This is a genomic window from Dietzia alimentaria 72 (genome assembly GCF_000226215.1).
Classification (GTDB): Bacteria; Actinomycetota; Actinomycetes; order Mycobacteriales; family Mycobacteriaceae; genus Dietzia; species Dietzia alimentaria.
On sequence record NZ_AGFF01000007.1, the window covers coordinates 1 to 227,570 of the forward strand.

Genomic DNA, 227,570 nt, shown 5'->3' on the forward strand with positions numbered 1-227,570 from the left:
CGCGCCGCGCCCCGCCCCGCCCCGCCCTCGCGCCACGCCCCGCCGCGCCGCGCCGCGCCGCGCCGCCCGCCGCCTCGCCCCGCCCCGCCGCGGAGAGGATTTCGACTGCATCGGCCGAGTGCGATTGCACGAAATCCTCTTCGCGACGCCGAAAGCCTCGGGGGATCGCGCCTCTTGCCTCGGGCGCGTGATTGGTGTTACGGGAGGGGCGGGTGCCGTGCCTAGAGTCCGGGGAGGGCGGCGCCGCGCGCGCGTAGGGCGGACCGGACGTGGAACAGGATCTCCGAGGGAGTGCGCGAGAGCGCCGTCGCCGTGACCACTTCGATGTACCAACCGGCGGCCCGAAGTCGATTCCGTCTGAGCTCGTCGTTGGCCTGTTGCGTCTTGGTTCGATGGTCGGCGCCGTCGTATTCGACCGCCACCTTGAATTCGGGCCACGCTATATCGAGCCGGTAGGGGGTATCGCGCGGTGTGTACTGCAGGACGAAACCGGTGAGGTCATTCTCGATTAAGAATAGTCGCGTCCGCGTTTCCCACGGGGATTCGGAATCCGTATCCACCTCGTCGAGACGGTCGAGGACAATCCGTCGTCCGCGAACGCCGTGAAGGGATTCGACCATCGGACGCAGTCGCTCGATAGCCAGAGGGCCCATGGTGGTCGAGGCGTCCAGCGCGCAGATCGCTTCGACTCGCGGTTCATGTCGCGCGATGTCGAATAGGCACCACTCGGGACTGGCGATTCTGATGTCGTGCGGTCGGCCGGAGCGCAACATGTCAATGTGCTCTCTCGGGATCCGATACTGCCTCCCGAGAATTCCGGGTCGCTCGATCCGGCGTTCCGGGGACGAGACTTCGTCCAGTACCTCGAGCGGACCGAAACGGTGCCCGTAGATCAGAGCCGCGTGCCATCCGGTGATGACCGAACCCGGATAGAGCTCCATGAGTGCCTCCGCGCGTGCCCAGATGTCTATCGAGACCGAGTCTCGGAACCAGAGACCGTGGTGCAAGCGACGAAAGCCGCGACCGGTGAGTCTGCTGCCCGTGTGCTGTCTGAGATCGCGCGTCCGAATCGGAATGTCCTTGTGCTTCTGCTTCATGAAAGCGAACTATCGCGCGCTGGGTTACGCGGAACCCGCAGATTGACGGCTCTCGGGGTCGGGCTGTGGAGATTCCAGCGGCTGTGCATAAACGCCGCGGAGAGGATTTAGTGCAATTGCACTCGGGCGATGCAGTCAGAATCCTCTTCGCGGCGGGTGGGGTGGACGAGGAGCGGGCGGGTGGGTGGGGTGGACGAGGAGTGACGGGGCCGCACGCCGCGGGCCGGACGGTCAGCGGGGCAGGGGCGTGATCCGCGAGACGTGGCCGGCCAGCGGGGTCACCGTCAGGCGAACCACGGTGCCCGGGCGGACGTCCTGGAACGCGCGATGCCGACGGACGGTCCACTGACGCACCCCCGCGTCGGTTCTCAGGACGAGTTCGGTGCGGTGGCGCCGGCGGTCTATCCGCCCGGGATCGCGGGCATAGATCAGCGCCAGTACCGCATGGGGCAGAAAGTCGAGGGTCCTGCGGTCGCGGACGTCGACCACCGTGCCCGAGACCTCCGACGAGGTCAGCAGGTCCACGAGGCCCACGATAATCCTCAGGAGGCCGAGTACTGCGCCGCCGGTCGCGGCCACCGCGATGAGCGTGGCGATCAGCCGGATCGACGCGATCTCGGCGGTGTATTGGGAGAGGTCGCTGTCGGTCGCCACCCGGAACGCCAGCCAGAGGAAGAACCCGCTGATCGCGATCTGTATGACGCCACGGATGAGAAGTGAGGCGGGCGAGTGCCCGGACCACGGCCGGAGCGATATTCCGAGGATTCGGCTCCACGAGTTGACTGAATTGGGTAGTCCGGAGGCTGAGGGTGTCGTCGTCATGGTGTTGGCCCTTTCGCGGGACCGGATGGGACCGGGTGGCCTAACCATAGACAGGAAAATGTGAAAAGACTTAACATTCGCATCGTTCCTGCGTATGGTGGTATTTCTCGATCTAGGAGCAGTCATGCGTACCTCTCTGACCCGGGCCGGACTGATGGCCGTCGCCGCGGTCTTGGCATTAGGCACCGCAGCGTGCGGGCCGGATTCCGAACCCCGGGATGTGGGCCCCGCCGACACAACGGCGGGCGCGGAGACCGCGGACGGGCCCCGGACGGGCGATGGGGCGGACGGACAAGCGGACCGCGTGGCGGTGGAAGAGCAGACAGACAAGCCGGGCACGACGATCGACGCCGGCCAGGGCGACTACGAGTTCGGGCTGGGGCGCGACTCGATCAACGAGACCATCGAGGCGACGTACGGCAGCGACAACGCCTCGGTCACCTGGGAGGGCGACACGATGGTCGTGGCCATGGACGGAGACGCGGAATCCCCGTTGGCCGCGTGGTCCGAGTGCCGGGTCATCACGCAGTTGGTGCTCGAGGGCGAGTCGGTTGCCATCGAGTATCCGAACGGTCGGCTCGAGTGCGACGAGGTCATGGCCGACGAGTAGGCGCACCACCGTTGCCGCGGGTGCTCGCGCGGGGTCGGTAGGATGGGGGCTCGTCGGTAGGTCGAGCGCAGGGCGGAGAACCCGTCCGCGACCCGCCACAGCGAATGATTTTCAGGAGTTGACGTTGTCGATGACCACTGTCGCCGTAGTCGGAGCCACGGGCCAGGTGGGGCGCGTGTTGCGTGCCCTGCTGGAGGAGCGGGAGTTCCCGGCCGACAAGGTCAGGTTCTTCGCGTCCGCCCGCTCGGCGGGCACCACGCTGGAGTTCCGGGGCGAGGACATCGTGGTCGAGGACACCGCCGCGACCAGCGACGAGGAGCTCAAGGGCATCGATATCGCGCTCTTCTCGGCGGGCGGCACCATGTCCAAGGAGCAGGCGCCCAGGTTTGCGGCGGCCGGCGCCGTCGTCGTCGACAACTCCTCCGCCTGGCGCAAGGACCCCGACGTTCCGCTGGTGGTCTCCGAGGTCAACCCCGAGGCGACGCAGAACCCGCCCAAGGGGATTATCGCCAACCCCAACTGCACGACCATGGCGGCGATGCCCGCTCTCAAGGCACTCCACGAGGCTGCGGGCCTCAAGCGGCTGATCGTGTCGACCTACCAGGCGGTGTCGGGCTCCGGACTGCAGGGCGTGGACGCGTTGAACGCCCAGATCACGAACAACATCGGTGCCGGTCACGAGCTGGTGCACGACGGCTCGGCGCTCAATGTGGAGGACACGAGCCCGTACGTGGCGCCGATCGCGTTCAACGTGCTGCCGATGGCGGGTGCGATCGTGGAAGACGGTTCCGAGGAGACGGACGAGGAGCAGAAGCTGCGCAACGAGTCGCGCAAGATTCTCGACCTGCCCGAACTGCTCGTGGCCGGCACCTGTGTGCGTGTGCCCGTTTTCACCGGACACACGCTGAGCATCAATGCCGAGTTCGAGCGGGACATCACGCCGGAGCAGGCGCGGGAGGTGCTGGCCTCCGCTCAGGGGGTCAAGTTGGTGGACGTGCCGACCCCGCTGGACGCCGCGGGCATCGACGAATCGTTGGTGGGGCGCATCCGGCAGGACCAGTCCATCGCCGGTAACAAGGGACTCAATCTCATGGTGGCGGGGGACAACCTGCGCAAGGGTGCCGCGCTCAACACCATCCAGATCGCTGAACTTTTGGTGAAGTAGCTCGATAGCCGAGCAGGTAGTCGCCGCGGAAAGGCGCGACGCGGGAGTGACGTAGATCACGCTATGCTGCCGTGGTGAGTGTCGCGAAGCGAGCGAGTCGGTTCACGTCGTTGTCGTTGTGGTTCTTGACGACGACAACGACGACGACAACGCGGCGGTTCACGTGAGCAATACTCTGCCCCTCCCCTGCGCGGCGGGCGCCATCAGTGCCCCGACGGAGCAGACGGACTGCCAGGACAAGCGTGGAACCCTGCTGGCCACGATCCTCGGTTCCAGTCTGGCGTTCATCGTCGGATCGATCATCAACGTCGCTCTTCCCCAGATCCAGCAGGAGTTCGGCGCGGGAGCGACCGGGGTCCAGTGGGTCGTCAACGCGTACCTGCTGCCGCTCGGCGCCCTCGTGCTCATCGGCGGTGCACTGGGAGATCATCACGGCCGGAAGCGGATCTTCCAGGCCGGGCTTCTGATTTTTGCCGCGGCCTGCGTGTTGTGTGCCGTGGCGTGGAGTTCTCCAGTCCTTCTCGCGGGTCGGGCGCTCGAGGGCGTGGGAGCGGCGATGATCGCGCCGACGTCACTGGCAATCCTCGCCGATGGCTTCTCAGGACGCGAGCGGGGTGCCGCGATCGGGACCTGGGCGGCCGCCGGGGCAGCCGCGGGGGCGGTGGCTCCGGTCCTCGGCGGGGTGATCGTCGATTTTGCCGGCTGGCGGTGGGCGTTCGCGCTGATGGTTCCGCTAGCGTTGGTCGCCTGGGGTGTCTCGCACCGGTCCGTGCGCGAGAGCCGGGCCAGCTCGGACGAGACCGCGCCCCTCGACTGGACCGGCGCGGCCCTGTCGGGGGCGGGCCTGTTCGCGTTGATCTGGGGATTGATCGCTCTCCCGGACCGTGGGCTGACGGCCCTGGTGGTGGGGGCGCTGGTTGCGGGAGTGCTGCTTCTCGTGGGGTTCGTGGTGGTGGAGCACCGCCTCGGTGACGCGGCCATGACCCCGCTGGTGCTGTTCACCGACCGGACTTTCGCCGGACTGTCGGTCCTGACCTTTTTCCTCTACGCGGCCCTCGGCGGGCTCATGGTCCTGCTGCCGTACGTACTGATCTCCGAGCTCGACTACACCGCGACCGCCGCAGGAAGCGCGATCCTGCCGTTCCCGCTGATCATGCTCGTGCTGTCGCGTTTCGTCGGCGGGACGGTCTCCCAGTACGCCAGTACGCGGACGTTGCTCACCGTCGGCTCGTGCCTCGTCGCGGTCGGATTCCTCCTGTTGTCGGCAATGCCGTCAGCGGGCGTGAACTACTGGCTCCACATCTTTCCCGGGCTCGTCGTCCTGGCGCTGGGAATGGCCACCTCGGTGGCGCCGTTGACGACCGCGGTGCTCAACAGCGTCGGACCGCGGTACACCGGGGTCGCTTCCGGGGTGAACAACGCGCTGTCGCGGATAGGCGGCCTGGTGGCTACCGCGTTCCTCGGGCTCGTGCTCATCGGCTCGGCTGACGACCTCCTAGCGGGCTTCGGCTACGCGGCGTGGGCCGGCGCCGGGCTGGCGTTGCTGAGTGCGGGCACCGCGTTCATCCTCGTCCGCAGCACTGCCGATTCGGAGGGTTGAGGCCGGAACGCCGACGGCCGTCCCGCACCTCGATTCAGTGGCATAGTGGAACCGGTAAGCCCCATAGTGGCCGGGCTCACGTTCCGGGCGCATGGTGACACCGCACGATTGCCGTGCAGGCGGGTGCCTGCACCGACGAGAGGATTGCAGATGGCTATCAACGACGACGACATCACGACTGCCGGCGCACAGGGCGGCGAGGGTGTCGCTGACGGCGGCTCCAACCCCCACGGTCACGACGGCGGCGCGGACGGCTCGGCCGGTGAGGGCACCGCTGACGGCGGCTCGAACCCGGACGGTCACGACGGTGGCGCGGATGGTTCGGCGGGCGAGGGCACCGCTGACGGCGGCTCGAACCCGGACGGTCACGACGGCGGCGCCGACGGCACGGCCTGATCAACAGTGCTGGAGCGGTGCGTCGCATGCGGGCGGGATGAATTCGCCCGTGACTACTGGGGTCGCCGGCCCCTGCTGACCCGGTCAGAAGAACTGCCGCGCGACTTCTCTGACCTGCTGTCATCGGAGATGGTCGACGAGATCATCGCCGAACGGGGGGTACGCACACCCTTCGTTCGGATGGCGCGGGAGGGCACTCTCGTGGACCGGGCGTGTTTCACCCGCGCCGGCGGATTCGGCGCGCAGATGCCGGACCAGATCGACCCCGACGGCGTGCTCACGCAGTTCGCCGCCGGGGCGACGATCGTTCTGCAGGGGCTGCACCGGTTGTGGCCACCGATCATCAATTTCGTGCGGGGCATGACTTCGGACGTCGGCCACCCGGTGCAGACCAACGCGTACATCACTCCGCCGGCCAACCGCGGCTTCGATCCGCACTACGACGCCCATGACGTCTTTGTGCTCCAGGTGGCCGGTACCAAGCGGTGGCGCGTACACGAGCCCGTCCACCGCCATCCGCTATCCGACCAGCCGTGGACGGATCACCGCGAGGCCATAGCCGCCCGGGCGGCCTCTGAGCCGGTCATCGACGCGGTACTCGAACCGGGGGACTGCCTCTACCTCCCCCGCGGCTGGGTCCACTCGGCAGAGGCGCAGGGCAAGACCTCGATCCACCTCACCGTGGGTGTGGCACCGTTCACCGGCCATGATGTGGCCCGGGCCGCGCTCGAGGCGCTGGCGTCCCAGGAAGAGTTGCGCGCGTCGCTGCCGCTGGGGCTCGCCCCGACCGATGGCGACCGAACCCGGGAGCGCACTCGCGAGGTCGTGGAGACGGTGGTGCGGCTGCTGTCGGACCATCAGGACGAGCTCAGCGTCCGCGCGGGAGCCGAACTCGCGCGCCAGTATCAGGACCTGACGCGCCCCGCGGCGGTGCGCCCGCTCGCCACGCTCGACACCGTCGCCACGCTGGACTCCGACACGCAGGTGCGGTGGCGAGAGGGACTCCACGGCTCGATTCACTCCGACGCGGGGGCCGTGCGATTGACGCTGCCCACCAAGACCCTCAGTTTTCCCGCGGTGTGCGGCCCCGCGCTCCAGTCTCTGCTGGACGGGGCCCCGGTGACCGCGGGTGCGCTACCCGGTCTCGATGCAGCCGACGGACTCGTCGTGGTGAAGAGGCTGCTCCGGGAAGCGGTCCTGGTGGCGCTGTGAACCGGCCTGCCGGATGGGAGCCGTGCAGCGTCTCCGCGCTGCGCCGTGGTGATCCGCTGGAGGGCTCTGGCTCTCGCGGGGTGCGGTGGCTCATGGTCGAACTGGCCGGCCCGTGGGGGCACTCGGCACTGCTCGACTCGCCCGCTCTTCTCTCCCCGGAGCTGGGCCGCGAGATCGCCGGGCGCGCGCAAGAGGCCGACGTTCGGATCGCGGCGATCCGTCGGCCCGGACGACGCCCGCAGCATCGGCGCTGGCGGTGGGCCCTGGCGGATTCCAGGCCCGGGCACGAGTCGCTGCGGTGGGGCGAGGTCGACGGACCCGTCGGCTACGCCGAGATCCCCCTCGACGGCACCGCCGGCACCCCGGCAGAGGAACCACTGGTCGCGGTGTGCACGCACGGCAAGCACGATCAGTGCTGCGCTGTACGCGGGCGAGGCGCGGCGGCACGGATAGCCGAGCGGCACCCGGAAGCGACCTGGGAGTGTTCGCACCTGGGCGGGGACCGATTCGCCGCGACGATGCTCCTCCTGCCGCACGGCCTGTTCTACGGTCGCGTGGACCAGGCGGAGGATCCGGCCGACATCGTCACCCGTTATATCGAGGGCCGGGTGGACGATCGCTATCTGCGCGGCCGCAGCAGCTACCCGGCGGAGGTGCAGAGCGCCCAGCATCATGCCCGCGCGATGATCGCCGACGACCGCATCGACGCCTTCGCGCCACTGGACGTCGTCGACACCGACGGCCACGTCGAGGTGACCCTCGAGGGGCCGAGTGGGCCGGTACGGGTGCTACTCCGCGAGACGTACTCCGACCCCATCTTCACGATGTGCAAGGCCCACGCCCCGGGGCCGGTCAAGCAGTGGGAACTGGTCGAGATCAACGGCGAGCCTCCCGAGGCGGCCGACCCTTCAGCTGATCGGAAAATTGTGTGAAAGCGCATCCGGACACCAGGCCCGCGGACACCGGCGCGGAGGAGATGGACGACGACCCGATGATCGAGGTGCGCGACCTGCGTAAGCAGTACGGCCGGCGGGGGACCATCGCACTCAAGGGCGTGAACTTCACCGTCCGACGTGGCGAGCTCTTCGGACTTCTCGGGCCCAACGGTGCCGGAAAAACCACGACGCTGGGCATTCTCACCACACGGGTCAAGCCGACGTCCGGCACTGCCCGGATCGACGGGATCGATGTGGTGGCCGAGCCCCAGGCGGTGAAACGGCGGATCGCCGTGATGCCGCAGCAGAGCAACCTCGACCGTTCGCTGACGGCGTTGGAGAACCTTACTTTCCACGGTGCGTACTTCGGGATGCGGCTGGGGGAGCGGCGGCGACGCTCCCGCGAGCTGCTGGAGCAGTTCGGGCTCGCGGACCGGGCGGGCGAGCAGGTGGAGAACTTCTCGGGCGGGATGGCGCAACGACTGCTCATCGCCCGGGCGTTGATGCACCATCCCCCGCTGTTGTTCCTCGACGAACCGACAACGGGTCTGGATCCCCAGTCGCGTCTGTTCTTGTGGGACCGCGTCACCGAGCTGCACCGCTCCGGCACCACGATCGTGCTGACCACGCACGACATGGCGGAGGCGGATCGCCTGTGTGAGCGGATCGCGATCGTGGACCACGGTGAGCGGATCGCCCTGGACACCCCAGCGGGTCTGCGTGACCTGCTGCCGGGTGGGCGGGGAATCGAGCTCACGATGGACTCCCGGGATGACCCGGCGCCGCTGCTGTCCGAGCTGGGCAATACCGAGTCGACGGAAATCGACGAGGGACAGTGGCGGGTGCGGTGTTATGGCGATAGCCGACTGGGCGAGGTGATCACTGTCGCCGAACAGCGTGGCGCAGTGGTCCGGGATGTCCACCGGCTCGAGGGCAGCCTCGAGGACGTGTTCGTACACCTGACCGGACGGGAACTGCGATGAGCCAACCCCACATGAACCCCGCCGACGCCCGGACAGCTTTTGATCCCACGTTGGCGCGCGCTACCGGCCCGCGCGCGTTCCTGGGTCTGTTGCAGCGCGACATCTGGAACACGCTCCGACACGAACTCGGCGGCTTCCTCGCCCAGTCGCTGATGCAGCCGCTGGCGTTCCTGTTCGTCTTTGGCCTGGTCCTGCCGAAAATCGGTGCGGCTGACGAGAGCTATGCGACTCAACTCCTCCCGGGCATCATCGCGCTGACGCTCGTGCTCACAGCACTGCAGAACGTCGCGTTGCCACTGGTGATCGAGTTCTCCTATACGAAGGAGATCGAGGACCGGTTGATGGCTCCCGTCTCCCCGCTGATGGTCGGGGTGGAGAAGTTGGTGTTTGCCACGGGCAGATCCCTCATCGCGGCGGTGTTGATCCTGCCGCTGGGTGCACTGATCCTGCCGAACGGGCTTCAGACCGGCGGGGCCCACTGGGGGATGTTCGCCCTCCTGCTGGTCGTCGGAGGCTTCGCGGGAGCGTCCATCGGACTGGTCCTGGGGACGATGGTGCCGCCGAACCGCATCAACATCATCTTTGCGGTCGCGCTGACCCCTCTGATCTTCACCGGCGCTACGTTCTACCCCTGGCAGTTGCTCGACTCGTTGCGCTGGTTCCAGGTGCTGACGTTGTTCAACCCTCTCACCTACGTCTCCGAGGGGATGCGCGCCGCATTGACCGACTCTCCCCATCTGGGCGCGGGATGGATCGCCCTCGGTCTGGCCGTGTCGACCTCGGTATTCCTGTTCCTGGGGCTGCGCGGGTTCATTCACCGCGCGGTGGACTGACGACGGGTGGTAGCTTCGCGAATATGCCGCAACTCATCATCGCCCTGCTCGCGATTTGGCTCATCCTCAGCATCATCGGATTCGTCGTCAAGGGTCTCGTCTGGCTCGCCGTCATCGGGATCATCCTTTTCCTCGGGACCGCCGCGTGGGGGTTCGTCAAGAGGGAGACGTTCGGCCGCCGCTAGAGGTGCTGGTGGCCACCCTGTGGTGGCAAGTCAACTCCGTCCCGGTCCAGGGTGCGCGCCTGAGTAGCCTCGGGTCATGAGCGCACTCACGTCGCACGAGCCCGGGACGACCGACGAGATCATGGTCCGGATGCGGTCCGTCATCCCCTTCGTAGCTCTGGGCGGGACCGCGGTGATCGCGGGCGGCCTGGTGGCCGCCGTGACCCGCCCGCTGGGATTCGACGAGGGCTCCTGGGTGGCGGCCTACCTGGTCCTTGTGATGGGCGTGGCCCAGATCGGACTCGGGGTGGGGCAGGCCGTGCTCGCGAGAAAGGTGCCGACCATCGCGGTGCGATGGCGGCAGGTTCTCGCGTTCACCGCCGGCAGCCTCGCCGTCGTCGTTGGCACCCTGGTCGAATCCCCGCTCGCCGTGGTCGCGGGCGGCGCAGTCCTGGTCGCGGGCCTCATACTGTTCCTACTCGCCGTTCGCGGCTCCGGCGGGCCGGTGATATGGCTGTGGTTCCACCGACTCTTCGTGGCGTTCCTCGCAGGGAGCGTCGTGGTGGGATCGGTGCTGTCATTCCTGCGTCACATGTGACGGGGCGGGCGGGGTGTCGTGACTGCGGAGGCCATTACGCTTCATCCCATCACTCACCGAGAGGGACACCATGACGAGCACTGTCCTGGCCGTGGAGTCGGCTGCGTCCGCTGACGAGCTCGTCTCGTTGTTCTGGATCGTGTTGGCGGCGTGGGCGGCTCCTGTGCTGTCCGGGTACACGCGCTCGGTGATCCCCGGCGTGGTCATGCTGCTGGTCGGGGGGATGGCGATCGGGCCGCACGGGCTCGGGCTCGCTGTCGAGGCCGGCGGCGTGGCGATGCTGTCGGAACTCGGCCTGGGCATGCTGTTCCTGCTGGCCGGCTTCGAGCTCGAGGTCTCGTCGATGACCGGTCGCAGCGGTCGGCGGGCGGGAGGGACCTGGCTGATCAGCGTCACCCTCGCGGCTGGGGTGGGGTGGCTGGTGTCGGGGCGCTGGGAGACGGCGGTGGTGATCGGGCTCCTGTTGACCTCGACGGCGATCGGGACACTGCTGCCGATCCTCAAGGGCAACGGACACGACGACACTCCCGTGGGGCGAGCGGTCCTCACCCACGGGGCTGTCGGAGAACTGGGTCCTGTCCTGGTCATGGCCGTACTGCTCGGAACTCGCAGTATCGGGTCTTCGCTCGTGGCTGTGGGGCTGTTCGTGGTCGCCGCGTTGTTCATCACGGCGGTGCCGGCCCGGGTGCTACGACTCCCCGGCCTGGCGCGGGCACTCGACAGGGGCGCCACCTCGACCGGCCAACTGGGCATGCGCACGGTGATGTTGTTGCTGGCATCCATGATGGTGGTGGCGACGGTCTTCGGACTAGACGTTGTGCTCGGGGCGTTCGCGGCAGGGCTCATCCTCCGGCACCTGGTCGACAACCTCGAGAACCGTCACCGCGAACCCGGAGAGTCCAGCGAGCGGAAACTACCCGGGTTGCTCCTCGATCAGTTGGAGACCGTCGGGTACACGCTGTTCATCCCCGTCTTCTTTGTGGTGTCGGGGATGGCCATCGATCCCCGCGCGGTCGCCAACGCACCCTGGCTCCTGCTTGCCGTCGTGGGGAGCATGGCCGTTCTCCGCGGCGGGGGAGTCTGGCTCGGTGAGACGGTGGCGCGCGTGACCCCCGAACTGACCACGTCGCGCGAACGCGTGCGGGTCGGCCTCTATGCGGCCACCGGCCTGCCGATCATCGTCGCCGTCACCGACGTCGCGGTCTCCAACGGCTTGCTGACCCAGGAGATCTCCTCGGTTCTCGTGGCCGCCGGTGCAGTCACTGTCCTGCTCTTCCCGCTCATCGCGGAGTTCGTCAACTCGAGGGAGCGTGGTCCCGCCCGGTCGACCGGCGCCCGCCCCGTCGAGTCGTAGCGCACGGGCGCGACGGTGCGCCCGGCCGTCGTCGGAACCGCGCGACGCCGTGGGCGCTGGGTTACGGTGACAGTGCAGTCGGGATGCGGCTGTCGCTCTGATCGCCGCTCTCCGTGAAATGGAAGTGGGTATCGGTTATGGATGCACAACCAGTCATCGTCGGTGTGGACGGATCGAGCGACTCGGTGCGAGCGCTGCAGTGGGCGGCCGAGTACGCCCGGGATAACGGCGCGCGGATCCAGGTCCTGGCCGTTTTCGATCGCCCCTCGCTCTGGGGTCCCCTGGGCATGGCCGGCTGGGAGGACACCACCGACCTGGAGGCGGACCGCCGCAAGATGCTGGGCGAGACCGTTCGGGAAGCGCTGGGGGAGTTCGCGGAGCTGGAAGAGCGGGTGCTGGCCGGGCATCCTGCCGAGGCGCTCGTCAGGGCATCGGAGGGTGCCCGGCTGATGGTCGTGGGCAGCCGTGGTCGTGGCGGTTTTGCCGGCTTGTTGCTGGGCTCGGTGAGCCAGCACGTGATCGCGCACAGCCGATGCCCCGTCGTCGTCATCCCGCACGAGAGCGAACCCGAGCACTGACCGCGGCAGCTCAGTAGGAGAAGTCCACCGGGGCGATCTGCTGACCGGAGTACGGCAGCAACACGCTGGGCTGGCCCAGCGGCAGCAGGAATCTACCGGTGACGGCCCCGAAGGACGAGCGTGAGCCGTCGGCGCCCAGATCGAGGTCCGCGAGTCGGGTCCGCGACATGTGATCGGTACCGACGGTGTTACCGGTGGATGTCTCCGCGGAGAGGAAAGTTCCCTCCGGGGTGAACTCGATCCACGGGTCACGCAGCGCGATCTCGGCGAGGTGGAAGCGGGTGAACGACACCACTGTGCCCGAGTACCGCACCACACCGTGACCGGTGGCCGGGTCGATGTCGGCGCCGTCGGACTCGAACGTCAGCTGGCCGTCAGGGCGCACTCCGGCGCCGTCGGTCCCGGTGACGCCGCCCTGCAGGGTATCCGTGACCAGATCGGTGTACCCGGGCGCGACACCCCACACGAGGTCCTCCACGACCGGCTTCGGCGCGTTGGGGCCGGGGGTCGGATCGAAGTTCACGGGGACAAAGAACTCTTCCGCCGCGTTGACCGCGCCGGCAGCGGCGTAGGTGTAGATGCCGTATTGGGCGCCGGGAGCCGTGGTGGAGGGCTTCTTCACCGTGAGGGTCGCGGTGAAGGACCCGTCGTCGGCGAGCGGGACCCACTGTTGACGAATGGTGCGGCGGAGGTCGAAGGGGGAGTCCGGCACGCGGTTCAGCGCGTTCTCGGACATCACCCAGGCGGTGGCCGAGCGCTGCTGGCCCACCCGCGCCTCGGCGGGGGCGTCCACTGACGGCTTCCATTCCGGGGCGAAGGCGCCGAACGTCACGAACGTGCCGTGGGGGACGCCGGGCGGGACGGGGAGCGGGAGTCCGTTGGTGTTGGCCGACGGGTCGAAGCCCGAGCCTTTGACGACGACGACGTCGCCCTCGTGGACGGGCGCCTGCCCCAGCGGGGTGGCCCCGTCGGCGCCGAACACCGTGATCGAATGCTCGGCGGCGGGCGCGGGGGCGGGCGCGTCGAGCGACCCGGGCGCGATTGCCGGGAGGGCGGCGACGGTCGGGGCGGCTGCCGCACCGGTCACCGCCAGGGCGACGATGGCGACGAGTGACGAGGCCACGGCCCGCGCTGTGCTCACAGTGGGTGTTCTCATGATTCTCATTTCTGGTCTCCGGCCGTCGCTGCTGAGACGGTTGGCACGGCTGATACCGCCGAGTCAAAGTGGGAGGCCGCTCGGTGGGGGAGGATGAGTTGGCGCCCGGTCTCCGGGTGGCGGATCACCTCGACCGGGTGGCGGTAGACCTCGGACAGCAGGGCGGCGGTCAGGATGTCGTCCGGTCGACCGCACGCGATGATCCTTCCGCCGCTGAGCACGGCGACCCTGTCCGAGTACGCGGCTGCCAGGCCGAGATCGTGCAACACCACCACGACCCCGGCCCCCGCGGCCGCGCGGGCGGAGGCGATCCGCATCACCGTCTCCTGGTGCTGGAGATCCAGCGCGGCGGTGGGCTCGTCGAGCATGAGCGTCGTCGTCTCCTGGGCGAGGACCCGGGCCAGGGCCACGCGGGCCTGCTCGCCCCCGGAGAGCGTCGCGAAGGAACGCTGCGCGAACTCCTCGACATCGCAGGTCCGCATGGCGCGAGCGATCGCGGCGTCGTCGTCGTGACACCGGTCGGTCCGCGCCCACGGCGCGCGACCCATCCGGACCACTTCGGACACCGTGAAACCGAATCCCAGCCGGTGCTGCTGGGGCAGGACCGCCCGCCGCCGTGACATATCGGTGGTGGACCAGGCGTCTACTGGGCGCCCGTCGAGCTCGATGGATCCGGCGTGTGGGGTGAGGTCCCCCGCGAGCGCGGAGAGCAGCGTCGACTTGCCGGCGCCGTTGGGCCCCACCAGGGCCAGCACCTCCCCGGCGACCACGTCGATCGATACCCCCTCCAACACGGGAGTGTGGTCCCGCATGACGTCCAGGCGTTGTGCGCGCAGGGTGGCCTCGCCCGGCACCGGAGTGGACGGTGGGGGGCCCGCGGCGCCGCGTCCGAGGCGGGGGATTCGCATCATGCCCACCCGCCCTGGGTGCGGCGGGTCCGGAGCAATAACCAGAAGAAGACGGGGCCGCCGACGATCGAGGTGAGCATGCCCAGGGGCAGGTCGGCGTTGGCCAAGAGCGTCCGGGCACCGACGTCGGCGGCCAGCAGGACCACGGCGCCGCCGATGGTGCTGGCCGGTACGAGCAGACTGTGCCCGGGACCGACGATCATGCGCAGCGCGTGCGGGACGATGAGCCCGACGAACGCGATGATCCCGGTGAACGCCACACCGGCCGCGACCAGGACGCCCACGATCGCGATGGCGCGCCAACGCGCGCTCTCGATGTCGACCCCGAGATGGCGGGCCGGACTCTCGCCGAGCGCGAGGAGGTCGAGTTTCGGGGCCAGCAGACGCGCGCCGACCACACCGATCAGCGCGAGCGGGGCCACCACGGCGACCGTCGACCAGGTGGCACCGCCCAGCGATCCGAGCTGCCAGAACACGATCTGCTCGCGGGCCGCGGGGGAGGCGGCAAAGACCAGGTAGGCCAGGAGCCCGCCCGCGAGGGCGTTGACGGCGACCCCGGTGAGGATGACCGTCACCACCTCGGTGCGGCCCTCGGACCTGGCGAGAGCGTAGACGATGATCGTGGTGCCCAGACCGCCGAGGAAGGCCGCGCCCGCCACCATCCAGTTGGTCGAGAAGACCCCGCCCAGCAGGATCATCGACGCGGCCGCGACCGCGGCCCCGCCGGACACCCCGATCACACCGGCCTCGGCGAGCGGGTTGGCAAAGACGCCCTGCAGGACGGCTCCCGCGCATCCGAGACTGGCCCCGACCAGCATGGCCATGACCACGCGGGGGAAGCGCACCTGCCAGAGCGCGGCATCGCCCTGCTCGTGGGCGGGCATCGGCCCGACCCCCACTCCGAGGTGATGGGTGAGGGAGCCGAGCACCTCGGCCGGCGACACGGGGACCTGGCCGAGCCCCGCGGCGATCACGGCGAGGACGGCCAGCAGGACGAGGCCGCCGCCCAGCACCCACCGGCCGGGAAGGCGGAGCTGGCCGCGCGTGGCGGAGGTGGCGCGACCGGAGACGGTGGTGGTCATGCTCCGTCCGAACCGTAGTATGCGGTGGCCAGCGCCTCGATGACCCTGCCCGTGGAGGGGCCGAAGCTGAGCAGCACGCTGTCATCCATGTCCAGTACCCGACGGTTCTTGCCCGCCGGTGTCTGCGCGATCCCGGGCAGGGTGACCAGCCCGTCCACGCCGTCGACCGAGTCGAGCCCGCCCGTCATCATGAGGATCACGTCCGGGGCGGCCGTGATGAGTGCCTCGCTGGTGACCTGTGTGTACTCCTGGGTCAGGCCGGAGGCGGTGCCGGCGTCGACGCCGCCGATCGCGGTGATCAGCTCGTCGGCGCCGGAACCGGGGCCCCCGAGCAGGGACACGGCCGAACCGCGCTGGTAGAGGAACGCGATGCTGGGCGGATCGTTCGACTCGGGCACGTCCGCGATCGCCCGGTCGATCTCCGATCGTGTGCGCTCGGCCAACGCCCGCCCGGACTCGGGGACCCCGAGGGCCGCGGCGATCGCCTCGATCTGGTCGTCGACGGCATCCAGGGTCCGTTCCGGATCGAGGAACACCACCGGGATGCCCGCCTCGCGCAACTGCAGCTGCACCGCCCTGGGTCCGATGCTGGTGTCGGTGAGGACCACCGTGGGGGACAGGGCGAGGATCGCCTCCGCGTTGAGCGAGTGCCCGCCGGGTGTGACGTTGGGGATATCGGCTGCCGCCGGAAAACTCGTCGCGGTGTCCCGGCCCACCAGGTTGTCGCCCAGGCCGAGAGCGAAGATCGTCTCCCCGATGGTGCCGTTCTGGTCCACGGCCACGATGCGGCTGGTATCGGTGATCGTCACGGGGACGCCGTCAGCGGACTCGACGGTCACAGGTAGGGCGGGGGCCTGCGGGGCGTCCACCGGTGTCGGGTCGAGATCGTCCAGAACCGCGGTGGCGGGTCCCGGACCGCTCGTCGGCTCCGGGGTCGTCGACGCACACGCGGTCGCCGCCATCCCGACCGCGAGTAGGAGGGCGACCGCTGCCACCGCGTCGACGACGCCGCGAAAGCGGGTCCCCGGGGTCATCCGTCAGCCCGCATCCGCGCGACCTCGCCGTCGAGCTCGTTAAAGACGTCCCTGTTGAAGCGGAAGGCGTCACTGACCTCGTCGATGAACCGCAGCTTCTCGTCGTCGTCCAGCGCGAGCGCGTCCATCGCGGCGCGGTAGTCGTCCTTGAACGGCTTCGGCTTGGGGATCTGGTCGAAGATGTAGAACCGCACCCCGTCAGTCTCGAAGCCGTACGTGCGTTCCATGATCCGGCGGATGATCTGCCCGCCGGACAGGTCGCCGAGGTAGCGCAGGTAATGGTGGGCCACGAAGCCGGCGGGCCACGTCGCCGACACCTCGCGGAGGCGGGCCGTGTACCGCTCGGTGGCCGGTAGTGCGGTGATCTGCTCGCGCCAGCCCGCGCCGAGGTGGAACTGGAGGTCCTGTTCGAGAGCACTCTCGCGCAGCAGACTGTCGTGCAGGAACGGGGCGACGAGGGGATCGGCTGCCAGACTCCGGCCCCCGGCCTCGAGGGCGCTGTAGATGAACCACTGTTGGCTCAGGAGTGCGACGTAGGCCTCGCGAGGCAGCTTCCCGTCGAGCAGCCGGGACATGAACTGCGATCCCTCGGCATCGCGGTGTGCGGGGTCGGTGGCGGCTTTGACCTGCGCGGCGAAACCGGGCTCGATGGTGGTCTGCATAGGGTGTCTCTCCTCGGATCGGTATCCGTCAACCGTCCCGCGGGCACCCGTGTCCGGGATCCGATCCGCTCTCGTTGACTTCGTGGCTGTAGGTTAGCCTAACCTACAATAATCCAAGAGTCGGGAGTACTGATGAACCGTTCGTACCTGCACCGCCACTCGCGTCGCGCCGCCTCCGTCGCCGCACTCGGGGCCCTTGTCCTGGGGCCCGGATTGGCCGCGGGGGCCGTGGCCTCCGCGGCGCCGGGCGACGACGTCCAGCTCACGCTCTCGGAGAGCACGGAGCTGACCGACGGCCAGGAGATCACCGTCGAGGGCTCGGGCGTGGATCCCGAGCTCGGCTACTATTTGTCGACCTGCGTGGCCGGCACCAGTGGTCCGACCGGGCCGGACTGTGCTGGGGGACCCAGTGACAGGTCGGCCTCGGCATGGGTGTCCAACAGTCCGGGCGCCACCGTGCCGGTCAACCCGGACGGCACGTTCACCGCGACCCTCCACGTCACGCGGGCCGGCGAGACCATGACCGGCGAGCCCGTGGACTGCGACGAGACGCCCTGTGCCGTCACGCTGTTCGGCGACCACCGGAACGGCTTCGTCCACACGGCCGAGGTGCCCGTCACGTTCGCCTCGCCCGCCGCTGCGTCCGCCGGCGCCTCGTCCGGCGCGACGACCGTTTCCGGATCGGGCGAAGCCACGGACGCCGACGCGGAACAGACCGCTGCGGAGTCCGACGAGGACTCGGGCGTGAATCCCGTCTGGTGGATTGCCGGCGGACTCGTGGTGGTGGCGCTCGTCGGCGGCGGAATCGCGGTCAGCCGCAAGTCGTGAGCATCGCGGAATCGAAACGCAACTGAACGCGGACCACGTCAGGGCCGGGGACATGTCCCGGCCCTGACGCGTGCAATAATCCGCTGAGCAAGGCGATCACGAAAGAGGAAGCCGGTGTGAATCCGGCGCGGTCCCGCCACTGTAGTCGGGTAGCGACCCTCATCAGCCACGGCCCAGACGGTGCCGGAAGGCGAGGCGAGCGATGATCCGAGAGCCAGGAGACTCCCGTGATCGCGTCCTCATAGCCGGGGCGGATTTCCCCGAGAGAGGTGGCGTCGCCACCATGTTCGCTGTGTCCCCGTTGTCGGGTACCTCGTTTTCCATTCTCCGTGAGACGGTCGCGCGTCGAGGGGTCCTCGACCCACCTGGGTAGCCACCACCCGAAGTTCTGACCCGCCCGACTTCCGGGCGGGTCCGCTTCTGCGTGCCGCTCGCCGCGCACAGTCCCCGATTCGCGTTTCTTCCCATCACGGAGCCTTGATGAGCCATACCCGACACACCTCTGCCCGTTCACCATTGACCCGCCCAGCCTCAGCCCTTGCCGGGCTCGTAATTCTGGCGCTGGCCACGACCGCATGCTCGTCCACCGACGAGGCCGCCATCGTGGCCGGGCCGGGCGAGGACTGCATCACGGACTATCAGCCCGGTACCGACTACTTCCCGGACAAGTCAACGATCCGGGACGCTGAGAACGTAAGTATCGACTACCACGAGAGTTACCAGGTGGTGACGGTCGAGCAGCCGTTCCCGGGCGCCAGCCGTGAGTCATACGTGCTGGTCAAATGTGGTGCGCCGCCACCGGAGCTCACCGGTGACCTGGCGAGCGCGCCGCAGATCACTGTTCCCGTTCAGAGCCTGTATTCGGCGTCCACCACCCACCTGCCTCTGCTGGCGGATCTAGGACGAATGGATGTCCTGGCAGGGGTCGCGAACGCGGCGAACGTCAGTGGGGCGGAGGCGATCGAACGCATTGACTCCGGCGAGGTCGTCGAATACGCGCCCGGGCAGACCATCAACGTGGAAAAGGTCATCACCGAAGCCCCCGACGTGCTCATGACCCAGGGCACCGACGAGCCGGTCTACGGCAAGATCCGGGACGCGGGTGTGCCGGTGATAGCCAATGCGGAGTGGTTGGAGTCCACGCCTCTCGGACGTGCGGAATGGCTCAAGGTGATGGCCGCGTTGACCGGGTCGGAGAAGAAGGCCGACGAGGTCTACACACGGATTCGCTCCGACTACCTGGAGGTCGTCGACTCCGCAGCCGGAGCGCCGGCGCGCGATGTGTTGCCGGGGCAGATGTACGAGGGCACCTGGTACATGCCCGCGGGCGGCAGTTACGTCGGCAGGCTGATCGCCGACGCCGGCGGCACCTACCCGTGGGCGGACGACGACGCCACAGGCAGCCTTCAACTGAACTTCGAATCCGTGTTCAATCAGGCCGGAACTGCGCCGATCTGGTTGGTGACCAGTGACTGGGACACCGGAGCGGATGCACTGGCCGACGACCCCCGCTACGGGACGCTGTCGGCGATGCACGAGGGCGGGACCTGGTCCGCGAACAAGGCTATGGGGCCGCGGGGCGGAAACGACTTCTATGAACGCGGTGTCACCCGTCCCGACCTGGTGCTGGCCGATCTGGTCGCGATACTGCACCCGGAGCTCGCCCCGGATCACGAGTTTTCCTTCTACCGCGAGGTTCCCCGCCCGTGACGGGGACGCTGACGGTCCGGTCCCGGGAGAAGCCGCCGCGCGATGCGGCGAACGACCGAGCGGTCGCCCTCACACTCCTCGCGGCCACCGCACTGGGTCTCTTCCTGGTGGCGTTGGCGGTGGGCCCCGTGCGGGTTCCGGTCGCGGACACCGTGCGGGTGCTGTTCGGCTGGGCGCCGTCTGATGCGCGACTGGAGGTCATAGTCCATGACCTGCGTCTGCCCAGGGCGCTCACGGCGGTGTTCGCCGGAGCCGCCCTGGGGGTGGCCGGCCTGCAGATGCAGACCCTGTTCCGCAACCTGCTCGCCGACCCCTACATCCTCGGGGTGAGCTCGGGGGCCAGCCTCGGAGTCGCGCTCGTCGTGGTGGTCGGGGGCGGCGCCGGCGCGGGGTTCACTGCGGAGGTCGCGGGCCTGGGGCGTGCCGGAGTGGTTCTGGCCGCGGCGACCGGGTCGGCGATCGTCCTGGCGATGGTGCTGGTGCTCTCCCGTTGGGTGCGCTCCGCATCGGTGCTGCTGCTCATCGGCGTGATGGTGGGGTCGGCCACCACGGCGATCGTCAGCGTGCTGCTGGTGTACACGGACCCCCAGCGGTCCCAACAGTTCCTCCTGTGGGGGCTGGGCAGCTTCGCCGCCACCAGTTGGGCCGATCTGCGACTGTTCGGGCCGCTCGTGATGCTGGCGGTGCTCGTCGCGGCCTCGACGGTCCGTGCGCTCAACGCACTCCTGCTGGGGGAGGGGTACGCCCGCACCATGGGGATCGACGTGCGCAGGACGCGACTACTCACGCTGGCGTCGGCGTCCGTACTCGCCGGAGTCACCACCGCGTACTGCGGACCCATCGCGTTCCTCGGGCTCGCGGTCCCGCACCTGACCAGGATCGCACTGGGTACCTCGGACCATCGGGTGCTCGTGCCCGGGGTGGTGTTCATGGGTATCGCCGTGGCGTTGGGCTGCGGGATCGTCAGTCAGGTCCCCGGCGGCGACGCGGTGCTCCCGCTGAACGCCGTCACCGCCCTGATCGGTGCGCCGATCGTGGTGACCGTGCTCCTGCGCAGTCGGCGGGGTCTCGACGGGGCGGTCCGATGACCGCCGCGGGGGTCGAGGTCCGGGATCTCGGCATCGGCTACCACACCGGCGGACGTATCCGCGGACGCTCTACGGTTGTAGCTTCGGGTTTGCGCGCCGTGGCCCGGACCGGCGAGCTCACTGTGCTCCTGGGGCCGAACGGCAGCGGTAAGTCAACGCTCATCCGCACCCTGTGCGGACTCCAACCGGCCCTCGGCGGGCAGGTGCTGCTCGGCGGAGATGACCTGGTGACGCTCGCCCCCGACGAGCTGTCCCGGCGGGTCGCCGTGGTGCTCACAGATCGGGTGGATCCGGGTCTGTTGTCCGCGCGCGAGTTGGCCGGACTGGGCCGGATTCCACACCTGGGTGTCAGCGGCAGACTGGGCTCGCGCGATCACGCGGCGGTGGAACGCGCGCTCGAGCCGGTCGGCGCGGCACACCTCGCGGACCGCCCGGCGTCGGAGTTGTCCGACGGTGAGCGTCAGCGGGTGCTCACCGCCCGGGCTCTGGCGCAGGAGCCGTTGTTGCTGGTGCTCGATGAGCCCACGGCCTTCCTCGACGTACCGTCGCGCGCCGGGTTGGTCGCCCTGTTGCGTCGACTGGCTCGCGAGCAGGACCTGGCGGTGCTGATGTCGACCCACGATCTTGAACTGGCGCTGCGAGTGGCGGACCGCGTCTGGCTCATGGGCACTGACCGCAGCCTGGTGGACTCGGTTCCGGAACAGTTGGCGGTGTCGGGTCGCATCGGCGCGCTCTTCGACGGAGAGAACCTGCGATTCGACCCGGCCTCCGGCGTGTTTGTGCTCCGTGACGGGGACGAGGGCCGGTCGGTGCGGATCCGGGCCTGTGAACCTCTGTCCGCTGCGCTTGCCCGGATGCTGGCGCGCGAGGGATGGGTGCCACCGGGCGGTGACGACGACGAGGTCGCGGAACTGGTGATCCACGCCGATTCGACGGACCGGATCCACCTGTGGCACGACAGGCGGTCGTGGGCCGTGGACGAACTCGGTGAAGTGCCTGATCTCGTCAGGTCGCTCCCGGACAACGGGACCCCCGCGGCGGCGCGGTCCGAGGTGGCGTCCGCGTTCGCCGGGCTATCGCGGATCAGTCCGTACTTCGCGTTGGGCGCAGGTGCCCGAGCTCCGGGCGAGTGGAGACTGGCTGAGCAGTTGTACGGCGACGACACCGCACTCTCGGCTCTCATCGACGGGGTGCAGCAGCGTATGCGAGTTCGCGACCGTCGTGTGGCGGTGTCGACACTGTTCCTGGGGTGGTGCGCCCGGCTCTGGTCGATCGGTCTCGGTTCGGTGATGCACCACGGACTGGTGCCGGACCTCGACCCGTCGCGCCTGTTGTGGCGCGCCGCAGACGGGCCGGTGGAGCTTCATGTCGACGAGCCGATCGCCTGGCGCGGATCGGCGGAGGAGCTCGCATCCCCACTGCTCGATCAGCACATCGAGCCGTTGATCGCCGCGGTGAGCCGGGTCGACTCCGTGTCTCCGCGTTTGCTGTGGGGAAATGCGGCGTCGGCGCTGCTCGGCGCGGCCCGGGTCCTCGACGGCCCGCGAGCGGGGCAGGCGCGGGACCTGGCCCGACAACTGCTCACCGATCCCCGGATCTCCGGGGCCGTCCGATTCGATGACGACGACGGGTACAGGCGCACCTCCTGTTGCCTGTTCTACCGAACGCGAAGCGGCGGCTTGTGCGGTGACTGCGTTCTGCCCCACAAACCCGCGCGGTCCAACCTCCGAGAGAAGGAAACGACATGACCGACACCACCACGCAGCAGGCGACGCCCATCGATCCACCGGTTGTCGAGACCCCGACGGGCGGTCGTGAGCAGCGCTGGGCTCTGCCGGCTGATGAGGACCGGTTGCTGGAGATCATCCACCTACTGTTCGACGAGTACTGGAATGAGATCTGGTTCGGCATCATCATGGAAGGTGCAGCGTGGGAGGTGGCCGCGCCCAACGCCCCCGAGCGGATCGCCATGTACGGCGGCTACGCGACCGTCGACTTCGGCCGCTGGCACTTCCACCTGTGCATCGGTGAGCACACCGCGAGCGGGCCCGAGTTGGGTCGGATCAGGCGCTGCTCGCGAGCCGAGTTGTATCGCAGTCTCGGCGCCGACGGAGCGCCGGTGTCGTGGGGGTTGCGACTGTTCAACGGCAGAGACGATCAGATGATGACGGCGATGCTGCCCAACCCTTACCTCTCGCGCACCCAGCAGCTCGAGAAGACACCCACCTGGGAGCGCCTCGAACTGTGGGACCGCCTCCGGTCGCAATTCCTCGGGCTCGGTCCGGACGAGGTCGATCGTTCAGGTCGTGGCTTCGGAAAGCCGACATGACCGAGCCGGGCGCGGTGATCGCCGATCTTGACGCCCTCGGGCCTCCGTTCAGCATTCGCCAACGCGACGATCTCGTCTCCGAGCCCGCGACCGCCGGAGACGTCGAATGGTTTGACGCGGCCCGACTCGTCGGCCCGGAGCCGGAGGAGATCCGCAAGATGGTACAGGTCCATGCGCACTCTCGCGGGATGGCCGTCGGGCGTCACGCCGGGTCGTTGGTCTTCCAGCGGTACTGCCACCGGCTCTGCTCTGTCGCGGCCGCGGCGTGGGTACGGCACGGAGCCGCGCTCGACCTCGCGGCCGAGCGGGTGTCCCTCCGATTCCTCGACGGGACCCCGGATCTGCTCATCCTGGACCGGGCACGGGTCGACGCAGCGGTGACGGCTGACGATGTTTTGCACTCTGTCGTTGATGCGCATCTCCTCCCCGTCGCCCGCCGGCTCAGCGCTGAGACCGGGCCCGGGATGGGCAATCTCGTGGGCAACATCGCCGCAGGTTTCGCGGGCGGCTTTCGCGCGCTGGCGCGGCTCGAAGACTCGGGCCACGGGGCAGGCGAGGTGCACGCCCGCGCGGAAGAGTTGCTGTCCGCCCGCCCGGAACTGCGCCGTGGGGGCGATTTCCGGGTCCTCACCGGGCCCTGCGGCCCGCGGCTGCAGTACGACCGGAAGAGCTGCTGCCACTGGTACGCGGCCCCCGACGGCCGATACTGCTCATGGTGCTCGCGACTGACGACCGACGAGCGCACCCGACGTTTCCGCGAGAATATGGCCGCTGAGTAAGCAGGAGGGGATCACGACACGGCTGAAGAGCCCTAGACCGCCCTGCATGAACTTCACAAAATTATGAATCACCAGAAACCCGTGTAGCGTCGGGGTATGGATCGACGATCACCGGTACAGCGCGCCGTCGAGCGGTTCGGGCAGGGCCTCGAACTCGACGGAATCCCACGAATGCCGGCCCGGGTGTTCGCCTTCATGATGATCGGCGGTCAAGAGTCGTACTCCTCGCGTGATCTCGCCCGAGGGCTCGAGGTGAGCGCGGCGGCGATCTCCGGGGCGGTCCGCTACCTCGTCGACGCGCGACTGGTGATTCGGGAGCGGGCGCCGCGGGGCCGGGGTGATCTCTTCCGGCTCATGGACGGCGACGTGTGGGCGGAGATCTTCGCCTCTCGGCTCCCGCTGATCGATCAGGTCAACGCGAGTATCGATGACGCCGTGGCGATCCTCGACGACCTGCCTCAGTCCGACAAGGCGCCGGGTCTGGCGAAGCTGCACGAGACCCGGGAGTTCTTTGAATTCGTCCGCAACGACATGCCGCGCATGCTCGTGCGCTGGGCTGAGCACAAGGCCAACAGCCACTCCGAAGCGCCAGAGGAGACAAATGCCCCGCTGCCGTTCCTGGCCCCGGACGAGGACGGGGCCACTACGCTAGAACGCAGGGAGGCGACACGACGATGACCGAGCGCCCCGTGATCGCCACGGACGGGCTGACCAAGCGCTTCGGTGACGTCGTGGCGGTCAGCAACCTCGATCTGGAGGTGTTCCCGGGGGAGATCTTCGGGTTCCTGGGGCCCAACGGCGCGGGTAAATCGACCGTCATCCGCACGCTTCTCGATCAGATCCGGCCCACGTCCGGGCGGGCGAGCATCTTCGGCCTCGATTCCCGCGTTGGCTCGCTGCGGATCCGAGCGAGGGTCGGCTACGTGCCGGGCGACCTGGCGCTCTATCCCAAGATGACCGGCGCGCAGTTGCTGGCGTATTTCGGGCGTCTGCGGGGAGGGGTCGACCAGACCTTCGTCCACGAGCTCGCCGAACGCCTCCGGGCGGACCTGTCCAAGAAGATCGGCGACTATTCCACCGGAAACCGCCAGAAGATCGGTCTCATCCAGGCGTTCATGCACACGCCGGACCTGCTCATCCTGGACGAGCCCAACGCCGGCCTGGACCCGCTGATCCAGCAGGAGTTCCACACCATGCTCGGCGAGGTCCGCGACCAGGGCCGCACCGTGTTCCTGTCCTCCCACACCCTGTCGGAGGTCGAGCGGGTGGCCGACCGCGTGGGGATCATCCGCGAGGGCGAACTGGCTGCCGTCGAGCGGATCACCGACCTCAAGGCCAAGGCCATCCGTCGCATCGACATGGAGTTCGCCGGGCCCGTTCCTGCGAACCTCTTCGACCGGGTCGCGGCCATCCGCGAGGCGACGGTCGACGGCCCGCACGCCACCGTCGCTTTTGACGGCCCCATCAATGCGGTTCTGCAGGCGGCGATGGCGCATGAGCTCGTGGACCTGCACACCCGCGACGCCGACCTCGAGGAGATCTTCCTCGCCTATTACCGCAGGTCCGGCCAGGAAACGACGACGCCGACAACAGCGACGACAACGACGACGACGACGAGGTCGACGGATGCGCACTGAGGTGCTCCGGCACGAATTGCGCGATCGCCGGACCCCGGTGGTGGTCCTGGCGCTTGTGCTGGTCGTGTTCGCGTTTTTCGTCCTGGGCATCAGCTCCGGGCTGCAGTCCACGATCAGCGACCTCACCGACGCGATGCCCGAGGCGGTGATCGCGTTCATTCCCGTGGGGCCTGGCGGCTATGCGGTTGGTGAGCTGTTCAATCTCCTGGCGCCGTTCGTCCTGATCGCGTACGCCGTGATGACCGGTGCCGCCCTCATCGCTGGTGAGGAGGAGGCCGGCACGATGGCCGTCCTCTCTGCGCAACCCCTCAGTCGCCCCAGCCTGCTAGCCCAAAAGGCGGCCGCGCTGGCGCTGACCCTGGCGGTCATCACCGCGCTATTCGCTATGGGGTCGGCCCTGTCCTCGGCTGTGTTCGACATCGAGGGACTGACCGCCTCAGGTATCGCCGCGGCAAGTGTGCACCTGTACCTGTTGGCGCTGCTCTTCGGTGCCGTGGCCCTGGCAGTGGGCGCTCTCACGGGTAGTGCGTCGCTGGCCTCCGGCGTCGGCGGCGGACTGGCCGTGATCGCCTGGGTGTCCAACTCCATGCTGCCGGTCGCTCACCTCGACGCCTGGACCGTGCTCAGTCCCTGGCACTACTACGTTGCCGGCGAACCATTGGCCCACGGCGTCCACGTGCCCCATCTGCTCGTGCTGGCGGTGCTCACGGCGCTGGTCGTCGTCGTCGCTCTTGTGGCTTTTACCCGCCGCGACCTGAAGGGATGACGCCCGTGACCACCACGACTTCCGACGATCCCGCCGGCCGCGCGCATGTGAGCACGGTGGTCCAGATAGTCGCGATCACCCGAACGGCCGTGCGCGACCGACTTGTCCTGGTGACTACGGTCGCGGTGCTGCTGGTGGCTATGGGCGCCCTGACCGGTGCGCTCTGGCCCTCCCTCCAGGACGCCTTTGCCGACCTGCCTGCCGCACTCAGCGACGGCCTCGGCACGGTCCTGGCCGGCGCGGACCTCACCTCGCCCGTCGGATGGATGAACGCCGAGATGGTCTCCCTCGTGGTGCCGGGGGGCCTGATCGCTGTCGCTGCGATCTCGGCGGCGAAAGGGGTCGCGGGGGAGGAGCAGGCCAAGTCCCTCGGGGTGCTCCTGTCGGCTCCGGTGAGCCGGGTTTCCTTCCTCGTAGCCAAGACCGCCGCCATGGTCGTCAACGTCCTGTTGGCCACCATCGGCGCAGCCGCCGGAATCGTCCTCGGCGATCGCATCGGGGGCCTGGGAATCGACACCGCCGGAGTGCTGGGCACCTGCGCGCACGCCGCCCTGCTGGCCATCGTCTTTGGCGCCGTGGCCGTGCTGGCGTCAGCGATCACCGGGGATCCGCGGCTGAGCTCGTCCGTGGCCGGTGGACTCGCCGCCCTGGCCTTTGGCCTCAACGCGTTTTTGCCGCTGTCCAGCACGCTGGCTGACTTCGCCCGGGTCAGCCCCTGGTACTACTTCGCGCACAGCAATCCGTTGGCCGACGGCCCCGACTACGGGCACCTTGCCGTGCTCTCGGTGAGTGCCGTGGTCATCCTGGGACTTGCGGTGGTGGCCTACCGGCGGCGCGATCTGAATGGTTGAGACCCGCCGGTGAGACCAGCACGCGCTGCCAGTCGTCAGAGCATCGAGGCCAGGTCAGAGCCGGTGGTGGGGTAGGCGGGGATCGCGGTCGCGAGCTGACTGGCGGTGAGGCCGAACTTGATGGCCATTCCGAAAGTGTTGATCACCTCGCCATACCCGGGCCCGAGGAGGTGGGCGCCGACGATGAGGTCGGTGGAACGGTCGACGAGGATCTTGGCGGCGGCAGTGGTCTCGCCGACCCGGTAGTTGGAGTACCAGCCGCTGGTGTCGGAGTAGCGCACGTCCAGGTCGATGCCGTTCTCCCTGGCGTCGGCCTCGAGCATGCCCACCCGGGCGAGCTCGGGGATGGTGAAGACGGCGGTGGGGATCCCGGAGTAGTCCGGCGTGGTGGTGGCATCGCCCAGCATATTGGCCGCGGCGATCTCGGACTCCAGGCTGCTGACCGGGGTCAACGGCATCCCGGCGGTGTCGGCGGCGTCGCCGATGGCCCAAAAGGCAGGATTCGTGGTGCTCTGCAGGTGGTCGGCCACGCTCACCCCGCGATCGCCCCACTCCACTCCGGCAACGTCCAGCCGGAGGTCCTCGAGCTGGGCGATCCGTCCTGCACCGTGGACGACCAGGTCGGTCTCGATGGTCTCCGTGGTCCCGTCGTGGTCGACGGTCACCCGCAGGCCGGAGTCGGATCGCTCGACCGAGACGATTGCGGTGGTGCGGCGCACCTCGACGCCAGCCGATCGACCGCGCTCGACCACCAGCTCGACGAGGTCCGGATCGAAGCCTTTCAGTGGACGCGCTCCGTGGTCGATGATGACGGCCTCGCTGCCGACCCGCGCCGCGATGTGGGCGAACTCGAAGGAGATGAACCCGCCACCCACAAAGAGGATCCGGGCGGGCAGCGCGTCCAAGTCCAGGAATTCGGTGCTGTCGATCAGGTGCTCGTGGCCGGGGAAGTCCAGTGGGCGTGGCTGCGCCCCCGTGGCGATGAGAAACCGGTCCGCGGTGTGGGTGGTGCCGTCGACCTCCAGCTGGTGGGCGTCGACGAACTGTGCGCGTCCGTGCAGGGTGGTGACTCCACTGTCGATCAGTCCGTCCTCCGTACCCCGGGGGATGGGGTCGGTGAACCCGTGCTTGTGCGCCATGAGGTCTGCCCAGTTGATCGCCAGCCCGGAGTCGTCGATCCCCTTGCCGCGCATGAGGTGGGCGCTGTCGATGATCTCGGCGCCGCGACGAAGGATCTTCTTGGGATCGCATCCCCGCAGCGGGCACGTCCCGCCGTAGGGGAGCGAGTCGACGATCGCGACCCGCCACCCCTGGGCTGCGCACTGCGTGGCGGCGGCGGTGCCGGCCACACCGGCTCCGATGACGATCAGATCGTACGTCCGGCTCACGGGAGCGGCCTCTCGTAGGGGATGAATTATTTGCGGATCAGCTGTGGTTCCAGCTCGTGACCGGAGCGACCACCTTGCCATCGGAGTCGTAGGTGTAGAAACCCTCGCCGTCACTCAGTCCGGTCTTGCCGGCGTCGATCCCCTTTTGCAGGATCTCGGCGAACTTCCGCTGCTTCTCATCGCCCATGCGCGAGATGTTGGCGGCCACGTTGAACCCCACGACGTCGAACACCTCGAACGGCCCCTGGGGTGAGTGGGTCGCGGTGCGCCACACGTTGTCGATATCGACGGGGTTGGCCACGCCGTCGACGTAGAGGCCCGCGCCCGCCTGCAGCCACGGGACGAGCAGTCCGTTGAGCAGGTAGCCGGGGGTCTCCTTGAGGATCGGGATGGGTACGAGCCCGATCTCGTCCGCGAACTCCAGGACGATGTCGAAGTACTTCTGCTCGGTCTTCTCCGCGACCATCACCTCGCCGGTGTTGTAGCGCCAGACGAGGTTCGCAAAGTGCAGCGCGAGGAACTTCTCGGGCCGGCCCGTGTCGTCGGCGAAGTCGCTCGGGCGCAGGGTGGAGGTGTTGGTGGCAAAGATGGTCTTCTCCGGCGCGCTCTCACCGATCTGCGCCCACACCTTCTTCTTGAGCTCGAGCTGCTCCGGGATGGCCTCGATCACCAGATCGGCGTCGGCCACGGCATCGGCGATGTCGGTGGTGGTGGAGATGGACGCTATCGCGTCGTCGAACCGCTTCTCGTCGAAGTCCGGCAGGTCACGCTTGTAGTAGCCGCGCATCCACTCCCACCGCTCGGGGAGCTTGACCAGGAGGTCGTCGGAGATGTCGTACCCGGTCACGGTCTTGCCGTGGTACGCGGCCTGCATCATGATCTGCGAACCGAGGACGCCGGTTCCGAACACGGTGACGTTGGTGATGTCAGTCATTGCTGACTCCTGTCTCAGTGAGGGGTTGGCTTGCTGAGTCGGTGTGGCGAGTGCGCGCGTAGATGTCTGGCTGGTGAATCACCACGTGGGGGCGACTCGAGGTGAGGTAATCCCGGAACCACGATACCAGGACGGCCGCGCGCTGCTGCATGCCCGAGAGCAGCATCAGGTGGACGGCGAGCCAGGAAAGGAAGGCCAGGAGCCCGCTCATCTGGATCCGACGTGGCGTGACTTCAGCTACCGCGCGACCCCGGCCGATCATGGCCATGAAGCCGAGGTCGCGGAACCCGAACGGCGTGCGGGGCTGGCCCGCGAGGTCGGCCTGGATATTGTCGGCGGCCCACTGTCCGGACTGCTTGGCGACTGAACCCAACTGGGGGAGGGAACGTCCCTTCGCGTCCACGATGTTGGCGGCATCGCCCAGCACGTAGACGCCGGGGAAGTCCGGGACGGTGAGATCGGTGTTGACGTCCACGCGTCCTCCCCGACCGGTGGGCAGGCCGGCTTTGTGCAGTAAGCCGGTCGCCTTGAGTCCGGCTGTCCATGCCACGATCCCGGCCGGGATGGTCGTATCGTCCGCGAGGGTCACGCCCTCTTCGGTCACCGCGGAGACGGCCGTGCCCAGATGGATGATGACGCCGAGGTCCTGCAGGCTGCGGCGGGTGTACCTCTGCGATGAGTCGGAGAAGGCTCCGAGGACGGTGTCGCTCATGTCGATCAGGTGGACGTTGATCGAGGCCGCGAATTCAGGGGAGTACTGCTCGGCCACCACGAGCCGGATGTTCTCGGCAAGGGCGCCCGCGGTCTCGACACCAGTGGGGCCCGCGCCCACCACGGCGACGCCGAACGGTCGGTGCTCGCCCCCGGCGTCCTGCATGGCCGATGCCCGCTCCAGTGCACCGAGCATCGCCGAGGACAGGCTCGTCGCGTCGTCCAGCGAGTACAGCGGGTAAGCGAGGTCGCGTGCTCCGGGCGTATTGAAGAAGTTGGGTTCGGTGCCGGCGGCGATCGCCAGGATCCGGCCGCGGTAGGACAGGCCGTCTGCGGTCGTGACGGTTTTGGTGGTGGCGTCAATATCCGCCACCCGTGCCGTGCGGATCTTCACGTGGTCGCGCTCGCGGTGCAGAATCGCGCGGAGTGGCCTGGCCACGCTGGAGATCGGGATCTGCGAGGTGGCCGCCTGGTACAGCAGGGGCTGAAACTGGTGATACGGGTTCTGGTCGAGCAGGAGGACGTCGACACCGGCTCGCCCGAGCTTCTGGGCGGCGTACAGGCCGGCGAAACCCGCCCCGACAATCACGACGTCGTGGTCGACGACCAAGGGCGAATCGGGGCGATAGGAATCTGCGGCAGGCTGTTGGGTCATGTCTTGTCCTTACGCGAGTAGAAGTGCGTTGTCCACCAGTCTGACGCGGTTATGGTGCGCCCGTGGGCTTGTTGAGGACGACGACGACGAGGTTATGCGCTCCGCGCCAGTCTTTAGCTTCAGACTCCCAGCACGGACGCCTCAGCGAGAACATCAGCGGGCATCGGTCGGCGGAGGCCCCACCTGATCTGGATCGGACGCTCGCCGGAGTGGGACACGTAGTCCGCATTTCCCAGCAGCATGAAGGGCGCCGTAGTGACGTCGTCCTTAGGTGAGTTGCGGACCGCAAGCAGTACATCGGTTCCGGTTTCGCGTTGACTGAGGTACCGGCGGCCCGTCGGAGAGGTCTGGGTGGCGTTTGACTGGGATTCCCAGTCAAACAGTGTCGACGAGACCGGGACATCCCTGTACATCGTTGATGGGCTGAATACGCTTTCGTCCTTGTGGAGATTGATGAAGAAGATGTCGGTTTGGTGGGCCGCGCACCAGGCAACGCCTTCCCGCAGAGTTTTAGGACGGCCGTCCTCTCCGCGCCAATCCAACGCAGACAGCAGTTCCTCCCGGCTGTAGCTCGCATGTGAGCGCAGCGGCAGAGCGGCGAGATCCCCGTCGAGGGGAAGCGGTACGTGGCGAATGTTCCGAGTGGCGGCGTCCATTAATTGGACTAGCTCCTCGAACACCCGCGGAAAATTGGCGAGGTCGCGGACAGTATTGTCGAAGTCAACAGTGCTTTGAACTGGCGACAAGAAGTCGATCAGCATCGATGCCCAGACGTCACTGCGGGCGAACGACTTGCCAGCCAAAATGCCCTCGCTCACGCGCGTGTACTCACGGATTCGATCAAGGTCGTCGACTGTTCTCAAACGCTGAAGCTTCTTGAGAAGGAGTTTTTCTCTACCCTCTGGTTCAGGCTGCCCTGTCGCGATGGTGACAATTGTTGTCCATGAACGGTCAGCTCGGTATACGTCGTCTAAATCGCGATTGGTCTCCTCAAGAAATTCGGTGAGCACTGGGACAGTCCCGAGTGAGCGGAGATCCTTTGCCAACGCGGTCTTGGTGTTCGCATTTACTGCCTGTTTAATAGATCGCAGCACCTCGTCGCGGGAAACCTCGTCGAGAACGATCCGCGATGCGCCGGGAAGCGATGGGAAGCCCACTTCAAGATCGGTTTCGAGCCGACGCCTCGAGAGCCCCGTCATTGCGCGATAGCGGCCCGCAAGATTGAAATCGGCCCGATGCTGGCCCACGAAATCTAAGACAATCAACACGGCTTTCCCGGGTGACCGACGCAATCCACGTCCGAGTTGTTGAATGAACACTGTCGAGCTCGCGGTGGGACGCAGCATGAGGACAACATCAACTGAAGGAATATCTACACCCTCGTTGAAGACATCGACGGTGAATAGGCAACGAAGTTCGCCGGCTTTGAGACGCTCGACAAGGTTGCGCCGCTCGTTCGAGTCAGTCGTGCCGACGATGGCAGCGGACGGAATACCGCGCGCTGTGAATGCATTGGCCATGTACTTCGCGTGGTCCACCGACACGCAGAAGCCGAGCGCCCGCATCCGGGTCGCATCGAGGACCTTCTCCCGTAGAGCCTTGAGAACAAGCAACGTCCGGGCGTCATTGCCGGTGTACAAGTCAGAAAGAGCTCCAGGGCTGTATTGACCCGCGCTCCACTCAATATCGCGTAGATCCGTGTTGTCTGAAATTCCGTAGTAGTGGAACGGGCACAACAGATCCTGCTCGAGCGCATCCCAGAGGCGAAGTTCGTAGGCAGTCCGACCATTGAAAAATTCACGGACGTCGACACCGTCCGCGCGCTCCGGTGTTGCAGTCAGGCCAAGAACGTCTTCGGCGGCGAACCGCGAGAAGAGTCGTCGATAGCTTGCCGCTTCGGCGTGGTGGAATTCGTCGACGACAAGGATGTCCCAATCATCGGAAAGGTGGTGGTCCCGGTCGAGCGACTGCACGCTGGCAAACACATGCTTCCAATGGCGAGGCTTCTCGCCACCGACGAATAGTTCACCGAAAGAGCCGTCTCCAAGCACGGCGCGATAGGTGCGCAGTGCTTGAACCAGAATTTCTTTTCTATGGGCGACGAATAGCAGAGAAGGTAGATTGCCGTCGGTTTTCTCGGATAGCGCGCGGTAATCGAGGGCTGCAACGACGGTTTTGCCGGTTCCAGTTGCTGCGACTACCAGGTTGCGATGGTGGTCAAAAACTTCTCGTTCGGTCGCAAGTGCGTCGAGCATAAGTTGCTGGTGGCCGTACGGGCGTACCTCTAAGCCGGCGAGGGAAACAAGGGCAGAGGTGGATTTTCGACCCCCCGCCTCTTCGAGCGCTTTGTCTATCTTTTCGGCGTCGGTATCGGGGTCGTACAACTCAAAGTCGGCCAAGTTCCAGTAGGAGTCGAAGACCGTCCGAAATTTCGCTATTTGAGCCGCGTGCGCGACTGAGGACAGTCGCACGTTCCACTCGAGCCCGTCCACAAGTGCGGATCGAGATAAGTTCGAACTGCCGACGTAAGCGGTGTCGAAGCCCGAGTATCGACGAAATAGCCATGCTTTCGCATGCAGGCGAGTCGAGGCTTTCTCAAACCGGACCTTGACCTGAGCTCCGTAATCATTAACTAGAACGTCGAGAGCGCGCCGATCTGTAGCGCCCATATACGTGGTCGTGAGAACACGAGGCGCTATCCCTCGTTCGGCGAGCAGTTTGAACTGAGGGGCCAGGACTGTCACTCCGGTGAACTTGACGAACGCACACAGGAGATCGACCTCGTCGGCCGATTCCATCTCAAGGGCGAGCTCATTGCCGAGGCCAGGCTCGTCGCGCGCGTTGGTAAGAAGTGCACCTTCGGATAGCGGAGTCGATGGGCGACGCGGTTCTGTTTCGTCTATGCGGTAGATGGACTGGAGGATGGACTCACCTGCGAGGTCGTCACCGTCAGAGTCGAGTACAGCAGTAAACCGTTCGACGACCTCAAGCCGCTTAGCTGGGTCGACAGATTCGAGATGCCTGCGTACTGCTTCGCCGATGTGCCGGCCAAGAATCTCGGGGGCGAGCGCCGGATCTAGATTCGTGATGCGTGACGACGCTGCTGTCACATCGAGGCGTTTTTGCAGGCGTGGAGTGACGACTGACTCGTAGAGCCCTTCGGGCAACGGGGCGCTCATAGGCGCTCCGTGACGCGCTTGTGTCTGCTTGTCGAGAGAATGGTCACCGCGGGAAGGTCTGGGGTAGCCCAGTTGAGTGACGGCAGTTCGTCACGGGAGAGCCAGCGCAATTCGTCGTGATCCGTACTGTGGGACGGTACCTCACCGAACGAGACGAAGTAGCAGGACAGATCGATGTCGAGAGGGCCGACCGGGGTCACTGTCCTGTCGACGAGGTCGCCAACCGAGACAGAAAGCCCAAGCTCTTCCCGGATTTCGCGAACCAATGCAGCTTCGGGGGTCTCGTCGTCGTCGACCTTTCCTCCCGGGAACTCCCACATTCCCGCCGCCGACTTGCCAGGTGCGCGTCGGCACGCGAGAACCTTGCCGTCCCGAGAAAACACCGCCGCCACTACTTCGATTCGCGGCAATTTAGCTCCTCTGTTAGCACTCGCCACATTCCGGAGTAGACCTTATCCGCAGCGGTTACGCCCCTTCGCCTGTATCGCCCAGCCTGCAATCGAACGTGCTCACTCTGCGATCAACCGCTCCAGCATCGCGTGGTGCAGCACGTACTCGTTCGGGGTGGCCGGAGCCTCCATTTCGTTGAAGAAGACCCGGCGACGATTGATCCGCGACAAGATGATCGCCTGCCGTAGCCCGGCGTACACGTAGTAGAACGGCAAGTCCCTGACGGTGGTGCCGGTCAGGCTCTCGTAGCGATTGATGACCTCGCTGCGGTCGAAGACGTCGGGGATTCCGGGGAACTCGAAGGCCACCGCGAGTTCCTGGAACAGGTCGTGGAAGTACAGGAACCAGCCCAGGTCCACCTCGGCCGGGGCGATGGCCGCCATCTCCCAGTCCAGTACAGCGGTCGGGGTGGTGCCCTCGTAGAGAATGTTGCCGATCCGGGAGTCGCCCCAGCTCAGTACGTCGGGACTGGTCTCGTCCGGCCAGTGGGCCTCGATCCAGTCGAAGGCCTGGTCAATGACGGGGATGCGCATCCCGTCCTCGCGAGTCGTCCACTCGTAATAGGCCCGCTGCTCGTCGACGTGAGCCCTCAGCGCACTCGTGCCCGAGGTGGGAGCCAGCGAGGGCACCACTTCCTCTGGCCGCGCGATCTGATGGATCGCCGCGAGGACCGCCACGGACTCATCCCGCACCTGGGCCTGCTGCGCGGGATCCATCTCCAGCAACCAGCCATCGAAAACGTACGGGGGATTGTCGACCGGGGCCTGCCCGGTGGCGCGATCCATCACCAGGAACGGCGTCCCCAGCACGGCCGGATCCTGCTCCAGCCACCGGACGCGGGGGACCGGCAGATCTGTGTTCTCGCCAACCACCCGCATCACGTCGAACTGCGTGGTCAGGTCGTAGTTGGGAAACACCGGGAACGCATCGTCCTGCGGGCACATCCGCGCGACCAGTTGCGCGGACTGCGGCTCGCGCGAACCGTTGGGGGTCCACGTGGCGTCGAAGAGCACCGAGATGTTGGACATCCCCGAACTCTCCGGTCTGCTCACCGCCGAGACGCTTACCCCCGCGGCGGCGTCGACCTCGTCGCGGCCCGCGAGCCACGAGGTGAGGCGCTCACGGATCTGCTCGAGGTCGGCCTCGCCGGAGGTCACCCGCTGATTGAGCCGTTCGTCGGAGTGTGCCTGCGCCATGTGGTCAAACCCTTCGTGCGGACCGATGCGGGGGGTGGGACCCGCGATCCCCATAGTGTGACCTATTGCACAATCGGTAGAACTCAAAACGCGCATCCCTGCAGTCGCCCTCGTGATTTGGGATGGCGCACCTTGTCGTCGTCGAACTTTAGGGCCGTTACGGTCCACGCCGGCGCGCGCCAGGGAACAGTAATCCAGGACAACCGGTCCAGTTCCTCGACGAAAGGTGCCCCCATGTCCGCGACCTCCCAGGATCCGCAGGCGCCGCAGCCGCTACGCGTCGACCCGGCGGACGAGGGCGCGCACGCCCCGCAGCCCGGCGAGCCACTGTGGAGCGAGAGCCACTACATGGACGCCATCAGCGACGACGGCACCGTGGGCGTCTACGCCCGGCTCGGCGACACGGCCAACCAGGACGTGTCCCTGATGTCGTTCGCCATCACCCGCCCGGGCAAACCATCGATCATCCTCAACGACCCGGCCGCGCTGCCACCTACCCGCGAGGACTTCAAGTTCACGGTGCAGGCGCCCACGTACACCGCCTGCTTCGAGGTCACCGACCCGGTCAGGGCCTACATCGTGGACTTCGAGGGCACCGCGTACGCCTATGCCGACGAGGGCGCGATCCTGCGCGGCGAACCCGGCACACCCACACAGATCAAGGCCGAGCTCACGTGGTTGACCGACGGCATCGACTACCAGTGGTCCATCACCACCCGGTATGAGATGCCGTGCCGCGTCACCGGGACCCTCTCGATTGACGGCGAGAAGTTCACCTTTGCCGGCGACGGGCAGCGCGACCACTCCTGGTCCACCCGTGACTGGTGGGGGACGCAGTGGATGTGGAATGCCTTCCGGCTCGACGACGGTGAGGGGCTCACCACCGGGACCAAGATCCACAGCGTGGTGATGGACGGGATGGACTACGCGTTTGGCTACGTGCAGAAGGACGAGGACATCATCGAACTGTCCCGGGGAGCGTCGAACGCGGACTATGACGGCGACGGGCGCATGACGGGCGCCACGTTCCGCCTGGAGGACGTGGACCTCGACTTCGCCGTCACTCCGACGGCATATGCCAGCCTCCTGCTGACCTCCGAAGACGGCAGAGTCGCGCACTTCGTCCGCGCCATGGCCGACTTCGCGGCCTCCGACGGGCGTACCGGCCGGGGCTGGATCGAGTGGGAACGCGTGATTAACTGACCGGGCCCCGGTAGCGCCGGCGCCCACCGTTTGGCACAGTCGTGACGCGGACAGAACTAATGAAATGGCGGCGATGAGTCAGGTGAACGGCAGTGAGCAACAGGTTCGCTGGTCGCAGGTGGAAGACACATTTTTTGTAGGCAACCACCAGGGCAACTTTGTGGGCTACATCGAGCAGTCCCCGGACGGCAGCTATAGGACGTTCGACAAGACCTCGACGCTGCGAGGCGAAGCGCCCACTCTGGAAGAGTCGATGGCCTGCCTGGACGAGCTCTACTTTGCCACCTCCCACGAAGGGGACCGTCGATGACCGTGGACTCAGATCATGCTCGATCGGGCGACGCGGGAGGCTTGAAGTACCTGGTTTATACGAGTGAGGCCGCACGGAAGATGCTTCCCGCTGACCTTGAGTCGATCCTGTTCACCTCCAGGAAGCACAACATGGAAACGGGCATCACCGGCGCCCTCCTCTACCGGAACACCACCTTCATCCAGTTCCTCGAGGGTCCCCCTGCAGAGATCGACGCGTTGATGGACAGGATCAGGATCGACGACAGGCACAACGACGTGCGGGTCCTCCTGGTCGAGGCGGCATCCGAGCGCAGCTTTGGTGACTGGAAGATGGGCTTCGGAATACCTAAGGAAACGCAGGCGACCGGGGTCGACGGAGTGCGGGACAGTTTCACCGACCTCACCGGAGGCGCCGGCTACGATGTCGTCCGGCAGGCCGCGGAGGACTTTTCGATCTGGTTCAAGGTGCGGGAGCGCGCACTCCCGTCCTGACCGAGCGGGCCTCTGGTGTCCGGCCCGCGCGGGTGGGCGGGGGGATTGGTGAGACGTCATCGATATGCGGGCTTCGGTACGGTCGTTGACGTGAGCCGCGGAGTCCACCTGCGGGTGAGGCACCCCTTTTGCGGAGTCGTGAAGCGAAGAGAGCGTGTCCGTTGTCAGTCCCATTGAGCATCCTTGACCTGGTCTCCATCTCGGAGGGGTCCACCGCGCGCGAGGCGATTGCCGCGTCGATGGAGTCCGCGACGCTGGCCGACCGGTTGGGGTACACCCGACTGTGGTTCGCAGAGCACCACAACACGCCGAACCTGGCCTCCAAGGCCACTTCGCTGCTGATCTCGCAGGCCGCCTCGGTGACCGAGCGGATCCGCGTGGGCTCCGGCGGCGTCATGCTGCCCAACCACGCCCCGCTCATGGTGGCCGAGCAGTACGGCACGTTGGCCAACATTCACGGCGACCGGATCGACCTGGGCCTGGGCCGCGCGCCCGGCACCGACGGCATGACCGCGCAAGCCCTGAGTCGCTCCTCGGCGGAGCCGCAGGACTTCGCCCGGCACATCTACGATCTGCAGGGTTGGTTCGGTGAGGACGGAACCGCGCACAGCACTTCGATCTTTTCCTCGGTCTCGCAGGGCATGGAAGTGCCGATCTGGGTGCTCGGCTCCACCGTCAACGGCGCCTCGATAGCGGGCCAGCTGGGGCTGCCGTTCTCGCTCGCCTCGCATTTCGCGCCCGACCAGATCGACGACGCCATCCGCGTCTACCGCGAGTCGTTCAGTACCGAAGCGCCCACCGCGCGGCTGGATAAGCCGCAGCTGATGGCCGGGATCAACGTGGTGGTGGCCGATACTGACGCCGAAGCCCGCCGGCAGTTCACCACCCTCCAGCAGATGTTCCTGGACCTGAGGGCCGGGCGCAGGCGCAAGATCCAGCCGCCCGTCGACCCGGCGCAGTTCGCCGGCAGCACGCCCGCGATGCTGGATATCAGTGCCGTGGGCTCGCCGGCGACGGTCAAGGCGCGGCTCGAGGAGTTCGTCGAGCGCACCGGCGCCGACGAGCTCATTACCGTTACCTACGCACACGACCCGGCGGTGCGGAACCGGTCGATCGAGCTGCTGGCCGACCTCTGGTTCTAGACCCCCGCTCACATCTCGATTGCGCTAACTCTGAGCAGGAGCCCGGACTCCAGACCCTCGTCGTAGCTGATCTTCAGAATGTGTCCGGTGGGTCCGGTCCTCAGGTAGACCTGTGTGCTTCGTTCGAGGTTCGGTCTCCGCGTCTCGCTGCGAAATGGGCCATCGTTGATGCTCACGGTCGTTCCTGTGATCTCCTCGCTGACACCGGACCGCTTCAGCAGCGCCTCTCGGGAAGTGATCGAAGCAGTGCGCACCATGACGGCGCCGGACGAATCCGGAAAGCTCGAATGCCACTCGCAGGAGACGACGGCGTCGTCGTCGGACAGCTTTAGCCCGAGCTCAGATGCAGCGCGGAGAGCAATATCGCACGGATCACGATCAAGAAGCCGCGGAGCGGCGACGACAACCGCGACGAGGAGCGCGAGCGCGATCGCCCCGGATCCGAGCCACGCCCACGTGTCACGGAACGCTGGGCTCGCGGTCTCCTCTCGGCTGCGCATCACTCGCCTCTTCTGTCAGCTGTCATGGTCCGTTTGGGCAGTGAGGAGGCGAGACGCTCCGGGGCCGGAGAGGGTGCTGCGGTCCACACTGCGTCCGGAGACTGTGAGCAGCAGGTCCAGGGCATCGGCTGTGACGTCCTCGCCGTTTCCCCAGGTGGACCCGGTTCGCAGGTCGACGAGCCTTAGGCCGTCAGCCCGCTCGCGTCCGCCGCCGAAGGACACCGGGGTGCGCAGTTGATAGGTGAGCGCTTGGGAGATGGCTGCATCGGGGTAGCGCCCGGCGATGCCCAGTGGCCTGCGGATATCTTCGCCGTGCACGATGGCCTCGACCACTCGCGTGGCCAGGGCTGCGGGTGGTGTGCGCGTCAACGTGGTGGCGTCCGCGAACGCCGCGAGTGTGTCCTGGGGGTTCTCCCGCTTGCGCCGGGCAACTCCGTTCTCGTTGGCGAGATCAAAGCCCATACGCGCTGCGACGAGGTCTCGGACAAACGAGACTCGCCCGGTGCGGGCCGTATCCACTAGGTGCGCCAGGATGTCGTGGACATCCCAGCCAGGGCAGAGCGAAGGCTGCTCCCATTGCTCGTCCCTCAATGCGGCAAGGTCGGCGACCAGCAGTCGCCTTTCCGCATGCACGATCTGCCAGGTTGCTCGTCTCCGGGTACGCATGCCCACTCCTCTGTGTGTCGAGACTGTATTTCAGGGCCTGCCCTGCCTCCCGATCTTTGGTTCTAGCCTCTCAGCCCCTTGCGGATACCCCCCTGGGTAAGTACGTTCGGGTCTACGACCGTATATGGAGGTGATGATGACTGAGTTGGCATTGAAGACCACCCTGAACGGGTCCATGACGAACGCATACGATCGCGTTCGCGCAGCACTCAAGGACCAGGGGTTCGGAATCCTGACCGAGATCGATATGGCCGGCACTCTCAAGGAGAAGATCGACGCCGACCTGGAGCCCTACGTGATCCTGGGCGCGTGCAACCCGTCGCTGGCGCACCGGGCGGTGTCGGTCAAGCGGGAGATCGGGCTGCTCTTGCCCTGCAACGTCGTGGTTCGTCAGGATCCTGACGACGCCGACCTTGTGCACGTCGAGGCCATGAACCCGAACCTGATGGTGCAGTTCGCCGATGATCCCGGCCTCGCCGAGGTCGCCACGGAGGCAACCCGGCTGATCCAGAAGGCCATCGACTCGCTCAACTGAGCACTTGCGCCGCGATCAGACGGTGATGTTCTGGAACGATCCCGCGGCGAGCTCGTGCTGCCGGGGAGCGTCGCCGTCGAAGTCTGTCGTCGTCAGGTCAACCACGACGGGCGTGGGGTTGGACTGCACCCGCACGATGTAGCGACGCGTGGACAGGCTGGCGATGCTCGACCACTGGGTCTGGTCGTCCTGCTCGAGTCCGCCCGCGCTGACCCCTGTCATCACGCCGGCGGGCAGGTCGAAGTTGTTGAGCGCGTGGAAGGTGAGCATCTCCAGCGCAGCGGCATCATCGGGCTCGAGCAGAGTCATGACGTAGGCGGTGGCGCGGAGGAATCGCGCCGCGCTGCCGGAATCGCCGGGTAGCCCCACAAAGCCCTGCCCTTGCGACAGGGGAGCAACGTCGACCCCGCGGATGTTCACCGAGTCCGGGTTGGCAGCGGTGATCCGCGGTATCCAATTGCGCACGTTGTTGTAGTGCCAGTCGAGGTACGGCGAATTGGTGGCCACGCCCAGCGGGTTGTCCAGGCGGCGCTGCACCCCGTTTTGAAACTCGATCACTCCCGACGCACCCGTGGCGTCGTGCAGGACCAGGTGCAGTGGAGGGATGTCGTTGATCGCGTCATTCCGCTGCGCCCACACGGTGAGCGCGGAGAACGCGTCAAAGACCTCGGCGACGCTCGCGCAGGTCGTCAGCGCGTACGTGACCGTGTTGAGTATCTCGAGCGTCTGCGACGGGTCGGTGCCCGCCGGATCCGGATAGGACGCGAATCCCGACATGTAGAGAACGCCCGCATAGAGGCCGGCCTCGTTGGTGCCGTCCGACAGCAGGCTCGGCTCGCCGAACGCATCCATACCCACCACGCCGTAGCGCGAGGTCCACGCGATTCCCGGGCCGTCCGGCGCAGTGGAGGTGAGCGCGAGTCCACGCGGCAGCACGGTGAGGCGCGCCCCGAGTGCGTCCGGAAACTCCATCGTTCGCGCGACCGAGACGCTGCCATCCGTTGCTCGAAGCTGAAAGCTCGTACACATAGTTTCCAATCCGCCGCAATTTGGATGGCCCAGCCGGTGCCCGGAGAGTCCACTCGGTCGAGTATGTGGGGCGGGCCGTGCCTGCGGAGGAATTTTTTGTAAAGTTCCGGCCTCGCGGTTTCCGTAATCGCCGTCGGCTCGGATCTACCGCGATCGCACGAGTTCGTCGTGGGCGATGCGCATTAGGTCCCCGGCCGCGCCGGTGACGACGCGCTCGCCTCTCCACACGGCGTGCAGGCTTCTGCGGAGGTCGAGGTCCTCGACGGGGATTCTGGTGAGGTCGCCCTTCGTGAGGTGCTCGGCGACCGCCAGCGTGCTGAGCACTGCCGGTCCCGCGCCGCCCAGCACCGCGGAACGAACCGCTGCCGAGCTCCCGAGCTCGAGCAGTGGCTGCACCCGGCCAACCTCTGTCAGCGCTGTGTCCAGGGTGGTGCGGGTCCCCGAACCGGCCTCGCGCACCACCAACGGCGTGGAGGTGAGGTCTGTCGCGCGGAGAGGGGCCGAGCGCGCGGCCCAGGGATGGTCGGGGGTGACGACGACGACGAGTTCGTCTCGCGCCACCACCGCACTGTGGAGATTTCCCGGCACTTCCGGGGCCTCGATGAACCCGAGGTCGCAGCCCTTGTCGAAGACGCGCTGACACACCGTCGCCGAGTTCTGCACCTCGAGGCGGACCCCGAGACCGGGATGATGGCTACGCAGTCTCCCCAGCCAGCCCGGGAGGAGATGCTCGGCCACGGTCATGCTCGCACACAGCGCGATGGTCGATTCGTTCTCCGCGTGCAGCCCCTGCGCGGCGTGCAGGAGGTGACGGGACTCCGTGAGCACCGAACTCGCCCAGTGCGCGATGACCGTCCCCTCGGCGGTCAGCTGCGATCCCCGTGCGCGACGGTCGATGAGCGTCAGCCCCAGCTGTTTTTCCAGCCGCCGGAGTGACCGGCTCGCGTTGGGTTGAGCGATCCCGAGCTCGCGGCTCGCGGCGCCGAGGCTGCCCCGCTCATCGATCGCCAACAGCAACTCGAGTGCGCTGAGGTCCGGCCATTCCGTGGTCATCTGTTCGCGCCCTCCATACCGTTTCAGGCATATCAGATCAGCATGACTGCCGGTCGCAATTGAACCTACCGGACCGGTCCGTGGTCCCCGAAGCTGGAGACATGCACTCACAGATCGCCCGTTACGCGCCGGGTCTGGCGCTGTGTGCGGTGGCGTCGGCGGCGTCGATCGCGCTCTCCTCCCTCGTGCCCGCGATGAGCCCGTTGCTGATCTCCATCATCCTGGGCGCCCTGCTCGTCAACAGCCTGCAGTTGCCCGAACGCGTGGCGCCGGGGACCGGGTTCGCCGCCAAAACGTTGCTGCGCGCGGGGATCGCATTGCTGGGTTTTCAGTTGCTCCTTGCGGACATCGTCGACCTCGGGTGGGTGGTGATCCTCACCGTCGTGGCGGTGGTCGTCATCGGTATCGCCAGCACGTGGTACCTGGGCGGACTCATGGGGGTCGGCCGGGCGCAGCGACTGCTCATCGCCTGCGGCTTCTCCATCTGTGGTGCCGCCGCCGTGGCAGCCGCCGAGGATGTCGCGGACGCCGACGAGGAGGAGACGGTGACGGCCATTGCCCTGGTCGTGGTTTTTGGCACGTTGATGATCCCGGTGATCCCGCTCCTCGCCTCCGCGATCGGTCTGTCTCCGACCGAGGCCGGCGTGTGGGCCGGTGCGTCGATCCATGAAGTGGCCCAGGTGGTCGCGGCCGGAGGCGCGATCGGTGGGACAGCACTCGGAGTCGCCGTAATCGTCAAACTCGCCCGCGTGCTCCTGCTCGCCCCCGTGATCGTGGGTATCGGCATCGCGCAACGCCGGCAAGGGACCACTGCTCCCGGCGAGAAGCGGCCCCCGCTGGTGCCGCTGTTCATCATCGCGTTCATGGTCTGTGTCGTACTCCGGTCGAGCGGGATCGTCCCGGAGTTCGTGACTGACTCCGCGCAGCACGTAGAGACCGTCTTTCTCACCGCGGCGATGTTCGCGCTCGGGACCGGTGTCAAGTTCTCGAGTCTCCGCGAGGTCGGCCCCAAACCGGTTGCTCTTGCCGGCGTGGCCACGGTCATCGTCGCGGGAGTCGCACTCTCGGGCGCGCTCCTGACCTAGAACCAGCTACCGCCAGCGTCGTCGGACAGGAATGGAGCACGTCCCGTGCCCGGAGCCGTCAGTCGACGGCGGCGGCGCGCTCGAGCTGCAGAGCGCTCGGGAAGAGAATGTTGTTCTCCTTGTGGATGTGCTCGTGGAGATCGAGTTCCATCTCCCGGAGCCCGTCCAACATCGCTCGGTACGAGCCGCATCCGTCGGCGGGCATCGCGTAGCCGCCGGTCACCGAGTTGATCTCTCTGAACAGGTCGCCCACCACGGTGTGTTCGCGGACCAACGACTCGATCTGGGGGCCGAGCGCGCCGGAGCGGCCCACCGAACCGGTCTTCTCCAACCTGCTGATCGCAGGGAACACCTGCCGTTCCTCCGTGGTCATGTGTGGGTCGAGCGCAGTGACCGCCTCGACGAACAGCTCGTTGACCCGAGCCAGTTCGGGGTGGTGGTCACCGTGGACCCGGTGCACCTTCTCCACCAGCGCGCGCAGCCTCGGCATCTGGTCCCACATGTACGCGTGGTGGGTGTCGACGATGTCGTGCGCGAGATCAGCGCGTTCCTGCGAGCTGGCGGTTTCGCGGATGGTGTCCTGTGGCAGGTCCAGTGACCTGCAGACGTCATCAAGGTCGAGGCCGGCTGTGGTCGCCGATTCGGTGAGCGACCGCTGGCCGTCGCAGCAATAGTCGAGGCCGAGACCCTCCAGGATCCGGGCACGTCGACCGTCTTCGATCACGAGGTCGGCCAGCTTGGCGGATGCGTCGATTGTCATGTCTCGAGCCTAGAGAGGTCGTAGGCCGCAGTCCATGGCTGCGGAGGCGCATCGTCGCGAAAGAAATAGTGGTTCGCCGGCGGGGTGTGGCCGTGCTTGGCACAGTCGGGGGCGAACGGAAGAGGTAGCCATGAAGAAGACATCCTTGACGGCGCTGGCACGGCAGCAGTTGGACCTCGCCCGCCAGGCGCGGAGCGGGCGCAGCGCGGACACGGTGTTCGGGGGTCACGAACACGTGATGCGCCAGACGTTGATCGCCCTGGTGGGTGGCACCACGCTGAGTGACCACGAGAATCCGGGTGAAGCCACGGTGTACGTCATCCAGGGCAGGGTGTCACTCACCGTCGAGGGCGATGCGTGGAACGGCTCGCCGGGAGACCTGCTCCGGATCCCCGATAGTCGACACGGCCTCGAGGCCATTGAGGACTCGGTGGTGTTGTTGACGGTGGCCAAACACAGCTAGGCGCCGCCGTCACGGCACAGGTGCCTTACTTCCGCGGTCGCCGGAAGAGAACGTCGTGGTTGAGCTGCGAGATCATGTCGAGCGGGATACCGGCAGGGCACACGGCCGTGCATTCCCCGATCTGCGTGCACCCGCCGAATCCCTCGGCGTCGTGCTGCGCGGTCATCGAGTGTGCGCGCGTGCCACGCTCGGGCTGCCCCTGCGGTAGCGAGCCGAGATGGGTGGCCTTGGCGCCGGTGAAGAGCGCGGCCGAGCCGTTCGGGCACGCGGCGACGCACGCGCCGCAGCTGATGCACGCTGCCGCGTCGAAGGCGCGGTCCGCGCTCTCCTTGTCCACCGTGGTCGCGTTGGCGTCCGGCGCCGACCCGGTGGGCGCGGTGATGTACCCGCCGGCCTGGATGATCCGGTCCAGGGCGCCACGGTCGACGATGAGGTCCTTGAGTACCGGAAAAGACGCCGACCGCCACGGTTCGATGTCGATGACGGCACCGTCGGCAAAGTGACGCATGTACAGCTGGCAGGCCGTGGTGAGGGATTCGGGCCCATGGGCGGTGCCGTTGATAGTGAGACTGCAGGACCCGCAGATGCCCTCGCGACAATCACTGTCGAACGCGACGGGATCCTCGCCCTCGAGCGTCAGGTGTTCGTTGAGGACATCGAGCATCTCCAGGAACGACATGTCGGGGGAGACGTCGTTGACTCCATACGACTGCATCCGTCCTTCTTCGCGCTGGTCGCTCTGCCGCCAGACGCGCAGGGTGAGGTTCATTGATAGCTCCTCTGCTGCATCTCGATGTTCTCGAACTCCAGGGCTTCCTTACGGAGGGCCGGCGCCGCGTCGTCGCCGGTGAACTCCCAGGCGGCGACATACGCGTACTCGTCGTCGTGCCGTAGGGCTTCCCCGTCGGAGGTGGCGCTCTCGGCGCGGAAGTGAGCACCGCAGGACTCACCGCGGTGCAACGCGTCGATGCACATCAGTTCGCCGAGCTCGAGGAAGTCCGCGACCCGGCCGGCGCGTTCCAGCGACTGGTTGAGTCCCTCGCCGACCCCGGGGACCTTCACGTCGCTCCAGAATCGTCGCCTCAGGTCGCGGATCAGCTCGATCGCGTGACGCAGACCCTTCTCGTCACGCTCCATCCCGCAGTACTCCCACAGGATGCCGCCCAGCTCACGGTGGAAGGAGTCGACCGACTGGTCGCCGTCGATCGCCAGCAGTCGCTGGACACGGTCATGCACCGCGGCCGCCGCTGCGGCGACCTCAGGGTGCGATTCGTCGACATCGTCCGGCAGCGGGTGTGACGCCAGGTAGTCGGTGATGGTGTTGGGGAGGACAAAGTAGCCGTCGGCCAGGCCCTGCATCAGGGCGCTGGCGCCGAGCCGGTTGGCACCGTGGTCAGAGAAGTTGGCCTCGCCGATGACGAACAATCCGGGGATCGAACTCTGCAGGTCGTAATCCACCCACAGTCCGCCCATCGTGTAATGGATGGCCGGGTAGATCCGCATGGGGACCTTGTAGGGGTCCTCGTCGGTGATCTTGCGGTACATGTCAAAGAGGTTGCCGTACTTGTCCTCGACGGCCTTGCGTCCCATACGTTCGATCGCATCGGCAAAGTCGAGGTACACGCCCAGCCCGCCCGGACCCACGCCGTGCCCGTCGTCGCACTGGTTCTTGGCCGCCCTGGACGCGACGTCGCGGGGGACGAGGTTGCCGAACGACGGATACTGGCGCTCCAGGTAGTAGTCCCGCTCGTCCTCCGGGATCTCGCGCGGGTCGCGGTCGTCCCCCGCCTCCGCCGGCACCCAGATCCGGCCGTCGTTGCGGAGCGATTCGCTCATCAGCGTGAGTTTTGACTGGTGGTCACCGCTGACCGGGATGCAGGTCGGGTGGATCTGGGTGAAACACGGGTTCGCGAACAACGCGCCCTTGCGGTGTGCCCGCCAGGTGGCCGTCACATTGGAACCCATCGCGTTGGTGGACAGGTAATAGGCGTTTCCGTAGCCGCCCGAGGCGAGCACCACCGCATCGGCCAGGTGCGTCTCGATCTCTCCGGTGACCAGGTCTCTGACGATGACGCCGCGGGCCTTGTCGTCGATGACGACGAGGTCGAGCATTTCATGCCGGGTGTGCATCTCTACGGTTCCCGCGGCGACCTGCCGCTCGAGCGCCTGATACGCCCCGAGCAGCAACTGCTGCCCTGTTTGGCCACGGGCGTAGAAGGTGCGCGAGACCTGCACTCCGCCAAACGATCGGGTGTCCAGCAAGCCGCCGTATTCGCGTGCGAACGGCACGCCCTGGGCCACTGCCTGATCGATGATCGCGGTGCTGACCTGGGCGAGCCGGTACGTGTTGGACTCGCGGCAGCGATAGTCGCCGCCCTTGACGGTGTCGTAGAACAACCGGCGGACGCTGTCGCCGTCGTTCCGGTAGTTTTTGGCGGCGTTGATCCCGCCCTGCGCGGCGATGCTGTGCGCCCGACGGGGACTGTCCTGGTAGCAGAAGCTCTTGACGTTGTATCCGGCCTCGCCGAGGGTTGCCGCCGCCGAGCCGCCCGCCAGACCGGTCCCGATGATGATCACCGACACTTTCCGGCGATTCGCCGGGCTGATGAGTTTCGCCTCGAACCGGCGTCGATCCCAGCGCTCTTCGATCGGGCCGGAGGGCTGTGTGGTGTCGACGAGTGGCTCGCCGACCGTGTACAGGTCGCTCATCAGTTCACCGCACCCATCAGTATCGCCAGTGGTGGGATGAGGAACCCACCGATGATCACGAACGTCACGGCATACGCCAGTTGGTTGAGCCGTTGTCTGCGGACCTGACCCGTGTTAGCGCCCAACGACGCGAACGCACTCCACAGCCCGTGCCGCAGGTGGAACCCCAGGGCGACCAGAGCGACGACGTACGACAACACGACCCACCACATCGAGAAGCCGTTGACCATCCGTTCATACGGGCTGCTGGACTGGCCACCGGGCGCGATGACGTTCGCCGTGAGGTGCAGGAGGTGATAGACGATGAAGACCGCGATGACGACTCCGCCCCACCGCATGGTGAAGGAGGCGTAGGTGCGCTGGACGCCCCGACGGGTCCCGCGGCTCTGATATCGCCACCCTCCGCGCCCGCCCGTTGCCACCCGGGCACGGTGCCACAGGACGAAGGCAGCGCTGATGTGGCTGAGCACGCTGACCAGCAGCACAACGCGTACGAGCCACAAGGCCCCGGTGTGCGGTAGGAGTGGCTCTCCGAGTTCCCGGAGATGACTGGCGTAGCCGTCGAAGGCCGCCTGACCGGAGAAGATCTTGAGGTTGCCGTACATGTGCGCCAGGAGATAAAGCACCATGATCAGGCCGCCCACCGCCATCACGGCGTGCAGGACTATCGACGAGCTCACTATTGTGGCGCGGGGCTTCTGCTTGACCGTCATGAGGATCGGCTTCCATGTGGGCGTTGCGCGATGCTCTGTGCGCCGTCGGCTCAGTCGCGCCAGTAGTTGTTGGCGGCGGCCACCGTGGCGAACTCGATAGCCACCACGTGGGTCGCCATGGTGAGCGAGTCGGCGTCCGTGGCGTAGTCGGGTCTGAGTTTCTGGCGTACGTCAGCGTCGGGCTGAATGGCCCCGACGGTTTTTCGGGCCAACATGATTGCCAGCTCGCGCCCCTCTTCGGGCGTTGCGGTGATCAGGGTATTGCCGGGGACGAGTGCCATCGTGAACTCCAAAAGGTAGGTGTCAGAGGCTCCTGCCGACAACCGTAGACCGGTGTAACCACAAATTGGGGCGATCCGTCAAATCGTGGGACCCTGCGAAGTTCGCCCGGCGGGAAGAGACGGGTCGCCCGGGAACAGGCGCGGACCGAGCCACAGGGCCACGTAGACCAGTCCCACGAGCACCGGGACCTCGATCAGCGGACCCACGACGCCGGCCAGAGCCTGGCCCGAGGCGATGCCGAACGTGCCGATAGATACCGCGATGGCCAGCTCGAAGTTGTTGCCGGAGGCGGTGAAGGCAACGCTGGTGGACTTGGCATAGTTCAGGCCCACCGCGCGCGCGACTAGCAGACTGAAGAAGAACATCAGCACGAAGTACAGCAGGAGCGGCACCGCCATTCGTGCCACGTCCAGCGGGCGCGTGGTGATGGCCTCGCCCTGCATGGCGAACAGCAGGACGATGGTGAACAGCAGGCCGTATAGCGCCCACGGTCCGATGCGCGGCAGGAACGTCTCCTCATACCACTGGCGCCCCTTGGCGCGTTCGCCGAGGACGCGGGTGAGAAAGCCGGCCAGCAGCGGGATCCCCAGGAATACCAGCACGGATACCACGATCGCCCAGACGGAGAATTCGACGGAGGTCGTCTCCAGTCCCAGCCACGACGGCAGCACCTGCAGGTAGAACCAGCCCAGCGCGCCGAACGCAACCACCTGGAAGACCGAGTTGAGCGCCACCAGCACGGCCGCGGCTTCGCGATCGCCGCACGCCAGGTCGTTCCAGATGAACACCATGGCGATGCAGCGCGCGAGTCCCACGATGATCAGGCCCGTGCGGAACTCCGGCAGGTCTGGAAGAAAGAGCCACGCCAGGGTGAACATGAACGCCGGTCCGAGGATCCAGTTGAGGACCAGTGACAGGGTGAGGAGTCGTCTGTCGCCGGTCACGCGGCGGGTCTCGTCGTAGCGGACCTTGGCCAGCACCGGGTACATCATGACCAGCAGACCGACGGCGATGGGGACCGAGATGCCGCCGATCTTCACCGAATCCAGAGCGCGGTCCAGGCCCGGCACAAACCGCCCCAGCAGCAGGCCGACGGCCATGGCGGCGAGGATCCAGACGGCCAGGTAGCGGTCGAGGAACGACATCTCCTTGGCGACCGGGGCGACGCCTCGCGCAGAAGTGGTGACGCTCATCAGATGCGAGGCTCCCGTCAGATCGGTGGTTGTCCGGGAGCGAGATTACGCCCGTCGATGCGGGCCTGCTGAACCGCGAGCAGCACGGCAAGTGAGAGTGTTACACGGTGGTCGGGGAACCTGTCGACGAATTGTCGGCGATCAACATCGAGAGTTGCGCGACGGGGAGGACATCATGAAGGCGGTTCTGCTTCTGATCCTGATCACCGTCTCCGAAGCGACTATCGGTGTGTTTGTGAAGCTCACCGACGGATTGATCCCCGTCCAGACGCTGACCTTCTACGCGATGGCGTTCGCAGCGCTCTTCCTGTTCGTCGCGAGGTCGCTGGTAGACCGCGAATGGCCCAGGTTTCCGCGCGGCAACGTGAAGGACACGGCCATTATCGGCGTGCTCATCGCGGCCCAGGGCGGCGTGTTCAACTACGCCATGACGTTGGTGCCTATCGCCAACGCCGTCATCTTCTGGAGTATCGCCCCGTTCTTCGTGTTCATCTTTTCCGCGGTCTTCCTCGGCGAGAGGGTCCGTAGGCGCTACATCGCGATTTTCGTCGTTGCACTGCTCGGCATCGTGGTGGCTAATCCGCTCAGCGGCGGTCACACCCTGGGCAACTTTGTGGCGCTGGCGACCGGTGCGATCTATGCGGCGATGATCACCTACATGCGCTATGAGGGCAAGACCGAGGCGGACAACGACATCGCCTGGTCACTCTTGTTCGCGGCGCTGGTTCTCTCGCCCTCGGTGCTGCTCGCCGGGCCCGGCGAGGTGTCGGCCACGATCGTCTATCCCGCGCTGGGTATCGACCTGCCGGTGATGCTCTGGGTGGTGAGTCTGGGTGTGCTCTCCACCGGATTCGCCTACTTCGGCATCTCCATAGTGCTAAGGTTTCTCAACGCGAACGTCTACTCGTTGGTCGACATCATCGTCTCCCCTGTGGTGGCCACGACGTTGGGATATCTGATCTTCGGCGAAGTGCCTGCTCAGGGCACGCTCTATGGGGCTGTATTGCTGCTCGGCGCAGGGTTCTGGTTGACGAGGCAGATGTCGCGGGGCGCAGAAGACCGCGCCGCGCACCCCGTCCAGATCGCGGCCCGCCGTGCGGGCCCGGGCTGAGGGGCCCGACGTTCCAGCGGTCGCTCCTCGATTCTGAGGGCCGCCATCGGGCATTTCTCCACGGCTTTGCGGACTCGCTTCTCGTGCTCGGCCGGGACTTCGTCCACCACGATGCGCACGATCTCGTCGTCGTCGTTCAGTTCGAACACCGCGGGCGCCAGTCCCACACACACCGCCTGGCCCTCGCAGCGGTCGGGGTCCACGATCACCTTCATGTCCACCCTCCCGGGTCTGGTTGTGACGGATCTTGGAGGGGGTACAAGGCAACCATTTACTCCAAGGTCTTTTGGACATAATATCAGGATTATCGATCCCGAGGAGATAAAATGACCTACGTAATCGCGCAACCCTGCGTCGATGTGATGGACCGCAGCTGTGTGGAAGAGTGCCCCGTCGACTGCATCTACGAGGGCGGCCGCGCCCTTTACATTCATCCAGATGAGTGCGTGGACTGCGGTGCCTGCGAACCGGTGTGTCCGGTGGAGGCGATCTTCTATGAAGATGATCTCCCGGACGAGTGGAGCGACTACTTGACCGACAACGCCGCGTTCTTCGAAGAGCCCCTGCCGGGCCGCGACAGTGCGCTGGGCTCGCCCGGTGGCGCGGCAAAGGTGGGCCCCGTGCCGGCAGACGCGCCGCTGGTGGCATCGCAACCGCCCTCGGCCGAGTCCTGAGCAGCGCGCCGGGTGCGCGTCCCGGCTAAGCTCCTCGGCGTGGAAGGGCGAACACGGCTGCGGGTCCTCGATGCCGTGCGCGCGTCGGCGGATCCGGCCAGAGTTAACGAGTTGGCTCAACGGCTCGCCGTGCATCCCAACACCGTCCGTTTTCACCTGGACCTGCTCGAAGTCGCCGGGGCGGTCGAGCGTTCCGAGGTGCGAAGTGGCGGTCGCGGACGGCCCACCGCCGTCTATTCGGCCACACCGGTCAGCAGCTGGCCCGGACACCGCGACCCGGTGCTATTGGGTCGGATACTCATCGACGCCGCTGCTACCGGCGCCGGCGTGGACGCGTGGGAGGCGGGCCGCCGCTGGGGCAGGAAGCACTCCGCAGGCACAGGCACAGGCTCAGGCACAGGAACCGACACCGCCACCACGTTCGTGCGCGAAGAGATCGCCCGGCATCTCGATCAGACGGGCTTCGACCCCGCCGAGGCGCCCGGCGCGGACGACGGCCACTGCACGAGATTCACGTTGCGCAACTGTGCATTCGCCGACTTCCTCGGCGTCAACCAGCAGGCCGTGTGTGCACTGCATGCCGGGATGCTCGAGGGGACGCGGGAATCGGTCGATACAGATACGTCGTACCGAGTCGAGCTGCTCCCGCTCGTGGAGCCGTTTGCCTGCGCAGTCAACGTGTGCGAGCGCATTTCTGACTCGCCCCCCGATGAGGAGTGAGTAATCCATGCAGTACATGACGGCATTCGTGCTCAATGACCCGCACAGTGGCACCATCGCGGCCGGCCGGGTGCCCGTGCCGCAGATCGCGCCGGATGAGCTGCTGGTGAAGGTCGCAGCGACCGGGGTGGGGATTCACGATTCGTACTTCCTCCCCGCCGAGATGAGATTCCCGTACCCGATCGGCATCGAGGCTGCGGGGATCGTCGAGCAGATAGGGCGCGATGTTCTCGGGTACGTACCGGGTGACCGGATCGCGTTCGTGAGCATGAGGCAGGCCAAGGGCGGGGTCTGGGCGGAGTACGCGGCCGTCGCCTCGGACTCGCTCATAGTGCCGATTCCCGAAGGCCTGAGTTTCGAGGAGGCGGCGGCGGTGCCGGTGGCCGGCAACACGACCTCGCGCGCCCTGCACTCGCTACCTCCCATTGCTTCCGGGGGGTCGATCTTCATCGCCGGCGGGTCCGGGGCGATCGGGACATTCGCACTGCAATTGGCGTGCGCCCGCGGTTGGCGGGTGGCAGCATCGGCGTCACCGCCGAATCACGATTACCTGCGCTCTCTGGGCGCGGAACTGGCGGTCGACTACCGCGATCCGACCTGGCCCGAGAAGGTGCGCCAGTGGCGACCCGACGGCGTGGAAGGCGCCCTGGCAGTGCAACCGCAGACCACCGAGGACGCGGCGTTGACGGTGAGGTCCGGCGGGACCGTGGTGACGGTCTCGGGGGATCAGGCCGCACCGCCCGGCATCCGGGTCACGGGTCTCGACTACCAGGTTAACGTGCGCGAGGAACTAGTGGCGTTGATGGACGACATCGTGGCCGGCGACCTCCGGCTCGTCATCGAGAAGACCTACCCGTTCGCTGACGCACTGAGTGCGCTCGACAAGACCCAGACCAGGCATGCCCGGGGAAAGCTCGTGGTGACCCTGGGTCAGTGACTGGTCGTCGATGTTCTCCGTGCATGGCAGGACGCCCTGATCGGGCGCCCTGCCATCAGCTTTTCGTGGCGTTTCGGGGGAGCCATTGACAGATTAAGGTCATGACCTTACATTGACTAGTGTGATTCAGAACACTTCGCGCCAGGCGATGATCGACGCGGCTGAGCAGATTGTCGCCGAGCGAGGTCTGCCTGCACTCACGCTCAAGGACGTCCAACTCGCAGCGAACCAGTCCAACAAGTCCGCAGCGAAATATCACTTCGGTTCCCGCGAGGGACTGCTCGACGCGGTCATTGATGCACGCATGTCCCGGGTCAACGCGCGCCGTCAGGTCATGCTCGAGAAGTTGCAGGACTCCAGGCATCCCGCAACCGTTCGACAGCTCGTGGAAACTCTCGTCCAGCCGCTGGCTGCCGAGACCATGTATCGACCGAATAGCCGATACGCCCGGTTCCTGGTCCAGGCGTTGTTCGATCCCGCCCTCGCCGGCCTTTTGCAGAGACATTTTCAGGCGGCTAGCTACACCGCCGTCGTGGAACTCCTCAGCGATCACGGCTCTCTACCGCCCGAGATCGGGCAGTGGAGGATCCAAAACATCGTGATGCTCAACATGATGGCGCTCGCCGCTCACGAAGGGCTCGGACGAACGCCGAGCGAATGCGATGCGATCGTCACCGATTTGATCACCACCTGCGTTGCCTCGTTCGAAGCGCCCGTCGCGGCCCCGTCCCAGCCCCCGTCGAATACCAATTGTCAGGAGTGACCCCATGACCTACGCCTTACCCACCACAGCCATCACCACACCCACCGACCCACTCGCGTGCTTCGGCCCGATCGTCGCCCCACGCCTGGCCGACTCCACCGAGGACCGCCCCTACGAGTTGTTCGATCTCGAGCCCGCTACTCCCACCATCGGCGCGGAGATCTCCGGGATCCGTCTCGGAGGCGGCCTCTCCGACGACGTCCTGTCTGAACTCCGGCGCGCGCTGCTGGAGTGGAAGGTCCTGTTCTTCCGCGACCAGGACATCAGCCGGGACGAGCACCGCGCGTTCGCCCAGCAGTGGGGAGATCTGGAACAGCACCCGTTCTACAAGTACACCCAGCCAGGTCAGACCGACGTTGACGTAGCGACCCTCGCGAAGGACGCCACGAGCGCAGCGGCGGAGAACATCTGGCACAACGACATGACGTGGCACGAAGAGCCGTCGTCTGCCGCCGTCCTGCGCGCGGTCGAGATCCCGCCGGTCGGCGGTGACACCCTGTGGGCTGACATGGGGGCGGCCTACGACCTGCTTCCCGAGGACATCAAGAAGCGCATCGACCATCTCGAGGCCGAGCACGACTGGATCGTGTCGTTCGGCTCCGGGATGCCGCAGGAGGCAATCGACACCCTGCGACCGAACTTCCCGCCCGTGACCCATCCGGTGGTCCGGGTGATCCCGGAAACGGGACGACGGGTCCTGTTTGTCAACGTCGCCTTCACCCAACGGATCCTCGGGGTGAGTGAGGACGAGTCGAACGAACTACTTCGCCTACTGTACCGCCATGTGATGCGTCCGGAGTTGCAGGTCCGGCTGCGGTGGAAGCCCAACACCATCGCATTCTGGGACAACCGCGCATGCCAGCACTACGCCTCGAGCGACTACTTCCCCGCCCGGCGGGTCATGGAGCGGATCTCGATTGTGGGCGAGACCCCGATCGGCATCAGTGACTGAACGCGCCGGTTCCAATTCGACCCGCACTGCCCGGCCTACCTGAGGAACGCCACATGACCCACCCGCCCCTCGAGCAGAACCCCACCGATCTCGCGTCACTGATCACAGGCCGCAGCAGTTGCCGCGCCTTCCTGCCCGAGTCCGTCCCCCGGGAGACCATCACCCGCATTCTCGACCTGGCGCAGCAGGCCCCGTCCTGGTGCAATACCCAACCGTGGCAGGTGGCCATTACCGAGGGCGACGGGACCGAGCGGTTCCGCGCCGGTCTGACCGACCACGTCCGCTCGTCGCCGCAGGAACCCGACTTCGCCTTCCCGGTGGAGTACGTGGGGGAGTACCGCGCTCGCCGCAAGGACTGTGCGATGCAGCTGTATTCGAGTCTGGGTATCGCCGACGGTGACCGCCGCGCGTCGATGGAGCAGACGATGAAGAACTTCGATCTGTTTGGCGCGCCCCATGTCGCCGTCGTCACCACTGACCAGTCCCTCGGCTTATACGGGGCGGTCGACTGCGGTGTCTACGTGAATACCTTCCTCCTCGCTGCGCACAGCCTCGGTGTGGCGACCGTGCCCCAAGCTGCCCTCGCCGGTTGCGCGCCGTTCCTGCGCTCCTTCTTCAACCTCCCGGATGATCGCAAGGTCGTCTGCGCGATCTCCTTCGGCTTCGCGGATACCGACCACCCGGCCAACGGATTCCGCACGCCGCGGGCTGACGTCAAGACCGTCACCACGTGGGCCACGTAGCCGCGCGATCCCCTCAAACTAAGGACTTCGTTTCATGCCCCTCAACCTTGCGGACCTGTTTGATTCGGTCGTCGACGCGCTTCCAGACCGCTGCTGCGTGGTGTGCGGCGATGAGCGCCGCACTTACACGCAACTCGAACAACGCTCCAATCAACTCGCTCACGGTCTCGCTGCTGCGGGAGTCAGGGCGGGCGACCACGTCGGCATCCACATGCGCAACAGCGTCCAGTTCGTGGAAGCGATGCTGGCCTGCCTGAAGATCCGCGCCGTCCCGGTGAACATCAACTACCGATACACCGAATCCGAACTCGTCTACCTGTATACGGACGCTGCGCTGTCCTGTCTGATCGCGGACAGTGAGTTCATGCCGGTCATCCAGACGGCACTTCCGTCCTGCCCCGGCATCACGACCGTGGTGACACTCGGTCAGGTCAGCGGCGAGATCCAGGCGCCGCAGGCCCGGCTCGACCTGGAGGGCATGATCGCCGGCCAGCCGACGACCCGGCACTTCCCGCCCCGCAGCGGCGATGATCGGTTCATCATTTATACGGGTGGCACCACGGGGATGCCCAAGGGAGTCGTGTGGCGTCAGGAGGACTTCTACATGGCAGCCCTGGCGGGTGGGAACCATAGCGGTCCGCCGATCACCGACGCGTCGGAGCTGGCTGCCGCCGCAGCGGCGAATCCGAATCCCATGACCTTTCTCCTGCCTGCGCCCCTCATGCACGGGGCGGCTGTGTACTCGTTGTTCAGCGGCTTCTTCTCCGGGATCACGCAGGTCCTCATGCGGGGGTTCGACCCCGACGACGCCCTGCAGCTCATCCAAGACGAGAAAGTCTCGTGCGCCATCGTCGTGGGCGATGCGATGGCGCGGCCGCTGACCGATGCGATCGAACAGCGCGGGGCGTCGTTCGATCTCAGCTCACTGTTCATGGTCAGCTCCGGGGGAGCGCTGTGGTCGACGAGCTCGAAGGAACAACTCCTGAGTTTATTGCCGCACCTCTACCTGCGTGACGGATTCGGCGCGTCCGAGTCGGGCGTCGACGGCACCCTCGAGACGGACGCCGACGGGGTCACCCGAGTCCGGGGCAATCCGGCGATGACGCTGGTCGACGACGAGTTGCGCCCCATCGAACCCGGGTCCGACGAGCTCGGCTATATCGCACGCCGCGGTCACGTCCCGCTCGGCTACTTCAACGACGAGGCCAAGACCGCGGCGACCTTCCCGGTCGTGGACGGTGTCCGGATGGCGGTCCTCGGCGACTTGGGGCGGATCGAGGCGGACGGCGCCATCGTCCTTCTCGGCCGCGGCTCCGGATGCATCAACACGGGCGGCGAGAAGGTCTTTCCAGAGGAGGTCGAATCCGCACTCAAGGCGCACCCGGCGGTAATGGACGCCGTGGTCACCGGCATTCCGCACGAGCGGTACGGCGAGCAGGTCAGCGCTGTGGTCCAGCTGCGGGACGATTTCGCCCGCATCGACACCGACGAACTGGTCCAGCACTGTCGCACCTCGATCGCCGGCTACAAGGTCCCCCGCTCAATCACCCTCGTCCCCCACGTCGTGCGCTCCCCGGCAGGAAAAGCCGACTACAGATGGGCCCGGTCGATCGCCTCCGCGGAGACCGCCCTATGAGCGTCACGGAGGAACGGCATGGTCACGTCCTGATCATCCGCATCGCGCGCGAGGCGAAACGCAACGCGATCAACCGCGAGACGGCCGACGGAATCGACTCGGCGCTCAACCGGCTGGAAGACGACCCGGATCTGTGGGTCGGCATCCTCACCGGCACCCCGACCGTTTTCAGCGCGGGGACCGACATCGCCGAGCGCGCAGATCTACGCACCGAGCGCGGCGGCGAGTACGGGATCATCCGCCGCGAGCGGGACACGCCCGTCATCGCCGCGGTCGAGGGCGTCGCGCTCGGCGGTGGTCTGGAGATAGCGCTGGCCTGCGACGCGATCGTCGCCTCGCCCACAGCGACGTTCGGGCTCCCCGAGACCCGACGCGGTCTCGTGGCCACCTCCGGCGCACTGTTCCGGGCCGCCCGCTCGCTACCTCCGAACATCGCCCGCGAGTTGCTTATATCCGGACGAGCTCTGAGCGCAGCGCGCGGCTACGAACTCGGCCTCGTCAACGAGGTCACCGACAGCGGTCAGGCATTGGAACGCGCTCTCGCCCTGGCCGAGGACATCTGCCTGTCTTCTCCGTCAGCTGTCCGCACGACCCTACGAGCACTGCGAGCGATAACCACCGCCGCCGACGACCACGGCTGGCAGGTGACCGAACGAGCAGTCGAAACAATCGTGGCTTCCGAAGACCTGCAGGAAGGCATCGCCGCCTTCTTCGAGAAGCGGGTTCCGCACTGGACGGGACGCTGACACGCACCGCCGCGCTGTATCGCACCGCCGCCCATCTCCTCACCTCCCCGAGAACGGAAACGCCGCATGACCCCCGACACCCATCTCATCTCATTCGATCCGGCCACACTGGACGAGATCGGCCGCACCCCCGTCAGTACGCCCGTGGAGATCGATGACCGGATCGACGGTGCCCACGACGCTTTTGCGACCTGGCGCAACGACCGCGCCCACCGCCAGAGTCTGTTGGCGACCTGCTCCGAGCAGCTGCTGGCACAGCTCCCCGAGCTCGCCGAACTCCTCAGCCGGGAACAGGGCAAGACACTCGAGGTGGCCGGTGGTGAGGTGTGGATCGCCGCGCACTGCTTCGCCCACTTTGCCCAGCTCGACTGGAAGTCCACCATCGAGGCGCCCGAATCCTCCGATAGGCAGGCCAGCATCGAGTACCGCCCGCTCGGCGTCGTGGCCGCTATCGTGCCCTGGAACTTCCCTGTCTTCCTCATGGCAGCCAAGATCGCGCCAGCGCTCGCCGCTGGCAACACAGTGGTGGTCAAGCCCGCCGAGACCGTCTCCCTGGCAGTGGACAAGGTCGTGTCCGTCCTACGGGACATCCTGCCCCCACAGGTGCTGAATATCGTGCACGGCGGCCCGGAGGTGGGACGAGCACTCATCGCGCACCGTCACGTCCGCAAGGTCTCGTTCACCGGTTCCACACAGGTGGGCCGCCAGATCATGAGCCAGGCCGCAGACACCCTCACACCGGTGACGCTCGAGCTCGGAGGCAATGACCCCGCGATCATCCTCGACGACGCCGATGTGGACTTCGCCGCCCAGTCGCTGGCGCACAGCGCGTTCTTCAACACGGGTCAGATGTGTATCGCCCCGAAGCGCGCATATGTGCCGGCCGACAAGGTGGACCACTTCTGCCGCGCATTCGCGGCCGTGATGGACGAACTGCCGGTGGGCCGGGGACTCGACCCCGAGGCGAAGGTGGGCCCGCTGCACAACCGTGCCCAGCTCGACTACGTCTGGAGTCTGCTCGACAGGGCTGTTCAGGGCGGAGCAGTGGTGGTCAAGGGCGGCGGACGCGGTACGGACCTGCCCGGCTACTTCCTTGAACCGACGCTCGTGCGCGACGTGGACGACACCGCGGAGATCGTCTCGCAGGAGCAATTCGGTCCGGTGTTCCCCGTTGTGGCCTACGACGATGTCGAGGATGTCCTGGCCACGCTGGACAACCAAGAGTTCGGGCTCGGGGCTTCTGTCTGGGGCAGTGCCGCTGCGGCCGAAGACGTCGCCTCGCGGATCGATGCCGGCCAGATCTGGATCAACCAGCACAACGCACTCGAAGTCGAGCTCCCGTTCGGCGGTACCAAGTCGAGCGGGTTCGGTCGCGAAGGCGGAATGGAAGGGCTTCACGAATTTCTCCAAACCCGAGTGATCAGCCGTAAGAATTTGCATATCTGACCCCTGCGTTCCCCGGACGTGGCGCGGCCACCCGGTTCCTCACCCCTCGTGCAAGGAGCACACATGAAACTCGCAGTCACCACACTCGCAGCGCTGGCGCTGACCCTGACCGCCTGCGGTGGCGGAGGCGACACCGCCACCACCGCCTCGGACCGGGAAGACGCGCAGGCTCCGGCCGAGGCCGGCCGGTGCACCGAGGAAAAGGCGGGCGGCACCATCACGATGGGAGAATTCGTGATGCTCCCGAGCTTCGCTCCCGGACAGGGGAACTACGGTGTGCGGGGCGCGGCCGAGTCCGCCGCCGTATTCGACCGGCTCATGCGATGGGACCCGCAAGCCCAGGAATTCGCGCCCAAACTCGCCGAGTCCCTGGAATCGGCCGAGGACAACACCAAGTGGACCCTGAAGCTTCGTGACGACGTCCGTTTCTCCAACGGCGATCCGCTCACCGCTGACGACGTCGCGTTCACCATCGGGCTGCACAAGAACCCGGCGACGCGCTCGGTGGTCATGACCGACGCGATGCAGGTCAAAGACACCAAGGTAGTCGACCCGCAGACGGTGGAATTCACGCTTGACGAGCCGTGGTCGGGCTTCCCGATCCTGCTCGCCGGGGCCGCCGGCGAGGTCATCCCGCAGAAGGCGTACGAGGCCGCCAGCCCGGAGGAGTGGGCCCGTAACCCGATCGGAGCAGGCGCCTTCGTCATGGACAGCTACACCCCGAACCAGGAAGTCGTCCTCAAGCCCAACCCCGACTATTACGGCGGCCCGGTGTGCCCGTCGCTGCGTTTCATCAACATCCCGGGGTCCCAGGGCACCTTCGATGCCTTCCAGACCGGCGAACTCCAAGCAGCCTTCCTACGCAACGCCAAGTTCGTCTCGATGGCCAAGGATGCCGACGTGGCGGGGTTCGAGGAGGTCAGTAGCTCCGGCTCGGTGGTGAACATGAACTCGGGCAATGGTGGTTATGACGGCATCCTGACCGATGAGCGGGCCCGCCAGGCGGTCGCGTACGCGCTCGACCGAGATCTCTACAACCAGCGGGTGACCGGTGGGAAGGGCCAGGCCACGTCCTCGCTGCTGGCCGAGTCCTCGCGTTTCTACGACGGGCAGGAGGGGCTGGAGTTCGACCTCGATAAGGCCCGCACGATGGTGGACGAACTCAAGGCGGAGACCGGATGGGACGGGTCGTTGACCCTGCTCATCGGGGACAGCCCGGAGGTCGTCGAGTCAGGCGTCGTCATCAAGGCGATGCTCGATTCCGCAGGGTTCGACGTCACGATCCAGAACGCCCCCATCTCTCAGGTCACCGCGCGACAGTTCACGGGAGACTACGAGATCGTGATGGGCGGTCTGGCCACCTCGGACGCGGACCCCGTCGCCGCATTCGCCAGCGGGATGACACCGGGCGGCGCGACGAACCTGACCGGTGTCGACGACCCTGAATTGACGGAGGCGATCACTGAGTTGAAGGCTGCGGATGAACTCGAAGCCCAGAAGGAGGCTTTTGGCAAACTGCAGGAAGTCTACAACCGGGTCATGCCCTTCACCGTGGTCGCGAACGCCGAGATGTTCGTCGCGATAGCCGAGTCGGTCAAGGGAGTGGAGCCGACGATGTCGTCCACGATGCTCTTCGACGGCGCCTACATCGAGAAGTAGGAGGTCCCGTTCCCGGCGTCACCGCGGCGACATGGTGACGCCGGGGGTCCCCAGATCACCAGCACGCAGGTCGGCGAGCACATCGGGACGGAACCACCCCGGCGCCCGTCGGGCGAACTCGATGGGGGAAAGTCCCCCGGCGCCGCAGGGCACCCGCCCCAGCACTGGCACCCCGGTCAGCCGTGGCAGGTCCTCGAGATTGCAGTTCTCGGCAAGACCAGGTTCGTGAGGCCACGCCCCGATCACGATTCCGGCGCAACGCAGTCCCGCCGACTCGATGGCCCGGACCGTGAGTTCAGTATCCGAGAGGGTGCCCAGACCGGCCCGCGCCACCACAACCAGCGGGGCGTCGAGGGCAGCCGCCAGGTCGAGCACGGTGAGACCTGTGCCCAGCCGTACGAGCAGCCCGCCAGCCGCCTCGATGAGGTCGAGTCGCGCGGGACCGCCGGAGTGCGGGCCGGTGGGGGACGGCGCACCCACCGCACCGAGCCAGGACCGGATCGGGTCGAGCAATTCACCAGCAGTGGACTGCGGCACCCCGGCCAGGCGGGCAGCGGTTTCAGGTGCCAGTGGATCGGTCAGCCGCCGCACCTCCAGCACCCGCCCCACGCCGGCTAGACGCGCGGCCTCGTGCACATCGCCGGGCTCACCGGGCCAGAGGCCCGTCTGGACCGGCTTGCAGATGCCGACGTCCAGGCCGGCGGAACGCCCGAGCGCGGCCATCGCCGCGGTCGCGATCGTCTTTCCGACATCTGTGCCCGTGCCCGTGACGATGACGGGAGCGGCGTCGGCCGCGCCGGACCCGGCTTCCGCGCTCATGCGGGCGCCCCGGCTGCTGCCCCGGCGAGTGTGGAGTCGGCAACGTGGTGCCCGCGCCCGTGCTCGCCGAGGACCTGCGTGAGAACCTCGCAGGCGGTTGCCAGTTCAGCGTCGGAGAGATCGGCACGGGCGGTGAGTCGCAGCCGCGCTGTGCCCGCGGGAACCGACGGCGGCCGGAAGCACCCGACGCGAAGTCCCAGTTCAGCGCAGCGCTGAGAGGCGGAGAAGGCGCGTTCGGCGTCGCCGAGGATCACCGACACCACCGCGGACGACGGTCGCTGCGCCCCGGTCACCGAGGCCAACCGCTCGGCCACCTCCAGCACGCGGCGGGCCCGATCGGGTTCGCGTCGGAGTACGGCCAGTGCCGCCCGCGACGCGCCCACGCTCGCCGGCGCGAGGCCGGTGTCAAAGACGAAGGTGCGGGCGGTATCGATGAGGTGGTCGCGCACCCGCTGCGAGGCCAGCACCACCCCGCCCTGCGCCCCGAGTGCCTTGGACAGCGTCGCCGTGACCACCACGTTCTCGTGTCGCGTCAGCCCCAGCTCGTGCACGAGTCCGTGTCCGCCGACGCCGCGTACTCCCAACCCGTGGGCCTCGTCGGCCAGCAGGACCGCGCCGTGCTGCTCGCATGCGGCGTGCATCGCGGCCAGTGGTGCGAGGTCCCCGTCAGCGCTGTAGACCGAGTCGGTGACAACCAGCGCCCGTGCCTCGGACCGCCCGGCGAGGGCCTGTTCCACGGCGATGGTGTCGCCCCGTTCGACGACGACAACGCGAGCCCTCGACAACCTGCACGCATCCACCAATGAGGCATGGGAGCCGCCGTCGGAGACGATCAGCGACCCGCGACCGGACAGCGCCACCACAGCGCCCAGATTGGCCGTGTAGCCGGAGGAGAACACCAGCGCCGAGGGATGGCCGGTGAAGGCGGCGAGCTCGGATTCCAGCGCCTGGTGGTCGGCGGTCGTGCCGGTGACCAGGCGTGACCCGGTGGCGCCGGCACCAAAGCGGCGGGTCGCCTCAATCGCGCCGTGCACCACCTCGGGGTGAGTGCCCAGGCCCAGGTAGTCGTTGGAGGCCAGGTCGATCACGTCGTCGCCCGGGCCGCGAGGTCGGAGGACGCGGTGCAGGTGGCGGGCGTGCCGGTCGGCGGCGGCGGCGTCGAGCCAGTCCAGCGAGGTCGAGCGGATCTGCCCCTCGCAGGAGCGGCCCGGCGTGGTCGGCGGATGGTCAGGCATCGGCTCGGGCTCCGGTGGTGTGCGCGCGGGAATTGGCTGCAGCCCCGGCCTGGGCGGCAACGCAGATGGTGTCGATCTCCGCATTGCTACAGATGTAAGGCGGCATCGTGTAGATGAGATCGCGGAAGGGGCGTAGCCACACGCCGTGTGAGGTGATGGCTGTTGTCGTCGTCGTCATCTCTACGGGCCGGTCCAGCTGGATCACGCCGATCGCTCCCAGCACGCGCACGTCCACCACTCCCGGCAGGTCGAGCGCCGGGGCCAGGCCGGCGCGCAGCCGCTCCGAGATCCGGGGCACCTGCTCACGCCAGTCGCCGGCCTCGACCAGGTCGAGGGAGGCGCACGCGACGGCGCAGGCCAGCGGGTTACCCATGAACGTCGGCCCGTGTGCGAGGCCGCCCGCCTCGCCGGAACTGATCACCTCGGCCACGTGATCGGTGGTCAGAGTGGCCGCCAGCGTCAGGTATCCGCCGGTCAGTGCCTTGCCCACGCAGAGGATGTCCGGGGCGACGCCCGCGTGGTCGGCGGCAAACAATTCGCCCGTGCGGCCGAAACCGGTGGCGATCTCGTCGAAGATCAGCAGCGCGCCGGTCTCGTCGGCGAGCCGCCGCAGGTCGCGGAGATACCCCGGGTGGTGGAAGCGCATACCGCCCGCGCCCTGGACCACCGGCTCCACGATGATCCCGGCCAGCTCGTCTGCATGATCGCGGATCGTGCGTTCGAGCCCAGCCACGTACGCGGGGTCGTACCCGGCGGGCGGCACGGGCGCGAAGACCTGCTCGGCCACCACCCCGCGCCACATCGAGTGCATGCCGCCCTCGGGGTCGCACACGCTCATCGGGCTGAGGGTGTCGCCGTGATAACCGCCGCGCCAGGTGGCCAGCCGGGTCCGGGCGGGCCGGCCCAGCGAGCGCTGGAACTGGAGAGCCATCTTGGCCGCGACCTCGACCGACACCGATCCCGAATCCGCCAGGAAGACCTTGTTCAGATCGCCCGGCGCCATCCGGGCCAGCCGCTGCGAGAGTTCCACCGCGGGCCCGTGGGTGAGCCCGCCAAACATGACGTGACTCATCGTGTCGACCTGTCGATGCGCGGCCGCGTCGAGGTGCGGGTGGCGGTAGCCGTGGATCGCGGACCACCACGAGCTCATGCCGTCGATGAGCTCGCGCCCGTCGGCCAGGCGAAGTCGAACGCCTTCGGCGGACGCCACCGGCAGCGGCTGCGTGGACGCCGGAAACCCGCCGTAGGGGTGCCAGACGTGCTCGGCATCGGCGGCGAGCAGGGCGGCGGTGGCGGCGTCACCGGCGTCGCGACCCGGCTCCTCCTGCGCGGGGGCGTGAAGCGAGGCGGACATGTCAGGCGTTCGCGGGTTCGCTGGTCCCGGCTCCGCGCGTACGGATGGCGACCTTCTCGTCCTTGCCGGGGGCGGCGAGCGGGGCCGGGTCGGCGGCGGAGTTCTGCTCGGCAGCCGCGGTAGGATGATCCATCTGCAGGATCTCGAGTCCGGCGTCGGCGATCATCTGCAGGTCCTCGCCACCCGGCTGGCCCTCGGAGGTCAGGTAGTCGCCCAGAAACAGGGAGTTGGCGACGTACAGCGCGATGCCCTGGAGGTGGCCCAGATGGCGCTCGCGGCCGGCGGCCACGCGGATCTCGACGTCCGGCGCGACAAAGCGGACCATCGAGAGGATCCGCAGGCAGTCTCGGGGGTTGAGCGTGTCCACGCCCTCGAGCGGGGTGCCGTCGAAGGGCAGCAGGAAGTTCACCGGGATCGAGTCGACGTCCTTGGCCCGCAGGTCGAAGGCCAACTCGACCAGCTGCTCACGCGACTCACCCATGCCCGCGATGAAACCCGAGCACGCCGATAGCCCGGCACCGTGGGCCTGGGACACGGTGTGCTCGCGGTCGGCGTAGGTGTGTGTGGTGCAGATGTCCTCGTAGTGGCTCTCGGCCGTGTTGAGGTTGTGGTTGTAGGCGTCCGCACCGCTGGCGCAGAGCTTCTCGGCCTGCCCGTCCTTGAGAGCCCCCAGACAGGCGCACACCTCGACGCCCGGGGTGTCCGACTTGATGGCCTCGATGATGTCGGAGACCTTGCCCACTTCACGGTTGCTCGGACCGGTGCCACTGGCGACCAGGCACACGCGGGAGGCGCCGGCCGCGATGCCGGCCTTGGCCGCGGTGACCGCCTCGTCGGTGTTCAGCCATGTGTAGCGCAGGATGCCGGCCGTGGAGTTGAGGCGCTGCGAGCAGTAGAAGCAGTCTTCCGGGCACAGGCCGCTCTTGAGGTTGACCAGGTAGTTGACCTTGACCTTGTTGCTGAAATGCTCGAAGCGTAGGCGGGACGCGGCCGCCACGACCTCCATCAGCTGGGCATCGGGTGAGTTGAGCACCGCGAGGGCGTCCGCGGCGGAAACCTGCTCACCGGCCAGGACACGGTCGGCGAGGTCGTGCCAACGAGGGGCTGCGTGGGTCTGCGGGGTGGTGGCCATGGGTTCCTCCTGAACGCCGTTCATTGAACGCTGTTCAAGTTAGCGGAGGGGTTCTGACTTGTACAGCGTTCAGGAGAAAGGGTCCGCCGGTAGGATCAGTTCTCGTGGCCCTCACCAAGACGGCGGTTGTCGCTTCCGCGCTCGAACTCCTCCGCGAATCCGGTCTACCCGGAATGTCGATGCGCACCCTCGCGACCCGACTGGGGGTCCAGCCCAGCGCGCTGTACTGGCACGTCCCGTCCAAGCAGGCGCTGCTCACGGCCGTGGCCGAGCAGGTGTTGGGCCGCGTGGGAGCGGTGGACGCCGAGAGTTCGGCGACAGGCGAGCTCCGCGCGATCGGCGTGTCTCTGCGGGACGCCGTGACGGGAGTCCCCGACGGCGCCGAGATCGTGGCACTCGGATTGGCCGCCGGCGCGGAGAACCCGGTGGCGAATGCTGTGCACGCCGCCTGCGCACGGCACGGACTCGAGGAGCGTGGCCCGGGACTGACCACGGCACTCACGGGCTATGTAATCGGCCTGAGTCTGGAGGAGCAAACGCACCACAATCTGCGCGTTGCCGACCCCGAGACGCCGGCCGTCGACTTCCGGCCGCGATTCGAATCCGGGTTGAACGCGTTGCTCGCCGGCTGTGTGGCCGGATAACGGCTCGGGCCGACTCAGCGTGAGCGACTGATACAAAGACGCCCGTCGCGATGTACTCCCGCGCCCGCGGCGGCGGTGGCGGGAGTACATCGCGACGGGCGCCTGCGGGCAAGGGCCGGGGCCGGGGCTGGGGCTGGGCGTCTGTCCGCGAGCGGGGCCTGCGGCGGGATCAGCGGCGGAGGAAGTCCTGCACGAGGTGCACGGTGCCGTCGGCGGCTGTGGCCACGCCTACGCCGACCCTCGTGAATTCTCCTGAGAGCATGCGTTCACGCATCCCGGTGTCACTGAGCAGCGCGGTGAGCGCGTTCTGCGGAGTCGCGCCCTTGGGCAATGTGAGCACGGTGCGGTCGGTCAAATCGCTGGTCTTGACTGCGGCGGCTCCCTCGGCATCGTCTGCGCCGGTCGTCGCGTCCTCGGGCACGGAGAGTTCGCCCGTCGTGGGATCGCCCTCGGCCAACGCCGCGGCCCGCTCGCGCGCGGAAGCTTCCATCGCCGGGTCGGTCACCAGTCGATCGGCGCCCACAGCGAGGCGGGCCTCGTTGACGGCGGCCACCACGGCGCCTTCGAACGCCATCGCCTTGAGCTCAGCGGGTGCGAGATCGGAGGGGGAGAATTCGGCGCGCGTACCCGCGGGGCCGACGGCCGGGCCGCCGGGGATGAGCCCTGCCTCCGCTGCGAGCGACGAGAGTCCCGGGATATCCACCGGGAACGGCAGGGCGGACTCGAGAGAGCCCTGCGCGGCCGCAGTGCCCGCGCCGGAGGCGAGCAGGAGCGCGGAGGTGCCGACGACAACAGCGGAACGGATGGGATGACGCACGCGATGGGTCCTTTCTTCGGGCCGCAGCTTTCGCCGGGACCTGCTGTTAACGAGCGACGGTTGTGGCCAGTTCGGTCACCAGAGTCACTCCTGCATCTGTCGTCACTCTAGCCCCATCCGTTACAGCGGTGTAACTACGACGACGCCCCCGCCGCTGAGAAGGGTCGGCGGGGGCGGGGGCGTCGAGGGGGCGTGCGGGTCAGCGCAGACTGACGAAGTTCTGTGTAGCGAAGAGCTTCTTGTTGTCGGCCACCGCGACGCCCACGCCGAGGTGCGTGTGCGCGGGGTTAATCAGGTTGAGGCGGTGGGGTAGTGAGTTCATCCACTGAGTGACCAGATCTTTGCCGGTCTTTCCGCACCAGTTCTGTAGAACATTCTCGCCGTAGCTGCGCCACTGCCCCGGGTAGGTGGTCGAGACCTGGTCCCGGATGTTCGGGTTGTGGTACATCCGGTTCTCGTTGGCCATCTGCGAGCTCCAGGTCTGGGCGATGTCGTCCAGGCTGTCGAGACGCTTGACGGGGTTTTGGCCCGCGGCCTCGCGCTCGCGGTTGGTCTCTTCGTGGATCTCTGTGACGAGTTCCTCAACCTCAGCCGGGCTCGCGGAGTCACATCGCGGGGCTGTGGTTATCTCGAATGAAAAGGACTGTGCTCCGGCCACGGGCGTGGCAAGTGCTGCGGTGGTAGCCACCGCGGCGACCGCCGCGAACGCGTGGCGGGCGAGGGTAGAACACATGAGGGTGCCTTCCTTGGGTTGAGGGATTGCAGGGTTGAGAGAGCGCCAGGAGGGGGCTGGCCTAGGAGCCTCGTCAAGGGATTCAACTCAATAGTGGTCAACCGCGCAGGGGTTTGGTCCCGAAATCACCCCGACCGGAAAGGTGCGAAACCGCAGGTAGGAGCCTCAGGTGCCACAGCAGTGCACACGCTGATCATGCGCCACACGGGGTGCCGGTCAGGCCGGGGACCCGCTGCGGATTTCGCGGCGCCGGTCCACGACGCTGAACGCCATCGCGCCCGCGGCCAGCGTCGCGATGAGCCCCAGTGCCACCCGGAACGCCAGGAGCCAGTCGTCCTGTGACTCGACGATCCAGAACAGCACACCCGGCACGATCGCCGTGCCCACCGCCGTACCCATTCGCTGGCCCAACGAGATGATGCTGCCGGCGACCCCGCCGTATTCGGGATCCACCGCCCGCAGGGTGAGGGTCTGATTGGGCGAGATGGTCATGCCCTGTGCGGTCCCCATCAGGGCTGCCGGGGCCATGAAGACCAGATAGCTCACCGCACCGGAGTCCACCAGGCCTGCCAGCAGGATGAAGACCAGTAGCGCGGTGATGGTGATCGCGAAACCCGCCACAACCATCCGTCGGCCGAGGCGCAACACGAAGCGCCCGGCGACCTGCGCCGAGACCGCCGCGCAGATCGACGCCGGCAGGCTGATCAGCGCTGAGTTGATGGGTGCGTATCCGAGATGGAACTGCAGGTACATCGGCGTGATGATCCAGAGGCTAGTGCCGCCCACGAAGTAGATAGACACGATGATCATGCCGTTGCGGAACGCCGTGTCGCGGAAGATGTCGGGATTGACCAGCGGCGGCCGCCCAATGCGCTCATACCGCCGCTCCCACCAGGAGAACGCGCCCATCAGGACCAACCCCACCGGTACCAACGCCCAGTAGGCGAGGTTCCCGCCTCGGGTCAGGAAGGGCAGCATCAGCGAGAGCACAGCCGCGCCGAGCAGCACGATGCCTACCGGGTCGAGGTCCAGGCGCCTTCTGCGGCGGGTGGTGGCAGGTGCCTGCACGGGCGCGTCGGGAGAGGCTGCGAGTCCTGCGGTGGGGATCGCGTTGTCGTCGTCGCGGTTGTGGTCATCGTCCCCGGGGCGGTGCTCATCGCTGGGCTCGGCCAGCTCCAGAGAGGCCAGCGCCCCGGCTCGCGAACGCGAACCGCCCACATCCGGCCCCACGCCGGGCGGGGAGGGGATGCGGCGGTCGTCGGGTAGCCAACGCTGGCCCAGCACCAGCGCCAGCACGCCCAGCGGCACGTTGACCAGAAACATCGCGCGCCACCCCAGGTCTTCACCGACCGCCTGGATCAGGAGCCCGCCGATCAATGGTCCGGAGGCAGTGGCGATCGAGACGGTGGTGGCCATGGTCGCGAAGGCGCGGGCCCGTGCCTCCTTGCGGAAATATTTCTGTATGAGGCCGAAGGTCTGCGGATTGAGCATGCCCGAGCCCAATCCCTGGATCACTCGCGCCAGGTTGAGCATCTCGATCGACTGCGCGAGACCCGCCACCACGGCGCCCACCACGAACACCGCCACGCCAGCCAGGAACAGGCGTTTGCGGCCGGTCGCGTCGCCGAGACGGCCCGCCGGGACGAGCAGCAACCCGAACGACAACGCGTATCCGGAGACCACCCACTGCAGGCCGCGAGAATCCGAATCCAACGCCGTCCCGATCACCGGGAGCGCCACGTTGATCACGGACAACGCCAGCAACGCCATGAAGAGCGGAACCATGAGTGTGGTGAGGATCCGGGCGGTGCTCACAGGCCGGGTCAGCGCAGGTGTCTGGAGCTGGTCGTTCACCCGAGCGATGGTAACCGCGACGGACCCCACGCCGATGGTTCCCGGTGGCCAGGTCCCTGTGCCGGTAGGTCACGACCCCACAACGTCCTGGCTATAACCGCCCCCGGGGACAGCGATGTCCGTAGCGTCAGGTCATGGCTGATCTCATCCGTACCGCAGAAGTCGATCCGATCCCGACGACCGACCTCACCGAGCTGGGAACCGCCACCGGCAGGTCGGTGTCCATCTTCATGCCCACCGCCCGCGGTGGTGCCGAAGTCCGCGAGAACGCCATTCGCGCCAAGGCACTGATCAAGGAAGCCGAGGCGCAACTCAAGGCGCACGGCGCGGCGGAGGAGGAAACCGACGAGATCCTCGGCCCGCTGGTCACCTTGCTCGAGGATGACGCCTACTGGCAGCACCTCGCCGACGGCCTGGCGCTGTACGCGTCCAAGGGATTTTGGCGCGCGTACCGCGTGACGAAGGACTTCCCGGAGGCTGTGCACGTCAGCGACCGCTTTGCCGTCCGACCGATCGTGCCCGCCGCTGTTGGCGACGGCGAGTTCGTGGTGCTGGCGGTGAGCCAGAACAAGGCCCGCCTCCTCGAGGGCACCGCCGCCACCATTCGCGAGCTCGAACTCGGGTCGATCCCGTCCTCGATGGATGACATGCCCGGGGATGACCTGCCTCCCTCACAGCAGCAGTTCAGCCCCGGTCCGGCCTCCGGTTCAGTCTCGCGCAGCGTCGGCGGGGGCGTGCTCCACACTCACGGCACCGGCGCCGAGGTGGGCGACGTCCAACTGAAGAAGTTCCTGCGGCAGGTCGCTCAGGGGCTCGACGAAGTGTTGGACCCCAACGACCGCCGCCCGGTCGTGCTGGCCTCGGTGTCCGAGTACCACGGGCCGATTCGTGACAACCTGCAGCACGGCACACTCGTGGACGGTGTCGCGGCCGGCAACCCCGACGCCCTGTCACCGGCTGAGCTGCACCAGCGCGCGTGGGCCGTCGTCCAGCCGGAGATGAAGCAGAAGGCCGAAGCCGATGCGGAACGCTTCGGCGACGCGATCGGTGCCGGTCGCGCGCTGGCAGGTGGCGGTTCGGACATCCTGCACAGTGCGCGCGAGGGGCGCATCGACACGTTGTTACTCACCAGGCATCGCTGCAGCGCAGACCATGGCCCTGACGATCTGGACGCCGCTGTTGGTCACGTGTTGGCCACCTCCGGCGCCGTGGTGGTGGTCGACACCCTGCCGCAGGACGTGGCGGAGGGCGCGCTTCTCCGGTTCTGACCAGGTGGGCGCGGGTGCGGACGGTGCGCTTTGGCGCAGCGTCCGCACCCCTTTTTGTCTCGTGCACAGGTCCCGCCTAAGTCCGGTGTGTACCGTCGGCGTCCTCATGCACCCCGTCAACGTCAGGAGATCGAGTGCTCAGTAGGACATTGCGGACCGTTGTGGTCGCAGCCGGGGCCGTGCTGATCGCGGCTGGTTGTAGTGCCGGCGGCGACGACGGCGACACTGCCCCGGCCGAGACCCAGGCGGCGGCCGAGCAGACGGAACAGGGTGACGGCGCGGACTCCGGCGCCGAGCAGGCCGACGGGCCCGACACCTCGGGCATCCCTGACCCGGTAGCGGAGGTCAACGGCACCAAGATCTCGCGCGAGGAATTTCTCTCGGTATTCGAGAGCCAGTACAAGCAGATGTCGATGCAGGCGCAGATGACCGGCCAGCCCGTGGACGAGGAGCAGCTCAAGAAGATGACCTCGGAGGGCCTGGTCGGCACCGAGTTGCTGCTCCAGGAAGCCAAGAAGCGCGGCATCGACGTCTCCGACGACGAGGTCAAGGCCGAACTCGCGGTGTTCGCCGAGCGAAACCAGGTCAGCGCCGACGAGTTCATCACCGGTATGGGCGAGCAGGGGCTTGACCGCCAGGACGTGCTGGACCAGATCGACAAGCAGCTGCGCGTCCAGAAGCTGCTGGCCGAGGAGTACGGCGAATTCGAGGCGACCGACGCGGAGGTCGATCAGGCCTACAAGCAGGTCGCCGATCAGCAGGCCGCGATGGGCGGCGGCGAGGGCGCACAGCAGTTGCCTCCGCTCGAGGAGGTCCGCGGCGAGGTCGAGGAGCAGGTGTCGACCGAGAAGGAGGCCAAGGCGATGGAGGAACTCTCCCAGAAGCTGCGCAAGAACGCGGACGTGACCATCCACATCTGATCCGACGTCAGCCTCTCCGCCGCTGCATCCGGCGGTGGCGGGATCATGGCCGTATATCTGGCGGCAGCGAGTCGAGCATGATGAGATCAGCTCATGCAAAGTGCAGGCCGGATACGGATACTCACCACGACCATCGCGGCTCTGGCCACGGCGGCCGCAACAGTTGCGACGGCGACACTGCTCCACCCACCTGCTGCCGACGCGCGGACGCCGTGGCCGCCCGAGCTGGGCCCCGCCGGAACGGCCACCGTCCACGGCGACCCCGCCGCCACGGACACCCTGCCGGGCCGCGGCCCCGGGTCGAACCCGACCATCACCTCCGCGCTGACCGGTGCGACCTGCTCCACGGTCTTCGTGGGCTCGGACGGCATGCCGGTCGCGCTGTGCACCTCGTATGTCGGGCTCAATCCGCCCACCCCGCTGGCGCCGACCGTGAAGCTGTTCCACCCGGACACCGCCGCGGTGCTGGCAGAGGTGCAGCTGGCCAAGGGGGCGCTGCTCGGCGGGGTGTACGGCTACCTCGACGACCATGACCGCGTGGTGGTGGCCGACGGCAACCGCCGGCTCCTGGCCGTGGGCCACGAGCGCACCCCCGAGGGGCCGTGGCGCATGACGGTCGACGTCCTGGCCGATCTGTCGTCGGCCGTCCCAGACGGCGACGCGATCACCGGCCTGATGCCCGCGTTCGACGGACGCGTGTGGTTCGCGACGTCGGGTGGGACGGTCGGCACGGTGAGTCCCGCGGGGGGCCGCGCCAGGGCCGGCGGCCCTGGTCATGACGACGAGCTTCGCTTCCTCCGCCTACCCGCGGGGGAGAAGATCTCTAATGGACTCACTGTGCGGCCCGGAGGCGCGTCGGTGATCACCACCCGGGCGCTCTATGAGATCGACCTCCGGGCGGACGGGATGCCCGTCGTGCGGTGGAGTCGCCCCTACAAGGTGGAGCCGGCGCGCAAGCCGGGTTTGTTGGCCCATGGTTCGGGCACGACGCCGACCTACTTCGGTCCCGGCGGTGAGTTGGTGGCGATCACCGATGACGCCGAGCATCCGGATCTGATCGTGATGCGCCGCGATGACGGATCCGAGGTGTGCCGGATGCCCGCCTTTGCCACGACTCTGGAGCCCTCGTCCGCGGCGGCTGACGGGGTGCTGATCAAGGGGCCCGCGGTTTCGGAGAACTCGATCATCGCTTCAGGCAACGCGTTGGTATTGGTCAACACCTATGGCTTCGAATACCCACCGTTCGCCGTCGACGGTCCCGCCGCTCCCGCGTCCGCGCCGTACACCGGCGGGATGACCCGCATCGACGTGGGACCCGGCGGCGACTGCTCACGGGCCTGGACGTCCCTGGCCCGGACCGCGTCGCTGCCCAAGCTCACCACCGGCGATGGCCTCATCCATGCGATGGCGTACGGCCCGCCCCGTGCGGAGCAGGGTCTGGGGCCGGACCTCGGGTCGATCTCTGATCAGGGTCTCGCACAGAAGTTCGGCCCGGTGGATGTGACCTCGACGGATGTCGAGACCGGCCGCGAGGTCATGCGCACATTCGTCGGGCACGCCCCGCTGGACGAGCCGATGGAACTCACCGGCACCATCGATTCCCGGGGCGATGCCCCCGGCGTGATGTGGCAGCCCACGCTCACCCGCATGCTCCGGATCGGGCCTGCCTAGCCAGCCCCACCTGGCAGTGCGGCTTCCGCTGGCTCAGTCGGTCGGCCGGATGACGGCGACCGCGCAGGGGGCGGTCTGGAGTAGTCGGCGGCTGACCGAACCGAGTAGAAGTCCCTTGAAGCCGCCGTGACCGCGGGACCCTGTGACCAGCAGGGCGGCGCCGGTCGCTTCGTCGGCGACCGTGACAGCGGGTTCGCCCACCACCAGGATCAGGTCAACGGTGACATCGGGGTGGCGGGCCTCGTGCGGCGCGAGAGCGTCGAGCACGGTTTTCTCGTCCTCGGCGAGGACACTTTCGGCCAGTTTGTCCAGGTCGAAGAGCGAGGCGCCCGGCAGTTTGGGGACCTCCACCGAGTTGACGACCCGCAGCGTGGTGCCCCGCCGCTCGGCCTCGGCGAACGCGAACGCCATGGCGGGATCGTTGGCGGCGGAGCCGTCGGCGGCCAGGACGACCGGACCGCTCGACGGGCCTTCAGGCGTTCGCGGGGTGATCACGATGACGGGGCAGGTCGCATGCTCGACCACACCGGCGGAGGTGGACCCCATGGCAAAGTCCTCACGAGCGGTGAGTCCGCGGCTGCCCACGACGATCGCGGAGGCGATGCGGCCGACCTCGACGAGCGCCCCGACGGGACTGTCGGCGAGAACACGGAAGTTCGCCTCGACGCCTGTCGTGAGGTCGGCGAGCTGATCTCGCATGGCGCCCTCGACGTTGGCGCGGGCCGTCTCGTCAAAAGTGACCACCCGGCCGACGGCACGATCGGCGGAAATCACCTCGAGGGTCGTGCCGTGCTCGATGGCCCAGGCAGCAGCCCAGGCCACTGCACGGCGTGCATCCTCCGAGCCGTCATAGCCGCACACGACCGGTCCGATGGCGGTCTCCGACATGGCTTCCTCCTGCGGTTTGTTGATCTCGACCCACCCTAGTCGGCGACGGCAGGGCCGGAAGGAAGCGCGGCCCAGTGGGATATCCGCGGGTCGCGGAGGTCGTGTGCGCGGCCCTAGAGCAGAATTGATCGTTTTCTGGACCTCTTCCAGAAAGGTGGGCTATGGTGGTGTCATGACGACAGAGACAAAGAACCCGGGAGCGCTGCTCCGGGAAGTCGGGTTGCGGGTCACCTCTCCGCGGCTTGCGGTCCTTGCCGTCGTCGATGCTCGTCCCCACATCGCGGCGGAGGACGTCGCGACGAGGGTGCGCGAGCGGCTCGGTGCGGTCTCCACACAGACCGTCTACGACGCGCTGCGCGTCTGCACCGATGTCGGACTCATGCGCCGCATCGAACCCGCCGGGTCGCCGGCCCGGTACGAACGACGCACCGGGGACAATCACCACCACCTCGTTTGCCGCCAATGCGGTCTGATCGAGGATGTCGACTGCGCGGTCGGGCACGCACCCTGCCTCGCCACGGACCGTGACCACGGCTTCCAGATAGATGAAGCAGAGGTCAACTATTGGGGCATATGTCCCGAATGTCGGGCGAGCGAGGCCCTACTCGTCGCAGACTGAGACACAGACCACACCGCAACTCCACCCAACCTCAGAGGAGCCACTGACGTGACTACGCATCCCGCCGATCGCGGCGTACGAGATATTGCCCCCAAGGCGCCCACCACCACCGATAGCGGTGTGCCGGTTCCCCACGACGAGTTCAGCGCCCAGGTCGGCCGCCAGGGCCCGCAGCCGCTGCACGACTTCTACCTGATCGAGAAGCTCGCGCACTTCAACCGGGAGAATGTTCCCGAGCGCATCCCCCACGCCAAGGGATCCGGCGCGTTCGGCGAGTTCGAGACCACCGAGGACATCTCGGACATCACCTGCGCCGGCCTGTTCCAGAAGGGCGTCAAGACCCCGATGCTGGCACGGTTCTCCACCGTCGCCGGCGAGAAGGGCTCGCCGGACACCTGGCGAGACCCGCGTGGCTTCGCTCTGAAGTTCTACACCGAAGAGGGCAACTACGACCTCGTCGGCAACAACACGCCGATCTTCTTCATCCGGGACGCCATCAAGTTCCCGGACTTCATCCACTCGCAGCGTCGGAAAAACGCGTCCGGCCTGCGCAGCCACGCCATGCAGTGGGACTTCTGGACCCTCAGCCCCGAGACCACCCACCAGGTCACCTGGCTCATGGGCGACCGCGGGATCCCCAAGACCTGGCGTCACATGGACGGCTTCGGCTCGCACACCTACCAGATGATCAATGCCGAGGGCGTCCGCCACTGGGTCAAGTTCCACTTCAAGACCAACCAGGGCATCGATTTCCTCACCCAGGACGAGGCCGACAGGCTGGCCGGTGAGAACGCCGACTACCACCGTCAGGACCTGTTCGAGTCCATCAAGAACGGGGAGTTCCCCTCCTGGGACCTTCACATCCAGGTGATGCCGGTCGACGAGGCCGAGAACTACCGGTTCAACCCGTTCGACCTCACCAAGACCTGGTCGCAGAAGGACTACCCGCTGCGCAAGGTCGGTACCATGACGCTGAACCGGAACCCGCAGAACCATCACGCGCAGATCGAGCAGGCCGCGTTCGCGCCCACCAACATCGTGCGCGGAATCGGCTTCTCACCTGACAAGATGCTGCTCGGCCGCGTCTTTGCGTACCCGGACATCCAGCGCTACCGCATCGGGCCCAACTACCAGCAGCTGCCGGTCAACATGCCGGTATCGCCGGTCAACTCCTACTCCAAGGAGGGCCACATGCAGTACGAGTTCAACCATCCGGCGGTGGCCGAGTACCACCCCAACTCGATCGACGGCCCCACTGCAGACCCGGCCAAGGCCTACGACTTCGGAGAATGGGACACCAAGGGCTCGGAGATCTACCGCGGTGACGTCGACCCGCACCAAGAGGACACCGACCAGGTGCAGGCCACCATCCTCTACCGCGAGGTCATGGACGATGCCGCTCGGGAGCGCCTGCAGAACAATGTCGCAGGCCACGTGAGCGCGATCGACCCGTCCGAGACGGAACTGCTCGACCGCGTGTACGCCTACTGGTCCGCAGTCGACCCGGATCTCGGCGCAGCCGTGAAGTCCAAGGTCGAGGCATCCGAGCGAGGCAACACCCGCCTCCAGGACTGACGCCGGCCCCAGCCCGGAATCCGCTACTCGTCCGCGCGATCCGCTACCCGAATCCGGGCAGCGGATGCCTGGTTCGGGTAGCGGATTCCGTGCGTTTGAGGCCGGTGTGGCGATCAGCCGGCCCGGACCACAGCCAGTCCGTCATGGTCGGCGATGGCCCGGCAGGCCCGCCGCATCAGCAACGCGAACATCTCGTCACCACGGGCAGTGCGGGTGCCGTACATCCAGCCGAAGATCCCTACTACCGGGGTCTGGAGTAGTCCGTAGACGTAGTCGTTCCAACAGGCCTCAAGTGTGTAGTCGGTGACACCGTGCTCCAGCAGGGCCCGGTGGTAGTCGGCCACGATGTCGCGCTCCGCGGCCCGCCGGTCGTCCACGGTAAGGCTCGACTCAAGGAAGCCGCCCAAGTCGCGGCCGGGTAGTCCCACCGTGAGCGTCTGCCAATCACATGCCAGTGACGGAAGCTTCCCGGCCGGGTCGACCAGCATGTTGTCGGCCCGGTAGTCCGAGTGCAGCAGAGCGAATCGCTCAGACCGACCGTTGGCCCACTTCGCGATCATGGGGGCGATCTCGGACAGGATGCCTCGCTCTTCGTCGTCGAGCTGGTCCCCGAGTTCGGAGAGGAAGGCGTCCAACGCCGGCCCACCCATTTCCTGCAGCGTGAGGTTGTCCTCGACCGTAGCCACCGAGAGGCCGTCGATCTGTAGGAGTGCGGGATCGCTCCAACGCGGCCCGTGGAGGCCGGCGAGGTTCACGGCGCAGTCGCGGGCCTGATCCACCGTGAGCCCGGCCAGTTGATCGCCCTGGACCAGCGGTGTCACGTCGTCGAGGATGAGCGTGAACTCGCCCTCCCGCTCACCGAGTGCGGCGAACCGGGCCCGTGGGACCCGAACCGCGACCGTCGGCGCGAGGTCGCGGTAGAACACCACCTCACTGCGGTACACACCGTGCAGCAGCGGGCGCATGCCCTCATCCGGGTTCGGTAGCTTGACGAACAGCGTTGCCGGCAGATTGTCGGCCTCCACGTGCGCGATCACGCAGCACCCGATCTGGCCTGTGCCCACAAGGTCGGTACGCACCGAGCGGACCTCGGTTCCGAGGACCTCCGATAGCCACGACGCCGTCACCGCGTCCGGTGTGCTGACCACGCTGGGGTTCGATGCAACACTGCTCATGATGAGTTGTCCTTCCGGGGACGTGCGAGTGACGGGCGTGGGTGTATCCGGCCTGGGTTGGCTTCGAGGTGGGCGAAGCGTTCGGGGTCTCGGCGTGCGCTCCACTCGGCGAGCACCGGGGCGAGCTCGTCGGGAGTCGCGCCGTGCAGGACCACCGAGTCGGCGCCCAGGGCGAGCTGACCCTCGATGCGGTCGGCGCAGTGGGCGGCACTACCGACAGCGGCCGTAGCGAGCCACTCGTCTGGCAGGACATCGTGGGCGTGGCGCAGCAGGTCGAGATCATCGGTGGCGTCGAGTGCACCTGAAAAAGAGGACAGGCGTTCGTCCGCCCGGAACGCCTCGAGTCCCGCCGGATCCCAGCCATTGACACGGACCAATACGTCGCCGTACCCGGTCAGGTATGTGGCCAGCCGCCCGACGAGTTTGCGCAACCGGGCCGTCTCGTCGAGGGAGTCTTCGATGGTGGCCATGACCGACCAGACCCGCACGCCGGCGGGATCGCGACCGGCCTCTTCGGCGGACTCCCGGACCAGGCGCACGCAGCGCTCGACCGCGGAATCCGACATGAACGTATGCAGCACGACGCCGTCGGCGATCCGTCCGGCCAGCCGCAGTTGATTGTCACCCATCGCCATGAGCAACACCGGGATGTCCTCGTCGAACGACGCATCCTGCACGAGGTACGGGTAGCTGCCGGCGGGGCCGTCGTGGCCGACCACCGACCCACCTGACCAGAGCGTGCGGTAGATGCCGATGGCGTCCTCGAGCTGCGCCGAGGTCACGTGCGGCAGGCCCATGATGTCGAACAGAATGGGAATGCCCCGGCCCAGCCCGAAGGCGTACCTCCCGCCGGACATGCGGTGCAGGGTGGTGGCCATGGTCGCGCTGACCAGCGGATGCCGGGTGTTGTGATTGGTCGCGGCCGTGCCCACCCCGATCCGGCTGGTCGCGGCCACCGCCGCGCCCGCCATCACGGCGGCGTCCTTGAGCGCGAACCGCTCGGAGAGCAGGATCGAGCCGAGCCCCAGCTCCTCCGCCCGGGCGGCCTCGGCGATGAGGTCGGCGGGGGAGGCGCTGTGCCCGGCGAGGCCGTAGCAGGCGAGCTCTGGCATAAGCGCTTCGGCAGGAGGGGCGGGAGGAAGAACGACGGCGGCGGCGTGGGCCATGGGCACCTTCGGCAGGCGGAACTCCGGCGGGCCGGACTTGACACTCGTCACGCTAGCCGTTGGCTATGCCTGCGGCCGGATGATTCGCCTACAAGCCCAGGACCGCCCGCGCGATGAGGAAGTAGACCACCAGCCCGGTGGCGTCGACGAAGGTCGAGATGAACGGGTTGGAGAACACTGCAGGGTCAGCGCGCAATGTCTTGGCGAGCATCGGCATGATTCCACCGACCGATGCCGCGATCGTGCACAACGACAGCAGGGTCAGGCCGATCACCAGTCCGAAATCCGGGCCGTAAACGAGGCCCGCCACACAGAACGCGACGATACCGAGGATGAGTCCCAGGGTGAACCCGGTGCGAACTTCCTGCCAGAGCACGCGGAAGGTGTCCCTGGGGCTGACATCGCCCAGCGCCAGCGCGCGCGTGACGGTGGTCGCGGCCTGATTCCCGGTATTTCCACCCGTGCCGATGATCAGCGGCACGAACAGTGACAGCGCCACCACCTGCTCGAGCGTTGACTCGAAGACCTCCAGCACCTGCACCGTGAGCGCGGCACCCACCGCGAGTACGAGCAACCAGAGCACGCGCGAACGAACGAGGGACCGCAGGGGAGTCGAGAGGTAGGGCCGACGCAGGGGTTCGACACCGCCCTGTCGGGCGGTGTCCTCGGACTCGGCGTCCTCAAGAATGCGCAGCGCGTCGTCAAAGGTGAGGATCCCGACCAGTCGGTCTTCGTTGTCGACGATCGGCAGCACGATGAACCGCTCACCCGAACATCGACGGGCCGCCTTCTCGGCAGACTCCCGTGCGCGGGCGCTCACGGCGTTGTTCATCAGATCGCGGATCGGGGTCTCGGGATCTGCCTTCATCACCGCGCGCAATCCCACGATCCCCACCAGGGTGCGCTGCTCGTCGGTCACCGGCAGTGCATAGATCGTCTCGACATCGTCGATTCGGCGCGAGACCCGTTCGAGCGTCTCGGCCGCGGTGGTGTCGGGGTGGGTGGAGACGAACTGCGGCGTCATGCGACGCCCCACGGAACCGATGGGGTAGTCGAGGACGACGGCGGTGAGCGCCTGCTCCTCTGGGGAGAGCTCCCGCATCAACCGGGTCGCCACATCGGCGGGGAGTTCGTCGATGAGACCTGCGCGGTCGTCGGGATCGAGGTCCGAGAAGATCTGCCTGACGCGGTCGTCCTGCAGATCGTGGATCAGTTCGGACTGCAGCGGAGGGTCGAGCGACTGGAAGGCGGAATGAGCGCTGCCCTTGGGAAGCAGGCGGAACAGGACGGCCCGGTCCTTCGCGCCACTGCGTTCGAGGACGTCGACGACAAGCCACGATGGCATGGCGGACACCAGTTCCGCGGCTTCACGGAGCTCGCCGGCGCCGATGAGCGTATCGAGTTGGCGAGCGGCCATGCTCGGATCGCGCAGCGCGACGGCGGTCATCTCCGCGTCGAGCGGATCGGTGGACGGGTTTCCCCAGTCATCGTCGTCGTGGGGCGTGTCTTCGGAACCGCGCATGTCAGTACTCCTCCGCGATGTCGTCGTACGCCGTCAAGGGGTCGAGCTTGCCGTCAGCTCGGTAGGCCGCCCGAGCGAGGGTGATGGAAGCGACAGTGGTCACCACCACCGTCGCTCCGAGGGCTACCAGCGCCTTGGCGAGATCCACCCAGCCGAAGCCGGATTTCAGTTCGTGAACGTACGCCGACAGGATGAAAAGCATCATCCCGAGGCCGGTCGCCACCGACAAGATATTGATGCGGGTGAGCGCATCGCCGGCCCTGGACATGGTCACCGCGGCCACCAGGAAGCATAGCGACCCGAACAACGCCAGTACGCCGATCAGCAGATCCGTGAGCATCGACCCCTCCACCTACCTCACCGCCGCCCTCGCGAGAGCAGCCTCGCCAGTGCGACCGTTGAGAGCACACCGATGAGCGAGCCGAGCATCACCACGTCCAGAGCCACCGTGGATCCCCGACGGATCACGAAGAGCACGAACAGTGACACGGCGCAGAAGTAGCTCAGATCGGCCATGACGGCACGGTTGGCATCTCCCGGCCCGCGTACCGCGCGGACCGCAGCGACGACCATGCTCGCCATGACGATGGCAGTGGACAGGAGCAGAAGCCCCGTCAGCAGCGGGCTCATGCCCCATCACCCCGCAGAACGGAGAGAATGCGGTCCTCGGTCTGTCCCAGCAATTCGATCATCTCCTCCCGGGGCCCGCCGAGCACCACGTGCACCCACAACTCGTCGTCGCCGATGACGGTCACCAGTGTGCCGGGAGTCACCGTGATCGCCCATGCCAGGGCCGTGACCTCGATATCGGTACGGCACCGCATGGGATAGCGCACCAGGACCGGTGTCCCGATCGGTCCGGGCGTCAGCGCCTCCCCGGCCAGTGCCAACGAGGAGAGCACGACGTTCCACAGCAGCCAGCCCAGGACGAGAGGGGCGCGGAGCACGCGACGGATCACGGTTGCCCACCGATCGTCGAGGCGGTCATCGCGCCCGGTCCGTCGAGCACAGCCGAGACGTAGGCGTCGGTGTCGACGAGGCCGGCCACCGCCCGGTCCACCTCAGGTGCGACCGCACCGTATCCCAGGAACAGCGCCACCGAGACGACGGCGAGTGCGCCACCGGGCACGAGCAGACGGGCCGGCACGCGAGGCGCCCGGCCGGACTCGTTGTCCTCCTGCGACGGCTCTCCGCTCCCGCCGGACTCACCAACCGGGAGGGCCGGCCCACCCCACATCGTGCCGCGCCACAGGCGGAGCATCGCCACGAGCCCGATGAGCGAGGAGATCAGGATGACGACGACGGTGACGATCCCCCACGCGCCGCCCGTCCCCAGGGCTGCGCTGACGACCTCGACCTTGCCGATCAGTCCCGAGGTGGGGGGCAGGCCGACCAGCGCCGCGATCGCGAGCACCAGCAGTACGCCCAGGGGACGTTCTCGATACCACAGCCCGGACAGCCCGCCGAGCTGGCCGCTGCGGTAGACGTGCTCGGCAGCACCGAACAGCAGCACGAGAGCGCCGATGGTCACCATGTGGTGGATCATGTAGACGATCGCCCCGCCGGGGGCCTGCGCGACGGCCAGTGCTGCCAGGATGACCCCGACGCCCGAGACCATCTGCCAGGCGAGGATCTCGCGCGCACCGATGGGGGCGGCCGAGGCGACGGCGCCCCACAGCGTGGTCACCAGCGCCACCACCAGAAGTACGCGTCCCCACGCGGGATCGAGGTCGAACGCGGTGGCCCAGATGCGGATGACCGCGTACAGCGCGACCTTGGTGTGCAGTGCGGAGAACAGTGCCATGACGCCAGCGGAGGTTCCGGGGTAGGCCCGGGGGAGCCACCCGTGGACGGGGACGGCGCCGGCCTTGATGCACAGGGCCATCAGGACCACCCCCAACGCGGCGGCGACCCGGCCGTCCTCCGTCGCCGCCCCCGCCAGCACGGCGAGGTTCACGCTCCCGGCGGTGGCGTACACAAACCCGACGCCCGCGAGCAGCAGTGTCGAGGTGAGCAGGTTGATCACGACGAACAACCGGCCCGCCCCCAGCCGGCGCCACGTGCCCGTCATGGCGATGAGCGCGTAGGAGGGCAGCAGCATGACCTCGACAAAGACGAAGAGGTTGAACAGGTCACCGGTGAGCAGAGCGCCGTTGGCCCCTCCGAGCAGGAGCAGTGCGAGGGGCGCGAAGTAGCGGCTGCGACCGAATTCGCCGGTCTGAGAACAGAACACGAGCGAGAGCATGGCCACCACCCCGGTGGTGACGAGCATGAGTGCGGTGAAGGAATCGGAGACGAACGGGATGGCCACGCCGGGGACGAACCCGCCCACAGAAGTGGCGATCACCGGCTCCGAGCGATGCGCCGCGAGCAGCGCGAGGCCGGCCACCGCGGTGGCCGCCGGGATCGACAGCGTCACGAGTCGGCCGGCGATGCGGGACGGCAGGATCGCCGTCACGGCGGCCGCCATCACCGGGATGGCTGCCAGCAGGGGCAGGAGTTGGGCGGTCACGACGCGTGTTCCTCACCTGTGGGCGGGACGTTGTGGGTGTCGTCGTCCCGGCTCACGACGGCGAGGGCGAGCATGAACACTGTCACCGCGAGCGTGATGACGATCGCGGTGAGGACGAACGCCTGGGGCAGAGGGTCCGCGGACACCTCGGGCCCGTTGACGTTGGCCAGGGGCTCGGCCCGCCACGCCGAGACACCCGCGCTGAGCAGCACGAGGTTGACCGCATGGCTGATCAGGGACAGGCCGAACACCACGCGGACCATACCCCTCTGCATCATCAGGTAGACGCCGCCGGCGGTGATGACTCCGATCATGATCGCCACGGTCATCGGACGACCTGCCCGCCTGCGTCGCGACCTGCTCGGCGACCACCGCCCGTGCGGTGCGCCGTGTCCGGCGCATCCGGACCTGGGACGACCTCGGCGGGGGCGCGGCCCGCCCCGAGGGTGTTGAACGCCGTCATGACCAGCCCGAGTACGGCGGCGAACACGCCGAGGTCAAAGATGAGCGCGCTCGAGATGTGCTGGCCGGCCACGAGCCAGTGGGCGGGCTCGAGGAACTGTCCGATCGCGTAGCCGCCGACCCCGGTCAGCCCCGTGAGCAGCAGTCCCGCGCCGATGAGCGCGACCGGGGTGGAGGGCCGGCTCACTGGACGGTCCGACTCACGAGCCAGGTAAATCAGGGCGAACGCGCACGACGCCACGAGGGCAGCGATGAAGCCGCCTCCGGGCTCGTTGTGGCCGCGCCACAGCAGGATGAGTGAGATCAGGGCCAGGACCGGGGTCACCCCTCGCGCGAGTAGTTGGAGCGGCACGGTGTTGCGTGCGGCGTCCTCGAGTGCCTCCGCTGCCGTTCCGGTGCTCTGCTCGGTTCCGGGGAGGGATTCCTGATCAGGCGCAGACTCCCCGGCGTCGGCGGGGGTCCGAACCGAGCCCAGGACGGCGAGGATCGCGATGCCTGCCACGCCGAGCACGGCGACCTCCCCGAGTGTGTCGAGTGCTCGGAACTCCACGAGGATTGTGTTGACCACGTTGTTTCCGCCGGTGATCTCCGGACCGTTCTCCAGCAGGTACATCCCGATTGGGGACCGTTCGCGACGCCCGGTGAAAACCAGCACGCTGACCGTGGCCACGACGCCGGTGAGCGCGGCCAGCACGATGGCCGCGATGTTCCTCCGGCGTGAGGCCGGGATGAAGTCGCGGGGAAGTCGCCGCAGGACGAGCACGAACATGATGATCGTGAGCGCCTCGACCAACAGCTGGGTAAGACCGACGTCGGGCGCGCCGAGACCGAAGATCTGGATGGTCACCGCGATTCCGACCGCGGATAGCAACACGGCGGCGGACAGTCGCGAGTGTGCGATGCACAGCCCGACTACTGCCACGGCCACCACGATGAGCAGGATGATGTCGATCGCGCTGTCGAGCCCGGCGACACGCGGGGGGATCGCGGCGCCGCTCGCCAGAGCCCATCCACCGATCCCGACGGTGTAGACGATCAGGGCCGCGAGCAGTGCGCCGGCATGGCGGGCAGGGGAGTCCGACTCGGTCGGACGGATCAGCGCGCGGCCGGCCCTGGTGGTGGCCGACATCAGGCCCTCCAGGGCGGAGGCGCCGGTGAACGGCAGCAGTTCGCGGTCCAGGGCGCGGTCGATCAGGCCGCGGCGCCACACCAGGAGGACCCCGACGATCAGGATCAGGGCGGTGAGCCCCAGCTCGAGGGTGACCCCGTGCCACAGCGCGAAGTCGGCCTCGTAGGACAGGTCCGACTCCGTGGATCCGGGTGGGAGGGCGCGGTACTGCGCGAAGCCGCTTTGCACCGGTTCCCACCCGAATGGCCCGGCTGCCGCCTTCGCGACCGCCGACATTGGCGCGTCGAACACCCCGACCACCAGTGCGAGTGGCAGTCCGATCGCGGCGGGCAGGGCGGCGGGTAGCCAGAGGCGCAGCGGGCCCTCGTGGACGTCGCCTGCGCCGACAGCCGGCCGGGCCGGGTCGCGGTAGGCGCCGAGGAAGCCGCCCAGGACGATGCGAGCGCAGTAGAGGAATGTCAGAATCGCGCCGATCACCGCAGCCGCGAGCAGGGCCGTGACCGCCACCGGGCCTCCGACCACGTCACCGAACGCGGTGAGCATGGACTCCTTGGAGACGAAACCCAGGGTGGGCGGCACGGCGGCCATGGCGGCTGCGCCGAGCACGGTGGCGCCGAACGCCCACGGCATGCGGCGCCACAGCGGGCCGAGCTCACGGATGTCTCGCGTCCCCGCCCCGTGGTCCACCACGCCGACCAGCATGAAGAGCCCGGACTTGAACAGGGCATGGGCGACGGTGTGTAGAGCAGCCGCGGCGAGGGCGGCCTGCGTCCCGACGCCGATCGCGGTGATGATCCACCCGAGCTGGCTGACGGTCGAGTAGGCCATGAGCTGCTTGAGGTCGGTCTTCTGCAGTGCGAACACAGCCGCCATCACCGCGGTACCCATTCCCACCGACACGAGCACCGCGTTCCACACCGGTACGTCGTGGAACGCAGGAGAGAACCGCATCAACAGGAAGATGCCGGCCTTGACCACCGCTGCAGCGTGGAGGTAGGCGCTCACCGGTGTGGATGCGGCCATCGCGTCGGGCAGCCAGAAGTGGAACGGAAACTGCGCGGATTTGGTGAACGCCGCGATCGCCACGGCCACCGCCACCGCGGCGGTGAAACCGGGATCGGTGGCCCAGACGTCGTGGGTGAGGGCCGCCGAGATGGACGTGGTGTCCGTGCGCAACCAGATGGCCACGAGCGCGCCCAGCAGGACCAGGCCGCCGACGATCGTCACCGTGAGGGTGCGTAGCGCGGCCGCGTACGCGGGGCGGCCCGAATTGGCGATCAACGCGAACGACGCCAGCGACGTGAGCTCCCAACACACGTACAGCAGCAGCATCGAGTCTGTGAGCACAAGCCCCAGCATTGAGACCGTGAACACGGTCATGAGCTGGAAGAAGCCGTAGTGCTGAGGTCGTAACCCTGCGCTGGGTCCGCCCTCGCCGCCCTCGAGATACGACGACGAGTAGATCAACACGATCGCGCCGATCACCAGCGCGAGCATCGCGAACAGCAGACCCGTGGGGTCCGCGAACAGATCCAGGGTCCAGCCGCGGGCGGGCACCCAGGGAATCGAAATGACCCTGCTGAAGCCAACTCCGGCGTTGTGGATCTCAGGCAGGAGGAGCGCCGCGCCGAGGAGATACAGCGCCGCGAGCGGCCACCCCGCACCCCGCCCGAGCCACCGCGAAAGCGGCCAGGCCAGCAACGTGGCCAGACCTGCAGAGGCGATCGCGAGGACGGGGCTCATGGCTCCTTCCTGCGACGGGGCCTGCGCTGGAACCCGTGATGAGGCGTGCGGTGCGGTGAGGTGTCATTCCCGCTCGGGGGAGGGGTCATGTCGATTGGGGGCGAGTTTATCAACCGGCTCCGACACCGATGTTGTGGCGTGCCGGGTGACCTGCGGGTATGGCCCGGGCCAGCGGTTACCCTCCGAATATGAGCCCCTCTGCGACCCCCTCGGAGAACTCGAAGGCGGAGACGGACACCGAAACGGATGTCCTACCGGTCAGCGATCCCGACCCCGAATCCGTCCCCAGGGACGGCGCCGACGTCCGCGCCGACGCACCCCGTCCGGGTATCGCGCGACGGATCCTGGGCCTGATCCTCATCGTCCTGCCACTGGCGCTGGCTGCCCTGTGGGCAGTGGTGGGGCCGGCACCCCACCAGGAGCAGGCCGCGGACGGCGCGGGCGGCCCGGTGCGTTCGGCGCTCTCCGACGCCGCGGCCAACTCCTCCTTCACCGTGGCGGGCGCCGAGCGCCTACGAACCGGGTCCGCTGAACTCGCCGACGGCGCCGTGGAATTACGTGACGGCTCCACCGAATTGGCCACCGGTATGGAACAGCTCCAGGCCGGGATGGGAGAGGCCGGGTCGGGAGCCACCGAGCTCTCCGACGGAGTCAGCCGGGTCGTGGGCGCCGTGCGTGGCGTGGCAGTGATCCAGGGGCAGGTCTCCACCGCGATCGAGGACGCCCTCAGTCGACTCCAGGGCGACGCCCCCGAAACCGTCCGCGCACGCGAGGCGCTCACCGGCCTCCGCGACCAACTCGCGGCGCAGGGCATGGACCAGGACACCCTCGGAGGCCTGGACCGGCTCGAGGACGGCGCCACCGAACTCGCCCGCCAGCTCTCCGCCCCCGGCGCCCCGATGCGCGACGGGGTCTACGAGGCGACCCGCGGCGCCCGCGACCTCGCGGGCGGCGCGGGTGAACTCGCCGACGGCGCGATCACCCTGCGTGACGGCGCCGCCAGCGTCTCCGACTCCGCGATCCGGACGCAGGACTCCGTCAGCAGCACCGGGCGCGCCCTCGCCGCCGAGCAGGGCGACGCCGGGATGGAGGCCGCCGCCGCTGCTGACGACTCGCAGCGCCGCACCTCCGCAGGGATCATGGCCGTGGCCGCAGCCGCGGTACTGGGCGCACTGCTGGTGCAGCTCGTCCGCCGGCCTGGCTCCTCGATCGCCGAGCCGGTACTCGCACTGGCCGTGCTCACCGCGGGTCTCTCCGCGTGGGCGCTGGCCACCGCCGACGCGCCCTCGACCCTCGAGTCGGTCGCTGTGGTGGCGTTGGTGGCCCTCGTCGTCGTCGCCTCCTCCACGCTGTGGCGCGCCCTCGTCGCGGTTCTCGGGGCCTGGCCCGGCCGGATCATCGCTGTGATCCTCGCGGGGGCCTCGGCCGGCGTCGCGTGGTGGGTGTGGGTCTCCGGCGGTGCGCCGTCCGCGGTGGTCACCGCAACCTCGGCGACGACGACGGGGCAGGCCACCGCAGCGCTCGATGCCGTCCTATTGGCGGGCTCCGGCACGGTCGCGTGGACAGCGGCCGCCGTGTTGGTGGCCGTGACCGTGTGTTCCGCGGTGGCCGTGAGACTGGCCGGCGGGGCGAGCCGACGCGCCTGACGCGCGCGCTCGCCCCGGGCCGGTCCCGGTGCCGACGGGTCAGGCGTCGATGGATTCCTCCGACGCGACCGTGTCCACGCCACCATCGGTGAGCATGGGCACGTCAAACACGAATTCCGGGATCGCGAACGCGTCCACCAGGGTGCGCGCCCGGCCAGCGAGCTTGGTGCACAGCCGGTTGCGGGCCGCGCTGGCAGCCTTGGTGCGCTCGGTCGTCAAGCGGTTGTGCTCGAGGAACCAACCCCTGTCGCTGTCCACGATGTCCAGGACGTAGAGGTCGCACAGCATCCCCATGACCTCCTTGGCCTCCGGGTCCTCGCAGGCGTCCACGGCCTCGGCGAACCGGGCGAACACCCAGCTGTCCATGTGCGCGCGACCGGCCTGCAGCAGGTGATCCTGCGCCGAGTTGAACACCTTGAACGCGGCCGAACCATCCTGGCCCTGAGCCTTACGCAGGCGGCGGGCCACCGTCTCCAGAAGGTGCTCCTCGCGATCGACGAGCACCTCCAACTGGTGGCCGCGGTCGAGCAGATCGGTGTGCTCGCGGTCGGTCACGGCGTCGACGAGCTTCTGCCACAGCGTGGACGCCCGAGTCTTCTCCTGCACCACGTCGACCGCGGTACTGAGCGCGAACGCCACGGTCTCCCGCTGGTCCATGTCGCCGAACTCCGCCGCGTACGCGCCCATTAGCTCCTTGCCGACGAGCTGCGTGAGCACCACATTGTCGCCCTCGAACGTCGAGAAGACATCGCAGTCCTTACGCATCTCGGTGATGCGGTTCTCCGCCATGTAGCCAGCACCACCACACGCCAACCGGGCTTCGGTGATGGTGTCGTTGGCGAACGCGGTGACGGTGGCCTTGATGCCCGCCGCGTGGGTCTCCATCTCGCGGCGACGGACCTCGTCGAACGCCTCCGGGTTCTTCTCGAACTCATCCAACTCGGCGATGATCGCGTTCTGCGCACACGCATACGCGTAGGCGCGGGCCACCCGCGGTAGGAGTCGACGCTGGTGCTCGCGGTACTCCAGTAGCGGGATACCCCTTCCGGTCTCCGGATGGTCGAACTGGCGACGTACCAACGAGTAGCGAACAGCCATCGCCAACGCGGTACGTGCGGCCGCGCCCGAGGCCGCACCAACCGACACGCGTCCCCGGATCAGCGTGCCGAGCATCGTGAAGAAGCGCGCGCCGACCGAATCAATGGGCGAAGAGTACTTTCCGTTCTCATCCACCGCGCCGAACCGGTCGAGCAGCGCATCGCGGGGCACCCGGACCTCGTCGAAGCGGATCCGGCCGTTATCGACGCCGAGCAAGCCGCCCTTATGTCCGTGGTCGGTGGTGGTGACCCCGGGCATGTCCGCGCCCGCCTCGTCACGGATGGGCACCAGCAGGCAGTGCACACCGTGCCGGAGCTCCTCGCCGTCCTCGTGCGTGATCAGCTGCGCGAACACCGCGGCCATACGGCCGTCGCGGGCCGCGTTGCCGATGTAGGCCTTCTCCGCGCTGGGGGTGGGGGTATTGATCACGAACTCGCCGGACCCGGTGTCGTACGTGGCCGTGGTCTCCAGATTCTGCACATCCGACCCCTGACCCATCTCGGTCATGGCGAAGCAGCCCAGCAGGTCCAGTGACATGACATCCGGCAGATACTTCTTGCGGGTCTCGGAGTTGCCGAGATTGGCGATCGCGCCACCGAACAGTCCCCACTGGACACCGGCCTTCACCATCACCGACAGGTCCAGGTGGCCGAGCATCTCGAATGAGGTCAGCGCGCCGCCGGTGTCGCCTGTGCCCCCGTCCTCCGCGCGGAAGCTGAGCTTGGCCATGTTCGAATCGGCAAGTTTCCGGAGCTCCGACAGGACGTGCGCGCGGTGCTCCTCCATGCTCAGACCGATCGGGTTGAGCATGTCCGGGGTCATGGCCGCGCGGGTCGTCTCGCGGGCCTCCGCCCACGTGCCGTCGAGGACTTTCTGCATGGCCTCAGCGAGCGCGGCGTCGCCCTTGCCGGTGGTGGTGATGCGGCCGTAATTCGGATGCACGGTACGGGCGGTCTCGCTGGTGGGAGTCCCCGAGGGGGCGGTGATCTGGGCGTCGGTCTCAGTGGTCATGACCCGACCTTACGGACGCCCGTCTCTGCTGTGCACCGGAAAACCCGGGAGAGGTGACGGAAGCCATGCATTACAGCAGAAGTCCCGGGTCACATCAGTGACCCGGGACCTCTTATTGTCGGGGTGGCGGGATTCGAACCCACGACCTCTTCGTCCCGAACGAAGCACGCTACCAAGCTGCGCCACACCCCGGTGACAACGATGGATACTCTAGCGCCCCGTCCGCGGATTCGCGAAACCGGGTCAGGCGGGCAGGGGGACCTTCTCCTGCAGCGGCATCGCAGGGACCTCTCCCGGATCGTCGCCACCACCGGGTGCGGCCACCAGTTCGAGCAGAGTGGCCTCGGGCGGGCAGAACGTCCTGAACGGCACATACGGCGACGTTCCGAGCCCCGCCGAGACATGCAGGATCAGATTCCGGCCCCACGCGGACAGTCCGCTGACGCGCGAACGGTCGATCCCGCAGTTGGTGACGATCGCTCCGGTGGGAAGACAGAGCTGGCCGCCGTGGGTGTGCCCCGCCACTGCCAGGTCATACCCGTCGGCGTCGAAGCGGTCCAGCACCCGCGGTTCCGGTGCGTGCGCGAGGCCGATCCTCAGGTCGAATCCGGGCCCGGCCGGGCCCGCGATCTCCGAGTAGCGGTCCCGACCGATATGCGGGTCGTCGACACCGGCTACCAGGACCCGGCGGCCGTCCACCGCGATCTCCGCCCGGCGATGGGTGGCGTCGATCCAGCCACGTTCGGAGAACGCGGCCTTGAGATCGCGCCATGGCAATGGGATCGCAGAGTGCTTCTGGCGACCGATCCCGATATACGGCAGCGGGTTCTTGGGCACGGGCGCGTAGTAGTCGTTGGATCCGAAGACGAACGCTCCCGGCAAGCCGAGGAGCGGGCCCAGCGCCTGCACCACTGACGGGACCGCGCGATCGCTGGACAAATTGTCGCCGGTGTTCAGCACGAGATCCGGCTCCAGATCGGCGAGAGAGGAGACGAACTCCTGCTTACGTCTCTGGCCCGGCATCATGTGCAGATCCGAGATGTGCAGGATCTTCAGCGATCTGGACCCGGGTGCCAGCAGTGGCAGGGTGTGCCGCCGCAGTGTGAACGCGTTCCGCTCCCACCCTGTGGCGTACACCGTCCCGGCCACGGCCGCCCCGGCTAGGACGGCCGCCGCGCGAGCGGGGGAGGGGATCGGGTTACGGCTCTTTCGTGAGGGGCGCTGCATCAGCCCAGACTACCGACGCCGCCGTTCCCGTCCCGGCCGCGAGCGACTAGCGGGGTGGCGAGATGGTGATGGGCGCCAGGCCTGGGACATTCAGGACGATGGGTTCGTCGCCGACCGCGGCCCCCGGTCCAGAGGCTCCCGGACCGCCCGCCCCGGTACCGCCCCCGCCACCACTTCCAGACGAGCCGTCGGAGACGCGGAGTGTGACCTGGGATCCCGCGATGCCGGTACCGCCGTCAACGCCCACGACCGTCCCGTACGGGCGGCCGGATCCGGAGACGAACTGGGTGTTGACGACGAACCCGGCGTTGGTGAGCAGTGACGTGGCGGTGGACTGGCTCATGCCCTCCACGTCAGGCAGCGCGGCGCCGGTTGTGCCCGCCTGGTAGGCAGGGTCCGGTTCCGGCAGCTGAACGGGCCCGTAGATGGTCGCGATCGGGGAAAACGCCGAGAACCAGGTCTGCGCCGGCTCGAGACCACCGAAGAGATTGCCGTATGAGCACTGCCGCAACGGACTGGTGCACAGCTCGCTGGTGGTGGTGCCGTCGTTGAAGGCGTACACGGCGGCCGCGTAGTTGTTGGTGAACCCGAGGAATGCCGAGGAGCGGTTCGCCTCGGTGGTTCCCGTCTTGCCGGACATCGGCAGTCCCCATCCGGCGCCGCCGGCGGCGCCCGCCGCGGTGCCGGCGCCCACGGAGTCCTTGGACATGGCCACGGAGAGGGTGTCTGCCAGGCCCTTCTCGACCACCTGCTCGCACTCGGGCTCGTTCAACTCGACAGGTTTGCCGGAGCGGTCGGTGATGGACTCGATGGGGCTCGGCGGGCACCAGACACCACCGGAGGAGAGGGTGGCACCGACGTTGGAGAGTTCGAGAGCATTGACGGCGGTCGGGCCGAGCGTGAACGAGCCCGAGTTGTTCTTCTTGATGAACGAGCTGATCGAGTCGCCGTCGCTCGCCGTGCCCTTGCGGTCGTAGGACCGCAATCCCAGCCGGACCGCCATATCGACCGTCGGGGCCACGCCCACATCCTTGATCAGGTTGACGAAGGTCGTGTTAGGTGACTGGGCCAGCGCGTCGGTAACCGGCAGGGAACTGGGGTATGCGCCCGCGTTCTCCACGCAGTATTGGCCGGGCGGGCAGCCCAAGGCGCCGCCGGCGCCAAACCCGGAAAGCTGCACGCGGCGGGGGACAGCCAGGCTCGTGTTGGTGCCCATGCCCTTCTCCATGCCCGCGGCCACGGTGAAAATCTTGAACACCGATCCGGCGCCATCGCCCACCAGGGAGAACGGCTGCGGCTGGACGGTCTGGCTGTCGCCCAGTTCGAGCCCGTACTGTCGGCTCGAGGCTATGGCCACGACCTTGTGCGACTCTGTGCCCGGCCGCACGACACTCATCACCTCGGCCACACCCTGGGCCGTCGGATTGCCGTGGGCGTCGAGGGATCGCTGAACATTCGCCTGAACGGTCTCGTCCAGTGTGGTGCGGATGGTGTACCCGCCCTGCTCGACCATCTCGCGGCTCAGGCCGTTCTGGTCGAGGTAGTCCAGGACGTAATCGCAGAAGAAGCCGCGATCGCCCGCGGTGATGCAACCCCGCGGCAGGGAATTGGGCCGCTCCAGGACCCCGAGCGGTTCGGCGGTGTACCGGGCACCGTCCGCCGGGGAGATTGCGCCCGTCTGGACCATCGTGTCGATCACGGTGTCCCGACGCTGCTTGGTGTCCTCGGGGTTCGTGTACGGATTGAAATTGCTGGTCGACTGCACCATCCCGGCGAGCATCGCCGACTGCGGGACCGTGAGTTCCGAGGCGTCGACGCCGAAATAGGTCTGTGCAGCGGTCTGGATGCCGAAGGAGCCGTTGCCGAACGAGATCAGGTTGAGGTACTTGCTCAGGATCGCGTCCTTGCCCATCTCCCCGTCCAGGGTGAGGGCCATGCGGATCTCTTTGATCTTGCGCGCCGGGGTCGTTTCCACCGCGGCTCGACGTTCGGCGTCGTTCTCGGCGGAGACGAGAAACTGGAAGTTCTTGACCAGTTGCTGGTCGATCGTCGAGGCGCCCTGCTGGACGTCGCCGGCCGTGGCGTTGGTCAGCGCGGCGCGGATCGTGCCGCGCCAGTCGACTCCGGCGTGGTCGCCGAACCGGCGGTCCTCGATCGCGATGATCGCCAACTTCATGTTCTGGGAGATCTCCTCGCTGGGGACCACCACCCGCTGTTGGTCGTACAACCAGGCGATGGGTTCACCGGCCGCGTCGGTGACCGTGGAGATGGACGGCAGGTCGCCTTTGATCAGGTCCGCGGAGGTGCCGGCCAACGAGTCGGCCATCTTGTTGGAAGCCAGTCCCACAGCTCCGGATATCGGGAACACCGACCCAGCCGTGACCACTCCGGCGGCGACACAGGTCGCGACCAGCTTTCCCAGGGAACTCATAGCCGACACCCGCTCAGAGTACGTGACCACCCCCGTCGCGCATCCCCGCGCGGTCGGTTCCACAACCAACTCTTTACTTCTGTTGTGTGACTGCGGTAACAATATGAGTGAACGCGGGACGAATCGATCCGGATCAGGATCATCGTCAGATGGACCTGGGATCAGGAGTTCCGCGAACACAGTGGGCCCTCCGCGCCGGGTGGGTCCAGAAGGCCGGAAGTGTGAACCGAAGAATCCGTTCACACTTCCACACAGATTGGGGTACTTCGATGACGGCCACCCTTCCCGGGACCTCCAGCTCCCTAGACACGGGGGTCCGCCCCGGAAGCAGCAATCCTCTCGGATCGGAGGAGACGATCATCGGGGAGGGCCGCCAGGAATGGGTGGCCCAGGCCCGATGCAAGGACATTGACCCGGACGAGCTGTTCGTTCGCGGGGCCGCGCAGCGTAAGGCGGCCTCGATCTGTCGACACTGCCCGGTTCTACTGCAGTGCCGTGCCGACGCACTCGACAATCGTGTGGAGTTCGGCGTGTGGGGCGGAATGACCGAGCGTCAGCGTCGTGCACTGCTCAAGCAGCACCCCGAGGTGCGGTCCTGGGCGGACTTCTTCGCCCAGCAGATCGAGCGTCACACCGCCGTCTACTGAGTCACGACGCAGGGTCGTCTCTGACCCGGCGCCCCTCGACGATCGGCAGCGGCCGACCCTCATCGGCCCGCTCGAATCGACAACACTGATCCTCACGCGGTCCGCGGCACGTCGCCGTGGGCCGCGTTTGTCGTCGGTGGCAGTTGCTGTGGCTGGTTCCTGTGGCTGTGGCAGTAACAGTGCGCTGTAGCGGACACCGCTTCGCCTAATGGCGCGCGCGCCCCGTCAGGTAGGGCGTAGTTCGCGCCATGCCGCGTCGGAGGGTCGGGCCAGGTCCCCGCGCCGCGTTTGCTCGTGCTCACTGCGAAAAATACCGTCTCGGATCGCAGTGGTGACGACAAAACCGCGGGGGCTACGCAGCAGGCCTGCAAACCGTCGGCCCCAGCGCAGCAGGCCTGGTGCGCTGAGCTGGGGCCGGGCGGGACCTGCGAGGGGCGGCGGGCGGCGCAGGAGGCCGGGCACAACCGGCGCCGCGGATGTCCCGCCTAGCCGCAGAGTTGGTCGCCCACAGAGCGCAGGGCCTCGAGGTTGGAGATCTCGAACGGCAGCGACGGCACTCCCACGATCCGTACGTCCGGGTGGGTGTCGGTGAACGACTCCAGCAGCCGGACCTCCTGCTTGGCGGTCCCGGCGCGATCGGCGTGGATGCTAAGCACTGCCGCGGCCTCTGGATTGCTGTCGGCGAGCCGGTCCGCGGCGGCGCGGGCCTGCTCGGCGTCGAGGTCGGTCAGTCGCGGGTGCGTGCGGTTGATCACGACCCCCGCCAGCGGCATCTTCTCCTCGGCCAGCCGCTCGGCGAAGAACGCGGCTTCACGTAGGGCGGGCCGCTCCGCGGAGGAGATCACCAGGAATTCGGTGCCCTTGCGCCGCAGGATGGCCTGGGTGCGGGCGGCGCGCGTGGTGAATCCGCCGAAGGTGGTGTCGAGGGCCACCACGACCTCGGAGGCGTCCTTGAGCATCGACGAGCCCACGACGGCGGAGACCCCGCGCATGGCGGTACTCATGGCGCCGGTGACCAGGCGTCCGACTCCGCGACCCGGGGCGGAGAACAGTCGCATCAGTCGGCTGTCGAGGAAGGTGCCCAGGCGGCGTGGGGCGTCGAGGAAGTCGAGCGCGTTGCGGGAGGGAGGGGTGTCGACGACGACGAGATCCCACGTCGAATCGTCGAGCAGTTGCCCCAGCTTCTCCATGGCCATGTACTCCTGCGTTCCCGCGAAGGAGGTGACCATGGTCTTGTAGAAGCGGTTGTCGAGGATGGACTGCGACTTCTCGGGGGTCGTATTGGCCGTGACGAGCTCGTCGAACGTGCGACGCATGTCGAGCATCATCGCGTGGAGCGAGCCGCCGGCGGCCTCTTGGTCCGCACCCATGTCGACGGGCGAGGGCTCGTTGGTCAGGGAGTCGATGCCCAGCGCCTGGGCCAGACGGCGGGCCGGGTCGATGGTCAGCACCACTGTGTTCCGGCCGAGCTCAGCGGCCCGCAGGCCGACGGCGGCGGCAGTGGTGGTCTTACCCACGCCGCCGGCGCCCGTGCACACCACGACCCGCGTGGTGGGGTCGGTGAGCATGGCGGTGATGTCGAGGCGACGTGTCATATCAGTGCACTCCCTGGTCGACGAGGGCGGAGGCGAGGTCGTAGAGATCAGTGATCTCGACGCCGTGGTTCAGCGCTGGCAGGACGAGCGTGGGGCAGGCCGCCGACGTGAGCGTTTCGCCCGCGCGCAGCTGTCCGCGTGCGACACGGGCGTACTCGATGGCCTGCACGAGGAGTCCCTGAAGGCCCTCGTCGTCGACCTCCACGCCGGCTTCCTCGAGACCGGCCAGGACGGCATCGGCGTCGATCTCCTCGTCGGCGATCCGCTCCAGCGAGGCGTCGTCGAGGTGGCGGGTCTCGGCGCGATTGATGATGACCTGGCCCATCCGCAGGCCGTGACTCTTGAGGTCGGCGATCGCCTCGATGGTCTCCTGCACGGGCAGCGACTCGAGCAGGGTCACCAGGTGCACGACCGTCCGATTGGAGTGGACCAGCTCGGACACGGACTCGGCCTGGCGGCGGATTGGTCCGCCACCGCCGGCGAGGTCGGCCATCGCGGTGGTCACGTCGAGGAACTTTCCGATCCGGCCGGTGGGCGGGGCGTCCACGACCACCGCGTCGTAGACGACTTCTTTCTTGGCGTGCTCGCGCGTGACGACCTCGTAGATCTTGCCGGTGAGCAGCACGTCTTTGAGGCCGGGGGCGATAGTGGTGGCGAACTCGATGGCACCCACCGTCTTCATCACCCTGCCCACCACGCCGAGGCGGTAGAACGTCTCGAGGTAGTCGAGCATCGCGGCTTCGATGTCGATCGCGAGGGCGAAGACCTTGCCGCCGCCGTCGACCCTGGCCACCAGTTCCTCGCGGTAGGGCAGCGGTTCGCGATCGAAGGTCCGGGCGATGCCCTGACGTTCCTCGACCTCCACGAGTAGTACCCGCTTGCCGGTCGAAGCCAGCGCGAGGGCGAGCGAGGTGGCGACGGTCGTCTTGCCCGTGCCTCCCTTACCCGAGACGTAGTGCAACTCGGCGCGTGCGGAACTGTCGGACCAGCCGGTGGACAGCTCGTCGGCGATCGTGGCATGGGTCGCCGACGATGTCTGCATTCCTGGACTCTCGGTGGACGGCATGCGCTCCAGACTAGGCCCACGCACCGGCGCGCGCATGTTGCTTCCGACTTACCTAGAGTGGGGCCATGAGCGAATCCACTGCCGCAGCCCGGTTCGAGTACGCCACCATCCCGCTGCTGACCCATGCCACCAAGCAAATCCTCGATCAGTGGGGAAGCGATGGCTGGGAGCTGGTCTCCGTGCTGCCCGGCCCCACGGGTGAGCAGCATGTCGCCTACATGAAGCGGCAGCTCTGATGGCGGACCCGGAGGCCACCGGCTACTGGACCCGCAAACTCGCCCAGCTGGGGTTCGAGCTACCGACGGTCGTGCCGCCGGTCGCCAACTACGCCCCCGCCGTGCGGACCGGCGCGTTCGTCTACACCTCGGGCCAGCTGCCCATGGCGGACGGCGAGCTCGTCGCCACCGGCAAGGTGGGCGCCGCGGTGTCTCCGGAACAGGCCACCGAGCTGGCCCGCACGTGCGCACTGAACGCACTGGCGGCCGTCGACGGGCTCGTAGGCATCGACTCTGTGGTCCGGATCGTCAAGGTCGTGGGGTTCGTGGCGTCCGCGCCCGGCTTCAACGGCCAGCCGGCGGTCCTCAACGGTGCGTCGCACGTGCTGGGTGAGATCTTTGGCGACGCCGGCGTCCACGCCCGTTCGGCCGTCGGTGTCTCCGAGTTGCCGCTGGATGCCCCGGTCGAGGTTGAGCTCATCATCGAGGTTGAGGGATAGATCTGATGTCCGCAGGCTTGGCCCCGATCAGTTTCCCGGCGTACGAGACGCTGCGCCCGGTGACGGAGCTGGCAGGGGTCATCCTGTGCGATAACCCCTCCGAGATGACGTTTGAGGGGACTAATACGGTCGTCCTGCGAGCCCCGGGGTCGCCCACCTGCGTGGTGGTGGATCCGGGGCCCGACGATCGCGCGCATGCCGAGCGGATCGCGGCGATCGTGGGGGAGATCGAGCTCGTCGTCATCACCCATCGTCACGGCGATCACACCGACGGCATCGATCACTTGCGCTCCTTTACCGCCGCCCCGGTGCGGGCCGTCGAGGAGCGCTTCTGCCGGGACGGCTTGCCGCTGGTCGACGACGAGGAGATCCACGCCGCCGGACTCGACATCATCGTGCTGGGCACTCCGGGGCATACGGCCGACTCGATCAGTCTCGAAGTGCGGGCCGCTGGTGCCGGGTTCACTGCTCCCGCCGACTGCGTGGTGCTCGGCGACACGATCCTGGGCAGGGATTCGACCGTGTTGGATTCCACCGACGGCGACCTCGGCGACTATCTGGCCAGCATGGACCTGCTCGCCGGGCGGGCCGGTGGCCTCACCGGGATTCCGGGACACGGCCCCGACGTCGCGGATACCGGCCGTACCGCCCAGGTTCTGGGGCAGCACCGACGGAATAGGCTCGAGCAGATCGTGAACGCCCGTGCCGAGCTCGGCCGCGAAGCCACCGCCGCCGAGATCACGCAGCACATCTATCGCGATGTGACGCCATTTCTGTTGAAGGTTGCCGAGCAGTCGACGATGGTGGCGCTGCGCTACCTGGACCGTCTCGCCGCCGGCTCCTACGACGCCTGACCTGCGCGCCTCGACCCCGCATCCGCTGCCAACGATGAACTCCCGCACCGGCGGCAGCGGGTGCGGGAGTTCATCTTCAGGTGCGCCTGCTGAAGCGATGGGCGCGATGGGTCGGGCGCCGCTGCGGTGACTCAGGTCAACGAGCGCGGCGGGCCAGACGCTCCGTGTCTGAGATGATGACGCTCTTGCCCTCGAGTCGCAGCCAGCCGCGGTGGGCGAACTCGGCCAGAGCCTTGTTCACCGTCTCGCGGGAGGCGCCGACGAGCTGCGCGATCTCCTCCTGCGTGAGGTCGTGAGTCACGCGGATGTTGCCACCCTCCTGGGTGCCGAATCGCTGCGCCAACTGGAGCAGGGCCTTGGCCACGCGACCGGGTACGTCGGTGAAGATCAGATCCGCGAGGTTGTTGTTGGTACGACGCAGACGACGCGCCAGCACCCGCAGCAGCTGGTCGGAGATCTCGGGCCGCTCGGCGATCCAGCGCTTGAGCGCGGACCGGTCCATGGCCTGCACCGTCACGTCGGTCACGCAGACAGCGGACGAGGTGCGCGGGCCCGGGTCGAAGATCGAGAGCTCACCGAACATGTCGGACGGCCCGAGGATGGACAGCAGGTTCTCGCGACCGTCGGGCGACTTGCGGGACAGCTTCACCTTGCCCGAGGTGACGATGTAGAGACTGTCGCCCTGCTCGCCCTCGCGGATGATCACGTCACCCTTCGAGTACTCCTCGCGAGTGAGGTCGGAACGGAGCGCGGAGACGGCCGCCGGCTCCACACCCTGGAAAATACCGGCCCGGGTAAGGACGTCGTCGGCAGACTGGTCCGTGCGGCGATCAATCGTCACAGTCTGTGACCCTCCGTTCGGGCGAGGACATGGGTGTCCCCGCCATGGCGTGCGTGTGGCGAGAGCCACTGTAGTCGTTCCTGCGCCGGAGATGTGTCCAACGCGCGGTCTATAGAAAGGCTCAGGATTCGAGCTGCTCGGGTTCGGCCAGGATAGCGTTCTCGAAGCGTTCCATGAGAAGGGCGAATCCGGCCAGGAGGACCGGCACCAGGACGACAAGAATTCCCTGCATGCAGTCGATTATCCACCCCCCGGTCGCGGGCCGCACACCCGGCCGGTCGGAGCGGCTCCGCGCGGCGGAGGGACGGGACCGTAATGTGGATGCATGCCCGACCCAGCTTTCGCTTCCCCGAAGCGCCGCAGACGAGGGGTGGCCGCGAGGGGGGTGGAAACCGACCTCGGGCGCACCCGCCGTGCCAGGCGCATGCTCCGCTCCCTCGAGAAGGCGTTCCCCCACGTCTACTGCGAACTGGATTTTACGAACCCGCTCGAGCTGAGCGTGGCCACCATCTTGTCGGCGCAGTGCACGGACAAGCGTGTCAACGAGGTCACACCGGCTCTGTTCACGCGTTACCGCACCGCCGCGGACTACGCGGGGGCGGATCGCGAGGAGCTGGAGGAGTTCATCAGATCGACGGGCTTCTACCGCAACAAGGCCCGCAGCATTCAGGGCCTGGGCGCGGCGTTGGTGGAGAAGTACGACGGCGAGGTGCCGCGGACGCTGGAGGAGTTGGTCACGCTCCCGGGATTCGGACGTAAGACGGCCAACGTGGTGCTGGGGAACGCCTTCGGGGTGCCGGGGATCACCGTCGATACGCACTTCATGAGGTTGGTGGCCCGGTGGAAGTGGACCGAGGCCACGGACCCGGTCCACATCGAGCGGGACATGATGCGACTGCTGCCCCGCGCCGGTTGGACTGATGCCAGTCACCGGATCATCTTCCACGGTCGCAGGGTGTGCCATGCCCGTACCGCGGCCTGTGGAGCGTGCGTCCTTGCCGATGACTGCCCGTCCGCGGGGGAGGCCGGCCCGCTCGATCCCGTCGCCGCCGCCCGGCTCGTGGCGGGACCCGAACGTGACGACCTGCTTGAACTGGTCGGATTGGGGGAGTTGGTATGAGCGCCTCTCTGAGATGGTCGCTGGTCGCCTTTGTGGTGCTGATCGGCGTCGTCGTCGCTCTTCTCTCCACCCTCGGTGGCCCCGAGGAGGGCGCCGGCGACACGGCCGCATCGGCTACCGCACCACCCGTCGGTGCGCCGCCGGCCGAAGAACCGCGCACGATCGTGGACGCCGAGACCCGCGGCACGGTCGACCTGCCCGAGTGCCGCGACGGCGCCGTGCCCGCCACCACGACGGGGCCCGCCGCCGGCCTCATGGTTCGCTGCATGAACGACGGCTCCACCACCACGCTCGGCAAGATCCAGGCCGGCAAGCCGATGCTGGTGAACATGTGGGCCTACTGGTGCGAACCGTGCCGGCGCGAACTGCCCGCGATCCGTGACGCCCGGGCCACCCTCGGCGACGACGTGCGCGTGGTGATCTCGCACACCGACCCGTCCGAGACAAAGGGGTTCGACACCCTGGCAGCGCTCGGGATCGAGGACCTCATCTCCGTCTCCGACCACGACGAGGAGCTTCCCGCGCTGCTCGGAGCACCACCAGTGCTGCCGCTGACGCTGTTCGTCAACGCCGACGGCACGATCGCGCACGTGCAGATCGAACCGATGTACACCGAGCAGGACGTGCTGGACGCGGTCTCCGAGCATCTGGGGGTGACGGCGTGACGGATCCCGCGACGAACCCGCACGTGCCCCGGCCCGGCGACATCACCGGTGCGCCCCACCCCGGGTGGATGGACCCGCTCATGTTGGCGTGCGTGGACGGCAGTTTCGACGGGCTGTTGCCCCGGCGTCGTCCCCCCGAGGACAGCGGACCCAACGAGATCGGACGCCCGCACCGCTATGCCGCCGTGCTGGTGCTGTTCTCCGGCTCCGTGGACGCGCCCGGTCCGCGGCCCCCGTCGGACGCCCGGATCCTGCTCACGCACCGCGCACCCACCCTGCGCAGCCATTCCGGACAGGTGTCGTTCCCCGGCGGCGGTGTCGACGACACCGACAGCGGGCCGGTCGAGACCGCTCTGCGCGAGGCCTGGGAGGAGACCGGTCTCGAACCCGACGGTGTGGAAGTCCTCGCCGTGCTTCCGGAGCTGTACATCCCGGTCTCCAACTTCTCAGTCGCCCCGGTGCTCGGCTACTGGCGCGAACCGATGGAGGTTGACGTGGTGGACACGGGGGAGACCTCGCGTGTCATGACCGTGCCGGTCGACGAACTCCTCGATCCTGCCAATCGCTTCCTGCTGCGCCATTCCACCGGCTGGACAGGGCCGGCGTTCCAACACGACGACCTGGTGGTGTGGGGGTTCACCGCCGGGATCATCGCCGCCATGTTCCACTCCGCCGGCTGGGACCTCGACTGGGACACAAGCGACATCCGCGACCTCGAGCAGACTCTCGCCGCCTCCGGCAACGGGGAGAAATACCGCATGTCCGACGAGGAGGCCCGCCGCGAGCACACCGACCCCCTGGCCGACAGGACCGTGGCCGGGGTGCCGGGCGTGAGTTCGGGGTCCGACGTGCCCGATGACGCGCCGAGAACCGAGGAACCGCTCGACCTTCCCGCCGACGATCCCCGGAGGGGGTACCGGTGACGGGCTCTCAGTGGCTCGACATCGCCCTCTTCGCGCTCGCGGCGGCCGCAGCTATCTCCGGATGGATCAACGGTGCGGCAGCCTCGGGTTTCGCGCTGCTCGGCGTGGCCATCGGCGCCACGTCCGGACTGCTCGTGGCGCCCCACCTGGTTCGTGAGGTCGACTCGCCGCTGGGCCGTCTCGCGGCGGGGTTGACGATCATCGCGGTGATGGTGATCATCGGGCAGATCGCGGGTGTGACCATCGGTCGGGCGGCCCGCCGCTATATCTCCGGTCCCGGTGCTCAACTACTCGACAGTACGGTGGGTGCGCTGTTCCAGTCCGCGGCGATGCTGCTCGTGGCGTGGCTGGTCGCCGTCCCGGTCGCAGCCCAGGAGGGGACCGTACCCGGCAAGGTGGTGCGCGGCTCCACCGTGCTGGCGAAGATCGACGACGTGGCCCCCAATCAGCTGCAGCGGATCCCGGCAGCGTTCAGCCAGGTCCTCGGCACCACCGGATTCCCCGACATCCTGGGCCCGTTCGGAACCACCCCGATGCAGGAGGTGCCGCCACCGGACCCCGTGCTCGCGGGGTCGGAAGTCGTGGCCAGGGTTCGGCCGTCGGTGCTCAAGATTCGTGGCCGCGCCGAGTCCTGCAGCCGTGCGCTGGAGGGCTCCGGCTTCGTGGCCGCCCCGGGGCTTGTGATGACCAACGCCCATGTGGTGGCGGGTACGGGTTCGGTGACCGTCGAGTCCGGCGGCACCGAGCTCGACGCCGAGGTGGTGGTCTACGACTCGAGTGTGGACATCGCGGTGCTGCGGGTCGACGGGCTCGATGCGCCGGCCCTCCCGCTGGCCGCCGAGCACTCCCGCACCGGAGACAACGCGATCGTCCTGGGCTATCCGGGCAATGGTCCCTACCGGCCGGACGCGGCACGCATCCGCGAGCGGGTGACCCTGCGTGGGCCGGACATCTACCGCGAACAGACCGTTGAGCGCGAGGTGTACATCCTTCGGGGGACGGTCCGCGAGGGCAATTCCGGTGGCCCGCTGATCTCGCCGGACGGGCAGGTCGTGGGCGTGGTGTTCGGGGCCGCGATGGACGCCGCCGACACCGGCTATGCACTCACCGTCGAGCAGGTACTGCCGCAGCTGCAGGCGGGTGTCGATGCGGTGGGCGCGGTGTCGACCGGCAGCTGCGTCGGGGTCCGCTGACGCAGCTGGCTGAAGCGCCTCGGTCAGAGGTCGCTGATGCTGCGCGCGAAATCCACGATCAGGTGTGACGTCGCGGCAGGGGCCTCCATGGCGGGGTAGTGCCCGGCTCCGGTGATCAGTTCCGTGCGGAAGTTGCGGGCCCAGGGAGCCGAAGCGCGAACGGTTTCCGGAAGGATGAATCGGTCCTCGGCGCCACTGATCCCCAGAACCGGCTGGTCCAGGACCCCCGAGACGGCCCGTCGGAAGTCTCGGCCGTCCGGGCGGAGCTGGCTGCGCACCATCCAGCGGCGACTTTCCAGTGACAGGTGCGCGACCTTCGGGATGAGCATCGCGCGCCGGAGCAACTCGGCGGATTCGCGGAAGTCCTCCGTCTCCGGCCACGCGGCGCCGGAGCGGGTGCGGAGCATCTCCTCCACGTCCGCGGCGCCGTCACGGGTCAGTCGTCGTTCGGCGAGTCGCGGTGTCTGGTCACTCAGCAGGCGGGGCACGATCGCCCGCCGCTGGGTGCGGTCACGCAATGCGGCTCGGCGGGTTGCGAGTGGGTGGGGGGATCCGACGACGACGAGGCCCCGCACCGCCCGCGGCCGGCGGTATGCGGCGGTCCACGCCACGAATCCACCCTCGCCCTGACCGACGAGCACGGCTGAGGAGTGCCCGAGTGCCCGGACGAGGTTGGTGACATCGGAGGCCAGCGTCCACGGGTCGTAGCCACGTGGCGGTTTGTCGGAGTCACCGTGGCCCCGCAGGTCGAGTGCCACCGCGTGGAAGCCCGCCTCCGCCAGTGCCAGCATCGGCGCGCGCAACGTCCACCAGATTCCGCCGAGTCCGTGGATCAGCAGGACCAGCGGTGGCAGCGCACCGGGGTCGGTGTCCGCGGGGAGTGCCTCGGCGACGTGCAGGCGGATGCCGTTGGCCGAGATATCACGATGCCGCCACGACCCGTCGATCCTGACGATCGACGGGTCGGGCGGCCTGTGAGCGGGCGTTCTCAGCTGCGTGCGGAGGGCTCGGGCGTCTCGGTGACACGCACCGTGCCGGGCCGCGGCTCGGTACCCCTGGGCATGGCCAGCTTGAGGTCGGACACCGAGTCGATCGTGCGCTGGGGCTTACGGATCTTCTTCACCTTGCGGTAACCGAGAAACCCGAACAGCGCGGCCAGCACCACCAGGACCACAAATACGATGAGGAAGCCCATCCAGTCCCAGGTCTTGGTACCGAACCACATCGAGATGAGCTTGGCCCACATGAACACGAACGGGAAGAACGACATCATCAGGAACACGAGCGCCGCCACGAAGAACCCGGAGCCGGTCGCCGCCTTCTTCACCTGCTCGGTGATCTCGGTTTTGGCCAACTCGAGTTCGGAGCGCAGAAGCGTCGACACATGGGTCGAGGCGTTCTTGACCAGGGTGCCGATACTTGCGTCGCCGCTCCCGATCGAGTCCGCATCGTGCAGGGGGATCGATGCCTGGGTCGGCGTGTGGGTTCCCTGGGCGTGGCTCACGGTTGTTCCTCCATTGTCCGGCGACGGGTGCACCGTCGTCCATCGTGCCACGACACGTGGCTGCGTTCACCCGCTACCCGGTCAGCCGCGCGTGCCCTTGGTCCGGATCTGCTCCATGATCGACGGATCCGACAGGGTGGAGGTGTCGCCACCGTCGCGGCCTTCGGCCATGTCCTTGAGGAGCCGACGCATGATCTTGCCGGAGCGTGTCTTGGGCAGTTCGGGCACGATCGTGATGTCCCGGGGCTTGGCGATGGGGGAGATCTCGGTGGAGACCCGAGCCCGCAGCTCGTCGATGAGCGCGCGGTGATGGTCCGTGTCCTCGGGGGCGCTCTCACGCAGGATCACGTACGCGACGATCGCCTGACCTGTGGTGTCGTCGTTCGCGCCCACGACCGCGGCCTCGGCGACGGAGTCATGTCCGACGAGGGCGGACTCGACCTCGGAGGTCGAGATCCGGTGGCCGGAGATGTTCATGACGTCGTCGACGCGACCCAGGACCCAGAGCGCACCGTCGGCGTCCCACTTGGCGCCGTCACCGGCGAAGTAGTACCCCTCCTCGGCGAAGCGTGACCAGTAGGTATCCCGGTAGCGCTCCATGTCGCCCCAGATGCCGCGGAGCATGGCGGGCCACGGCTCGGTGATCACCAGGAAGCCCTGTTCCTCGGCGGCGACCTCCTTGGCGTCGCCGTCGACGATCGACGCACTGATGCCGGGCAGTGGTCGCATGGCGGAACCCGGCTTGGTCTCGGTGACGCCGGGCAGCGGCGAGATCATGATCGCCCCGGTCTCGGTCTGCCACCAGGTGTCGACAATCGGGACGGCGTTGCCACCGATGTGCTCGTGGTACCAGCGCCATGCCTCCGGGTTAATGGGCTCACCCACTGAGCCGAGCACCCGGATCGAGCTGAGGTCGTGGGCCTTGGGGATCTCGCGGCCCCACTTCATGAACGTGCGGATGAGCGTCGGCGCGGCGTAGTAGATGCTGACGCCGTACTTCTCGATGATCTCGAAGTGCCGGTGCTCGTTCGGCGAGTTGGGCGTGCCCTCGTAGACCATGCAGGTGGCGCCGTTGGAGAGCGGGCCGTAGACGCCGTAGGTGTGACCGGTGACCCATCCGACGTCGGCGGTGCACCAGTAGACGTCCTCGCCGGCCTTGTGGTCGAACACCACGTGGTGCGTGTAGGACGCCTGGACCAGGTACCCGCCGGTGGTATGGATGATGCCCTTGGGCTTACCGGTGGTCCCGGAGGTGTAGAGCACGAACAGCGGGTGCTCGGAGTCGAAGCCCTCGGGGGTGTGATCCGCGGACTGGGCCGGGATGACCTCGTCCCACCACACGTCACGCTCGTCCTGCCAGTCCACGTCGATCCCGGTGCGGCGCACCACGAGGACCTTCTGGACGGACGCCGCCGGGCCGTCGACGCTGGGCATGGAGTCGCCGAGTGCCTCGTCCACGGATGACTTCAGCGGGGCGGGCTTGCCGCGCCGGAACTGCCCGTCGGCGGTGATGACCACCTTGGCCTCCGCGTCGTCGACACGGGATCGGAGTGCCTGCGAGGAGAACCCGGCAAACACCACGGAGTGGGTCAGGCCCAGGCGCGCACACGCCAACATCGCGACGTAGGTCTCGGGCAGCAGAGGCATGTAGATGGCCACGCGGTCGCCGGCCACCAGACCCAGAGAGCTCAAGTAGTTGGCGGCGCGGCTCACCTCGTCCTTGAGGTCGGAGTAGGTGATGTCGCGGGAGTCGTCCGTGGGCTCTCCCACCCAGTGGATGGCCACCCGGTCGCCGTTGCCCGCCTCGACATGGCGGTCCACGCAGTTATAGGACGCGTTGAGCGTGCCGTCGACGAACCACTTGGCCACCGGGGCGTCGGACCAGTCGAGGACCTGGTTCCACTCGGAGTTCCAGTCCAGTCGCCGAGCCTGCTCGTCCCAGTAGGCCAGACGGTCGGAGGATGCGCGCTCGTACTCATCGGGACCGGCGTTGGCCTGCTCGGCGAACGCGGGGTCGGGGGCGAAGGTCTCGTTGTGGTCCTGAGCGGTCATCGGAAGGCTCTCTCTCGGGGACAGAATTCACGGCGGCCGGGGTCGACACGGCGGAGGCGACGGAACCGGTGATTGTGAGGGTAGTCACACGACCTAGCGAGTGTTTGACAGCACACCCGTCGGGGGGAGAGTGGGTGTCCCCGTCCCCTCTGCTCAGTCGCGGGACGCGGAGTCGTCCTCGGCGCGGCCTTTGTCCGAGGCGGCCCCCGAGGGTTTGGCGGGTGCGGACGTGGAGGTTTTCGCGCTCGTGGTGGAGTCGCCGGACTTTCCGGGGGCGGTGGGCTTCGTCGTCGTCGCTGTCGGGGTCTTCTTGTCGCCGCGGTCCTTCGACGACGCCTCGGGAGCGTCGCCGGGGGATGTCTCGCGAGAGATCGGCGTGGTCTGCGCGGTCGGTTGGTCTTTGGGCTCGGTGGATTTGTCCTTCGATCTAGTGGCCTCGTCCCTCGGCCCGGCGTTCGTGTTCTCCGGCGCCGGCGTGGTGCTCTTCGCAGGGGCGGCCGTGGTGCCCTTCGGCGTTTTCTGCTCAGGCTTGGAGCCGGTAGCGGTCTTGTTCTTCGTCGCGGCGTTGGTCTCGGTCGAGCGCTCGGTCCTGGGCTCTGTCGTGGGCTCGGTGGAGCTCGTATCCGTTCGTTTGGCGCTGCCCTTGTCCGTGGGCTTCCCCGCGCTCTTCCCCGTGCCCTTGTCGGCGCTCTCGACGGTGGGCTCGACGGTGGGCTCGACGGTGCGCTCGCCGGGGCCCTTGGACTTGTCTTTCGAGGTGCGGTTGCTCTCATCTGTGCGAGCGGCGCCGGCAGCGACGTCGGCGGTGCCAGCACGTGGAGCATCGGCACGGGCTCCCGACGGGGCCTCGATCCCGTAGTACTCGAGCAGTGTGATCTCCTGCTCTGGGGTCAGAGCGTCCTCGGTGTGGTCGGGGCGAGGCGAATCGCGGACGACAGCGCGGGTGTGGTCGACGTGCAGCTCGTTGTCGAGTAGACGTGCGCCGTGGAGCGGGACGATCGCGTCGGCGGAGAAGATCCCGGTCGCCACGGTCGCAAAAGTGATTTTGCCGCTGGAGTCGTCCACATAGACCTGGCGTACCGCGCCGATCTTGGTCCCGGTCGAGTCGAAGGCGGTCGCGTCGAGCAGGGTGTCGAGCTGTTCCTTGAGGTTCACGGGGATCTCCGGGGTTCGAAGGTGAGCGTCGGACCCGAGCACGGAGTCCCTTTACCGATTGTGGTGATTACATCAGCTCGACAGCGGTTGAGTCGGCTGATAGTTAGCTGTGTCGGGGGATTTTCGACCGTCTGCGTCCCGACGGCACCCCGACTCCGATGGTCACGGTGGGTCGCGGGCGGCTGATCGGTACCCTCGACCGCGTGACCTCCCCAGCCCACGACCCGCTCGCCCCGCTGGTGTCCCTGCCCGGCGTGGCCGACGCCGCGGAGGCCGCCCGGACCGCTCTGGCCACCGTGCACCGCCACCCGGCGAACAGGCGCGGCTGGCCCACCACGGCCGCAGAGTCGGTGTTGCGCGGTGCTCGGGCCTCGGCGGGTGTGGAGGGGGCGTCGGTGCGGCTCGACGCGGACGGCCACCACGACGACGTGCTGGCCAGCGCACTGCGCGTGGCTGGGGAACTGACCGGCGAATCGCTGGACCGAGCAGTGGCGGTGTGGACCCGCTCGCCACTGCAGGAACTCGCGCACCTGCATCTGCTGGCCGCGTCCGGGCCCGGGGTGGACCCGGAAACACTCGGCCGACCGCGTGCGGAGTCGGGTGTCGCGGAGCGGCTCCAAGGTCTGGCGGAGCTGATCACCGGTGGGACCCGGGTGCCCGCGCCGATACTGGCGGCGGTCGTGTTGGGTGAGCTGTCGGGGTTGAAGCCGTTCGGTTCGTCGGATGGGATCGTCGCCCGCGCTGCGTTCCGCCTGGTCGCGGTGTCGACGGGGCTCGACCCGCACTGCCTCGGGGTGCCGGAAGTGACCTTTTATCGCGACCCGCGGGCGCACCGTACGGCGCTGGATGGATTCGTATCCGGCACCGAGGACGGCATCGCCGCCTGGTTGATCCACTGCTGCGATGCGCTCGAGGGCGGTGCGCGAGAGGCCGCGTCGATCGCCGAGGCCGCCGGCGCCTGACGTTTCCGGGGCCTGACGTGCGATTGGCGGGCCGGCCCTGGGGCCGACCCGCCGTCTCACTGCGGATCCATCGAGAGTTCCGGGTACCAGGCGTCCAATGGTCCGCCGTGTGGCCGGTCCGGGACAACCGCCGGTGGCGGCTGGCGCGGACCCACGGCTGGGTTTGCCTCTCGGGCGTTATCCGTCGCGTGGGTTCCGGAATGTCGATGACGGTGACTCGGGCGGGGGGCCGGTACTTCTCTTCCGTTCCGGTCCTGGCGTCGTTGCCACCGTGCACTCAGCATGCACGGACGAATGTCCTCCCGGCGATAGTGGAATCCCACAAGGAAACCCTCGGCTCGTGGGTGGGTTCGACTATCGCTCCGGAGTCGTCTTGTGACCCATGATGAGCGATTGGGCGGTTGCTACGCTGGGCGACGGGCGTCGCGGGCGAACGAGAGCACCGCGGCCCCCACTGCCAGCACGATTGCCCCGACCCCCACGATCGGGCCCGTGGCGCGTTCGAGCGTCGGCAGCAGCGGGGTGGGGTTCGAGAACGTGAGGATTGGCCAGCCGCGTTCCAAGGCTTCGCGGCGCAGAACCCGGTCGGGGTTGACGACCGTGGGGTGGCCGACCTCCTCCAGCATCGGCAGGTCCGTCGACGAGTCGGAGTAAGCGTACGAGGCCTCGAGGTCGTAGCCGTAGCGCGTGGCGAACGCCCGGATGGCCTCGGCTTTACCAGGCCCCTGACAGTAGAACTCGATCTCCCCGCCATAGCGGCCGTTCGCGTCACGGTTCATGCGTGTACCGGCGTAGTGGTCCACGCCGAGCATCCTGGCGATCGGCGCCACGAGTTCCTCGCCGGAGGCCGAGACGATCACCAGGTCGTGGCCGAGGGCGCGGTGTTCGTCCAGGAGTTCCTGCGCCTCTGCGTAGACGGTGGGGGAGACGGTTTCCGTGAGCCCCTCGGTGACGATGCGCTCGACCTTCTCCGGCTCCCAGCCCTTGGTGGCGGTGGCCATGGCCTGCCGCACCTTCTTCATCTGCTCGTCGTCCGCATCCGACAGGCTGAACGCCAGCTGCGTGTACGCCAGATCGATTACCGAGCGGCGCGAGAGGAGGCCTTCATCGAGGAATGACTTGTTGAAGGCGAACACCGACGAGGTGGCGATGATCGTCTTGTCGAGATCGAAGAACGCGGCGACCCGGCGGTGACGGTACGACGACCTGGGGCCCTGACGACGTGGGGCGGACACACTCTCGAGGATACGGCCCCGGCCGCCGAGGCGTGGTTATCCACAGCCCCGTTGTTCTCCACAGTCCGGGCTCCCGACGCGCGCACGGAGGCCTATCCCGCACCTGAGGTGCGCGACGCTGTGTCCGTGAACAACACCACCGCACCGGCGTCGGCAGGTCGCCACGGCCAGAGCCGTACCCGTGCCTCCTGGCAGGTACCCGGGCTGGCCGGGGCCGTGGCGGTGGATGTGACCGACCCTGACCTCGATGCCGACGTGCGCGCCGTCCTGGCCGCCCTCGCGCTGGATGCAGCCCCGGGTGGTGACCCCTCCGCCGGCGTGCTGGTCACGGACCGAACCGATGCCGGAGCGGGCCGCGGAAGGTCACGCGTGGTGCGGGTCGGTTCGGACCAACGGCCCCACGGCGACGACGACGAGGTTCTGCGGCTGCCCTCCGGGACCGGCGATCTGGTGGCAGCGCTCGTGGCGCAGGAACGGACATCCTCCGGTCTGCTGGTCATGGTCCAGAGTGCGGTGGGTGGCTGCGGTGCGAGCACGCTGGCGGCGGCGATAGCAGTCCGGGCCGCATCGTCAACACGCACGCTCCTGGTGGAAGCAGATCCGCGCGGCACGGGTGTCGACATCTTGCTGGGCAGCGAAACCGAGCCCGGCCTCCGTGTGGAGGACGTGCGTGCCGAGCTCGGCGGACCCGATCCGGAGGCACTCTGGGGCGCCGTCGCGATGGCACTGCCCGGGCTCGGGATCCTGGCCCGATCCCGGACCCGGCCCGCAGACGGCACGCCGGACGCCGCGACCGATGGCGCACTCGGCGCCGCGTGGGCACATCGTTCCGCGGGCGGGCTGGTGGTCTGCGACTCGGGCGCCATCAGCGGCGGGCAGGGACCCGGAGGGCCGGGGGGCGCGGACCTCGCCGTCGTGGTGACCAGGGCCGATCTCTCCGGAGCGGTGGCGGCTGCACGGGCGTTGGCCGCCGCGCCGGACGCGGTCCTGGTGGTGCGCACCGGACGGGCGGACCCGCTCCACCCGGCTGATGTCGCCGACGCCGCCGGGGTGGGGCGCTGGCACGCCCTGCCGGAGCTCGGGGCGGTCAGGCGCGCGGTCGGAGCCGGGAACCTGGCGGCCGCGCTCGGGGGCCGACGTGCAGGTCGGGGGCGTGTGCGTCGATTGACTGCTGTGGCCGATGCGGTGCTGGGGGAGGTCGGAATCGATGAACGGTGAGGACGCGGATACCGGGGTGCTGCCGCCGGATCTGGTGGACCGGGTGCGCGCACGCCTGGCGGGGCTCGGTGTGGAGCCCGACCCGGATGAAGTGGTGCGTGCCGTCCGCGCCGAGTCCGGCGTGCTGCACGGGCACCTCGATCTGCTGCGCACCGCCCGACTCGTGCGAGAGCATCTTGCCGGGGCCGGGCCGCTCGAAGCGCTGCTGGCCAGTCCCGGGGTGACCGATGTGGTGGTGGACGGGCCCGGTCCCGCACTGGTCGACCGCGGTGCGGGCCTCGAGGAAACTGAAGTCGTGGTGCCGACGGAGGCGGAGTTGCGCTCGCTCGCCGTCCGACTGGCCGGGCGGGCGGGGCAGCGGCTCGACGACGCCCGTCCCTGGGCCGATTGAGTGGTGCGTTCGCGCGACGGGATGGCGTGGCGACTCCATGCGGTCCTGCCGCCGGTCGCCGTCGATGGAACCTGCCTGTCACTACGGGTGTCGAGGCCTACGCAAGCGACGTTCGACAAGCTGGTCGACTCCGGCACCGTGCCCGCGGACGTTGAACCCGTGGTCGAATCGCCGCTGGCCATGGACGCCGCGACGACGGCGATCACGGCCACGAGCAGAACTGCGGCCAGAGCGGCCAAATACGAGGAGAATTCACCCTCGGCCCCGAACCCGTGCCCCAAGGGGCATACGTCGCTGGACTTCAAGATGGTTTCCAGCAGCAAGGCTAAACGGATTGGCGGCAGACTACGAGAATGTGCCGAGCAGAGGGACCTGCAGCACCCACCGTCGGTACAGACCTGATTACACGCGAGCAGGGCGGAACGTCGTCGACCGACACCGGCTTACGGTCATGTCGATCGCGACAACAATGGAGCACACCTACCGTTTTTGAACGGTAGGTGTGTACACTTGTCGTAGCCGACAGGGCTGGCATCGATGAGAGGAACTTCGCGAATGGGGATCAAATTATCGACGGGGCAGGTCGCGGAGGAGCTCGCGAGCTTGCTCGAGACCAAGTCCGGACGGCCTACTGTGACCGGCGAGAAGATCTTGACGCTCGTTGCAACCGGGCTTTTCAAGAACATCGGGTCGGGCAAGCAGGTCCGTGTTGACCGTGACGATGTGGTCGCGCTCGCCAGCCGTACCCGCTATGTTTCAAATCCCGCAGAAATCGCCGAACTGATCTTCCGAGTGAGTGTCATAGAGTCACGGCCTGACCCGCGCCGCGATATGCACGGAAGGCCGCTACGTAGCTCGGCCGGTGTGGACTACTCGACCCCGAGCGCGCTCGGAGGCATTGAGGGAGTGTGGGAGCTAAGTCTGCCGACGGCGAATCGACTCGTTGCTGAACGAGGAATTCTTCTCGCCAGCTGCAAAGGGTATATCCATCCAAGCCATGTTCGCGAGATCGTCCGATGGGAACAGGTGGAGGACAGCCCTCGACGCTATTTTCGCACAGCGCCGGCATCCGCCACCGTGAAGAAGGTCGTCGGCAGCGGCCTGTGGATCGATGTGCCGCCGGGTCGGGAGTCCGACATCCTTGTCGGCTGACCCTGAGGGAAGCGTGTACTCCGTCTGACCTGGTTCTGGGCCGGCGGAGTACACGGTGGGGACTTGCTCAGTTCAGTCGAGTGTCAAGATACTGGCGGGCATCCTGGGCGATTAAACTTTCAGCACCTGCTGGGCGGGCTGGGTACTTGTAGGCCCACTTGCGCCCCGGATGCAGGGTGTCCCACTGCGATCGCACCCCATCTTTGCGTCCGCTTCCAGGATCGTGATTGCCGAAGCCGTCAACCACGGCGTTCCAGACCGGGCGGTAGTTGCGGATCATGGCTGACTCTCCGAGTGGAATCCAGATGTCCTCTACGACCAACCAGCGCATGGTGAAGTGGTCGAGGTCGAGATTCTCGGCCGCAAGGATGCTGCGTCGATGCTCGCGCAGGCGCTCGGCGAGTTTTGTGGTCCTGGTGCCGCTTTCGACCACATCGTCGTCGACTCTGGCGGTATCCGGGTGCTCCTCGCCGCCTTTGCGGGCACCCTCGGGGACGGCTTTACCGACATAAATCGGGTAGACCGATCCCTCGGCATTGGCCTGGGCAAGCTTGGCGTACGGCTCGAAGTTGCCGTGGTAGTAGATCGCGTAAACCCCAGCGCCGGTGAAGATGTTGCGCCGTTTGATGTAGGTGCTCGCCTCTTCCAGCGGCACGGCCTCGGTTTGCTCGATCTGAGTGGCGACAGCCCGGGCGAGGTTTGGTCGATCGAGTGGGTTGAACGGACTGCTCATGCGGTCGCCGATCGCCGAGCGGACCGGCGGCTGGCGGCCTGCGCCCTGCGGGCGTTAAACGTGGCGATGTCCAGGTGCTCGCGTACCGACAGCGACACGGTCTCCGCAAGCATGACGGGCACAGCGTTGCCGAGCTGACGCATGGCCTCGCTCCACGGGCCGTGCAAACGGTATCCATCGGGGAAGGTTTGCAGGCGGGCGGCCTCGCGCACTGTGAAGTACCGCACCGAGCCGTCGACATCGCGGAGCATGTTCTCCCCGCCGGGGACACCGTGGACGCCAGCCTTGAGCGCCTTTCCGGGTGCGTCGATGTAGGAGCCGGTGTGGCCCGGGTAAGACCGGGCGCCAAGTTGTTGCACGTGGTTAAGGAACTCGGTGCTCTCGGTCGCGGTTGGGTTTGGAAGATCGTGCAGCGCATCTCTGACAGTGCGCCAGGGCCGCAGATCCGGATCGGCGTCTCTGGGGGTGCGCACGCGGAAGTCACGGTGCGCGCTGGGCACCTGGTGGCGATCCCAGTAGCTACCGTCTTCCTGGGCGGAACGTAGTGCCCCTGATGAGTGGGTGGGCGTAGGGAAGCTCCACTCGGCGTCCACATCGTTGCGGAAGCCGACGAAGAATACCCGCCAACGCTGCTGGGGTACTCCGTAGTCTGCGGCGTTGACCAGCTTCGGTATCACGCGGTATTGCAGATCCGAACGGACTGATGTGTGTTCAGCCTGCAGGCGTGCAAAGTGGTCACCCCATGACTCTCCGGGGTTCGCGATGATCTCGGGATGTCCGAGCCGCAGCTGAATGTAGCTGTAGTACTCCGAGAAGGCCGCACGGGTCAGACCCCGGACGTTCTCGATGACGAAGGCGCGGGGCCGTAGCTCGCGAATAACCTCGGCTGTCGCTGGGAACATGTCGCGCTTATCCTCAGCCGCGTTGCCCTTGCCGCCAGCGGAGAACGGCTGGCAAGGGGGGCCACCACTGACCAGGTCGACGCCGTCGGGCACGGTCGACCAGTCGATGTCGCGGACATCGCCTTCACGGATGTCGATGCCCTGCACTAGCGAGTATCCGGCATCCCGATTCTCGCGGAGAGTGTCGCAGGCCCAGTGATTCCACTCGGCGACGATCTCAGTAGTGAAACCAGCCTGGTGTGACCCCAGGGCAAGCCCGCCGCCACCGGCGAACAACTCGACACTTCGCATACTGACAGGTTAGCAATGTGACCTGGGGATTCTAATCAAGGCAGGGCTGAGCGAGACTGACCGAACCGCTACTCAGCCGCATTGGAGAAAACACCAGCCGAGTTGATACAGGGCGTACTCGCCGGACTCGTTCGGGGTGACGGTGTAGTTGTCCTGCGGCTCCTCTCCGAAGACGAGGAGGTTACCGTCGGGTTGGATCTCGGCAAAGGGTTCGCCATCGAGCTCGGCCAGATCGTCAATAAGGTTCCGCAGCGATCCGGCATTGACGATGGGGGTCGCCCACCCGTTCCACGGCTGGCCGAATCCGATGGCGAACCACTGGTGACCTTCGTCCTGAAGACCGTCGATAGTGAAGTCGCCCCCGGCCGCTGAGCGGTCAAGCTCAGTGCCTCGCATCTGTGCTGCAGCACTGCGCAGCAGCTCAGCGTCTCGATCCTCGATAATGGCGCGTCGGTCAGACTCGGACAATTCCGGCCAGGTGCGCCGGAGTTCGTCGCTGCCCCAGTCGGGGACGGGGGTGTCGGTCATGACTTCTCCTGTGTGGTGTCTGTGGTAGGCACTATCGCGGCCAGAGCCTCGCGCAATGTTGTCGCCTCGGCCTCGGCCTGGGCCACGGCCTGTTCGGCCTGGTGGATGGCCACGTGTGCCCTCTCACGAGTCTCGGCTGCGGTGGTGTCGGCCTCGTGCGCTTGTTCTCGGGCCCGGTGGGCCGCTTGCTGGGCGGTGACGATCTCCCGGGCCAGGTTCTCAACGCGAGTCTCGGCCGCGGCGGCACGGTCGACCTGCTGCTGGGCCTTAGTGGCGGCCTGCTCGGCATCGGCCAGGGCCCGGGCTTCGGACTCGAGATGTGCGGCCAGGGTGGTTTGGTGCTCGTCCCGACGGGACTGGGTGGCCATGTCCACGGCAGCGGCCCACAGGGGTGCCAGGACCGGAGCCAGACTCTCGGCCGGGATCTCGGGGGCGCGGCGTTCGGGCGCGTGGTGGCGGAGCCAGTCGGCGGCGGCATCGGTGCTGACTCGAGCGCGCTCGCGCAGCGTTCGGATGCTGGGCCGGCGGCCGGTCTCGGCCATGAGCTCGGCGTAGGCGGCCAGAAGGGCGGCGTCACGGTCGGTGATGCTCGCGGTACTTGTGACGGTGGTGTCTGTGCTGGCCGAGAGGGTGGCCATGGCAGTACTCCGTGGAGATGAGGTGCAGATAGGCACGTGGTTCACGTCTGTTGCGTACCTAAGTGTACCTAGACGGTGCGGGCTCGGGCCGCGTTCGGGACGTGACCTGCGGAGACGAGCCGGGAGTGTAATGGCGAGCTCGGCGGGATTATGCGGGTGCAAAGTTATCATTTGAATTCGCCGTGGGCAGAATGCCGCAGTCGCCTTCGGCGCCGTGATGTACACGGTGGTGAGCGGAGACTCGATCCCCGACGGTGCACGAGGCCGCCCGGCTACAGACGTTCCCAGACCGCTACGCGCTGCACGGTCCAGGACAGAGGCCATGCGTCAGCTCTGAAACGCTGTTCCGGCAATGTTGGCCGAGACCGTCGCGCTGTCGGTGTGCGAGCACCTGGACCTGGCAAGCTCCAGGACCGGATCAAAGCACTCTAATTCCGGGAGGGCCCGTTTAACCCGCTGGACATGCAGAATCTCGCGAAGTCAGTCGTCAACCGGATTGAGGAGATGAAGCCGGTTCCGGTCGACAACGTCAAGGTGTTCCACGGAGCCGGGGTCTAACCGCCGTGCTACATCGGCGACTTCCCGGCCTACACCCGACTCGCCCAGGCTAACGCCGAATCACTAGTCCAGTCGATCTACGTCGGCAAGGCCGTTCCCAACGGCGGCCGCCGCAGGGTGGAAGTCCAGTACCAAGGCGCTCTCGTCGCGGATCCGCGAGCACGGCAAGAGCGTCCGTGCGGCCGATAACCTCGACATCGCCGACTTCCGGGCCCGCTGGCTCGTTGTCGAGGATATCTGGATCGCACTGGGCGAGTCGGCGATGATCCGCCGTCATCTGCCAGTGTGGAACGCGATGCTCGACGTCTTTGGCAGCCATGACCCATGCAGCGGTCGGATCAGCGGCAAGCGCTCCATGTGGGATACTCTGCACCTCGGACGAGCGTTGGCCGCCAAGTACCACGCTGGCGACGACACGGCCGATCAGATAACGCAGGACGTGACTCAGTACATCATCGACCGACTCAGCTAGATGTTCATCGGAGGCGAAGCAAGGAACTGAAGAAAGTCATCGATAACCGCTTGGGTGCCCGCGACAGCGGGAACCTCTTTGAAATGCCGTGCGACCTGATTCTCTAGTTCGTTTTTGGTCTTCTCATTCTTGTTAAGCGACTTGCTACTTCGGCCACCGTGGAGGGTGTCCCACTCAGACTTCCGGCCATCTCCGCGCCCAGATCCGGGGTCATGGTTACCAAAGCCGTGTACGGGCTCGATGCCGTTGCCCTTATTCCAAACCGGGCGAAAGTACCGGATCAATTCGAGCTCGGCTGGTGATTCCCACCCGGAAGCGACAACCAGGAATCGGCATTGGAATTCCGCCAGCCCCAAATCGACCGCATGGTCGATCGAGCTTCTGTGATCCCCGAGCCGGGTGGTGAGCGCGTTGTCTTGCTCGATCACGGTGATCGCACCGTCCGGTGGGGTTGACTTGCCGACGTAGATCGGGGTCGCCGTGTGGCTGATCGCCTGGTACAAAGGGGATTTGCCCAGAAAATAAAGCGCGTACACGCCCGATCCGTAGACGTTCGGAATTGTGCTGAGCGGGATGCGCTCCTGTGCCAGCAGCGCCATCGCCGCCACCCGGCCAAACACCCGGGTGTCAGAGGGGTCGAACACCGCAGGAGGCATGGCTCGTGGGTTGATCACCGAGCGGAACTGCGCCCTCAACTCCTCCGATGCTTTGCGAAGGTTCGCCCGGTCATCACGACTTATTCCTCGCCCTCTTAGGGAATCGACCGCATCGCCAAGCGCTTCGAGGCTGACGACGATGTCCTCAACCTGCTTGTATAGAGGCATCGCCTGGTTCGTCAGCTCGATAGCTGAACCGAGCTGGGCTCGCAGTTCCTCATTAGCTTCCCGAAGACTATCGCGCTGTTGAGCACCGAGCCGGCGCCCTTGCAGGTCCTTGACGTGCTCGGTTAGCGCTGCCAGCTTTGACACGATGTCGTCGACGTTCTTCTTTAGGGTCACGCTCCGACGGTATAGGCCTGAGATCTTGTGGCGCGTGAGGGGTACCCCTGTTTCGCCGTCGCGGCACGGACACCCCCAGAGGCAATCTTTGATCACGACTGCAGGATTCACCATATTCGGCTTCGAGCCATAGTTGGTCTGGCCCGCCGTGCCATACGTCCGGCCCTGGAACGGCTGGACCGCGCCATCCGTCACCCGCGAGGTGCTGGAGTAGGTGATCGTCGCCGCTGACGGCGAGACCCTGCACTTCATCGAGACCGCCGCTCATCTCCGGCGAAAATCTACGTCCCTGCCCCGACGGCAACTACGATCTCGGCGAGTTCGGCTGGTGCTTCATAGAATCTGATGGCTGGGCCGGCTTCTGACGCGGATGGACTACGAGTCATCACCGTCGTCACTGTCTGGCAGCTCTCCATCGGAGATCGTATCCAGGCTGCGGAGCGCATCTTGGGGATCGTATCCAGTGACGAATATATTAAGAATCTCTGCGCGCCTGGTGAGGGCCCGCCCGTCGTTGGTCGACTGGACAAAGGCACTGTACTCGCGGAGCCTCACGTTCGCCCCACGCGTGTAGTGAGGGTCGTCCTCTCCGACCTGCGCTGCTGCTTTCCGTAGCTCCTCGAAGTCCGCGAGTTTGTCTCGGTCGACGGCTGCGGAGAACCCGGGTGAGCGGAACGCGATGTAGTACACAACTACCGTTCCAATAGAAGAGAGGAGCCAGTCGTTCTGGTCGAATACCTCTGCCATGCGATCAAGGACAGTTTGAGCCCGGTCTCGGCAGGCGTTCATCGTTTCCGGAGTGATCCGTGGCGTATTACCGTGTGTATCCAGGAATAGCTTATAAAGTGTAGACGCCTTGGTGTCCGAGATCTTGCCGTCAGTCGACATCTGATGCTCGATCGCGAGAAACTTGGCCCCTAGTTCGCGGTACTTGTAGCGGGCGTTCTTGATCGGGGAAAGGTCTTGGAGCAGGGTGTGCCAAGACAGTGCGTTCGCAGCGTCTCTAGTTGCGCCGCTGACGGCGTTCCGCTTCTCGGCCGAGTTCAGCGCGGATGCGCTATTCAATCGCTGAAACATCTCCTCGATGAGATCGCCACTGTCGCTTGTGACACGCACAATCGGAATTTCGAAGTCAATGAAACGCCGCGCTAACAGCGGGTATTTCTCCTGAAGGTCAGAGAGCGTCATCCTCGCGGCTTGGACAGTCTCATCCTCAAAGAAAATGAAATTCTCAGGTAACGAGATTTGGTCCGACAGGAAGGCCAAGATCGCTTCCAGCCGCTGTTTTCCATCAAGCACCGCATACTGGTATGTGAGTCCTTGTGGGCTTTTCCGCCTTGACGTTACAGCCTCGAAATACAGCTTCGGCACATCAAGACCGTTGATGATTGAATCTATCAGGACACTTCTCGCGCCGGGATTCCAAACGCCGCCCTCCCGCTGATAGGGAGGATTAAGATCGACGACACTGGTCATACGCATGAATCGTGAAATCGTAATTCCTGCAAGTGATTCCGTTGCGATCCTCATGCTCGTCCCCGTCCGTGGCCGGTCTTGATTCGCTTTGCGATGCGGTCTAGGTCTCGGTATATGGAAGCCTCATTGAAACCTAGCGCGTCGAGCTGCTCACGAAGCGCGGACTTGGTGTCGCCAGGAACTGGAAACGATTGAAGAGCTTTCGCCTTACGAAGCGGCTGCTGGTCAGCTGTCACAGGAGGAATCTGCGCGACGGTGAATGTGCCACTTTGAAACCGAATCCGGTCGAAAATCATCGGCGCAACCACTGAACGAGGCTTCGAAGGGTCGTCGGCATCCTTGCCCGGGAGATACTTCGTGAGCTTTTCGTCGGTGTCGGATAGCAGCCGGGGATGGCCGTCGTCGCTGTCGCCGGCTTCGGAATTCAGATCATTGGGATTGAGGATAAAAAACTCGCCGTCGGGTTCGACCCCCGTATCCTTCGCGGCCGGATCAGGCTCGCATGCGAAGTATAGCGCGACCAGCGGGCTCTGCGACCAGTCGAGTAAACGAGTGGGCAGTCCGTGGTGCTGAGCGAATGTGATCCAGCCCCAGTTATCGAAGGGGAACTGACGCCCCGTGGCGGCTGCTTCTTGGCGAAACCGTGCAAGCATCGCCCGTTCGTTCAAATGTCTGTTCTCGGGTCGTAGTGCTGACGCTTCCAATCCCCAGGTCCAATCTCGGTGACCGCGATACCACAGTTCGCGACCATCTCCAGTGATCGGCGAGAGCACCTCCATCAATTCCCCGACGGAAGCGATCTGTGGGCCGTGGTCAGCGTCGTCACTCATAAGGGAACTGTAGCGGCACTCGGGCGATCGTCGGGAAGCGGAACGATCCACAAATCCGCTGATGGTTCATCCTTTGGCGTGGCGCGTGAGGGTCTCGAACATCCGATCGACCCGTTGGCGTACTCTCGTGCCGACTGGGCCAGCCGAGACCGAACCGCGTCGCACACGGGTCCGATCCACCCCATCTGCGGCGTTTTGTACTGCGCCGACGCGCATCGGTACTGCGGCTGCCTCCCCGTGCCGCCCTTGAGTCGGTACGCCGGGCGCCCGCACGCGCCGCAGAAAATCACCTGCGTGGGCAACGCCGACGAGCGCTTGGTCGGCACTTTCTTGTTCTCTCGGCCCGCCAGCTCCTTGCCGACGCGGTCGAACACGGCCTGTGTCGGAATCGGGGCCGCCCGCACGACCGGTGCCCCCGTCTCGTCCACGATGACAAGTCTCCGGGCCAAGGACACGATTGCCTTTGTCATCTCGCAGAGGCTGTCCGTCCACGGAGAGCACCGCGTCTCTGGTGACAACACGGCCCAGCATGGCCAGCGTGGTCAGCTCAGCGCACGTTTCAGCGGGGCGCTGTGCCACTGGTGCCCATGGACCTGGCGTTTCCGGAGCTGCGCAAGGCGATCCTGCGGAGTCAGGGCCTTCTGCGTCGTCGAGTCGTGGGCGGTGCTCCTTAGCGACTCGTGCTTCAACACCCGATCGACGACTTCGCGGTCGGTCGCGACCTGCTCGGCGTCCTGAATTAGCCGGTAGTGCGCGCCCTCCTTATCCGGGATTGCTGCGACGGTTCCGGAGGGGCCGGGATGCGGGGTCGGTGACGGTCGAGGCGGCGCTGGGGATCGCGTCTCTGGTGGTAGTCGTAGCGATGGCTGCAGCCGGAGCCGCCGCGGGGCTGACCCAGATCAGGTTGGTGGACGCCGCGCGGGAGACCGCCCGGGTCGCGTCGATGTCGGGCGCAGCGGAGGAGCTCGCCGCGGGGCGTGCGGCGGCACCTGGCGCGCTGGTGGAGGTCGATGCGGGCGTGGCGTCGGTGACCGCGGTGGTCGTGGCTCCCGCCGGGGGCCTACCGGGCGTCGAACTCACGGCCAGCGCGGTCGCACGTATCGAGCCGGGGATGACGGGATGACGAGAGGGGGGCCAGTGGCCACAGGTGGCGGGCAGGTAGTGGGGGCGTCGCCGCGTCGTCGATGCGAGTGGCGTCGGAGGATCGACGATGACAGCGGCGCCATGACCGTCACCACTGCGTTCGCCGTGGCGGCGGTCCTGGCCCTCACGCTGGCTGTGCTTCTGATCGCGCGGGTCGCTGTGGCCGGGCACGCCGCTAGATCGGCAGCGGACCTGGCCGCGTTGGCGGGGGCGCACGCCGTCCGGGAAGTCGGGGAGGCGTGTGGTACGGCGGCGGGGGTCGCCTCTGCCAACGGCGCGGCAATGGCAGTCTGCACGATCGACGGCGACGACGTGGTGGTGCGCACCGAGGTGGGCGTAAACCTCGGGCCCTTGGGCTCCCGGTCGGCGTCGGCGGTGGCGCGGGCCGGGCCGGTCTGACCGGGACGTATCCGGCGGACCGCTCGGCTCAGGCGGCCGGGGAGTCCCGAAGTTGCCCCACCACCTCGGTGAGCAGCGCAACCGCCCCCGGTTTGGACAACGGGTCGTTGCCGTTGCCGCACTTGGGGGACTGGATGCACGACGGGCATCCGGATTCGCATTCGCACGATCGGATCGCGTCCAGAGTCGCCCGGAGCCACGGCAGAGCCCGCCGGAAGCCGCGTTCGGCGAACCCGGCGCCGCCCGCGTAACCGTCGTAGACAAAGACTGTGGGCAGGCCGGTATCGGCGTGCAGCGCGGTGGACACCCCGCCGATGTCCCAGCGATCGCAGGTCGCGACCAGTGGCAGCAGCCCGATCGCGGCGTGCTCGGCGGCGTGAAGCGCGCCGGGCCAGTCGGCTTCCTCGAGACCGGCCACCCTCAACAGCTGTGGGGTAAGGGTATAGACCACGGCGCGCGTGGCCAACGTGGTGGGAGGCAGGTCCAGCGGAGGCACGTCCAGGATCTCGCCGCCGCGCAGCCGCCGCTGGTAACCGGTCACCCGGGTGGTCACCTCGACCTCCGCGAACGACAGTGTGACCGGCCCGGCGGGAACTGACTCCAGGCTCTCGATCAGATCGATCGTCACCTGCTCTCGCGCCGAGGTGGTCCACTCCGGCGTCTCCGGATGGCACAGCGCCAGACCCTCCTCCAGATCCAGCTCGTCGACCACAAACGACTCGCCCTGATGCAGATACAGCGCACCGGGATGGACCTGGGAGCGGGCCCGGACGGAATCGATCGTGCCGAGCATCCGACCGTCGACCGCGTCCACGATCACGACCTCCGCCCCGCCGGCACCGCGGATGTCCACCTCGGCATGAGGTGTGTGGTCGTCCGCCGCGGGATACCAGCCCGCCGGCCGGCGCCTGACCAGCCCGTCGTCGTCGAGCTTCTCCAACACGGCGGTGGCGCCCCACTCGGCGGCCTCCGCGTGCGACATCGGGCGTTCGCTCACCGCGCACCGCAACTGGCCCGCCAGCAGGATCGGGTTACGTGGATCGGTGACGGTGGCCTCCACGGGCCGGCCGAGCAGTGCCTCCGGGTGGTGGACGAGATAGGTGTCCAGCGGGTCGTCGCGCGCGACCAGCATCACGAGCGCGCCCTGCCCGCGGCGACCAGCGCGGCCGGCCTGCTGCCAGAACGAGGCAATGGTTCCCGGGAAACCGGCGCTGACCACCGCATCGAGGCCGGAGATGTCCACGCCCAACTCCAGCGCGGACGTGGAGGCCACGCCCACGAGCGCGCCCTCCGCCAGGCCCCGCTCCAGACGACGCCGATCCTCCGCCAGATACCCCGCGCGGTACGCGGCGATCTTTCCCGCGAGCTCCCTGCCGCGAGAACCGTGATCCGACATCAGCTGCTCGCGGGCCCGGAGCGCGGTGGACTCGGCGCCCGCCCGCGACCGTACGAACGTCAACGTGCGCGCACCCTCCGCCACGAGCGAGGCCATGAGCCCTGAGGCCTCCACCGGGGCCGGCCTGCGCACCGGCGCACCGTTCTCGCCGGTCAGGCCGTCCATCAACGGCGGCTCCCACAGGGCAACTGTCCGACCGCCCTGTGGTGAGGCGTCGTCGGTGACCTCCACACACTCCCGCCCTACGAGCGTGGTCGCCGCGGCGCCGGCGTCGGAGGTCGTGGCGGACGCCAGGACGAACGTGGGTGAGGCGCCCATCGCCCGGGCCAGGCGGTCGAGCCGGCGCAGGACCAGGGCGACGTTGGAGCCGAACACACCCCGGTAGGAGTGGCATTCGTCGACGACGACAAAGCGGAGCCCCCGCAGGAGCCGCGTCCATTGACGGGACCGTCCGAGCAGGGACAGGTGGAGCATGTCCGGGTTGGTGACGATCCACCGCGAGTTCTCCCGGATCCACCTCCGGGCATCGGTGGGCGTGTCGCCGTCGTAGGACGCGGGGGCCACGTGGGCGAGCTCCGGAACCGCGTCGACCAGCGAGACGACGGACGACAGCTGGTCCTGTCCGAGCGCCTTGGTGGGTGACAGGTACAGCACGCACCCGTTGCGATCCTCGGCGAGTGCACTGAGCGCGGGCAGCTGATAGCCGAGGGACTTGCCCGACGCGGTGCCGGTGGCCACCACCACATGGCGCCCGGCGTGCGCGTGCTCGGCGGTTGCTACCTGGTGAGCCCAGGGGCGGTCCACTCCACGGTCGCGGAGTTCGCTGACCAGGCCGGGGAGAGACCAGGCCGGCCACTCGGAATAGCGGGCGTCGCGGGCCGGCAGATCCACGGCGTGAGTGAGCGGGGACGCCCCGGCGGGAAGCTGGGAGAGCAGGTGCCCCAGGAGTTCGCGCCCGAAAGTTGTCACCCCTCGACCGTAGAGGTGCGGCCACGGCGGGGGGCGCCAGAGGGTGGTTCAGGGGCGGTCGGGACCGACCTACGTTGATCGGTTCTCCTACCGCGGTCCTCATGATCTACTGGAGGCGGTTGCCACCATCGTCCGCGGTTTACTCCTCGGACGGGGCGGTGACCCGACCCGCGTGGCCAACCCGCGAGTCGCACCTGCAGTACGGAAAAGGATCGAATCTAAACATGGCACAGGGCACCGTCAAGTGGTTCAACGCGGAAAAGGGCTACGGGTTCATCGCCCCCGAGGACGGTTCCGCCGACCTCTTCGTCCACTACTCATCCATCTCCGGTAGCGGCTTCAAGTCGCTCGAGGAGAACCAGCGCGTCGAGTTCGAGGTCGGCGAGGGGCAGAAGGGTCCGCAGGCGCAGGACGTCCGCGCAATCTGACCTAATCGGTCGACCCCGACGAGGCCCCCACCGCGATCGCGGTGGGGGCCTCGTCTTCTGTCGGAGGTCGACCGTAGGCTCTGACCCGTGACCCAGCTGTCGTTCTTCGCCGCGGACGACCATGTCCCCGAGCCCTCCGACCTGGAAGGGGCGCTGGCCGCCCGCGGTCAGTCGACCCTGGCGGGCGACGTCGCCCAGATCTCCGTCGCGCTCGACTCCGCATGGAGAGCAGACGTCGTGGAAACCCTGCTCTCCGAGGCCGGACTCGACCCCGTGCGTTCGGATGCGGGCCCCGACGGCCGCTGCACGGTCTCCACCATCAGGACACCGCTCCTGGCCCCCGTGGTGCGGCGTTGGCGACGCGGCGCGGTCTCGACAGTCCCGCACGGGTGGACGCCGTCGGCCGGCGCGCTGCGGGTCTGGTTCCTCACCGCCGGCGTGATCGCGCCCGGCGGGGCGGTGGAACTCGGTATCGACGCCGGGATGGAGCATCACGCTCCCCGGCGGGCCGCGCTTGCCGAGGCGCTGGAACGCGTCGGGATCCGGTCCACCTATGTCGGCTCGAAGGGCGGAGGGCCGCTGTTGCGCCTGGGTACGGCTCGCGCGCGTACCCGATTGGCGCAGAATCTGGGGGCGCCGCCCGCCGGGGTGCCGCCGGCGCAGTGGCCGGGGTAGTTTCGAGCACATGTGCATGCTCGTCGTGGCCCGTCGGGTCCACCCCAGGTACCCGTTGATCGTGGTGGCCAACCGGGACGAGGTGCTCGATCGGCCCACGGAGCCCCTGCACGAGTGGGCCGCGGGCGCCGCGGAGTCCGTGGGTGAGGCCCAGTCTGAACCGATCATCGCCGGACGCGACGTCACCGCCGGCGGAACCTGGCTGGCGCTCGCGGCGGGCGCAAGGTTCGCCGCCGTCACCAATGTGCGTGAGGTCGGGCCGGTGCAGCCCGCACCTGCCTCGCGCGGCGCACTGCCCGTAGACGCGCTTACCGGACCGGTCCCCGTCACCGAGTTCGCCCGCCACGTCGTCGACGACCTCGACGGCTACGGGCCCGTCAACCTCCTGGCCGGAGATCTCGACGAGATGTGGTGGGCCTCGAACCGTTCCAGCCGAGGGCCACTGCAGCTGGGTATCGGCGTGCACGGGCTGTCCAACGCGGCTCTCGACACGCCGTGGCCAAAGGTCGTGGGGGCCGTCCGCGACGTGCGCGCACTGATGGGTACCGACGCGATGTCCGGCCCCGACTGGTCCGCGTCGCTGCTCGACCTGCTGGCGGATCGCCGCAAGGCTCTACCGCCCCACCTGCCGCACACCGGTGTGCCGCTCCTGCGGGAGTGGCAACTGTCGTCGCGGTTCGTCCGCGTGGGCAAGTGGTACGGCACTCGGTCGACGACCGCGGTCCGGGTCGACCAACACGGGACAGCCGACGTGGTGGAGCGCACCTGGGACTCCCGCGGTCGCATCACGGGGACGGTCAGTCGGCGGATCTGAGACCGCGCCGGAATCCTGCGCGCCGGAATCCTGCGCGTCCGGCTCCGGCCCTGTCTGCGGCTGCGCCTCTGCCTCCGCTTGTGCCTCTGCCTCTGCCTCTGCGTCGGACTCCGGCCGCGGCTCCACCGAGTTGCCGAGCAAACTGCCAGCGCGACTGGCCCTGGTTGTGCTGGCTCCGTGACGTGCGCTGGCTCTGTGGTCCACCTGGCCAGCGCAACCCGTGGAAAGTTGTGCACCCTGCCAGCGCGAGTCGTAGAGGCAGCGTGAGTGGCTCAAGATGCGCTGTCCGGGTGCACGCATGCACGCATGCACGCTGAAGCGGACGACGAAACGCGACACGGGGACGGTCTGCCGGCGGAATTGTGCCGGTGACCGCCCCCGTGGGCGATGCTGCGGGTCGTGATGCTGCACCGGATGATGCAGGTGCCGGTCAGATCAGCTGACGGTCCAGGTGTTGCTGCCGTTGAGCAGTGCCTGGAGATCGTCCGGGGCGTTCTCCTTGGCGGTGGCGACCTGGGCGCGAGCCAGGTCGTCGTAGGTATCGCGACCGACCTGACGGATGATGCCCATCACCGTGTACTCCAGGTCCTGGCTGGACAGGTTGGCCAGGGCGTGGGCGTACGTGGGGTCATCGGTGTGGGCGTCGTGGACCACGATGTCCGACTCATCGACGTCCGCGGTGGCGGCGACCTGCAGCGAGAATCCGGACCGGATCACGCAGTGCTGGCCCTCGTCGCCGAAGACGATCTTCTCGCCGTGACGGACCGGGACGATGTGGTCGGCGGCGTTCTCCTTGCGCAGGAGGTCGAACGAGCCGTCGTTGAAGATGGGGCAGTCCTGCATGATCTCCACGAAGCTGGTGCCGCGGTGGTGGGCGGCGGCCTCGAGGACCTCGGTCAGACCCTTGCGGTCAGAGTCGAGGGCGCGGGCGACGAACGTGCCCTGGGCGCCCAATGCCAGCGAGAGCGTGTTGAACGGGTGGTCCAACGAGCCCATGGGGCTGGACTTGGTCACCTTGCCGGGTTCCGACGTGGGTGAGTACTGGCCCTTGGTGAGTCCGTAGATCCGGTTGTTGAACAGCAGGATGTTCATGTTCACGTTGCGGCGCAGCGTGTGGATGAGGTGGTTGCCGCCGATGGACATGGCGTCGCCGTCACCGGTCACGACCCATACGGACTGGTCGGGCCGCGCGGTGGCCAGGCCCGTGGCGATGGCCGGCGCACGACCGTGGATCGAGTGCATGCCGTAAGTCTCGAGGTAGTACGGGAAGCGGCTCGAGCAGCCGATGCCGGAGATGAACGTGATGTTCTCCCGCTTCAGGCCGAGCTTGGGCAGCAGCGAGCGGATGGTGGCCAGGATGACGTAGTCGCCACAGCCCGGGCACCAGCGCACCTCCTGGTCAGAGGTGTAGTCCTTGGGCTTCTGCGGTGCGTCGGTGGTGGGAACGTGTGCCAACGCGTCCAGCGGCAACTCGCTGCCGACGAGGCCGGATTCGGTGCTTGTCATGGGTATCCTCTCCTCGCTCGTTGTCAGCGGGTTCGGTTGGCGGTGGTGGTGCCGGTGGCGGTGTGGCCGATCCGCGGGTTGCGGACCGCGGGCTCACCTGTGGTGGTGATGACCCCGTCGAGTGCCAGTCGATACTTGTCGTGCTCGGTGTGCGACAGGCGGCCGGCGAACTCGGACTCGATAGCAGTCTGGAGCTCTTCGGCGGAGAAAGCCATGCCGTGCACCTTGGTGATGGGCTGGATCTCTGCGGGGAAACGCGCCTTGAGCAGCATTGCGAGCTGGCCGAGGTTCATCTCGGGCACCAGGATACGTCGGTACTTGGCCAGCACGTCGCCGATGTTGTGGGGCAGCGGGTTCAGGTGTCGGACGTGTGCTCGGGCGACCCGGTGACCGTTGGCGCGGGCACGCCGCACGGCCTCACCGATCGGGCCGTAGGACGAGCCCCAGCCCACGACCAGAACGTCAGCCTCGCCGGACGGATCGTCCACCTCGAGGTCCGGGACGTCGATGAGCGCGATCCGCAGGGCGCGGGTACGGGTCATCAGATCGTGGTTGTCAGCGGTGTACGAGATGTTGCCGGTGCCGTTGGCCTTCTCGAGACCGCCGATGCGGTGCTCCAGTCCGGGCTCCCCGGGGACCGCCCAGTCACGGGCGAGGGTCTCCGGATCACGGGCGTAGGGCAGGTACTCCTTGGTGTCCTCACCCTCGGCAGCCTTGGCTAGGTTCTTTTCGATGGCCGGCAAGGCCGAGACCTCGGGCAGTAGCCACGGCTCGGAACCGTTGGCGATGGCGCCGTCGGACAAGACGATAACCGGGGTCCGGTAGGTGACAGCGATACGTGCGGCCTCGCGGGCGATCTCAAAGCAGTCGGCCGGGGACTGCGGGGCGACCACGGCTACCGGCGACTCGCCGTTGCGGCCGAATAGTGCCTGGAGCAGGTCGGATTGTTCGGTCTTGGTGGGCAGGCCGGTCGACGGTCCGCCACGCTGGACATCGATGACCACGAGCGGCAGTTCGGTCATCACGGCCAGGCCGATTGCCTCGGACTTGAGTGCCAGACCCGGGCCCGACGTCGAGGTGACGCCCAGGGCCCCGCCGTACGAGGCGCCGAGAGCGGCGGCGACACCGGCGATCTCGTCCTCGGCCTGGAAAGTGGTGACGTCGAACTGCTTGAGCTTGCTCAGCTCGTGCAGGATGTCCGAGGCCGGGGTGATGGGGTAGGTGCCCAGGAACACCGGCATCTCGGCGGACTTACCGGCGGTGACCAGGCCGTAGGCCATGGCAGTGTTGCCGGTGATCTGACGGTAGCGGCCCTCGGGCAACTTGGCCGGCTGGATCTCGTACTCGGAAGCGAAGGCCTCGGTTGTCTCGCCATAGTTCCAGCCCATGCGCAGAGCGAGAATATTGGCCTCGAGGATGTTCGGCTTCTTGCTGAATTTTTCCTGGAGGAATTTCTCGATGGACTCGACCGTGCGGCCGTACATCCACATGAGCAGGCCCAGTGCGAACATGTTTTTGCCGCGCTCGGCGTCCTTCTTGCCGATGTCCACGGATTCCACGGCGCCGATGGTCAGCGTGCTCATCGCGACCTCATGCACCTGGTACGCCTCGAAGGCCGGGGAGCCCAGGGGGTTGGATTCGTACCCGACCTTGGTGAGATTTCGCTTGGTGAACTCGTCGGAGTTGACGATGAGGATCCCGCCCGAGGGAAGGTCGTCGATGTTGGCCTTCAGGGCGGCGGGGTTCATCGCCACCAAGACGTCCGGGCGATCCCCGGCGGTGAGGATGTCGTAGTCCGCGATCTGGATCTGGAAGCTTGAGACGCCGTGGATGGTGCCCTGTGGCGCCCGGATTTCAGCCGGGTAGTTCGGCTGGGTCGCGAGATCGTTGCCGAAGGCGGCGGCCTCCGAGGTGAACTGGTCACCGGCGAGCTGCATGCCGTCTCCGGAGTCGCCCGCGATGCGGATGACCACCTTATCCAGCCTGGTCTTGGACACATTGCCCACCGCTGCTGACCTCCGTTGCGTCGTGAGAATTCGGGCTTGTCGGATCCCGTGGTGCCACCGACGGTACGCCGGTTCTGGCGCGACCCGGGGCCACGCCCTCTATGCCGAACTGTAACAGGTTTCAGTTAACCGACGTGGCCTCTTCCGTCAAGAGTAGACCGAGCTGTCTACTTCTGCCAATCCGGCTCAGTCGACCGCGAAACGCTGCGATTCGAACTGCGAAGATGAAAAAGTGGTCATCATGCGTCCCTCTCCCCGGAGCCTCCTATGCGGTGCCGTCACGATCGGTGTGATCGTCGGAAACACTCCCCTTGCGTCACCCGCACCCTCTCCGTCACTCACCCGCGCGGGGGTCGACACCCTGAGCTGGTCGATCTGCCCGGCGGAATCCGAGCGAGATACGGGGTTCGGCCTCCCGCGGGCCGATGTCCTCTGCGCCTCGGTGCACGTACCGGTACACCACGACGATCCTGGCGGCCGGACGGTCGGGATCGAAGTGCGAAAGATCACCGCGACCGGAGAGCGGACCGGAACGGTCTTCGGCAACCCCGGCGGACCGGGCGGTGACGCACGGGATATGTGGTACTCCGCCCTCGACGGGGACGACGACGCGGCGATCGACGAGGTACGTCGGGATCACGACCTCGTGATCGTGCAACCGCGCGGGCTGGAGGGTGCCGGTGCCCTCGAGTGTCTGCCAGAGGACGGACTGGAGGGCGAGAACGCGCCGGTCCTGGCCCTGCGGTGCATGAACACGGACCGTGAGTTCGTTTCCACGATCACCACGGAGAACCTGGTGCGGGATCACGAGCTGGTCCGGCAGTTAATGGGTCTCGACCGAATCAACTACCTGGGATATTCCTACGGCACGGCGATCGGCATGATGTATCAGACGCTGTTCCCGGACAGCATCGAGCGGATGGTCCTGGACTCCGCGGTCGGGCCCACCGATACATGGTGGTACGAGCTCCATCTGAGGCAGGCGCAGAACCGGTACCAGGCGAGGAATTACGTCCTGGAGTGGATCGCCGAACATGATGACGCGTTCGAGCTCGGCGACACGCCGCTGGAGGTGTACCGCGAGATCCATCAGCTCGACCTGTCCGAGGGCGCGGCGGCGAGCCGGTTCCTTCCACCGCCGGCCGGGCCGGATGACGACCTGGTGGGTTCATTGCCCGTGCCGTCCTCCAGTGTGGGGTCGGTCGACGGGGCCAACACCGGGTCCGCGCGCCTGGACAACTTCGCCGCGGCATCCTCCGGAGTGTTCGATCGCGACGTCGATGGGGCTGTCGGTTACTTCATGATCCTGGACGAGAGTTCGACCTCGCCCGCGGAGTGGCCCGCGATCGCCTGGGCGATCTCCGCGAAGGTCCACGGCACGCTTCCGGACCCGCCGAGCCCGGAGGCACTCGCCGCCGCGCTGGCCGAGGAGTCGGACCAGCCCGCCGTGACGTCGGACATGGAGACTTATCTGACTATCCTCAACTGCAATGAGACCGCGCCGACGGTGGGCACCCCGCTCGCCCCGGTCCTGCTCGGCAGCAGTGAGTCGGTCGGCAGCACTCATGAGGAGATCTGGGGGCTGACGGAGCAGGTCCCCTACTGTCTCTACCCGCCATCGACGGTTCCGCACGAGATCCAGGCCAACCCGATGGCCGCACGGCCGCTGGTCATCCAGGCGGACCACGACCCACAGACCCCGGCGATCTTCGGGCCGTCCACTGCTGCGGCGACCGGCGGCACACTCGTGCGTGTCAGGGGCACCGTGCACGGTCAGTTCGACTCCGGGAACGAGGCAGTCGACGAGATCGTCCTGCGATACCTCAAGACCGGGCAGGTGGAACCGGACCAGCACCTGGACACCCCCCGACCATTGCCCGGCACCCCACCATGGGCGCGCGCGGAGTGAGCCGGACCGAGAGAATCCACCACGGGCCCAGGTGCGCTGGCGGCACGTGCTGCGGGAGCCCGATGATGGCTCCGCGCCCGGCCCGGGGGTAGCGCACGTTTCTCGCCGAGGGCATCTCGCCTGGTATGAATTCGTATAGAAGGCCCCCGGCACGCGTACCGTATCCGGGACCGAGGATCGGCGATAGGCGTCGGCGACGTATCAGCGCAGGTTGGGAGCATGTCAGTGGCGAGCAAACAGGCAGCATCAGGCGGGAAGCGGAGCCTGGTGATCGTCGAGTCCGCCACCAAGGCCCGCAAGATCCAGCCGTACCTGGGGTCCGACTACGTGGTCGAAGCCTCGGTCGGGCACATCCGTGACCTGCCGAAGGGCGCGGCCGACATTCCGGCCAAGTACAAGAAGGAGCCGTGGGCACGGCTGGGTGTGAACCCCGACGACGACTTCCGGCCCATCTACGTCGTCAGCGCCGACAAGAAGAAGAAAGTAGCCGAGCTCAAGAAGGAACTCGCCGGCGTCGACCAGCTCCTGCTGGCGACGGACCCCGACCGCGAGGGTGAAGCGATCGCCTGGCACCTACTCGAGGTGCTCAAGCCCAAGGTGCCCGTCAAGCGGATGGTGTTCCACGAGATCACCAAACCCGCCATCATCGCCGCCGCGGAGAACACCCGTGAGCTCGATACCGACCTGGTCGACGCCCAGGAGACCCGCCGCATCCTCGACCGCCTCTACGGTTACGAGGTCTCGCCGGTCCTGTGGAAGAAGGTCATGCCGCGACTGTCCGCCGGTCGCGTGCAGTCGGTGGCGACCCGCGTGATCGTGGAGCGTGAGCGTGAGCGCATGGCGTTCGTCGCCGCCGACTACTGGGACATCACCGCGTCGCTGACCACGCAGGGCTCCACCGGGACAGACGCGGGCGAGCCCCGTAGCTTCACCGCCCGACTCTCCGCGGTCGACGGGGCCCGCGTAGCCCAGGGCCGCGATTTCGGGCAGGACGGTCGACTCAAGACCACCGGCGCGGCCAAGGACTCCGTGGTCCTGGGCGAATCCGCCGCTCGTGCGCTGGCAGGAGCTCTGGACGGCGCGGACTTCGTCGTCGACTCGGTCGAGTCCAAGCCGTACACACGACGCCCCTACGCACCGTTCATGACGTCCACACTGCAGCAGGAATCCGGCCGCAAGCTCCGCTACACCTCCGAGCGCACCATGCGCATCGCGCAGAGGCTGTACGAGAACGGCTACATCACCTACATGCGTACCGACTCCACGACGCTGTCCGAGGGTGGCATCGCCGCGGCCCGGGCGCAGGCGACGGAGCTCTACGGTAGGGAGTACGTCTCCGAGACGCCGCGGCAGTACACACGCAAGGTCAAGAACTCGCAGGAGGCACACGAGGCCATCCGCCCCGCCGGCGAGTCGTTCGCGACCCCCGGCCAGCTGCACAGCGTTCTCGACGCCGAGGAATACCGCCTCTACGAGCTCATCTGGCAGCGGACCGTCGCCTCCCAGATGGCCGATGCCCGCGGCACCACTGTGAGCATCCGTATCTCCAGCGAGGTCGGCACCAATGACTCCGGCTACAGGCAGGCGACCTTCTCCGCCTCGGGCAGGACCATCACCTTTCCCGGCTTCCTCAAGGCCTACGTCGAGGCCACCGACGAGTCCGAGTCCTCCGAGAAGCAGATGGCTGACGACGCAGAGCGCCGCCTGCCCCAGCTGACCGAAGGGCAGCCGCTCACCGGTTCCGATCTGGTCGCCGACGGGCACACCACCAGCCCGCCGTCCCGCTATAACGAGGCCAGCCTCGTCAAGGCGATGGAGGAGATGGGCATCGGACGCCCGTCGACCTACGCCAGCATCATCCGCACCATCCAGGATCGCGGATACGTCTACTCCCGGGGCAACGCGCTCGTCCCCAGCTGGGTGGCGTTCGCGGTCGTGGGACTGCTCGAGCAGAACTTCGGCCGACTCGTGGACTACGACTTCACCTCGGCCATGGAAGACGAGCTCGACGAGATCGCCGAGGGCCGAGAGAACCGCGACGACTGGCTGCGCCGCTTCTACTTCGGTGACGTCGAGGGACCTGGTGACGGCGCCGATGCCAACCACGCGGTGGGCCTCAAAAACCTCGTCGACGTGAACCTGGAGGCGATCGACGCGCGCAGCATCAACTCCATCCGTGTGTTCGACGACTCCGAGGGCCGCCCAGTCTTCGTGCGCGTCGGTCGCTACGGCCCATACCTCGAGCGCATGGTCCGCGGCGAGGATGGCACCGAGGAGTCGCAGCGAACCAATCTGCCCGAGGGAATGAGCCCGGACGAGCTCACCCTCGCCGTGGCGGAGAAGCTGTTCTCGACCCCACAGGATGGCCGGCCCCTGGGCGTTGATCCATCCACCGGACACGAGATCGTGGTCAAGGACGGCCGCTACGGCCCGTACGTCACCGAGAAGCTGCCCGAGCCCACCGAAGCCGAGAAGGCCGAGTGGGCCAAGAAGGTCCTCGCCGACGCCGAAGCGGAGAAGAAGCGTATCGACGCCGAGCGCGATGCGGCCGTGGCCGCCGCGAAGGATGACGACGCCAAAGCTGAAGCCAAGAAGGCCGCCACCAAGGCCAAGTCCGCGGTCACCCGCAAGGCCAAGAAGGAGGCCGAGAACCCCACCGGCCCCAAGCCCCGCACCGGCTCGCTCATGCAGTCCATGGAGCCCGCGACGGTCACGCTCGAGGACGCGCTCAAGTTGCTGTCGCTGCCGCGGGTCGTGGGCGTGGACCCCACCAGCGGCGAGGAGATCACCGCGCAGCTCGGGCGCTACGGCCCGTACCTCAAGAAGGGCACCGACTCGCGCACCCTCGATTCCGAGGATGCGGTGTTCACCACGACCCTCGAGCAGGCGATCAAGATCTACTCGGAGCCCAAGCGTCGGGGTCGTCAGGCTGCCGCCCCCAAGGCGCTGCGCGAGATGGGGGTCGACGAGGTCTCGGGCAAGCAGATGCTGGTCAAGGACGGTCGCTTCGGCCCGTACGTCACCGACGGCGAGTCAAACGCCTCCCTGCGTAAGGGCGATACCGTGGAGACGCTCACCGATGCGCGCGCCTCCGAGTTGCTGTCCGAACGACGGGCCAAGGCGCCCGTCAAGAAGGCTCCGGCCAAGCGGGCCCCCGCCAAGAAAAAGGCCGCAGCGAAGTAAGTAGGCCGACCACCCGAAGCGGCGGCGGTGCGGTGCGGTGCCCGCGCCGCGAAGAGGAAAACGACTGCATCGCCCGAGTGGAAGTGCACGGATTCCTCTTCGCGGCGAAGCTGTGAGGCCCCAGGGTCCGTCAGCCGGTGACGTCGTCCGCCGAGGCCGGCCGCAGTGCGACCTTCCCGGCCTGCCATCGATCGGCGAGCGTAGGCCTCAGAGGCCGAGCGAGTTGCGTCATGATGCCGCGACCCCGCAGTTCCACACTGCGTCCCAGCACCCACCTGGCGACCTCCGGGGCGTCCGCGTGTCGGATGGCGGCTGCGGAGGCCAACACGTGCCCCTGCTCCATCTTGGCCAGGGTGGTCAGGCGTGCGGCCTCATTGACCGGATCGCCGATCACGGTGTACTCGAACCGTTTGGCGTGTCCGATGTGGCCGGCGATCACCGTGCCGTACGAGACGCCGATACCCGCGGAGAGCGGGGACAGATCTGCGAGCTTGGACTGCAGTACCCGCGCCGCCCTCAGGGCTCGACCGGCTTCGTTCTCCACCTCGATCGGGGCTCCGAAGACGGCGAGCAGAGCGTCACCCTGAAACTTGTTTATGTAGCCGCCGTTGGAGTCGACGGCCTCCACTGCTATCCGGAAGAACTCGTTCAACACCGCCACGACCTCTGCGGGCTCGTTGGTGGCCGCGAATTCCGTGGAACCGGTGAGGTCAACGAACAGCACCGCGACTTCCCGCTCCTGCCCGCCGAGCTCGGTGCCTCGCTCGAGCGCGTTACGGGCCACGTCCTCGCCTACGTAGCGACCGAATAGATCCTGGATCGCGGCCCGTTCCTCGAGGCCGGTCACCATTTCGTTGAAGCCCTGGGCCAGGCGACCGATCTCGGAGCTGTCGTAGATCGTCACTCGGGTCTCCAGGTCGCCCCGCTTGACCCGGCTGACGCCTTCCTGCATCTCGCGGACGGGATCGGCGATGGAGTCCGAGACCAGGCCCATTCCGATGGCGCCGGCGATCACAGCGACGCTCGCCAACACGGCCAGGGCCACAAGGATGTTCCCCGGATCGTCGCCGAACAAGCCGGACCAGTGGCCGAGAAGGATGAGCAGGATCCCCGCCACAGGAATCATCGTGGTGAGTGCCCACCCCAAAAAGATGCGACGACGCACGCCCGGGACATTCCGATTGGCCGGGACCCCGCTGGCCAGTGCGCGGACGGTGATCGGCCGCATGATCCTCTCGGCCTGCAAGTACGAGATCAGACACGTGGTGGTCCCGCCGAGAGCGCTGGTCACCCCTACGACCAGGGCGAGTTTGGGGGAGTGGCCCACGTTCACACCCACAAAGACCAGGGTGCCGATCAGCCACATCGCACCGGAGATGAGTGCCTGGTCAAACGGCACGCGGAGTGCTCGCTCGCGTATCGATCCTCCGAAGTCCTCGCCTGACCGGTCGACCCGGAGGACCGGCAGCAGTAGAAGGGTGGAAGCGATGACGCCGCCGACGAATGCCAGAACCAGATAACCGATGAACAGGTACTGGTTGATGAAGCGGAAGGACTCGAGGTCCAGGAAACGGTCCATCGGCAGGACGAAGCGTAGAAATGCGAACACGAAGACGGCGCCGATGATGTTGGCCTGCACCATCGTCAGGGCGTAGACGGGCCAGGGGGTGACCCATAGCCACCTGAACAGTCTGACCCATCGCTCCATCGGGTCCAGCCTAGTTCCCGGGCGCTGCCACGGGGACGTAGGTGTGTCGGTGGGCGGGGATAAGGTGGGTCCATGTCCGGGGTGTTCGAACGGTTGGCTGGCCAGGCCGAGGTGGTGGCCGAGTTGACGGCGGCTGCCACGTCGGCGCGGCTGCGGGTTCAGGGCCGGGGGTGGGACGACTCGGATGCTCGAATGGTCCATGCGTGGTTGTTCACCGGCCCTCCCGGGAGCGGCCGCAGTGTCGCTGCGATGAGTTTCGCGGCCGCCCTGCAGTGCGAGAATCCAGAGATCGTGGGCTGTGGCGAGTGCAGGGCCTGTCACACGGTGCTGGCGGGAACGCACGCCGACGTGCACCTTCTGGCCCCGCAGGGTGTCAACATCTTGCTCAAGGACGTCAAGGAGACCATCCACCGGGCGGCCAGTAGGCCTGCTACCGGGCGGTGGCAGATCGTGGTTGTGGAAGAGGCCGACCGGCTCACCGAGCAGTCGGGCAATGCCTTGCTCAAGGTGGTCGAGGAGCCGCCCAGCCGCACCGTGTTCCTGCTGTGTTCGCCCACCACCGACCCCATGGACATCATGGTGACCCTGCGGTCGCGGTCGAGGAATGTCGCGCTGCGCCAGCCGGACGCCACCGCAGTGGAAACTGCCCTGCTCGCGGACTCCGGTATTGACCCGGATCTGGCCCGGTGGGCGGCCTCGGTGTCGTCAGGCCATGTGGGACGCGCACGGTGGCTGGCCACGGACGAGGACACCCGGGCTCGCCGGGAGGTGGTGCTGCAGTTGCCGATGGTGATGCACAACCCTGGCCGGGCCTTCCCGTTGGCTGATCGGCTGGTCAGTTCGGCGGAGCAGGAGGCGGTGGCCCGCAACACCGAGTCCGACGAGCGTGAAGTGGATGAACTGCGCACCTCGCTCGGCGCGGGAGGCACAGGTAAGGGAACCGCCTCGGCCGGGCGTGGGGCGGCAGGGGCGGTCAAGGAACTGGAGCGGGCCCAGAAGTCGCGCCGCACGCGATCGACCCGTGACTCGCTCGATCTGGCGCTGGTGGACCTGGCCGGGTTCTACCGTGACTCGCTCATGGCGGCCATCGGTGCCCGCGACGTGTCACAGGTTCACCCGGACAAGTCCGACGAATCGGCTCGCCTCGGGGGCCACTACCCGGCCGCGTCGATCCTCAGGGCTATCGAGGCGGTACAGCAGTGCCGCTCGGCGATCGAGGTCAATATCAAGCCCAAGTTCGCGGTTGCGGCGATGGTGGGCGCTATTCGTGAAGCCCTCGGCTGAGGCGGGCGCGTTTTTCTGTCGCGGGCGCTGTCGGATATAGTTGCCTCGCCCCACAAGGGCTCGCCGCGTTAGCTCAGTCGGTAGAGCATTTCACTCGTAATGAAAAGGTCGTCGGTTCGATTCCGACACGCGGCTCCACGAATGTCAGAACGACCCCAAATGCGTCACCGAACCCCCGCGCTTCACCGCCGGGGGTTCAGTCGTGTTGAACGGCGGCCGGATTCGGTCCCCTGGCGGGGAGATCGTGGATCATTGACGGTGCGCAGAACACCTCGATACGTTGGGGGATGCGGTGCACGCAGCGAGTTCGCGGACCGGTTCCCACGACCAGGAAGCAGCCCTCCCCATGACTTCAGCGCCACTACTCGTCGAGCGAGCCGACCATATCGAGACCTGGACCCTGAATCTGCCCGAGTCTCGCAACCCGATCTCGGATCCGGCCGTCATTGACGCCCTCTGCGAGCAGGTGGCGGTGGTCAACGCGGACCGTGACGTGCGCGCGGTGATTCTCACGGGTGCAGGCACGGCGTTTTCCGCGGGCGGCAACGTCAAGGACATGGCCGACAGGTCCGGAATGTTCGGCGGTAGCCCTTACGAGATACGGAACGCCTATCGCGAGGGTATCCAGCGGATCCCGCGCGCGCTCTACCACTGTGAGGTGCCGGTGATCGCTGCGGTCAACGGGCCGGCGGTGGGGGCGGGCTGCGACTTGGCGGTGATGTGTGACCTGCGGGTCGCCTCGACCAAGGCGTGGTTCGCCGAGAGTTTCGTCCAGCTGGGCATCATCCCGGGGGACGGCGGAGCGTGGCTGCTCACCAAGGCGATCGGGCAGGCGCGCGCGGCGGAGATGGCCCTCACCGGCGACCGCGTGAGCGCCGAGCTGGCCGCCGAGTGGGGTCTGCTCAACCAGGTTGTCGAGCCGGAGAACCTGATGGAGGCGGCGCGGACCCTGGCGGGCCGGGTGGCCAAGAACCCGCCCCACTCGGTCCGGATGGCCAAGCAACTACTGCGCGAGTCCCAGCAACAGTCGCTGGAATCGCTCCTCGAGATGTCGGCGGCGATGCAGGCCCTGGCTCATCACGCCGAGGATCATCGAGAGGCGCTCGAGGCATTCGGGGAGAAGCGCCCCGGTCGGTACACGGGACGCTGACCCACGCGCGGCCGTCTCGTCCGGGCTCATGAGTCGGGGTGGCCCGCCTGATGCAGCCACAACAGAGGAGACATCCATGAGGCCAGCGCTCGCCCCACCGACCACATTGGCTTCGCCGCAGATGGACGCACTGCGGCATGAGGTTCGCCGGTTCCTTGATGCCGAGATCGCCGCCGGTCGGTTTACCCCCTGGGTCGACACGTGGCTGACCAGGTGGGATGAGGGCTTCACCCGCCGCCTGGCCGACCGCGGATGGGTGGGCATGACCATCCCCACCGAATACGGCGGACACGGGCGGACCTTCCTCGAACGCTTCGTGGTGACGGAGGAACTGCTGGCGGTGGGCGCTCCCGTCGCCGCGCAGTGGGTGGCCGACCGGCAGATCGCACCGTCGCTCCTGCGTTACGGCACCAAGGAACAGAAGCAGGACTTCCTGCCCCGCATCGCCGCCGGCGACTGCTGTTTCGCGATCGGCATGAGTGAACCGGACTCGGGCTCGGACCTCGCGAGCGTCCGCACCAGGGGCATGCGGGTCGACGGGGGATGGTCGATCACCGGGACCAAGGTGTGGACCTCGGGAGCCCAGCACGCGGAGGCGTTCATCGCGCTCTGCCGGACCGAACCCCTGGACGTCTCGAACCGTCACACGGGCCTGTCCCAGTTCATCGTGGACCTGCGTGGCGAGGGCGTGACGATCCGTCCGATCGTGTCCCTGTCCGGCGACCAGCATTTCAACGAGGTGGTGATGGACCAGGTTTTCGTCCCCGACACCATGGTCTTCGGCGTTCCCGGCAACGGTTGGGAGCAGGTTAACTCGGAGCTGGCTTTCGAGCGCAGTGGACCGGAGCGGTTCCTGTCCTCGTTCCGCTTGTTCGCGGCCGAGATCGGTGCCGCCGCCGAGGGGACGCTGCCGCCGCGCGCGGACCTGGGACGTTCGGTCGCCCGCATGGCGGGACTGCATTCGCTGAGCCAGAACATCGCAGGTGCCCTCCAGCGCGGCGAGCCCGCCGACACCGCCGCCGCTCTGGTCAAACTCCTCGGAACGACGACCGAGGGGGATCTGGTGGACGCGGTCTCCGCGCGGCTCGGCGACGAGTTCCCGACCGCCGAAGCCGGCCCGGCCTCGGCAGAACTGGCAGACCTGCTCCGCGCCGGACTCCACCAGCGCCCCGGCTTCACACTCCGGGGCGGGACCAACGAGATCCTGCGCAGCGTGATCGCCCGCGGACTGGAGATGCGATGAGCCCAGCAGCTGCGCGCTCTGCCGAGCCGGGATCCGCGGACCTGGCTGTGGACGCCGACCTCACCGCGATGATGGAGGACGTGCTCTCGTCCTGGTCGGGGCCGGACGTCGAGCCGGACCCGGCCGGGGTGTGGAAGGCACTGAACGACGTGGGGCTGGGGCGACTCACCGCGCCCGAGTCCGCGGGCGGCAGCGGCGCCGGCTGGGCGGAGGCGGCTGAACTCCTCCGCATCTCGGCGGCGTCGGGGGTCGCGGTGCCGTATGCGGAGACCGACCTCGTCGTCGGGCCGCTCCGCCGCGCCGCGCGCCTCGACGACGCCTGCACCGGTACGGCGACCCTCGCGGTGGTGGGCCCGGACGGCTATGCACGCATGGTGGCATGGGGTGGAGCCACCGATACGGTCCTGTTCGTTCGACGCGTCAACGATGACGACGACGACGGCGAGGTGCGCACCGCTACAGCCGGCGGATACGAGGTGACAGAGGCGCCGACCAGCGGAACCGGCGTCGTACCCGCTCGTGGCGTGTCCGCTGTTCCGGTGGCGGACCTGACCCCACCGGTGGATGCGGAGTGGACGAGGGTTGACAGCGCCGCGGTCGAGGCAGCGGTCCTGCACGGGGCGTTGGCACGAGCGGTGCAGTGCGTGGGCGCGGCGGAAGGGATGCTCGACGCCTCGATCCGTCACACGACCGAGCGCACTCAGTTCGGTCGCGCGTTGGCGGCGTTCCAGTCGGTGCAGAACCTCGTGGTGGACATCGCTGCGGAGACCGTCCTGGCCCGGGCGGCGGTCGAGCAGGCTGTCGCCGACGCTCTGGCCACCGATCTCCAGGGGCCGCTGTCCGGGTTTCGGGTCGCTGTGGCTCGCAGCGTCGTGTCTCAGGCGCTGGCGGTGGCGGTCGGCAACGCCCATCAGGTGCACGGTGCGATCGGCACCACCCACGAACACGCGTTGCACCGACTGACCCTGCCCGCTCTGCAGTGGCGTGGCGAGTTCGGTTCCGCCGGGTTCTGGGAGGGGCTACTCGCCGACGTTGCCGTGGCCGAAGCGATGGACGGGGCGTGGCCGCTGATCGTGGAGGGCGCCTCCGTCGAGGGGGCGCCCGCGAAATGGCTGGACACGGTCACCGGGGGGCGGGCTCGCTGAGCCAGACACGGCGAATCCGCCGATCCGGCCCGGCCGCCCCCGTGCGGCGACCTCGGTACGCTCGAGGGTCAGTACCGAGAAAGGTCGATCCGTGGAATTCCTCCTCATCGCCGCAGTGATCGCGATCGCCGTCGCAGTTGTGTCGCGCAGTCAGAACAAGGGCCAGACCCAGTTGCAGGCACACGACAACCGCCACCTCGAGGACCACCGGGCGGAGGCGGCCCGGTGGGTCGAGCGGCTGGGTGGCCAGGTGTTCAACATCGACGGCATCGACGACGCCTCCAAACAAGCCATGGCGGATGCCTCGGAGCGCTACACCGCAGCCGTCTCGGAGCTTGAGCGGGCGCGGACCCCGGTGCAGGCGCAGCTCGCCAAGGACACCGCCATCGAAGGTCTGTATTACGTGCGTGCGGCCCGCTCGGCGATGGGACTGGACCCCGGCCCCGAGTTGCCCACGACCCCCGGCCAGGACCGCGCGGGCCGTGTGACCGAGGACCGCACCGTCGACGTGGACGGACGACCCATGACTGCGGCCACCGGCCCGAGCGACCAGACCCCGCACTATTACCCGGGCGGCGTCGTGGCGGGTAGGCCCGTCCCCGCTGGTTGGTATTCCGAGCCCTGGTGGGCATCCGCTCTGTCCACCGGCGTGTGGATGATGGGCTCGATGATGATGTTCAACATGATGTTCGCGGGCATGTCGGGCGTCGGCTACTCCGGCGAGGACTTCGGAGCCGGACTGGGCGAGGGCGGCGCTGATGTCAGCGACATGGGCGGCGACATGGGTGGAGGCGACGGCGGCGGGTTCTTCGACGGCGGTTTCCTGGGCGGCGACGGGGGTGGAGGCGACGGCGGCGGGTTCTTTGACGGTGGCTTCCTGGGCGGCGACGGCGGCGGGCTGTTCGACTTCTGACGCGAGCCGTTCTGACCGCGCCCACCCCGGACGGGCACCGGCGCCCGCGCTAGCAGCCGGCCAGGATCCGGTCCATCGCGTCCCGCTCGGCCTGCGTCACCCACAGTCCGTACCGTTCCTTGACCAGAACCTGCCGGGAGACGTACGAGCAGCGAAACGCCCTGTTGGCCGGTAGCCAGGTGGCGGTGTCACCGTCGCCTTTCTGCTGATTGGCCCGCCCCGACACCGCCAGCAAATTGAGCGGGTCGTTGGCGAACTCGCGCCGCTGGTCCACGGTCAACTGCTGGGCGCCCTTCTGCCAGGCGTCCGACAGTGCCACGACGTGGTCTATCTGGACTCTGGTCGAGGTGTCCCGTCCGCGCGTGAACTCGATCCGCTCACCGGTGTAAGGGCCGTTCAGCACCCCGGTCAACACCACACAATCCCGGGTACCGGGGCGAAATGTGAGCTCCTGCAGGTCCCGCTTGAGGATGTCGTTGCGCGTATCGCAGCCGTTGCGCCCGAACTCGACCCCCACATCGTCGGACCAGGCCTGGCCGAACAGGTCGCGGTCGTAACCCGTCTTGGGTGCCCGACCCTTGACCTCGAGTTGCGGCAGCAGTTCGCGCGCTACGGGCACCATCGGGTCGACCGGCACACCGGCATCCGAAGAGGAGCCCAGCGCGGGCGGGACCGGCGGCACGGGCTCGTGCGTCACGACCTGCGAGGTTGAGGGCATGCCGACCCGGTCGAGCAGCTCGTCGGTCGATTCGGAGCAGTTGCCCACGACGGCCAACACGACCACTCCCACGACGACCGCGACGATGGAGCGAGAAGTCCGAGAACTCATGAGCCGCACCATAGCGGCACGCTCCGACAACCCCGCTGACGCGCATGTCTCCTCTCCATCGCGGTATGTCCCCGGCTAACCTGGCCCGCGATGCCGCCCGCCACACACCACAACTCCGCCGAACCCAGCGCAGACCCCGCACAGGCAGCGACACGGATGAGTCCGCGTCTGCTGATCGCACTGTGCGCGCTGGTCGTGCTGGCGTCGACGGCCGCGCGCACCTGGGTGGCCGGAGCAGGCTGGTTCTACTGGGATGACCTCGTCCTGCACGGGCGAGCCGCGGCGCAGGCGCTGCCGGATGCCGGTTATCTACTGTCCGACCACGACGGACACCTCATGCCCGGCGGCATGGCCCTGATTTGGCTGGCGGCCCACGCGGCGCCCCTGGACTTCCGGATACCGCTGCTGCAGATCGCGTTGCTCCAGCTGATCGCGGGCGCCGCGGTGGTCAGGATGCTCTGGGTGCTGCTGCGCGGACGCCCGGTCCTGCTGCTCCCACTGGTTGTCGCGCTCGTTCTCCCGTTGGGTCTGCCGGCCGCGACGTGGTGGTCGGCGGCCCTGAACTCGCTCCCGCTGGTGGCGTCCATGGCGTGGGCGGTGGCCTCGACGATCCGGCTCGCGCAGACGGGGCGACGCCGTCACGCGGTGGCGGCGGTGGCGGCCACGGTCGTCGGGCTTGTCTTCGTCGAGAAGGCAGTGCTGGTCCCCGTGGTCTCGGCCCTGGCGTTACTGGGCTGGTGGTGGACATCGTGGCGCGGAGACGGCAGAAACGGCATCGTCGGCGGGCACAGCGGGGGCCGTGTCTGGCGGCGGACCCGGTGGATGTGGGCAGCGCAGGCTCTGGTGCTGGCGGCGTGGGCCGCCGTGTTCGCCTTGACGGTGGGCCGCATCGGCGGGGAGCTCTGGGCCGGACCGGACAACGCGGGCACCACGCCAGGCCCGCCCGGCCTCAGGATGCCGGGCCCGAGCCCGTGGGGCCTGATCGACGCGACCTACCGCCACGCGGTGGCCCCCACCCTCGCGGGCGGTCCCTGGCGGTGGGAGCGCTGGCACCCGGGCCCTCCGATGGCGGACCCGCCCGTCGCGGCGGTCGTGGCGGGGGCGCTCGTGTGTGCTCTGGTGCTGGCGTGGTCGCTGACGACCCGGCGACGGACAGGTTCGGTGTGGGCGGTGGTGGCCGTGTACCCCCTCGTCTCCGTGGCGCTGATCCTGATGGGGCGGGCCGGCCCCGACACCGCGAACGAGATAGTGCAGACGCTCCGATATCACCCGGATGTGGTGGTGGTGCTGGCCGTGGCCCTCGGGCTGGTGCTGGCCGCGCCGCGACGGCATTCGCCGGAGTCATCCGGACGAGAGGACCCGGCACCCCGCCGAGCCCCCGCCTGGGTGGTCCCGGCCCGATTCGAGCGGTGGGCCCTGGCGGGTCTGGTGGGGCTGGTCGTGGTGTCGTCGTCGTACTCCACCGTGACCTACCGCGCGGCCTGGGCGGAACAGCCCTCTCGCGACTACCTCGTCCCCCTCCTCGACTCGCTGCACGATCGCCGGGCACCGATGCTTGACGCCGACGTCCCCCTCGAGGTGCTCCTGCCGGTGACCTACCCGGCCAACCGCCTGTCGTCGCTGCTCGCGGGTGTTTCTGATATCCCCGAGATCGGGGCGTGGACCACCGAGCCCGTGACGGTAGACGAGATGGGCCGCCTGCACCCGGCCGCCGTGGTTCCGGGCCGCATGATCCCGCAGGGCGCCGAACCCGGATGCGGCCACCGGGTGTCGGCCGGGGGTACGCGCATCGCGCTGGACGGGCCCCTGCTCGGCCGCGACTGGGTAGTTCAGTTCAACTACTTCTCGGGGACCGACGGCACCGTGGCGGTGCGGCTCGACGAGGGCCAGACGATCGACGTTCCCGTGACCGCCGGCCTGTCCACGAGGTTCGTGCGGGTGGAGGGATCTGGGACGGGTGTCACTGTTACGCCCGGAGAGGGGCTGCCGGACCTGTGTATCGGCAGTGGACCTGTGGGTGTGCTCGTGCCGCGGTGAGGGAGCGGGGGCGGGTGGCCCATAATGGGCGGACAGATCTGTAGGGGAAGAAACGGAGACGGGTCATCGACATCGCGCTGGTCATGCTGACACTCACAGCTCTGCTGGTGGTGCCGGGGGCGATCGTCGGTGCTGCCGCTCAGGTGCCGCTGCGGCTGGCGCTGGCCACCTCGATTCCCGTGTCCTTTGGTATCGCGGCGATCGGCGGCTACGTCTACGGTCGGATCGGCGTGCCGTGGTCGCTGGGCGGGTACGCGGTGGCGACGGCCGCCACCGCCGCGGTGGTGGGCGTGGTGGGACTCTTCCTCACCGGGGTGAACTGGATCCGGCAACGACGACGACGAGGTCACGACGACCGGCCGGCGGATCAGCGTGGCCCCCGCGGGTACTGGTGGCTGTTGCCCGCCACGGCGGTGGTGGTGAGCGCATGGCTCATCGGCCAGATGATCATCACGGAGCTGTCCGCCACGTCCGGTGGCACCGCGAACATCTTCCAGGGATGGGATGCGCACTGGCACGCCAACTACATCCGCTTCATCCACGACATCGGACTGGCCTCGCCGGACCTCGCCGGTGAGCTGCGCCATCCCGAGAACGGCGCCACCCTTTATTACCCGAGCACCTGGCACTCGATCGCCGCCCTGGTCATGGCTCTGCGAGGCCTCGGCGCGGTGGAGGCGTACAACCTTGTACAGATCGGCAGTGTGGCGCTGGTCTTCCCGCTGGGCGTGGCGGCGCTCGCCTGGCTCATGACGCACCGGCGGTTCTCCCGGCCCGTCGTGGCCACTTCGGCAGCGGTCGCCGCGATGGCGACGCCGCTGTTCCCGGGACTACCGTTCGTCGAGGTGATGGTGGCGGCGACCCCGTCCGCGGTGGCCAACGGTCTGGCGGGGTTGAGCGCGGCCATGGTGGTGGCGGCCGTCGCGGACCGTCGCCTGATCCCCGCCGCGGCGCTGGGCTTCGTGGGCATCGGCGGTGTGCACCCCTCGGCCATGGTCACGGCCGGGCTCATCGTGTTGTTCTGGTGGCTGTTCGACGCACTGTGGAGTCCGGTGCGGGGACGCCTGCGTGACTTCCTGGTGTTGGCCGGTATCGCGACTGCCGGGGTGCTCACGCTGCTCCCGCAGGTTCTCACGGTCTCGGAGGAGGCCGACGACATCTCGGCATTCGAGTTCCAGATCGACGCCGACCGCGCTGCCACCTGGGGCAAGGCCGCGGCTATGCAGGTGCGTCACGCGCAGGACTTCGGCGTGCGCTGGGTGCTGCTCTCGATCGCACTGGTGGGCCTGCTGTGTCTGCTGCGTCGCCGCGTGCTCTGGCCGCTCCTGCTGTGGGGCGGGTTGCTGGTGGTGTGCGTGAACTCGATGAACGTGTTCGGCAACTGGACCGGCGGCGCCCTGCGGGCAATCGGCAGCGTCTACTACAACGACCCGCGCCGGATCGGGGTGGTCATGGCGGTGCTCGTGGCGGCCGCCGTCGGCGTGGGCGTGGGCGTGACCGTCCAGACGCTGGCCGGGTGGCTCGGCCGGCTCGTCGACCCCGTCACCGACCCCGGCGGGCGCGGCGTGGTGCAGGCCCGGGTCGCGGTGGCCCTGGCCGCGCTCGTGGGCGTGGGCTCGTGGGTCGTGCAGGCCTCACCCGAGTACGCCGTGGCGGCAGGTAGCAACCAGCGGTGGGACAGGCTGGTCGACCAGCATGACCGGCGGGCCTTCGAGTGGCTCGCACAGCAACCGCAGGCCTACTCCGGTCTGATCTACACCAACCCCGACGAGGGCTCGGGCTGGATGTACGCGACCCACGGGCTGCCGTCCACGGCCCGCCACTACCTCTCCGGCGGGACCACGACCCCGCTCACGGAATACCTCTTCTCCACCATGGACAAGGCCGGCGCGGACCCGAAGGTCGACGAGGCACTCAAAGAGTTGGGCGTGACGTACGTGTACATCAGCCCGCCCAACTACTGGGGGTTCCAGAAGCCCAACGAGCATCTGTTGCGGCTCGACGCGACCCCGGGGTTGGTCAAGGTTTACAGCGACTCCCAGGTCCGGATCTTCGCAGTGCGCGCCGCGCTCACCGACTCCGAACTCGCACAGGTCCTGGAGAACTCGCCGTTCCCGCCCGACAGGCGCACGCCGTTGACCCGCGCCACCGCACTGTACGGGCCGGGCTGACCCACTCAGATTCTCAAGGGGTCGTATCCTGGGCCGAGGCATCCCGACGGGGGAGCCGCGGCGGACACGCCGGACTGCCGGGAGGGGAACACATGCGGACACTGGTGACCGGGGGAGCCGGGTTCATCGGCTCAACCCTGGTGGACAGGCTGCTGGCAGAGGGCCACGAGGTGACCGTCGTGGATGACCTGTCCCGGGGTCGACTGGAGAACCTGGAGTCCGCGCGCGGCGCCGGCAATAGGTTCGTCTTTCACCAGCTCGGGCTGACCAGCCCGGCTATCGGGGACCTGGTGGCCGAGGCTCGCCCCGAGGTGATCTTCCACCTGGCCGCACAGATCGACGTGCGCCTGTCGGTGGAAGATCCGGTCCACGACGCCCAGGTCAACGTGGTGGGTACCGTGCGTCTGGCCGAGGCGGCACGCCGGGCGGGGGTCCGGCGCATCGTGTTCACCTCCTCCGGGGGTTCGATCTACGGTCCTGTCACCGAGCTTCCCGTCGCGGAGTCCCAGCCGGTGGATCCGCTCAGTCCCTACGCGGCGGGCAAGGTGGCCGGGGAGATCTATCTCGAGATGTTCTCCAGGCTGTACGGCATCGAGTGGGCGGGCGTGGCACCGGCGAACGTCTACGGCCCGCGTCAGGATCCCCACGGCGAGGCCGGGGTGGTAGCGATCTTCTCGCAGCGACTTCTGGCCGGTCAGCCCACCCGCGTCTTCGGCGACGGTGGCAACACCCGCGACTACGTGTTTGTCGACGACGTGGTGGACGCGTTCGTGCGCGCCGCGCGGGTTCCCGAGGCCGCCGGACTGCGCTTCAACGTAGGCACCGGGGTGGAGACCTCAGACCGCGGGCTTCATACGCTGGTCGCGCAGGCCGCGGGTGCAGCGGACGACCCGGAGTACGCCCCCGCACGGCTGGGGGATGTCGCGCGATCGGCCCTGGACGCTTTCCGCGCCGCCGAGGTGCTGGGGTGGGAGCCGAAGGTGCCGATCAGCGAGGGCGTGGCCCGAACCGTGGAATACTTCCGCGACTGACGGCGCCGCTTCACCGGAGCCTGGAGGCCGGTCGCGGGAGGCCTACTGTGCAGCCCTGGGCTGCGGTAGGAAAGGCCGCAGGACGTCGGGGAAGCCAGGCGGGGGCGCATTACCGGGCCTCTCGACCTCGAGCTCGTTCTGGCCGTTCCGGTCGTTCCGGCCTTCGGGGGACGCGTCCTCCTGCACGCCGGCACCCGCTCCCAGGCCCTCGTCCGCGCCGCCTCCGACTGCTGCGCCGGGGTTCTGAGGTGCCGCCGGAGCCACCGGAGCCACCGGCACCTGACGGGCCTGCTGCGCCGCCTCGATCCGTGGGGCGGGAACGGATGTGGGCGCGTCGTCCACGGGCTCCGGCTCTTCGGTCTGCGGCGCCTCCGTCTGGGGGGGCCTCCGTGGTGGTCTCGCTCGACTCTTCGGTCGTCGGCTCGGGGGAAGTCGTGGTCTTCTCGGCCACGGGCTCCACGGTCACCCCGGAGGTCTGCGCCGTCGACACCTGCTCGCGTGCGCGGTCCACAGCCTGGGCGCTACGGTGCGAGTCGTACCAGAGGCCGGCCGTGATCAAGCCGACGGACGCCACGCCCAGCGCACCCATCCCCAGGGCTGTGGCGGACGGGCGCGGAAACCGAGATTCGTGCGAAGCCATGAGCCCCAGTATCAGCGACCCCCGGGGTTAACGCCAACCCCGTCCAGTGTCGCGTGCTTGCCCGGCGGGATCCAGGTCAGTTTCAGTGGAGCCTCCCAGTGCACCTCGGCGTTCCCGTAGGGCTCGTCTTGCCGGCGCAGCCACAGTCCCGCGGCGTGCCGCAGCAGGGCCGGCAGGAAGCGTCCGTCGTCACGGCGATGGGAAGCGGTGTGTCGGGCCCGGATCTCCCTGTCTCGCCACAGCGGCGCCGAACCGCCCAGTATCACGGTGAGCATCGCGTGGAACGCCCCGCAGTCACGGTCGAATACGCCGCCGTGCCCGCGGGTGCCGTAGACGGGGGAGCCATCCGCGAAGTAGCCGGTATCGAGGCGGACCGCGCCGTCCCCGAGATCCGAGGTCGACCACGGTCGCCGCAACCCCGCCCGCACCTGCAGGAGCTCGACCGGATCGCCGGGCGCGGTGAAGGAGTAGCGGAGCACCGGGCCCGGTGCGCGCCAGTCCGCCGGTCCGGAAACCCCCACCCCGAGATCCGGAGACTCGGCGTACACCACCCGGTCGGCGCGCAGCCCCAGACGTTCCGCGGTACCGACGATGCGCCCACCGTAGGAGTGGCCCACCACCGTCAGTGCCGCGCCCGGGCAGTCGATCTCTACCACCCGGTCCACCTCACGGCAGAACCGCACCAGACGCGGGGCCATGGTCTCCGCGAACCGCGGCTTCCCGGCGTCGGCCATGATGTCCTGCGGGAACTCACCGTCGAGGAACACCGCCACGACCAGGCGCCCCCCGCCGGCCTCGACCAAGTCCACGGCGACATCCGTGTTGACGTGGGACATGTCCAGGTTGCTGCCCGTCCCCGGGACGTAGACCGCCACGGCCTCGGTGTCCGGACCAGGATCGCCCACCACCTCGATCATCCGCCCGCCGCGGGCCGCAGAGAACGCCACGAACAATCGCCGCCGGCGCCCGTCACGGCGAGCCATGGTCTCCAACCTGCCGATCCTCGGGCTCCAGGGGGTCCCGGCCAGCTGCTCACGGTGCAGCGCCCGCCGAACGGACACCGCGTTGGCGCGGGCGCGCACCGCCCACGGCACGCCGTAGGTCCCGCCCACGACCTCCGGCTCGGCCAACGCCAGGAGTCGCCGGTCCGCGGTGGACAGATGTTCGACCTGCGCGTACACCTCGTCCGGGCCGGCTCCGGCCCATGCGGCGACAGTGGCACGGGTGTCCAGGCCCTCCGCCTCCGACTCGTCGGTCAGCGCGCCGAGCGCGACGCCCGTGTCGCCCGGCCTAGTGAGTCGCCCGATGTCGACGACGACGTTGGCGACCGCCCTGTCCAACGCGTTCCGCAGCCGCCCACGCTCCGGTTCGGGCAGCGGATCAGGTCCGTCCAGGTCGTCCCACGTATCCTCCGCGAGTTCGACCATTCGGTACAGCCCCGCCAGGAACTCGTCGAGCCCCCGCGCCTCGCCGTCCACGGCGTCGGCCAGCGCGGACAGTGCGGGGGAGCGGGTGGGGGAGGACATCATGGCGTCGCGCGCGGTGGCGAGAGCGTCGCGTGCCTTGACTACCCGGGCCGCCATCTCGAGCAGCCGGAGTACCCTCGCCGGCGGCGGGACCTCCGGAAACGCGCCGGTCATCGCGGTCGCCGATGGGGCTGAGCAGCGGCGATCTCCCGGGCGGCGCGTGTTGCGGACTCATCAGAGCACGTTCCGTCCGCCATCGCCGCGGCGATCGCCGACAATCGCGAGATCCGGTCGACCGCCGGTGTCAGGAGGGGGCGCACCTCGTCGTCGACATCGTCGAGCCCTCCCCACGCGGTGCCGGACCGGCCGGCTCCGCCCGATCCCGCACCGGCATGCCCGCGGGCGGCCGAGATGCGTTCGCGCGCCAGCTCCAGGCGGTGTGCGGCTCGCGCGGCCTCGCCTCGGGCCGCTGCGGCTTCGTCGGCGGGCCCGTCTACGGGGTGCGGGTCAGCGATGTCCACGTCGAGCGGCGTCAGTAGCGCAGAGGATCGTCGTCCCCGGCAGGCTTCATCTCCCGCACGTCCACCCGATCCTCGGGTCGCACCGCGCTGTTCAGGGCGATCGTCCGGGCCAACCGGGCGTAACGCAGCTCCTGCTCGCGGAACCGCACATAGGTGGAGACGGTGACAAACGCGAAGCCCATCACCAGCGCGTACAGCACCAGGTCGGTACCACGTTGCACACCCAGCGAGTTGGCCACCACCGTCAGGTCGTCCGGCCGGATCACGGCGTACACCATGAACACCACGAACAGTACGAACCCGATCTTCACGCCGGCCTTGGCCCGGGCTTTACGTCGGTTGGCCAGAAAGAACACCACCAACACGGCGCCGGCCAGCAGCAGGAGCACCTTGATCATCGCGGCAACCTCTTTCCGACGAAGCCGTCGGAGAGGATATTGATCCCGTTGAGCAACGACTGTCCCTTGGACATGGAGTACTCGGTGTAGAGGATGTCGACCGGCTGCTCCGCCACCCGCCACCCGAGCGAATCCATCAGCTCCACGAACTCACTGGCGTGGCTCATACCGTTCATACGCAGGTTGAGCGACTCTGCCACTCGGCGGTTGAACACACGTAGACCGTTGTGGGCGTCGGTCAGGCCGAGTCGGCGCGTGCGGGGGCTGAGCATCACCACGGTGCGCAACACGAGGCGCTTGATCAGCGGGACCTGGTCGTCCTCGCCGCGCGGGCGGCCGAATCGGGTCCCCACGATGATGTCCACCGGCTCGGTGCGGAGTCGGTCGACCATCGCCAGAACGTCCTTGACCTGGTGCTGCCCGTCCGCGTCAAACGTCACAAAGTAGCGGGCGCCGGGCTGCTCACGGGCGTACTCGACCCCCGTCTGGATGGCCGCGCCCTGCCCCAGGTTGACCGGGTGGCGTACGAGATGCGCTCCGGCCCGATGGATCGCCGTTGCCGACTCGTCGACCGAACCGTCGTCCACTGCCACGATGTTGGGGAACGTGGCGCGCGCCGCACGCAGTACGTCCTCGATCACGGTGCCCTCGTTGAAGCAGGGGACGATCAGCCAGACGTCGGCGTTCCGGAGGGGGCGGCCCCCGCTCTCCGTAGCCCTGTCCGTGTGCCGCACTCTGTCACTGCTCATCGAGGGTCGATACTATGCGATCGGACGGACAACCCGGTGACGACAAGGACGGCGGTTCCCATGATGGCCATCGATGTGATGCTCCCGTATTACGGAGACGTCGACCATTTCAAGAAGGCCGTGGACAGTGTCCTCGCGCAGAGCTACCGCGATTTCCGGCTGGTCGTGGTGGACGACGGCTACCCGGATCCGGAGCCGGCCCGCTACATGGGCGAGATCACCGCGCGCGACAGCCGGGTGACGTACGAGAAGAACGAGACCAACCTCGGCGCCAACGGCAACTACCGCAAGTGCGTCGACATGGTCACCGCGCCGATCGTCGTGATCATGGGTGCCGACGACATCATGTTGCCCAACTACCTGCAGGTCGTGGCGCACGGATTCGCCGCCGTGCCCGACGCCGCAGTGATGGAGGTGGGCGTCAACGTGATCGACGAGAACGGCGCCGCCGTGCGCGGGCTCTCGGACAGCATCAAGTCGTTCACCACCCCTAAATCCGACGGCCGCACGGTGCTGCACGGCGAGAAGCTCATGACCTCGCTCATGCACGGCAACTGGACGTACTTCCCCTCTCTGGCCTGGAATTCCGAGTGGGTCAAGCGCATCGGCTTCCGCGAGGGCCTCGACGTGGTGCAGGACCTGGCACTGCTCGTCGACGTGATCACCGCCGGCGGCCACATGATCTACGATCCGACGCTCGCGTTCCTCTACCGCCGCCACTCGGCGTCGGACTCCTCTGTGCGCGCCCTCGACGGCCGGCGTTTCGACGAGGAGGCCCGCTTCTTCGCCGGCGAGGCCGACGCGTTCGGTGCCCGCGGCTGGAAGAGCGCCGAGCGGGCAGCGCGCCTGCACGTCACCTCGCGACTCAATGCGCTGTCCCTGCTGCCCACCGCCGCAAAGGCCGGCAAGCTCGCCGAGGGCGGAAAGAAGCTGCTCGGGCACACGTTCCGCAAGCCGTGATCCGATGCCACCGGCGGCCGGGCCGGTGGGGACACGGATGATCCCCGAGACGGGGATACCGCACCGACGCGGCGACGGCGGGGTGGTCGGTTGAATCGATATGGCGGTAGCCGAGCCGTCGTCGTTACCGGCCCCGGCCTAGGGGCCAGCCTCGGTACAAGCACCTGATCCCGCCGTGGAGAAGGCGTTCGTGACGAGCTCGGCGATGGCGTCGATGGCGGTGTCGCCGATCTCGTTATGCCCGAATGTGGTGTTCAGCAGTAGTGGGCCGACGATGATCTCCAGAACAAAGCGGGGGTTGACGTCGTTACGCACCTCGCCGCGCGCTTTGGCCCGGTCGACGACGCGGGACAGGTCTCGCAGGATCGGTGCCCAGTGCTCGCGTTGGGTCTTTGCGACTTCGGAGTCCCTGTCGGAGGCGAGGACCGCGTTCATCGCCGCCTCGACGGGGTCTGAGAAGAACTCCGACAGTTCGCGCGTCAGGGCGGTGACGTCGGTAGCCCATGAACCCGTGTCGGGCACGACCAGGCGGGCGGTGTGAAGTGTCAGTGCTTCTTTGATGAGTTCGAGGCGCGTGGGCCACCACCGGTACACCGTGGAGCGATGGATTCCGGCGCGCTTCGCCACTTCCGCCACGGAGAACGCCGAGTTCCCCTGGCGCAGCATCTCCAACACCGTGGTCGCCACTGTCTGGCGGACGATCTCGCTACGTCCACCGGCGCGAGTTCGCTGTGTGCGCGGTTCTCCACTGGACATGAGATCACCCTAGTCGCCGCCGGTTCGGGGTACCGGCTCGCGACACCACTAAAGCAACAGATGTTGCGTTAAGGGTGCACCGCGTGGTGTGATGTTGGACAGATCACACCGGCAAGAACCGACCCACCCAGCAGGAGGAGCCCCTATGGCCGAACTCACCCGCGTCCACGCATCCGCGCCGATGGCGACTATCACCGATGCCCTCCTGGAGCAGGGGGCCGTACTCGTCGAGGAACTTCTGGAGCCCGACCTGCTCTTCCGTTTCAACGCCGAGTTGGACCAGCACTTGACCGAATCCGCACACGGGGCCGAGCGGGGGTTCGTCAATGAGGGCGTCGCCGCGTTCTTCGGCAACCGCACGGAGCACCTGGCCGGGCTGGCCGCTAAATCGCAGGTCTTCGCCACCGAGATCCTCACGCACCCCATCTACAGAGCGGTGTGCGACGAGGTGTTGCTGCCGAACTGTGCTGCCTACCAACTCAACCTGGGGCACGTGTTGAACAGGGGCCCCGGCGGCACGCCGCAGATGCTGCACCGGGATGAGGAGGTCTGGTCGCAGCTGCCGTCGCCCCGCCCGAACATCCAGCTCGCGTCGGTGGTCGCGTTGCGCGACTTCACCGAGGACAACGGCGCAACGCGGGTCGTGCCGGGCAGTCACCTGTGGGACCGCGATCGGCAACCAACCGAGGCCGAGATCGTGCCTGCGGTGATGAAAGCCGGGTCCGGCATCATCTACCTCGGCTCGACAATCCACGCCGCCGGCGCAAACACCACCGCCGACCAGTGGCGTCGGGGTATGCACATCAGCTACTGCCTCGGATGGCTGCGCACGGAGGAAAACCAGTACCTGTCGATCCCGCTGGAGCAGGCGCGTCAGCTGCCGCGTGAATCGCTTGAGCTCCTGGGCTTCGGCGTGCACGATGCGATCGCCGACGGCGGTGGCTACGTGGGCACGGTCGACCTGGCCGATCCGGTCGAACTGTTCGCCGCCGGCAAACTCTGAGTGCGTCGCCACGCGCCGCGCGGTTGCCCTTGGCACGTCGAGGCCTTAGGTTCCCCGGGCACCACTCGCTGACGAAGGGAAATACACATGCTGCTCGGATCACTCGGAAATCTGCTCGCCGTCCTGCTCAACGGGCTCGGCAGCCTCATCTGATCGTCAATCACCAGTAACACTGCATCGGCACCGACTCGAGTGAGTCGGTGCCGATGCGGTGATTTGTGCCACCGCACCCGTGGTGTGTGTCCTCGATATCGTGCACCGACTCAGCGTCGGACGATCACCATTCGCTGCCCGACCCGTCTCACATCGAAGAGCGTGGGGTCGTCGAACTGTCGCGGTCGGAACACGATCTCCTCGCGCGAGTTGTTCTGGACCCGCGGCATCTCGTTGACGATCGCCGGGAAGATCCACCGTCGGGACCCCTCGCGGGTCAGGACCAGTACGTCGGGACTGCGGAATGCGCTCGACTCCAGCGCCGCGTCCAACGCGCCGGGGGTCTTCGTATCCGACCAGCGGCGGATCTCCTCGAGCCGCTTGCCGTACCGGGCCGCCGGGGTCGCATAGGCCTGAGCCGGCGCCTGGAAGGTGAAGTACGGCCGGTAGGCGTAGAGCGTCGGGTCGGAGGTCAGCACCACCAGGTCGGAGGGTCCCGGACCACCGGTCATGTCGTCGATCGCGTCGAGGACGCCGCGCTGTGGCGCGGGGAACTCGCGGGCGGCGGCCGCGAAGTGCGCGTCCTCCTCGGAGACGTGCTGCACCATTTGCACTGCCGCGAGTGCGGCGACCACCACGGCCGCTGCGGTCACCCGCCCGCGCGACCGGTCGGGTGAAGTGTGCACAGCCCACCGAGCCAGCGCCACCGCGCCGATGACCCCGGCCAGCGCGAGCGACAGCGTGATGATCGGGATCATCCGGAACGGCAACAGCGTGCTCCCTGTGGCCGCCCGCAGGCCGGAGAGCGCGAACCAGCCGAGAACGGCCACCGCAGTCAGTCCCAGAGCGTGCGCCAGGACGAGCCTGCGATCCGCAGTCGGGAGGACGCGGTCGTCGGAGCGGATGGTCTCGTCGTCGTCGTCCGTCCCCAGTCGGGCGCGGAGCGTTGTCGTCACACTGTCGGCGGCGCGGCCGGCCCCCGCGGGCCAGACGGTGACCACGATCCACACCACGCCGATCAGGCACAGCAGCCCCGCCGCGGACACCTCGAACATCGGAAGCGGCCACCGGGACGCGATCTCGGGTGCGAAGGCGTTGGCGACGGAGGCCTCGGTCTCCGCGCCGCCGAGCACCGCCAACAGGTACCGGTGCCAGAACAGCAGGGCGATCGCCGCGGAGATTCCGGCCATTGCGGCCAGTCGGGCGAGCAGGCTGCGGACCGCGGCGTGGTCGGCGCGGCACCGCCAGAGATGGATGACGACGACGAGACCCACCATCAACGCCGCGAAACCCGCGATGAGCGTGTAGCCGAGTGCGGCCCAGCCGAGATATATGCCGATCGTCAGGACCAGCGGCCACGTGGGACTGCCATGGGCCCGGGCCCCGGCGGCGACGCGTGCGCAGAGCAGGTAAGTTGCCACGACGATCTGCGGAAGCAGGCAAATGAGGATCCAGGAGTACGGCTCGTAGGCGTTGGTGTGGACTCCGACCGTCGAGGTGACCAGACCGAGCACCACGGCCACACGTGTCGGGACGAGCCACCGCCAGGTCACGAATGCGATCGCGCCCGCAATCGCCATCGTGACGATGGCGTAGGGCTTGTAGAACTCCCAGCCGTCGATCCCCAGGAGCGCAGCCAGGCGCCCGCCCACCCAGAACCACTGCGGGGGATAGAAGGGCGCGGCGTCGGCGTAGAAGGGGTCGGCGAGCGCGGGGGAGTCGGCGAAGCGGGTGACGTAGGCGACGCGATTGAGTTGGTCGCCGCCGAGGCCGAACAGGTAATGCGGGGTTCCGTTCAGCAGGAGCCCGAGATGGGACGACGCCAGGAAGGCCGGGCCGGCGGTTCCGAGCAGCCACAGTGCCCGCGCGCTCGTGGACCGGCGCAGCAGCAGCCATCCGGCGAGGAGGACCATGACCGCGGCCAGGGTTGCACCGAAGGTCTCGGGCAGCCAGCTGGGTTCGACGAACGGCAGGGCGTCGACCGCGGCGAAGGTGACTGTGCCGACCACGGCGGCCACCAGCAGCGCGGCGAGCAGTTCAGCGGCACGGCGATCGAGGACGCGGACTGAGTTCACTGCGCGGGGTGGCCTTCAGCTCGTCCGGAACGCGCGAGGCCGACCAGGTGCAGCGCCACCCCGAGTCCGGGTCCGGCGAGCAGCGCGATCGCCGAGCGGGCGTCCACGGCGCCCGGCAGGGCGAGGAGCAGGACCGCGGCGGCGACGACCGCCACCCACCAACCGGCGTTGTAGAGCAGGTGATGGCCAAACGCGAGCGCGGCGTTGCCGGTGATCATGAGCGCGGCCGTCCCCAGGGAGGCGGCGGTGAGCGCGGCCAGGACCGGCCCGGGCAGCTCGAACTCGGCCCCGAACAGGGTCCGGATCAGCCAGGGGCCGACGACCCACGCGGCGCCCGCGCCCACGATCCCGACGGCCGTGACGAGCCCGAGGGGCGCGGCCAGCGCGCGGACTCCCTGCGTGCGGCGTTCGACGAAGTACACGATGATCGCGCTCTGGAAACTCGTGAGCGGGACCAGAAGCGGAGCCCGGGTGAGCGTGATGGCGAGGATCACGGCGCCGACGAGGGGCAGGGGGTCGGAGTCCCGGGCGGTGGCGGTGACGAACACCGGGAACCCCACGACCAGTGCGGACGTCCCCGCCGAGGCGAGCATCGCCGATCCCGTCTGGCGCCAGAAGGCGCCGCGGCCCACATCCAGGGCCGACCGGAGTGCCGCCCGGGTCGCGGGGGAGAGTGCGACGAGCACGGCCCAGGTGAGCGTGCCGGCGACGGTGGCGACGGCGAATCCGAGCCCGGCGTCGCCGAGCCACCAGGCGACGCCCGCAACAGCGAGCCGCAGCGATGCGTCCACCGTGAGCAGTACTGCGTACAGTCCCCAGCGCTCCGTTCCCGACAGTGCGCCTGCGGTGGCGGCCTGGAGGGCGAACCCGAGGATGCCCACGGCCATGATCGCCACCCCGGCGCCGGAGTGCGTGGCCAAACCCAGGGCGGGCCAGGCGGGCCAGCTCAGCAGTACGGCGGCGGCCAAGCCGAGCCCGAGCACAAGCCCTGCATGCAGGAGTCGCACCCGCGGCCCGACGGGCGAGCGAGACTGCGCGCCCCGAGCCGCGCGTACGGCCCTCGTTGCCTCTTGCATGAGTCCGTTGGCCACGCCGCCGAGGGCGAAGAACGCCCCCCAGTAGGACGCGAAGAGCGGGTAGTCGGCCGGACCGAGGGCGCGTCCTGCGACGAGCATGACGAGGTAGCCCGAGGCTGCGGCGAACACCGTCGCCAGAGTCAGTGCACGCAGCCCTCCCGCGCCGGCTGGTGCGGGCTCGGGGTGCAGAGCGGCGTCTGCGGCGGCCGGCGTCGTCATCGGGCACACCGGACGCGGGTGACACGGGCAGGCGCGGGATTGCTGGACACGAGGGGATCGTATCCCGCGTCGGTGAACTCACCGCCGAGCCCGCGCGCGGCTGGTTAAGTGAGGCAGATGACCGAGCGATTGAGCAACAAGACCATCGTGATCGTGGGTGCCGGCCCGGGATTCGGGCGCACTCTCGCCCTCCGCGCAGCGTCTGAGGGCGCGACGGTTGTCGTGGCCGCGCGGACCGGGGCGAGGGTCGAGGAGATAGCGGAGGAGGTCCGAGCGGGCGGTGGGGCAGCCATCGCGGCGCAGGTGGATGCGACCGACCCCGAGTCGGTGCGCGCGCTGCGCGACACGGTGGCCGAGCACACCGACGCCGTGCACGGCCTTGTGTACAGCGCATTCGCGGTGCCCAGTATGAAGCCGCTCGCGCAGACCGACCACGACCAGATCACGCGCGGCATGGACCTGTCGGTGCTCGGCGCACTGCGCACCACGCAGGAGTTCACCCCGCTGCTCGAAGCCGGGGCCGTTCCGGTTGCAGGCGCGCCCGCCCCCGATGCTCCCGGGCCGCCGACCGGGTCCGTGGTGATGATGGCCTCGGCGGTCATCCATCACTCCCGCGAGCGCTACGCGGGCTACAAGATCGCCAAGACCGCGTTGGTGGCGCTGGGGCATTCGCTGGCCACGGAGCTCGGCCCGCGCGGCATCCGCGTCAATACGGTGGCGCCGGGCTACATCTACGGCGACACGCTCAAGGGCTACTTCGAGCACCTGGCCACCAAGTACGGCGGCTCACTCGAGGACATCTATCAGCACACGGCCGAGAAGATGGACCTGCGCCGCCTACCGTCCGAGCGGGAGATCGTCGATCCTGTGGTGTTCCTGCTCTCTGACGACTCCTCGGCCATCACCGGTCAGACCCTCACCGTGGACTGCGGGGAGTTCCACACCTGAGCCGCGTCGCGCTCGCCGTTCACCGCGCGGGCCGGTCACCCCGAGACGGGATCAGGGTCGGATTCCGGGTCGTTCCCCGATGTGGTGCGGGCGCCCGGCGAGGAGAGTGGATCTCACCCGGGGGAACGTCCCCGGGACCCATATCCCCGACGACGACGAGGTGTTCCGTCATGACCTACCACCCAGACCCCCAGCCCAAACGCTTGACCAGGTCCAGGGACCGCTGGATCGGCGGCGTGTGCGGCGGCCTCGCCGACTACTCCGGGCTCGATCCGGCGTTGGTCCGGGTCCTGTTTGTGGCCTCGCTGCTGCTGCCCGGCCCGCAGGTGCTGATCTATGTGGTCCTGTGGCTCGTCATGCCCAATTCCGGAGCTTGATCCGGTACTGCCCGGAGTCGGGGCGGCCGGCGCATGGCAGGCTGAGCACATGAGCGATTCTGACACCCCCACCCCCGGCGAATACGCCTCCGTCCGCATCGAGAAGAGTGCCCGGCACCCGCACGTCGCCCAGGTGACGTTGATCGGCCCGGGTCGCAACAACACGATGGGCCCGGACTTCTGGACCGAGATGCCCCGCGTCATGGCCGAGCTCGACGCCGACCCCGAGATCCGCGCCGCCGTGATCGCGGGCGAGGGCCGCAACTTCACGTACGGCCTGGACCTGATGGCGATGATGCCGCAGTTCATGGAGTTCCTGCCCACCGACAACGCTCCGGATGTCTCGCGCAACGAGAAGATCCTGGACTTCGTGGAGACCATGCGTCAGGCGATCGACTCGGTGGCGTCGGCCAAGACCCCTACGGTGGCCGCAGTCCAGGGCCGATGCATCGGTGGCGGTATCGATCTCATCTCGGCGTGCGACGTTCGCCATGGTTCAGCGGACTCGACCTACTCTGTCCGCGAGGTCAAGGTCGGCATCGTCGCGGACATGGGGTCCCTGGCGCGGCTGCCCTACATCATCGGCTCCGGGCTGACGCGCGAATTGGCGCTGACCGGCCGCGACATCGACGCCGACACGGCACTCCGCTACGGCTTGATCACGCACCTTGCCGATGACGCCGCCGGGGTTCTCGATTCGGCGCACGCCACGGCGGCAGAGATCGCGGACAATCCGCCGCTGGTGGTGCGCGGCACCCGAGAGGTGCTCAACCGGGCGATCGACGGACCGATCTACGAGTCCAATCGCTATGTCGCCACCTGGAACGCCGGCTTCCTGGCCTCCGCGGACATGATGGAGGCCATTGGTTCGACGATGGAGAAGCGCGGAGTTAAGTACACCGGCCGCTGAGCCGCCGTCCCGAGCATCCGCACCCGCGCCTGCACGCGTAGACCACAGCCGCTACCGACGATGAACTCCCGCACACCTTGACCACAGCCGCCACTGACGATGAACTCCCGCACCGGCGGAGGCGGGGGCGGGAGTTCATCCAGAGGTGCGCCTGCCGGGGAGGCGCCTGCCGGGGAGGCGCCTGCTGGAGGAGCACCTGCGCGGGCTAGCCCGGCGGGGTGATTCAGCCGCGGAAGGGCTCGGCCGCGTCCTCCGGATGCTTCTTGAAGTTCTCGATGCCCTCGTTGATGAGCTTCTCGCCCCAGGCCTTGTCACGCCACTCGCCCGGGGTGACGTGCTTGCCCGGCTCGAGGTCCTTGTAGTGCAGGAAGAAGTGCTCGATCGCCTTGAGTTCGAAGTCCGGGACGTCGCCCACGTCCTGGATGTGGTCCCAGCGCGGGTCCATGGCCGGGACGCAGAGGATCTTGTCGTCCCCACCAGCCTCGTCGGACATGGTGTAGACGCCCACCACGCGGGAGTTGATGATCACGCCAGGGAAGACGGACTCGTCGAGTAGCACCAGGGCGTCGCAGGGGTCGCCGTCGTCGGCGAGGGTCTCGTCGATGAATCCGTAGTCCGCCGGGTAGCCCATCGAGGTGAAGAGGAACCGGTCGAGGTAGATCTTTCCGGTCTCATGGTGGATCTCGTACTTGTTCCGTGAGCCCTTGGGGATCTCGATGGTCACTTCGACGGACACTGGGTACCTCGCTGATCGTCATTATCCGGACCCGGGACCATTCGCCCCGGTCGATTCGGGCTGATTCTAGTAGGCAGCCCTACCGTCGGGGGTGGGCGCCGTCACGTGGAACGCTAGCGTGGGTGCCTGCAACGAGCGAATGACGCCGCAGACGCGTCCGGGAGGGTGGGGTCCGTGACCGAGCGGGGAGTGTGGCGCGGGCGTGGTCCCGTGTGGCGGATCGGCATCGTCCTCATCGTGGTCATTCTCATGGTGGCAGGCTTGACGGTGGCTGCCCTGCTCACAAATGTCGATGACGACGTTCGGAAAGCGGTGGGCGCGGACGGCGGCTCCTCCGCCGTGACTCCGGAGACCAATCCGGGCCTGCTCGCCGCGGGTGACACCTCGCCGCTGCCGGATCCTGCCGCACTGGAGAAGATCCTCGGTCCGCTCGCCTCGTCACCGGCCGTCGGCGATTTCGCCGCGAGCGTGGTGGACGACGCGACCGGGCAGATCCTCTGGGAGCGTCGGCCCCGCGACGCCAAGGTCCCGGCCTCCACCACGAAACTGCTCACCGCCCTCGCCGCACTGAGCAGCCTTCCCGCCGACGCCCGCGTCGACACCGTGCTCGCGCGCGGTGAGCGCCCGGACACCCTCGTGGTGATTCCCGGCGGCGACGTGACCATGTCCGGCGGGCCCGAATCGGGCCCGCTGTTCCCGGGCGCCGCCAGCATCGCCGAGGCCGCAGGGATCGTGCGCACTTCTGATCTGAGACCCGACCGCATCGTGATTGCTCCCGGCCCCTACACCGGCCCCGAACTGGGCCCGGGCTGGTCGCCGGTGGAGATCTCGGCCGGCAACATCGCGCCCGTACAGCCCTGGATGCTCGACTCCGGTCGACTCGACCCTGCCGACGAGTTCTCGCCCCGCAGCACCGAACCAGCCCTGGCCGCCGGCAAGGCCCTCGCCCGCGAACTCGGCGTCGACCCCGAGCAGGTCACGACGTCGGCCACAGCTCTGGATACCACGGGAGAGCTCGGCCGCGTCTCGTCCGCCGAACTCACCGAGCGAGTCCGGTCGATGCTCGTCTACTCGGACAATGTGCTGGCCGAGGCCATCTGCCGAGAGGTTGCTCTCGCGCGCCACCCGGAGAGCCCTGTCGGCTTCGCCGAGGGCACGAGAGCCGTCACGGACACCCTGACCGAACTCGGACTCGACATGACCGGCGTGCGACTGGATGACTGTTCCGGTATGAGCCCTGGGAACCGGCTGTCTGCATCGGTTCTCACCGATGTTCTGCGTACCGCCGCTGCGCCCGACGCCAGCCGGGAGGTGCGGGATCTGCTGGACACGCTGCCCGTCGCCGCGGGTTCGGGCACGCTCGCCGACCGCTTCGACGGGCCGTCGGCCGCCGGCGCGGGCTGGGTTCGCGCCAAGACCGGCACGCTCAGTGGAGCCAGCGCACTCGCCGGCACCGTGACCAGTTCTGACGGCCGCACCATGAGCTTCGCCCTGCTGTCCTCGGGGACCAGCGCCGCAATAGCGCGACCGGTCCTCGATCGCATCGCCGCCGAACTGCGTTCCTGTGGCTGCCGCTAGCTACCGGGGCGGCGCCGACTGGCGTGGCGCGGCCTGGACCGTCCGGTCGGCTGTGCGCGCGTTCCGTCGCGCTTACCCCGAGATCGGCGACGAGGTGTGCGTGGGACTGTCCGGAGGGGCAGATTCGCTGGCTCTCACCGCGGCCGCCGCCGCGGAGTTCGCCGAGGTCACCGCGTTGGTGGTGGACCACGGCCTGCAATCGGGGTCGGGTGAGGTGGCCAGGGATGCGGCCGCCGCCGCCCGCGGGATCGGTGCGCGGGCGGAGGTCCTCGTCGTCGTCGTCCCACAGGACGGTTCCGGCCCCGAAGCCGCCGCCCGAACGGCCCGTTACACCGCGCTCGACGCCGCGCGGGCCGGCCGGCCCGTCCTGCTGGCCCACACTCTCGATGACCAGGCCGAGACCGTCCTGCTGGGTCTGGGCCGCGGATCCGGTGCACGCTCCCTGCGTGGGATGGCGGCCTGGGATGCGCCCTGGGGCCGGCCGCTGCTCGGAGTTCGCGCGGCCGATACCCGTGCTGCGTGCCGCGAGCTCGGCCTGGACTGGTGGGAGGACCCGCACAACACCGATCCGGCCTTCACGCGCGTCCGCCTGCGTCATGAGGTCCTGCCGCTGCTCGAGGAGGTCCTCGGAGGTGGCGCCGCCGAGGGACTGGCACGCACGGCTGAGCTCCTGGGTGTCGACGACGACGAACTGGATCGGCTCGCGTCCGGTGTTCCCGTCGCCCCGGACGGCACCCTGTCGGTTGGGCACCTCGAGATTCTGCCGGCGGCCGTTCTCACGCGCGTGGTGCGCCGATGGCTGCTCGAGCAGGGGGTGTCCTCGCCCACCTACGCACACCTGACGGCGGTGGCCGCGCTGGTGACCGACTGGCGTGGGCAGGGTGGTGTGGCCGTGGGCGGAGCCGGTCCCGCGGCGGCCCGGAAGGGTCCGGGTGTGGCCGCGGATCAAGGGAGGTTGGTCGCCCGGCGTCGGCATGGAAAGGTGTTCCTGGAGATCGACCGGGCAACTGAGGCGGGGACGGCATGAGCAGCGTGGACAAGTACGCGGACGAGATCGAATCGGTGTTGCTGAGCACTGACGAGATCCGCGACCGGATCGCCGAGATGGGTGTGAGGATCGGCGAGAAATACGCCGATACCGAGAAGGAGGTCGTGCTGATCTGCGTGCTCAAGGGCGCGGCGATCTTCGTCTCCGACTTCGCCCGGGCCCTCACCATCCCGTCCGAGCTCGAGTTCATGGCCGTCAGCTCGTACGGCTCGTCGACCAGTTCCTCGGGTGTCGTACGGATCCTCAAGGACCTCGACAGGGACATCAGCGACCGCGACGTGATCATCGTCGAGGACATCATCGACTCCGGCCTCACGCTGTCCTGGCTGATGCGCAACCTCCGCACGCGGAACCCGCGGTCGCTGGAGATCGTCACCCTGCTGCGTAAGCCCGACGCGGTGAAGGCCGACCTGGACATCCTTGAGATCGGCTTCGATATCCCCAACGAGTTCGTGGTGGGGTACGGCCTGGACTTCGCCGAGCGGTACCGCGACCTGCCGTACATCGGCAAGCTGCACCCGCGCATGTACTCCTGACCGGAAATACGGCACGAGTCGGGCCACGGGAATCCCATAACTCGATCAGCTGAGTTCCCGGGCCGGTACAACTTAAATGGCAACGCCCTGCGGTCCTCCGAATTCGGAGGACCGCAGGGCGTTCTGCGGCAGAAGTGACTTACTTGCCGGCTGCCGGCGGGTTGCCGCTGCCCGTCGCGAGTGCGTCGAGCATCCGCGCGACCAGGGTCGAGACATTGCTGGAACCTGCGGCGAACAGGGTGGCGAGGGAGCCGCCGCCGGATTCGACGCTGCCTTCCGCTACATCGAGGACGGTGCCGAGGGAATCACTGAGCATGTTTTAACTCCTGAAAGAAAGAGGGATCTGCGAGGAAAGTGCGAGGGCGTCAGGCCACGTCCTCGGCATTGCCGACCAGCGAACCAGAGATAGAGCCGAAGAGATTGCCGACGAGTCCGTCGGCCTTGGTCAGGATCGGGAGCATTCCGAGAAGGGCGGGCATGAGGTCGTCGAGGGAGCCCATAAAAATTCTCCTTAGTTTGTGTGTGCGAGAACTCCAGTTGCGTCCTCGCGTGTGATCGGCATCTGAACTGTTGCCAACCTGAGGCCACCATAAGTGAATGTGATTCTAAGCACAAGGTGAACTGTCTATCGGGGGTGGCACCGACTGGTTAATGCGTTGTATCAGCAGTTTCGCGAGCTCCTCGCGGATGAGGGTGAGGTATCCCTGGAGATCGGAAAGCGCCTCCGGATCGGCGGACACCGAGAGCAGCATTCGATCGCCGCTCGTGCTGAACAGGTGTCTGAGTCGGTCTCCGTCGACCACCGGGAGGACGCCAAACGCCGCCCGGAGAGGCGCACCGTCCAGATTCTGGCCGTTGGTGGGGGCGGGGAGGTTGCTGATCATGGTGTTCCTGAGCCGACGATCTGTTGCGGGAGGCGCGGTGACGCGATGCATCGAGGCGCGCAGCGATAGCAGCCACGCTGGCGCCACTGCCATCCGCGACCTCTCGCGGCTGGACCGAGGGTCGAGCCAGCGGGCTTTCTCGGCAGCAGAGGATCGCGCGACCGCCGCGAGTCTCGCTGCCGGGTCCGCCATATCGCTGTGCAACCGCACCGTGCCGAGGACGAGTTGGTTCGCGGCCCGGCCCGAACAGTCGGCCCCCCGTCCGGCCCCTGTGTGCGAATCCGGAAGGCGTAGCGAGATGGGCATCATCGCGGCCAGTGAGGATTCGGGCGTCTCGCCCTCGCGCTCCAGGAGTCGGTGCAATGCCCCGCCGACGATCGTCAACAGCACATCGTTGACGGTCGCACCAGGCGCGACCGACCGAGCGGCGCGTACGTCCTCGAGTCGGAACTCCCCGATATCGAAGGAGAGCCGCCCGGATGACGGGTGGTTGAAACGGGTGGCCGGGCGGTCGTGTGCAGGAGCAGGGTGTTGGTCGATCTCCGCCGTGCCCGCTGCGCCGTCGGGTCGCGTGCGACCGCTCCGGGAATCCCGCCAGACGGCACGGACGAAGCGGACCAGGTTAAGGGGTGACCGGACGAAGGCCCGTGCGGCGGTCTCGGCAGGCAGGGCGGGGCGTCCGGGTGTGCTGGCGGTAGGGCGAGCCGGGTCCGCGAAGAGTGCGGCCTCTATCCGGCGTAGTTCCATGCCGTCCGCAGCACAGTGGTGAACCTTCAATACCAGTACGGTGATCTCTGCAAGTCCCAGGACATCGGTCGCGCCCGTGAAGGCGTGGAGTTCCCAGGGCGGGCGGGTGAGGTCTATCCGTCGACTCGCGATGGCAGAAATTGCGTCCCGGAGGGCCGTCCATCCGCCATTGATCTCATGCAGCTGGACGTGTTCGGAGAGGCGGAGCTCTGGAGTCGGGACTAGAGTCGGGTGGTCGATGTCGATCGGCGACCTCCTCACTCGCCGGGTGAAGAACTCCGCGGTCGCGAGCCGTGCGTGCATCCATCGGCGTAGTTCCGCTGCCGTCCGTACCGCCTTCGTGTCGGCGTCGGTGGCGAACACGTAGCAGGCCACCAGCATCTCGGGGTGCCGCACGCCCTCGTCGTAGACGAACGTCGCGTCTCGCCACGTCATCCGCTCGAAGTCTCCGGTGAGTCCTGATCGCACTGCTCTTGCCCTCTCGGCGTTCTGGCCATTACGGTGATCAGCATCACATGGAGCGATACGCTGCCTGCATGTTCCCAGGTAACTTCGCCGCCACCACCCCCGACAAGCCCGCCGTGATCCGGCCCTCCACGGGCGAACAGATCACCTACGCCCAGCTCGAGGCACGCTCCGCTCAACTCGCCCACGTCCTGGTCGACGACTGGGGTCTGGGGCCAGGCGAGACCATCGCGGTGGTCTCGGACAACACCCTCGAGATGGTCGAGATCTACTGGGCCGCGCTCCGCACCGGTCTTTACATCGCGGCGATCAACCATCACCTGACGGCGGACGAGTCGTCGTACATCATCACTGACTGCGGCGCCCGGGCCTTGTTCGTCTCCGCCTCGGTGGCCGATCACATCGACGTCACCCCGGGCGCACACCCGGGTGTGGAGCACCGCGTGGTGTTCGGCGGCGCGCTGGAGGGCTTCGAGGACTACCGGGCGTTGCTCGAGGGCAAATCGACCGAGCCGCCCGCCGACCAGCCGCGCGGTCATGACTTCCTCTACTCCTCCGGCACCACCGGCCGGCCCAAGGGCGTCCGCGTGGACCCGCCGGAGGGTCAGGTCGACGAGGTTCCCGACCCCTACACCCCGGTGTTCAGCTTCCTCTACGCGATCGACGCCGACAGCGTTTACCTCTGCCCCGCGCCGCTGTACCACGCTGCCCCGTTGCGGTTCTGCGGAGTGGTCAACTCCGTCGGTGGGACCGTGATCCTCATGGACCGGTTCGACGCGGAGGAGTCGCTGCGGCTCATCGAGGAGTACAAGGTCACGCACTCGCAGTGGGTGCCGACGATGTTCGTGCGCATGCTCAAGCTGCCGGATCAGACACGGGAGCGCTACGACGTCTCCAGCATGACCCACGCGATCCACGCCGCAGCGCCGTGTCCGCCCGAGGTCAAACGCCGGATGATCGAGTGGTGGGGCCCGGTGATCCACGAGTACTACTCGGCCACCGAGGGGATGGGTATCACGTTCATCAACTCCCAGGAGGCGCTCGAACGTCCCGGGTCGGTGGGCCGCGACGGGCTCAAGGGCATCGCCCACATCTGTGACGAGGAGGGCCGGGAGCTCCCCACCGGCGAGATCGGCACGATTTACTGGCAGCAGGACGAGGGCACCTTCTCGTATCACGGCGATCCGGAGAAGACGGCATCCGTGTTCCACCCCGATCACCCCACCTGGTCGACGTTCGGCGACGTGGGTTACCTCGACGAGGACCGGTTCCTCTATCTCACGGACCGCAAGGCGTTCACCATCATCTCGGGCGGGGTGAACATCTACCCGCAGGAGATCGAGAACGCGCTGGTCCTGCATCCGGTGGTCGAGGACGTCGCGGTGATCGGACTGCCCGACGAGGAGATGGGGGAGCGGGTGCATGCCGTGGTCGTGCCCGCCGCGGACCGCGCTGACGACCCGGGTCTGGCGGACGAGATCCTGGGATCCCTCCGTGGCCGGGTCTCCGACTTCAAGATCCCGCGCGGACTGGACTTCGTCGACGAACTACCGCGTACGCCCACCGGAAAGCTGGTCAAGCGTCGGATCGTGCAGCAGTACGTCTGACCGGGGCGGCCCGGCGCGGTGACGCCGGCGGAATAGAGTCGGCCCGAAGGTGGTTACACGGGGTGGATCGGGACGCGGCAGTGTCCCCCGGGCTCACCCCAGAAGCCCTCGCGGAATTCCGTCCGGCTGGAACCGCGTTGGGCACCTCGCCGAGAGGCGACCCCGCGTCCCGGTCCACCCACTACTCCCTCGCACATACACTATGCCGGCGGCCGGTCGGAGGTTTCTGTGAAGACCGCTCTCGGGCTGTTGGATCAAAGGGGTTGTGAAGGATACGGGCGTGGACCGGACTACTGAGTTCCAGCGCGAACGTCCCAGGCTCGTCCGGATCGCCGCGAGCGTGCTCGGCGATCCGGCTGAGGCCGAGGATGTGGTGCAGCAGGCCTGGCTCCGGCTGTCGCGCGCCGACTCCCGGGTGATCGACTCCCTCCCGGCCTGGCTCACCACTGTTGTCACCCGCCTGTGTCTGGACCGGCTCAAGGCCGCGGTCCCGCCGCCTATGGAGCCGGCCGACGCCGCCGCGACCGCGCCGGACCCCGCCGACGAGGTACTCCTCGCCGACTCGATGGGCGCGGCGCTGCATGTCGTGATCGACCGTCTCACCCCGGCGGAGCGGGTGGCTTTCGTGCTGCATGACTCGTTCTCGGTCGACTTCGCGTCGATCGCGGCCGTACTGGACTGCTCACCGGTCGCGGCCCGCAAGCTCGCGTCGCGGGCGCGCGCGAAGGTCGCGCATGCGGGCCCCACCGTCGAGCAGGCGGATTGGCTCGTTGTCGACGCCTTCCTCGACGCCGCGCGACGCGGCGAGTTCACGCGGCTCCTCGTTCTCCTCGCGCCGGACGTGGTGGTGGTCGGCGACCCGATCGCCGTCGGCCTCGGGACACCTGCGCGCATCGAGGGGCGCGACGCCGTGGCCGAATTCTTCGACGGGGCGGCAGCGTCGGCGCTGCCGGTGTTCGTCTACGAGCGACCGGGTGCGGCGTGGTTCGACAGGGGGGTGGCCCGGGTGGCGTTCGACTTCCGGGTCGCGGACGGCGTGGTCAGTTGCATCGAGTTCCGCGCGGACTCCAACGTGCTCGCAGCTACCCGTCGGCGCAGGGGTGGCGAACCGAGATGAGCGGCCCGGTCACACTTCGGACCGGCCATTCGTCATCAGGGTGTGGCGACGTGCTTCGGCGTCGCCAAGACCGAGAGGATATCCCCGTGAAGTCGATGACCTGCCAAGACCTGGGCGGCCCCTGCGATCTGGCGCACCGAGGTGCGACGGCGGACGACGTGATCAACGCCCAAGACGCCCACCTCAAGGAGCGCGTGAAGGCGGGCGATGAGGCTCACGTCCCCGCGCGGGAAGAGATGAAGAGCCGTTGGCGGCGACCGAGGCAGTCACTCGGGTGGTACCGGGACGTCAAGAAGCGTTTCGCCGAGCTGCCGGAGGACTGAACCGCCCGGCTGACGGATGCGGCTCAGCGGCCGCCCCTCTCGATCACCGCGGCCAGCCCGAGCAACGTCGCCTCCGAGCCTGGCCGGCCCACGAGCTGAACCGAGGTGGGCAGGACGCGACCGAGAGGACTGTGGGTGGCGCCGCACGGGACGGACATCGCAGGCCAGCCGAGCACGTTGGCCAGCGGCGTGAACGGCGAGTACCGCATGGACGCCCACAGTGAACGCCCCCACGACCGCCTGTGCCATTCGGTGGCCTCGGGTGGCACATCGGCCAGCGCCGGGGTGAGCCACACGTCGACGCCGGCGGAATCCATGGCGCGCTCGACGTCAGCGCGCAGAGCCGCCACACCGCGGTTCCAGCGGGTGTCGCCGCCGTCGGCGCCGCCGTTTCGGAACACCGTCCGGCCGAGCAGTGCGTGGTGGCGCGTGCGCCGTTCCATCGCGGACAGGGGGAGGTTCTCATCCTCGGCTGCGCGGGCCACCGCGGAGGTCCATCGGGCCAGGTAGAGGACCGGGTCTTTGGGTGAGGGCAGGGGGGTGTCGACGACGACGAGGTCATCCCCGCGCAGGATCGCCGCGGCCTCTCGGGCGGCGCGCTTCCAGGGTTCGTGGATGCGCACCAGATCGCGGCCGAGCCGGATCGGGCTGGCCACCGACAACCCGATCCGGGTTCCGCCGGGCACGTGGTCGATCCCCGCCAGTTCCGGCCTGCCGGCCATCACCGACAGGGCGAGCGCGACGTCCGCGACGGTCCGGGCGAGCGGGCCCGATTCGGCCATCCCTCCCCAGTTCCCGCCGCTCAGGCTGGTCCCGACCACGCCGGGGCCGGGCTTAATGGTGGCCAGACCGCAGGCCGCGGCGGGGATGCGTAGGGAGCCCATGCCGTCGTCGCCGACGGCGAGCGGCACCATGCCGGAGGCGACCGCCGCCGCCGAGCCGCCCGAGGAACCACCGGGGGAGCGGGAGACGTCCAGCGGGTTGCGGGTGATGCCGTGGGCCTCGGAGTCGGTCATACCCCACGTGCACAACTGTGGCGCGGCTGTCATGCCCATCGGGACGGCGCCGGCGGCGAGGAGCGGTGCGACGGCCGGGTTGTCCGGGGTGACCGTGCTCTTGATCGCCAACGGCACGCCCGCCAGGGGCAACCTCTCCCGCTGCTCCTGCCCCATCGCGTCGACGGCGTCAGCCGCCGCGCGGCTCTCTGCGTGCAGGAGGGAGGTGAAGGCGCGCAGCGTCGGGTCGAGATCGGCAACACGCTCGACGGCGGCGTCGAGGGTCGCAGACGCCCGGATCGCGCCTGCGCGGACCTTTTCGGCGGTCTCGATGGCGGTGAGGGGGTCAGTGGTCACGGCCCCGATGGTACGGCGACGGGGTGGGCTGTCGTCCGGTCCCGAGGGTCCTCTGTCCGCCCGTGGCGATCACCCGGGTCGGCTGACGGTGCTCGCGGGTAGCCTGGGGCGATACCGACGACGTCAGTCGTACGACCGGGTCCACCGACCGGCTGGGCCGTCCTTCGCACACGAGGACCGAATGGAACGTAAGAGCAACGCCGTATTCCGGAACGTGGCTATCGCGGGTGTCATCATCCTGGCGATTGTCGCCTTCTCCTTCTTCGCGAACGATGAGCGCGGCTACGCAGAGGTCGACACCTCCGTGGCTCTGGCACAAGTTGACGCGGGCAACGTCACCGAGGCGATTATCGAGGACCGGGAACAGCAACTGCGGCTGACCCTGGAGTCACCGATCACCCCGGAGGAGGGTGGTGAGGAGACCGATAAGATCCTCGCCAAGTACCCCGAGCGGGCAGCGGACCAAATTTTCGACCGCGTCGCTGCCGCTGAGCCGGAGAAGTACGACACCACGGTCACCGAGCAGGGCTTCTTCGTCCAGATGCTCTCGTTCCTGCTGCCGATGCTCATCCTCTTCGGGCTGCTGTTCTTCTTCATGTCCCGGATGCAGGGCGGCAAGGGGGGCTTGTTCGGTGTGGGCAAGTCCCGGGCCGTGGAGTTCAACAAGGACATGCCTCAGACCACGTTCGCCGATGTCGCGGGTGAGGACGAGGCGGTCGAGGAACTCAACGAGATCAAGGACTTCCTGCAGAACCCGGCGAAGTACGAACGGTTGGGCGCCAAGATCCCGCGCGGCGTCCTGCTCTACGGTCCGCCTGGCACCGGTAAAACGCTCCTCGCGCGTGCGGTGGCCGGCGAGGCGGGCGTGCCGTTCTATTCGATCTCCGGCTCCGACTTCGTCGAGATGTTCGTCGGTGTGGGCGCCTCCCGGGTGCGCGACCTGTTCGAGAAGGCCAAGCAGAACTCGCCGTGCATCGTGTTCGTCGACGAGATCGACGCGGTCGGTCGCCACCGTGGTTCCGGTACGGGCGGCGGCCATGACGAACGCGAGCAGACCCTCAACCAGCTGCTCGTCGAGATGGACGGGTTCAGCGACCGCGAGACCGTCATCCTCATCGCCGCGACCAACCGTCCCGACGTCCTGGACCCGGCGCTACTGCGCCCGGGGCGCTTCGACCGCCAGGTGCCGGTGACCAACCCGGACCTGCGGGGTCGTGAGGCGATTCTGGCCGTGCACTCAGTGGGCAAGCCGCTGGCCGCGGATGTGGACATGCGGTCGTTGGCCCGCCGCACCATCGGCATGTCGGGCGCGGACCTGGCGAACGTTCTCAACGAAGGCGCGCTGCTCGCGGCACGCATGGGACGCGATGAAATCTCGATCGACATCCTCGAGGAGGCCACTGACCGGGTGGTGGGCGGACCTCGCCGCAAGCACCGCGTGATCAGTGAGCACGAGAAGAAGGTCACCGCGTACCACGAGTCCGGTCACGCCCTGGCCGCGTGGGCGATGGAAGATCTGGAGCGGGTCCACAAGGTCACGATCCTCGCTCGTGGTCGAACCGGCGGTCACGCGCTGGTCGTCCCCGAGGACGACAAGTCATTGATGACCCGCGCTGACATGGTCGCGCGCATCGTCATGGCGATGGGCGGTCGGGCCGCCGAGGAGTACATCTTCGGTGAGCCCACCTCCGGTGCGAGCTCGGACATCGAGCAGGCCACCAGGATCGCACGCACGATGGTCGCGGAGTACGGGATGAGCGCCAAGCTGGGCGCGGTCAAGTACGGCAGCGACGGTGGGGACCCGTTCCTCGGACGGGGCGGCGGTTCGGGTGCGGACTATTCACCCGAGGTCGCCAAGGTCATCGACGACGAGGTGCGCAGGATCATCGACGCCGCCCACACGGAGGCGTGGCACGTCCTCGAGTCCAACCGCGACATCCTCGATGCGGTGGCGGCCGAGCTCCTGGAGAAGGAGACCCTGCGTCAGACCGACCTCGAGAGGCTTTTCGCCGACGTGGTCAAGCGGCCGCGTCTCACCGAGTTCGACGACTTCAGCGGCCGGATCCCATCGACCAGGCCGCCCATCAAAACTCCGGGTGAGCTGGCCAAAGAGCGCGGTGAGCCGTGGCCCCCGCCGGTGACGGACCCCTTCGCCATGCCTGTCCTGCCGACCGACCGGGAGGCCGGCGGCCAGGGGCAGGAGCAGGACCGGAGCGAGAGTCAGGGCGCAGCCCCCGGATCCAGAGAGCCGGTCGGTGCACGTCGCCAGCCGACGGGGATCCCGGCGTACGGCACACCGCCGCCTCCGGGCTGGTCCGCACCGGGCTGGCCTCCGAGGCAGTCCGCACCAGACCGCGGATGGTCGCCGGATTCCAACGCCGACCGGGCGCCGAGCGTGGCTGAGACCACCCGGATCCCCGCCGCGCCTGCGGGCGGCGGCTACCCGGTCGACGGCACGGACGAGCGGCCCCGCGACGTCGGGGAGAGTGAGCAGCAGGCGGAAGGCCCCTCCGAGGCGCCGACCCGCGCATGGTCGGCGGTCGAGGGTGATGACTCTGCAGCCCGATCTGACGAGGGTTCCCAGACCGGATCCCATCGCCGTGAGGACAAGGACGATGACTGGCGTGTCCCCTGGGAACGTGACGACTGACCCCACGGTCGGATCCGTGCGAGAAGAGGATTGATGACGACTCCTGACCACATCCCCGGCCCCGACGCCACGTCGGTCTCCACGGGGCGGGTCTTCGACGCCCCACGCGCCGAGGCCGCCGTCCGTGAATTGCTGATCGCGGTGGGCGAGGACCCGGAACGTGAGGGTCTACAGGACACCCCGGGCAGGGTCGCGCGGGCCTACCGCGAGGTGTTCGCGGGCTTGTTCACCGACCCGTCGGAAGTGCTGTCCAAGACGTTCGACGAGAACCACCGCGAACTCGTGCTGGTACGTGACATCCCCATCTACTCGACATGCGAACACCACCTGGTCCCGTTCCACGGTGTCGCCCATATCGGTTACATCCCGGGCAAGTCCGGCGCGGTCACGGGGCTGAGTAAGCTCGCCCGGCTGGTGGACCTCTTTGCCAAGCGGCCTCAGGTCCAGGAGCGGCTCACCAGCCAGGTCGCCGACGCGCTGGTCGATCGGCTGGACCCGTCGGGCGTGCTCGTGGTGATCGAATGCGAGCACCTGTGCATGGCCATGCGGGGGATCCGCAAACCCGGCTCGGTCACCACCACTTCGGCGGTCCGCGGCATCATGCGGTCCAACGCCTCCACCAGGGCGGAGGCGCTCGGCCTCCTGCGTGGTACATGAGTGCCTCGGGCGGCCTGCCGCGGCCAGGGCGGTGCGCGGTCATGGGCATCGTCAACGTCACCGAGGACTCGTTCTCCGACGGGGGACGGCACCTCGCCCCCGAAGCGGCGATCGCCCACGCTCGGCGTCTGGTCGCAGACGGGGCTGACCTGCTCGATGTGGGCGGGGAGTCCACAAGGCCGGGGGCCGTGCGGGTCGACCGCCAGGATGAGGCCGCCCGGGTGATTCCGCTCGTCCGCGCGCTCGCGGGCGATGGCGTGGTGGTGTCCGTCGACACGATGCGGGCGTCGACCGCCGCCGAGGCGCTCGACGCTGGTGCGTCCGTCATCAACGACGTCTCGGGCGGCCTCGCCGACCCGGAGATGCTGACGGTCGTCGCGGAACGCGGATGTCCCGTGATTCTCATGCACTGGGTCTCGCCGGACGACTACAGCGCCGGCGCCGGCGGCCGGGTCGACTACGGCGAGGACGTGGTGGCGTCTGTGCGCGACCATCTCGCCCGTCGCGTCGACGCCGCCGTCGCTGCGGGAGTCGACCCCTCGGCGATCGTGCTGGACCCCGGTCTGGGATTCGCCAAAAATGCCCACGACAACTGGGCTCTGCTCCACGGCCTCGACGCGCTCATCGAGCTGGGCTTTCCCGTCCTGGTGGCGGCTTCCCGCAAGCGATTTCTCGGATCGCTCCTGCCCGGCAGGGAGGGTGATCCGAGGCCCGTGGCCGGTCGCGACTCCGCTACCGCCGCTGTCACAGCGCTGGCGGCTGCGGCCGGCGCGTGGGCCGTCCGGGTCCACGACGTCGCGCCGAGCGCGGACACGGTACGGGTGGCCGCCGCCTGGGCGGCCGGAAGGGCGGAGGCGCACTGATGGCGGATCGCATCGAACTCAGGGGTCTGGAGGTCCGGGGCAATCACGGGGTATTCGAGCACGAGAAGCGGGACGGGCAGGACTTCGTGGTGGACCTGGTCTTATGGACGGACTTCACGGCCGCCGCGGCGTCTGACGACCTCGCTGACACCGTCGATTACGGAGCACTGGCTCTGTACGCCCGAGACATCGTGGCGGGGCCAACCTGCGACCTCATCGAGACCGTCGCCTCGCGCATCGCCGACGGCGTGATGGAGATGGCACCGGGCGCCAGCGCGGTCGAGGTGACGCTGCACAAGCCGCAGGCGCCCATCCCGGCGGAGTTCGCAGACGTGGCCGTGGTGGCCACAAGGTCCCGCAACGGCGGATGCATCCAGGCGGGGGCTGGGCGGTGACTTGCCGCGCGGTCCTGTCAATCGGCGGCAACAGGGGCGACACACTCGGTCTGCTCCGGGGCGTGGCCGAGTCCGCGGCCGCGGACGGGATCCTTCGTGGGGTTTCCGCGGTCTACGCCACTCCGCCGTGGGGCGGTGTCGAGCAGGACGACTTCCTCAATGCCGTCCTGGTGGTGGAGCACCCCGGTACCCCGTCGGATGTCCTCGAGTGGGGCTTCGGGCGCGAACGCGCCGCCGGACGAACCCGCGACGTCCGCTGGGGACCCAGGACGCTCGACGTGGACGTGGTGAACGCCTCCGTGGACGGGGCGGCGGTGACCTCGGGCGACGAGACGCTGACCCTGCCGCACCCACGTGCGTCCCAGCGCGCTTTCGTCTTGGTGCCGTGGAACGAGGTCGAGCCGGACGCGACTCTCGACGGCACCCCGGTCACCGACCTGCTGGCGGACCTCGACCCGGCGGACATCGCAGCTGTACGTCGCCTCGAAGACCCGCTGGCACCCGCTGGATGGGAGGTCTGACATGAACCGCATCGCCAAATCCACTCTCGCGCTGGTGGTGTTGGTTGCCGCTGTGGCCGCCTACTTCCTCACCGGGACCTTCTTCGGCTCTCTGCCCCCGATCGGCTTCGGTTGGACCACGTTGGTGGTGATCGCGGTGATCGATGTACTGCTGGCGCTGAGGATCCGTGCCGCGGTCTCCGACGGCGGCGTGGGCCAGGATCGCAGTCAGATGCACCCGCTCACCATCGCCCGCTGCGCAGCGCTTGGCCAGGCCTCCGCGGTCCTGGGTGCGGCGGCCGGAGGGCTCGGCATCGGGTTCGCGATCTACTTCCTGCCGAAACTCGGGGAGCTGGCGGCGGCGTCGGACGAACTCCCGGCAGCGTTGGCGGTGCTCGTCTCCGGAGCGCTGCTTGTCGGCGCGGGCCTGTTCTTGGAATCCGCCTGCGAGACGCCGCCCGGCGACGACGAGAGCGGTGGCCTTGCTCAGCCCACATGAGGCCGGGGGAGGGACTGTGAACCAGAAGGCTCAGGGGGCGGGATCCGCGCCGGTTCAGACGGACACGCGGCGGTTGCCTGTGTGACTGGTGTTCCTCTGCGTATCATGCGAGGCATGAGTTCCGACGGCGCGATGGACAAGCCCCGGTCAGCTCGCCCGGCCCGAGGCGACGACCGAGGACTGGCGGGCATCGCTCTGGGGGTCCTGCTCGTCCTGGCGCTCGTGGCGACAGTGGTGATGATCTTCTCGGACAACCCGGTGTGGACGCGGATAGGCACACTCGCCGCGCTGTGGGCAGCCTTCATCGGCGCGTTCCTCGTCGCGCGCTACCGCCGGCAGGCCGCCACGGAGGCGTCCCGCATGAGGGATCTGCACACCGTCTACGAGCTCCAACTCGAGCGCGAGATCTCCGCTCGACGTGAGCACGAGCTCGTTGTGGAGAAAGACCTGCGTGACACGGTTCGCACGGAGACCGCGGATTCCATCCTGGGACTGCGTCACGAGATCGCCGCACTTCGCGAGCAACTGGGTGCACTCGGTGTCACCCTGCCCGAGGACCGGTTCGCCGTCGGCGGACATGCCCCCGCCGGGCAACTCGGTTCCGGTTCGTCGCTTCCCAACGTGCCCTCCGAGCGGGTCGAGCCCCGACGGCGAGCACCCGCAGCCGAACAGTCGGGCAGCCCCTGGTCCACCCCTGCGCGCGGTCCCGAGACCACGGCGGCCGCGCAGGCTGATGCAGGTGCCGACACGAAGCCCCGTAGCGACCGGTCCGAGCCGTTGGTGTCCGGTGTGGCGCCGGACTCCACCCCGAGTACCGAGCGCACCGAGAAATTCCCCCCGGTCTCGAAGGGCAAGGCCCCGTCGTCCGAGTCGGCCCGCGCACCGCGCGGCCCGGCTGTTCGCCCGACGTCGCGCCAGCAGACCGAGTCGCGTCGAGCCGCAGAGACCGTGTCGCCGACACGTCCGGCCGCTCCGCAGCAGCCGGTGGCCAAGTCGGGGCCTGCGTCCGCGACGAAGCCCACCGCGTCCGCCCCCAAGCCGGAGAAGGCTCCCGTCGAGCCCGCCTCGACTCCGGAACGCACAACTGCATCCGGACCGGACACCCCTGAGTCCGCGCCTCCGAGCCGCCACGGTGAGGGCACGGGCCTGTCCGTGGCAGAGCTGATGGCGCGCCTGGGCAGTGGTGACGACTCGGGTGGAGGTCGCCGTCGTCGTCGCTCCACCGACTGACCAACTCTGCCCGGCGCTCGGCAGAGTAGGTGTGAAGTGCGCCACTAGATGATGTGTCGACGTCGCCGGACGACTACTCTCGCCTGCGAGATGTCCGGGACCCACCATCAGTGAGTGGGCCTGGAACGGATCGAGCACTGGAGCACCAATGATGTCCGAATTCGGCGTCACCGAATCAGCCCCTGCCCGCCTGTCGATCGGGCTCGTGTCCGCTGGGCGCGTCGGCACCGCGGTCGGTGCCGCGCTCGAACGGCGGGGCCACGTCGTGTCCGCCGTCGTGGCACGGTCCCGGCGGTCGCGCGACCTCGCAGCCGATCGCCTCCCCGAGGCTCGCGTGACCGACGCGGTCTCTGTCGCCAAGTCCAGTGAGCTGCTGATCCTCGCCGTTCCCGACTCCGCACTGCCCGGTGTGGTGGCCGAGTTGGCCGCCGCGGAGGCGTTCCGCCCCGGTCACATCGTGGTCCACGTGGCAGGGGCCGTCGGAGCCGACGTTCTCCGTCCGGCCGCTGACGCCGGAGCCGTGGTGGTGGCAGCGCACCCCGCCATGACGTTCACCGGCGGCGCCGCGGACGTTGATCGCATGGAGGGCTGCTCGTGGGCTCTCACCTCACCCGATGAGATCGGACTGGTTGTGGGGCAGATGTTGGTCATGGAAACCGGCGGGTTACCCGTCACCGTCGCGGAATCCCATCGGGCGCTCTACCACGCGGCGCTGGCTCACGGCGCGAACCACCTCGTCACCCTTGTCAACGATGCTGCGGAGGCGCTCGCTGCCTCCTTCTCCGTCATGCCGGGCGGGCAGGTGGAGGGCGACCCCGACGGGATGCTCGGCCCCGATGCCCAGGCACTGGCCCGCCGCACGCTGGAGCCGCTCCTGCGCGCCGCCCTCGACAATGTTCTCGCCTCGGGGGACTCAGCGTTGACGGGTCCCGTCATGCGCGGCGACGCGGTCACGGTCTCCCGCCACCTCGACGCGCTGGAGGATGTCGATGGCGGAATCGCCTCCGGCTACCGGGCGCTCGCCCTGCGTACCGCTGACCGGTGCGGAGCCGGCCGCGACGTCACCGACCTGTTGGCCCCCGACCTGACGGAGCAACTCAGATGACCTCCAGCTCCCGCCCGGTGCGCACCGCCGTGCCCGGACGTGCGAACACCGGCTACACCCGCGGCGAGCTGACGGTCCATCACGACCCGTCCACTCTGCACGCGGTCACCGAGTCGCTTCGCAAGGTCGGAAAGCAGATTACGCTCGTACCCACGATGGGGGCGCTGCACGCGGGGCACCTCGCCCTGGTGGAGGCCGCGCGCCGGACCCCCGGCTCGGTGGTCGTGGCGTCGATCTTTGTCAATCCGTTGCAGTTCGGCCCGGGTGAGGACCTCGACGCATATCCGCGCACCCTCGACGACGACGTGGCGCGACTGGCCGAGGCGGGGGTCGAGCTGGTCTTCGCCCCCAGCGCCTCGGCCATGTACCCCGACGGCCCCCGCACTACCGTGCAACCCGGCCCAACGGGTGAGATCCTCGACGGCGCGTCCCGCCCCGGCCACTTCGCCGGGATGCTCACCGTGGTGGCCAAGCTGTTCAACATCGTGGCGCCGCACCAGGCGTTCTTCGGGGAGAAGGACTATCAGCAGCTCGTGCTGATCCGACAGATGGTCGCAGACCTGGACATGGATGTGCGCGTGGTGGGCGTTCCCACGGTCCGCGAATCCGACGGACTGGCGATGAGTTCTCGAAACCGCTACCTATCGCCGGACGAGCGAGAATTGGCCACCGCGATCAACGCGGCCCTCGTCGCGGGCACATTCGCCGCCAAGGGGGGCCGTCAGGCCGTCGTCGACGCCGCCGCGGCGGTGCTGGCGGAGCGTCCGCAGATCTCGATCGATTACCTCGAACTCCGCGCCGGCGACCTCGGCGAGCCTCCGGTGGAGGGCCCGGGCCGTCTCCTCGTGGCCGCGCGGATCGGCTCCACCCGGCTCATCGACAACGTGGGGGTGGCCATAGGGACGGGCTTCCTCGAAGCGGCCGAGGCGACGGTCGCCGCCCAGCAGGCTGAGATGGCCGATGACCTCGCCGCTGCCCCCGATCTCGCAGCAGACTCCTAGGAAGGCCTGTCACATGCAACGCACGATGCTCCACTCCAAGATCCACCGGGCCACCGTCACCCAGGCCGACCTGCACTACGTCGGCTCCTGCACCATCGACGCCGACCTCATGGACGCCGCCGACCTGCTCGAGGGACAGCAGATCGACATTGTCGACATCAACAACGGCAGCCGCCTGACCACCTACGCCATCACCGGCGAGCGCGGCTCCGGCGTCATCAGTATCAATGGTGCCGCCGCCCACCTGGTGCACCCGGGCGACCTGGTGATCATCATCGCGTACGGGATCATGGAGGACGCCGAGGCGCGGGCCTACAAGCCGCGCGTGGTGTTTGTCGACGGCGACAACCGCAAGCTCACCGAGGGCGACGACCCCGCGAATGTCCCCGAGGGCTCCGGGCTCAAGAACCCGCGCGTCCCCGCCCCCGCCGCGGTCTAGTCGACGGGACACCAGCCGTGCTCCTCGCCGTCGACGTAGGCAACACCCATATCCGGCTGGGCGTCTTCCCCACCGATGGCGGCCCGCTCGAGCGCACCTGGAGCATGCGGACCTCGCCGTCCGTCACCTCCGACGAACTCGCGTTGACGATCCGCGGCCTGCTCGGGGACTGCGCCCAGCAGCTCAGCGGTATCTCCGCGATGTCCGTGGTGCCATCCGTCACCGGTGAACTCCGGAAGATGGCCGCCGACTACTGGCCGGGACTGCCGGCCGTGGTCGTGGCGCCCGGGGTGAAGACCGGGGTGCCGCTGCTCGTGGACAATCCGCGGGAGGTGGGATCCGACAGGGTGGTCAACGCGCTCGCAGCCCACACCCTGTTCGAGGGCCCCGTCGTCGTGGTCGATGTGGACACCGCGACCACGGTCGACGCCATCTCCGCGCGCGGCGAGCTGCTCGGCGGGGCGATCGCGCCGGGGATCGACATCTCCGTCGACGCACTGGCCGAACGCGCCGCGGCCCTCCGCAAGATCGAGGTCGTGCGCCCCAAGGGAGCGCTGGGTAAGAACACGGTCGCCGCGCTGCAGGCCGGAATCGTCATCGGGTTCGCCGGTCAGATCGACGCCCTGGTCGACCGACTGCGCACCGACGTCGCCGCGCTGGCCGACGCCTCCGTCGTGCTCACCGGACTGCGCGCCGACGTGGTGGCCGAGGAGTCACGCACCATCACCGACGTCGAGCCGGAACTCGCACTCGAGGGGCTTCGGCTGGTGTACGAGCGCAACTGCTGAGCTCGTCGGTGGCGTGCGCTAGGTCCGCGACGCGCGCCCCTTCCGCAGGTTGCTCACCTTCAGCGTTTTGCACACCTTCAGCGTGACGACACGCCGACCCGATCACGCTGAAGGTGAGCAAATGCGCGGGCACGGTGTGGCAGGGGCTTGCGGGGGTGCGGGCGTGGTGCGGAGACGGTGCGGCCGCCGCGAAGCCGTCATAGCCGCTGCTCCCGGTGGCTGTTACCGCTAGCTGGGGCCGAGACGGCGCCGGCGCGTCAGGCGGCCGAGCGGTAGCTCGTCATGGAGACGGAGCCCCAGGCATAGCCCTTGCTGAACGCGTCCAGCTTCTCCCCGGACGCGGCCGCCATTCCGGCGGTGTAGAGCAGGGGCAGGAAGTGGTCGGCACTGGGCACGGCCAGGCGAGCGTCCGCGTGGTCGGTCAGTGCGAGGGCGTCCTCGGGGCGCTCGGTGAGCAGTTCCTGGGCGTGGTCGTCGAAGCGCTGTGCCCAGTCCATTCCCTGGTCGCCGCGGCTGGGATCGACCGCGGCGAGATTGTGGACCACGTTGCCACTGGCCAGCACCAGCACGCCGGAGTCGCGCAGCGCGGACAGCTTGGTGCCGAGGTCGAAGTGATAGCTCGCCGGCTTCGAGGCGTCCACGGACAGCTGCGCCACGGGCACGTCGGCGTCGGGGAAGACGTGCGTGAGGACGGACCAGGTGCCGTGGTCCAGGCCCCAGGAGTCCTGGTCGGCGCCCACCCAGGTGGGCTTGACGGCCTCGGCGACCTCGGCCGCGAGTTCGGGTGCGCCGGCGGCGGGGTACTCGAACTCGTTGAGCTCGCGGGGGAAGCCGTAGAAGTCGTGGATCGTCCTGGGCGCGGCCATCGCGGTGACGGCGGTCGCGTTGATGTACCAGTGCGCCGAGACGGCGAGAACCGCGCGCGGTCGCTCGGGGAGCGAGTCTCCGAGGGCCGCCCACTGGCGGGTCCACTCGTTCTGCTCGAGGGCGTTGAGGGGGACGCCGTGCCCGACAAAGACGGCGGGCTGGCGCTGGTGCAATGTGGGCATGGGATCTCCTTCGATCTATATGCATGATGCATCAACTACCTGATATGCGCTAGTCCCGAGGCTGAAATGGGGGAGGGGTGAGGGTGGTCGGCCGGGACGGTTTCCCATGGCCCTTGAAGTAGGTAGACCGGTCTGTCTACTATGGGTGTCATGACCACGCGACGAATGCCCCCGGCCGGCCCGGCGACATCCGCGCGCGTGCAGCACTGGTGTCCCGGGTCGGCAGCCCCCCTCAGCCCAGCCGTCACCATCCACTCCGGGAGCCCCGCATGACCATCACCTTCTCCGCCACCATCACCACCACGATCACGGCCACCGAGTACCCCTCCGCGGTCCGGGCCGGCGCTCTCGTCGTGGATATCCGCTCCCGCACACAGCGTGAGCGTCAGGGCGTGCTCGCGGGTGCGGTCGCCGTGGAGGCCCGTCCCGTCGTCGACCTTCTTGATCCGGGATCGGCCACGCCGCTGGCCGCGGTCACCGAGGGGCGCGCCGTGGTCCTGGTCAGCGACGACGGACTGGACGCCGAACTGTTCGCCCTCGAGCTGCATTCCCGCGGCGTCGACGAGGTCCGGGCCGTGGACGGCGGGCATGACGCCCTGCGCGCCACCCGGGCCCTCGGGCTGCTCGCGAACGCCGAGCACCTCCTGCGCGAGCGGTCGGCCATCTCGGCCCACTGACCCGATCGGGTCCACGGGTTCGGCTCCGCGGCCCCCGGGCGACTATCCTCGGAAGCCGTGACCGACTCGACTCCCGCCGCGACCGGGGCCGTCCAGGACGAGCCCGCCGACGACACTCCTGAGCAGCTGCGTATCCGCCGTGACAAGCGGCAACGCATCATCGACTCCGGAGTGCAGGCCTATCCCGTTGAGGTACCGCGCACGCACGGACTTCAGGAGATCATCGCGGATCCGCGGTTCGTCGAGCTGGCAGCGGGCGAGGAGACCGACGTCGAGGTGTCCGTGGCCGGCCGCGTGCTGTTTGTCCGGAACACCGGCAAGCTCTGTTTCGTTCGGCTGCAGGACGGCGTGGACCCCGCCGCCGACCCCTCAGTCGAGGTGGCGGAAGGGGAGGCCGGTCCGTTCTCCCCGCAACTGCAGGTGATGCTGTCGCTGGCCAATGTCGGCCAGGATCGGCTGGACGCCTGGAAGCACGACGTCGATCTGGGCGACCACGTGTCGGTGACCGGCCGGGTGGTGCGCTCGAAGCGTGGGGAACTGTCGGTCATGGCCGACTCGTGGGTGATGGCGGCGAAGTCGCTGCGTCCCCTCCCGGTGGCGCACAAGGAGCTGAGCGAGGACACCCGCGTCCGCCAGCGCTACACCGATCTGATCATGCGCGATACCGCACGGCGCAACGCGATCACCCGGATCAAGGTGGTCCGCGCACTTCGGAACTCGCTCGAAGCCCGCGGGTTCCTCGAGGTGGAGACGCCCATGCTGCAGACACTTCACGGCGGCGCGGCGGCCCGACCGTTCGTTACGCATTCCAACGCACTCGATCTGGACCTGTACCTGCGTATCGCCCCTGAGCTGTACCTCAAGCGCTGCGTGGTGGGTGGCATCGAGCGCGTCTTTGAGATCAATCGGAACTTCCGCAACGAGGGCGTGGACTCCTCGCACAGTCCCGAGTTCGCCATGCTCGAGACCTACCAGGCGTACGGGGACTACGACACGGCCGCCACCATGATCCGCGAGGTCATCCAGGAGGTGACCCGCGAGGTGTTCGGTTCCACCACGGTCATCCTCGCGGACGGCTCCGCGTTCGATCTGGGCGGCCAGTGGCGTGAGATGAAGATGTACCCCTCGCTCAACGAGGCATTGCAGCGCAAGCACCCCGAGCTAGTCACGGGCGGCGCCGAGACCGTGACCGTCGATTCCACCGTCGAAGAACTCACCGTATTGGCGGGCAAGGTCGGCCTGGACGTGCCCAAGGGTCAGGGCTGGCTCCACGGGAAGCTGGTCGAGGAGATCTGGGAGCATCTGTGCGCTGACCAGTTGGAGGGCCCGGTGTTCGTCCGGGACTTCCCCGTCGAGACCTCACCGCTGACGCGTGACCACCGCACTGATCGCGGAGTGACCGAGAAGTGGGATCTCTACGTACGCGGGTTCGAACTGGCGACCGCCTATTCAGAGCTCGTCGATCCGGTGATCCAGCGTCAGCGCTTCGAGGACCAGGCGAGACTGGCCGCGGCGGGCGACGACGAGGCGATGGTGCTCGACGAGGATTTCCTCGCCGCGATGGAGCAGGGCATGCCGCCCTCGGCCGGCCTCGGCATGGGCATCGACCGCCTGCTCATGGCGCTGACGGGCCTGGGCATCCGAGAGACCATTCTGTTCCCGATGGTCAAGCCGCTCCCGCGGGACTGAATATCGCGGCCGCGAGGATGCGGCCGCGGGTCAGTCGTGAATGTGGTCGGGGTGGTTGGCGGGTGCTCCGCCGGTGCTGTGGTCGGGGTCCGGGTGGTGGTGCGGCCGCGCCTCCTCGCGATCCGGCAAAACGTACTCCGCTGAATGCGCCGCCCACGCCGATCCGGCCGTGATCAGGACGAAGCCAAGCGCGGCCAGGTACGGCCCGAATGTGACCGTCGCTCCCGTGGGTAGGCCGGAGAGCATGGGGTCGGATGCTCCGGTGGAGGAGAAGAGGATCCAGACGAAGGTCAGGTGTGCCGCTAGCGCACCGAGTGCGACGACCGCGGCCGATGCCGCGAAGGCCCCGAGCCTGGTGGCCGCGGTGACTATCACGAGGAACAGCAGGACCAGTAACCCTAGGAACAGGACTGGTGCGACGCTGCGAACATCGACGATCTCGGTGATGTCCAGGGCTGAGAGGCTCGCTCCCGATCGCGTGGAGAGCCACGGCAGGTAGAGACTTACCAGTGCCAGGCCCAGACCGGCCACGGCCACCAGCGCGCCGAACCGGTTCTTGAGGTGGGGGATGAGTCGGGTGCGTCCCCGGGTCCTGGTGGGCAGGGCATCCCGGTGGGGTGCGGGAGGTGTGTAGGCGGTCATCGCGATCACCCTTTCGGTACTGGGCACGCTTGTGGCGTGTATCACAGCATAGGCGTGATCTCGCCAAATATCTACCGCATGCTGAGCCGTTGTGGTAGAGCGGTTCAGCGTCGCCGATTGGTCCTCCGCGTCGGCTCGGCCGTCATCGGGTCCTCCGGCCATGGGTGCCGCGGGTATCGGCCCCGCATCTCGGCACGCACGCCCGGGTAGGCCTCGCGCCAGAAATACGCCAGGTCACGCGTCACGGCGAGTGGTCGCCCGGCGGGGGAGAGCAGATGCACGGTCACGGGGACCCGGCCGTCGCAGATGCGGGGGGAGGTGGTCCAGCCGAAGCATTCCTGCAGTTTCACGGCGAGCACCGGCGAATCGTCGGTGCCCACCTCGGGGTAGTCCACGCGGTACGACGACGACGACGGCACCTCCAGCCGCTCCGGCACCAGCTCGTCGAGTCGACCGGCCTCGGGCCAGGGCAACAGTCGCCGGAGCGCGGGGCCGAGGTCTCGTCCCGCCAGGCGGGAGCCGTGCGCGAGGGCATCGACCTCCGGACCGAGCCATTCGTCCGATCTCCCCGCCAGCCCCTGCGCGGAGACATCCGGCCAGGGCGCGCCGAGTTCGCGGTGGGCCAACCCCAGGCGCCGCCACAATCTGAGGGCGTCGTCATCCGGCCCCAGGGCCGCGAACCCGCCGGCCCGGATCGCCGCGGAGACAGCCGCGACAGCGGCCACGCGCGAGGGCCTTACAGGTGTAGATGAGAGTTCGATCGCGCCCAGGCGCCTGACGCGTCGCCCGGTCAGCGCACCACCTCGGAAGCACGCGGTCTCGTCGTCGTCGAGCAGATCGTGGGCCGCGTACTCCGCGCCCCTCCGGTCCAGGGCCGCGGCAGCGCGGATCACCGCCCCCGCCTCACCCGCCGCCCGGCCGGAGGCGCGCCCCACCTCGGCCACCGCGAGCCACTCGTTGCCGGCGAGCGCGGACCCGGGCGGCAGGACGGCCGCGGTCCCGGAAGCGAACGTGTACTGGGCGCCCCGACGGCAGGCGACGCGTCCGGGGTGCGCCATCGCCACCACCGGGCCCACCGCGTCGTCGAGGGGGGATTCATGCGCGGCGGCCTCGCCGGCGTGGTTCCGGGCGAGCCGCTCGAGACGTCGGGCCTCGCGTTCCCACGCCGCGGAGTCCGGTGCCCGGCCGGACCGCAGCGCACGTAAGTCGGCGACCAGATCGCCGGCGTGGGATCGTCGCCCCGAAGTCAGCACGGCCACCACTTCGGCGGCGGTCCGGGGACCCACGAGACCGGCTCCGTCCAGCAGTGCGCGGGCGTGCCGGGGGTCGGCCGGCACCCGCGCCAGGTCGCGACCACGACCGGTCGCTCTACCGTCGTCGTCGAGGGCGCCGAGGCCCTGTAGTGCGGACTCGGCGCGGGCCATCTCGCCGGTCGGCGGCGGATCCGGCAACGCCAACCCTTCGCCTCGCGGCGCGCCCCAGCAGGCGACATCGAGCGCGAAGGTCGTGAGGTCTGAGGTAGCGATGGCCGGCGTGCGGTGGGCGGAAAGGTGAGTGAACTCCTGCTCGGTCAGGCAACGCACCGCCACACCGGGGCCGAGGCGGGCGGCTCGACCTGCGCGCTGGACGCACGAATCCCGCGACGCCGACACGGTGACGAGCCCCGTCATGTCACGAGCGACGTCCCGGCGCGGCTCACGGCTCAAGCACGCGTCCACCACCAGGCGCACGCCGGGCACTGTGAGGGAGGACTCGGCGAGGTCGGTCGACACCACGATCCGCGGTCGTGCCGCGCCCGTCGCGTCCCCTGACCGGTCCCGCCCGGAAACCGCCCGGTCCTGCGCGGCCGCGTCCAGCCCACCGTGCAGCGGCAGGACCTCCGCGCGGTCGCCCAGACGCGAGGCCAGCGACCGGACGACCCGCTCGATCTCGCGAACGCCCGGAAGGAACACCAGGGTGTCGGCGGCACCGACCAAGGCCTCGTCGGCGGTCACCGCGGCCACGTGATCCAGGAACCCGTTCGTCACGCCGCGGGCGTCCAGTCGTGCGACCGGAGCGGGGGCGTAGCGCGTCTCCAACGGGTGCAGGGTCGCGGGAACATCCACGATGGGTGCCGGGCCTTCACCGGCGCCGCTCCCGTCCGCGCCGTTCCCGCCGCGCAGCAGTCGAGCGAACCGGTCGGCCTCCACGGTCGCGGACATCGCCACCACGGGCAGGTCGTCGCGCAGTTGACGGAGCTCGCACAGCAGGGCGAACGCCAGGTCGGACTCGACATCGCGCTCGTGGACCTCGTCGAGCACCACGGCGCCGACCCCGGTCAGGTCCGGGTCCGCGATCAGCCGCCGTACCAGCACGCCCGGGGTCACGAACTCCACGAGGGTCTCCCGACCGACCCGGGAATCCCCCCGGACCGAGTAGCCGACCACTCCGCCGAGTTCGGTTCCGGTGAGCGCGGCCAGTCTGCGCGCTGCGGACCGTGCGGCTACGCGGCGCGGCTGCGTCACCACCACGCGTCCGCTCACCCCGTCGGCCACCGCGACGGCGGGCGGCACCACGGTGGTCTTACCGGTCCCGGGCGGTGCCTGGACCACGGCGGTCCCGCCCGCTGCGAGCGCCTCGTGCAGGGCTGGCACGGCGTCAGTGAACGGAAGGCCGGCCCCGATCCGCCCCAGATCGAACGGGCTCACCCGTGTATCCCGGGCACCATCGTCAACCCGGCGTCGCGCACGAGATACCTCCAGTTGAGTCGGATGGGACGATGTTATCCGGCATTCCGGGAGCGTTCGCTGACGGCGTACACGATTCGGCAATGATTCCCCTACCTGCCGCGTTGCATAGAGATGACGGGCCGACTGCCACTCCTGTGGCTCCGGGCGTCAGACCGGGCCACTACAGTGGTGAAAACCCGAGGAATGTGAGGTAGCACGATGTTCGAACGGTTTACCGACCGCGCGCGTCGCGTCGTCGTCCTGGCCCAGGAAGAGGCCAGGATGCTCAACCACAATTACATCGGCACCGAGCACATCCTGCTGGGCCTCATCCATGAGGGTGAGGGAGTGGCCGCCAAGGCCCTCGAATCCCTGGGGATCTCGCTCGAGGCGGTGCGGAGCCAGGTCGAGGAGATCATCGGCCAGGGGCAGCAGGCCCCGAGCGGGCATATCCCGTTCACGCCGCGTGCCAAGAAGGTGCTGGAACTGAGCCTGCGCGAGGCGCTGCAGCTCGGCCACAATTACATCGGGACGGAGCACATCCTGCTCGGTCTCATCCGCGAGGGCGAGGGCGTCGCAGCCCAGGTGCTGGTCAAGCTCGGCGCCGACCTCACGCGAGTCCGCCAGCAGGTCATCCAGCTGCTGTCGGGTTACCAGGGTAAGGAAGCCGAGGCCACGGGTGCGCCCGCCGGCGCCGGTGGCCGCGAGTCTGGCACGCCGTCGTCGTCGACTGTGCTTGACCAGTTCGGTCGTAACCTCACCCAGGCCGCGATGGAGGGCAAGCTCGACCCCGTCGTCGGCCGCGCCAAGGAGGTGGAGCGCATTATGCAGGTGCTCTCCCGGCGCACCAAGAACAACCCGGTGCTCATCGGTGAGCCCGGCGTCGGCAAGACCGCCGTCGTCGAGGGCCTGGCCCAGGCCATCGTCAACAACGAGGTCCCCGAGACGCTCAAGGACAAGCAGCTCTACTCGCTTGACCTGGGTTCGCTCGTCGCCGGTTCTCGTTACCGCGGTGACTTCGAAGAGCGCCTCAAGAAAGTGCTCAAGGAGATCAACCAGCGCGGCGACATCATCCTGTTCATCGACGAGATCCACACGCTCGTCGGGGCGGGTGCCGCAGAAGGCGCGATCGACGCCGCGTCGATCCTCAAGCCCAAGCTGGCGCGTGGCGAATTGCAGACCATCGGCGCCACCACGCTGGACGAGTACCGCAAGCACATCGAGAAGGACGCCGCGCTCGAGCGTCGTTTCCAGCCGGTGCAGGTTCCGGAGCCCGGAGTCGAGCTGTCCATTGAGATCCTCAAGGGACTGCGCGACCGGTACGAGGCGCACCATCGTGTCACCATCACCGACGCCGCCTTGGCGGCAGCCGCCCAACTGGCGGACCGGTACATCAACGACCGGTTCCTGCCGGACAAGGCCATCGACCTCATCGACGAGGCCGGCGCCCGCATGCGTATCAAGCGGATGACGGCCCCGCCGGACCTGCGCGAGTTCGACGAGAAGATCGCGGAGGCACGCCGCGAGAAGGAGTCCGCGATCGACGCGCAGGACTTCGAGAAGGCCGCGGGGCTGCGCGACACGGAGAAGAAGCTCATCGCGGAGCGTTCCGAGCGTGAGAAGCAGTGGCGTGCGGGCGACATGGACGTGGCCGCGGTGGTGGACGAGGAGCAGATCGCCGAGGTCCTGGGCAACTGGACCGGCATCCCCGTCTTCAAGCTCACCGAGGAGGAGACCACGCGTCTACTCCGCATGGAGGAGGAGCTGTCCAAGCGGATCATCGGCCAGGATGAGGCCATCAAGGCGGTCTCGCGTGCCATTCGTCGTACGCGCGCCGGCCTCAAGGACCCCAAGCGTCCGTCGGGTTCGTTCATCTTCGCCGGCCCGTCCGGTGTCGGTAAGACGGAGCTGTCCAAGGCGCTGGCGAACTTCCTCTTCGGTGAGGACGACGCGCTCATCCAGATCGACATGGGCGAGTTCCACGACCGCTTCACGGCTTCGCGTCTGTTCGGTGCACCCCCCGGTTACGTCGGCTACGAGGAGGGCGGCCAGCTCACGGAGAAGGTGCGGCGCAAGCCGTTCTCGGTGGTTCTGTTCGACGAGATCGAGAAGGCCCACACCGAGATCTACAACACCCTCCTGCAGGTGCTCGAGGATGGTCGTCTCACCGACGGCCAGGGCCGCATGGTCGACTTCAAAAATACCGTCCTGATCTTCACTTCCAACCTGGGCACCAGGGACATCTCCAAGGCTGTCGGAATGGGCTTCCAGTCCTCCGACAACACCGAGGACGCCTACGAGCGGATGAAGCAGAAGGTCAACGACGAGCTCAAGAAGCACTTCCGGCCCGAGTTCCTCAACCGCATCGACGAGATCGTGGTCTTCCACCAGCTCACGCAGGAGCAGATCGTCCAGATGGTCGACCTCATGGTCAGTCGCGTGGGCGTGGCTCTCAAGGCCAAGGACATGACGATCGAGGTCACCGACCGGGCCAAGCAACTGCTCGCCAAGCGCGGGTTCGACCCGGTGCTGGGCGCGCGGCCGCTACGTCGCACCATCCAGCGCGAGATCGAGGACACGCTGTCCGAGAAGATCCTCTTCGGCGAGGTCGCGGCCGGCGAACTGGTCTCGGTGGACGTCGAGGGTTGGGACGGCGAGTCGGACAAGACCGAAAACGCCAAGTTCACGTTCTCCGGCGCCCCACGTCCGGACGGCGACAAGAGCGAGCGCGAGGGTGAGGAGATCACTGCCAGCGTTGCCCCCACCGGCGAGGCCGGCCCGGGTGACTCGCTCCCGCCGAGCTCGGGTGGCTTCGGTGGAGGCTCCACCGGTGGTCCTGCGGGCAGCGGCGGAGCGGCTCCGGCCACCAGCTGATCGCCACGGGGATAGTCGCTACGGACGACCCCCGCCTTCACCGGCGGGGGTCGTCCCCACTTGGCTGCCGCTCCCTTCGCCGCCGCCCCCGGCCGCCTCCGATGCTCGTCAAGCCGCGGCTGCCCGGCGCCCAATAGTCTCGAACCGAAGGACTCCACAAAGCCGGCGCTGCTCTGGGACGGTCCGGAGCCGCACGGCTTGGGGCTTAGCGAGGTTGAACGCAGCGACGTGTCGAGCTCGCCGAGCTGGAGGTGGCTCGCGACTAGCGAGTGGAACTCGATACCGAACGGAAGTCGCCATCGAGGATCACTAAGGGGTCGGCGGGCTCCTCGTCGAACCAGGCGTCGAGCAAGCGAGCGATCACCAGGACGTGATCGCCAGCGGGCACAAGACGGTCCAAGGCGACCCGGAGCCGGATTCTTCCGCCGCGGAGCAGTGGTTCACCAGTCTCTGTACGGGTCCACAGCGCCGTGTCGGCGAACCGCAGATGCGACGGGCCGGCAAAACGGAGCGCCAGGTGCTCATCTCCTTCGCCGAGCAGATGCACGACAGCGGTGCGGGCCTCGAGCACGGCTGTCAGACTCGACGAGGAGAACCCCACGTTGAAACTGATCAGGGCGGGCTCGGCTGACAGGCTCGAGATGGACGACGCGGTGAAGCCGACGGGTCTGTCCGAACCGTTCAGAGTGACAATCGTGACGCCGGCGGGATGCGTCCGCATTGCACGCCGGTGGACCTCGTGAGAAACCGACGGGCGGATATTGGACAACGATTGATATTCAGGCATATCGAAAGTCTGCGATCCGCCCGCTACAGATGTCGAAAATTCTGTTCGCGGCGATGCAAAGTGCACCAGGGTCGGACGCAGGACATTACGGCGTCGAAAAGTCCAGTCCTACGATGCCGACAGCGCCCGACCCGCGAGCGCAGCCGTAGGGTCTGCGGAAATTGTGTCCAAAGCGACCGCCATGGCGGCGAACTGCTGGATGCGTCCTCCTGCCGTCGAGATACGCAGGTCTGGCACCCCGCCCACAAGCCGGGTTTCGCGGGTCGCCCTGACGAGTGCCGGCAAGTAACGCGGATGGTCTGTGAATGCCTGACCGCACAGGACGACGGTATCGGGCCGGGTGATGGAGGACAGCAGTCCCACTACTCGGCCCAGAACCGTGGCGCGCTCAACGAGGATCGCTTCCGAGACCGCATCCCGACGCGCTCTCACGGCGAGTTCCGCCACCGATCCCACTTCTATTCCGTGGCGACCCGCAGCCCGGACCACCCCAGAGTCGCCGACCACGTCCAGCAGGCCGTTGCCGCCGTCAGCGAGCAATTGTGTGGGCCCAACCGGCAGGTGCGTGAGATCGGGGGAGCCCGCCCGCGGTTGATGGACGACACCGTCGATCACGAGGGCGGAACCCAAATGCTCGCGCGCGTAAACTACGAGCGTGGTGCCCTGGTGTGTCTCGTGCCCAACCAGTAGTTCTGTCGCGGCCATGGCCTCGACGTGCGGGGCCACTGAGAACGGGACTCCAATCCGGTCGGCGAACAGGTCGGTAACCGGCACGTCCTCCCATCCGAGCAGGTCGTGGTCGATCCGCCCCGTCTCGGTGATCCGGGCGGCGGTGGCGATCCCGCCGCGGACCAGCCGGCGGTCGCGGTAACCATCCAGAAGACGGAACGCGACCGCGGTCAGCTCGTCGGCGATCCGCGCCGGTTCACGGCCGGGGGTGCTGATCGCGTGCTCAGACAAGATGCGGCACGCGAGGTCGCATACCGCCACCACGCTGCGATGTAGGCCGATGTGCACGGCGATGGTCACCGGGCCGGACGGGTCGATTTCCACCGGGATGCTCGGGCGCCCGACCGATCCATCGTGCATTGCAGCGGGACGTTCACGGATGACGCCCGCGGCCACTAGCGCGGATGTCGCGCGTCCGACAGTGGCCACGGACAGCCCGGTTCTCGCTGCGATCTCGGGCCGGGAGACGGGCCCCCGGAAGCGAATCGCCCGCATGACCCGCGCCGAGCTGTTGTCAGAGAGACGCAGGCCGGCCACAGGGGACTGGAATGGCATGACGGTGACAGTAACACAGGAAATAGACAGATCGGTCTAGTCGGATTAAGGGTTTCGTCCGCAGTGACCATAACTCTGGGTTTCCGGAGCCGCCAGCTTCACGATAGGTCGGTCCCACATTGAGATCGACCCGAGGAGCCATCTGTGGCCGACCATCCGACCGACCCCACCCCAGTGAACGAGGCTCTGCACTTTCACTGGTTCCTACCCACGTACGGCGATTCGAGAAATCTTGTAGCCGGAGGCCACGGCACCTTCATGTCGGGCGACCGGCCCGCGACCCTGCCGTACCTGCGGCAGATCGTGGCCGCAGCCGAGCACAACGGGTTCGAGTCATTACTCACGCCGACCGGTGCGTGGTGCGAAGACGCGCTGCTGACCTCGGCGTTGCTCGCCGAATCTAGCGAGCGAATCAAGTTCCTCGTGGCGGTAAGGCCCGGTTTGATGAGCCCCACCCTCGCCGCGCAAATGGCGACGACCTTCCAATGGCAGACCCGCGGCCGACTGTTGCTCAACGTGGTCACCGGTGGGGAGTCACGCGAGCAGCGCGCCTACGGGGACTTTCTCGACAAGCAGGGCCGCTACGCCCGGGCGGACGAGTTCCTAGAGATCGTACGCGGACTATGGGCTTCGCCGGAGCCGTTCTCGTTCACGGGTGACCACCTCACTGTTGTCGACTCCATGCTGGGGCGACGCCCCGACCCCACCCCGTCGATCTTCTTCGGCGGCTCTTCCGCTGCCGGCATCCGCGTAGCCGCGCGCCACGCGGACACCTACTTGACCTGGGGCGAGTCCCCGGTCTCCGTTGCGGAGAAACTCGCCCGCGTCCGGGTGGCGGCTGCCGCGAACGGTCGGAAGCCGTCTTTTGGGATCCGACTCCATGTGATCTCCCGCGACACCTCGGAGCAGGCGTGGGCCGAGGCCGAACGACTCCTCCGGGGAATCGATCCGGCAGACATTGAGCGTGTGCAGACGTCTCTGCGTGCCAGCGAGTCGGAGGGCCAGCGCCGGATGCTCGATCTTCATAGGGGTCGGACCGACTCGCTGGAGATCGCGCCGAACCTCTGGGCCGGCGTTGGGCTGGTTCGCGGAGGCGCGGGTACGGCGCTGGTGGGATCGCACGAGGAGGTGGCCGACCGGATCGCGGAGTACGCGGAGCTGGGCCTGAGCCACTTCGTGTTCTCCGGGTATCCACACCTGGAGGAGGCCTTCACCTTCGGCGAGGGCGTGCTCCCGGTGCTCGCGCGGCGCGGCCTGTGGACCCCGCCGCACGCCGCCGGCGGCTCCGCCCAGCACCCCGGAGCGGTGCCGTTCGCCGGCTCCGGATCCGACATTGCGGGCCCGGCCACCGCGTCGGCCCGTCCGGCCTCGCACACCCGAGAGCCTGCCCGTGTCGGCGGCTGACCCACTGGAGAGGGGACCGATCGTGGCCACGACCGTACGTTCGCAGCCTGCCGTGGCACCACCGCCCGCCCCGTTCGGCTCCCCGATGGACGCCCCGGGCACGGTGTCGCCCGCAATCGCACCCACGAGCACTGAGCCGGGCCCGACCACGAACGGGCCCCCGCCGCTCGGCGCCGGGAGAAGACCACGACGACGACAACGACACAGTGGTCTCACCTGGCTGCGGTGGCTCAGCCCGCTTGTGCTTATCGTGGTCTGGCAGTTGGCCGCGGCTACCGGAGTCCTCCCTGAGCGGACTTTGCCGGCGCCCCAGCTGATCGCCGAATCCGCGGTCGAACTCCTGGCTTCAGGGGAGATCGTGGACGCCCTGGCCGTATCCAGTCTTCGTGTCCTGCAGGGCTTCACGCTGGGAGCGGTCGCGGGGCTCGTACTGGGAGTGCTGGTGGGCTCGGCTCGTTACGCGGATGCGATCCTCGACCCGCCGCTGCAGATGCTCCGAGCACTGCCCCACCTGGGATTGATCCCGCTGTTCATCCTGTGGTTCGGTATCGGTGAGGCGCCCAAGGTGCTGCTCATCGCACTGGGTGTGGTCTTCCCCATCTACCTCAACACCGCCTCGGGGCTGCGCCAGGTCGACCCGAAGCTGCTCGATATGGCCACGGTGTTCGGCCTGTCGCACCGGCAGCGGTTAACCGAGGTGGTCCTGCCGTCCATCGCGCCGCAGGTGCTGGTGGGAGTACGGCAGTCGCTGGCGATCGCGTGGCTCACGCTCATCGTGGCCGAGCAGCTCAACGCCACCACCGGCCTGGGATACCTCATCATGAACGCCCGCGACTTCTTCCGGATCGACGTAATCATCGTGGGTCTAATCGTGTACGCCCTGCTGGGGATCACCACCGACGCCCTCGTCCGTGCCGCCGAGGCCCGAGCGTTGCGGCACTACCGCTGACGACCGCCCACACTCCCCGGAGGACATCCATGCCCACTACTCTCACCCCGGCCGGGGCCCTGCACGATGTCACCCGGCAGTTCGACGGCACCACCGTTCTCGACGGGCTCGACCTGGAGATTCCGCGCGGGCAGATCGTCGCGCTGCTCGGCCACAGCGGGAGCGGTAAGTCGACCGCGTTGCGAATCCTGGCCGGGCTCGACCACGATCACGGCGGCACCGCCTACATCGACGGGGCGCCCGCCGTGGTGTTCCAAGACGCCCGCCTTCTGCCGTGGCGCACCGTCGCCGCCAACGTGCGCCACGGGCTCAACCGGGTCGACGTGGGCCGCGCTGAGAAGACCGATCGAGTGTCGCAGATGCTCGACGAGGTGGGGCTGGCCGGCCGGGAGGACGCTTACCCGGGCGAGCTGTCCGGCGGGCAGGCCCAGCGCACGTCGTTGGCCCGCGCCCTTGTCGCTGAGCCCTCGCTGCTGTTGCTCGACGAACCATTCGGCGCGCTCGACGCGCTCACGCGGCGCTCCATGCACGACCTGTTACTGCGGCTGTGGCGCCGCCACGGACTGGGGATCCTGCTGGTCACGCACGATATCGACGAGTCGATCGCGTTGGCCGACAGGGCCCTCGTTTTGGACCACGGCGCCGTCGCGCACAGCGAGACGATTGACCGACCCCGCGGCGGCGGGCAGATCGGCCACCACCGACGATCACTTCTCGATGCCTTGGGCGTCGACCACTCAGACGAGGACTATTCGATATGACCACCACCGTTTCCGATATCCGCAGGCGACACTCGGTACTGATCGCACTCTTCGCGCTGGCCGTGGTCGTGATGATCGCTGGTGCGGGATGCGCCAGCCGGGAGTCGCAGGCCCAGGCGCCCGTCCCGGACCGGGTGGACCCGGCGGAGCTGTCCGACCTCGTGCTGCGGGTGGGGGACCAGAAGGGTGGCACAGAGGCGCTACTGACCGCGTCAGGGCAGCTCGAGGGCCTGTCTTACCAAGTGGAGTTCTCCACCTTCACCTCCGGACCGCCGCAGATCGAGGCGCTCAACGCCGGGCAAATCGACGTGGCCGTCACCGGAAACACCCCGCCTGTGTTCGGGACCGCGGCCGGGGCGCGCGCGTCCGTCGTGTCCGCCTACGCCAACGACGGGGAGGGCGACCAGATCCTTGTTCCGGCCGACTCGGACGTGCAGTCCGTGGTGGACCTGGTCGGCAAGAAGGTGTTGGTGGCCAAGGGGACCTCCGCCCACGGCCACCTGCTGCTGCAGCTCCGTAAGGCCGGGGTCGACCCGGAGGGCGTGGAGCTGGTGTACCTCCAGCCCGCCGAAGCGGGGTCGGCATTCTCCCGCGGCGACGCTGACGCGTGGGCCATCTGGGATCCGTACACCGCGATCACCCAGACCACCTCCGACGTCCGCACACTTACCACCGCGGCCGGGACGACCAACGGGTTCGGGTTCGGCGTGGCGTCTAACGAGGCCCTGGCGGACCCGCGCCGACAGACCGCGATCGCCGACCTGCTGGTCCGGATCGGCGAGGCAGGGAAGTGGGCGGCAGAGGACCCGACCGGGTGGGCGGACTACTACGGAAAGGCGGTGGGCATCTCACCGGAGGCCGCCGAGCTCTCGCAGGGCCGTAGTAGCCGGGTGCCGGTCGCGCTGGCGGACACGATCGCCAGCGAACAGGAACTGGCCGACGTGTTCACCGAGGACGGCCAGATCAACGCTGTCGATCTGAAGGCGCTGGTGGACGAGCGGTTCGCTGATGACCTGGCGCCCGTGGTGGGCGCACTGCCCTAAGCTGAACCGTAGCCTCGGGCCCGGGTTGCCAGGTCAGGCGGCGATCCGTTCACAGACTGTCGCGATCGCCGCCCACCCAACCAGGCCGACCGTGGAGTACAGCAGCGCCCATAGTGCGGAGCCTACGGTCACTGCCAGTAGGTAGCGGCGCAGCGGCATACCCGCGAAGCCTGCGCTGAAGTTGACCGCGGTCTGCACCCCCACGGTGAGGAAGGACAGTGGCACCGCGACCACCCCGTACCGTGCGGCCAATCGCTGGGCCCGCTGCACGGTGGGGCCTTCGAGACGGTGGGAAAATCGCCGACTGAGGTGGCCTCCGCCGAAGGCTCCACGGCCTAACCAGTAGGTGGCATTGGCGCGCAGCATGACTATCACGAAGAGTGCGGCAAAGGCGATGCCGAAAGGTTGCTGCGCGATCCGGTCCATGGGACGAGGGGCTACCGGCCGGTCAGGCGGACGGCTTGACGTCCATCACCACGTCGAACTCCAACAGGTTCGCGCCCTCCGCGACAGGCTTGCCGTGCTCGCCCTTGTGTGCGGCGCGGGCGTCGCCGTCACGCCACGCGGCGAACGACTCCTCGTCCTCCCAGGTGGTGACGACGAAGTACCGGGTCTCGCCGCCGGTGGGGCGCAGCAGTTGGAAACCGAGGAATCCGGGGGAGTTCTCGACGGTGTGCGCGCGCTCGGAGAAGCGGCGCTCGAGCTCGGAGCCGGCCTGCGGCGGGACATTGAGGGCATTGATCTTCACGACGGCCATATAGGTCAGGCTACCCTCAGTCGCGCTCAGGTCGGAAGCGAGTACAGACCGTCGGAGCGCTCGACCAGCCCATCGCCGACAAGCGAGGCCAGCGCGCGCGCCCGCTGGGCCTCATCCGGCCAGACCGCGTCGAGCCGCGCGGCGGTCGCAGTGCCGTCGCCGTCGCGCAGGACGTCGAGCAGCATCCCGCGGACCTGGCGGTCGGTGCCGGCGTAGGTCTGCGTCCGGCGCCGCGGGCCGTCCCAGGCCGGGCGGCCGGCGGCGACCCACGCGCACGATGAAGCGATCGGGCAGACGTCGCAGTCAGGAGAGCGCGCGGTGCACACGAGCGCCCCCAGCTCCATGATCGCCACGGAGAACGCCACCGCGTCCTCCCGCCCTGCGGGGAGCAGGGCCTCGACGGCGGCGTGATCGCGACGGTTGGACGGCGGCCCGGCCTCGGCCACCCCGTTGACCGCGCGCGCGACCACGCGCCGCACATTGGTGTCGACCACCGGGACGGCCTGCCCGTGCGCGAAGCAGGCCACGGCGCGCGCGGTGTAGTCGCCGACGCCGGGGAGGGAGAGCAGGTCGTCGACCTCGGTGGGAACCTCGCCGCCGAACTTCTCGACGACGACAGCAGCGCACTCCCGCAGCCGCAGCGCACGCCGGGGATAACCGAGCTTGCCCCACATACGTATCACGTCGCCTGGTGCGGCGGCCGCGAGTTCGGCAGGGCCGGGCCAGCGTTCGAGCCACGCCCGCCAGGCCGGCTCCACCCGGGCCACCGGTGTCTGCTGACTCATAACCTCACACAGCAGGATCTCCCAGGCGCTCACCCCGTCCTCGCGCCAGGGGAGGGAGCGTCCAGCTCCGGAGAACCAGGAGAGGAGCGCCGGGGTATCGAAGGAGGTCAACGGTCGGCACCTTCGCGGGCCGGTGCACAATATGAGCCATGCCTCATACCAATCCCATCAGTGCGTGGGCCTCGCTGCGCGACGGCAATCACCGTTTTGTCGATTGCGAGATGCGTCATCCCAGTCAGAATACCCAGCGGCGGGAGGACCTCGTCGCCGCGCAGCACCCCAAGGCCGTGCTGTTCGGGTGCTCGGACTCGCGGGTGGCGGCCGAGATCATCTTCGATCAGGGGCTAGGGGATCTTTTCGTGATCCGGACGGCCGGGCACATCATCGACACGGCGGTGCTCGGTTCGATCGAGTACGCGGTCCACTTACTGGACACGCCGCTGATCGTGGTGCTGGGCCACGACAACTGTGGCGGCGTCGCCGCCGCTGTCGAGGCGTTGGAGACGGGCGAGATCCCGCCCGGGTTCCTTCGGGATGTGGTGGAAAAGGTGTCGCCGTCGATCCTCAACGGTCGACGCGAGGGACTCACAACCACCGACGACTTCGAGGCGCGGCACATCCTGGAGACGGGAGAACTGCTCGAGCAGCGGTCGAAGATCATCAGCGAAAGGATCGACGCCGGGGAACTCGCGATCGTCGGCGTGACCTACAAGCTCAGTGATGGCCGGGCCTACCTGCGCAGTGTGATCGGCGACGTGGACGACGTGGCACACGGCCCGGGCGAGGAGATGGTGGCGATCTGAGACCACTGTTCGCAGGACACGCCACGCCGCAGGTGGAGACGGTGTGCGGGTCGGTTATAGAGTTGGGCTCGTGCAGGAACCCCAGGGCGATCTACCGCGTGAAGTCTATGTGCGTCGCCGCGTCGCCGCGGTCGTCGTCGCGGTCATCGCCGTCCTGGCGGTGATTCTGGCGCTGTTCCTGGCGTCCCGGGACAGTGGCACCGATACGCAGCAGAACGCGGCCGACGGAGAGAGCGGCTCGTCAGAGGCGGTCGATACCTCGGAGTCGTCCGTCAGCGAGACAACCGAGCCGGATGATGGTGGCGCCTCCCGCGGACGATGCGCGGACGAGGACCTGCGCTTGAACGTCTGGCCCGCCGAGCCGAATGTGCCGGAGGGCCAGGACGTCCGCTTCTTCGTCAACATCGCCAACGTGTCGGACACGACGTGCGATCGGGACTTGTCGGAGGCCCCGTTGTCGTTCGAGGTCTACCGTCTCGACACCAACGTCAAGGTGTGGTCAAGCATCGACTGCACCACGCCCCGTGACGAGGACAAGGTAGAACTTCGTCCCGAGATTCCGGAGCCGCGGCAGATCGACTGGACCGGCCGCCGCTCGGCGGAGGGTTCGTGCTCGGAGGCAGACCGTACGCCCGTCGAGGTGGGCGCCTACCAGGTGTACGCGCTGGTCGGGACTGTCTTCAGCCCTGCCGCCACATTCAACGTGGTAGAGGCACCAGAAGCCTGACGCGCCGTCCTACGGGATGCCGTGTCGGTCAGCTGCTGCCGAGGCCGGTGAGTCGCTGACGAACGTGGCGTGCCCAGAGCGAGCCCACCCCTTCGACGTCCGCGAAGTCCGACTGCTCGGCGGCCAGGAGCGCCGGCACAGACCCAAAGCGTTCCACCAGCGCGGCGATCTGCACGGGCCGGAGGCGGGGGATATGGGCGAGCATCCGGTGCCCGCGCGCGGTGACCTGCTCGTCCAGGTCCTCGGGTTCGGCCGGTAGCCCCAGGCATCGAGCCACCGGCGCCGGGAGCAGCAGGTCCGCGTCGGTGAGGGAGTCAAGACGCTGGAGCCCCAGCTGCACCTGCTCGGCTGTGGGGATCGGACGCGGGTCCTGCCCTGGCGGCCCCACCACGAGGTGATCCGCGACCAGCCCCCACAGTTCGTCGGGGGTGTCGGAGAGTAGCTCTTCCAGCTGCAGCGTGGTCTGGCGTCCGTATTCGCCCATCTCGACCGCCAGCTCGGCCAGCTCAGAGCCCAGTCGCTCGAGGCGGAGCAGCATCTGTGCCATCGTCACCACATCGCGGATCGCGGCGTAGCCGCCGAGCTCAGCACGGTCGAGACGAGCCCGGGCGCGGCTCGTGCGCGCGACATGGCGCTCCATGGTGGCGACGGTCTGATCGGCGCGGGCTAATAGCACCACCGGGTCGGCCAACACGCGGGCGAGCCCCCCGGCGTAGACAGTCACGGTGGTCATGGACGCGGACACGGCCACAGCGGGAACCCCGGTGTGCAGTGCGGTCCGTTCGGCCGCGCGGTGACGGGTACCCGTCTCGACGGCGGGCAGCGACGGGTCGGGAACCAGGTGGACGTTGGCACCGGTGATCCGCGTGCCGTCGGTGGCCAGCACCACCGCACCGTCCATCTTGCTCAACTCGCGCAGCCGGGCTGGGGTGAACTCCACATCCAACTCCACGCCACCGTCGCAGATCGCTCGCACCTGCGGGTCGTCACCGAGCACGACGAGGCCGCCGGTCCCGCTACGGCGGACCCGGTCAAGTGCGTCACGGAGGGGCGTGCCAGGGGCTAACCGCCGAAGGACGGCACGCATCTGCGGGTCCACGGGCGAACCGTCAGCCGCTCGGGCGGAGAGGGCGGAGAGGGCGGACGTGTCAGTGCTCCTCGGACTCGCCGACGTACTCCGTCGGACGCGTGTACTCGCCGACCTCGATGATGTCCCCCATCACGGCGGCTTCGGTGTCGATCTGCTCGCCGTTGGAGAAGCTCACGGTCGCGGGAACGGAGACGCCGATCTTCAGGTCGCCGGCGTCAGAAAGGGTAGCGGTGGTCGTCTCCAGGCAGATGCCGTCGGGTGCGGGCGCCGGCTCGGCGTTCTCACGGGCGTCCACGACGACCGAGCAGCCGCGCTCCATCGGCTTGGTCTGGCCGAGCTGGGCCTTCTTGCCGTCGATCTCGACGCTCTCCAGGGAGATGGGCTCGCCGAGACCGGAACCGGAGAACGAAGCCACGAACCCCACGCGGGCGTCACCACCGTCTTCGGCCAGAGTCACCAGGAGATCGTTCACGTTGAGGTCGCCGACGGAACCGTTGCCACCGTCGACCGCAGCAACCTGGTTGGCGGTCTGGGATATCTGCCCGGAGCCGCAGGCCGACGCCCCGAGGGCGGCACCCACGGCCAGGACTACGAGCGCGGTGCGGCGCAGGCCAGTGTTCGGTGAAGTCACGTCAGGCTCCTCGGGGGAATGGTCGTCTCTCAGGCCGGTCTCATCGTAGTCCACGGCCGGTCCGGACCGGCGGCAGAGTGGTCCCGTCACACCCTTCCCAAGCAGTTCTCCGACCGTTCGGGTTGCTGACCTGCGCAAACGGAAAACGCCTGAACTGAGGCCGTGCTAAGCTGGGTCCGTCGAAAGGGGAAAGCCACTCATGGAGTTCAAGGTCGGCGACACCGTCGTCTACCCGCATCACGGCGCCGCGACTATTCAGGCGATCGAGATGCGGACGGTAAAGGGCACCGAGAAGGAATACCTCGTCCTCAAGGTTTCGCAGGGCGACCTCACGGTCAAGGTCCCGGCCGAGAACGCCGAATACGTGGGCGTGCGCGACGTGGTCGACGAGGCGGGGCTCGACAAGGTCTTCGAGGTCCTGCGTACCGAGCACGCGGAGGAGCCCACCAACTGGTCCCGCCGCTACAAGGCCAACGGCGAGAAGCTCGCCTCCGGTGACGTGAACAAGGTGGCCGAGGTCGTTCGTGACCTCTGGCGCCGCGACCTCGACCGCGGCCTGTCCGCGGGCGAGAAGCGCATGCTGGCCAAGGCCCGTCAGGTGCTCGTGGGTGAGCTCGCGCTCGCCGAAGGTGCCGACGAGGAGCGCGCGGACGCGCTCCTGGACGAGGTCCTCGGTTCCGCAGCCCCCGCGTGACTCGCTCCCGAGAACACAGCGTTACCTGGTGAATCACCACCACACTGACGGCCACCCCGCCCCCACCGGCCGGGTGGCCGCCGTCGTTCCCGCTGCCGGGGCGGGGGTTCGCCTGGGCGCCGGGATGCCCAAGGCGTTCGTCGAACTCAGCGGCCGCACCATGCTTGAGCGGGCAGTCGAGGGGCTGCTCGCCTCCGGGGTCGTGGACGACGTGGTGGCCGTGGTCCCCGACGACCGCGTCGCGCAGGCCGAATCGATGCTCGCGGCCCTGGCGGGAGACGACCACCTCGTCGTCGTCACCACCGGGGGCGCGGAGCGCACCGACTCCGTCCGCAACGGCCTCGCGGCACTGGGCGCCGCCCACCCGGACGGCGCCGCGGTATATGACGTTCTCCTGGTGCACGACGCCGCACGCTGCCTCACCCCTGCGGCGCCCGTCCGGCGCGTGGTGGAGGCGGTCCGGTCCGGCCGGGTCGCTGTAGTACCCACGATCCCCGTGATCGACACGGTCAAACAGGTCGACGACGAGGGTTATGTGGTGGGCACGCCCGACCGTTCTGCTCTCCGCGCCGTCCAGACACCGCAGGGCTTCACCCCCGCCATCCTGCTCGCCGCCTACGACTCCATCGGGGACGTGGCCACCGACGACGCGGGTCTGGTCGAACGGTACGGCGAGCGCGTCTCCACCGTCGACGGCGACCCGGCCGCCTTCAAGATCACCACCGCGGAGGACCGGGCCCGCGCACTCACGGACCTCGCGGGCGTCCCCCCGGGCCCCGCCCGACCCCAGGAGAACCAGTGACCGAACCAGTGATCCCCCGCGTGGGCATCGGCACCGACGCGCACCGCGTGGAACCCGGCAAGCCCTGCATGATGGCCTGCCTGCACTTCCCCGACGACCACGGCTGCGAGGGGCACTCCGACGGCGACGTAGTGGCTCACTCGCTGGTCGACGCGTTATTGTCCGCCGCCGGGCTCGGAGACCTGGGCACACTGGTCGGGACCGGGCGACCCGAGTATGACGACGTCTCCGGCGAACGTCTGCTGCACGAGGCCGTGGCCGAACTCGCGGCCCACGGGTGGGCGATCGGCAACGGGGCCGTACAGATGGTGGGCAACCGGCCCAAGATGGGCCCGCGTCGCCTCGAGGCCGAGGAGCGGTTGTCGGAGATCATTGGCGCCCCCGTCTCCGTCTCCGCCACCACCACCGATGGTCTGGGCTTCACCGGCCGCGCTGAGGGTGTCTCCGCGGTCGCCACCGCGCTGGTTTACCGCGCCTGACTGCCCCACACCGCGCGCGACGAGGCGGGCGGACGGCCCCGTCACCGGTAGACTCGGCCACCGTGACGCTCCATCTGTACGACACCGCCACCCGCTCCCTCCGGGAATTCACCCCGGTCCGTCAGGGTCACGCGTCCGTATACCTGTGTGGCGCCACCCCGCAATCGGTCCCACACATCGGGCACGTCCGCTCCGGCGTGGCCTTTGACGTGCTGCGCCGCTGGCTCCAGGCCTCCGGACTCGACGTGGCGTTCGTGCGGAACGTGACCGATATCGACGACAAGATCCTCACCAAGGCTGCCGAGAACGGTCGTCCGTGGTGGGAGTGGGTCGCCACCCACGAACGCGAGTTCACCCGCGCCTACGACGCGCTCGGCGTGCTGCCGCCGTCCACCGAACCACGGGCGACCGGCCACATCACGCAGATGATCGAGTACATGGAGCGGCTCATCGAGCGCGGCTTCGCCTACCCGGCCGAGGGGTCCGTCTACTTCGACGTGGCCGCGTGGTCGGCGGCGCCGGAGGGCGACTACGGTCACCTGTCCGGACACCGACTCGACGAAGTCGACCAGGGGGAGGGCGCGGACCTGCGCGGCAAGCGGGACCCGAGGGACTTCGCCCTCTGGAAGGCGGCCAAGGAGGGTGAGCCCAGTTGGCCCACCCCGTGGGGCGACGGACGGCCCGGCTGGCACCTCGAGTGCTCGGCCATGGCCACCTGGTACCTCGGCGCCACCTTCGACATCCACGGTGGCGGCCTGGACCTGCAGTTCCCGCACCACGAGAACGAGGCGGCCCAGTCCCACGCCGCCGGTGACGGCTTCGCCCGCTACTGGATGCACAACGGCTGGGTGACCATGGCCGGTGAGAAGATGAGCAAGTCGCTCGGCAACGTGCTGAGTGTGCCCAATATCCTCACCTCGGTCAGGCCGGTTGAACTGCGTTACTACCTCGGTAGCGCCCACTACCGCTCGATGCTCGAGTACTCGCCGGAGGCGCTCCACGAGGCGGCCGCCGGGTACCGGCGGATCGAAGCGTTGGTCAAGCGCGTCGCCGAGGCGCAGGAGGTGCCGGTGGGCACCTGGACAGACGGATTCGCCGCCGCGATGGACGACGACCTGGGGGTCCCGGCCGCACTGGCCGAGATCCACGGCCGCGTCCGGGCCGGAAACACCGCACTCTCCGCCGGGGACACGGCGTCCGCTCTGGAGGCTGCCTCTTCCATCCGGGCGATGACCTCGGTGCTGGGCGTGGATCCGCTGGATCCCCAATGGGCCGCCGGCGGGGGCGGGGACGACGCCGCCCTGACCGCACTCGACCTACTCGTGCGGGCAGAACTCGACGCCCGTGAGAACGCGCGGGCGAACAAGGACTTCGCCACCTCCGATGCCATCCGTGACCGACTGGTCGCGGCGGGCATCGAGGTGGCCGACACCGCGGACGGCCAGAAGTGGTCGCTCGCCAACCGGAAGGACTGATATGGCGGGCAACTCGAGCCGGCGCGGAGCGATTCGCAAGACCGGTACGAAGAAGGGCCAGGTCGTCGGCTCCGGCGGCCAGCGTCGCCGTGGACTCGAGGCGCGTGGCGCCACCCCCAAGGCGGAGGACCGCACGTACCACGCGGCCCACCGCAAGGCTAAGTCGGCGGACCGCAAGGCGCAGAGCGTGCAGCAGCGTCGCCGGTATGCAGAGAAGAAGGCGGACGGTCCCGAGCTGGTCGTGGGCCGCAACCCCGTGGTCGAATGTTTGCGGGCCGGTGTCCCGGCCACCGCGCTGTTCGTGGCCGTGGGCGCCGACAACGACGAGCGACTGACCGAGGCCGTCCGGTTCGCGGCCGACAAGGGGATCTCGATTCTCGAGGTGCCGCGCAATGATCTCGACCGCATGACGTCCAACGGCATGCACCAGGGGATCGGACTGCAGGTCCCGGCTTACGAGTACGCGGACCCGAACGACCTTATCGAGAGCGCCATGCACTCGTCGCGACCCGCGCTGCTCGTCGCGCTGGACAACATCACGGACCCCCGCAACCTCGGCGCCGTGATTCGGTCGACCGCGGCATTCGGCGGTCATGGTGTGCTGATCCCGGAGCGACGTAGTGCCTCGATCACCGCGGTGGCCTGGCGGACCTCTGCCGGAGCCGCGGCGCGGCTGCCCGTCGCCCGGGCCACCAACCTCAACCGCACACTGCTGGACTGGGCCAAGTCGGGCGCGCAGCTCGTCGGCCTCGACGCCGATGGCGATGTGTCCCTGGACGACTATGACGGCACCGGCCCCACCGTGATCGTGGTGGGATCCGAGGGTAAGGGCCTGTCCCGCCTCGTCCGCGAGAACTGCGACTCGATCCTGTCCGTGCCCATTGCCTCGGGAGTGGAGAGCCTTAACGCCTCCGTCGCCGCGGGTGTGGTGCTGTCCGAGTTCTCGCGTCAGCGTCGCATCAAGGGCTGACTGTCTTTAGGCCCGCGGGCGGCGGGGCGACCGACACCGGTCGAACGTCGCCCGCGCGTACGCCCACGTTTCCTCGCCGTAGTACAGGTGGCCGGCGAGCGTGTAGAGCCCCGCCAGCCGCTGGTAGGTCCACGCCCGGTCGAGGAACGTGGCATCCACCGGGCCGACATACCTGGCCAGGACGTCCCCGACGAATCGTGGGCCGTACTCGTATAGCTCCGCGAAGTCGATGGCCGGGTCGCCCAGGCACATATCGGTGAAATCTATGAGCCCCAGGCGGCCTGGCTCGGACTCTCCCTGCGCACCGCGACGATCCCAATACAGGTGCCGCGCATGGATGTCGTAGTGCAGAAACACCCTCGGCAGAAGCGTGGACTGCAACGCGGCCACCTCGTCGCAGATCTCGCGTGCCGTGCGCATCTCATCCGCCGTGAAAACGTCCGGCAGGTTGTTCTCCACGATCCCGCGGACGAAGTCCAGGTTCTCGGGCTGGTACGAGTGCGGAACCAGGTCCATCGGCGGCGCTGACGTGTCCTGCAGGTGGAATGCCGCCAGTAGGGCGCCGAGTTGGCTGGCGATCAGCGTCTTCTCTGTGGTGGGCAACTGGTGGAACAACTCCGGGGTGAGGCGGTCCCCTCTGATCAACGGATAGCCGGCGAATGCCAGGCCGTGGGGCACGTGGGTGTAGCGAGGAATCGATGCCTCTACACGGCCGGCCAGGTGGTCGAGGACCGCGATCTCGGCGGGCAACTGCGTGTGCGCCTGCTCATCGGTGGGGAACCGGAACACCAGGTTGGTGTGGCCCAACGCGTCGTCTCCACTGCATCCGTGGCAGAGAATCACCACGTGGTCCCAACCTTCCTCGATCCGCGTGGCCCGGTCCCAGGTCAGCGCGGGGTACGAGGCACGGATTGCATTGATTTCTGGGGACGAGTCGGCTGCGGGTGCGGGGTCGGGGCTCACCCGATAGACGCTAGAGCGCCGAGCAGAGGATTTCGTGCAACGCCACTCGGTCGATGCAGGCGTTTTCCTCTGCGCGGCGAAGGGGCGGGCGCGGGCGAGGGGCGGGCGCGGGCGAGCGGCGGGGGTGACGAAGGGGCGGGCGCCGGCGACGGGCGGGTGCGTCAGCGGCGGAGCGCGCCGACCGCCCGGCAGGCCAGATAGATCAGGAACGAGATGGTGGTGACGAAGACCGAGACCGGGACACCGGGCGCTAGGGACAGCAGCATCCCGCCGACTGCCGCGACCTCGGCGAACAGAATCGTCAGCCCGATCGCGCGCAGCGGGCTGGACGTGACGGCTGCCGCGGCGGCTGCCGGGGTGATGAGCAGGGACAGTACGAGCAGCGCGCCCACCACCTGCACGGCCTGGGCGGCAGCGAGCCCCACGAGGACGGCGAAGATCATATTGATCGCCCGCACGGGCACGCCGCGCGCCTCGGCGACCTCGGGGTCGGCTGAGGAGAAGACGAGCGGTCGGTAGAGGAAGATCAGCGAGCCGCAGATGATGGCCGCGACCACCGCCATCTGCACCAGTCCATGCTCGGACACGCCCACGATCTGCCCTGTGAGCAGGGAGAAGCTGGTTCCGGACCGGCCGGGGTAGAGGTGGATGAACAGTACGGCCAGGCCGAGGCCGAACGCAAGGACGACGCCGATGGAGGAGTCGCGTTGGGACGCGCGGGAGCCCATCATCCCGAACATCAGGGCAGCGATCACGGACCCGACGATCGCGCCAGCCCCCAGGTCGAGCCCGAACAACAGGGCGGCGGCGGCGCCGGTCAGGGCGAGTTCGCTGGCCCCGTGGACGGAGAACGACATCTGCCGCATCACGACGAACGGGCCGATCGCTCCGGCCAGCAGCCCGAGGAGCGCGATGGCCGCGAGGCCGTAGAGCACGAAGTCCTGCTGCAGCAGGTGTGCGGTGACCTCGGTGTCGCCGATAGACCCGAAGATCTCGAGCAGTCGGTCCATCAGTGGGCTCCGTGGTCGTCGTCGTGGTGGTGATGTCCGGTGGACCACGGTTCGGTCACCAGGTGGTGGGTATCGCCCACCACAACGATCTGCCCGCGGACCCGCAGGACCTCGACGGGGGACGAGTACAGATCGGACATGACCTCGGTGGTGAACACCTCGTCGGGCGTGCCGATGCGGTGTCGGCCGTCGACCAGGTAGACGATCCGGTCGACCATCGGCAGCACCGGGTTGATCTCATGGGTGACAAACACGATGGCGGTGTCGTCCTCGCGCCGGCGGTGATCGAGTACCGAGGCGACGGTGCGTTGACCGGTGAGGTCGAGGCTCAGCAGGGGTTCGTCGCACAACATGACGCAGGGGTCGCACGCAATGGCCTGGGCGACGCGCACGCGTTGCTGCTCGCCGCCGGACATGCGGCCGAGGGGTTTGTCGGCGAGTTTGCGGGCGTCGAGTCGTTCCAGCGAGTCCTCTACGATCCGTTGCTTCTCGGCGCGTCGGCCGGGCCAACCGGGGCCCCATCGAGTGCCGTCGATGCCGAGTCCCACGAGGTCGCGCCCGCGGAGGGTGATGCCGGGATCGAAGGCGCGTTGCTGCGGCACGTAGCCGAGGTGGGTGCCGCGGTGGCCGGGGGCGCGGCCGTCGACGAGCACGGAGCCGGTGTCAGGTCGGTGTTCGCCGAGCAGCACCTTGAGCAGTGTGGTCTTGCCCGCGCCGTTGGGTCCGAGAACGGCGACGAACTCGCCTGGTTTGATCTCGAGGTCGAGGTCGCGGATGAGGGTGCGGCCGCCGCGTGAGACGGTCACCCCCTGCAGGGAGACGACAGGTCCGGGGCCGGGGATCCCGCGGACGTGATCGCCGCCGACGGTCATCGCGGTCCGTCGGCGGTCGCGGCGGCCACCTCGTCGACGATGCCGGTGATCCAACCGAGGTAGTCGGCGCCCTCGGGGAGTGTCTCGGCGAGGTCGACGACGACGAGGTCCGCCTCCTCGGCAGCCTTCCGGACCCGGGCCGTCACGGAGGTCTCGGTCTGAGCGTTGTAGGCCAGGAAGGTGGCCCGCCGATCGTCCAGCAGGGAGAGCATGGCGGCGAGGTCGGCTGCGGACGGGTCGGTGTCGTCCTCGACGGAGTTGAGGAATCCGCGTGGCGTGAGGTCGACCAGGTGTGCGGTGTCGAACAGGTGTTGGCCGACCCGCTCGGTCTGGACGTACTCGAGGTGCCCGCGATGCTGGATGCGGTCGAGTCGTTCTTCGAGCGGGGTCAGGGATTCGGTGAACCCGCGGGCGTTGTCCCGGTACTCGTCGGCGTTGTCCGGGTCGATCTCCGCCAGTTCGTCGGCCACCCGCTCGGCCACGGCGGCAGCGGTGGGCAGGCTGAACCACACGTGCTCGTTCGAGGCTTCCTCGCCGGTGGCCAGTGCGTACTCGTCCACGGCGCGGACCACCGGCACCTCACCGGCGTTGTCGAGGGCGAGGTCGACAAAGGAGTCGTAGCCGCCGCCGTTGTAGACCACCAGGTCGGCGGTGGTCATGGCGGCGGAGTCGGCCGGGCTGGCCTCGTACGAGTGGGGGTCGGCGGTGGGGTCGGCGATCACGGACTGCACGGTCGCGTTGTCCCCGGCGACCCGGCCGGCGATGTCCGCGTAGACGGTCGTCGACGCCACTATCTCGGGGCTGTCCGATCCCGGCCCGGCGTCCGAGGTGCTGCAGGCCGTCAGGGCGCCCCCGCCCAGCAGGGCGACCGTTGCCAGCGCCATTCGACGACGGTTACGGGGGCTACGGATGCTGTGGGAGGGAGACGACGACAAGAGCACCACTCTCGTAGTAATGGGAACCATTGTCGTTAAGTGTAGAACCGGGGGCGACGCTGCGTGCAACCCCGGGGCGATCACCGGGTCGAATCGCGCAGGTCCGCCAGCGTTCCCAGCAGTCGGATGACCGCGGGGATATCTGCCACGCGGTGGGCGGCGGCCGTCTCGCCGTCGCCGACCTTGATGCCCACGTCGTCCGGGCGTAGGCGGGCGAAGCCGCGTTCGTCGGTCACGTCGTCCCCGATGAACACCGCGAGTTCGGCGCCGGTCTCCTCGACGAGTTTCTCGATCGCAGTGCCCTTGCTCGCCTCGCGGACCGCGATCTCCACGACGTTCTTGCCCTCGGTCACAAACACCCCGTCGAGCGTCGCCGGCCCGGACATCGCCTCGGACATCGCGCGCTCGCGCGCCGCGGGGTCGGCCACTGGCCGGACGTGCAGTACGGCGGCGGTGGGTTTGGACTCGACGTGCGCTCCGGGGGTGCGACCGGCGATCTCCCCGAGTTCCGTGTGCAGGCGAGACAGGAGCGTCACCTCGTCGTCGTCGAGGGGGGTCGCGAATCCCCCCTCCCACTCCGACCCGTGGCTGCCCACCAGGACCACCGGATCGGCCGTGCCGCTGACCTCTGCCAATGCGGCGCGGTTGCGGCCCGACAGCAGTGCGACGGTGGTGCGGGGCAGTCCGGCCAACCGCATCAGCGTCTCGATGCCGCCGGGGGCGGGCACGGCGAGGGTGGGGTCGTCGACGAACGGGGCGAGGGTCCCGTCGTAGTCGCAGGCGATCACCAGGGTCGGTGCGACTGCGGCGCGGCGCAGGGCCTCGGCGAGGTCGGGTGAGAGGTCCGGTACGGCGGCGTGGCTCATGGCTCCAGGGTAGGAGGCCGCGGGCGGTCCGGGGCGCGATGGGCGGGTCTCTTGACGAAGATGCGCTCAACTGTAGGATTGTCGACAATCCAACGGAAGGTGCACAGATGACCGTGTCACTCACCGCCCTAGAGCTCGCCGAACGCTTCCGCGCCGGCGAGCTCTCCCCGGTCGACGCCGCGCGCGACGCACTCGACGCCGTCGAGTTGATCGACTCGCAACTCAACGCCTTCTGTCATCTCGACCGTGACGCGACGCTGGGGGCGGCCCGCGAAGCAGAGCAGCGGTACAGGGACGGCTCCGAGATCGGACCGATCGATGGCGTGCCCACCACGATCAAAGACATCTTCTACACCCGCGGTGTTCCCACCCTGCGCGGTTCGCGACTGCTCGCGGACAAGCCTGGCGCCGCCGACCCCGACTCGTGGCCCGACGACGCACCCGTCACCGCGGCGACCCTCGAGGCGGGCTGTGTGGTGATCGGCAAGACCACCACCCCGGAATTCGCGTGGAAGGGTGTCACCGACAACACGCTCACCGGTATCACTCGGAACCCCCACGACCCCGCGCTGACGCCGGGCGGCTCGAGCGGTGGCGCAGCGGCGGCCGTGGCTGCGGGCCTCGGCCCCCTCGCGTTGGGCACCGACGGCGGCGGCTCGGTCCGGATCCCGGCAGCGTTCTGCGGGATCGTCGCGCTCAAGCCCACCTACGGCGTGATCCCCATGTTTCCGTCAAGCCCATTCGGAACCCTCGCGCACGCGGGGCCCCTGACGCGCACGGTCGGTGACACCGCCGCGTTCATGGACGCGCTACTGCGCCCCGACCCCCGCGACTGGTCCGCGGTCCCCGCCCGCGCCACGACGCCCGGCCCCGGCGGCTACTTGGCCGCGGCAGTAGAAGGCACCCGGGGCGACAGGCCGCTCGAAGGACTGCGCGTGGCGTACAGCCCGACGCTGGGATTCGGTCGCAACGACGCCGACGTGGAGCGCGAGGTCACCCGTGCAGTGGGCGTGTTCGAGTCGCTCGGCGCGCGGGTGGACGCAGTGGATCCGGGCGTGACCGATCCCGTCGACGCGTTCCATGTGCTGTGGTTCGCCGGGCTCGCGGCGGTCCTGGCGCCCCACGGCCCGGGCGCGGTCGACCGCGTGGACCCATCGATGCGCGACGCCCTGGGCAGATATCACGACTTCACCGCTGCCGACTACCTCGACGCGGTAGCCGTACGGATGGCGCTCGGCGCACGGATGGCAGACTTCCATCAGGCCTATGACCTGCTCATCACGCCCACCACCCCGATCCCGGCGTTCGCCGCGGGCTCCGATGTGCCCCCGGACTGGCACAGCCCCGACTGGACCTCGTGGACGCCGTACACCTACCCGTTCAACATGACCCAGCAGCCGGCGCTGAGCATCCCGTGTGGCACGACCGACTCCGGTCTCCCGGTGGGGTTGCAGATCGTCGGGGCGCGATTCGAGGACCGGCTCGTCGTGCGCGCCGGGGCCGCGCTCGAGGCCGCGCTCGGCGACGTGGTGCCGGCCCCGCGGATCCATGCCGCCGGCTCCGCGAAAGGTGCCCGATGACGAGTTCCGATCCCGCCGTCGACCTCGACCCGGTGATCCGGGAGTCCACGCCCGCGCTCATCGCCCGTGCCCTGCGGCGCGCGGTCTCCGACGGGACGTTCCCGCCGGGCGCGCAGATGGGGGAGGCGGCGCTCGCCCGCTCGCTCGAGGTGAGCCGCGGTCCTCTCCGTGAGGCCATGCAGCGGCTCACCCAGGAGGGACTGCTGGTCTCCCACCGCAACCGAGGCCTGTTCGTCGCCGACCTGACGCCCGAGGCGGTGGAGGACATGTACCTCATGCGTACGACCATCGAGACCGCGGCTCTCGACCGTGTTCTGGACCTCGGGCTGGGACAGGAGACGGCGCGTGCGCTCGACGCGGCGGTCGACGCCATGGCGGCCCTGGCGGATGAACCCCGGTCCACCGCCATGGTGGAGGCGGACCTCGACTTTCACCATGCGCTGGTCGAAGCCGCACGCAGCCCCCGGTTGTCGCGCGTCCACGAGACGGTCCTGGTGGAGACCAGCATGTGCCTGCACGCGATGAGCGGCACGTATTCGGACGCTGGTTCACGACTGACCGAACACCGCGCCATCGCCGACGCGGTGCGTGCCGGGGAGCCCGTCGTCGCCAAGAACCTGCTGGTAGAACACATGAGGGACGGGCATGACCGCGTCCGCTCGGGAGGGGCGCATTCTGATGCCGGGGTAACGGCGAGGTCACGCTTGGTCCGTTAGGTGACGGGGATCGCGACGGGGGCCATACCGTCGGATGGACGTTAATTTCCGGACGACGGAGGCACCGATGGGCACGAACATCACGCGACGACAATTGTTCCGGGGCGCGCTGGCGCTGGGAGGGGTGGTGGCCGTCGGCGGCTCGCTGGCCGCCTGCTCCACCACCGAGACCGGCGGTCCCGCGGCCGGCGGCGGAGGCGGGCTCCTCGAACGCGCCCGTCAGGAGGGCCTGCGGATCGCGATCGGCAACGAGCCCCCGTACACCGAACTCGCCGCCGACGGCACCGTGACCGGCGCTGAGCCGGACGTGCTCAAAGCCGTCTGTGCGCGCATGGGGATCGACAATGTCGAGGGCATCGTCTCCGGCTACGACGCGATGATCCCGGGGCTCAAGGCCAACCGCTGGGACGCCATCGCGGCGGGCCTGTTCATGAAGCAGTCGAGGTGCAGCGAGGTCAGTTACGCCTCGCCCGTGATCGTGTCCACCGAGTCGTTCGGCGTCCGGCCGGGCAACCCGAAGAACATCCTGACGATCGCCGATGTCAAGGACCGCGGCGACCTGCGCGTAGGCGTGGTGCCCGGCGGATTCGAGCAGGGCATCCTCGAGGCGGCGGGCGTCGACGCCGGCCGGATCGTCAACGTCACCGACGCCCGCGGCGGCTCCGACGCGCTGGGCGCCGACCGCATCGACGCGTTCCTCCTGCCCACGCTCTCTCTGCGGGAGCTCGACGGCGTCGAGGTCACCGACCCGATCGAGGACGCCCCCAGCACCGGATCCTCCGCGGCCTTCCGCCCCGACGACGCAGACTTCCTCGAGGCCTACAACACCGAGCTCGAGGCGTTCAAGACCGAGCCCGAGTTCGCCGGGATCCTCGAGAAGTGGGGCTTCGACCCGACAGTCGTCGACGGGGTGACGACCGAGGAACTCTGTTCCGTCGACGGCTGACCCGGCTTCATGGATGCGATAGTCGACTACCTACCGCTGATCCGGCAGGGATTTATCACCACCATCCAGGTGACGGTCCTGGGCGCGGCGCTCGCGTTGGTCGTGGCGTTTGTTCTGGGGTTGGCGAGGCTCTCCACGCACCGTTGGTTGAGGTGGCCGGCGGCGTGCATCGTCGAGTTCCTGCGAGGCACCTCGCTGGTCGTCCAGCTGTTCTGGTTGTTCTTCGCCCTCCCGTTCTTCGGAATCCAGCTCACCGCACTGTTCGCCGGTGTGCTTGCCCTGGGACTCAACGAGGGGTCGTACGCCTCCGAGGTGGTCCGCGGATCCATCGCCTCCCGGCCCCGGGGGCAGACGGAGGCGGCGATCGCGCTCAACATGACACCTGCCCAGCGGATGCGCCGGATCCTGCTCCCGCAGTCGGTGCCGGCCATGCTCCCGCCCATGGGCAACGTCATGGTGGACCTGCTCAAAAACAGTTCGCTGGTCTCGTTGGTCACCGTGGCCGACCTGACCTTCAACGCCGGCCTCATCCGGTCCTCAACGGGCGAGACGGCACTGATCTACGCGATCATCCTGGTGCTGTACTTCCTGCTGTCGCTGGTGATCTCCGGGATTGTGGCGGCGCTCGAGCGGGTGTTCGCCCCTACCCGTGACAAGCGGTCATTCCTCACCGCGCTCACGGGACGAACGCAGGAGGTGAGCTGATGATCTGGGACAACGCGTTCGCGATCAGCATCATCCCCGACCTGCTCCGGGGCCTGCTCACCACTGTGCAGATCACGTTCCTCGGCATGGCGATCGCCGCCTCGCTGGGGCTGGTGGTCGCGGTCTTCCGGTATCTGCGGATCCCGGTCCTGTCGCAGGTTCTCGGATTCGGTGTCTACTTCATCCGCGGAACTCCGCTGCTGGTCCAGGCCTTCTTCGTGTTCTACGTGTTGCCCGAGTACGGCATCACGATGAGTGCACTCGTCACGGGCACCCTGGTGATCGGCGTGAACTACAGCGCCTACACGGCGGAGGTCTACCGGTCGGGCATCGAGGGGGTGCCCAAGGGACAGTGGGAGGCGTCGACGGCGCTCAACCTTCCCCGCGCGCGCACATGGACCGCCATCGTCCTGCCGCAGGCCGTCCGACGCGTGGTCCCGCTCCTGGGCAACTACCTCATCCAGATGTTCAAGGACTCGGCGATCCTCTCCGCGATCACCGTTTTTGAGCTCATGTCGGTGGCCAAGGCGATCGGCCAGTCCGAGTTCCGCTATATCGAACCGTTCACGCTCGCGGCGCTGCTGTTCCTCATCGTGAGCGTCCCGTGCACCCTCGTCCTCCGTCGATTGGAGATCCGTTATGGCACCGTCCACTGAACCCGGTACACCGGGGGAACCGATGGTCCGGTTCGAGAGGGTGAGCAAGAACTGGGGGGAGAACCACGTCCTCCGCGAGCTCGACTTCTCGGTGAACCGGGGCGACAAGATCTCCATCATCGGCCCGTCCGGCTCGGGCAAGACCACGATTCTCCGCGTGCTCATGACCCTCGAATACCCCACCTCGGGCCGGGTGCTCGTCGAGGGGCGGGAGCTCTGGAACACCAATGGCGCGCGCAAGCATCCGCGCGAGACCAAGCAGTTGCGTCAGATCCGCAGCCGCATCGGGATGGTCTTCCAGCAGTTCAACCTGTTCCCGCACATGACGGCGGTGGAGAACGTCATGGAGGCGCCGGTTCACGTGCTGGGCAAGAACAAGGGCGAGGCGCGCAAGGAGGCGCTGGACCTGCTCGGGATGGTCGGCCTGGCGGACCATGCGCACAAGAAGCCCCCGCAGCTGTCCGGTGGGCAGCAGCAGCGGGTGGCCATCGCCCGCGCCATGGCCACCAAGCCGGACATCATGTTGTTCGACGAGCCCACCTCCGCGCTCGACCCGGAGCTGGTGGGCGAGGTGCTCAAAGTGATCCGAGACCTGGCCAACGACTCCTCCATGACCATGCTCATGGTGACCCACGAGATGAACTTCGCGCGTGAGATCTCGGACCTGGTGGTGATGTTCGACGGCGGGGTCGCGGTGGAGGTGGCGCCGCCTGCGCAGTTCTTCGACGCGCCGCAGAACGAGCGCACCAAACGCTTCCTCGGGGCGGTTCAGGGCTACTAGTGTCGTGCGTGTGAAGTAGTTTTACAGTTGGGTTTGTGAAATCATGGGGCATGGCGAATCGACCTGCCCCGGCATTGATGTTGCGTCCCGGCGATCGCGAGAGAAGCTTGAGAGAATGACGCGCTCGCAGTCGATGTCGGCAGGCATGGTGCAGCGAGCACGCATCGTGCTGCTGGCTTCGGAGGGCCGGCGCAATGCGGAGATCGCCGAGTTGGCCGGGGCGTCGCGGCCGAAGGTGAACCTCTGGCGGTCCAGGTACGAGGACAAGGGCATCGGGGGCCTGGCTGATGAGAAGCGTTCTGGTCGGCCGCGCACGATCGATCACGCGGAGATCGTGACGGCGACCTTGATGCCGCCGCCGAAGTCTCTGGGCGTGACCCACTGGTCGTCGCGGCTGCTGGCGACACGGTTGAAGGTCTCGGCCTCGACGGTGGTCACGGCGTGGCGTGCCTACGGGATCAAGCCGTGGCGCTCGGAGTCGTTCCGGTTCTCCACCGATCCTGAGCTGGTCGGCAAAGTCACCGACATCTGCGGCCTGTACCTGGCGCCGCCGGAGAACGCGATCGTGTTGTGCGTGGATGAGAAGTCCCAGATCCAGGCACTGGATCGTACTCAGCCGATCTTGCCGATGCAGCCCGGCCTGATCGAGCGGCGCAGCCACGACTACGTCCGGCACGGCACCAGCACCCTGTTCGCGGCGCTGGACATCGCCACCGGTCAGGTCACTGCCGCACTCAAACCGCGGCATCGCAACCAAGAGTTCCTGGCGTTCCTGAAGCAGATCGAGCGGGCGTACCGTCATGTCGTCGATGCCGACGGTCAGCCAGTTGAGCTGCACCTGGTGATGGACAACTACGCCGCCCACAAGCACGCAAACGTTAAGGCCTGGCTGGCCGAAAATCCCCGGTTCAAGGTCCACTTCACACCCACCCACGCGTCGTGGATGAACCTGGTCGAGGTGTGGTTCGGCATCGTCGAACGCCAGGCCATCCGCCGTGGGGTCTTTACATCCGTCAAGGACCTCAACGCGAAGATCCGCGCCTTCATCGACGGCTGGAACCACCGATCCCACCCCTTCGTCTGGACGAAAACCGCCGACGAAGTCCTCAAGAAAGCCAACCGTAAGAAGACTTCAAATGCGGACCACTAGGCGGTTCAGGGCTACCGGGCGGTGCCGGGTCCTCTCGGAGGCCCCGGGCTCAGCGCACCGGGATCGCGACGAGCTTGGTCTCGATGAACTCCTCGATACCGCTGAGACCGCCCTCGCGACCCAGTCCGGACTGTTTGATCCCGCCGAACGGGGCCGCGGGGTTGGATACCACGCCCACGTTGATGCCGACCATTCCCGCCTCCAGACGCTCGGACATGGACAGCGCGCGGTCGAGGTTCTCGGTCATCACGAACGAGACCAGCCCGAACTCGGTGTCGTTGGCCATCTGAACGGCCTGGTCGTCGGTATCGAATGAGATGAGGGCGGCCACCGGGCCGAAGATCTCGGTGGTCATCAGCTGGGCGTCGGGGGCGACGCCGGTCAGGACGGTGGGCGGGTAGAAGAAGCCGGGCCCGTCCCCGCGCGTACCGCCGGTGAGGACCTCTGCGCCGCGGTGCACGGCGTCGTCGACCAGGTCCACGACCTTGGTCACGGCCTTCTCCTCGACCAGTGGGCCCACGTCGGTGCCGTCGGCGGCGCCGTCGCCCACGGTGAGTGCGGCCATCCGTTCGGCCAGGCGTCGTCCGAACTCGTCGATCACCGACGAATGCACGAGGATTCGGTTCGCGGACGTGCAGGCCTCGCCCATATTCCGCATCTTGGCCGCCATGGCGGCGTCCACCGCCACGTCCAAGTCGGCGTCGGAGCACACCACGAACGGCGCGTTGCCGCCGAGTTCCATGGAGGTGCGCAGGACACCGCGCGCGCACTGCTCGAGTAGTTTGCGGCCCACGGGCGTGGACCCCGTGAAGGAGAGTTTTCGGGCGATGCCGGAGTCGATCCACGGCTCCACCACACTGCCGGCGTCGGACGTGCACACCACGTTGAGAACGCCGTCGGGCAGTCCGGCCTGGCGGAGTAGGTCCACCACGTAGAGCGAGGTCAGCGGGGTAAGTTCGGCGGGCTTGAACACCATGGTGCAGCCGGCGGCGATGGCCGGACCGATCTTGCGGGTGGCCATGGCCAACGGGAAATTCCACGGGGTGATCAGAATGCAGGGGCCCACGGGTTCGCTGGTCACCATGAGCCGGGTCTTACCGTCGGGGGAGCGGCGCGCGTCCCCCCGGATGCGGCAGGCCTCCTCGGAGAACCAGCGGAAGAACTCGGCTCCGTAGGTGACCTCGCCGCGGGCCTCGGCCAAGGGTTTACCCATCTCGGTGGTCATGAGCAGGGCGAGCTCGTCGGCGCGTTCGGTGAGTAGTTCGAAGGCCCGGCGCAGGATCTCGGAGCGTTCGCGGGCGGGTACGGCGGCCCAACCGGCCTGGGCCCGGCCGGCGGCCTCGATGGCGGCGGTGGCGTCTCGGTCCCCGCCGTCGGCGACGTTCGCCACGACCTGACCGTTGGCCGGGTTGATGACCTGGAAGGTGGCTCCGGAGCTGGCGTCGCGCCAGGTGCCGTCCACGTGGATGCCGGTGCCGAGTCCGGCGATGATGTCGGTTGCGGATCGGGTCATGACTGCCTCCTGGGGGCGGGGTCGGGGTCGAGGAGTTCGAACAGATGCTGGCCGGCGCGGGCGCCGGTGCTCGGGTCGGTGCCGGCCAGGTGGTCCACCTGGGTGGCGCAGGAGAAGCCGTCGGTGAGGACGGGGGCGTCGGTGTCAGCGCGTAGGGCGGGGCCGAGGGCCTGTTCGGCGACAGCCGCGGTAACGGCCTCGTGCCCGATCGTGAAGCCGAAGTCTCCGGCGACGCCGCAGCAGCCGGTGGCCTCGCGGACGGAACCCACGCCCAGGGCGATGAGGGTGGCGCGCTGCACGCGATTGCCGAAGGTGGAGTATTCGTGGCAGTGCGGCTGGACGGTCACGCGGTCCGGGGCGATGCCGTCAGGCCAGGCGGGGGCGCGTCCGTCGGCGGCGAGGTGTCCGAGGTGTTCGGCCGACGAGCGGATCCGGGCGGCGACGCGGCGGGCAGCGGCGGCGGTGGCGGCGTCGACGGGGGAGCCGGGGCCCTCGGCGAGGAGGCGGGGCATGTCGCCGCGCAGGGCGGCGGCGCAGCTCGGTTCCACGACGACGACGGGGACCTCCGCCCCGTCGGGCCCGCGGATCGCGTCGAGGTGCAGTGCGGTCCGTGTCATGGTGCGCCGGGCTGCGTCCAGTCGGCCTGTGGTGACGTGGGTGAGGCCGCAGCAGTGGCGGGCGCTGCAGGCCACGGAGGTGTGCGAGCCGCCGAGGACGCGGGCGGCCGCGCCGGCGACCCCGGGTCGCAGCCCGCGGGTGAACGAGTCGAGGAACAGCACGACCTCGGCGGAGGTGCGGGTAGTGGTCCCGTTATCGGGGCCGGCGGGCGCGTGCGGGGCGGTCCACACGCTGTCGGGTACGCGGGCCAACTCGTCGCGCAGGTGGCGGGCGGACGCGAAGCGGGGCAGGGTGCGGTCGGACGCGACCCCGCCCAGCCTGGCTGCGGCCCGACCGGCCCTCAAGCCCATGAGGGCGTTGAGAGGGCCGGCGACCCGAGTGGTGGCCCGCAGCCACAGGGGCAGTAGGCCGAGCGAGTAGTGCTCGCGGGGCCGGAGTCGGTTCTTGTAGCGGCGGTGCAGCGCCTCGGATTTGAACGTGGCCATGTCCACTCCGGTGGGGCAGTCCGATGAGCACGCCTTGCAGGCCAGGCAGAGGTCCAGGGACTCCTCGACGGCCGGGTCGTCGATCGGCAGGGTGCCGCGCACGACCTCTTGCAGGACGCGGGCGCGGCCGCGGGTGGAGTCCTTCTCGTCCCCGGTCGCGCGGAACGACGGGCACATCACGCCACCGGTGGAGGTGCGGCAGCGGCCCACGCCTATGCACGCCTGGACCGGGTGGGCACCGTCGGAGGAGGTGAGCAGCCCCAGGTCGTGCGGGTAACGCCGGTCGGGCACGCCGGCCAGGGACAGGTCGACGTCCAGCGGGCGGGTGGCGGTGAGCCCTCCGGGGGCCAGGATGCCGGCGGGGTCCCAGGTGCGGGCGAAGCGGTCGAAGGCGCCGAGGATCTCGGGCGAGTACATGATCGGCAGCAGTTCGGACCGGGCCCGGCCGTCGCCGTGCTCCCCGGACAGCGATCCCCCGTGGCGCACGGCCAGGCGCGCGGCGTCGGTGCAGAAGGCCCGGAAGACCGCCCGGCCGTCGTCGGTGCGTAGGTCAAAGGTGATGCGGATGTGCATGCATCCGGCGCCGAAGTGGCCGTACATCACGCCGGTCAGGCCGTGGTCGTCCAGCAGGTCGCGGAACTCGTCAAGATAGTCGGCCAGTCGCTCGGGTGGGACCGCGGAATCCTCCCACCCCGGCCAGGACTCGATGATCCGGCCGGTGGCGGGGTCGGCAAGGCGGGAGCTCAGGCCGGCTCCGTCCTCGCGGACCCGCCACAGGTCGGCGCGGGCCACCGGGTCCGTCACGACGAGGGCCTCGACGGCGTGACCGGACCGCGTCAGCTGATCGGCCAGTTCCGCCACCCGCGCCTCGAGCGCACCGGCGGCGGAGCCCGGGGGATGGTAGCCCCCGTCGTCGTCGAGTTCGATGAACAACCACGCCCGCCCGTCCGGGAGGTCGGCCACGGAGTCGGCGCCGCGGCGCTCGCGCATGGTCGCGACGATCACCTCGTCCACTCCCTCTACGGCCGTAGGATGGAAGCGCAGGATGGCGGGCACGTCGCGAGCGGCCTCCACCACGTCGGCGTAGCCCACCACCAGCAAGGCTGTCTCCTCCGAGCGCGGCACGATCCGCATAGTGGCGGCCGTGACGATCGCGCACGTGCCCTCGGATCCGACCAGTGCGCGGGCCACGTCAAAGCGCTCCTCGGGCAGCAGGTGCCGCAGGTGGTAACCGGACACCTGGCGCGGGATGCGGCCGAGCTCGGTGCGAATCGCTGCCAGGTGTGTGGCGGCGAGGTCGGCGAGTTCGGTCGTCAGGTGCTCCGCGCGCGCGGCGGCGGCGTCGTCGTCGGGATCGGTGGCCTCGATGCCGGACCGGGTGGCGGTCACGCGCAGGCCGTCGGCGGTCACCAGGCGCAGTGATTCGACGTGGTCGGCGGTCCGGCCGTGGCGCACCGAGTGATTGCCGCAGGCGTCGTTGCCGATCGCCCCACCCACACAGGCGCGGGATTGGCTGGAGGGATCGGGTGCGAACGTGAGTCGGCCCCCCGTGGCATCGTGCACCGCGGCACGCAGGTCCGTCAGTACCGTGCCGGCGTCAGCGGTCACCACCCGGGCGTCGACATCCACCCCGAGTACGCGGTGCATGTGCCGGGACAGGTCCAGGATGAGGCCGGTCCCGAGGGCGTTGCCGGCCATCGACGTGCCGCCGCCACGCGCGGTCACGGGCACGCCCAGCCGATGGCACACCTTCAGCGCAGCGGCGACCTCGGCCTCGGACCGCGGGAACAGCACGGCGTGCGGGACGACGCGGTAGTTAGAGGCGTCGTACGAATACTCGGCCACCCGGCGTGGGTCGGCCTCGGGCGCGAGGCCCACCGCGACGAGTTCGGCGACCAGCGCCTCCGCCGCGACCTCGGTGGGGGCCCCGGTGGTCACGCCGCCCCGTTGCACACCCGGTGCACGGCGCGGGTGAAGCGCTCGACGCCCGTGTCCACCTCGGCGGCGGTCACCACCAGCGCGGGGATGACGCGCACCACGGAGCCGGTGGGGCCGCAGGTCAGGGTGAGTAGATCCTCGTCGATGCAGGCCTGCTGCACGGCCCCGGCCAGGCGGGCGGCCTCGAGCGCACCCGCGCTGCCGGCTGGTGCGGTGGGGTCTCCGAACTCGATTCCCAGCATGAGTCCGGTCCCGCGGATATCGCAGATCTGGGCCACGTCGCCGAGGCTACGCCGCAGACCGCTGAGAAGTTGCGTTCCGCGCTCTTCCGCGTTGGTCACCAGGTCCTCGCGCTCGACCACTCCGAGGGTCGCCACGCCGGCTGCGGCGGCCACCGCGTTGCCGCCGTACGTGCCGCCCTGGGACCCGGGCCAGGCCTTGGCCATGAGCGACTCGGGGGCGGCGATGGCGGAGATGGGGAAGCCGGAGGCGATGCCCTTCGCTGTGATAATGATGTCGGGCACCAGGTCCTCGGTGTGCTGATGGCCCCAGAACCGCCCGGTGCGTCCGATGCCGGCCTGCACCTCGTCCAAGACCAGAAGCGCGCCGATCGCATCTGCTCGCTCGCGAAGTCCCTGCAGGTAACGCGGGGGAGTGGCCATGTAGCCGCCGTCGCCGAGGACGGGCTCGATGAGAAACGCCGCGATCTCCTTGGCGTCGACCCGGGTGGCCATGAGGTAGTCGAGTTCGGCCAGTGCGAAGTCCACGGCGTCGTCCACTGTCCATCCGTGGCGCAGTGCGTGGGGGAACGGTGTCATCACCACTCCACCCATGAGTGGGGCGAAGCCGGCGGAGAAGCGGGTGCCGGCCGTGGTGAGGCTGGCCGCGGCCACAGTGCGGCCGTGGAATCCTCCCTGCACGGTGACGATGTTGGGTCGCCCGGTGGCCATACGGGCCAGGCGGACCGCTGCTTCGACGGCCTCGGAACCAGAGTTGGCGTAGAAGACCGAGTCGATGCCCTCCGGCAGGTGCTCGCCGAGCTTCTCGGTGAGTTCGAGCAGCGGCGTGTGCATGACGGTCGTGTACTGGGCGTGGATGATTTTCCCGCACTGCTCGCGGGCTGCGGCCACGACGTCAGGATGGCAGTGGCCGGTGCTCGTCACGCCGATGCCGGTGGTGAAGTCGAGGTAGTCACGCCCGTCCGTCCCGTGGATCCACGAGCCCAGGGCGTGGTCCACCACGACGGGCGTGGCCTGCTTGAGGAGGGGAGACAGGTGCGCGGTCATATCGCCAGTCTGTGACCAGCCGGCAAGATTGTCAACAATCCGACGATCCTTGATTCGCGAGGCGCCGTGAGCGTTGATGTGTGCCGTCAAGGCTGCCTCCGCCCCGCCCGCAGCATCCGCGACCGTCGATGAACTCGCGCGTGTGCAGCGGCGGTCGCGCGAGTTCATCGACAGTCGCGCCTGTGTGACGGGCGTACAGGCGCGGGTGCGGATGCAGGTGCCACGCGTGCTGCGATCGCTACGGTGGGGCCATGACGCCCAACGCTGAGTCCGAGACCCGACCCACCGTTGTCCTGCTCACCGCCGACGGCGTGCTGCCACCGACCGGCCTCGATGAGGTCCGCGAGGTCGCCGACGTGCGCGAATGCACCGCGGACACCCTCGCGGAGGCGTTACCAGGAGCCGAGATCCTGTGGGTTTGGGACATCTTCTCCGGAGCCCTCGCCTCCGCCTGGCACGCCGCCGACGCCCTGCGCTGGATTCACGTGGCCGCCGCCGGGGTGGACAAGCTGCTATTCGACGAATTGAGAGACTCCGACGTCCTGGTGACCAATGCCAAGGGCGTGTTCGACGGGCCCATCGCCGAGTATGTGCTGGCCTGCGTCATGGCCCACGACAAGCTCCTGCACCAGACCGAGGCCCTGCAGCGGGCGGGCGTCTGGCGTCATCGCGAGACCACCCGGGTCGCGGGCCGGCGGGCACTGGTGGTGGGAACCGGCGGGATCGGACGGGCCACCGCGCGTCTCCTCCGGGCGGTCGGGCTCGACGTCCGCGGGGCGGGGCGGAGACAGCGTGACGACGACGAGGACTTCGGCACCGTCCTGGATTCGGCCCGCCTGGCCGAGCACCTGGGCGAGGTGGACCACCTCGTGATGGTGGCACCCCTGACCGACGCCACACGCGGGATGCTCGGGCCCGCCGAGCTCGCGGCATTGCCCGACGGCGCCCACGTGGTGAACGTGGGCCGCGGTGAGCTCGTGGACCAGCAGGCGCTCTCGGACGAGATCGCGACCGGCAGGCTCGAGGCGCATCTGGACGTCCTCGTCGTCGAGCCCCTCCCCGAGGCGGACCCGCTCTGGACGCTCGAGGGCGCGTACATCAGCCCGCACATGTCTGGTGACGTGACCGGCTGGCGTGACACCCTCTCCGAGCAGTTCCGCCGCCACCTGCGCACATGGCTGTCCGGCGGCGACCCGGGCCCGGCGATCGACAAGGGTCGAGGATACGCGAGCGGCTGACCGGTTGTCAGTGTTCACAGCCCCTTCTACGGTCGGATTCAGGACGCGAAAAGTAAGCGTCACCGACCGAGAGGAGAACCATGACACTGGCCGTCGATGACTACACAACCCGTGTGAGCGGAGCTCCGGCCATCCTCGACCGTCCGGACCCGGTGGTGTGGTCCGGGACCGACGACCCCGAGATCGCCCGCTTCGCCGACCGCGGATACATCCAGCGTGAGGGCGCTCTCGACGGCGCGCAGGTCGATGCCTGCCTCGAGGAGATGCGGCGGATCGGCTCTGACCCCGCCATGGCCGACGACCCCCGCGTCATCCGCGAGTCCGGCAGTGAGGCAGTGCGCTCGATCTTCGACGTGCACGAGCTGAGCGACGTGGTGTGGGAGGCGGTCAACCGCTCCGGCGCCATCGAGCTGGCCCGCGAGATCCTCGGCTCCGACGTCTACGTCCACCAGAGCCGCCTCAACTACAAGCCGGGCTTCGCGGGCGGCGCCTTCTACTGGCACTCGGATTTCGAGACCTGGCACGCCGAGGACGGCATGCCCCGACCACGCGCCTGCAGCGCCTCGCTCGCGCTGACCCGCAACGAGGTCTACAACGGGCCGCTGATGATCATGCCCGGCACCCAGAAATACTTCGTCCAGTGCGCTGGCGAAACCCCGGATGACTACTACCGGGAGTCGCTCGTCTCCACCACGCCCCGGGTGGGCGTGCCGTCGGAGGAGCACATCGCCGAGTTGTACCGCTCGCACGGACTCGACGTCCTCACCGGCGGCGCCGGGTCCATGACCATGTTCGACTGCAACGCCCTGCACGCCTCCGGCGGCAACATCACGCCGATCCCGCGAGCGAACGTCTTTGTGGTGTTCAACAGCGTGGAGAACGGGCTGTCCGAGCCGTACGCGGGGACCCCGCCGAGGCCGGAATTCCTCGCCCGCCGGCCCTGATCCAGCCCCGATCCGGCTCAGGCCAGGCGCTCGGGCGGCGCCAGTCCCAGCTCAAGCGCGGCCTCCCTGAACGCTTCGATGAAGGCCTGCAACGGCCCGCGGCGACCGTCCCGTATGCGGTGCGTGATGGACACGGTCCTGGTAAGGGGATCGCTCAACGGGAGCACGTCGACGTTCGCCGAGGATGTGCTCAGACCCAGGTCGGAGGCGAGGGTCACGCCGAGACCGGCTGAGACAAGTGCCAGCGCCGTGGACTGCTCACCGGCCTCGTGGCGGACATCGGGTTCGAAACCGGCGTCCCGGCAGGCGATACGGACAGCCCGCCCGTAGTGCGAGCGCGGGTGGGCGATCACCCAAGGAGCAGCGGCCAGATCGGCCAGGGAGGCCTTCTCGGACTGCAACGAACCGCGGGGGACCACCGCATGCAGGGTCTCTACCGCGATCGGTACGCGCGCGAGATCGGGCACGTCCGCCATCAGGTAGGTGGAGTAGTCGAGTACGAACGACAGGTCGAGCGAGCCGTCGCGGACCGCTCCGGTTGTGTCTTCCGGCGCGAGTTCCCGAGAACGCACCGCGATGCCCGGATGATCGCGCGCCAACACCCGGATCCCCGCCGGCAGCAGCGTCGTGGCGACCGAAGCCCAGACCCCGGCTGTCAACGTGGTGCCGACCCCGGCGCGGGCCGACTCCATGGCGTGGCCGGCGTCCTCCACCGCGGCCAGGATCGTCCGTGCGTGCTCGGCCAGCACCAGGCCGGCGTCGGTGAGGGCGATGCCGCGGCCACGCCGTTCGAACAGGGCGGTCCCCGCCTCCCGTTCGAGGAGCGCAAGCTGCTGCGACACCGCCGAGACGGTGTAGTCCAGTGCGGCGGCCACCGCGGTCACGGTCGACCGCCGCTCCAGTTCGCGGAGCAACCTGAGGCGGTGCAGGGACGGCTCCATGAACAGCAGCGTAGGACGGGAACGCGGCCGGGGGAGCGGACCGTGCAGGAAAAGTGAAAGGTGGGGTCCACCAAATACCTCTAGACCCGGTGCCACCTGCGGGTTCATGCTTGGGGTGCAGCCCCGAACCGGGCTTTTCCCTTATCGTCCAAGGAGGCGAGCGCCTTGACTTCTCTCGAGATTCCCGGCACCACACCGAGCCAGACGGGCGCCCTCGCGGCGAGCCCGGCCGGCGGCACGTCGCCCACCCGTGAGCCGTATCTGCGGCTGCACTGGGAGGACGATCAGACCGGAGCTCGCGGCTATCTCGTTGTGGACACGCTTGTCGGTGGCCTGGCCACCGGCGGCACTCGCATGCGCGCTGGCTGCACCATGCGTGAGGTCGAGGATCTGGCTCGCGGGATGACCCGCAAGACCGCCGCGTTCGACCTACCGATCGGTGGTGCGAAGGGGGGAATCGACTTTGATCCGAAGGACCCGCGCGCGGTGGACGTGCTGACCCGCTTCTTCGAGGCCATGCACCCGTTCCTCGACCGGCACTGGGTGACCGCCGAGGACCTGGGCGTGACGCAGCAACTCATCGACGAGGTGTTCGCCCGCCTCGGGATGCGCCAGTCGTACCACGCGGCCATCGAACGTTCGACGAACCGTGCGGCCACGGCCGAGCGCATCTACCGGGGTCTGAACGCAGAGGTCCCGGGCGGTCTGCTCGGCGACGTGATCGGTGGCTACGGAGTGGCCCAGGCCTGCCTGGCCGCGGCGTATGTCCGCGGGATGGAGGTCGAGCGCACCTCGGTCGCGGTCCAAGGGGTGGGCACCATGGGCGGTGGCGCGGCCTGGTACCTGCATGAGGCGGGAATGCGGGTGGTCGCACTAGCTGACGCCGGTGGCACCCTCTATGACCCCGCGGGCCTGGATGTGCCAGCACTGCTGGAGACGCGGGACCGCTACGGCGAGATAGACCGCGCTGCCGTGCCCGCCCGGGTGCGGCAGATGGGCCGCGACGAGATCCTGGGTATGGATGTGGACATCCTGGTCCCGGCGGCGGTCTCGTACGCGATCACGGCGCAGAACTGTGT

General features: G+C 68.1%; 215 protein-coding genes, 2 tRNA genes, 3 pseudogenes and 1 riboswitch (1 of these 221 running past the window's edge). Of the genes and pseudogenes, 123 read left to right on the forward strand and 97 right to left on the reverse strand.

The window, feature by feature from the left end; translation table 11 throughout:
* Positions 1-221: 221 nt before the first annotated feature.
* Both ON04_RS02425 and ON04_RS02430 read right to left on the reverse strand, forming a co-directional pair.
* A complete protein-coding gene (locus ON04_RS02425) occupies positions 222-1,097 on the reverse strand; it encodes a hypothetical protein (protein WP_010539983.1) in 876 nt (291 codons plus the stop codon).
* A 231-nt stretch (positions 1,098-1,328) separates the two neighbouring features.
* Positions 1,329-1,919, reverse strand: a complete 591-nt coding sequence (locus ON04_RS02430; protein ID WP_010539984.1) for a hypothetical protein — start codon at positions 1,917-1,919, stop codon at positions 1,329-1,331.
* A 124-nt stretch (positions 1,920-2,043) separates the two neighbouring features.
* On the opposite strand from ON04_RS02430, the gene ON04_RS02435 reads away from it, so the two are divergent.
* From ON04_RS02435 to ON04_RS02490, 12 genes are all read left to right on the forward strand, one after another.
* A complete protein-coding gene (locus tag ON04_RS02435; protein WP_010539985.1) occupies positions 2,044-2,529 on the forward strand; it encodes a hypothetical protein in 486 nt (161 codons plus the stop codon).
* 130 nt (positions 2,530-2,659) lie between these two features.
* The gene (locus tag ON04_RS02440) at positions 2,660-3,694 is read left to right on the forward strand and encodes an aspartate-semialdehyde dehydrogenase (RefSeq protein WP_010539986.1); all 1,035 of its coding nucleotides are present in this window, start codon (positions 2,660-2,662) and stop codon (positions 3,692-3,694) included.
* Between the two features lie 118 nt (positions 3,695-3,812).
* Complete coding sequence (locus tag ON04_RS02445) at positions 3,813-5,294, forward strand: MFS transporter (RefSeq protein ID WP_010539987.1); 1,482 nt, start codon at positions 3,813-3,815, stop codon at positions 5,292-5,294.
* A gap of 150 nt (positions 5,295-5,444) precedes the next feature.
* The gene (locus tag ON04_RS02450) at positions 5,445-5,690 is read left to right on the forward strand and encodes a hypothetical protein (protein WP_010539988.1); all 246 of its coding nucleotides are present in this window, start codon (positions 5,445-5,447) and stop codon (positions 5,688-5,690) included.
* Between the two features lie 6 nt (positions 5,691-5,696).
* Positions 5,697-6,902 (forward strand): cupin domain-containing protein, encoded by a 1,206-nt coding sequence (locus ON04_RS02455; protein WP_010539989.1) that lies wholly within the window; start codon positions 5,697-5,699, stop codon positions 6,900-6,902.
* A gap of 80 nt (positions 6,903-6,982) precedes the next feature.
* Positions 6,983-7,834, forward strand: a complete 852-nt coding sequence (locus tag ON04_RS02460; RefSeq protein ID WP_010539990.1) for a sucrase ferredoxin — start codon at positions 6,983-6,985, stop codon at positions 7,832-7,834.
* Positions 7,831-8,820, forward strand: coding sequence for an ABC transporter ATP-binding protein (locus tag ON04_RS02465; protein WP_010539991.1), 990 nt, complete (start codon positions 7,831-7,833; stop codon positions 8,818-8,820). Before ON04_RS02460 ends, ON04_RS02465 begins: the two co-directional genes overlap by 4 nt.
* On the forward strand, positions 8,817-9,653 hold the full coding sequence (locus ON04_RS02470; RefSeq protein WP_202945570.1) for an ABC transporter permease: 837 nt from the start codon (positions 8,817-8,819) through the stop codon (positions 9,651-9,653). The genes ON04_RS02465 and ON04_RS02470 overlap by 4 nt, the downstream gene beginning before the upstream one ends.
* Before the next feature lie 23 nt (positions 9,654-9,676).
* Complete coding sequence (locus tag ON04_RS16815; RefSeq protein ID WP_010539993.1) at positions 9,677-9,838, forward strand: hypothetical protein; 162 nt, start codon at positions 9,677-9,679, stop codon at positions 9,836-9,838.
* A 76-nt stretch (positions 9,839-9,914) separates the two neighbouring features.
* Positions 9,915-10,415 (forward strand): hypothetical protein, encoded by a 501-nt coding sequence (locus ON04_RS02480; RefSeq protein ID WP_010539994.1) that lies wholly within the window; start codon positions 9,915-9,917, stop codon positions 10,413-10,415.
* A 70-nt stretch (positions 10,416-10,485) separates the two neighbouring features.
* Positions 10,486-11,769, forward strand: coding sequence for a cation:proton antiporter (locus ON04_RS02485; RefSeq protein ID WP_010539995.1), 1,284 nt, complete (start codon positions 10,486-10,488; stop codon positions 11,767-11,769).
* A 137-nt stretch (positions 11,770-11,906) separates the two neighbouring features.
* Entirely contained in the window at positions 11,907-12,347 is a 441-nt protein-coding gene (locus tag ON04_RS02490; protein WP_010539996.1) for a universal stress protein, read from the forward strand.
* Positions 12,348-12,357: 10 nt separating this feature from the next.
* Here ON04_RS02490 and ON04_RS02495 read toward each other — a convergent pair whose 3' ends face one another.
* The 5 genes from ON04_RS02495 to ON04_RS02515 are packed head-to-tail and all read right to left on the reverse strand — an operon-like array spanning position 12,358 to position 17,189.
* Positions 12,358-13,503 (reverse strand): HtaA domain-containing protein, encoded by a 1,146-nt coding sequence (locus ON04_RS02495; protein WP_029457546.1) that lies wholly within the window; start codon positions 13,501-13,503, stop codon positions 12,358-12,360.
* A 5-nt stretch (positions 13,504-13,508) separates the two neighbouring features.
* Positions 13,509-14,411 (reverse strand): heme ABC transporter ATP-binding protein, encoded by a 903-nt coding sequence (locus ON04_RS02500; protein WP_010539998.1) that lies wholly within the window; start codon positions 14,409-14,411, stop codon positions 13,509-13,511.
* Positions 14,411-15,493: a FecCD family ABC transporter permease gene (locus tag ON04_RS02505; RefSeq protein ID WP_010539999.1), complete on the reverse strand. Its 1,083-nt coding sequence runs from the start codon at positions 15,491-15,493 to the stop codon at positions 14,411-14,413. The genes ON04_RS02500 and ON04_RS02505 overlap by 1 nt, the downstream gene beginning before the upstream one ends.
* On the reverse strand, positions 15,490-16,527 hold the full coding sequence (locus tag ON04_RS02510) for a heme/hemin ABC transporter substrate-binding protein (RefSeq protein WP_010540000.1): 1,038 nt from the start codon (positions 16,525-16,527) through the stop codon (positions 15,490-15,492). The genes ON04_RS02505 and ON04_RS02510 overlap by 4 nt, the downstream gene beginning before the upstream one ends.
* Positions 16,524-17,189 carry a biliverdin-producing heme oxygenase gene (locus ON04_RS02515; protein WP_010540001.1) on the reverse strand — a complete coding sequence of 222 codons (666 nt, stop codon included), beginning with the start codon at positions 17,187-17,189 and terminating at the stop codon, positions 16,524-16,526. Before ON04_RS02515 ends, ON04_RS02510 begins: the two co-directional genes overlap by 4 nt.
* A gap of 132 nt (positions 17,190-17,321) precedes the next feature.
* Between ON04_RS02515 and ON04_RS15855 the strand changes: the two genes are divergently transcribed.
* The 10 genes from ON04_RS15855 to ON04_RS02565 all read left to right on the forward strand — a co-directional run bounded on the left by ON04_RS15855 (position 17,322) and on the right by ON04_RS02565 (position 27,177).
* Positions 17,322-18,017 (forward strand): neocarzinostatin apoprotein domain-containing protein, encoded by a 696-nt coding sequence (locus ON04_RS15855; RefSeq protein ID WP_010540002.1) that lies wholly within the window; start codon positions 17,322-17,324, stop codon positions 18,015-18,017.
* Positions 18,018-18,080: 63 nt separating this feature from the next.
* A riboswitch (cobalamin riboswitch) is annotated at positions 18,081-18,262 on the forward strand.
* A gap of 235 nt (positions 18,263-18,497) precedes the next feature.
* Entirely contained in the window at positions 18,498-19,727 is a 1,230-nt protein-coding gene (locus ON04_RS02525; protein ID WP_081477108.1) for an ABC transporter substrate-binding protein, read from the forward strand.
* Positions 19,724-20,815 carry a FecCD family ABC transporter permease gene (locus tag ON04_RS02530; protein ID WP_010540004.1) on the forward strand — a complete coding sequence of 364 codons (1,092 nt, stop codon included), beginning with the start codon at positions 19,724-19,726 and terminating at the stop codon, positions 20,813-20,815. The genes ON04_RS02525 and ON04_RS02530 overlap by 4 nt, the downstream gene beginning before the upstream one ends.
* Complete coding sequence (locus ON04_RS02535; RefSeq protein ID WP_010540005.1) at positions 20,812-22,563, forward strand: ATP-binding cassette domain-containing protein; 1,752 nt, start codon at positions 20,812-20,814, stop codon at positions 22,561-22,563. Before ON04_RS02530 ends, ON04_RS02535 begins: the two co-directional genes overlap by 4 nt.
* Positions 22,560-23,144: a DUF7676 family protein gene (locus tag ON04_RS02540; RefSeq protein WP_010540006.1), complete on the forward strand. Its 585-nt coding sequence runs from the start codon at positions 22,560-22,562 to the stop codon at positions 23,142-23,144. Before ON04_RS02535 ends, ON04_RS02540 begins: the two co-directional genes overlap by 4 nt.
* Complete coding sequence (locus ON04_RS02545) at positions 23,141-23,923, forward strand: hypothetical protein (protein ID WP_010540007.1); 783 nt, start codon at positions 23,141-23,143, stop codon at positions 23,921-23,923. Before ON04_RS02540 ends, ON04_RS02545 begins: the two co-directional genes overlap by 4 nt.
* Before the next feature lie 96 nt (positions 23,924-24,019).
* Positions 24,020-24,601 (forward strand): GbsR/MarR family transcriptional regulator, encoded by a 582-nt coding sequence (locus ON04_RS02550; RefSeq protein ID WP_010540008.1) that lies wholly within the window; start codon positions 24,020-24,022, stop codon positions 24,599-24,601.
* A complete protein-coding gene (locus ON04_RS02555) occupies positions 24,598-25,560 on the forward strand; it encodes an ABC transporter ATP-binding protein (protein WP_010540009.1) in 963 nt (320 codons plus the stop codon). The genes ON04_RS02550 and ON04_RS02555 overlap by 4 nt, the downstream gene beginning before the upstream one ends.
* Positions 25,550-26,326 (forward strand): ABC transporter permease subunit, encoded by a 777-nt coding sequence (locus tag ON04_RS02560; RefSeq protein ID WP_010540010.1) that lies wholly within the window; start codon positions 25,550-25,552, stop codon positions 26,324-26,326. The genes ON04_RS02555 and ON04_RS02560 overlap by 11 nt, the downstream gene beginning before the upstream one ends.
* 5 nt (positions 26,327-26,331) lie before the next feature.
* Complete coding sequence (locus ON04_RS02565; RefSeq protein WP_010540011.1) at positions 26,332-27,177, forward strand: ABC transporter permease subunit; 846 nt, start codon at positions 26,332-26,334, stop codon at positions 27,175-27,177.
* Between the two features lie 35 nt (positions 27,178-27,212).
* Here ON04_RS02565 and ON04_RS02570 read toward each other — a convergent pair whose 3' ends face one another.
* From ON04_RS02570 to ON04_RS02595, 6 genes are all read right to left on the reverse strand, one after another.
* Complete coding sequence (locus ON04_RS02570) at positions 27,213-28,565, reverse strand: dihydrolipoyl dehydrogenase family protein (protein ID WP_010540012.1); 1,353 nt, start codon at positions 28,563-28,565, stop codon at positions 27,213-27,215.
* Positions 28,566-28,602: 37 nt separating this feature from the next.
* Positions 28,603-29,499 carry a 3-hydroxyacyl-CoA dehydrogenase gene (locus ON04_RS02575; protein WP_010540013.1) on the reverse strand — a complete coding sequence of 299 codons (897 nt, stop codon included), beginning with the start codon at positions 29,497-29,499 and terminating at the stop codon, positions 28,603-28,605.
* Positions 29,492-30,865 (reverse strand): NAD(P)/FAD-dependent oxidoreductase, encoded by a 1,374-nt coding sequence (locus ON04_RS02580; RefSeq protein WP_010540014.1) that lies wholly within the window; start codon positions 30,863-30,865, stop codon positions 29,492-29,494. Before ON04_RS02580 ends, ON04_RS02575 begins: the two co-directional genes overlap by 8 nt.
* A 119-nt stretch (positions 30,866-30,984) precedes the next feature.
* The gene (locus ON04_RS02585) at positions 30,985-34,044 is read right to left on the reverse strand and encodes a DUF3427 domain-containing protein (RefSeq protein ID WP_010540015.1); all 3,060 of its coding nucleotides are present in this window, start codon (positions 34,042-34,044) and stop codon (positions 30,985-30,987) included.
* Complete coding sequence (locus tag ON04_RS02590) at positions 34,041-34,454, reverse strand: (deoxy)nucleoside triphosphate pyrophosphohydrolase (protein WP_010540016.1); 414 nt, start codon at positions 34,452-34,454, stop codon at positions 34,041-34,043. The genes ON04_RS02585 and ON04_RS02590 overlap by 4 nt, the downstream gene beginning before the upstream one ends.
* 99 nt (positions 34,455-34,553) lie before the next feature.
* Positions 34,554-35,690 (reverse strand): phosphotransferase family protein, encoded by a 1,137-nt coding sequence (locus ON04_RS02595; RefSeq protein ID WP_029457552.1) that lies wholly within the window; start codon positions 35,688-35,690, stop codon positions 34,554-34,556.
* A 234-nt stretch (positions 35,691-35,924) separates the two neighbouring features.
* Between ON04_RS02595 and ON04_RS02600 the strand changes: the two genes are divergently transcribed.
* From ON04_RS02600 to ON04_RS02615, 4 genes are all read left to right on the forward strand, one after another.
* Positions 35,925-36,893 (forward strand): DUF7064 domain-containing protein, encoded by a 969-nt coding sequence (locus ON04_RS02600; RefSeq protein WP_010540018.1) that lies wholly within the window; start codon positions 35,925-35,927, stop codon positions 36,891-36,893.
* Between the two features lie 73 nt (positions 36,894-36,966).
* Positions 36,967-37,203 carry a hypothetical protein gene (locus ON04_RS02605; protein ID WP_238529214.1) on the forward strand — a complete coding sequence of 79 codons (237 nt, stop codon included), beginning with the start codon at positions 36,967-36,969 and terminating at the stop codon, positions 37,201-37,203.
* Entirely contained in the window at positions 37,200-37,676 is a 477-nt protein-coding gene (locus ON04_RS02610) for a BLUF domain-containing protein (RefSeq protein WP_010540020.1), read from the forward strand. The genes ON04_RS02605 and ON04_RS02610 overlap by 4 nt, the downstream gene beginning before the upstream one ends.
* Positions 37,677-37,849: 173 nt before the next feature.
* Complete coding sequence (locus ON04_RS02615) at positions 37,850-38,818, forward strand: LLM class flavin-dependent oxidoreductase (protein WP_010540021.1); 969 nt, start codon at positions 37,850-37,852, stop codon at positions 38,816-38,818.
* Positions 38,819-38,826: 8 nt separating this feature from the next.
* On the opposite strand, the gene ON04_RS02620 is transcribed toward ON04_RS02615, so the two are convergent.
* Together ON04_RS02620 and ON04_RS02625 are read right to left on the reverse strand one after the other, a co-directional pair.
* Positions 38,827-39,318 (reverse strand): hypothetical protein, encoded by a 492-nt coding sequence (locus ON04_RS02620; protein WP_010540022.1) that lies wholly within the window; start codon positions 39,316-39,318, stop codon positions 38,827-38,829.
* Positions 39,319-39,333: 15 nt separating this feature from the next.
* Positions 39,334-39,984 (reverse strand): maleylpyruvate isomerase family mycothiol-dependent enzyme, encoded by a 651-nt coding sequence (locus ON04_RS02625; protein WP_010540023.1) that lies wholly within the window; start codon positions 39,982-39,984, stop codon positions 39,334-39,336.
* Positions 39,985-40,120: 136 nt separating this feature from the next.
* Between ON04_RS02625 and ON04_RS02630 the strand changes: the two genes are divergently transcribed.
* The gene (locus ON04_RS02630; protein WP_029457556.1) at positions 40,121-40,519 is read left to right on the forward strand and encodes a DUF302 domain-containing protein; all 399 of its coding nucleotides are present in this window, start codon (positions 40,121-40,123) and stop codon (positions 40,517-40,519) included.
* Positions 40,520-40,534: 15 nt separating this feature from the next.
* Here ON04_RS02630 and ON04_RS02635 read toward each other — a convergent pair whose 3' ends face one another.
* Together ON04_RS02635 and ON04_RS02640 are read right to left on the reverse strand one after the other, a co-directional pair.
* Positions 40,535-41,548 (reverse strand): linear amide C-N hydrolase, encoded by a 1,014-nt coding sequence (locus tag ON04_RS02635; RefSeq protein ID WP_081477110.1) that lies wholly within the window; start codon positions 41,546-41,548, stop codon positions 40,535-40,537.
* A 144-nt stretch (positions 41,549-41,692) separates the two neighbouring features.
* Positions 41,693-42,601: a LysR family transcriptional regulator gene (locus ON04_RS02640; protein WP_010540026.1), complete on the reverse strand. Its 909-nt coding sequence runs from the start codon at positions 42,599-42,601 to the stop codon at positions 41,693-41,695.
* A 101-nt stretch (positions 42,602-42,702) separates the two neighbouring features.
* On the opposite strand from ON04_RS02640, the gene ON04_RS02645 reads away from it, so the two are divergent.
* Complete coding sequence (locus tag ON04_RS02645; protein WP_010540027.1) at positions 42,703-43,686, forward strand: YeiH family protein; 984 nt, start codon at positions 42,703-42,705, stop codon at positions 43,684-43,686.
* A gap of 58 nt (positions 43,687-43,744) precedes the next feature.
* Here ON04_RS02645 and ric read toward each other — a convergent pair whose 3' ends face one another.
* The gene (gene ric, locus ON04_RS02650; protein ID WP_010540028.1) at positions 43,745-44,446 is read right to left on the reverse strand and encodes an iron-sulfur cluster repair di-iron protein; all 702 of its coding nucleotides are present in this window, start codon (positions 44,444-44,446) and stop codon (positions 43,745-43,747) included.
* A 130-nt stretch (positions 44,447-44,576) separates the two neighbouring features.
* On the opposite strand from ric, the gene ON04_RS02655 reads away from it, so the two are divergent.
* On the forward strand, positions 44,577-44,909 hold the full coding sequence (locus tag ON04_RS02655) for a cupin domain-containing protein (protein WP_010540029.1): 333 nt from the start codon (positions 44,577-44,579) through the stop codon (positions 44,907-44,909).
* Positions 44,910-44,934: 25 nt separating this feature from the next.
* On the opposite strand, the gene ON04_RS02660 is transcribed toward ON04_RS02655, so the two are convergent.
* The 5 genes from ON04_RS02660 to arsB form a co-directional block, all read right to left on the reverse strand.
* Positions 44,935-45,678, reverse strand: a complete 744-nt coding sequence (locus ON04_RS02660; RefSeq protein ID WP_010540030.1) for a succinate dehydrogenase/fumarate reductase iron-sulfur subunit — start codon at positions 45,676-45,678, stop codon at positions 44,935-44,937.
* On the reverse strand, positions 45,675-47,618 hold the full coding sequence (locus ON04_RS02665) for a fumarate reductase/succinate dehydrogenase flavoprotein subunit (RefSeq protein ID WP_010540031.1): 1,944 nt from the start codon (positions 47,616-47,618) through the stop codon (positions 45,675-45,677). Before ON04_RS02665 ends, ON04_RS02660 begins: the two co-directional genes overlap by 4 nt.
* Positions 47,618-48,331: a succinate dehydrogenase cytochrome b subunit gene (locus ON04_RS02670; RefSeq protein WP_010540032.1), complete on the reverse strand. Its 714-nt coding sequence runs from the start codon at positions 48,329-48,331 to the stop codon at positions 47,618-47,620. The genes ON04_RS02665 and ON04_RS02670 overlap by 1 nt, the downstream gene beginning before the upstream one ends.
* 50 nt (positions 48,332-48,381) lie before the next feature.
* Complete coding sequence (locus ON04_RS02675) at positions 48,382-48,612, reverse strand: hexameric tyrosine-coordinated heme protein (protein ID WP_033443994.1); 231 nt, start codon at positions 48,610-48,612, stop codon at positions 48,382-48,384.
* Positions 48,613-48,690: 78 nt separating this feature from the next.
* Positions 48,691-49,806: an ACR3 family arsenite efflux transporter gene (gene arsB / locus ON04_RS02680; protein ID WP_010540034.1), complete on the reverse strand. Its 1,116-nt coding sequence runs from the start codon at positions 49,804-49,806 to the stop codon at positions 48,691-48,693.
* A gap of 175 nt (positions 49,807-49,981) precedes the next feature.
* On the opposite strand from arsB, the gene ON04_RS02685 reads away from it, so the two are divergent.
* On the forward strand, positions 49,982-50,917 hold the full coding sequence (locus ON04_RS02685) for a DMT family transporter (RefSeq protein WP_010540035.1): 936 nt from the start codon (positions 49,982-49,984) through the stop codon (positions 50,915-50,917).
* A gap of 23 nt (positions 50,918-50,940) precedes the next feature.
* Here the strand turns inward: ON04_RS02685 and ON04_RS16965 are convergent.
* Positions 50,941-51,132 (reverse strand): annotated as a pseudogene (locus ON04_RS16965) (ferredoxin); the annotation flags it as partial.
* Between the two features lie 111 nt (positions 51,133-51,243).
* On the opposite strand from ON04_RS16965, the gene fdxA reads away from it, so the two are divergent.
* From fdxA to ON04_RS02735, 10 genes are all read left to right on the forward strand, one after another.
* Complete coding sequence (gene fdxA, locus ON04_RS02690; protein WP_010540036.1) at positions 51,244-51,591, forward strand: ferredoxin; 348 nt, start codon at positions 51,244-51,246, stop codon at positions 51,589-51,591.
* Between the two features lie 39 nt (positions 51,592-51,630).
* Positions 51,631-52,311: a helix-turn-helix transcriptional regulator gene (locus tag ON04_RS02695; RefSeq protein WP_158217810.1), complete on the forward strand. Its 681-nt coding sequence runs from the start codon at positions 51,631-51,633 to the stop codon at positions 52,309-52,311.
* A 7-nt stretch (positions 52,312-52,318) separates the two neighbouring features.
* The gene (locus ON04_RS02700; protein ID WP_010540038.1) at positions 52,319-53,248 is read left to right on the forward strand and encodes an NADP-dependent oxidoreductase; all 930 of its coding nucleotides are present in this window, start codon (positions 52,319-52,321) and stop codon (positions 53,246-53,248) included.
* Positions 53,249-53,369: 121 nt separating this feature from the next.
* Complete coding sequence (locus ON04_RS02705) at positions 53,370-54,011, forward strand: TetR/AcrR family transcriptional regulator (protein ID WP_010540039.1); 642 nt, start codon at positions 53,370-53,372, stop codon at positions 54,009-54,011.
* Between the two features lie 4 nt (positions 54,012-54,015).
* A complete protein-coding gene (locus tag ON04_RS02710; protein ID WP_010540040.1) occupies positions 54,016-54,963 on the forward strand; it encodes a TauD/TfdA dioxygenase family protein in 948 nt (315 codons plus the stop codon).
* 53 nt (positions 54,964-55,016) lie between these two features.
* Positions 55,017-55,706 (forward strand): nitroreductase, encoded by a 690-nt coding sequence (locus ON04_RS02715; RefSeq protein WP_010540041.1) that lies wholly within the window; start codon positions 55,017-55,019, stop codon positions 55,704-55,706.
* 34 nt (positions 55,707-55,740) lie between these two features.
* Complete coding sequence (locus tag ON04_RS02720) at positions 55,741-57,342, forward strand: acyl-CoA synthetase (RefSeq protein ID WP_010540042.1); 1,602 nt, start codon at positions 55,741-55,743, stop codon at positions 57,340-57,342.
* A complete protein-coding gene (locus ON04_RS02725; RefSeq protein WP_029457564.1) occupies positions 57,339-58,088 on the forward strand; it encodes an enoyl-CoA hydratase-related protein in 750 nt (249 codons plus the stop codon). Before ON04_RS02720 ends, ON04_RS02725 begins: the two co-directional genes overlap by 4 nt.
* 66 nt (positions 58,089-58,154) lie before the next feature.
* Entirely contained in the window at positions 58,155-59,534 is a 1,380-nt protein-coding gene (locus ON04_RS02730; RefSeq protein WP_010540044.1) for an aldehyde dehydrogenase family protein, read from the forward strand.
* Between the two features lie 63 nt (positions 59,535-59,597).
* Positions 59,598-61,193 carry an ABC transporter substrate-binding protein gene (locus tag ON04_RS02735; RefSeq protein ID WP_010540045.1) on the forward strand — a complete coding sequence of 532 codons (1,596 nt, stop codon included), beginning with the start codon at positions 59,598-59,600 and terminating at the stop codon, positions 61,191-61,193.
* A gap of 18 nt (positions 61,194-61,211) precedes the next feature.
* On the opposite strand, the gene bioD is transcribed toward ON04_RS02735, so the two are convergent.
* Genes bioD through bioB form a run of 4 tightly spaced genes read right to left on the reverse strand, consistent with a single transcriptional unit; the run spans position 61,212 to position 65,733 of the window.
* Positions 61,212-62,012: an ATP-dependent dethiobiotin synthetase BioD gene (gene bioD / locus ON04_RS02740; protein ID WP_010540046.1), complete on the reverse strand. Its 801-nt coding sequence runs from the start codon at positions 62,010-62,012 to the stop codon at positions 61,212-61,214.
* The gene (locus ON04_RS02745) at positions 62,009-63,247 is read right to left on the reverse strand and encodes an 8-amino-7-oxononanoate synthase (protein ID WP_010540047.1); all 1,239 of its coding nucleotides are present in this window, start codon (positions 63,245-63,247) and stop codon (positions 62,009-62,011) included. The genes bioD and ON04_RS02745 overlap by 4 nt, the downstream gene beginning before the upstream one ends.
* Positions 63,240-64,601, reverse strand: coding sequence for an adenosylmethionine--8-amino-7-oxononanoate transaminase (locus ON04_RS02750; RefSeq protein WP_010540048.1), 1,362 nt, complete (start codon positions 64,599-64,601; stop codon positions 63,240-63,242). The genes ON04_RS02745 and ON04_RS02750 overlap by 8 nt, the downstream gene beginning before the upstream one ends.
* 1 nt (position 64,602) lies before the next feature.
* Entirely contained in the window at positions 64,603-65,733 is a 1,131-nt protein-coding gene (bioB, locus tag ON04_RS02755; RefSeq protein WP_010540049.1) for a biotin synthase BioB, read from the reverse strand.
* A gap of 104 nt (positions 65,734-65,837) precedes the next feature.
* On the opposite strand from bioB, the gene ON04_RS02760 reads away from it, so the two are divergent.
* The gene (locus ON04_RS02760) at positions 65,838-66,377 is read left to right on the forward strand and encodes a TetR family transcriptional regulator (protein ID WP_010540050.1); all 540 of its coding nucleotides are present in this window, start codon (positions 65,838-65,840) and stop codon (positions 66,375-66,377) included.
* 169 nt (positions 66,378-66,546) lie between these two features.
* Here ON04_RS02760 and ON04_RS02765 read toward each other — a convergent pair whose 3' ends face one another.
* From ON04_RS02765 to ON04_RS02775, 3 genes are all read right to left on the reverse strand, one after another.
* Entirely contained in the window at positions 66,547-67,194 is a 648-nt protein-coding gene (locus ON04_RS02765; RefSeq protein ID WP_010540051.1) for a CAP domain-containing protein, read from the reverse strand.
* Positions 67,195-67,393: 199 nt separating this feature from the next.
* Positions 67,394-67,927 (reverse strand): CAP domain-containing protein, encoded by a 534-nt coding sequence (locus tag ON04_RS02770; protein ID WP_010540052.1) that lies wholly within the window; start codon positions 67,925-67,927, stop codon positions 67,394-67,396.
* 216 nt (positions 67,928-68,143) lie between these two features.
* Positions 68,144-69,781 carry an MFS transporter gene (locus tag ON04_RS02775; RefSeq protein ID WP_238529215.1) on the reverse strand — a complete coding sequence of 546 codons (1,638 nt, stop codon included), beginning with the start codon at positions 69,779-69,781 and terminating at the stop codon, positions 68,144-68,146.
* A 134-nt stretch (positions 69,782-69,915) separates the two neighbouring features.
* Here ON04_RS02775 and ON04_RS02780 point away from each other — a divergent pair, with 134 nt between their 5' ends.
* The 3 genes from ON04_RS02780 to ON04_RS02790 all read left to right on the forward strand — a co-directional run bounded on the left by ON04_RS02780 (position 69,916) and on the right by ON04_RS02790 (position 73,640).
* Positions 69,916-71,049, forward strand: coding sequence for a baeRF3 domain-containing protein (locus ON04_RS02780; protein ID WP_010540054.1), 1,134 nt, complete (start codon positions 69,916-69,918; stop codon positions 71,047-71,049).
* Positions 71,050-71,183: 134 nt separating this feature from the next.
* The gene (locus tag ON04_RS02785) at positions 71,184-71,969 is read left to right on the forward strand and encodes a SurA N-terminal domain-containing protein (RefSeq protein WP_238529216.1); all 786 of its coding nucleotides are present in this window, start codon (positions 71,184-71,186) and stop codon (positions 71,967-71,969) included.
* A gap of 93 nt (positions 71,970-72,062) precedes the next feature.
* Positions 72,063-73,640, forward strand: a complete 1,578-nt coding sequence (locus ON04_RS02790; RefSeq protein WP_010540056.1) for a hypothetical protein — start codon at positions 72,063-72,065, stop codon at positions 73,638-73,640.
* Positions 73,641-73,673: 33 nt separating this feature from the next.
* On the opposite strand, the gene ON04_RS02795 is transcribed toward ON04_RS02790, so the two are convergent.
* Entirely contained in the window at positions 73,674-74,528 is an 855-nt protein-coding gene (locus ON04_RS02795; RefSeq protein ID WP_010540057.1) for a universal stress protein, read from the reverse strand.
* Positions 74,529-74,700: 172 nt separating this feature from the next.
* Here ON04_RS02795 and ON04_RS02800 point away from each other — a divergent pair, with 172 nt between their 5' ends.
* Positions 74,701-75,147 (forward strand): Fur family transcriptional regulator, encoded by a 447-nt coding sequence (locus tag ON04_RS02800; protein WP_010540058.1) that lies wholly within the window; start codon positions 74,701-74,703, stop codon positions 75,145-75,147.
* Positions 75,148-75,195: 48 nt separating this feature from the next.
* Positions 75,196-76,722 carry a catalase gene (locus ON04_RS02805; protein ID WP_010540059.1) on the forward strand — a complete coding sequence of 509 codons (1,527 nt, stop codon included), beginning with the start codon at positions 75,196-75,198 and terminating at the stop codon, positions 76,720-76,722.
* Between the two features lie 113 nt (positions 76,723-76,835).
* Here the strand turns inward: ON04_RS02805 and ON04_RS02810 are convergent, their stop codons facing one another.
* From ON04_RS02810 to mbhE, 9 genes are read right to left on the reverse strand one after another with little or no spacing between them, the layout of a single operon-like run.
* Entirely contained in the window at positions 76,836-77,897 is a 1,062-nt protein-coding gene (locus ON04_RS02810) for a phosphotransferase family protein (protein ID WP_010540060.1), read from the reverse strand.
* On the reverse strand, positions 77,894-79,114 hold the full coding sequence (locus ON04_RS02815) for a TIGR03857 family LLM class F420-dependent oxidoreductase (RefSeq protein ID WP_010540061.1): 1,221 nt from the start codon (positions 79,112-79,114) through the stop codon (positions 77,894-77,896). Before ON04_RS02815 ends, ON04_RS02810 begins: the two co-directional genes overlap by 4 nt.
* A 37-nt stretch (positions 79,115-79,151) precedes the next feature.
* The gene (gene mgtE, locus ON04_RS02820; RefSeq protein ID WP_010540062.1) at positions 79,152-80,585 is read right to left on the reverse strand and encodes a magnesium transporter; all 1,434 of its coding nucleotides are present in this window, start codon (positions 80,583-80,585) and stop codon (positions 79,152-79,154) included.
* Between the two features lies 1 nt (position 80,586).
* A complete protein-coding gene (locus ON04_RS02825) occupies positions 80,587-80,925 on the reverse strand; it encodes a cation:proton antiporter (protein WP_010540063.1) in 339 nt (112 codons plus the stop codon).
* Positions 80,926-80,942: 17 nt separating this feature from the next.
* Entirely contained in the window at positions 80,943-81,215 is a 273-nt protein-coding gene (locus tag ON04_RS02830; RefSeq protein WP_010540064.1) for a monovalent cation/H+ antiporter complex subunit F, read from the reverse strand.
* Positions 81,212-81,544, reverse strand: coding sequence for a Na+/H+ antiporter subunit E (locus ON04_RS02835; protein ID WP_010540065.1), 333 nt, complete (start codon positions 81,542-81,544; stop codon positions 81,212-81,214). The genes ON04_RS02830 and ON04_RS02835 overlap by 4 nt, the downstream gene beginning before the upstream one ends.
* Complete coding sequence (locus tag ON04_RS02840; RefSeq protein ID WP_010540066.1) at positions 81,541-83,097, reverse strand: proton-conducting transporter transmembrane domain-containing protein; 1,557 nt, start codon at positions 83,095-83,097, stop codon at positions 81,541-81,543. Before ON04_RS02840 ends, ON04_RS02835 begins: the two co-directional genes overlap by 4 nt.
* Positions 83,094-83,426 (reverse strand): sodium:proton antiporter, encoded by a 333-nt coding sequence (locus tag ON04_RS02845; RefSeq protein WP_010540067.1) that lies wholly within the window; start codon positions 83,424-83,426, stop codon positions 83,094-83,096. The genes ON04_RS02840 and ON04_RS02845 overlap by 4 nt, the downstream gene beginning before the upstream one ends.
* Positions 83,423-86,431, reverse strand: a complete 3,009-nt coding sequence (gene mbhE / locus ON04_RS02850) for a hydrogen gas-evolving membrane-bound hydrogenase subunit E (protein ID WP_010540068.1) — start codon at positions 86,429-86,431, stop codon at positions 83,423-83,425. The genes ON04_RS02845 and mbhE overlap by 4 nt, the downstream gene beginning before the upstream one ends.
* 188 nt (positions 86,432-86,619) lie before the next feature.
* On the opposite strand from mbhE, the gene ON04_RS02855 reads away from it, so the two are divergent.
* Positions 86,620-88,077, forward strand: coding sequence for a hypothetical protein (locus ON04_RS02855; protein ID WP_010540069.1), 1,458 nt, complete (start codon positions 86,620-86,622; stop codon positions 88,075-88,077).
* Positions 88,078-88,116: 39 nt separating this feature from the next.
* Here ON04_RS02855 and ON04_RS02860 read toward each other — a convergent pair whose 3' ends face one another.
* The 4 genes from ON04_RS02860 to ON04_RS02875 all read right to left on the reverse strand — a co-directional run bounded on the left by ON04_RS02860 (position 88,117) and on the right by ON04_RS02875 (position 93,844).
* Complete coding sequence (locus ON04_RS02860; RefSeq protein WP_010540070.1) at positions 88,117-90,186, reverse strand: acyl-CoA dehydrogenase family protein; 2,070 nt, start codon at positions 90,184-90,186, stop codon at positions 88,117-88,119.
* Between the two features lie 118 nt (positions 90,187-90,304).
* A tRNA-Pro gene (locus ON04_RS02865) sits at positions 90,305-90,378 on the reverse strand.
* Positions 90,379-90,429: 51 nt separating this feature from the next.
* Complete coding sequence (locus ON04_RS02870; protein ID WP_010540071.1) at positions 90,430-91,413, reverse strand: metallophosphoesterase; 984 nt, start codon at positions 91,411-91,413, stop codon at positions 90,430-90,432.
* A 46-nt stretch (positions 91,414-91,459) separates the two neighbouring features.
* Positions 91,460-93,844 (reverse strand): transglycosylase domain-containing protein, encoded by a 2,385-nt coding sequence (locus ON04_RS02875; protein ID WP_050815242.1) that lies wholly within the window; start codon positions 93,842-93,844, stop codon positions 91,460-91,462.
* A gap of 269 nt (positions 93,845-94,113) precedes the next feature.
* Here ON04_RS02875 and ON04_RS02880 point away from each other — a divergent pair, with 269 nt between their 5' ends.
* Complete coding sequence (locus ON04_RS02880; RefSeq protein ID WP_010540073.1) at positions 94,114-94,491, forward strand: WhiB family transcriptional regulator; 378 nt, start codon at positions 94,114-94,116, stop codon at positions 94,489-94,491.
* 485 nt (positions 94,492-94,976) lie between these two features.
* Here the strand turns inward: ON04_RS02880 and bagB are convergent, their stop codons facing one another.
* Positions 94,977-96,086, reverse strand: coding sequence for an ArsA family ATPase (gene bagB / locus ON04_RS02885; RefSeq protein WP_010540074.1), 1,110 nt, complete (start codon positions 96,084-96,086; stop codon positions 94,977-94,979).
* A 1-nt stretch (position 96,087) separates the two neighbouring features.
* Positions 96,088-97,152, reverse strand: coding sequence for an ATPase BagA (gene bagA / locus ON04_RS02890; RefSeq protein ID WP_010540075.1), 1,065 nt, complete (start codon positions 97,150-97,152; stop codon positions 96,088-96,090).
* Between the two features lie 65 nt (positions 97,153-97,217).
* On the opposite strand from bagA, the gene ON04_RS16390 reads away from it, so the two are divergent.
* Genes ON04_RS16390 through ON04_RS02900 form a run of 3 tightly spaced genes read left to right on the forward strand, consistent with a single transcriptional unit; the run spans position 97,218 to position 98,721 of the window.
* Positions 97,218-97,388 (forward strand): DUF4177 domain-containing protein, encoded by a 171-nt coding sequence (locus ON04_RS16390; protein ID WP_010540076.1) that lies wholly within the window; start codon positions 97,218-97,220, stop codon positions 97,386-97,388.
* Entirely contained in the window at positions 97,388-97,867 is a 480-nt protein-coding gene (locus ON04_RS02895) for a RidA family protein (protein WP_010540077.1), read from the forward strand. The genes ON04_RS16390 and ON04_RS02895 overlap by 1 nt, the downstream gene beginning before the upstream one ends.
* Positions 97,868-97,872: 5 nt before the next feature.
* Entirely contained in the window at positions 97,873-98,721 is an 849-nt protein-coding gene (locus ON04_RS02900; protein ID WP_010540078.1) for an MBL fold metallo-hydrolase, read from the forward strand.
* 136 nt (positions 98,722-98,857) lie between these two features.
* On the opposite strand, the gene ON04_RS02905 is transcribed toward ON04_RS02900, so the two are convergent.
* A complete protein-coding gene (locus ON04_RS02905; RefSeq protein WP_010540079.1) occupies positions 98,858-99,562 on the reverse strand; it encodes a Crp/Fnr family transcriptional regulator in 705 nt (234 codons plus the stop codon).
* Between the two features lie 424 nt (positions 99,563-99,986).
* Here ON04_RS02905 and nth point away from each other — a divergent pair, with 424 nt between their 5' ends.
* Genes nth through ON04_RS02925 form a run of 4 tightly spaced genes read left to right on the forward strand, consistent with a single transcriptional unit; the run spans position 99,987 to position 103,463 of the window.
* Complete coding sequence (gene nth, locus ON04_RS02910; protein ID WP_238529232.1) at positions 99,987-100,682, forward strand: endonuclease III; 696 nt, start codon at positions 99,987-99,989, stop codon at positions 100,680-100,682.
* Positions 100,679-101,347, forward strand: a complete 669-nt coding sequence (locus ON04_RS02915; RefSeq protein WP_010540081.1) for a TlpA family protein disulfide reductase — start codon at positions 100,679-100,681, stop codon at positions 101,345-101,347. Before nth ends, ON04_RS02915 begins: the two co-directional genes overlap by 4 nt.
* The gene (locus tag ON04_RS02920) at positions 101,344-102,270 is read left to right on the forward strand and encodes an NUDIX hydrolase (protein ID WP_010540082.1); all 927 of its coding nucleotides are present in this window, start codon (positions 101,344-101,346) and stop codon (positions 102,268-102,270) included. The genes ON04_RS02915 and ON04_RS02920 overlap by 4 nt, the downstream gene beginning before the upstream one ends.
* Positions 102,267-103,463 carry a MarP family serine protease gene (locus tag ON04_RS02925; protein ID WP_010540083.1) on the forward strand — a complete coding sequence of 399 codons (1,197 nt, stop codon included), beginning with the start codon at positions 102,267-102,269 and terminating at the stop codon, positions 103,461-103,463. Before ON04_RS02920 ends, ON04_RS02925 begins: the two co-directional genes overlap by 4 nt.
* 23 nt (positions 103,464-103,486) lie before the next feature.
* Here the strand turns inward: ON04_RS02925 and ON04_RS02930 are convergent, their stop codons facing one another.
* The 4 genes from ON04_RS02930 to ON04_RS15860 form a co-directional block, all read right to left on the reverse strand.
* Positions 103,487-104,455 (reverse strand): alpha/beta fold hydrolase, encoded by a 969-nt coding sequence (locus tag ON04_RS02930; protein ID WP_033443995.1) that lies wholly within the window; start codon positions 104,453-104,455, stop codon positions 103,487-103,489.
* Complete coding sequence (locus ON04_RS02935) at positions 104,452-104,967, reverse strand: phage holin family protein (RefSeq protein WP_010540085.1); 516 nt, start codon at positions 104,965-104,967, stop codon at positions 104,452-104,454. Before ON04_RS02935 ends, ON04_RS02930 begins: the two co-directional genes overlap by 4 nt.
* Before the next feature lie 81 nt (positions 104,968-105,048).
* A complete protein-coding gene (gene acs, locus ON04_RS02940; protein WP_010540086.1) occupies positions 105,049-107,019 on the reverse strand; it encodes an acetate--CoA ligase in 1,971 nt (656 codons plus the stop codon).
* 153 nt (positions 107,020-107,172) lie between these two features.
* Complete coding sequence (locus tag ON04_RS15860) at positions 107,173-108,174, reverse strand: PRC-barrel domain-containing protein (protein WP_158217811.1); 1,002 nt, start codon at positions 108,172-108,174, stop codon at positions 107,173-107,175.
* Between the two features lie 158 nt (positions 108,175-108,332).
* Between ON04_RS15860 and ON04_RS02950 the strand changes: the two genes are divergently transcribed.
* A complete protein-coding gene (locus ON04_RS02950) occupies positions 108,333-109,136 on the forward strand; it encodes a hypothetical protein (protein WP_010540088.1) in 804 nt (267 codons plus the stop codon).
* 404 nt (positions 109,137-109,540) lie between these two features.
* Here the strand turns inward: ON04_RS02950 and ON04_RS02955 are convergent, their stop codons facing one another.
* Entirely contained in the window at positions 109,541-110,371 is an 831-nt protein-coding gene (locus tag ON04_RS02955; RefSeq protein ID WP_010540089.1) for an HAD family hydrolase, read from the reverse strand.
* 126 nt (positions 110,372-110,497) lie between these two features.
* Here ON04_RS02955 and ON04_RS02960 point away from each other — a divergent pair, with 126 nt between their 5' ends.
* The 4 genes from ON04_RS02960 to ON04_RS02970 all read left to right on the forward strand — a co-directional run bounded on the left by ON04_RS02960 (position 110,498) and on the right by ON04_RS02970 (position 113,132).
* Positions 110,498-111,589, forward strand: coding sequence for a CpaE-like family protein (locus tag ON04_RS02960; protein ID WP_238529218.1), 1,092 nt, complete (start codon positions 110,498-110,500; stop codon positions 111,587-111,589).
* Positions 111,579-111,980, forward strand: a complete 402-nt coding sequence (locus ON04_RS15705) for a type iv secretion system atpase subunit (RefSeq protein ID WP_010540091.1) — start codon at positions 111,579-111,581, stop codon at positions 111,978-111,980. Before ON04_RS02960 ends, ON04_RS15705 begins: the two co-directional genes overlap by 11 nt.
* 3 nt (positions 111,981-111,983) lie before the next feature.
* On the forward strand, positions 111,984-112,382 hold the full coding sequence (locus ON04_RS15865; RefSeq protein ID WP_141564607.1) for a hypothetical protein: 399 nt from the start codon (positions 111,984-111,986) through the stop codon (positions 112,380-112,382).
* A 153-nt stretch (positions 112,383-112,535) separates the two neighbouring features.
* Positions 112,536-113,132 carry a hypothetical protein gene (locus ON04_RS02970; protein ID WP_010540093.1) on the forward strand — a complete coding sequence of 199 codons (597 nt, stop codon included), beginning with the start codon at positions 112,536-112,538 and terminating at the stop codon, positions 113,130-113,132.
* A 67-nt stretch (positions 113,133-113,199) separates the two neighbouring features.
* On the opposite strand, the gene ON04_RS02975 is transcribed toward ON04_RS02970, so the two are convergent.
* The 4 genes from ON04_RS02975 to ON04_RS02990 all read right to left on the reverse strand — a co-directional run bounded on the left by ON04_RS02975 (position 113,200) and on the right by ON04_RS02990 (position 116,224).
* A complete protein-coding gene (locus tag ON04_RS02975; RefSeq protein ID WP_010540094.1) occupies positions 113,200-113,865 on the reverse strand; it encodes an Eco29kI family restriction endonuclease in 666 nt (221 codons plus the stop codon).
* Positions 113,862-115,058 carry a DNA cytosine methyltransferase gene (locus ON04_RS02980; RefSeq protein ID WP_010540095.1) on the reverse strand — a complete coding sequence of 399 codons (1,197 nt, stop codon included), beginning with the start codon at positions 115,056-115,058 and terminating at the stop codon, positions 113,862-113,864. Before ON04_RS02980 ends, ON04_RS02975 begins: the two co-directional genes overlap by 4 nt.
* 72 nt (positions 115,059-115,130) lie before the next feature.
* Positions 115,131-115,586, reverse strand: a complete 456-nt coding sequence (locus ON04_RS02985; RefSeq protein ID WP_010540096.1) for a hypothetical protein — start codon at positions 115,584-115,586, stop codon at positions 115,131-115,133.
* Positions 115,583-116,224, reverse strand: a complete 642-nt coding sequence (locus tag ON04_RS02990; RefSeq protein WP_010540097.1) for a hypothetical protein — start codon at positions 116,222-116,224, stop codon at positions 115,583-115,585. The genes ON04_RS02985 and ON04_RS02990 overlap by 4 nt, the downstream gene beginning before the upstream one ends.
* A gap of 570 nt (positions 116,225-116,794) precedes the next feature.
* Here ON04_RS02990 and ON04_RS15710 point away from each other — a divergent pair.
* Positions 116,795-117,254 (forward strand): annotated as a pseudogene (locus ON04_RS15710) (Eco29kI family restriction endonuclease).
* On the opposite strand, the gene ON04_RS15870 reads toward ON04_RS15710, so the two are convergent.
* The 3 genes from ON04_RS15870 to ON04_RS15875 form a co-directional block, all read right to left on the reverse strand.
* Entirely contained in the window at positions 117,251-118,252 is a 1,002-nt protein-coding gene (locus tag ON04_RS15870) for an Eco29kI family restriction endonuclease (RefSeq protein ID WP_158217813.1), read from the reverse strand. The pseudogene ON04_RS15710 and the gene ON04_RS15870 sit on opposite strands and share 4 nt — an antisense overlap.
* 375 nt (positions 118,253-118,627) lie before the next feature.
* A complete protein-coding gene (locus ON04_RS03005) occupies positions 118,628-119,728 on the reverse strand; it encodes a DUF262 domain-containing protein (protein WP_158217814.1) in 1,101 nt (366 codons plus the stop codon).
* A 50-nt stretch (positions 119,729-119,778) separates the two neighbouring features.
* Positions 119,779-120,558 (reverse strand): FRG domain-containing protein, encoded by a 780-nt coding sequence (locus tag ON04_RS15875; protein WP_010540102.1) that lies wholly within the window; start codon positions 120,556-120,558, stop codon positions 119,779-119,781.
* An 811-nt stretch (positions 120,559-121,369) separates the two neighbouring features.
* Between ON04_RS15875 and ON04_RS03020 the strand changes: the two genes are divergently transcribed.
* Both ON04_RS03020 and ON04_RS03025 read left to right on the forward strand, forming a co-directional pair.
* Positions 121,370-121,681: a TadE family type IV pilus minor pilin gene (locus tag ON04_RS03020; protein WP_010540104.1), complete on the forward strand. Its 312-nt coding sequence runs from the start codon at positions 121,370-121,372 to the stop codon at positions 121,679-121,681.
* A gap of 101 nt (positions 121,682-121,782) precedes the next feature.
* Positions 121,783-122,100, forward strand: coding sequence for an Rv3654c family TadE-like protein (locus tag ON04_RS03025; RefSeq protein ID WP_010540105.1), 318 nt, complete (start codon positions 121,783-121,785; stop codon positions 122,098-122,100).
* A 28-nt stretch (positions 122,101-122,128) separates the two neighbouring features.
* On the opposite strand, the gene ON04_RS03030 is transcribed toward ON04_RS03025, so the two are convergent.
* Positions 122,129-124,465, reverse strand: a complete 2,337-nt coding sequence (locus ON04_RS03030) for a DEAD/DEAH box helicase (RefSeq protein WP_010540106.1) — start codon at positions 124,463-124,465, stop codon at positions 122,129-122,131.
* 224 nt (positions 124,466-124,689) lie between these two features.
* On the opposite strand from ON04_RS03030, the gene ON04_RS03035 reads away from it, so the two are divergent.
* The 3 genes from ON04_RS03035 to ON04_RS03045 all read left to right on the forward strand — a co-directional run bounded on the left by ON04_RS03035 (position 124,690) and on the right by ON04_RS03045 (position 126,382).
* Positions 124,690-124,893 (forward strand): cold-shock protein, encoded by a 204-nt coding sequence (locus ON04_RS03035; RefSeq protein ID WP_010540107.1) that lies wholly within the window; start codon positions 124,690-124,692, stop codon positions 124,891-124,893.
* An 87-nt stretch (positions 124,894-124,980) separates the two neighbouring features.
* Positions 124,981-125,568, forward strand: a complete 588-nt coding sequence (locus ON04_RS03040) for a hypothetical protein (RefSeq protein WP_010540108.1) — start codon at positions 124,981-124,983, stop codon at positions 125,566-125,568.
* Positions 125,569-125,578: 10 nt separating this feature from the next.
* Positions 125,579-126,382 carry an NRDE family protein gene (locus ON04_RS03045; protein ID WP_029457594.1) on the forward strand — a complete coding sequence of 268 codons (804 nt, stop codon included), beginning with the start codon at positions 125,579-125,581 and terminating at the stop codon, positions 126,380-126,382.
* Between the two features lie 435 nt (positions 126,383-126,817).
* On the opposite strand, the gene ON04_RS03050 is transcribed toward ON04_RS03045, so the two are convergent.
* A complete protein-coding gene (locus tag ON04_RS03050; protein WP_010540110.1) occupies positions 126,818-127,888 on the reverse strand; it encodes a 2-oxoacid:ferredoxin oxidoreductase subunit beta in 1,071 nt (356 codons plus the stop codon).
* A gap of 23 nt (positions 127,889-127,911) precedes the next feature.
* Entirely contained in the window at positions 127,912-129,894 is a 1,983-nt protein-coding gene (locus ON04_RS03055; RefSeq protein ID WP_010540111.1) for a 2-oxoacid:acceptor oxidoreductase subunit alpha, read from the reverse strand.
* Between the two features lie 241 nt (positions 129,895-130,135).
* Between ON04_RS03055 and ON04_RS03060 the strand changes: the two genes are divergently transcribed.
* Together ON04_RS03060 and topA are read left to right on the forward strand one after the other, a co-directional pair.
* A complete protein-coding gene (locus tag ON04_RS03060) occupies positions 130,136-131,803 on the forward strand; it encodes an alpha/beta fold hydrolase (RefSeq protein WP_141564608.1) in 1,668 nt (555 codons plus the stop codon).
* Between the two features lie 219 nt (positions 131,804-132,022).
* Entirely contained in the window at positions 132,023-134,986 is a 2,964-nt protein-coding gene (topA, locus tag ON04_RS03065; protein WP_033444032.1) for a type I DNA topoisomerase, read from the forward strand.
* Positions 134,987-135,116: 130 nt separating this feature from the next.
* On the opposite strand, the gene ON04_RS03070 is transcribed toward topA, so the two are convergent.
* Entirely contained in the window at positions 135,117-136,694 is a 1,578-nt protein-coding gene (locus tag ON04_RS03070) for an adenylate/guanylate cyclase domain-containing protein (protein ID WP_010540114.1), read from the reverse strand.
* A gap of 72 nt (positions 136,695-136,766) precedes the next feature.
* Between ON04_RS03070 and ON04_RS03075 the strand changes: the two genes are divergently transcribed.
* The 6 genes from ON04_RS03075 to ON04_RS03100 all read left to right on the forward strand — a co-directional run bounded on the left by ON04_RS03075 (position 136,767) and on the right by ON04_RS03100 (position 142,429).
* Entirely contained in the window at positions 136,767-137,978 is a 1,212-nt protein-coding gene (locus tag ON04_RS03075; RefSeq protein WP_010540115.1) for a DNA polymerase III subunit delta', read from the forward strand.
* Between the two features lie 62 nt (positions 137,979-138,040).
* Positions 138,041-138,116, forward strand: a tRNA-Thr gene (locus ON04_RS03080).
* A gap of 208 nt (positions 138,117-138,324) precedes the next feature.
* Positions 138,325-139,128, forward strand: coding sequence for a crotonase/enoyl-CoA hydratase family protein (locus tag ON04_RS03085; RefSeq protein ID WP_010540116.1), 804 nt, complete (start codon positions 138,325-138,327; stop codon positions 139,126-139,128).
* 76 nt (positions 139,129-139,204) lie between these two features.
* The gene (locus tag ON04_RS03090; protein ID WP_010540117.1) at positions 139,205-140,371 is read left to right on the forward strand and encodes an acyl-CoA dehydrogenase family protein; all 1,167 of its coding nucleotides are present in this window, start codon (positions 139,205-139,207) and stop codon (positions 140,369-140,371) included.
* Entirely contained in the window at positions 140,368-141,516 is a 1,149-nt protein-coding gene (locus ON04_RS03095) for an acyl-CoA dehydrogenase family protein (RefSeq protein WP_010540118.1), read from the forward strand. Before ON04_RS03090 ends, ON04_RS03095 begins: the two co-directional genes overlap by 4 nt.
* 91 nt (positions 141,517-141,607) lie before the next feature.
* On the forward strand, positions 141,608-142,429 hold the full coding sequence (locus ON04_RS03100) for a hypothetical protein (RefSeq protein ID WP_010540119.1): 822 nt from the start codon (positions 141,608-141,610) through the stop codon (positions 142,427-142,429).
* A 49-nt stretch (positions 142,430-142,478) separates the two neighbouring features.
* Here the strand turns inward: ON04_RS03100 and ON04_RS03105 are convergent, their stop codons facing one another.
* Positions 142,479-143,258: an HNH endonuclease family protein gene (locus ON04_RS03105; protein ID WP_193350579.1), complete on the reverse strand. Its 780-nt coding sequence runs from the start codon at positions 143,256-143,258 to the stop codon at positions 142,479-142,481.
* A gap of 90 nt (positions 143,259-143,348) precedes the next feature.
* Here ON04_RS03105 and ON04_RS03110 point away from each other — a divergent pair, with 90 nt between their 5' ends.
* From ON04_RS03110 to ON04_RS03120, 3 genes are all read left to right on the forward strand, one after another.
* A complete protein-coding gene (locus ON04_RS03110) occupies positions 143,349-145,295 on the forward strand; it encodes a hypothetical protein (RefSeq protein ID WP_033443997.1) in 1,947 nt (648 codons plus the stop codon).
* Between the two features lie 83 nt (positions 145,296-145,378).
* The gene (locus ON04_RS03115) at positions 145,379-147,466 is read left to right on the forward strand and encodes a DUF6541 family protein (RefSeq protein ID WP_010540122.1); all 2,088 of its coding nucleotides are present in this window, start codon (positions 145,379-145,381) and stop codon (positions 147,464-147,466) included.
* A 92-nt stretch (positions 147,467-147,558) separates the two neighbouring features.
* Positions 147,559-148,497 carry an NAD-dependent epimerase/dehydratase family protein gene (locus ON04_RS03120; RefSeq protein ID WP_010540123.1) on the forward strand — a complete coding sequence of 313 codons (939 nt, stop codon included), beginning with the start codon at positions 147,559-147,561 and terminating at the stop codon, positions 148,495-148,497.
* 42 nt (positions 148,498-148,539) lie between these two features.
* Here the strand turns inward: ON04_RS03120 and ON04_RS03125 are convergent, their stop codons facing one another.
* The 5 genes from ON04_RS03125 to ON04_RS03150 form a co-directional block, all read right to left on the reverse strand.
* Positions 148,540-148,839 carry a hypothetical protein gene (locus ON04_RS03125; protein ID WP_010540124.1) on the reverse strand — a complete coding sequence of 100 codons (300 nt, stop codon included), beginning with the start codon at positions 148,837-148,839 and terminating at the stop codon, positions 148,540-148,542.
* A 309-nt stretch (positions 148,840-149,148) separates the two neighbouring features.
* Entirely contained in the window at positions 149,149-150,777 is a 1,629-nt protein-coding gene (locus ON04_RS03135) for an alpha/beta hydrolase (protein ID WP_010540125.1), read from the reverse strand.
* Positions 150,774-151,124, reverse strand: coding sequence for a hypothetical protein (locus ON04_RS03140; protein WP_010540126.1), 351 nt, complete (start codon positions 151,122-151,124; stop codon positions 150,774-150,776). The genes ON04_RS03135 and ON04_RS03140 overlap by 4 nt, the downstream gene beginning before the upstream one ends.
* Before the next feature lie 11 nt (positions 151,125-151,135).
* Positions 151,136-151,522, reverse strand: coding sequence for a DUF2304 domain-containing protein (locus tag ON04_RS03145; RefSeq protein ID WP_010540127.1), 387 nt, complete (start codon positions 151,520-151,522; stop codon positions 151,136-151,138).
* Positions 151,519-152,271, reverse strand: coding sequence for a glycosyltransferase family 2 protein (locus ON04_RS03150; RefSeq protein ID WP_050815245.1), 753 nt, complete (start codon positions 152,269-152,271; stop codon positions 151,519-151,521). Before ON04_RS03150 ends, ON04_RS03145 begins: the two co-directional genes overlap by 4 nt.
* A gap of 63 nt (positions 152,272-152,334) precedes the next feature.
* Between ON04_RS03150 and ON04_RS03155 the strand changes: the two genes are divergently transcribed.
* Positions 152,335-153,231 (forward strand): glycosyltransferase family 2 protein, encoded by an 897-nt coding sequence (locus ON04_RS03155; RefSeq protein WP_029457606.1) that lies wholly within the window; start codon positions 152,335-152,337, stop codon positions 153,229-153,231.
* A 138-nt stretch (positions 153,232-153,369) separates the two neighbouring features.
* Here the strand turns inward: ON04_RS03155 and ON04_RS03160 are convergent, their stop codons facing one another.
* Positions 153,370-153,987 (reverse strand): TetR/AcrR family transcriptional regulator C-terminal ligand-binding domain-containing protein, encoded by a 618-nt coding sequence (locus ON04_RS03160; protein WP_081477112.1) that lies wholly within the window; start codon positions 153,985-153,987, stop codon positions 153,370-153,372.
* Positions 153,988-154,132: 145 nt separating this feature from the next.
* Here ON04_RS03160 and ON04_RS03165 point away from each other — a divergent pair, with 145 nt between their 5' ends.
* Positions 154,133-154,990 (forward strand): phytanoyl-CoA dioxygenase family protein, encoded by an 858-nt coding sequence (locus tag ON04_RS03165; protein WP_010540131.1) that lies wholly within the window; start codon positions 154,133-154,135, stop codon positions 154,988-154,990.
* A gap of 263 nt (positions 154,991-155,253) precedes the next feature.
* On the opposite strand, the gene ON04_RS03170 is transcribed toward ON04_RS03165, so the two are convergent.
* Both ON04_RS03170 and ON04_RS03175 read right to left on the reverse strand, forming a co-directional pair.
* Positions 155,254-157,218 carry an arabinofuranosyltransferase gene (locus ON04_RS03170; protein WP_010540132.1) on the reverse strand — a complete coding sequence of 655 codons (1,965 nt, stop codon included), beginning with the start codon at positions 157,216-157,218 and terminating at the stop codon, positions 155,254-155,256.
* Positions 157,215-158,513: a lipopolysaccharide biosynthesis protein gene (locus tag ON04_RS03175; protein ID WP_010540133.1), complete on the reverse strand. Its 1,299-nt coding sequence runs from the start codon at positions 158,511-158,513 to the stop codon at positions 157,215-157,217. The genes ON04_RS03170 and ON04_RS03175 overlap by 4 nt, the downstream gene beginning before the upstream one ends.
* 117 nt (positions 158,514-158,630) lie before the next feature.
* On the opposite strand from ON04_RS03175, the gene ON04_RS03180 reads away from it, so the two are divergent.
* The 3 genes from ON04_RS03180 to ON04_RS03190 all read left to right on the forward strand — a co-directional run bounded on the left by ON04_RS03180 (position 158,631) and on the right by ON04_RS03190 (position 160,748).
* The gene (locus ON04_RS03180) at positions 158,631-159,461 is read left to right on the forward strand and encodes an SDR family oxidoreductase (RefSeq protein ID WP_010540134.1); all 831 of its coding nucleotides are present in this window, start codon (positions 158,631-158,633) and stop codon (positions 159,459-159,461) included.
* Between the two features lie 170 nt (positions 159,462-159,631).
* Entirely contained in the window at positions 159,632-159,838 is a 207-nt protein-coding gene (locus tag ON04_RS03185) for a PspC domain-containing protein (protein ID WP_010540135.1), read from the forward strand.
* Between the two features lie 49 nt (positions 159,839-159,887).
* Positions 159,888-160,748 (forward strand): crotonase/enoyl-CoA hydratase family protein, encoded by an 861-nt coding sequence (locus ON04_RS03190; protein WP_010540136.1) that lies wholly within the window; start codon positions 159,888-159,890, stop codon positions 160,746-160,748.
* A gap of 223 nt (positions 160,749-160,971) precedes the next feature.
* Here ON04_RS03190 and ON04_RS03195 read toward each other — a convergent pair whose 3' ends face one another.
* Positions 160,972-161,484 carry an inorganic diphosphatase gene (locus ON04_RS03195; protein ID WP_010540137.1) on the reverse strand — a complete coding sequence of 171 codons (513 nt, stop codon included), beginning with the start codon at positions 161,482-161,484 and terminating at the stop codon, positions 160,972-160,974.
* Positions 161,485-161,658: 174 nt separating this feature from the next.
* Here ON04_RS03195 and dacB point away from each other — a divergent pair, with 174 nt between their 5' ends.
* Genes dacB through hpt form a run of 3 tightly spaced genes read left to right on the forward strand, consistent with a single transcriptional unit; the run spans position 161,659 to position 164,646 of the window.
* Positions 161,659-163,062, forward strand: a complete 1,404-nt coding sequence (gene dacB / locus ON04_RS03200; protein WP_010540138.1) for a D-alanyl-D-alanine carboxypeptidase/D-alanyl-D-alanine endopeptidase — start codon at positions 161,659-161,661, stop codon at positions 163,060-163,062.
* Positions 163,049-164,089: a tRNA lysidine(34) synthetase TilS gene (gene tilS / locus ON04_RS03205; protein WP_010540139.1), complete on the forward strand. Its 1,041-nt coding sequence runs from the start codon at positions 163,049-163,051 to the stop codon at positions 164,087-164,089. The genes dacB and tilS overlap by 14 nt, the downstream gene beginning before the upstream one ends.
* Complete coding sequence (gene hpt / locus ON04_RS03210; protein WP_010540140.1) at positions 164,086-164,646, forward strand: hypoxanthine phosphoribosyltransferase; 561 nt, start codon at positions 164,086-164,088, stop codon at positions 164,644-164,646. Before tilS ends, hpt begins: the two co-directional genes overlap by 4 nt.
* 139 nt (positions 164,647-164,785) lie before the next feature.
* Here hpt and ON04_RS16620 read toward each other — a convergent pair whose 3' ends face one another.
* The 3 genes from ON04_RS16620 to ON04_RS03215 all read right to left on the reverse strand — a co-directional run bounded on the left by ON04_RS16620 (position 164,786) and on the right by ON04_RS03215 (position 166,712).
* Positions 164,786-164,962 carry a hypothetical protein gene (locus ON04_RS16620; RefSeq protein WP_158217815.1) on the reverse strand — a complete coding sequence of 59 codons (177 nt, stop codon included), beginning with the start codon at positions 164,960-164,962 and terminating at the stop codon, positions 164,786-164,788.
* Positions 164,963-165,011: 49 nt separating this feature from the next.
* A complete protein-coding gene (locus tag ON04_RS17165; protein WP_274376954.1) occupies positions 165,012-165,146 on the reverse strand; it encodes a hypothetical protein in 135 nt (44 codons plus the stop codon).
* A 105-nt stretch (positions 165,147-165,251) separates the two neighbouring features.
* Entirely contained in the window at positions 165,252-166,712 is a 1,461-nt protein-coding gene (locus ON04_RS03215) for a wax ester/triacylglycerol synthase domain-containing protein (protein ID WP_141564609.1), read from the reverse strand.
* A 101-nt stretch (positions 166,713-166,813) separates the two neighbouring features.
* On the opposite strand from ON04_RS03215, the gene ON04_RS03220 reads away from it, so the two are divergent.
* From ON04_RS03220 to ON04_RS03230, 3 genes are all read left to right on the forward strand, one after another.
* Positions 166,814-168,349, forward strand: coding sequence for an acyl-CoA synthetase (locus tag ON04_RS03220; RefSeq protein WP_029457612.1), 1,536 nt, complete (start codon positions 166,814-166,816; stop codon positions 168,347-168,349).
* 280 nt (positions 168,350-168,629) lie between these two features.
* Complete coding sequence (locus ON04_RS03225) at positions 168,630-169,466, forward strand: sigma-70 family RNA polymerase sigma factor (protein WP_010540143.1); 837 nt, start codon at positions 168,630-168,632, stop codon at positions 169,464-169,466.
* 95 nt (positions 169,467-169,561) lie between these two features.
* Complete coding sequence (locus ON04_RS03230; RefSeq protein WP_238529234.1) at positions 169,562-169,789, forward strand: hypothetical protein; 228 nt, start codon at positions 169,562-169,564, stop codon at positions 169,787-169,789.
* 23 nt (positions 169,790-169,812) lie between these two features.
* Here the strand turns inward: ON04_RS03230 and ON04_RS03235 are convergent, their stop codons facing one another.
* Positions 169,813-171,141 carry an amidase gene (locus ON04_RS03235; protein WP_010540145.1) on the reverse strand — a complete coding sequence of 443 codons (1,329 nt, stop codon included), beginning with the start codon at positions 171,139-171,141 and terminating at the stop codon, positions 169,813-169,815.
* Positions 171,142-171,322: 181 nt separating this feature from the next.
* On the opposite strand from ON04_RS03235, the gene ftsH reads away from it, so the two are divergent.
* The 11 genes from ftsH to ON04_RS03290 all read left to right on the forward strand — a co-directional run bounded on the left by ftsH (position 171,323) and on the right by ON04_RS03290 (position 181,268).
* Positions 171,323-173,791 carry an ATP-dependent zinc metalloprotease FtsH gene (gene ftsH, locus ON04_RS03240; protein ID WP_010540146.1) on the forward strand — a complete coding sequence of 823 codons (2,469 nt, stop codon included), beginning with the start codon at positions 171,323-171,325 and terminating at the stop codon, positions 173,789-173,791.
* A 33-nt stretch (positions 173,792-173,824) separates the two neighbouring features.
* Positions 173,825-174,448 (forward strand): GTP cyclohydrolase I FolE, encoded by a 624-nt coding sequence (gene folE, locus ON04_RS03245; RefSeq protein WP_010540147.1) that lies wholly within the window; start codon positions 173,825-173,827, stop codon positions 174,446-174,448.
* 41 nt (positions 174,449-174,489) lie between these two features.
* Positions 174,490-175,311 (forward strand): dihydropteroate synthase, encoded by an 822-nt coding sequence (gene folP / locus ON04_RS03250; protein WP_010540148.1) that lies wholly within the window; start codon positions 174,490-174,492, stop codon positions 175,309-175,311.
* The gene (gene folB / locus ON04_RS03255) at positions 175,311-175,706 is read left to right on the forward strand and encodes a dihydroneopterin aldolase (protein WP_010540149.1); all 396 of its coding nucleotides are present in this window, start codon (positions 175,311-175,313) and stop codon (positions 175,704-175,706) included. Before folP ends, folB begins: the two co-directional genes overlap by 1 nt.
* On the forward strand, positions 175,679-176,227 hold the full coding sequence (gene folK, locus ON04_RS03260; RefSeq protein WP_010540150.1) for a 2-amino-4-hydroxy-6-hydroxymethyldihydropteridine diphosphokinase: 549 nt from the start codon (positions 175,679-175,681) through the stop codon (positions 176,225-176,227). Before folB ends, folK begins: the two co-directional genes overlap by 28 nt.
* A gap of 1 nt (position 176,228) precedes the next feature.
* Positions 176,229-176,705 (forward strand): DUF3180 domain-containing protein, encoded by a 477-nt coding sequence (locus ON04_RS03265; protein WP_010540151.1) that lies wholly within the window; start codon positions 176,229-176,231, stop codon positions 176,703-176,705.
* 114 nt (positions 176,706-176,819) lie between these two features.
* The gene (locus ON04_RS03270; RefSeq protein ID WP_010540152.1) at positions 176,820-177,935 is read left to right on the forward strand and encodes a DUF6779 domain-containing protein; all 1,116 of its coding nucleotides are present in this window, start codon (positions 176,820-176,822) and stop codon (positions 177,933-177,935) included.
* 151 nt (positions 177,936-178,086) lie between these two features.
* A complete protein-coding gene (locus tag ON04_RS03275; protein WP_029457625.1) occupies positions 178,087-179,040 on the forward strand; it encodes a Rossmann-like and DUF2520 domain-containing protein in 954 nt (317 codons plus the stop codon).
* A complete protein-coding gene (panC, locus tag ON04_RS03280; protein WP_010540154.1) occupies positions 179,037-180,041 on the forward strand; it encodes a pantoate--beta-alanine ligase in 1,005 nt (334 codons plus the stop codon). The genes ON04_RS03275 and panC overlap by 4 nt, the downstream gene beginning before the upstream one ends.
* Before the next feature lie 13 nt (positions 180,042-180,054).
* The gene (gene panD / locus ON04_RS03285; protein WP_010540155.1) at positions 180,055-180,480 is read left to right on the forward strand and encodes an aspartate 1-decarboxylase; all 426 of its coding nucleotides are present in this window, start codon (positions 180,055-180,057) and stop codon (positions 180,478-180,480) included.
* Between the two features lie 17 nt (positions 180,481-180,497).
* The gene (locus ON04_RS03290) at positions 180,498-181,268 is read left to right on the forward strand and encodes a type III pantothenate kinase (protein WP_010540156.1); all 771 of its coding nucleotides are present in this window, start codon (positions 180,498-180,500) and stop codon (positions 181,266-181,268) included.
* A gap of 257 nt (positions 181,269-181,525) precedes the next feature.
* On the opposite strand, the gene ygiD is transcribed toward ON04_RS03290, so the two are convergent.
* Positions 181,526-182,317, reverse strand: coding sequence for a 4,5-DOPA-extradiol-dioxygenase (ygiD, locus tag ON04_RS03295; RefSeq protein WP_010540157.1), 792 nt, complete (start codon positions 182,315-182,317; stop codon positions 181,526-181,528).
* Positions 182,318-182,586: 269 nt separating this feature from the next.
* Here ygiD and ON04_RS03300 point away from each other — a divergent pair, with 269 nt between their 5' ends.
* On the forward strand, positions 182,587-182,994 hold the full coding sequence (locus ON04_RS03300; RefSeq protein ID WP_010540158.1) for a rhodanese-like domain-containing protein: 408 nt from the start codon (positions 182,587-182,589) through the stop codon (positions 182,992-182,994).
* A 57-nt stretch (positions 182,995-183,051) separates the two neighbouring features.
* Positions 183,052-184,683 (forward strand): lysine--tRNA ligase, encoded by a 1,632-nt coding sequence (gene lysS, locus ON04_RS03305; protein ID WP_010540159.1) that lies wholly within the window; start codon positions 183,052-183,054, stop codon positions 184,681-184,683.
* 30 nt (positions 184,684-184,713) lie between these two features.
* Here lysS and ON04_RS03310 read toward each other — a convergent pair whose 3' ends face one another.
* Complete coding sequence (locus ON04_RS03310) at positions 184,714-185,325, reverse strand: hypothetical protein (RefSeq protein ID WP_010540160.1); 612 nt, start codon at positions 185,323-185,325, stop codon at positions 184,714-184,716.
* A 104-nt stretch (positions 185,326-185,429) separates the two neighbouring features.
* Positions 185,430-188,012, reverse strand: a complete 2,583-nt coding sequence (hrpB, locus tag ON04_RS03315) for an ATP-dependent helicase HrpB (protein WP_010540161.1) — start codon at positions 188,010-188,012, stop codon at positions 185,430-185,432.
* A gap of 240 nt (positions 188,013-188,252) precedes the next feature.
* On the opposite strand from hrpB, the gene ON04_RS03320 reads away from it, so the two are divergent.
* Positions 188,253-190,907: an ATP-dependent Clp protease ATP-binding subunit gene (locus ON04_RS03320; protein ID WP_010540162.1), complete on the forward strand. Its 2,655-nt coding sequence runs from the start codon at positions 188,253-188,255 to the stop codon at positions 190,905-190,907.
* Positions 190,908-191,169: 262 nt separating this feature from the next.
* Here ON04_RS03320 and ON04_RS03325 read toward each other — a convergent pair whose 3' ends face one another.
* Together ON04_RS03325 and ON04_RS03330 are read right to left on the reverse strand one after the other, a co-directional pair.
* Positions 191,170-191,694 carry a flavin reductase family protein gene (locus ON04_RS03325; RefSeq protein WP_033443999.1) on the reverse strand — a complete coding sequence of 175 codons (525 nt, stop codon included), beginning with the start codon at positions 191,692-191,694 and terminating at the stop codon, positions 191,170-191,172.
* Between the two features lie 108 nt (positions 191,695-191,802).
* Complete coding sequence (locus ON04_RS03330) at positions 191,803-192,978, reverse strand: ROK family transcriptional regulator (RefSeq protein WP_010540164.1); 1,176 nt, start codon at positions 192,976-192,978, stop codon at positions 191,803-191,805.
* Between the two features lie 144 nt (positions 192,979-193,122).
* On the opposite strand from ON04_RS03330, the gene ON04_RS03335 reads away from it, so the two are divergent.
* The 4 genes from ON04_RS03335 (at position 193,123) to ON04_RS03350 (ending at position 197,135) form a co-directional block, all read left to right on the forward strand.
* Entirely contained in the window at positions 193,123-194,382 is a 1,260-nt protein-coding gene (locus tag ON04_RS03335) for an LLM class flavin-dependent oxidoreductase (protein WP_010540165.1), read from the forward strand.
* 85 nt (positions 194,383-194,467) lie between these two features.
* Entirely contained in the window at positions 194,468-195,331 is an 864-nt protein-coding gene (locus ON04_RS03340) for an ABC transporter permease (protein WP_081477121.1), read from the forward strand.
* 29 nt (positions 195,332-195,360) lie between these two features.
* Positions 195,361-196,092, forward strand: coding sequence for an ATP-binding cassette domain-containing protein (locus ON04_RS03345; protein ID WP_010540167.1), 732 nt, complete (start codon positions 195,361-195,363; stop codon positions 196,090-196,092).
* Positions 196,089-197,135, forward strand: coding sequence for an ABC transporter substrate-binding protein (locus ON04_RS03350; RefSeq protein ID WP_010540168.1), 1,047 nt, complete (start codon positions 196,089-196,091; stop codon positions 197,133-197,135). Before ON04_RS03345 ends, ON04_RS03350 begins: the two co-directional genes overlap by 4 nt.
* Before the next feature lie 33 nt (positions 197,136-197,168).
* On the opposite strand, the gene ON04_RS03355 is transcribed toward ON04_RS03350, so the two are convergent.
* The 3 genes from ON04_RS03355 to ON04_RS03365 are packed head-to-tail and all read right to left on the reverse strand — an operon-like array spanning position 197,169 to position 198,788.
* Positions 197,169-197,561 (reverse strand): DedA family protein, encoded by a 393-nt coding sequence (locus ON04_RS03355; protein ID WP_010540169.1) that lies wholly within the window; start codon positions 197,559-197,561, stop codon positions 197,169-197,171.
* A gap of 22 nt (positions 197,562-197,583) precedes the next feature.
* Entirely contained in the window at positions 197,584-197,892 is a 309-nt protein-coding gene (locus ON04_RS03360) for an antibiotic biosynthesis monooxygenase family protein (protein WP_010540170.1), read from the reverse strand.
* 26 nt (positions 197,893-197,918) lie between these two features.
* Positions 197,919-198,788 (reverse strand): HhH-GPD family protein, encoded by an 870-nt coding sequence (locus ON04_RS03365; protein ID WP_010540171.1) that lies wholly within the window; start codon positions 198,786-198,788, stop codon positions 197,919-197,921.
* 38 nt (positions 198,789-198,826) lie between these two features.
* On the opposite strand from ON04_RS03365, the gene ON04_RS03370 reads away from it, so the two are divergent.
* A complete protein-coding gene (locus ON04_RS03370; RefSeq protein ID WP_010540172.1) occupies positions 198,827-199,480 on the forward strand; it encodes a carbonic anhydrase in 654 nt (217 codons plus the stop codon).
* A 70-nt stretch (positions 199,481-199,550) separates the two neighbouring features.
* Positions 199,551-200,207, forward strand: coding sequence for a hypothetical protein (locus tag ON04_RS03375; RefSeq protein WP_010540173.1), 657 nt, complete (start codon positions 199,551-199,553; stop codon positions 200,205-200,207).
* A gap of 28 nt (positions 200,208-200,235) precedes the next feature.
* On the opposite strand, the gene disA is transcribed toward ON04_RS03375, so the two are convergent.
* The gene (gene disA / locus ON04_RS03380; protein WP_010540174.1) at positions 200,236-201,294 is read right to left on the reverse strand and encodes a DNA integrity scanning diadenylate cyclase DisA; all 1,059 of its coding nucleotides are present in this window, start codon (positions 201,292-201,294) and stop codon (positions 200,236-200,238) included.
* A gap of 61 nt (positions 201,295-201,355) precedes the next feature.
* Positions 201,356-201,928 carry a hypothetical protein gene (locus ON04_RS03385; protein WP_033444038.1) on the reverse strand — a complete coding sequence of 191 codons (573 nt, stop codon included), beginning with the start codon at positions 201,926-201,928 and terminating at the stop codon, positions 201,356-201,358.
* Positions 201,929-202,127: 199 nt separating this feature from the next.
* On the opposite strand from ON04_RS03385, the gene ON04_RS03390 reads away from it, so the two are divergent.
* The 5 genes from ON04_RS03390 (at position 202,128) to rlmB (ending at position 206,348) form a co-directional block, all read left to right on the forward strand.
* Complete coding sequence (locus ON04_RS03390) at positions 202,128-202,622, forward strand: CarD family transcriptional regulator (protein WP_010540176.1); 495 nt, start codon at positions 202,128-202,130, stop codon at positions 202,620-202,622.
* A gap of 28 nt (positions 202,623-202,650) precedes the next feature.
* A complete protein-coding gene (ispD, locus tag ON04_RS03395) occupies positions 202,651-203,424 on the forward strand; it encodes a 2-C-methyl-D-erythritol 4-phosphate cytidylyltransferase (protein WP_010540177.1) in 774 nt (257 codons plus the stop codon).
* Positions 203,421-203,903: a 2-C-methyl-D-erythritol 2,4-cyclodiphosphate synthase gene (ispF, locus tag ON04_RS03400; RefSeq protein ID WP_010540178.1), complete on the forward strand. Its 483-nt coding sequence runs from the start codon at positions 203,421-203,423 to the stop codon at positions 203,901-203,903. The genes ispD and ispF overlap by 4 nt, the downstream gene beginning before the upstream one ends.
* A 62-nt stretch (positions 203,904-203,965) precedes the next feature.
* A complete protein-coding gene (cysS, locus tag ON04_RS03405) occupies positions 203,966-205,378 on the forward strand; it encodes a cysteine--tRNA ligase (RefSeq protein ID WP_010540179.1) in 1,413 nt (470 codons plus the stop codon).
* A 1-nt stretch (position 205,379) separates the two neighbouring features.
* Entirely contained in the window at positions 205,380-206,348 is a 969-nt protein-coding gene (rlmB, locus tag ON04_RS03410; protein WP_010540180.1) for a 23S rRNA (guanosine(2251)-2'-O)-methyltransferase RlmB, read from the forward strand.
* Between the two features lie 6 nt (positions 206,349-206,354).
* Here the strand turns inward: rlmB and ON04_RS03415 are convergent, their stop codons facing one another.
* From ON04_RS03415 to otsB, 5 genes and pseudogenes are all read right to left on the reverse strand, one after another.
* Positions 206,355-207,311, reverse strand: a complete 957-nt coding sequence (locus ON04_RS03415) for an aminoglycoside phosphotransferase family protein (protein ID WP_238529220.1) — start codon at positions 207,309-207,311, stop codon at positions 206,355-206,357.
* 161 nt (positions 207,312-207,472) lie between these two features.
* Positions 207,473-208,321: a metal ABC transporter permease gene (locus tag ON04_RS03420; protein WP_010540182.1), complete on the reverse strand. Its 849-nt coding sequence runs from the start codon at positions 208,319-208,321 to the stop codon at positions 207,473-207,475.
* Positions 208,321-209,082, reverse strand: a pseudogene (locus ON04_RS03425) (metal ABC transporter ATP-binding protein); the annotation flags it as partial. The pseudogene ON04_RS03425 and the gene ON04_RS03420, both read right to left, overlap by 1 nt.
* A gap of 107 nt (positions 209,083-209,189) precedes the next feature.
* Complete coding sequence (locus tag ON04_RS03430) at positions 209,190-210,077, reverse strand: metal ABC transporter solute-binding protein, Zn/Mn family (protein ID WP_010540184.1); 888 nt, start codon at positions 210,075-210,077, stop codon at positions 209,190-209,192.
* Positions 210,078-210,208: 131 nt separating this feature from the next.
* Complete coding sequence (otsB, locus tag ON04_RS03435; protein WP_010540185.1) at positions 210,209-210,994, reverse strand: trehalose-phosphatase; 786 nt, start codon at positions 210,992-210,994, stop codon at positions 210,209-210,211.
* 107 nt (positions 210,995-211,101) lie between these two features.
* Between otsB and ON04_RS03440 the strand changes: the two genes are divergently transcribed.
* From ON04_RS03440 to ON04_RS03470, 7 genes are all read left to right on the forward strand, one after another.
* On the forward strand, positions 211,102-212,574 hold the full coding sequence (locus ON04_RS03440; RefSeq protein WP_010540186.1) for an amidase: 1,473 nt from the start codon (positions 211,102-211,104) through the stop codon (positions 212,572-212,574).
* The gene (locus ON04_RS03445) at positions 212,571-213,290 is read left to right on the forward strand and encodes a GntR family transcriptional regulator (RefSeq protein WP_010540187.1); all 720 of its coding nucleotides are present in this window, start codon (positions 212,571-212,573) and stop codon (positions 213,288-213,290) included. Before ON04_RS03440 ends, ON04_RS03445 begins: the two co-directional genes overlap by 4 nt.
* 67 nt (positions 213,291-213,357) lie before the next feature.
* On the forward strand, positions 213,358-214,236 hold the full coding sequence (ehuB, locus tag ON04_RS03450) for an ectoine/hydroxyectoine ABC transporter substrate-binding protein EhuB (protein WP_010540188.1): 879 nt from the start codon (positions 213,358-213,360) through the stop codon (positions 214,234-214,236).
* Between the two features lie 9 nt (positions 214,237-214,245).
* Entirely contained in the window at positions 214,246-214,941 is a 696-nt protein-coding gene (gene ehuC / locus ON04_RS03455; RefSeq protein ID WP_010540189.1) for an ectoine/hydroxyectoine ABC transporter permease subunit EhuC, read from the forward strand.
* Positions 214,941-215,597 (forward strand): ectoine/hydroxyectoine ABC transporter permease subunit EhuD, encoded by a 657-nt coding sequence (ehuD, locus tag ON04_RS03460; RefSeq protein WP_010540190.1) that lies wholly within the window; start codon positions 214,941-214,943, stop codon positions 215,595-215,597. The genes ehuC and ehuD overlap by 1 nt, the downstream gene beginning before the upstream one ends.
* Before the next feature lie 22 nt (positions 215,598-215,619).
* Positions 215,620-216,378, forward strand: coding sequence for an amino acid ABC transporter ATP-binding protein (locus tag ON04_RS03465; protein ID WP_010540191.1), 759 nt, complete (start codon positions 215,620-215,622; stop codon positions 216,376-216,378).
* 43 nt (positions 216,379-216,421) lie between these two features.
* On the forward strand, positions 216,422-217,528 hold the full coding sequence (locus ON04_RS03470; RefSeq protein ID WP_141564611.1) for an IS630 family transposase: 1,107 nt from the start codon (positions 216,422-216,424) through the stop codon (positions 217,526-217,528).
* A gap of 49 nt (positions 217,529-217,577) precedes the next feature.
* On the opposite strand, the gene ON04_RS03475 is transcribed toward ON04_RS03470, so the two are convergent.
* From ON04_RS03475 to ON04_RS03485, 3 genes are read right to left on the reverse strand one after another with little or no spacing between them, the layout of a single operon-like run.
* Positions 217,578-219,041, reverse strand: coding sequence for an NAD-dependent succinate-semialdehyde dehydrogenase (locus tag ON04_RS03475; protein ID WP_010540193.1), 1,464 nt, complete (start codon positions 219,039-219,041; stop codon positions 217,578-217,580).
* Entirely contained in the window at positions 219,038-222,097 is a 3,060-nt protein-coding gene (locus ON04_RS03480; protein ID WP_010540194.1) for an FAD-binding and (Fe-S)-binding domain-containing protein, read from the reverse strand. The genes ON04_RS03475 and ON04_RS03480 overlap by 4 nt, the downstream gene beginning before the upstream one ends.
* Positions 222,079-223,368, reverse strand: coding sequence for an aspartate aminotransferase family protein (locus tag ON04_RS03485; RefSeq protein WP_029457641.1), 1,290 nt, complete (start codon positions 223,366-223,368; stop codon positions 222,079-222,081). The genes ON04_RS03480 and ON04_RS03485 overlap by 19 nt, the downstream gene beginning before the upstream one ends.
* A 251-nt stretch (positions 223,369-223,619) precedes the next feature.
* On the opposite strand from ON04_RS03485, the gene ON04_RS03490 reads away from it, so the two are divergent.
* Together ON04_RS03490 and ON04_RS03495 are read left to right on the forward strand one after the other, a co-directional pair.
* Positions 223,620-224,606 carry a D-2-hydroxyacid dehydrogenase gene (locus ON04_RS03490; protein WP_010540196.1) on the forward strand — a complete coding sequence of 329 codons (987 nt, stop codon included), beginning with the start codon at positions 223,620-223,622 and terminating at the stop codon, positions 224,604-224,606.
* Positions 224,607-224,686: 80 nt separating this feature from the next.
* A complete protein-coding gene (locus tag ON04_RS03495; protein WP_010540197.1) occupies positions 224,687-225,550 on the forward strand; it encodes a phytanoyl-CoA dioxygenase family protein in 864 nt (287 codons plus the stop codon).
* Between the two features lie 17 nt (positions 225,551-225,567).
* Here ON04_RS03495 and ON04_RS03500 read toward each other — a convergent pair whose 3' ends face one another.
* Positions 225,568-226,491 (reverse strand): LysR family transcriptional regulator, encoded by a 924-nt coding sequence (locus ON04_RS03500; RefSeq protein WP_010540198.1) that lies wholly within the window; start codon positions 226,489-226,491, stop codon positions 225,568-225,570.
* Positions 226,492-226,656: 165 nt separating this feature from the next.
* On the opposite strand from ON04_RS03500, the gene ON04_RS03505 reads away from it, so the two are divergent.
* A protein-coding gene (locus ON04_RS03505; protein WP_010540199.1) for a Glu/Leu/Phe/Val family dehydrogenase crosses the window boundary here: on the forward strand, positions 226,657-227,570 show its 5' portion. Its footprint extends 316 nt past the window's final position; only the first 914 of its 1,230 coding nucleotides appear in the window; its start codon is at positions 226,657-226,659; its stop codon lies off the right edge, out of view.

What these genes read in the sequence shown, in the direction of transcription:
- ON04_RS02425 (WP_010539983.1), bottom strand. Translation starts at nt 1,097, where the DNA reads ATGAAGCAGAAGCACAAGGACATTCCGATTCGGACGCGCGATCTCAGA.
- ON04_RS02430 (WP_010539984.1), bottom strand. Translation starts at nt 1,919, where the DNA reads ATGACGACGACACCCTCAGCCTCCGGACTACCCAATTCAGTCAACTCG.
- ON04_RS02435 (WP_010539985.1), top strand. Translation starts at nt 2,044, where the DNA reads ATGCGTACCTCTCTGACCCGGGCCGGACTGATGGCCGTCGCCGCGGTC.
- ON04_RS02440 (WP_010539986.1), top strand. Translation starts at nt 2,660, where the DNA reads ATGACCACTGTCGCCGTAGTCGGAGCCACGGGCCAGGTGGGGCGCGTG.
- ON04_RS02450 (WP_010539988.1), top strand. Translation starts at nt 5,445, where the DNA reads ATGGCTATCAACGACGACGACATCACGACTGCCGGCGCACAGGGCGGC.
- ON04_RS02470 (WP_202945570.1), top strand. Translation starts at nt 8,817, where the DNA reads ATGAGCCAACCCCACATGAACCCCGCCGACGCCCGGACAGCTTTTGAT.
- ON04_RS16815 (WP_010539993.1), top strand. Translation starts at nt 9,677, where the DNA reads ATGCCGCAACTCATCATCGCCCTGCTCGCGATTTGGCTCATCCTCAGC.
- ON04_RS02480 (WP_010539994.1), top strand. Translation starts at nt 9,915, where the DNA reads ATGAGCGCACTCACGTCGCACGAGCCCGGGACGACCGACGAGATCATG.
- ON04_RS02485 (WP_010539995.1), top strand. Translation starts at nt 10,486, where the DNA reads ATGACGAGCACTGTCCTGGCCGTGGAGTCGGCTGCGTCCGCTGACGAG.
- ON04_RS02490 (WP_010539996.1), top strand. Translation starts at nt 11,907, where the DNA reads ATGGATGCACAACCAGTCATCGTCGGTGTGGACGGATCGAGCGACTCG.
- ON04_RS02495 (WP_029457546.1), bottom strand. Translation starts at nt 13,503, where the DNA reads ATGAGAACACCCACTGTGAGCACAGCGCGGGCCGTGGCCTCGTCACTC.
- ON04_RS02500 (WP_010539998.1), bottom strand. Translation starts at nt 14,411, where the DNA reads ATGCGAATCCCCCGCCTCGGACGCGGCGCCGCGGGCCCCCCACCGTCC.
- ON04_RS02505 (WP_010539999.1), bottom strand. Translation starts at nt 15,493, where the DNA reads ATGACCACCACCGTCTCCGGTCGCGCCACCTCCGCCACGCGCGGCCAG.
- ON04_RS02510 (WP_010540000.1), bottom strand. Translation starts at nt 16,527, where the DNA reads ATGACCCCGGGGACCCGCTTTCGCGGCGTCGTCGACGCGGTGGCAGCG.
- ON04_RS02515 (WP_010540001.1), bottom strand. Translation starts at nt 17,189, where the DNA reads ATGCAGACCACCATCGAGCCCGGTTTCGCCGCGCAGGTCAAAGCCGCC.
- ON04_RS15855 (WP_010540002.1), top strand. Translation starts at nt 17,322, where the DNA reads ATGAACCGTTCGTACCTGCACCGCCACTCGCGTCGCGCCGCCTCCGTC.
- ON04_RS02525 (WP_081477108.1), top strand. Translation starts at nt 18,498, where the DNA reads ATGAGCCATACCCGACACACCTCTGCCCGTTCACCATTGACCCGCCCA.
- ON04_RS02535 (WP_010540005.1), top strand. Translation starts at nt 20,812, where the DNA reads ATGACCGCCGCGGGGGTCGAGGTCCGGGATCTCGGCATCGGCTACCAC.
- ON04_RS02540 (WP_010540006.1), top strand. Translation starts at nt 22,560, where the DNA reads ATGACCGACACCACCACGCAGCAGGCGACGCCCATCGATCCACCGGTT.
- ON04_RS02545 (WP_010540007.1), top strand. Translation starts at nt 23,141, where the DNA reads ATGACCGAGCCGGGCGCGGTGATCGCCGATCTTGACGCCCTCGGGCCT.
- ON04_RS02550 (WP_010540008.1), top strand. Translation starts at nt 24,020, where the DNA reads ATGGATCGACGATCACCGGTACAGCGCGCCGTCGAGCGGTTCGGGCAG.
- ON04_RS02555 (WP_010540009.1), top strand. Translation starts at nt 24,598, where the DNA reads ATGACCGAGCGCCCCGTGATCGCCACGGACGGGCTGACCAAGCGCTTC.
- ON04_RS02560 (WP_010540010.1), top strand. Translation starts at nt 25,550, where the DNA reads ATGCGCACTGAGGTGCTCCGGCACGAATTGCGCGATCGCCGGACCCCG.
- ON04_RS02575 (WP_010540013.1), bottom strand. Translation starts at nt 29,499, where the DNA reads ATGACTGACATCACCAACGTCACCGTGTTCGGAACCGGCGTCCTCGGT.
- ON04_RS02580 (WP_010540014.1), bottom strand. Translation starts at nt 30,865, where the DNA reads ATGACCCAACAGCCTGCCGCAGATTCCTATCGCCCCGATTCGCCCTTG.
- ON04_RS02585 (WP_010540015.1), bottom strand. Translation starts at nt 34,044, where the DNA reads ATGAGCGCCCCGTTGCCCGAAGGGCTCTACGAGTCAGTCGTCACTCCA.
- ON04_RS02595 (WP_029457552.1), bottom strand. Translation starts at nt 35,690, where the DNA reads ATGGCGCAGGCACACTCCGACGAACGGCTCAATCAGCGGGTGACCTCC.
- ON04_RS02600 (WP_010540018.1), top strand. Translation starts at nt 35,925, where the DNA reads ATGTCCGCGACCTCCCAGGATCCGCAGGCGCCGCAGCCGCTACGCGTC.
- ON04_RS02605 (WP_238529214.1), top strand. Translation starts at nt 36,967, where the DNA reads ATGAGTCAGGTGAACGGCAGTGAGCAACAGGTTCGCTGGTCGCAGGTG.
- ON04_RS02610 (WP_010540020.1), top strand. Translation starts at nt 37,200, where the DNA reads ATGACCGTGGACTCAGATCATGCTCGATCGGGCGACGCGGGAGGCTTG.
- ON04_RS02620 (WP_010540022.1), bottom strand. Translation starts at nt 39,318, where the DNA reads ATGCGCAGCCGAGAGGAGACCGCGAGCCCAGCGTTCCGTGACACGTGG.
- ON04_RS02625 (WP_010540023.1), bottom strand. Translation starts at nt 39,984, where the DNA reads ATGCGTACCCGGAGACGAGCAACCTGGCAGATCGTGCATGCGGAAAGG.
- ON04_RS02630 (WP_029457556.1), top strand. Translation starts at nt 40,121, where the DNA reads ATGACTGAGTTGGCATTGAAGACCACCCTGAACGGGTCCATGACGAAC.
- ON04_RS02635 (WP_081477110.1), bottom strand. Translation starts at nt 41,548, where the DNA reads ATGTGTACGAGCTTTCAGCTTCGAGCAACGGATGGCAGCGTCTCGGTC.
- ON04_RS02640 (WP_010540026.1), bottom strand. Translation starts at nt 42,601, where the DNA reads ATGACCACGGAATGGCCGGACCTCAGCGCACTCGAGTTGCTGTTGGCG.
- ON04_RS02645 (WP_010540027.1), top strand. Translation starts at nt 42,703, where the DNA reads ATGCACTCACAGATCGCCCGTTACGCGCCGGGTCTGGCGCTGTGTGCG.
- ric (WP_010540028.1), bottom strand. Translation starts at nt 44,446, where the DNA reads ATGACAATCGACGCATCCGCCAAGCTGGCCGACCTCGTGATCGAAGAC.
- ON04_RS02655 (WP_010540029.1), top strand. Translation starts at nt 44,577, where the DNA reads ATGAAGAAGACATCCTTGACGGCGCTGGCACGGCAGCAGTTGGACCTC.
- ON04_RS02660 (WP_010540030.1), bottom strand. Translation starts at nt 45,678, where the DNA reads ATGAACCTCACCCTGCGCGTCTGGCGGCAGAGCGACCAGCGCGAAGAA.
- ON04_RS02665 (WP_010540031.1), bottom strand. Translation starts at nt 47,618, where the DNA reads ATGAGCGACCTGTACACGGTCGGCGAGCCACTCGTCGACACCACACAG.
- ON04_RS02670 (WP_010540032.1), bottom strand. Translation starts at nt 48,331, where the DNA reads ATGACGGTCAAGCAGAAGCCCCGCGCCACAATAGTGAGCTCGTCGATA.
- ON04_RS02675 (WP_033443994.1), bottom strand. Translation starts at nt 48,612, where the DNA reads ATGGCACTCGTCCCCGGCAATACCCTGATCACCGCAACGCCCGAAGAG.
- arsB (WP_010540034.1), bottom strand. Translation starts at nt 49,806, where the DNA reads ATGAGCGTCACCACTTCTGCGCGAGGCGTCGCCCCGGTCGCCAAGGAG.
- ON04_RS02685 (WP_010540035.1), top strand. Translation starts at nt 49,982, where the DNA reads ATGAAGGCGGTTCTGCTTCTGATCCTGATCACCGTCTCCGAAGCGACT.
- fdxA (WP_010540036.1), top strand. Translation starts at nt 51,244, where the DNA reads ATGACCTACGTAATCGCGCAACCCTGCGTCGATGTGATGGACCGCAGC.
- ON04_RS02700 (WP_010540038.1), top strand. Translation starts at nt 52,319, where the DNA reads ATGCAGTACATGACGGCATTCGTGCTCAATGACCCGCACAGTGGCACC.
- ON04_RS02710 (WP_010540040.1), top strand. Translation starts at nt 54,016, where the DNA reads ATGACCTACGCCTTACCCACCACAGCCATCACCACACCCACCGACCCA.
- ON04_RS02715 (WP_010540041.1), top strand. Translation starts at nt 55,017, where the DNA reads ATGACCCACCCGCCCCTCGAGCAGAACCCCACCGATCTCGCGTCACTG.
- ON04_RS02720 (WP_010540042.1), top strand. Translation starts at nt 55,741, where the DNA reads ATGCCCCTCAACCTTGCGGACCTGTTTGATTCGGTCGTCGACGCGCTT.
- ON04_RS02725 (WP_029457564.1), top strand. Translation starts at nt 57,339, where the DNA reads ATGAGCGTCACGGAGGAACGGCATGGTCACGTCCTGATCATCCGCATC.
- ON04_RS02730 (WP_010540044.1), top strand. Translation starts at nt 58,155, where the DNA reads ATGACCCCCGACACCCATCTCATCTCATTCGATCCGGCCACACTGGAC.
- ON04_RS02735 (WP_010540045.1), top strand. Translation starts at nt 59,598, where the DNA reads ATGAAACTCGCAGTCACCACACTCGCAGCGCTGGCGCTGACCCTGACC.
- bioD (WP_010540046.1), bottom strand. Translation starts at nt 62,012, where the DNA reads ATGAGCGCGGAAGCCGGGTCCGGCGCGGCCGACGCCGCTCCCGTCATC.
- ON04_RS02745 (WP_010540047.1), bottom strand. Translation starts at nt 63,247, where the DNA reads ATGCCTGACCATCCGCCGACCACGCCGGGCCGCTCCTGCGAGGGGCAG.
- ON04_RS02750 (WP_010540048.1), bottom strand. Translation starts at nt 64,601, where the DNA reads ATGTCCGCCTCGCTTCACGCCCCCGCGCAGGAGGAGCCGGGTCGCGAC.
- bioB (WP_010540049.1), bottom strand. Translation starts at nt 65,733, where the DNA reads ATGGCCACCACCCCGCAGACCCACGCAGCCCCTCGTTGGCACGACCTC.
- ON04_RS02770 (WP_010540052.1), bottom strand. Translation starts at nt 67,927, where the DNA reads ATGTGTTCTACCCTCGCCCGCCACGCGTTCGCGGCGGTCGCCGCGGTG.
- ON04_RS02780 (WP_010540054.1), top strand. Translation starts at nt 69,916, where the DNA reads ATGGCTGATCTCATCCGTACCGCAGAAGTCGATCCGATCCCGACGACC.
- ON04_RS02790 (WP_010540056.1), top strand. Translation starts at nt 72,063, where the DNA reads ATGCAAAGTGCAGGCCGGATACGGATACTCACCACGACCATCGCGGCT.
- ON04_RS02795 (WP_010540057.1), bottom strand. Translation starts at nt 74,528, where the DNA reads ATGTCGGAGACCGCCATCGGACCGGTCGTGTGCGGCTATGACGGCTCG.
- ON04_RS02800 (WP_010540058.1), top strand. Translation starts at nt 74,701, where the DNA reads ATGACGACAGAGACAAAGAACCCGGGAGCGCTGCTCCGGGAAGTCGGG.
- ON04_RS02810 (WP_010540060.1), bottom strand. Translation starts at nt 77,897, where the DNA reads ATGAGCAGTGTTGCATCGAACCCCAGCGTGGTCAGCACACCGGACGCG.
- mgtE (WP_010540062.1), bottom strand. Translation starts at nt 80,585, where the DNA reads ATGCGCGGTTCCGAAGACACGCCCCACGACGACGATGACTGGGGAAAC.
- ON04_RS02825 (WP_010540063.1), bottom strand. Translation starts at nt 80,925, where the DNA reads ATGCTCACGGATCTGCTGATCGGCGTACTGGCGTTGTTCGGGTCGCTA.
- ON04_RS02830 (WP_010540064.1), bottom strand. Translation starts at nt 81,215, where the DNA reads ATGAGCCCGCTGCTGACGGGGCTTCTGCTCCTGTCCACTGCCATCGTC.
- ON04_RS02845 (WP_010540067.1), bottom strand. Translation starts at nt 83,426, where the DNA reads ATGACCGTGGCGATCATGATCGGAGTCATCACCGCCGGCGGCGTCTAC.
- mbhE (WP_010540068.1), bottom strand. Translation starts at nt 86,431, where the DNA reads ATGAGCCCCGTCCTCGCGATCGCCTCTGCAGGTCTGGCCACGTTGCTG.
- ON04_RS02855 (WP_010540069.1), top strand. Translation starts at nt 86,620, where the DNA reads ATGAGCCCCTCTGCGACCCCCTCGGAGAACTCGAAGGCGGAGACGGAC.
- ON04_RS02860 (WP_010540070.1), bottom strand. Translation starts at nt 90,186, where the DNA reads ATGACCACTGAGACCGACGCCCAGATCACCGCCCCCTCGGGGACTCCC.
- ON04_RS02870 (WP_010540071.1), bottom strand. Translation starts at nt 91,413, where the DNA reads ATGCAGCGCCCCTCACGAAAGAGCCGTAACCCGATCCCCTCCCCCGCT.
- ON04_RS02875 (WP_050815242.1), bottom strand. Translation starts at nt 93,844, where the DNA reads ATGAGTTCCCTGGGAAAGCTGGTCGCGACCTGTGTCGCCGCCGGAGTG.
- ON04_RS02880 (WP_010540073.1), top strand. Translation starts at nt 94,114, where the DNA reads ATGACGGCCACCCTTCCCGGGACCTCCAGCTCCCTAGACACGGGGGTC.
- bagB (WP_010540074.1), bottom strand. Translation starts at nt 96,086, where the DNA reads ATGACACGTCGCCTCGACATCACCGCCATGCTCACCGACCCCACCACG.
- bagA (WP_010540075.1), bottom strand. Translation starts at nt 97,152, where the DNA reads ATGCCGTCCACCGAGAGTCCAGGAATGCAGACATCGTCGGCGACCCAT.
- ON04_RS16390 (WP_010540076.1), top strand. Translation starts at nt 97,218, where the DNA reads ATGAGCGAATCCACTGCCGCAGCCCGGTTCGAGTACGCCACCATCCCG.
- ON04_RS02895 (WP_010540077.1), top strand. Translation starts at nt 97,388, where the DNA reads ATGGCGGACCCGGAGGCCACCGGCTACTGGACCCGCAAACTCGCCCAG.
- ON04_RS02900 (WP_010540078.1), top strand. Translation starts at nt 97,873, where the DNA reads ATGTCCGCAGGCTTGGCCCCGATCAGTTTCCCGGCGTACGAGACGCTG.
- nth (WP_238529232.1), top strand. Translation starts at nt 99,987, where the DNA reads ATGCTCCGCTCCCTCGAGAAGGCGTTCCCCCACGTCTACTGCGAACTG.
- ON04_RS02915 (WP_010540081.1), top strand. Translation starts at nt 100,679, where the DNA reads ATGAGCGCCTCTCTGAGATGGTCGCTGGTCGCCTTTGTGGTGCTGATC.
- acs (WP_010540086.1), bottom strand. Translation starts at nt 107,019, where the DNA reads ATGACCGCTCAGGACCACAACGAGACCTTCGCCCCCGACCCCGCGTTC.
- ON04_RS02950 (WP_010540088.1), top strand. Translation starts at nt 108,333, where the DNA reads ATGGTCACGGTGGGTCGCGGGCGGCTGATCGGTACCCTCGACCGCGTG.
- ON04_RS15705 (WP_010540091.1), top strand. Translation starts at nt 111,579, where the DNA reads ATGAACGGTGAGGACGCGGATACCGGGGTGCTGCCGCCGGATCTGGTG.
- ON04_RS02970 (WP_010540093.1), top strand. Translation starts at nt 112,536, where the DNA reads ATGGGGATCAAATTATCGACGGGGCAGGTCGCGGAGGAGCTCGCGAGC.
- ON04_RS02975 (WP_010540094.1), bottom strand. Translation starts at nt 113,865, where the DNA reads ATGAGCAGTCCGTTCAACCCACTCGATCGACCAAACCTCGCCCGGGCT.
- ON04_RS02980 (WP_010540095.1), bottom strand. Translation starts at nt 115,058, where the DNA reads ATGCGAAGTGTCGAGTTGTTCGCCGGTGGCGGCGGGCTTGCCCTGGGG.
- ON04_RS02985 (WP_010540096.1), bottom strand. Translation starts at nt 115,586, where the DNA reads ATGACCGACACCCCCGTCCCCGACTGGGGCAGCGACGAACTCCGGCGC.
- ON04_RS02990 (WP_010540097.1), bottom strand. Translation starts at nt 116,224, where the DNA reads ATGGCCACCCTCTCGGCCAGCACAGACACCACCGTCACAAGTACCGCG.
- ON04_RS03005 (WP_158217814.1), bottom strand. Translation starts at nt 119,728, where the DNA reads ATGACCAGTGTCGTCGATCTTAATCCTCCCTATCAGCGGGAGGGCGGC.
- ON04_RS15875 (WP_010540102.1), bottom strand. Translation starts at nt 120,558, where the DNA reads ATGAGTGACGACGCTGACCACGGCCCACAGATCGCTTCCGTCGGGGAA.
- ON04_RS03025 (WP_010540105.1), top strand. Translation starts at nt 121,783, where the DNA reads ATGACCGTCACCACTGCGTTCGCCGTGGCGGCGGTCCTGGCCCTCACG.
- ON04_RS03035 (WP_010540107.1), top strand. Translation starts at nt 124,690, where the DNA reads ATGGCACAGGGCACCGTCAAGTGGTTCAACGCGGAAAAGGGCTACGGG.
- ON04_RS03045 (WP_029457594.1), top strand. Translation starts at nt 125,579, where the DNA reads ATGTGCATGCTCGTCGTGGCCCGTCGGGTCCACCCCAGGTACCCGTTG.
- ON04_RS03050 (WP_010540110.1), bottom strand. Translation starts at nt 127,888, where the DNA reads ATGACAAGCACCGAATCCGGCCTCGTCGGCAGCGAGTTGCCGCTGGAC.
- ON04_RS03060 (WP_141564608.1), top strand. Translation starts at nt 130,136, where the DNA reads ATGCGTCCCTCTCCCCGGAGCCTCCTATGCGGTGCCGTCACGATCGGT.
- topA (WP_033444032.1), top strand. Translation starts at nt 132,023, where the DNA reads ATGTCAGTGGCGAGCAAACAGGCAGCATCAGGCGGGAAGCGGAGCCTG.
- ON04_RS03070 (WP_010540114.1), bottom strand. Translation starts at nt 136,694, where the DNA reads ATGGAGCGATGGGTCAGACTGTTCAGGTGGCTATGGGTCACCCCCTGG.
- ON04_RS03075 (WP_010540115.1), top strand. Translation starts at nt 136,767, where the DNA reads ATGTCCGGGGTGTTCGAACGGTTGGCTGGCCAGGCCGAGGTGGTGGCC.
- ON04_RS03085 (WP_010540116.1), top strand. Translation starts at nt 138,325, where the DNA reads ATGACTTCAGCGCCACTACTCGTCGAGCGAGCCGACCATATCGAGACC.
- ON04_RS03090 (WP_010540117.1), top strand. Translation starts at nt 139,205, where the DNA reads ATGAGGCCAGCGCTCGCCCCACCGACCACATTGGCTTCGCCGCAGATG.
- ON04_RS03095 (WP_010540118.1), top strand. Translation starts at nt 140,368, where the DNA reads ATGAGCCCAGCAGCTGCGCGCTCTGCCGAGCCGGGATCCGCGGACCTG.
- ON04_RS03105 (WP_193350579.1), bottom strand. Translation starts at nt 143,258, where the DNA reads ATGAGTTCTCGGACTTCTCGCTCCATCGTCGCGGTCGTCGTGGGAGTG.
- ON04_RS03110 (WP_033443997.1), top strand. Translation starts at nt 143,349, where the DNA reads ATGCCGCCCGCCACACACCACAACTCCGCCGAACCCAGCGCAGACCCC.
- ON04_RS03115 (WP_010540122.1), top strand. Translation starts at nt 145,379, where the DNA reads ATGCTGACACTCACAGCTCTGCTGGTGGTGCCGGGGGCGATCGTCGGT.
- ON04_RS03120 (WP_010540123.1), top strand. Translation starts at nt 147,559, where the DNA reads ATGCGGACACTGGTGACCGGGGGAGCCGGGTTCATCGGCTCAACCCTG.
- ON04_RS03135 (WP_010540125.1), bottom strand. Translation starts at nt 150,777, where the DNA reads ATGACCGGCGCGTTTCCGGAGGTCCCGCCGCCGGCGAGGGTACTCCGG.
- ON04_RS03145 (WP_010540127.1), bottom strand. Translation starts at nt 151,522, where the DNA reads ATGATCAAGGTGCTCCTGCTGCTGGCCGGCGCCGTGTTGGTGGTGTTC.
- ON04_RS03150 (WP_050815245.1), bottom strand. Translation starts at nt 152,271, where the DNA reads ATGAGCAGTGACAGAGTGCGGCACACGGACAGGGCTACGGAGAGCGGG.
- ON04_RS03155 (WP_029457606.1), top strand. Translation starts at nt 152,335, where the DNA reads ATGGCCATCGATGTGATGCTCCCGTATTACGGAGACGTCGACCATTTC.
- ON04_RS03160 (WP_081477112.1), bottom strand. Translation starts at nt 153,987, where the DNA reads ATGTCCAGTGGAGAACCGCGCACACAGCGAACTCGCGCCGGTGGACGT.
- ON04_RS03165 (WP_010540131.1), top strand. Translation starts at nt 154,133, where the DNA reads ATGGCCGAACTCACCCGCGTCCACGCATCCGCGCCGATGGCGACTATC.
- ON04_RS03175 (WP_010540133.1), bottom strand. Translation starts at nt 158,513, where the DNA reads ATGACGACGCCGGCCGCCGCAGACGCCGCTCTGCACCCCGAGCCCGCA.
- ON04_RS03180 (WP_010540134.1), top strand. Translation starts at nt 158,631, where the DNA reads ATGACCGAGCGATTGAGCAACAAGACCATCGTGATCGTGGGTGCCGGC.
- ON04_RS03185 (WP_010540135.1), top strand. Translation starts at nt 159,632, where the DNA reads ATGACCTACCACCCAGACCCCCAGCCCAAACGCTTGACCAGGTCCAGG.
- ON04_RS03190 (WP_010540136.1), top strand. Translation starts at nt 159,888, where the DNA reads ATGAGCGATTCTGACACCCCCACCCCCGGCGAATACGCCTCCGTCCGC.
- hpt (WP_010540140.1), top strand. Translation starts at nt 164,086, where the DNA reads ATGAGCAGCGTGGACAAGTACGCGGACGAGATCGAATCGGTGTTGCTG.
- ON04_RS16620 (WP_158217815.1), bottom strand. Translation starts at nt 164,962, where the DNA reads ATGCTCAGTGATTCCCTCGGCACCGTCCTCGATGTAGCGGAAGGCAGC.
- ON04_RS17165 (WP_274376954.1), bottom strand. Translation starts at nt 165,146, where the DNA reads ATGGGCTCCCTCGACGACCTCATGCCCGCCCTTCTCGGAATGCTCCCG.
- ON04_RS03215 (WP_141564609.1), bottom strand. Translation starts at nt 166,712, where the DNA reads ATGACGTGGCGAGACGCGACGTTCGTCTACGACGAGGGCGTGCGGCAC.
- ON04_RS03220 (WP_029457612.1), top strand. Translation starts at nt 166,814, where the DNA reads ATGTTCCCAGGTAACTTCGCCGCCACCACCCCCGACAAGCCCGCCGTG.
- ON04_RS03230 (WP_238529234.1), top strand. Translation starts at nt 169,562, where the DNA reads ATGACCTGCCAAGACCTGGGCGGCCCCTGCGATCTGGCGCACCGAGGT.
- ftsH (WP_010540146.1), top strand. Translation starts at nt 171,323, where the DNA reads ATGGAACGTAAGAGCAACGCCGTATTCCGGAACGTGGCTATCGCGGGT.
- folE (WP_010540147.1), top strand. Translation starts at nt 173,825, where the DNA reads ATGACGACTCCTGACCACATCCCCGGCCCCGACGCCACGTCGGTCTCC.
- folP (WP_010540148.1), top strand. Translation starts at nt 174,490, where the DNA reads ATGGGCATCGTCAACGTCACCGAGGACTCGTTCTCCGACGGGGGACGG.
- folB (WP_010540149.1), top strand. Translation starts at nt 175,311, where the DNA reads ATGGCGGATCGCATCGAACTCAGGGGTCTGGAGGTCCGGGGCAATCAC.
- folK (WP_010540150.1), top strand. Translation starts at nt 175,679, where the DNA reads ATGCATCCAGGCGGGGGCTGGGCGGTGACTTGCCGCGCGGTCCTGTCA.
- ON04_RS03265 (WP_010540151.1), top strand. Translation starts at nt 176,229, where the DNA reads ATGAACCGCATCGCCAAATCCACTCTCGCGCTGGTGGTGTTGGTTGCC.
- ON04_RS03270 (WP_010540152.1), top strand. Translation starts at nt 176,820, where the DNA reads ATGAGTTCCGACGGCGCGATGGACAAGCCCCGGTCAGCTCGCCCGGCC.
- ON04_RS03275 (WP_029457625.1), top strand. Translation starts at nt 178,087, where the DNA reads ATGTCCGAATTCGGCGTCACCGAATCAGCCCCTGCCCGCCTGTCGATC.
- panC (WP_010540154.1), top strand. Translation starts at nt 179,037, where the DNA reads ATGACCTCCAGCTCCCGCCCGGTGCGCACCGCCGTGCCCGGACGTGCG.
- panD (WP_010540155.1), top strand. Translation starts at nt 180,055, where the DNA reads ATGCAACGCACGATGCTCCACTCCAAGATCCACCGGGCCACCGTCACC.
- ygiD (WP_010540157.1), bottom strand. Translation starts at nt 182,317, where the DNA reads ATGCCCACATTGCACCAGCGCCAGCCCGCCGTCTTTGTCGGGCACGGC.
- ON04_RS03300 (WP_010540158.1), top strand. Translation starts at nt 182,587, where the DNA reads ATGACCATCACCTTCTCCGCCACCATCACCACCACGATCACGGCCACC.
- ON04_RS03310 (WP_010540160.1), bottom strand. Translation starts at nt 185,325, where the DNA reads ATGACCGCCTACACACCTCCCGCACCCCACCGGGATGCCCTGCCCACC.
- ON04_RS03320 (WP_010540162.1), top strand. Translation starts at nt 188,253, where the DNA reads ATGTTCGAACGGTTTACCGACCGCGCGCGTCGCGTCGTCGTCCTGGCC.
- ON04_RS03325 (WP_033443999.1), bottom strand. Translation starts at nt 191,694, where the DNA reads ATGCCTGAATATCAATCGTTGTCCAATATCCGCCCGTCGGTTTCTCAC.
- ON04_RS03330 (WP_010540164.1), bottom strand. Translation starts at nt 192,978, where the DNA reads ATGCCATTCCAGTCCCCTGTGGCCGGCCTGCGTCTCTCTGACAACAGC.
- ON04_RS03340 (WP_081477121.1), top strand. Translation starts at nt 194,468, where the DNA reads ATGGACGCCCCGGGCACGGTGTCGCCCGCAATCGCACCCACGAGCACT.
- ON04_RS03345 (WP_010540167.1), top strand. Translation starts at nt 195,361, where the DNA reads ATGCCCACTACTCTCACCCCGGCCGGGGCCCTGCACGATGTCACCCGG.
- ON04_RS03350 (WP_010540168.1), top strand. Translation starts at nt 196,089, where the DNA reads ATGACCACCACCGTTTCCGATATCCGCAGGCGACACTCGGTACTGATC.
- ON04_RS03355 (WP_010540169.1), bottom strand. Translation starts at nt 197,561, where the DNA reads ATGGACCGGATCGCGCAGCAACCTTTCGGCATCGCCTTTGCCGCACTC.
- ON04_RS03360 (WP_010540170.1), bottom strand. Translation starts at nt 197,892, where the DNA reads ATGGCCGTCGTGAAGATCAATGCCCTCAATGTCCCGCCGCAGGCCGGC.
- ON04_RS03370 (WP_010540172.1), top strand. Translation starts at nt 198,827, where the DNA reads ATGCCTCATACCAATCCCATCAGTGCGTGGGCCTCGCTGCGCGACGGC.
- disA (WP_010540174.1), bottom strand. Translation starts at nt 201,294, where the DNA reads ATGCGTGCCGTCCTTCGGCGGTTAGCCCCTGGCACGCCCCTCCGTGAC.
- ON04_RS03390 (WP_010540176.1), top strand. Translation starts at nt 202,128, where the DNA reads ATGGAGTTCAAGGTCGGCGACACCGTCGTCTACCCGCATCACGGCGCC.
- rlmB (WP_010540180.1), top strand. Translation starts at nt 205,380, where the DNA reads ATGGCGGGCAACTCGAGCCGGCGCGGAGCGATTCGCAAGACCGGTACG.
- ON04_RS03420 (WP_010540182.1), bottom strand. Translation starts at nt 208,321, where the DNA reads ATGGACCGACTGCTCGAGATCTTCGGGTCTATCGGCGACACCGAGGTC.
- ON04_RS03430 (WP_010540184.1), bottom strand. Translation starts at nt 210,077, where the DNA reads ATGGCGCTGGCAACGGTCGCCCTGCTGGGCGGGGGCGCCCTGACGGCC.
- otsB (WP_010540185.1), bottom strand. Translation starts at nt 210,994, where the DNA reads ATGAGCCACGCCGCCGTACCGGACCTCTCACCCGACCTCGCCGAGGCC.
- ON04_RS03440 (WP_010540186.1), top strand. Translation starts at nt 211,102, where the DNA reads ATGACCGTGTCACTCACCGCCCTAGAGCTCGCCGAACGCTTCCGCGCC.
- ON04_RS03445 (WP_010540187.1), top strand. Translation starts at nt 212,571, where the DNA reads ATGACGAGTTCCGATCCCGCCGTCGACCTCGACCCGGTGATCCGGGAG.
- ehuB (WP_010540188.1), top strand. Translation starts at nt 213,358, where the DNA reads ATGGGCACGAACATCACGCGACGACAATTGTTCCGGGGCGCGCTGGCG.
- ehuC (WP_010540189.1), top strand. Translation starts at nt 214,246, where the DNA reads ATGGATGCGATAGTCGACTACCTACCGCTGATCCGGCAGGGATTTATC.
- ehuD (WP_010540190.1), top strand. Translation starts at nt 214,941, where the DNA reads ATGATCTGGGACAACGCGTTCGCGATCAGCATCATCCCCGACCTGCTC.
- ON04_RS03465 (WP_010540191.1), top strand. Translation starts at nt 215,620, where the DNA reads ATGGTCCGGTTCGAGAGGGTGAGCAAGAACTGGGGGGAGAACCACGTC.
- ON04_RS03470 (WP_141564611.1), top strand. Translation starts at nt 216,422, where the DNA reads ATGGGGCATGGCGAATCGACCTGCCCCGGCATTGATGTTGCGTCCCGG.
- ON04_RS03475 (WP_010540193.1), bottom strand. Translation starts at nt 219,041, where the DNA reads ATGACCCGATCCGCAACCGACATCATCGCCGGACTCGGCACCGGCATC.
- ON04_RS03485 (WP_029457641.1), bottom strand. Translation starts at nt 223,368, where the DNA reads ATGACCGCGCACCTGTCTCCCCTCCTCAAGCAGGCCACGCCCGTCGTG.
- ON04_RS03490 (WP_010540196.1), top strand. Translation starts at nt 223,620, where the DNA reads ATGACGCCCAACGCTGAGTCCGAGACCCGACCCACCGTTGTCCTGCTC.
- ON04_RS03495 (WP_010540197.1), top strand. Translation starts at nt 224,687, where the DNA reads ATGACACTGGCCGTCGATGACTACACAACCCGTGTGAGCGGAGCTCCG.
- ON04_RS03500 (WP_010540198.1), bottom strand. Translation starts at nt 226,491, where the DNA reads ATGGAGCCGTCCCTGCACCGCCTCAGGTTGCTCCGCGAACTGGAGCGG.